Source organism: Collimonas antrihumi (assembly GCF_018304965.1).
GTDB lineage: Bacteria > Pseudomonadota > Gammaproteobacteria > Burkholderiales > Burkholderiaceae_D > Collimonas > Collimonas antrihumi.
The window spans coordinates 1-229,057 of record NZ_JAGQED010000002.1 but is presented as its reverse complement, the minus strand read 5'-3'; the positions used below and the strand labels follow the sequence as shown (position 1 = coordinate 229,057).

Here is a 229,057-nt window from a genome sequence, read left to right as displayed (position 1 = left end):
TGCCGCCTGCTCGATCAGGCGCGACATGTCGGCCAGGTCGCCGTTCGGCGGATTGCGGTAATCGACAGTGACATTGAAATCTTCACCGGCCTGTTTGATGGCATTCTTGATGGTGTTCCACCAGGAATCGGAGTCCGGGGCATGGCTGATCAGAACGAATTTCTCATTTGCTGCATAACTACTGTTCATGGCGCCAAAGCCCATCGCCAGCGCCGTCACCATCAGGACCTTGGCCAGGCCCTTCCATCCGAGTCGTTGCATAGTTATCTCCGTTGTTGTTTTATTCATTACTGTCAGGCTGATCGCCCGGATCCGATAGCGTCATCGGTACTAAACAATAGAACAAGCGGATTCGATATGCAACGTTTTTTTCAATTAAATTTAATTTAGAATTTTATTTCCAACTATTGAATCGAATAGTTGAAATGTCTTTATAATTGCTTCACAACATAAAACATAAATTAGAAAGAACGCCATGGCAGATACACCGGCTGTCGACCAGTTGATGCTGCAAATCGCGGAACAATACGCAACGCTTTCGCGGCAGTTGAAGATCATTGCCACTTACGTAGAGCAGCATCGTAGCAGCCTGATGCTGGAAAGAATCAGCGATATCGCCGAGCACTGTCAGGTGCAGCCGTCCGCCATCGTGCGCTTTGCCAAGCAATTCGGCTTCAGCGGCTTTAGCGAGATGCAGGCGGTTTTCCGCGATGCTTATACGGCGCAGGCGATTCCGTCTCAGAACTATCAGCAACGCATCCGCAAGCTGATCGACGCCAAATCGACCCCGCTTACCAGCGGCTCGATGGCACGCGAATTTATCGCCGCCAGCCGCAGCGGCCTGGATGAATTATTGAGCGGCATGGACGACGTGCAGTTTGACGCAGCGGTAAAGTTGTTGCAGAAGGCTGAGAATATTTATGTAATCGGCGTGCGCCGCTCTTTCCCGATCGCCACCTATATCGTGTATGCATTGCAGCACACCAATAAGCGGGTGCACCTGCTGTCTGGCCTGGGTGGCATGATCCGCGAGCAGATCCGGAGCATAGGCAAGAATGACGTAGTAATCGCCATCAGCTTTACACCCTACGGCAAGGAAACCCAGGCTTGTGTCCGGCTGGCGCATCACCATCAGGCCAAGTCGCTGGTCATCACCGATAGTCAACTGAGTCCGCTGGCCAGGCATGCGTCGGTATTGCTGACCGTGAAAGAAGGCAGCGCCTTCGCCTTCCGCTCACTGACCAATGCGATGTGCCTGTGCCAGGCATTGTTTATCGCCTTGGCGTATAGGTTAGAGCTTAATGTGGAGGAAAGCGGCGCAATTGAGGGTTATGACGAGTAAATAGCAAGACAATTGCAATAGAATTCCCCCATCAAATGCTTTCATGCGCTTGGGACAGACTATGGCAGAACTTAAACAAATGATTGGCAAACGCGCTCAGCCGCGCAATGAAAAAACGAGACTTGCTTCGGGCGGCAGCGGAGGTTATGATGTTGACATGAATACAAGAATCGCCGAGCTTGAAGGATTTGCACTGGATACCCGTGATCGCCTTTCCCGCATAGAGGCAAGGCTGGATACGTGCGCCACAAAATCCGATGTCAAAGACCTTGAATCCACCATGCATAAGGAATTGCATGGTTTGACCTGGAAGCTGATCGGTATTGCAGGAGTGCTGGTTTCCATGGTCTATTTCGTAGCAACTCAAGTAAAAACTTAAGCCCGATCTGCTTATGGCTCACAGGTCAAAGCTCACCGGTCAAAGCTCATAACATCACCGGCTGTTTTGACAGCAGCGATTCGCGCATGGCGATGCCGATGCGGGTTGCCTCGGTAGCATCATCGAGAGTCAACTCCAGCTTGCGCTGCTGACATATCGCATCCACGAAAGTACTGACTTCAGTCAGGAATGCATCCTCGAAACGCTCGAAGAAACTCGGCAGGCATTCGTTGCGGACGCCGTGAGCGTCGGCAATTTCCAGACGATTCTTGCGCGGGTTGCCGCCCACCGTCAAACGTCCCGCCGTGCCGGTGATTTCAGTCATGGTGTCATGCCCGTGCGGCATGGTGCGCGAGGCGTAAAAGGTCGCTATCCGGCCGTTGTCGAATTCACAGATGGCGACGCCATTATCGACGTCCTGAAACTGCTGCAAATCATGATGGATGGCCCGGGTACCGCTGGCGTAGACCTTGACCGGCTGCGGATTGCCGAGCAGCCAGCGCGCCAGATCGATGTCGTGCACACTGCAATCAAGGAATATGCCGCCACTGGTAGCCGCGAATTTAACGAAAAAGCCTTCCGGATCATACTGGTCGCAAGTCTGCGAATACACCATGAACGGCGAGCCGATCGCGCCTTGCCGGATTTTTTCGTAAGCATCCCGATAGCTGGCGTCGAAGCGGCGCACAAAACCAATCATCACCTTCAACTGCGGGTGCCGTGCGGCCTCGGCGCTGACCCGCCGGCAATCCTCCAGATCCAGCGACAAAGGCTTTTCGCAAAACACATGCTTGCCGGCTTGCAAGGCCTGGATGATTTGCTGCGGATGCAGGGATGTCGGCGTCACCAGGAACACCGCGTCCAGCCCGTCATGCGCCAGCATGGCTGCGTAATCGGCATATAGATGATGTACCTGAAGCGTGTCGCGCGCCCATGCGAGTTCTGCCGGCACCGGGCTGCACGCAGCGACCAGTTCGGCGCCGGCAACTCGCGACGCCAGGTTTTCGGCGTGACGCCGCCCTAACCTTCCCAGGCCGACTATGCCTACCTTCAAGATTGGAGCGCGACTCATTTTGCGAGCTCGATGGTGCGATTTTCACGCCACGACAGCGTTGCCGCCTCGGCCAGTTCCAGCGCTTTGACGCCGTCTTCAATCGTGGTGCGCACGGCAACCCGGTTGACTACCGCGTCAAAAAAATGGGCGATCTCGCGGGCATAGGCTGCGCGATAGCGCTCCAGGAAAAAATGTTCCGGCTTGTCCGAACTGACATTATGTGCGGTCGCAGCGGTCACTTCGGTCGGCTTGTGGTTTCCTGCCTGCAGCATGCCTTTGCTGCCTAATACTTCGAAGCGCTGATCGTAGCCATAGGCGGCGCGGCGGCTGGTATTGATCTGACACAGCCGGCCGCGGCGGGTGCGGATGGTGACTGCCGCGCAATCGATATCACCGGCCTCGGCAATCGCCGGATCGCTCAGGCAGCTGCCGGTGGCGGAGATGCTGACGGCCTCGTCTTCCAGTATCCAGCGGAAGATATCGAAATCATGGATCAGCATATCCTTGAAAATGCCGCCCGAACTTTTGATATAGGAAACCGGTGGCGCACCGGGATCGCGGCTAGTGACGATAAGCATTTCGGGATCGCCGATTTCCCCTGCGGCCAGGCGCGCCTTGAGGGCATCGAATGTCGGATCGAAGCGGCGCTGAAAGCCGATCATGCAAGTCACCCCGGCTTTCGCAACGGCGCTTGCGCATGCCTTGGCGCGCTCCAGCGTGAGGTCGACCGGTTTCTCGCAAAAAATCGCCTTGCCGGCTGCCGCTGCCCGCATGATCAGGTCGGCGTGGGTATCGGTGCTAGAGGCAATCAATACTGCACCTATGCCCGGATCGGCCAGAATGCCATCGATACCCGCTACCTGCGCACCGTGTTGCGTTGCCAGCTCTTGCGCGGCTTGCGCATTGATATCGCTGACGTATTTCAGATTGGCGCCAGGCTGCTGCACCAGGTTGCCCGCATGGATCTTGCCGATACGGCCGGCGCCGAATATTGCCACGTCAATCATGTCTGGTCTCCGTTCAGGGATATGGTTTTACTTTCGCTTTCTGCCATTGTAGGCATGAATTTTAAAAATAGAAACAATTTTCCGTTTATTTTTTTAATCGAATATTTTTTGCATGGCAGACAAGCGAACTTGCTTTTCAGCGCTGCGCTTCCGCAAGACGTAAAAAAAGCCTCGTTGTGCAAACAAACGAGGCTTCCAGTGAGGTTTCGTTGCAAAGCGCGCTCGATTATCTCGATACACCCTTCCTGCTCCAGGCTTCCAACTGATGTGGACGCAGACTGTCGTACTCTTCGAAAGGCTGGTGAATCCATGGATTGGTCGGCAGGTAATCGACGTAATAATCCGGCTTGAGCGAAGAACATGCCTTCCACCAGATTACCGCTGACTTCACCTCGGTCACCGGCGCATAGTTTTCTTTCAGGTGATGCAGAACCTTATCCAGCGTAACGCCGGAGTCAACCAGGTCATCGACCACCAGGACCCGGCCGGACAAAGCGCCACGGCTCATGGTGATGTGTTTGCCGATATCGAGTTCGCTGCGAACCGTGCCGGCATCTTCGCGGTAAGAGCTGGTCGACAAGATCGCCAGCGGCACATCGAAAATACGTGAAAACACGTCACCCGGACGCAAACCGCCGCGCGCCAGGCACAACACCTGGTCGAACTGCCATCCGGAGGCGTGGACATTCAATACCAGTTTTTCAATTATGCGGTGATATTCATCCCACGAGACCCATAGGTCTTTATCATCTGATTTGTTCATATTGCTCTTATTTTGCAATTATTTAAATGGGTGGCGCAATACGATCGTTTCTTCTCGGTCAGGACCGGTCGACACCATATCGATAGGCACGCCTACCAATTCTTCGATACGTTTGATGTAGGCACGGGCAGTGGCCGGCAACGCGTCCATCGATTTGGCGCCGACCGTGGACTCGCTCCAGCCTGGCATTTCTTCATAGATCGGCTGACACAATGCAGCTTCTTCAGCGCCTACCGGGAAGATATCGACAGTCTTGCCGTTGAGCGTGTAGCCGGTGCACAATTTCAGTGTTTCCAGGCCATCCAGCACGTCCAGCTTGGTCAGGCACATGCCGGACACGCCGTTGATCTGCACCGAACGCTTGAGCAGCGCGGCGTCGAACCAGCCACAACGACGGGCGCGGCCGGTGACGGTGCCGAATTCATGGCCAACGCTCGCCAGATGCTTGCCAACTCCTTGATCGGTCGCCAGTTCGGACGGGAACGGGCCGGATCCGACGCGGGTGGTGTAAGCCTTGGTGATGCCCAGGATGTAGTGCAACATGTTAGGGCCGACACCGCTACCGGCAGCGGCATTACCTGCTACGCAGTTGCTCGAGGTGACGAACGGATAAGTGCCGTGGTCGACGTCCAGCAAACTGCCCTGCGCGCCTTCGAACAACAGGCTGGCGCCGTCGTTGTAAGCAGCGTACAGGTCGCTCGAGACGTCGGCCACCATCGGCCGCAGGCGCTCAACGGTTGCCAGTGCATCGTCTAGCGTCTTTTGATAATCGACAGCCGGCGCCTTCAGGTAATTGGTCAGGACGAAATTATGATATTCCAGATTGGCCGCCAGCTTTTCAGCGAAGCGCTTCTCGTTGAGCAGGTCGGCAACGCGAATCGCACGGCGTGCAACCTTGTCTTCATATGCCGGGCCGATCCCTTTGCCGGTGGTGCCTATCTTGGCATCGCCGCGGGCTGCTTCACGCGCCGCATCGAGTGCGGTGTGGTAAGGCAGGATGATCGGGCAAGCTTCGGAGATTTTCAGGCGCGATGCGACTTCCACCCCGACTGCCTCTAATTTATCGATCTCGCGCAGCAAATCGGGAACCGACAGCACGACGCCATTGCCGATATAGCAGGCCACGCCTGGCCGCATGATACCGGACGGGATCAGCTGCAACGCCGTCTTGTGACCGCCGATGACCAATGTATGGCCAGCGTTATGGCCACCCTGAAAACGCACAACTGCTTGTGCGTGATCGGTAAGCCAGTCAACGATCTTGCCTTTTCCTTCGTCGCCCCATTGGGTGCCAATCACAACGACGTTTTTTGCGGTGCTTTTCTGTAACATCACTTAGTCCAAATTTTTGATAATCCAGTTTCCATTTTCGAGTACGACCGCGCGGTCGCAATCGAACTCGTCTTGATCGCTTTCGTGGCCGGGCAGACTCTGGATCACAACTTCCCCAGCCTTGCGCAACTCAACGATCTTTTCCTTCAAACCTGCTTCAACTCCCCAAGGCGCATGAATTGCGCGCTTGCGGATTGCTACCGGAATCAGTCTTGCCAGCTCTCGCAAATCCATCGAGAAGCCGGTAGCCGGACGCGAACGGCCAAATGCCGCGCCGACGTCGTAACGGCCGCCGCGCAGTATGGCGTTCGGCAAACCGGGCACATAGGCGGCGAAAATCAAACCACTTTCGTAATGATACCCGCGTAAGTCGGCTAAATCGACGGTAACGCAATCTTTCCCGGCGGCTTCAGCCAGGGTTTCCAGTTCATCCAGCGCCTTGGCGATGGCTGGCAAGGCAGGCAGCACCTGCCGCGCCTGCTGCAATACGCTGGCATCGCCATATAAACCGGGCAGCGCCAGCAAAGCGGCGCGGGTCTGTGGCTTGTAATTGACGCTGATAGTGCGTAAGCCGGGCAAATCCTTGGCTTCCAGCAACGCGACCAGCTCGCTTTCATCCACTTTGGCGGCATCATCGCCGCCGATAATCGTGCGCAAAATGCCAACATGGCACAAATCCAGGCGTACCTGGGTAATCCCGGCCAAGGCCAGGGTCGCCAGCGCCAGCTCCTGGATCTCGGCATCGGCTTCAAGCCCAAGATGACCGTAAATCTCGGCGCCGATCTGCAACGGTTCACGGGTCGCGTGCAAGCCGATCTGACGGGTATGCAAGACGCTGCCGACGTAGCACAGGCGGGTGACCGACTCGCGATTCAGCAAATGGGCATCGATGCGGGCAACTTGGGTGGTCATGTCGGCGCGAATGCCGAGCGTGCGGCCAGACAGCTGGTCGACCAGCTTGAAGGTCCGCAGATCGGTATCCTGGCCGGCGCCGGCCAGCAAGGACTCCAGATACTCCAGCATCGGCGGCATGACCAGTTCGTAGCCGTACAGGCGGAAATTATCCAGTATCAGGCGGCGCAAATCTTCAATCTTGCGCGCTTCCGAAGGCAAGACATCGGCAATATTTTCAGGGAGAAGCCAGTTCGGCATATTAAAAATGAATCTAAGGAAAGTTACTTTTGTGGATCAATTCGGCTAAACGCTGGAATTTGATTATTTATTTAATTAACTTGTTATTTTTAATAAAAAAACAACACAAATATACAGCCGTCGAAAATAAGGAATGGCGCCTCAAGCGAGGGCGCCATTCCCGGACAACTTCATTCTTGCAGAAAAAGACTTATTTTTTGGCAGGTGCCGCAGCTCCACCGCCGGCCGGACTCCGGAAATATTTAAAGAATTCCGAATTCGGATCGACCACCATCAAGTCCTGACGGGTCTTGAAGCTGGCACGATAAGCTTCAAGACTACGATAAAACTTGTAGAACTCTGGATTCTGGCCAAATGCCTGGGCATAAATCTGCGAGGCTTTGGCATCGCCCTCACCGCGCATCTTTTCAGCATCGCGATAGGCTTCCGCCAGAATCACGGTACGTTGCTTATCTGCATCGGCACGAATCTTTTCCGAATCGGCAGAACCGGTCGAACGCAATTCATTGGCAACCCGCAAGCGCTCCGACTTCATGCGATCGTAAACCGAGGCATTGATCTGGTCGACGTAATCCACGCGCTTCAGACGTACATCGATGATATCGACGCCAATCTGCTTGGATTCATCCTGCACCTTTTGACGAATCGAATCCATCACCTTGCCGCGCTGGCCTGAAATCACTTCACGCACGGTGCGTTTGGTAATTTCATCATTCAAAGCGGCTTTGACGATTTGCGACATGCGGTCCTGCGCACGTTTTTCATCGCCGCCAAAACTGACGAAATACAATTTCGGATCGGTAATCCTCCATTTTACGAAGGCATCGATCAGGATGTTCATCTTTTCGGCAGTAATAAAACGGTCTGTATCCGGCGGATCGATAGTCAGGACCCTTTTATCCAGGAACAGCACATTTTGAAACGGCGGCGGCAATTTGAAGTGCAAGCCAGGCTGGTTAATCACCTGCTTCACTTCACCAAAAGCGAACAAGATTGCATATTGGCGCTGGTCAACCACAAAGATGGTGGAAAACACCAGCCACAACGCGACGAAGACGAATATCAGCAACGAGATAAGGCGATTCATTATCTGCCCTCCCGATCACGAGAGTCCCGGCTATCACGCGAACGATCATCCGGCTGCGGCCGCGATTCGATCGTGCTGGCGCCATCCTTCATCACTGACGACGTGGCGCCGCTTGCTGCGCTGCCCGAACCGCCGCCCTGCACGGCGCTGGCTGCCGATTGTGCAATCAGCTTATCCAATGGCAAATACAATAAATTACTCCCGCTTTTAGCATCAACCATTACTTTTGTCGTATTTGCGAAAATCTGTTGCATGGTATCCAGATACATCCGGTCTCGCGTTACCGCAGGCGCTTTCTGGTATTCGGTCAGAACCTGTTTGAAACGCGAGGCATCACCCTCGGCGTTGGCGGTAACACGGGCGCTGTAAGCTTCCGCTTCCTGCAGCAAACGCGACGCCGCGCCACGCGCCTTTGGAATCACGTCATTGGCATAGGCCTGGCCTTCATTCTTTTGGCGCTCGCGATCCTGTCCGGCTTTCACCGCGTCGTCAAACGCAGCTTGCACCTGCTCCGGCGGTTGCACGCCTTGCATCGTGACATTGGTAATTTGCACACCGGCCTGATAACGATCCAGAATCTGCTGCATCAACTGGCTGGTATCCAGAGCCACTTTCTCACGGCCCTCGTACAACACGAAATCCATTTTGTTTTTACCGACGATTTCACGAATCGACGTTTCGGCCACCTGGCGCACGGTTTCTTCCGGATCGCGAATGTTGAAAATCCAGTCGGATGCACTCTTCAATGTGTATTGGACGGCAAACTGGATATCGATGATGTTTTCATCATCGGTCAACATCAGGGCTTCTTTTGGTTGCTTGTTCTTGGCGTTGGCGCGATAGCCGACCTCGACCGTACGCACTTGCGAGACATTGACGATTTCGTGACTCTGAATCGGGTAAGGCCAGCGCCAGTTGAAACCAGGAGTGGTCGAATGGCTGTACTTGCCGAAAGTCATCACTACGCCGGTCTGGCCTTCTTGAACGGTAAAGAAGCCGCTCGCCAGCCACAACAGACCCACGACGGCTGCAATCGCGCCGACACCGACGCCGGCGCCTTTCATGCCCGGATTGAAACCGCCGCCATTCGAATCGCCACCGCCGCCGCTCTTGTTACCCAGCAAGCGTGTCAGGCGCTGATTGAAATCCTGCCAAAGCTTGTCCAGATCCGGAGGGCCGCTGTTTGGCTTTTTGCCATCGTTGTTTTGCTTGTTGTCATTTTGTGAATTTCGACCCCACTGCGGGTCATTCAACGAAAATTTCAAACCAAGTTTTTTGAATAAGGTACCAAGCATTCGATCGTTATCTTTAAGTAAATAAAACAAATAGGTTGGAATGCTCGTTAGAGGCGCTTACTTAATTTACTTCTTACTTATTTAGAACGGTTTTACACCTGCTGTGCATTTTCGATGGCCGGCAGTGAATATGCCGTTGCCACTGGATTACCGGTTACGAATTCGGTGATGGCCTGCCGCAATAAATCCAGGCCGGAGCCCTTTTGCGCGCTAACAAAAACTCGCTGAATTTTATCATACTCATCACGCTCTACCCCCGGCTCCAGTTCTGCAACGTCGATCTTGTTCCACACCAGAATCTGTGGAATATGATCGGCGCCGATTTCTTTCAGCACCAGGTTCACCTGTTCGATTTGCTCCATACGCGCCGGACTTGCCGCATCCACCACGTGCAATAACAAATCGGCATGAATGGTTTCTTCCAGCGTTGCCCTGAATGCAGCAACCAGTTGATGCGGCAATTCACGAATGAATCCGACCGTATCGGAAATCACCACACTACCCGCCTCACCCAGATAGACCCTTCTGGATGTGGTGTCCAGCGTTGCAAACAACTGGTCGGCAGCGTACACGCCGGCTTTCGCCAGCGCGTTAAACAAGGTTGATTTGCCGGCATTGGTGTAGCCCACCAGCGAAATCGAAATAGTTGCACTGCGCCCGCGTGCGCGCCGTTGCGTTGCATGTTGCCGATGCAGCTTGTCCAGCCTGGCGCGCAGGGCTTTGACCCGATCGCCTAGCAATCGACGGTCGGTTTCAAGCTGGGTTTCACCCGGACCACGCAAACCGATACCACCCTTTTGCCGTTCCAGGTGAGTCCAGCCGCGTATCAGCCGCGTCGCCAGATGTTGCAACTGCGCAAGCTCCACCTGCACTTTACCTTCATGGCTTTTGGCTCTTTGGGCAAAGATATCGAGTATGAGACTGGTGCGATCCAGAACCCTTACTTTTAGTACACGTTCAAGATTGCGTTGCTGGGCCGGCGACAAGGCATGATTGAAAATGACGATTTCAAGCTCATCATCAAACACGGCGTCGGCTATTTCCTGTGCTTTGCCGGAGCCGACAAACAAGGCGGCGTCCGGGCTGCTGCGCTTGCCGGTAATGGTGACAAGCGGAACCGCGCCGGCTGACTTGGCCAGCAATGACAGCTCTTCGAGACTTGCGGCAAAGTCACCTTTGCCGAAGTCCACTCCGACTAGCGCTGCGCGCATGGGTACATTCGTGTAGTAGCTGCGGCCCTTGCCGATAGCAAATAGTTATTCTGCTTCAAATAGTTATTCTGCTTCAGATTCAAGATTCAGATTGACAGCGCGTGCAGGAACTACGGTTGAGATGGCGTGTTTGTATACCATTTGGGTAACGGTATTACGCAATAAAACTACGTATTGATCGAAGGATTCGATATGGCCCTGAAGCTTGATGCCGTTGACCAAATAGATGGAAACCGGGACGTGCTCTTTACGCAAGGCGTTCAAAAACGGGTCTTGTAACAATTGCCCTTTATTACTCATGGCTACTCCACTGTGTTGTTGTGATTAGAAGTCAAATGCAAATTAAATATAGAACCAAAATTGATTCTATGCGAATGACTCGGTGGGTGTTTTACGAATGTAAACGATTTTCGGGTTTACTGCTCAGAAAAAAAGTGTTTTTAAAAGATTATTTTTCCTGGCGCGCGTAAGGGTTCCGACTAGATCTGAACTCGATGCGTAATGGAGTCCCAACCAGCGAAAAAGTTTCTCGAAAATGTTTTTCCAGATAACGCTTATAGTTATCTTCGATCGATTCCAAGGCATTGCCATGGATGACCACGATAGGCGGATTCATGCCGCCCTGGTGGGCATAACGCAGCTTCGGACGGATAGAGCCCTTGCGCCGCGGTTGCTGATGCTCTACTGCTTCGATCAAGGCGCGCGTGAGCTTCGGCGTAGTCAGGTTGGACATGGCCGCTGCATAGGCCGAGTCGATCGATTTCATCAAAGGCGTAATGCCGGTCGATTTCAGCGCTGAAATAAAATGGAATTTCGCAAATGAAAGGAAATTCAATTTGCGGTCCATATCCATCTTGATTTCATCGCGGCGATCGCTGGTCAAACCATCCCATTTATTGACGCCGACCACCAATGCGCGCCCGGTCTCCAGCACGAAGCCGGCGATGTGGGCATCCTGTTCGGAAATATCCTGCTGTGCATCGAGCAGCAGCAAGACCACGTTGGCTTCTGAAATGGATTGCAAGGTCTTGACCACGGAAAATTTTTCGATAGCTTCGAAAACTTTGCCGCGGCGACGGATACCAGCGGTATCGATCAAGGTGTATTTCTTGCCGTCGCGCTCGAATGGAATCTCGATCGAGTCGCGGGTGGTGCCCGGCATGTCGAAAGCAATCACCCGCTCTTCACCCAGCAAGGTATTCACCAATGTGGATTTGCCGACGTTCGGACGACCGACGATAGCGATCTTGATGCCACGATCTTCTTTGCCCTCCGGCTCTTCCACTTCCGGCGGCCGCTGTGCGAACGCCAGATCCAGCGATTCTTCCACCAGATCGGTGACACCGTCGCCGTGGGCAGCCGAGATGACATACGGATCACCCATACCGAGCTCATAGAATTCGGCGGTGACCGAGGTGTATTTCATGCCCTCGGATTTGTTCACCACCAGCATCACGGAGCGTCCGGATTTGCGCAAGAAATCGGTAATGGTCTTGTCGTGCGGCGTCAAGCCTTGACGGCCGTCGACGATAAAGATCACCACATCGGCTTCAGCCACCGCCTGCTTGGTCTGCTTCGCCATCTCGTGCATGATGCCGTCTTTGGCAACCGGCTCGAAACCACCAGTATCGATCACCAGGAACGGGCGTTCGCCAACCCGCCCTTCGCCATAGTGGCGATCGCGAGTCAAGCCGGGCAAATCGGCGACCAACGCGTCACGGGAACGCGTCAGGCGATTGAATAACGTCGATTTGCCGACATTGGGACGTCCTACAAGTGCAATTACTGGCTTCATTAAGTTGTTTTCACTGAGTTATTTTCACTAAGCTATTACTCTGCAGTAACAGCAATTAGTGTTCCGGATTTTGTTTGAAAAATCACATTAGAGCCTGCCACCACCGGATTTGGCAGGACCGGGCTGCTATCAGCACGAATGCGTGCTTTCAGTGCGCCGTCGTCACGTGACAAGAAGTGAATATAACCTTCAAAATCACCCACGACCACCGTATTGCCTAATACTACCGGAGTAGTCAGCACACGATTGGCGAGCTGTTTGTTTTGCCATACTACCGCACCACTGTCCAGGGTGAACGCTGATACGGCGCCATGTTCGTCAGCGGCATACACGTTCTTGCCGTCACTGCCGACACCGACACCACTAGAGAACGGCTTGACCCAGTGCGCTGTACCGCTGCCGGCATCAAAGCAGCCAACCCGGCCCTGGTACGCGACAGCGCAGACGTCACGTCCGACAATCACCGGCGTGCCGGAAGCGTCGGCAACCCGCTCCAGCTCTGTGGTGCCGCGTGGATCGCCGATCGCCATTTCCCACCATGGACCGCCGTTGGTCAGGTTCAACGCTGACAGACGGCCGCCCGGCAAGGACATGAAAGTTGCTTGAGGCACAACCAGGATACCAGGCGCCGAGCGCAAAGTCAGCGGCGGCAAGGTACGCAGCACGGCCCAGCGGCGTTCGCCGGTTGCTACATCATAAGCGGCAATCCGGTTATCCTGACTACGCACGATCACCAATCCCTGGCCGACTGCCGGCGCCGACAATATCTCGCTGGAAGCTTGTGCCTGCCACAGTTTTTTGCCCTGGGCGTCAAACGCCAGCACAACACCTTTTTCACCTGCCACTGCAACCGTAGAGCCATCGCTGCCGGCACCGCCAGTCAAATGCATGCCGGCATTGATGCGCCACGCAATCTTGCCATTGGCGGCATCGATGCGGGCAACGGTGCCGTCAGCTGCCGCCGCATACACGCTACCGTCGGCAACAGCCGGCGAGAAAGAGAAGATAGATGCGCTGCCGATCGACTGGGTCCAGGCGGGGTGTACTTTAAGGCTCTGCGTAAACTCGACCAAAGGTGCTGGCGGATTACTCGGTTTCTTACCGCTGAACAAGGAGCAGCCACCCAATACCAACAAAGCGCCAGCATAAACAACCGCAGTAACTGCTCGCATAGTCTTCACACGCATATTCTTCCTTTTTCCGAATTATCAGGCGGCAGCTTTGGCGGGAGCTCCGCCAATCGCATCAAGTTTCAATTGAATCAATTCCTTGCCGGGATTCTTGCTATCCATCTTATCCAAAGCCAATTGGTAAGCGGCGCGTGCTTCGTCCAGCTTGTTCTGCGCGACCAGAATGTCACCCTTGCGGTCAGCTGCAGCGCTGGCGAAAGGAGCCGGCAGATCTGCCGCCAATACTTTCAAGCCATCGTCGTAGGCCTTCTGATCCAGCAGGATGCCAGCCAGACGGATTCGGGCCAACGCCTTGTAGTCATCGCTGCGGCCATGATCGACCACCCATTGCAACTGATCTTTCGCTGCGTTCAAATCGTTGGCATCGAAAGCGACCTTGGCGGCCGACAATGCGGCCATGCTGGCATAGGCGGTGCGGCCGAATTTCTGCTGTATGTCGGCAGCGGCGCGCTGTACCTTGGCATTGTCTTTACTCGTCACGGCTTTTTGCTGCTCGTCGTAAAGCTGCGATGCTTGCAGCGACTGACTACGTTGATAGTAATTCCAGCCGGACCAGCCGGCGTAAGCGCCCAGGGCGATGATCAACACCCAGGTCGTCAGATTGCCGTATTTCTTCCACCAATCCTTAAGCGTTGCCAGTTGTTCCTGTTCGTCGAGATCGAATGCCATATGATTTTAGTTTTTAGTGATGAATTTAGTGGTGACTTAGTATTTAACTTAATAACGACTTAGTGCTAACTTAACGATGAATCTAGTGGTGATAATGAACGTGTTCATGATCACCATGGTCATGATCGTGATCGCCGCCGGCGCCGACGATCTGATCAACCAGATAATCACTTACCGCATCGAAAGGTACGACGCTTTGATTGCCTGCACCAGCTTTTTCGCCATCGCCGCCAACTTCGGCACGCAAGGTCTTGACGGTAGCGGTATGGTTGGCCACTTCGTCTTCGCCGATGATGATGGCGTAAGCGGCGCCACTGGCGTCCGCGCGCTTCATCTGCGACTTGAAGCTGCCAGCGGCATTGGCCGAGGCGCAATGTAGCACAACATCCAGCCCGGCATTGCGTAAACGCTCAGCCAGCACGAACGATTGCAGTTGCGCCGCTTCGCCCTGATGCACCAGATAGACGTCGCATTCGTTGCGCACGGCTTGCTCGCCGTTGGCGCGCATCAATTCCAGCAAGCGCTCGACACCCATCGCAAAACCGCAGGCCGGCGTCGGCTTGCCGCCAAACATTTCCACCAGCGGATCGTAACGACCGCCGCCGCACACCGTACCTTGAGAACCGAGTTGGTCGGTGACCCACTCGAACACGGTGCGGTTGTAGTAATCCATGCCGCGCACCAGACGTGGGTTGATGGTGAAAGGAATGTTGTTGTGATTCAGGATTTTCTGGACGCCGTCGAAATGGGCGCGCGATTCTTCACCCAGATAGTCGAGTAATTGCGGCGCACCGTTGACCATTTCCTGCATGGCCGGATTCTTGGTATCCAGGATACGCAAGGGATTGCTATGCAAACGCCGTTGCGCGTCGGCATCCAGCAAAGCCTGATGCTGTTCAAAGTAAGCGATCAGGTCGGCGCGGTGACGATTACGCTCCGCCGCATCGCCAATCGAATTCAATTGCAGTTTTACATCCTGCAAACCGAGATCGTCCCACAGCCGTTGGCACATCATGATCAGTTCGGCATCGATATCCGGGCCGGTAAAGCCGATGGCTTCGGCGCCTACCTGATGAAACTGCCGGTAACGACCGCGCTGCGGACGCTCATGGCGGAACATCGGCCCGCTGTACCAGAGCCGCTTGGGGCCGTCGTAAGTCAGATTATGTTCAATCGCTGCGCGCACCACGCCGGCCGTGCTTTCAGGGCGCAAGGTCAGGTTGTCGCCGTTCATCGAATCGGTGAACGAGTACATTTCCTTTTCGACGATATCGGTCACCGCGCCAAGGCCGCGCGCAAACAATGCGGTAGATTCGACGATAGGCGTACGGATCTGTTGGAAACCGTAACTCTTCAGCACCGATTCCACCGTATTTTCAAACAACTCCCACAAGGCCGCATCGGCCGGCAGGATATCGTTCATTCCTTTTACGCCGACGATTTTTTCGGCTTTCTTATTTTCTGACATTCTTTTTCAATACACCGGTAGTGATTAGTATTTCGTGATTAACGCGTGATCAATTCGTAATAAACGCGTCATTAATTTTAGTGGGTCAAGCTGCAGGTTGAGCGTAATGGCTTTTCACGTAATCCAGCACCACTGCCTGGAACTCTTCGGCAATCTTGTCGCCGCGCAGGGTCAGCTTTTTCTCGCCATCGATGAACACCGGCGCCGCCGGCGATTCGCCGGTGCCGGGCAAACTGATGCCGATGTTGGCATGCTTCGATTCGCCAGGGCCATTCACGATACAACCCATCACCGCCACATTCATGCCTTCGACGCCGGGATAGGCTTTTTTCCAAACCGGCATCTGATCGCGCAAATAGGTTTGAATCTTGTCCGCCAGATCCTGGAACACCGTCGAAGTGGTGCGGCCGCAACCAGGACAAGCAATCACCATCGGTGCGAATTTGCGCAAGCCCATGGTTTGCAGGATCTCTTGCCCGACAATCACTTCTTTGGTGCGATCGCCACCCGGTTCGGGAGTCAGCGAAATCCGTATGGTGTCGCCAATGCCTTCTTGCAGCAGTACCGACAAGGCTGCCGTCGAAGCGACAATGCCCTTGCTGCCCATGCCGGCTTCAGTCAGACCGAGATGCAACGGATAATCGCAGCGCCGCGCCAGCTCGCGATATACCGAGATCAGATCTTGAACGCCGGATACCTTGCACGACAAGATAATGCGATCGCCCTTCAGGCCCAGCTCTTCCGCTCTTTGCGCGTTCTCTATTGCCGAGGTAACCAAGGCTTCATACATCACCGCCTGCGCCGGCCATGGCTGACTGCGCAAGGCGTTCTCATCCATGATACGCGCCAGCAAAGCCTGGTCCAGGCTGCCCCAGTTGACGCCGATCCGCACCGGCTTGTCGTACTTGCAGGCGGCCTCGATCATTTGTGCAAACTGGGTATCGCGCTTGGCGCCTTTACCGACGTTGCCCGGATTGATCCGATATTTCGACAACGCCTTGGCGCACTCTGGATAATCATTCAACAGAGTGTGACCGTTATAGTGAAAATCCCCGACCAGCGGCACATCTATGCCCATCTTGTCCAGCTGCTCGCGGATCGCCGGCACTGCTGCTGCCGCTTCCGGATTATTTACCGTGATGCGTACCAGCTCGGAACCGGCGCGCGCCAGATCCTTGATCTGGATCGCGGTACCGATGGCGTCGGCGGTATCGGTATTGGTCATGGACTGCACCACTACCGGCGCACCGCCGCCAACCAATATCTTGCGCTCGCCATAACTGATCAGCGCGCTGCGGCTAAGGCGGCGCACGCTTGGACCTGAGCCGATCGGCAGATTTGTATCCGGCATGGGTTTCTCTCGCTTATCTCTTTCCATCGCGTTTATTTCAAGCTCACTCTGGCCACATTCGTTTTGGAACCGGCCTTCAGGTCCAGCGGCGCGCCGCGCAGCGTGGCGTCGACACCGGCAATATTACCGATGATGACGTTGACCGGTTGCGACATGTCGACCGATTCCGTGCTGCCCGCCTTGGCCAGGCGCGAGATCAGCACGGTGTTGTCAGCGCGCTTGATTTCGACCCACGAATCTTGCCGGAAGTTCAAGACCAGCTCGCCGCCGCTGGCGGTAGCCGGATTGACTGCAGCGGTGTTTGTTGCAGCGTTTGTTGCAACGTTTGTTGCGGTGTTTGCCAGCCTGGCATTCACGCCAGCCTCAGGAACCGCCGCACCGGTTGCCGGCGCCGTTGGAGCGGCAGTCAAGGCAGCGTTAGCTACGGCATCGGCAGCTTGTAATTCTGCGGCAGCAGGTGCACTGGCTTTATCGTCGCCACCGGCTGCAGAGGTGGCGTCCGTGGCAGCCGATTTCTCACTCAGCGACTGTATCGCGTTTTGCAGGCCTGGCACCGCATCCATCCGTATCGCCACCGCCAGCAGCAATAGCAATACTGCCAGCACCACCAGCCATTTATAGGCAAATTTACTACGCCCCATCAAATGGAAAGGCGATTCCGAGAAAGGCGTCGACAACTGGCTATGGATCGGGCTGGCCACCGGTTGCGCGGCAACTGCCGGCGAAATGGTTGCCAGCAAGGCCGTCGCGTCCAGACCCAGCAATTTTGCGTAGGACCGGATAAAACCGCGTGTCATCACCATGGTAGGCAACGCAGCATAATTGTCGGCTTCAATGGCGTCGATCTGACGTGGCGCCAGCTTCAGGTGGCTGGCCACATCAGGCACCGACCAGCCCAGCTGCTCGCGCTTGCTGGCCAGTTGCGCGCCGAGCGAGAGCGGACCGGCGTTAGCCGATTCGGCAGCAATATGCGCAATGTCCGCCGGCTCGGCATGTTCGGTTTTCAGCTGTCCAGGCTCACTCATTGAATGCTCCGCGCTGGTACGCTGCGAACTCCGAAGAGCTGCCAAACCGACGGCGTAATTGCGTCACCAAACTTGCTTCTGCAGCTGTGTCACCCAACTTTCGCTCCACTTTGATTGCTGTCCATAATGCTTCCGCATTTTGCACATCGTTTTTCAATACGAGACCAATATAAAACCGAGCCCGCTCATAATCGTTGCGGTCATACGCCAGCTGTGCCAGCTTGGCATTCGTCAGAGGATTGCCGGCGTCAAACTGAAAGGCTTGCGACAGATAGCGTTGCGCCGCCACGGTGTCGTTGAATCTGAGACTGCAAACACCGGCGTTCGTCAGCGCCTTTGCCGGCGACTGGTAGTTACGGCTTTTCAGAGCGGTCTCAAAATGAACAATCGATTCCTTCGGCCGGCCGGTCTGGCACAGGAACCAGCCATAGTTATTGGCATAGTCCGGATTGCTCGGGGTGATGCGCAAGGCACGCTGAAAATTATCATCGGCCAGGCGGTTCTCGCCCATTTCCATATAGATCAGCCCGCGCACGCTATAGGCATCGGCCAGATCAGGATCTGCCGCCACAGCCTGCTTGATCTCGTCCAGCGCGACTTCCAGCTGGTGCTGTTCGTAATAACCGACCGCCAGCTGCAAACGAATGCCTGCCCGGCGTTGCGCTTCGGTCTGATCTGAGCTGGTGGCCAGTTCGCGGCGTGAACCACCCTCGCTGTCACTGCCAAGCGGCAGATTGCTGCAAGCACTCAAGCCAGTCAATAACGACAATGCAGCCGCGGCGAACAGCAGCCGGCCATGCCAGCCCTCCAGCTTGCTACCTACTTGTTTTATCACTGAGACACCTCGATGATGCGACCAAAATTCTTGCCGAATTTTTGCTGATATTCGGTCATTTTCTGCATGCGCTCCTGCACCTTTGTGCGATCCTGCACCTCGCCGGCGAGCTGGCCGCAAGCAGCATCGATATCGTCGCCGCGCGTCTTGCGCACGGTGGTGACGATGCCGGCGTCCATCAGGATCTGGGCGAAGGCTTTGATGCGCGGATTATTCGAGCGCTTCAAACCGGATTCCGGGAACGGATTGAATGGAATCAGATTGAATTTGCAAGGGACCGCTGGCCCGCCTGCGTGGCCCTGCACCAGGGCGATCAACTCGCGTGCATGGGCGTCGGTATCGTTGACGTCATCCAGCATGCAGTATTCGAAGGTAATGAAATCGCGCGGCGCAAACTCCAGATAGCGCTTGCAGGCGGCCATCAGTTCGCGCAGCGGATATTTTTTATTCAGCGGCACCAGGCCGTCGCGCAAGGTGTCGTTGGAAGCATGCAGCGATACCGCCATCGCCACCGCACAATCCTGCGACAGTTTATCGATCATCGGCACCACGCCGCTGGTAGACAGAGTCACCCGGCGACGCGACAAACCGTAGGCGTTATCGTCGAGCATCAGCTTGAGCGCTGTCACTGTCGGCTCGTAATTCAACAAGGGTTCGCCCATGCCCATCATCACCACGTTGGTGATCTGGCGCTCGCCTTTATGGCCCGGCTCGACGCCCTTGGATTTGCGCAGTTCGAATTCAGCCATCCACAACTGGCCGATAATTTCACCGACCGTCAGATTGCGGCTGAAGCCTTGCTTGCCGGTAGAGCAAAAACGGCAATTCACCGCACAGCCGGCCTGCGTCGAAATACACAGGGTGCCGCGGTTTTCTTCAGGGATAAACACCGTCTCCACCGCATTGCCTTGACCAACATCGAGCAGCCACTTGCGGGTGCCGTCGGTCGAGGTGTGATCGCTGATCACGGCGGGAGCGGCGATCATCGCCCGGGTAGCCAGCTTGTCACGCAATGACTTGGCCAAGTCTGTCATCGCATCGAAATCGTGTGCGCCGAATTGATGAATCCAGCGCAGTAGTTGCTTTGCACGAAACGGCTTCTCACCCAACTCGCCGCAATAAGCGGTCAGTTGTGCGGGATCCAGATCCAGCAGGTTGGTGAGAGCAGTCATGGCATTTCCAATTTAAAAATTGTGGGACAGAGTTCAAAAGCCGCCTAAGTGCGGCGAATTACCCTGCCCCCAACTAAGCAAAACATTTAAAGCAATTACATCAGTTTGCACGGCAAGCCACAAACAAGTTTTGACTTATTTTGACTTGCCGGCAGCACTTATTTACTACAATTATTTACGGCACTTACTTACAACAATTCGTACAACAATTCTTACAACAATTACTGACGACAATTACTGACGCCAATTAGGCCGCTGGGAAGAAATAAGCGATTTCAACTTTTGCCGCTTCTACTGCGTCCGAACCGTGTACTGCGTTAGCGTCGATCGAATCAGCGAAATCAGCACGGATGGTGCCCTTTTCTGCCTTCTTAGGATCGGTTGCGCCCATCAGGTCGCGGTGCTTCAATACTGCGTTTTCACCTTCCAGCGCCTGGATCATGACTGGGCCGGAGATCATGAAATCAACCAGATCCTTGAAGAAAGGACGCTCGCGGTGAACCGCGTAGAAGCCTTCTGCTTCAGCGCGCGACAGATGTGTCATGCGGGCAGCAACGATTTTCAGGCCGGCGTTTTCAAAACGGGTGTAAATTTGGCCGATTACGTTCTTTGCGACTGCGTCCGGTTTGATAATCGACAGGGTGCGTTCAATTGCCATCTGAAAAACTCCAATAAAAAGAAAGGGTTAAGGTGCTTATTTAAATGATCGCTTAATGATTCAAATCGAATTCAAAACGAATTCTGACTAATTCAATCAACCTTTGATTTTAACACGAAACACCCGTATAGAATCGTCATAACCGGCCAAAACGCAAGCTGCCGATCATTAAGAAGCGTAGACAGCCCGCGGAGAACCACTTTGCGGCTTTACTGTCTGATGTAAAGATGTGTTGGTAAATGCTATGATCGCAACAGTTTGATACTTTTGCAATTTTCAAAGGAGTTCCTGATGGATCAAAATCTGCAATCTACCTACTCGCCGGGCAGCACCGCGCTGAGCGTGCAGCACCGCGTACTGCGCAATACGTACTGGCTGCTGGCGCTGTCCATGCTGCCGACGATTGCCGGCGCCTGGCTTGGGGTACAGATGGATTTCAGTTTCTTTAGAAACAGTCCGCTGATCGGCTTCATGGCCTTCATGGCCGTAGCGTTTGGTTTCTTTTATGCAATTGAAAAGACCAAAAACAGCGGCTGGGGCGTATTGCTCCTGCTCGGCTTCACCTTCTTCATGGGCCTGATGCTGTCACGCCTGATCGGCCATACACTGGTCGGCTTCTCCAACGGCGCCACACTGATCATGATGGCTTTCGGCGGCACCGCCAGTGTTTTTGTCGTTATGGCAAGTATCGCAACGGTTAGCAAACGCGATTTCTCGATCATGGGGAAATGGCTGTTTGCCGGCGTAGTGGTGCTGTTGCTGGCGTCTCTGGCGAATGTTTTCCTGCAGATCCCTGCGCTCTACCTGGCGGTATCGGTAATTGCCATCGCGATTTTCTCAGCCTACATCTTGTATGACGTACAACGCATCATCAATGGCGGTGAAACCAATTACATCTCCGCAACACTGAGCCTGTACCTGGACGTCTACAACATCTTTGTCAACCTGCTTTCCCTGTTAGGCATTTTCGGCGGTAACCGAAACTGAGCAAAACTGCATGTTCATGGAAAAAACCGGCCTTCTGGCCTAATGCCGTTCAGTTAAGACGCCAAAGATATCTCCCTCATGCGTCGTTCCCGCGAACGCGGGAATCCATTTTCATTGTTTCACTCGGTAATTTGGATCCCCGCGTTCGCGGGGATGACGGAGCCGCCGTGGCGGCTGGCCACGTCATATCACTTAACTGAACGGCATTGGGCCTTTTGGCCGGTTTTTTTATTTGCAGCCTTATCGAAGGCCGCAAGCCCGATCAGGGCAAATCAAACACCGCCATCGATTCCACGTGCGCGGTGTGCGGGAACATGTTCACCACCCCGGCCTGGCTCAAGCGATAGCCGCCCGCCATCAGCAAGCCAGCGTCGCGCGCCAGGGTCGAAGGATTGCAGGAGACGTACACGATCCGTTTCGGCATCATCGATGCCTGGCCGATTGCCGCCAAGCCAACGATCGCCTCGCACACAGCCGCTGCGCCATCGCGCGGCGGGTCGATCAGCATCCGGTCGAACTTGCCCAGCGCGACAAAATCCTCGGCGCTCGCCTCAAACAGATTACGGCAATAAAAGGTAGTCTTGCCACCCAGCTGATTCACTGCGGCATTCTCGCCCGCGCGGTTAATCAGGGCTTGACTGCCTTCGATGCCGACCACTTCTTGCGCCTGGGTAGCCAAGGGCAGAGTGAAATTTCCCAGACCGCAAAACAGATCAGCCACTCGCTCATGCGGCTGCACATCCAGCAATCGCAAGGCACGCGCCACCATTACCCGGTTGATCTGGTGATTCACCTGCGTGAAATCGGTGGGCTTGAAAGGCATGCGCACGCCGAATTCCGGCAAGGTGTAATACAACTCGCTCTGCTCCGGATAAAACGAATAGGCGCTATCCGGGCCAGCGGTTTGCAGCCACCAGTTGACTTGATATTGGTCGGCAAACGCTTTCAGCTTGACTTCGTCGTCTGCCGTCAACGCCGCCATGATGCGCAATACCAATGCCGTAACCTGGCCTTGCGGCCCCTCGCCGATCGCCAGTTCGATCTGTGGAATGTGGTCAATCAGGCTCAGTGAAGCGATCAGGTGGCGCAACGGCACCAGCATCGCCGACACATGCGCCGGCAAGACTTCACAGGCTTTCATGTCCGTGATGAAAGATGATTTTCTTTCATGGAAACCGACCAGCACCCCGCCCTTTTTAGGCACATTGCGCACTGAAATACGGGCTCGGTAACGGTAGCCCCAGGTCGGCCCGTAAATCGGGCGTAACATGGATTCCGCCTTGACCTTGCCGATATGCCACAGATTATCTTCCAGCACCCGCTGCTTGATGGCTACCTGCGCAGTCGGCTCCAGGTGCTGCATGGCACAGCCCCCGCACAGGCCGAATACCGCGCAGCGCGGCTTCACCCGCAATACCGATTCGTTGTGCAAGGCGGTCATGGTGGCCGCTTCCCATTTCGGTTTCTTGCGATACGACACGAAACTGACACGTTCGCCCGGCAAAGCGCCCTCAACGAAAATGACCTTGCCTTGGCTACCGTCTTCATTTTGCAGATGGCCGATCCCGCGCGCATCCATGTCGAGGGATTTGATATCGATAGTATCTTGTTGCATAGAAATTCTAGAATTGCGGGAAAGTGTTCAAGAGCCGCCAAGGTGTGCCTTGTGGCGAATTGCGCTGTCCCTGGCTGATCAGATAAAAGGGTGGATTATAAAGAAAAAAGGCGAGAAAAAAGGCGAGAAGAATAACGGCGCCGCCACGTTTGTCCGAATGGGGGACATTATGGACACCTTATATCCACCCTACAGGAAAGAGTCCTTGCCGACACCCTTGGCGCCCAACAAGCGCTTCAGCTTGATCAATGCCTCTTGCTGAATCTGCCGCACCCGCTCTCGCGTGACGCCTATTTCAGCCGCCAGCTCTTCCAGCGTCGAAGGATCGTCGTTATCCAGACCGAAACGGCGCATGATCACGTTACGTTGCTTGTCCGTCAGCTTTTCCAGCCAGACCCGCACCAGAATCGACATTTCCTGCTGTTCGGCACGCGAATCGGGATTTTCCTCAGTTGCGCTCGGCAACAGATCCATCAGGCTGGCGAGCGGATCCTGGTCCAGCGGCGCATCCAGCGATGCAGCATGCTCCGACAGCGCCAGCACGTCCTGCACATCCTCCACCGGACGGTCCACCAAATGGGCGATATCTTCGGCGCTGGCATCCTTGCCGTCGTGGTGCTGCGCTTCCAGATGGTATTTGGCACGCAGGATCTGGTTCAATTCGCGCACCATATGCACCGGCAGGCGGACGGTGCGTGCCTGGTTCATGATGGCGCGCTCGATACTTTGGCGTATCCACCAGGTGGCGTAAGTAGAAAACCGGAAACCGCGCTCAGGTTCGAATTTGTCGATGGCCCGCATCAGGCCGAGATTGCCTTCCTCGATCAAATCGAGCAAGGCTACGCCACGGTTGATGTAGTGTTTGGCAATCGACACCACCAGGCGCAGGTTGTGCTCGATCATTTTCTGCCGAGCTTCAAAATTGCCTTGTTTCGCCAAAGTCGCGAAATGTACTTCTTCAGCCACCGACAACAGCGGCCGGGTGCCGATCTGATTCAGGTAGTGTTGCGTGGTGTCGGTCGACAGCTCGGCTGCCAATACCTTCTTCAGCTCTTCGACACCATCAACCACAACCACCACGCCATCGACCACGACTTCGTCGTCAGCATCCTGCCCGACGACGACAGCATCGGCATCCTCTTGCTCGTCATCGGCAAGCTGCTCCGATAACGGGTCATGATCGTCATCCTGATGATCTATCGGCCGTTTGCTCATTTATCGACTAGGTAAGAATTTCGATGGATCGACAGGTTTGCCTTGCTGGCGAATTTCGAAATGCAGCTTGACCGCATCGCTGTCCGAATTTCCCATTTCGGCAATCTTCTGGCCCTTGCTCACCGTCTGCCCCTCTTTCACCAAGATAGCCTTATTATGCGCGTAAGCGGACAACAAGTTGCTGGTATGTTTGATGATAACCAAATTACCATAACCGCGAATACCGCTACCTGCATACATCACCTTGCCGCCGGCTGCTGCAACTACGGCCTGCCCGGCTTTGCCGGAAATATCGATTCCCTTCTTGCCTTGATCGAAAGAACCGACCTGCTTGCCTTCTGCCGGCCACATCCAGTCCACGCGATCCTCGTCGCCGGATGACGGTGCCGCTGCCGAAGCTGCAGTACTAGCTGCCACTGTAGCGGCAGGCGCCACCACTGCCGGCGCTGCTTTCGGCGCCTCGCTGGACGACGCTGCATCCGGCTTTTGCAACTCGGCCAGCGCGCTCTCCGAATACGGGCGCTTATCGCCGCGCGGGCCGCTCTTGTTGCCAGCGTTACCGCCATTGCCTGCAGCAGCGGACGGCGGCGCCGACAAGGATCTTACTTCAACTCCCGAACCGGACGCCACATTGCCGATCTGCGCGCCGCCGGCCGATCCCGAACTGCCATCCCCGGGCTGCACCCGCAAAACCTGGCCGACCTTGATGTCATTCGCGTTTTCCAGCTTGTTCCAGGCCACGATATCGCGCGGGCTTTGACCGAAATCAAGTGCAATCCGATACAGGGTATCGCCCGGCTTCACGGTATAAGAACCACGCCCCTCGGCGGCGCGTGAGGTCTCGGGCGCGGCCGAGGCAGTAACGCTGCCGCCTGGACGCCGCTCCACCACCGGAGCAGGGGTACGCGGAGTGGTGCATGCGGCAAGCGTACCTACCATTAATCCCAAAGCTATAAAGCGAGTTTTCTTCATTCTCATTACATTTATTATGTATGTGCGACAAAGTCGCTGATTATTCGTCAATTTATTCGTCAATTTATTCGTCAATTTATTCGTCAACTTACGTGCCAACTATTTGCCAACTTATTTGTCAGTTGCGTCGCCAAACCACACCAGCACCACTCAAACCGTTCCGGCACGCAACGGCACAAAATGACAGTCTTCCAGTGTGGTACTGGTCCAATCAAATTTACTTGTTCTCTGGATGAGCTGCAGTACTTGATGACGGGAGCCGACCGGCGCCACCAAACGGCCGCCGATCGTCAATTGGTCCAGTAAAGCTTGCGGTACTTCAAGGCCGGCTGCAGCCAGTATGATACCGTCGAAAGGGGCAACTTGGGGCAGGCCAAGCATACCATCTCCATAATGCAAGCGGATGTTGGCAATCCGCAGCGGACGCAAGTTGCTTCTTGCCAGTTCGTGCAAGGGCTTGATCCGTTCTATCGAGTACACTTCCTTCGCAACCAGAGACAACACCGCCGCCTGGTAGCCGCAGCCGGTGCCGATTTCCAGCACGCGATTCAACACGCCGCCTTGCTGGTTGTCGCGCATGATCTCGATCATGCGCGCGACGATATACGGTTGCGAAATAGTCTGATGATGGCCGATCGGCAGCGAGGCATCTATGTATGCCTGGCTGGACAAGCCCGGCTCCATGAACATATGGCGCGGCACCGCCTCCATGGCAGCCAGCACCTTGGCGTCGTTCACGCCCTGCCTGGCAACCCGATCCACCATGGCCTTGCGCACGCCATCGGAAACCATCGAGCCGGAGCGATCGACATGGCTTGCGGTTTGCGCCGGGCGCGCCATCGGTTTGCTGGCCGGCGGCGTTGGCGCCGCGCCTGCCGCAGTCCGAGGCGCAGGCCTGGAACTATCCCAGGCGGCATTTTTGGTTGCGGTCTGCGGAGTGGCGATGACACGTTTGCTGTGATCGGCTTTGGATTTCTGGTCGACTACCGACGACAGCGTCAGCGGGAAACGCTTGGCCTTGTCGGTCATGACAAGTCTTTCCTCAGCGCAGCCAATTGTGCCGCATGCGTCAAATCGATCTGCAGCGGTGTGATCGAGACATGGCCGTTGGCTGTCGCATGGAAATCGGTGCCCTCGCCAGCGTCGCGCGCGGCGCCTGCCGGCCCGATCCAGTATATGTCGCGGCCGTGCGGATCCTTGTCCTTGACGACCGCTTCCGATTCATGGCGCTTTCCCAGCCGGGTAGCCACCATGGTTTTCAGTTGATCGTACGGCAGGTTGGGAATATTCACATTCAACAGGTAGGGCAGCGGCAGATTGTCAAAGCGGCGCTCGACGATTTCACGCGCCACCATGGCTGCCGCCTCCAACTCATCCCAGCCTTTGTGCAGTTGCGAAAAAGCGATGGCGGGAATGCCAAACAAAAACCCCTCGGTGGCTGCCGCAACGGTGCCGGAATAGAGCGTGTCATCGCCCATGTTCTGGCCTTGATTGATACCGGAAACAATCAGATCCGGTCGAAAATTCAGCAAGCCGGTCAAGGCAATGTGAACGCAATCAGATGGCGTCCCGTTAACAAAATAAAAACCATTGTCAGCGCGCTGGACGGATAAAGGCCGGTCCAGGGTCAGCGAATTGGAAGATCCGGAACGATTGCTGTCCGGGGCTACCACCACGATTTCGGCAATCGGCGCCAGTACATTCGCCAGTGCGATAATGCCCGGCGCTAAATAACCATCGTCGTTGCTGATCAATATTTTCATATTTGGATTTTAACCGAAGCACTGTTACTGATTTATGAAGATTTTGGAAATTTAAGCAGCTGCATCCCATAGACGCATAAGAAGTCGATTTGGTTGCTCTTTAGGTATGTAAACAGGCATGCAAATCCTCGAATTGTAAAACTATGTTGCAGCGCCGCACAAAATTCACATCCGACGCATAAAACCGAGTATTGTTAGCGCTATCAAGCTTACATTAGTAATGTGCCTCCAACCGGCACACGAGTCAAAGCTGCACGATTTAAAGCTGAACCACTGGCGGCTTGCATCAGACAGGCACAATGTTCTGCGGCAAGATCGCCGGTCAATCAATTCACCTGTTCAGACGATCAAGGAGTCCCCCATGAAATCCTGCAACAATCTCGCCACCGGCCCTACCCCTCTGAATGACTGGACCGACTTGTTGTTCAAAGCCGGCGAAATGATGAGCGCCTCGGCGCAGGTGATCGGCCACCGCACTGCCCAAATGGCGCTGGCCGGACCGGCGCCAAGCCAACTCGACCGCAATGAATTCAATCTGATGAGCCAGGAAAAAATGGAAGCGGCAGCGGAGTCGGTGCACGCCATGGCGATTCGGATAATGAGCTTGCACCAGGAAACTGCCAGCCTGGCGATACAGCACATGCTGGACAGCGCCACCAACCTGATGTCGGTGGCCAGCAGCAGCACGCTGCATCAGTCGGGACACCGGCAGAGCAAGCTGGCGCATGACACCATCCGCAACTCCGCCGAGGCGGTATCGCAGTTCAACACTTCGCTGGCGAATATTGCCCAAACCGGATTGCATCCGATCCATGCGCGGGCGACAGCCAATGCAAAACGCTTGAAGAAACTCTGAGAGAGATATCAGGATTAAGCGGTCGCAGCCGGTGTCAGCAGAAAGCGCCGCAAATACACTGGCTGGAGATTTGAAATTTCAAATTTGAACGCTGCATGACCATGCCAAACCTTGGCATGGTCATGCAGGTTAAGTCAGTTACATCAGTCAGTACCGTACTTCGGCGAATACGGACCATACAGGATGCCGTTCGGCTGGCTAGTCGACAATAATCGCTGGCTGGTCAAGCCGGCAATGGCGAACCCTCTGTCGGTAACATTATTGACGATTTGATTGATGGCCGCAGTAACCAGCGCCCCAATCAGACCGCCGCCGCTATTACTCCCTTCAGCGCTGGAAGCACTGGCCGTACCGGACCACAACAGGGCGCCGCTTTTCAGGTCCATCAGCTTGGCGTTGGCGGTTACCACCACGGCGCTGTTGATCACCGTATAAACCGAACCGTACTTGCTGACAGTGACGTACAGCGCAGCATCGGCGCCGAAGATTTCCTGCAATTTAGCCGGCGCTATGCCGTGGCTGTCTGCCGCGGTAGTCATGCCGTTTTGCTTGAGCGTTTCATCGACCAGCGCCACCGGCAACACATAATAACCAGCCTCAGCCAACGGATAGCTCATTTGCGACAGCATGCTGTAGGTCGCCTTGACATCAGGCGACTCATTCAGCGGCGGCAAAATCAAGATGGTTTTAGGGCGGCTTTGCTTGAACGCCGTATAGTCGAGTTGCTTGACTGGTGCAGCACAACCCGCGGCCAGAATCACCACCGACAAACAAATAACTGATTTCAGAATCTTTTCTAACATGTCCACCCTCTTATTTTTTGAATTTTCTCATTAGGAAATCCATGTAAGTCGACGATTCCGGAAACAGCTCTTTCTCTGTCTGGAACTCTTGCACTACTTGCTCGTCTTTTCCCAGGCTGGCATATAACATCCCCAGTTGAGCGTGATATCCCGGCGGCGGCTTGCTCCCGGTCGCACGGATTTTCTGCAGATCCTGCTCCAGGATTGTCACCTGCTCTACCGAAGCCTGTCCCTTGAAGTATTCATAGACCTGCGGCTGATAACTCTCCCACTGGTAAAGCTGCTTTGGTGGCGTGTTGCAGCCTGCCAGCAAGGCGCAGGCCGCAACGGCAAGTGGCAAGGAAAACGACAAAGGAAACGACAAGGCCCGCCGTTTTGCAAATTTGTTCTTCATGATATTGGGCGTGTTCCGGGTTGTTATTGTTTAGCAGGTTGCCAAGCGCCGGAATCGATAGCGGCGGTCAGGTTATTGATCGCTTCACGCATCGCCAGGTCAAGCACTTTGCCATTCAGCGTGGAGTCGTAGCTGGCGGTACCGCCAAAACCGATGATCTCGCGCGCAGCCAGATTGTATTCACCAGCACCCTGGGTGGAATACACCACTTCGGAAGTCTTGATGTTAACAATGTTCAAGTTGACTTTGGCATATGCAGTCTGTGTCTTGCCGCGGCCGAGGATACCGAATAGCTGCTGATCGCCGACTTCTTTGCGGCCGAACTCCGTGACATCGCCGGTGACGACAAAGTCAGCGCCCTTCAAGGCTTGAGCCTGCTTCTTCAGCGCAGCTTCTTGCTTGATCTCTTCCATGTTGTCCCGATCCAGGACATTGAAGCGATTGGTTTGCTGGAGATGGGTAATCAGAATGGTCTTGGCTTGTCCACCCAGACGATCGACGCCGTCGGAAAAGATGCCGCGCATATAGCTGGAGCGGTTATCGAATTTACCAACCGCGATCAGGGTGCGCGCGCCATTGTATGGCTTGTTGGCAGTCTCGACCTTCTGCACAAGCACTGCGTTGGAGGTCTCGGTGGCGCAACCGCCCAGCGCGGACAGCAGCACGCCGGCCGCCAGGATCGGAATCAATCTAATTTGTTTCAATGGCTCATCTCCACATCTCCCCATGGGGGCAATCGACAATAAGATAATAAATAGCTGAAGAATCAGCTGTGTTTACCGACCATCTCCGAGTTAACATTTCAACTCGGAAAGTTGTCAGGAGGCAAAATTTAACATTCTTACAAAACTTCGTCCATTGGAAAAATGCGCTTTTTGCAATATTTAGCGAAATGTTGTTTTTAGGCGTGATTATTCAGCCCGGTTAAATGCAGCCGATGAGGATGCGACAAGCCAGGAAATCTATCGAGCGAATGCCAGGGGAAATCGGTGGTAGATCAGTGGTGACTTGATTGCTGCAGTGAGTGCTGCGGTAAGTGCTGCGGTAAGTGCTGAGTTATCTCCTGCGACCAAGCCGACGGCGTAGCGCCGCACAGGCAAATTCGCGCTACCGATTGCAAACGATCGCGGCTACATAGCGTCATTGCCAGGCCCTGCTGCGACCATGTGCGGGCATGCCAATCAGATCCGGATCGCAAACGTACCCCCGCGGCTACCTGCTCAGGTGGCGCAGTGCCGCCCTCCTGGGCCGACATCAGCTTGAAGAGCGCCTCTTTACTGCTCCACAAGGCATAGAAGTCCGCCACTTTATCGCCGACAGGACGGCTGGATAACCAGTTGCTTTCGGCTCCGGAAAAAGCAGCACGTCCAATGGCGTCGACGTCGCGCTCGGCATCAAGTATTTCTATATCGAGACCCAGCGCTGTATCGCCGCTGACGGCGCAAGCCACCCAGCCGCGGCTGTGCGACAAACTGAAGTAAGGAGGTGTGGCGCTACCGGTAACCGGCAGTTGCACCAATGGCGCCTGGTTTTTGCGCTCTGTGACGCACACGGCATCAGGTGCGATGCCAGCAAGGCGGGCGACCGCAAACCGCAGCAATATCCGCCCCAGCAAATATTCGCGCTGGCGCAGCGGCCGCAGGAACCGCTGGTAACGCAACAGCTCCTCCGTACTTAAACAGGCAAGGAAACGATCGCTGTCATCGTCCGTCAACTGGTTGGCGTTGTGCAGCAGGATGACCGCGGAAGGCATTGGGAGTGTTAATCCAGGCGCTTGAAAATCAACGATGTGTTGATGCCGCCAAACGCAAAATTATTCGACATGAAATATTCGCATTGCACATTGCGGCCCTCATCGACTATGTAGTCCAGCTCGGCACACTGCGGGTCCACTTGCGTCAGATTGATGGTCGGGGCAAACCAGTCGGAGCGCATCATTTCGATACCGATCCAGGCTTCCAGTGCGCCGCAAGCGCCTAGCGTGTGTCCGGTATAACTCTTGAGCGAGCTGATCGGCGTACGCTGCCCGAATACGGCAGCCGTCGCATGAGATTCCGCAATATCGCCCTGTTCGGTGCCTGTGCCATGGGCATTGATATAACCGATCGCCTCTGCCGGCAATGCGGCATCGGCCAGCGCCAGCGTCATCGCGACCTGCATGGTTTCGGCGTTCGGATGGGTGACGTGACAGCCGTCGCTATTGGTGCCGAAACCGACGATTTCGGCATACATCTTTGCGCCCCTGGCGCGCGCATGCTCGAAATCTTCCAGAATCAGGCTGCCGGCGCCCTCGCCGATCACCAAACCGTCGCGGCCGCTGTCAAATGGACGCGGCGTCATGGTCGGCGTGTCATTGCGCACGCTGGTTGCAAACAGCGTATCGAATACTGCGGCTTCGGTAGCGCATAATTCCTCGGCGCCGCCGGCGATCATGATTTGCTGGCGGCCGCTGCGGATCGTTTCATAGGCATAGCCGATCCCCTGGCTGCCGGAAGTGCAGGCACTGGAAGTGGTGATAACCCGGCCGGTAATGCCAAAAAACACACCGATATTGACCGGCGCCGTATGCGCCATCATTTTGATATAGGTGGTGGCGTTGATACCGCGCGTGCTGCGCTCATCCATCATCCGGCCAAAATCGCCAATCGCCTTTGGGGTTCCGGCAGAAGAACCGTAGGCGATTCCGCAGGCGCCGCTTTTCAGCACCGGATCGTCAAGCAGGCCGGCGTCGATCAAGGCCAGCTCGCTGGCGCGGGTTGCCATTAACGCCACCCGCCCCATGCTGCGCATGCTCTTGCGGTTATAGCGATCGGACAAATGAAATTCCGCGGCGGGTGCGCCCAACTGGGTGTTCAAGCCATCGTAACCGCGCCATTCTTCCATCCGTACGATGGCGTTGCGATAACTGCCGAGATGCGTGCGGATGCTGCTCCAGTCGTTACCGATCGGGCTGATGCCGGCCATGCCGGTCACCACGACCCGGCGTGCTGTCACGGTACTGCTCACGCTATTGCTCATGCCATGCCTCCGTTGACCGAAATCACCTGGCGTGTGATATATGCGGCGTCGGCATGCATCAGGAAAGCTACCGTCGCCGCCACCTCCTCCGGTTTGCCGACCCGGCGCGCAGGAATCAGTTTGAGTGCTTCGTCCAACGGCACCTCATTGATCATGTCGGTTTCTATCAAGCCGGGCGCGACGCAATTGACCGTGATGTTGCGTTTGGCCAGCTCGATCGCCAGCGCTTTGGTGGCGCCGATAATCCCCGCCTTGGCCGCGCTGTAGTTGACTTGTCCGCGATTACCGATCAATCCCGAGACCGAAGCCAACGTCACGATGCGGCCCGGCGCGCGCCGCTGCACCATCGGCATTACCAGGGGATTGAGAACATTGTAGAAACCATCCAGGTTGGTCTTCAGCACCAGATCCCAATCCTCCCCTGGCATGGCAGGAAAAGCGTTGTCACGCGCTACACCGGCATTGCACACCACGCCGTAATAGCAAGCGTGCTGCTCGACGTCTGCCAGCAACGCAGCGGCGCTGGCCTGGCGATCGCCTATGTCGAATTGCAGGACGCGCGCTTGCACGCCCAGCTCGCGCACGCTCTGCGCCACGGCATCTGCGGCCTCACGCTGTTGATGACAATGCAAGACGATATCGTAACCGTCGCGCGCCAGCCGCAATGCAATCGCCTTGCCGATCCCGCGGCTGGAGCCGGTGACCAGCACACACTTGTTCAGGCGGGCAGCCGGGGAATCTGCCCTGTTCAATTCCAACGTCATTCAGTACTTCCCTCAAGAAAAACAGCCGCATCAGCCGGCTGAAATACGGTAATGGTAGCGCTTGCCAGTTGCTCACTGCCGGCACGGATCCGGCATTCGAACGATCCTATCCCATTGTCTGCCTGCAGTATTCTATGTATATGTATTTGCAGCAGGCTGCCGACAGCAAAAACGGGACAACTGGCTTCATAGCGCCGGGTGCCCAGCAAGAAGCCGATTTTCACTGCCTCGCCGCGCAACTGCGCGGTATAACCGGCGTAGGCGGCAATTGCCTGCGCCATATATTCGACGCCGACCCAGCCGGGCACGCCATGTCCGTCGCAGAACATGCTGTCCGGGCGGATGGTCACCTCAGCCCGTAAATCTTCCGGCCCGACTTCCAGCAACCGGTCCAGCAAGACCATGGCGCCAGAGTGCGGCAGGAAGCGTCGGATATCCCGGGTCCCGACCGGACTCGGCTGATCCATGCCGGATTGATTCGTGTTTGATTGACTCATGTTTGATTGATTCATCATTCACGCCCCAGCAGCAAACTTGCATTGGCGCCGCCAAATGCAAAAGAATTACTCAAAGCCAAACGCAATGGCCGCCCGAGCCGAGCGCCCGCGGGCAGCAGATTAAGTGGCGGCAAACCGGGATCGCAGACGCCATCCCACAAATGCGGCGGCAACCGGCCCTGCGGATTACAGTCTTGCATTGCCAGCCAGCACAGGCCAGCCTCGAGCGCACCGGCAGCTCCCAGCGCATGGCCGGTAAAAGGTTTGGTCGAACTGAGCGCTACACGGTCATCGAACATGGCGGCAATCGCCCGTCCTTCCATGGCATCGTTTTGCACGGTGGCAGTGCCATGCAGGTTGATATAGTCTATTTGTTCCGGCGTCACGCCTGCACGCGCCAGAGCTTGTTCCATTGCGCTGCGAGCACCCGCGCCGGAAGGATCAGGTGCTGAAATGTGATAGCCGTCTGAGGATTCGCCCCAGCCGCGCAAACTCACGGTCGCCTCAGCCTTGCTCATCAAGAACAAGGCTGCGCCCTCGCCGATATTGATGCCGTTACGATTGGCGCTGAACGGATTGCAGCGCGCTGCGCTAACCGACTCCAGTGCCGCAAAGCCGGCCACGGTGAAGGCGCACAGGGAATCAACGCCGCCAGTCAGCACTGCATCGCATAGTCCCATGTTAATCAAACGGGCAGCGCTGGCGATCGCCTTGCTGCTCGACGCGCAAGCGCTGGAGTGCACATAGGCGGGCCCTGTCACGCCCAGCACCGATGCCAGCGTCACCGCCGGCGAAGCCATTTCTTGTTGCTCGTAGGCAAAGTCAGCAGGGAACCCGCCATTTGCCAGCCGATAGCGAAACGCCGCTTCACTTTGAGCGATGCCGGAAGTGCTGGTGCCGAGCACGATCGCTACCCGGTTCGCACCATACTGCTGTATGGCGGCGTCCACTTGCGGCCGGATCTGCGCCAGCGCCGCCAATGCCAGCTGGTTATTGCGGCTGCGCTGGCCTAGCGGCAGCGTGCTGATGTCCGGCAGAACAGTCTCCACGCAACCCAGCGCCAGTTCCCGTTCCTGCGATTGCGAATAGCGTGTCGTCATGACGAGGCCGCTCTCGCCGGCGAACAGACGGCGGCTGATCTCTGCGTGGTTTTCACCAAGCGGACAAATCATGCCGAGTTGATTTAGATAAAGCATGATTATGGCGCCGCGGTTGGTACGCCGGGAGCAGCTGGAACCGATGCATCAGCGGCTGTGTCGCTGACCGATTCAATCGTCAGGCGATAGTGATAGCGCAGGTTATTCAGCTCCACCTTGCCGTCCCATGGCGTTGGCGTACTGTAGTTGATCACCATTACCGGCTCTCCTTGCAGCAGCAGCGTGCGCTGCAATCCATGTTGTTCGATTGTCCAGCCTGCGGGCAGCGCCTGGCGGATTGCCGCCAGTGGCCACAATGTCAATTGCGTGTCTTCCAGCACATCTTCAGCGCGTACCTGCGATGGCAGCATAGGATGACGCCAGGACTGCACAGTCTGTCCATCATAATGCAAGCTCAGGACACGCTGGCCAAACGCCAAGCCGACCATATTGAATTGCTGTTGATCAATTTCCACTGCTGCATCGAGCTGGTCGACGCGGCCGTTGCGTTCGACCGTCAAATGCTGTTGCAAACTGATACTGGCGCCCAGGCTCGCCGGCGCCAGCTTCAATCCCAGCCGCGCCGGCGCTTGCGATGCCGGCGTAGTCGCACAAGCGGCCAATGCAAACACTGCCGACAGCGCGCAAAATCGCAAGCCAAGGCTCCGCCAGTTACGGCGACCAGGCAAATTCAACTGCATATCTCCTCCAAAGTGCTCAGGCGACGTTTGCTTTCCGTTACATATGGATTGCTGTCGTCCCAAGCATAGCCGGCCAGGATCGCGGCAATCATGCGACGTATCTCCGGCTGCTGTTGTTCATAAAAAATGACTTTCTGGAATCCGCCCGAGTACCAGGAATCGACAAAGGTACGGAAAGTATCGACGCCTTTTTTGAGCGGAATTGCATATTCTTTTTCCCAGTCGACCGCTACGCCGTCAAACTGACGTTGCAAAGCGGCGGCGGCCAGGCTGGCGGACTTGACTGCGATCGTGACGCCGGAAGAAAACACCGGATCGAGGAATTCTCCGGCATTGCCAAGCAAGGCGTAACCTTCGCCCCAGAGTGATGTGACGTTGGACGAATAGCCAACGATCTGACGGGCCGGCGTATCCCAGTTCGCATTCTTCAGCAAGGCGCGCGACGCCGGATCTTGCATTACCAGCGTCTGCAGGCGTTCGGTCTCGCTACCCTTGAATTGCTCCAGGAAAGCCGTTTCTGCGACCACGCCGATAGAACAGCGGCCGCCGGCAAAAGGAATCAGCCAGTACCAGACATTGCAATGTTCCGGATGGACGGTGATACGGATCTTGTTGCGATCAAAACCGGCGGCATCGATGCCATCCTCGATGTGGGTGAAAATGGCGCCGCGCACCGGAAAATTCGATGGCGTTTCCAAATCCAGCAAACGCGACAATACCCGCCCGAAACCGCTGGCGTCCAGCACAAATCCCGCCTCCACGATGTATTCCGAGCCGTCTGCCGAATCGTCCATATGATGCACGGTAACCCGCGGCTTTCCTGCATTAGCATCAAATGCCGTGACGGTGTGCTGATAGCGCACTTGCGCACCTTGGCGCTCAGCCTCATTGGCCAGCACCTGGTCAAACCGGGCGCGCTGTACCTGGTAGGTGGTGCCCCAGCCGGCAGAATGCTTGTCGCGGAAATCGAAATCCGTATAGCGCTCTCCGCGCACAAAAGCGGCGCCGTTCTTGTATTGGAAGCCGGCTTCCACCACGGCTTGCAGCATACCGGCCTGCTGCAGATACTCCATGCTCTGCGGCAGCAGGCTTTCGCCGATGCTAAACCGCGGAAACCGCTCCCGTTCCAGTACCAGCACTTGCCGCCCTTGCTGCAACAACAACGCCGCCGCCACCGAACCCGCCGGGCCAGCGCCGATTATCAGCACATCACACTGTTCAACTTTTGTTTGCATTTTTTTCTTCTTTTTCCTGGGTTAAATCCCGACCTGGATCTTGGCTAAAACATGGCGCAATCAACCAGACAATTGCAATTCCGATCAACATCGTGAATCCGAATGCATGCAGCGGCGGCGTTCCGGACAACGCCAGCAGACCAAACGACAACAAGGCGCTCGCAGCTGACAAGCCGACCGTGAGCCAGGCGAAGCGATCGCGTTGCATGCTTTGTTCCTGCATGAAAATTCCGTAGTCCACGCCAAGGCCGAGAATCAGCATCAGCGCCAGCACATGGAACAATTGCAAAGGTTGTCCCAACAGGCCAAGCATGGCCAGAGTAGCAATACTGGCGACGGCCGGCGGCGTCAGCACGCGCCACGCCGCACTGCGATAGCGGGTAAATAGCAGCAGGTAGATTGCCGCATAGGCGCCTAACAACACCCACCCCATATATTGCCGGTAATGGCCTAGCACTGAAGATATTTCGCTGACCTTATCGACCCATGACACACCGTCCAGTTGCTCGGCAGCCTGCTTCAGGATGGGCAGGTTGCCATAGTTATCAAGCCCGCGCAGAGCGACGATGCTGGCATAGACACTACCTTGTGCGCCCTCGACCTTCCCCAGCCAGAGATGGCGCGACGGCTCGCTGGCCGCGCTCTTCAAAAATTCGGTCGGAGTAAGATCGTGGCCGCCGTTGGCGTCAGCCGCCGCGCTAAGTGCCCGGCTGCGCATTTGCGCAACCCAGCTGTCATCTTCACCCAGTTGTGCGGCCAGTGCCTTCAACGGACCATCTGCAGCCAGCAACGCCTGCGTGACCAAAGTGCGATTCGCGGCCTGGTCACGCATCGACGGCGTCCAGTTCGACATCGCCTGATAGCCGCTGATGATGTGTTCGGCAATCAACGGCTCGAGCCGCAGCTTGAGCGCTTCCTCGCGCTGCAATACCTGTTCCGCGCTGGCGCCGCGCACCAGGTAAAACTGCACCGGCGTCGGCGCATCCAGCAATTTCCCCAGCTTGATCTGATCTGCCAGCAGTGCTTTCGGCGGTGTCTGCAAGGACCGGATATCGTCGTTCACCGTCAACCGGACTATGCCGGCCACGGCAAAAATGCCGAACAGTAGCGCCGCCAGCGCGGATCCACGGTTCAAGCCCAGCAATGGCCAATGCCTGCGGGTCTGGCCGACCCAAGCGGCAAAAGAAGAGCTTTTCAGGGTGTTCGCACTTAACAGGGCTGGAAACCAGAAAATCACGGTCAACCAGGCAAACACCAAACCCAGCACCGAGAACACGGCCATCTGGCGCAACCCCGGAAACGGTGTCAGCGCCAGGCCGATGTAACCGATCACCGCTGCGGCCAGGGTCAGTGCCAAGCCGGGCAACAGACGCCGCAGCAATTGCCAGGACCCCAGCGACTGATCTACCGAACCCCGGCTGCACAAGAAATATATCCCGTAATCCTGGGCCACGCCGATCAGGCTGGCGCCGAACACCAATGTCAGCAAATGTACTTGCCCGAATATCATCCAGCACAGAGAAAAAGCGGCCATGCAACCGATGCCGATCGACAGCATGATCAACCCGATCGGCCGCAATGAGCGGAAGGTGAGCCACATCAGCAGCACGATGCCCAGCAATGAACCGATGCCGATGGTCGACATCTCCCGGCTGGCCTGCGCGCTGCCGGCTCCGGCATGCAGGACTACCCCGGCGCTGATCAACTCGACTGTCGGTACCGCCTGCCGCGCAGCGTTGCCAGCCTGTTCCAGCAACGGCAACACCGCCCGCTGGGTCGCCATCGAGAATGCCGGCTGTTGCAAATTCATCAGCAGCATGATGTAAGGGCGGCCCTTGTTCTCGACGAACAGATAACCGTCACGCGGGCGCACCGGCGTTTCTTGCGCACGCGCTTGCACCCAGCCGCTGAACAAGCCGAACGGATCGTCTTGCCATGCGCCCAGCTTGGGACCGGAAAACGGGCTATACAAGTGTTGCAGCGCAGTGTCGACCCAATACTTGGGAGCTTGCTCACGCAGCATCGTTTGTTGCGCAGGTGTCAGCAAGCTGAGCCGCATCTGTTGCGACGGCGCCAGCCAGTCCTGCTGGTTTTGCGCCGACAGTTGAACCCCGGTCTGCAGCAGATCCTGATGTTTTGACAGCACCGCGCTGTAGGCATCGGCAGCGGCGCGGGCATGCTCCCAGTCATCGGCGCCGACCAGCACGATCACGCGCTGCTGGGCAGCGTCGACCATATGCGTGAAAGCCTGCTGCAGCACCGGATCGCGCTGCTCGACCGGCAACAGCGCCATGATATCGGTATCCGGCACTACGCCTTTGACCAGCCACAGATAGCCGTTGTGCGCCAGCAGCAAAGCAACCGCCAAGGCCCACATCAGCGCCATGCGCTTCGGCCAACTGGCTTTTAGGCTGGAATTTAAGCCTGCACCTTGGCCGGAATCACTCAAATGCCGCCCCTTCTTCAGCAGTCATCGCACTATTCCCGCTTTGCAGACTGGAAAAACTGATTTCCGTGTGATCGCCGCTCGCTTCGTTAATCGTCACTGTCTTGACGTACGCGCCGCCGGTCAAGGCCAGCGTACCGATTGCCTTGGCCAGCGCCGGTTCGCGTGCTGTCAATGCAACTTTCCAGCTATTACCCTGCACGCTGCCGTCCAGTACAAACAGGGTTTCCAACTGACTCAGATCGCCGGCCAGCAGTGAAAACAGCACGCTGTTAATCATCCTCACTACCGGCTCCTGCTTGGCATCCATGCGCATGGCAACCCGGCCACCCTGCATTTGCACGATCTCGTCGCGCTTCAGGCGCAGCGTATTGGGAAACGGTTGCAAGGTGCGCCACAGGACGCCCTTGCCGTTCACCACGCAAAACCGTCCATTCGACAACAACGGTTTCTTGATGCCGACCAGTTGCTTGGTTTGATCGAAACGACCGCACAAGATCGGTGGCCGCGCCAGCATCGACTGGATTTTTTCCACGGGTGCGGCGGCCAGCGCCGGCATGGCCGCACTGGCTAAAACCGTGACTAAAAGCACGGCTAAAAGGACGGCGGCGAGACTTCGTTTCATACTTGCTCAATTCCTAATTTTTTAAATAACACGGGCGGCGACGCAAAACACATTTCATGCGTCGCCATATCCACCGCGACCTGCGTAGTAGTACCACGGCTAAGACGCCGGCCGCTGGCGCTGTCGGTAATCACGTAGGCGATCTTGAGGCGATTTTCCCACTCGGTCACGCTGGCGCGCACCTTGATGCGCTGTCCGAACGTGGCCGGATGGGCGTAGCGCAGGTGCAAATCGATGATCGGCCAGGAGTAGCCGGAAGCCTGCATTTCCGGATAGTTGTAATTCAAGGTATCCAGCAGCGCGCAGCGCGCCACTTCCAGATACTTGACATAGTTGCCATGCCAGACGATCTGCATAGGATCGAGGTCGAAGAATTGCACTTGCAACTCGACCTCTGCCGACCAACGCTCTCTGGTCGGTAATTTGGTCTGTAGGCTAGTCATGGCCTTACTCGCGGTGTTACTCATACAACTGCCATTGTTTGAGGCGGATGCGCTCCAGCAAGCGACGCAGGTCCGGCTCCAGCATGCGGTCTTCCTGTATCACGGCAATGTCGGCCGCCAGCACTTCCATCATCTGCTGCAGGTTCTGCTGCGTTTGCGGGGCGCCATCCAGCCGTGAGCGCAGCCAGACACCCTGGCGCACGCTGATCAGTAGCGCAGCTACTACCTGTTCAGTCAGTTGCAACACGCGCAGGCAATCACGGGCGGCAATCGTGCCCATGCTGACCTTGTCCTGATTGTGGCATTCGGTAGAACGCGAAAACACCGAGGCCGGCATGGTCTGCTTGAGCGCTTCCGCGGTCCAGGCAGAGGCGCTGATTTGCAGGGCCTTCAAGCCGTGGTTAATGCTGGCGCGCGGCCCTTCGGCGCCGGATAAATTGGCCGGCAAGCCATGGTTGTAACGGCTATCGACCAGCAAAGCCATTTGCCGGTCAAGCAAATCGGCGACGTTGGCGACTGCATTTTTCATGCTGTCCATGGCAAACGCGATATGACCGCCGTAGAAATGGCCGCCATGCAGCACGCGTTCATTTTCAGCGTCGATGATCGGATTGTCATTGGCGCTATTCAATTCGTTTTCAATCGACTCGCGCATCCATGGCAGCGCATCCGCCAATACACCGATCACATGCGGCGCGCAACGGATGGAATAACGATCCTGCAAACGTTGTTGATTGCGTGGTGCGTCATCTACCGGCAAATCCTGGCGCAGCCAGGCGGCCACCTGCTGCTGGCCTGCGTGCGGCTTGACGGAAAACAAAGTGGCGTCGAAATGATGAGCATTGCCATCCAGGGCGAAACTCGCCATGGCGGTAATCCGGGTGGCGATACGCACCAGGTATTGCGCGCGGTCGTAGGCCAGGCAAGCCAGGGCCGTCATTACCGCGGTGCCGTTCATGATCGCCAGACCTTCTTTCGGACGCAGGCGCAGCGGTGTAATGTCAGCTGCCGCCAGAGCCTCGGCGGCGTTGACCTTGACGCCGTCGCGCCAAACTTCCCGCTCGCCGCACAGCACGGCAGCCAGATAAGATAGCGGCGTCAGGTCGCCACTGGCGCCGACCGATCCTTCGGATGGGATCAAGGGCAGCAAATCCTCTTTCAACAAGCGGGCGATCTGTTCCAGCAGGCCGACACTGACGCCGGAATATCCTTTGCTGAGCGATGCCAGCCGCGCCGCCATGATGGCCCGGGTTTGCGCCGGACTAAACAATTCGCCCAAACCGCAGCCATGATAGGTGTACAAGTGATGCGGCAATTCTGCGATCAGTTCGGGCGGGACGGTCACGGTACAGGAGTCGCCATAGCCGGTGGTGACGCCGTAGATAGTGCCGTCTTCACGTAGCAGGCGATCGAGGAAGTCGGCACCGCGGCTAATCGCGGCGCGGAATGCCGGCTCATCGGACAACTCGACCTTTGCCGATCCCGATGCGATGTCGACAATGTCTTCAATCGTCAATCGGCCTTGATCAAAACGGACGGCGCGTTGTGTCGGTGCCGGCTGCCCTGTGGCAGACAAGTCTTTCAGTTCAGCGAGATGCATCTTTGTACCCGGATAAATACCAAAAATCGTAAAAATTGAACCACTGTAGCGGCGCTTTCAAGCAAAAATGCTCCAGCCTTGCCGCATAAGCGGCGGCCAGTTCATCGAGGACTTGATCGCGGCTCTTGCGCGGCAATTGAATCGCGTCTCTGAACAATTCGAAATGACATTCGGAGCGACCGTTTTTTGTCATTGAGAACAGCAGGTAGACGGGACACTGCAACAGGCTGGCCAATACATAAGGGCCGACCGGAAATGGCGCCGCTTCACCAAGGAAAGAGGCACGTGCAACGCGTGGCACTGCCGCCACCGGGATGCGATCGCCGGCAATCGCCACAAACTCGCCACGCCCTACTTTCTCCGCCAGCAGCATGGCGGTAGCAGGCGTCATCTCGGTTACCTGCAGCAGGTTCAACTGGCTGTCCGGATCGAGTTTTGCCAGCAGCCGGTTAAACGCCTGCGCGTGCTTGGTATGCACCAGCACCGTAATTCGTAACGCGTGGCGCTGGCGCGATAGCACACGGCATAATTCAAGATTGCCCAGATGCGCGCAAATCAACAAGCCGCCCCGCTGCGCCTGTATGCTTTCCTGCATCAGCTCGCGGCCGAACGAAACTACGTCTGCAGTCTTGAACAAGCCACCCCACAACAACATCTTGTCGAGGATATTTTCGGCAAAAGCGGCAAAATGCCGGAACACCCCGCGCCAGTCCGGTCGAATCCGGTTGAGCCTGGCCACGGCCGGATTAAAATCGCAAAGCCGTTGCAAATAAAGCATGGAAGCGCTGCGGGCGGCCGGCTTGCTTAGCAAATACCAGGCTAGCACCGGATACAGCGCCAGCCGAAACGGCCAGCGGCCGGCGATCCGGTAGATCCCGAACAACAGCCGCATGCCGCCCACAAAGCTGGCTTCGTTGATCTGTGCCCAATGACGCTGGCTGGCGCTCAAGATCGGCCTCGCGCCAACCGCAGACGACGCCCTAGCAAGCGCGGCGCACGTACCAGCATGCCAAGGAACAAGGTCGCGTGCATACGGGAGATCAGCAAATTGTCGCGGCCAAGGCGAAAATGCGACACGCCGTCCATGGGGTAAGTCACGCGCGTCGGCAGATTGACGACAGGCACGCCATCCCAATGCAAACGCACCAGTACGTCGGTATCGAAATCCATCCGCTCGCCAATTTTTTTACGTCGCGTCAAGTGCATCAAGGACGGCAACGGATAGACCCGGAATCCGCACATCGAATCCTTGATATCCAGCGACAAGGTATTGATCCAGACCCAGACGTGCGTCAGATACCGCCCGTAAAAACGCACCGACGGCACGCTATCGTCATATTGCGGACAACCGGCAATCACGCTTTGCGGCCGGGCAGCGGCCTGCTGCAAAAACCGCGGGATGTCGTCGGTGTTGTGCTGGCCGTCGGCATCGATCTGCAGCACATGGGTGTAACCGGCAGCGGCTGCATGCCGGACACCCGTCAGCACCGCCCCGCCCTTGCCGCGATTGACGGCATGGCGCAACAGGGTGACCTGCTGCGGATGGGCTGCTGACAATTCATCAAGCACCGTTGCACACGCGGCCGAACTGGCATCGTCTACCAGTACGCAAGGCAAGCCGTGCGCAAGTACTGCCGCCAGCACCGTACCGATAGCATGTTCATGGTCGTAGACCGGAATGACCACGCATGGCTTAAATTCAACTTGCGGCATGGCTTGCTCCAAACGTGATGCGGCCGCTGGCATGCGGCCCGGACGTCGAGGCCATGCGAAACGCCAGGCTGCTTTTTTTAGGATCGTGCAGCAACTCCAGTTGTACTACTGCGTCTGGCAAAATCACACGTTGAAATTTCAAGCCGAGCATGCCGAGGAAATGCGGCGCCAGTGCAAAATATTGGCGTCCATAGCTGATCGCCCAATCGAGCTGCACCACGCCAGGCAAAACCGGCGCACCGTCAAAGTGACCGTTGAAATACAGGAGATCGGCCGGCACGGTCAACTCCAGCAATACGCGATGGGTTTCTTGTTCCAGTACACGCACGAGCGGCTTGCGCCGAAGCTCGGCCGGGTCTGCGCTGGCGGTGACGGGCGCTGGCGATTCCAGCAGCGCCAGCAAATCGGCGCGGGTAGTCTTGCCTTGCGCGTTCACCGGCATCGCGTCCAGATAACGCCAGCTGCGCGGCAACGCAACCGCTTCCACCGCATGCGCCATGCCGTTGCGCAGCATGCGATTCAGTGCCAGCTTGCCTTGCGTTGCCAGAATCTGCAGGCCGGCAGCGGACAACACGACGAAGGCGGCAATCCGCTGCCGTTGCTGCGACTTATGTTGTGATTTGTGTTGCGGCTTATGTTGTGGCTTATGTTGCAATTCATGCTGTAACTCTGGCTGTCCGATCAACAAAACGCGCGCATCTGCCACTTGCGCCATTGCTTTCAGTTGCCGCTCCAATGCGTCCAGTGAGATGCGTTTTTCTTCTACCTTGACGATACGATCGACGCGCCCTTTCAAACGGAAACGCTGCGGGTCGATAAGCTGTACCTGATCAGCCAAGGCGTACCAGCCGGAGTCGGCCAAATGTGGCGAGCAGATTTCAAGCACGTCGTCGTTAGCGCCAACGCGCCAGGTAATCGCAGGCATCACTTGCCAGCTATCGTCTGCGCCGGCGACACGTTGACGCCAGGCCACGCCACCGGTTTCAGAACTGCCGTACACCTCAACCGGAATCGATCCCAACAAAGCCCCGGCGGCAAAGGCGACCTCGGCCTCCAACGGACCGCCGGATGAAAATATGGCGCGTATCGAAGCGGCCTGATCCTGCGTAAACGCGACAGGCAAACGCCTCAGGTGGGCGGGACTGGAGATCAGGACGACCGGCTTGCCGCCTGGTTGCAGCTGAAGCTCCTCCAGATAACCGATTTGCTGCGCGTGTATTGTTCTACCGTTAGTTAAGGGCCACAGTATCTTGAACAGTAATCCGTATATATGCTGGTGCGAGACCGTCGCGACGACATCGGCGTTGCCGATCCTGGCGCCAAACAAGCGCTCCAGAGACGCCACTTCGGTGGCCAGCTGAGACAAGAATTTAGGTACCGCTTGCGGTTCGCCGGTACTGCCCGAGGTGTAAATCACCAATCCGGGAAAATCCGGCTGCAACGCTTTGAATTCGGGTTCTGCCTGGTTATGGCTAGCGTTATCGTCGTCGGTATCGAGCGTCAACGGTGCATATTGGTGCGGAAATTCACCCAGGTAGCCGTCTACCAGCGCGTTCAGATTTGCGCAGGTGGCAGGCAGCACATCGCCCGGCAAATAAATTGTCTTGTCGGCTTGCCATGCGCCCAGCAAGATGCAGGCAAAGGTGGCGCTATCGTTTGAATACAAGGCGAAGCGTGATCCGGCCTGGCGCGACAGCAAGCGCCGCCAGGCGGCAACTTGCGCAACCAGCCAGGCATGGCTGAGCGGCTTGCCTTCGCGCCATGCGAATGGGCGATTCTGATCCCGCTCCTGCTTCTGCTTCTGCCCTTGATCATGGCTGGGCAGGGCACTCAATAACGTCAGCAAATCAGGGCGCTCAAACATGTTGCCCATCCGCTTGTGCTTCATGCTGCGCGTCGAGTTGACGATGACGGCGCCGGACAATGATCCTCACTAGATACTCACCGGCAAACAAGCAGCCCATCAGGACATAAGCGAGGACGCCGTTGTAGAACGACCAGGCGGCGGCAGAGGCCCAGATGGCAGTCAGCAGGGCCAGCGTGCCATTGATGACAAAAAAGACGCACCAGACCTGGGTAACCCGGCGTGTATAGGCAATCGCGTAGACCGGCAAAGCCGGATCGCTCAGGCGGGCCATGCGTTCAATCACCGATGGCGGCGCATACAGACTGTAGCCGAACACCGCCAACATGCCGAGATTGACCAGCACCGGATATAGCTTCAAAGGCAGCAAAGCATTGTTCCATATCGCCAGCGCCGCCAGCAGCAAGGCGCCCGCCAGCCACCAGCGGCTGCCGCGATTCAATTTCAGTGTTGGCAGACGGGTGGCTGCCGCCAGCACCAGCAACAGGGCTAGCAGGCGCGGCTCGACCCGCCCGTGCCCCAACCATATCGCCAGCGGATAGAGCAACGTGACCAGCAAGCTCGCTACGGTGGGCAAAAAACGCCTAAACCTGACCAACTTGTTAACGGGTAAATTCTGCATCCTGTGTGAAGTTCCCTGGCAATCTTACTTGCCATCCTCTGCCAGCAAGTCAGCCAGCGCGTCGACCACGTCTTGCACAGTGCGCACGGCCTTGAACACATCGGGCTGCAAGCGCTTGCCGGTGAGTTGCTTGAGCTTGACCACCAGATCTACCGCATCGATGCTATCGATATCCAGATCTGTATACAGATTGGCCTGCGGCGTTACCTGGTCCTTGTCGATTTCGAACATTTCATGCAACACATTCACCAGCCACAGGTAAATTTCTTCCTTGCTCATGGAATTGGTCAATATCATTTCACACCGTCACTTCTTTCTGTTGCTGGCAATCATCGCCGCTAGCGTGCGTACCGATGCAAAATGGTTACGTGTCTCCGCCGAATCTGCCGACAATGAAATGCCGTAGCGCTTTTGGATCGCCACGCCCAGTTCCAGCGCGTCGATCGAATCCAAGCCGAGACCATCGACAAACAACGGCCCATCGGTGACGATATCGGCCGTAGTGATATCTTCCAACTGCAGAACATCGATGATGATCTGCTTCACTTCTTCTTCAAGCTGCTGCATAGCCCTGGCTTTCTTTTCTAAAATAATCTTGCAGATGGGCAGTTAAATGCCTTGCTGCCAATACTTCGCTACCGGCTTTTGCCAGAAATTCGTGTACTTCTATATCCTCTTTTACTTCAATGCTGAAGTGTGCCGCTACCGGCGGCACCTGCCACCACTTGCTGCCCTTGCCTAAAGTCGGCGGCAGGCAACGGATCACTACCGGTGTCACATTTGACAAACTGCGCACGGCGATATTGGCTGCACCGCGTTTCAAGCTGATTTGACCATCACCGGCAGTGCGAGTGCCCTCCGGGAAAACAATCAGGTTGCTGCCGCGCCGCAAGGAACTGATGCAATCATCGATCAGCCCGCTGCCGCGGTCGTTGCTGATGTAGCCGGCGGCACTGAGCGGCCCGCTTGTAAACGGATTATCCCAAAGCCGGCCTTTGACTATGCAATCTGCGCGTTTGACAAACGCCATCAGGAACACGGTGTCAATCAACGTCGGATGGTTTGCCAAAATCAACAAACCTTGCCGCTCCAATCGTTCCAGTCCGCTAATTTCGTAGTCCAGCACACCCAGCCATCGCATGCATCCGACAAAGCCGCGAAGTGCCAGCCGAATCACACGACGCGCTATCTCCATGCGCAGTTGCCGTTCCCAAATCAGCAGATTCATTACCGGGAAAACCGTAACACGCAAGAACAGGCCACCAACTGCAAACAGCACAAAGCTGAAACCGGTTGCCAGCACGCGCCAATAGCGATTTGCACGCTTAAGCAAGACGCCCCCAGCGCCATCGGCGGCCATCGATGGTGCGGATCAGCTCGGGATCTTGACGCAGATAAAAAGCCAACACTTCCAAACCGGCGGGCTGCCGGCCGCTGCCTGGCTCTTGTTTCATCGCATCCATTTCATCTCCAGCCGGCCCGCTCCAGGACAGAGAAATGGTACTACTAGTACCAGGCGATTCCGTACCTGCCGGCTGTGCAGATTGCGCTGATTGCGCTGATTGTATTAGCCACGCCCAGGCAAATGGCTGTTCCCGGCAATCCTGATATTCTTCAAATATCTCAGGCAAAAAACCGTCATAAACCACCAGCAGCACCTCAGCCGCACCATCCGCAAGCAGGCCGCAGGCTTCGATTACTGCATGCTCCACCCCACTGTGCCCCGCCGCCACCGCGGCATGACTGGCCTGATCCTGGCGGGCGATAGAAAACAAGCCGGCAGCAGCATTGTGGACCGACAAACTGAAAGAGGTGGGAGACAGCGGCTGATCCTGAGCCAGATCGGCCAGCAACTCTACCGAGCGCACGCATTCACCGTGGCGAGAACAAAACACGGTTGGCACATCGTTCTTGCCACCAAGACAACTATAAGCCGCTTCCAATGCCATTTTTCCCATGGCACCTGCACGTCGGCGCAACATGGCAGGCATAGCGGAAACAGCAGCTTCGCCACTGCCGGTAATGACGTGCGGATCGTTGGCCCACGTTAGCCATGCTGCAGCCGTATCCAGTCCGGGTGCCCATGCCGCGTCAGATACGATTGAAAATCTGACACCTCCGAGTTTCATTTCACCATTCTCCAACACCCATCAAATCGATTTCATGCTCTGCCAACAATCTTGGGAGTTGAGCCGATGGCAATTCCTGTCGCAATGTCAATCACAACCCTGGCATTTCGCGCGGCATTATAAGCCATATGCCATAGAGAAATATTCTTAACCATGCACTATCGCTATCTTTAACTTTTGCTCACAATCCCTTGTGACAGAGCTTGTTTTTACGCCGAAATATACAGCAAGTTTTAACATAAAGAACGGGTTAAAACTGATCATTTTCATTCAGTTACAGTCATTTCGATGATCGAAAACAACACAATCCCGGGGACACGCGCACAACGTTACAGGAAAGGCAAGACCGATTTTCATCAAATCGATCGGGGAATGGTCCTGCTATCGATCGCCGGCTGCAAATGGTATCGACATGACATGCCGTCGACGGCGCCAATCATGGAAGCCGGAGTTTTGTACGCCAGCAATCTGCTGTCACCCCGTCGCAAGCAGCTTACATCTGCGGCTACCCTTGCCGGCGCGGATAGCCCTCGGCGGTAATCCGTTGCCAGACCTTGGTTTTCTCTTCCTCGGTCATGAAGACCCAATGGGCGACCTCGTTGACGGTACGCCCACAACCACGGCAGACGTCGTCGAAAGTGGTGGAACAAACCGCCACGCATGGGGTATCGGGACGTTGCGGAGGAGACTCTGACATGCTGACCTTTTTATATGTAAAGCGTTGCCTGGATAGACACCAGGCGCTCCATTTTATAACAGCGGCAGGATGGGTGCGATGATAAGGTGTATTCAGAAACAGGGATCGGCGCCTAGTCAAGCAAATGTGACTACTATCATTTCAGCAATGCAAATTACGACGATAGGCACGAAGCAATATACAATCTTCTCTAAACATATTTACCAATTGGTAAAACAGCATTGCGGACTGGATATCAGAAAGAAAATAAGTCATGGAGCAAAAGGCGCCGCGTCGTACCCGCGAAAAAATCATGGATCTGTCGCTGCGACTCTTCAATGAGTTCGGCGAACCCAATATCACCACTACCATCATCGCCGACGAGATGAAGATCTCGCCGGGAAACCTGTACTACCATTTCCGCAATAAAGACGATATCGTCAATTCGATTTTCGTCACGTTCGAGGAAGAAATCAGCCGCATGCTGGCCATGACGCAAGGGCAGCGTCCCACCATGCACGACGTCTGGCATTACCTGCACCACATGTTCCAGCTGATCTGGCGCTATCGCTTCTTCTATCGCGACCTGAACGACCTGCTGTCTCGCAACCGCACCCTGGAGCTTCACTTCAAGGAAATCTTCGGGCACAAGATAGCGGTAGTTAAAGAGTTATGCCACGGTTTGCACGAAGATCAGGCGCTGCATGCCACTCCGGCCGAGATCGACGCCCTGTCGTCCAACATGGTGGTGGTAGCCAGCTACTGGTTGTCATACCAGTACGTCCTGAATCCGCGTCAATATACGGAGCAGGCGGTAGTGGAACATGCGCTGGCGAGCGGCTGCTACCAGGTGCTGGCGCTGATGCAGCCCTATCTGCGCGGCGAAACGCTGGTCCATTTCGAGCAACTGAAAACCAAATATTTGCAAAGCAACGCCTGATGAAATCTCTCTGTATTTATTGCGGCTCTTCGCCCGGCGCTACGCCGGTCTATGCACAAGCGGCGCGCGAGCTCGCGCAAGCCATGGTCGAACAGAATATCGCGCTGGTGTACGGCGGCGGCAATGTCGGTCTGATGGGAATTATTGCCGATGAAGTCATGCGCCTGGGCGGCCAGGCCACCGGCGTTATCCCGGAAGCACTGCTGAAAAAGGAATTGGGTCACAACGGCCTGACGCAGCTGCATATCGTCAAGGACATGCATGAGCGCAAAGCGATGATGGCCGACCTGTCCGACGGCTTTATCGCCATGCCGGGCGGCGTCGGCACGTTGGAAGAATTGTTTGAGGTATTTACCTGGGCCCAATTGGGTTTCCACCAGAAACCGATCGGCTTGCTGAACGTCGACGGTTTTTACGACGGTTTGTTGCAGTTCATCCAGCACATGGTGTCGCAGCGCTTCCTGAAAGGCGAGCAGGCAGAAATCCTGATAGCGGAAGCGCGGCCTGCGGACTTGCTGCAACGGTTCAGGTCGTTTGTGCCGCATCACGTGCCAAAGTGGCTGGACCGCGACACCATCTGAAATGCAAACGGGGTGGACAAAACATGTCCACCCCGCTCTACTTTATTGTCTTGGCAGACTAGGCCTGCAGCGCTTGCCGGAAATCTTCCACCAGGTCTGCTGTATCTTCAATCCCGATCGATACCCGGATCAACGATTCGCTGATGCCCATGGCAGCACGGCGCTCCGCTCCCATCTCATAGAAAATGGTATGGGCAACCGCGATGACCAGGGTGCGATTGTCGCCCAGATGCGTGCCGGAAATCGCCAGCTTCAACCGGTTCAGGTAATCGAAACAATCGATCTCCGGCTTCAATTCAAAACTGAACAGATAACCGGACGCGCGGAACAGATCGGCTGCCAAGGCGTGTTGCGGATGTGATTTCAAGCCCGGATAGTGTACTGCCGCCACCCGCGGATCGGCTTCCAGCATCTGCGCCACAGCCAGTGCACTGGCGCTGCTACGCTCCATCCGCAGCGCCACGGTTTCTGCGCCGACGGCGATATGGTGGGCCGCCTCTGGCCCGAGAGATGCACCGAAATCACGCAAGCCTTTGGCGCGGATCTGCGCCATGGCCCACTGCGGCTGCGGATTGCGCTTATAGGCATCGAGAATATTGGGATAGCAGCTCCAGTCATACAAGCCGGTATCGGTGATCGCGCCGCCCAGCGCATTGCCATGGCCGCCGATCGATTTGGTCAGGGAATTGACCACCAGTCCGGCGCCCACCGATTTCGGCTGGAACAGATAGGGTGAAGTCATGGTGTTATCCACCACGAATAAAATGCCGCGCTCACGGCACAAATCGCCGATGCGCTTGAGGTCGGCAACCTGGGTGCGCGGATTGGCGATGGTTTCAACAAACACCATGCGTGTCGCCGGCGTCAATGCGGCTTCCACCTGCGCCACATCGGTGGCGTCGACCATACTCACCTTGCCGCCCTGGCCGGCATAAGTTTGCCACAGGCTGGCAGTATTCCCGAACAAGAATACCGACGACACCACGTGATCGCCTTCGCGCAGCAAAGCTTGCACCAGCGCGCCGATGGCCGCCATGCCGGAAGCGAAACAGATGGTGGCGAAAGCCCCTTCCATTTTCGTCACTTTGTCTTCCAGCGCTGCGACGGTCGGGTTACCTTGGCGGCCATAGCGGTAGCCGGACTGCTTGCCTTGGAATACTTCGGCCAGTTGGCGCGCATCGCTGTAACCCCAGGTTACCGAGGTGTGGATAGGCTTATGCGGCGCGCCGTGCTCGATGGCTTTTTGCCGGTCGCTGTGCAGGATGGTGGTGGTGAAGCCGTATCTTGAAGTCATATTTGATCAATGCTTGTTTGAGAGCCATGGCCTGCAGCGTGGGCAAAAAAACTTGCCCACCCTACTGCGCTACCGGACAATCAGTCGACTTGCGCCAGGCTCAGATTCAACTGCGAACGTACTGCGTCTTCGCTTTCCGGCTTTGGATTATTGCGTGCGAACTCGATGCGATCGAGGTAGTCGCGCGAAATGTCGCCGGTGATGTAGTTGCCGTCAAAGCAGGATGCTTCGAAATTGCGCAGCAAAGGATTGACGTCGGAAATCGAACGCTTGAGGGCGTCGATATCCTGATACACCAATGCATCGGCGGTAATTTCGCGGCAGACTTCTTCATCGGTACGACCGTAGGCGATCAGCTCGCCGCGGGTCGGCATGTCGATGCCGTAGACGTTCGGGAACTTGACCGGCGGCGCGGCCGAGGCAAAGATCACGCGCTTGGCGCCGGAATCACGCGCCATCTGCACGATTTCACGGCTGGTAGTGCCGCGCACGATCGAATCGTCGACCAGCAACACGGTCTTGCCCTTGAACTCGGAGCCGATTGCATTGAGCTTCTGACGTACCGATTTCTTGCGGATTGCCTGTCCTGGCATCAGGAAGGTGCGGCCGATGTAACGGTTCTTGATGAAACCTTCGCGGTATTCGATATTCAGCTTGAGCGCCAGCTGGATTGCCGCAGGACGGGACGAATCGGGAATCGGCATGACCACATCGATATCGCCGCCTGGAAATTCGCGCTTGATCTTGTCGGCCAGGTACTCGCCCATTTTCAGGCGGGTTGCGTACACCGATGCGCCGTCGATGATCGAATCAGGACGGGCCAGGTACACGAATTCGAAAGCGCAAGGATTCAAGGTCGGATTGTCAGCGCATTGCTGGTTATACATCTGGCCGTCGATGTCGATGAAAATCGCTTCGCCTGGCATCACATCGCGCAGGAAGCGGAAACCCAGGCCTTCCAGTGCGACCGACTCGCTGGCGATGACGTATTCGGTGCCCTTGTCGGTTTCGTTGAGGCCGATGCACAGCGGCCGGATCCCGTACGGATCGCGGAATGCCAGCAAACCATGGCCGGCAATCTGCGCTACCACGGCGTAAGAACCACGCACGCGTTTGTGGACGCTTGCGACAGCCTTGAACAAGACGCCAGGATCAAGCGAGTAGCCGATGGTTGCTTGCTGGATCTCATGCGCCAGCACGTTCAGCAACACTTCAGTATCGGAATCGGTGTTGATATGCCGTCTATCGTTTTTGAACATCTCGATTTTCAGCTGCTCGGCGTTGGTCAGGTTGCCGTTATGGGCCAGGATGATGCCGAATGGCGCATTGACGTAAAACGGTTGCGCCTCTTCCGCGCTGGCTGTGCCTGCGGTCGGGTAACGCACCTGGCCGATGCCGAAATTACCCGGCAGCGAGCGCATGTTGCGGGTACGGAAGACGTCGCGCACCAGGCCGTTGGCCTTGTGCATGAAAAATCCGTTGCCGTGATTGGTAGCGATCCCCGCTGCATCCTGGCCACGATGTTGCAAAAGCAACAAAGCGTCATAAATGAGCTGATTGGCGGGGTTGTGGGAAGCGATGCCGACTATGCCACACATGGTGGACTCCTAAACAATAAACAATCCGGGACTACTCAATGGGACTCACACAAACTTCGACACAAACTTCGTCACAAACCGCGACACAAGTTTCGGTATGCCATGCCGGCGAAATTCTGCGCAAATCCTGTAAAGCAAATTCAAAACTTCAGATGGCTGGCGAACTCACCCGGCAAATAGGGGATGACAGTACGCGCAGCGGTCTCCGCCAACGGGCTCAGCATCGCATCGCGCCATAAAGGCTGTTGCGGAATTGCCGTAGCACCACATACCAAAACCACCGCCAACACAATCACCAGGCCACGCGCCACACCGAACAAGACACCCAGTCCATGATCCACCAGTCCCAAACCGCTGGCTTTGATCACGGCTTCCAGCGCCATGCTCAACAACATCATTAATAACCTTACGCCAATAAACAATGCCAGGAAAGCCACGATTAAGCGGGTTACATTCCCAGGAATCACTTCGGGGAGCAATTTTGCCAGATTTTCACCGTACGCGTTGGCGACCACCAAGGCTACGACCCAACTTGCCAACGACAGGATTTCCTTTACCAGACCGCGCAAAGTGCTGATCACGACCGAACAGATCAGTACGAATAACACCAGATAGTCGAAAATCGTCACGCTGTCCGCATCGTTGTCTGCATTGCTGTCTGCATATCTTTGATCAGTGACCTATATGGCGCCAGATACGGCCGAAATCAAGCCACCCGTCCGCCAGCTCGTCATTAACCAGGAATCAAACTGCCGCTCAAACCCAGCTTGGCCAGCTTGGCGCGGGCTTTTTCAGCCTCTTCCTTGCTACTGAACGGGCCAACGCGGACACGGATGCGATCACCCGCCTGGGTTGGGACTTTTTGTGTATATGAATGAATACCGGCATCTTTCAGCTTGCCTTGCAGCTCATCGACTTTGTCTTGCGTTGCCAGTGCTGCTACCTGCAGCACGAATTTTCCAGGCTTCTTGTCGGCTGCCGGCGCGGCTATAGGCCGCCCTTCCAGAATCGCTTGCGCCCGCGCTGCGTCATCATGCGTATCAGCAATCTGGCTTGGCTCGACTTTAGGTTTTGGTTTGGCTTCCGGCTTCGGCTCTGGCTTTGGTTTAGGCTCCGGCTTAGGTTCGGGCTTAGGCGCGATCTCAGGCGGCACCGCCGCTACCACTTTAGGCGTGGCTGGGGCAGTATTGCCGGCATTGTCGGACACGGCCGGTTTGGCTGCAGTCGCGGCCGGTGGTACTGGGGTTGGCGCAACCGGGGTGCTGCTGGCCGGATCGACTATTTCTTCCTGTTGATCGAGGCCGCTGCTATTGCTGACCGATGCCGCGCTGGCCGAGGCATTTGCGCCCGCGCTTGCATCCACACTTGTACTCGATTTATCGCGCGACGGGATCTGAATTGCAATATCGTTAGGCAGCGACTTCGGCTCGGAATCGAGGATCATCGGCAGCACAATCACTACCGCCAGCACCAGGGCTACAGCGCCGACCAGCCGGCGCCGGGCCCGCTTCTTTTCCGGCAAGACCGGATCTACCGCTTCATTCGGCTGGTTGCCGGCCTTGTTTGCCTTGGCTTTGCGCGCACGCAGAGGCAATTCGCCCTGTTCCGCGCCAGGACCGAAGCCGGTATCCGCCTTTGAACGATAAACGCCCTGGTCAGGGTCTGTTTGCTGCTTGTTTTTGCGAAGAAAAGAGAACAAACCCATGCGATATTTTTTGCTAGCTAGTGAGCCGGTTCACACGCATACCCCGTGCATACCCGCTGATAAATCGTCAGTGAAATCCAGACTTTCGGGCCGCCATTACACCGGCCACAGTCAGGAACGATCCGAAAACCACAATTCTATCATTCTCACCTGCTCTACTTAATGCATTTGCATAGGCTTCTGCAGGAGAATCGAAAGACATGATGCTGGATTGCGCATCCGCCCCGTCTTCCGGATGGACACCGGCCTCCAGCAAACGTTCTTTCAACTGCTCGCCAGTGGCGGCACGCGGCAGCGGCAATGCCGTCAGACACCAATGATCGATGCGCGTCTTCAATTGGGTAACAATGCCCTCGATATCCTTGTCCAGCATGGCGCCGAATACGGCATAGGTATACGGATGAAAGCCCATGTTATCGAGATTCTGGGCCAGGGTCGCCGCCGCATGCGGATTATGCGCGACGTCCAGAATCACCAGCGGCTGTCCCGGCAAGACCTGGAAACGACCCGGCAAATCCATCATGACAAAGCCGCTGCGCACCTCTTGCGCACTCACCGGCAATTGCTGCCGCAATGCCTCCAGCGCCGCCAATGCCGCCGAGGCATTCAACAACTGGTTGGCACCACGCAGGCTGGGGTAGGCCAATGAGTTGCGGCGCTGGCCGCGGCCGCCGTAATTCCATTGCTGCTTGTCGCCGGTATAGTTGAAATCGCGCCCCAGCAGCCAAAGATCGGCGCCGATTGCATTGGCGTGGTCGATCAATGATTGCGGCGGCACCGGATCGCTGCAGATGGCGGCTTTACCGGCGCGGAAAATCCCAGCCTTCTCAAAACCGATTTTCTCGCGCGTATCGCCCAGGTATTCGGTATGGTCGATATCGACGCTGGTGACGATCGACACATCTGCGTCGACAATATTGACTGCATCCAGGCGTCCGCCCAGGCCGACTTCCAGGATCACCACATCGAGCTTGGCCGCTGCCAGCAGATGCATGATGGCCAGCGTGGTGAATTCGAAATAAGTCAGGGAAATGTCGCCGCGTTGCGCCTCTACCGCTTCGAAACTGGCGATCAGGGCGGCATCCGACGCCGATTCGCCGTTGATGCGCGCGCGCTCGTTGAAATCGAGGAAATGCGGTTTGATATACAGGCCGACCTTGTAACCGGCGCGCAGCAGGATCGATTCCAGCATGGCGCAGGTCGAGCCTTTGCCATTGGTGCCGGCGACCATGATGACCGGACAGGTGAATTGCAGCTGAAGTCTTTCCTTCACCTGCACCACGCGGTCCAGGCCCATGTCGATGGTTTTGAAGTGGCGTGACTCAAGCAGAGCAAGCCAGTCGGCCAGCGTCACAGGCTTGGCGGAAATATTTGACATTTTGACATCCAACTAAAAACAAAAGGCCTGAACCGCAACAGTTCAGGCCCCATGGCGAAATTCACATCAAGCGATGGATTCAGCCGGCTGATCTTGCAACAACGCCAACAAGCGCGCAATTTCTTCACGCATCTTGCGACGATCGACAATCATGTCGACCGCACCCTTGGTGACCAGGAATTCAGCGCGCTGGAAGCCTTCTGGCAGCTTCTCACGCACGGTATTCTCAATCACACGCGGTCCGGCAAAGCCGATCAACGCTTTCGGTTCAGCGATCACGACATCGCCCATGAAGGCGAAAGAGGCAGAAACGCCGCCCATGGTCGGATCGGTCAGGACGCTAATGAATGGCAATTTCTTTTCCGACAACTTGGTCAGCATCGAAGTGGTCTTGGCCATTTGCATCAGGGACAACAAACCTTCTTGCATACGCGCGCCGCCGGTAGCGGTGATGCAGATGAACGGCACTTTTTGCTCCAGCGCAACTTGGGCGCCGCGCACAAAGCGCTCACCTACCACCGAACCCATGGAGCCGCCCATGAATTCAAACTCAAACGCCGCAACGACCACTGGCAACGTCATGATGGAACCGCCCAGCACGATCAGCGCATCGGTTTCACCGGTGGCATCCATCGCTGCTTTCAGGCGGTCCGGGTATTTTTTGCTGTCTTTGAATTTGAGGGTATCGATCGGCAGGGTTTCCTGGCCGATTTCATAGCGCCCGCCGGCATCCAGCAAGGCGTCCAGGCGCTCACGTGCACGTATCCTCATGTGGTGATCGCACTTCGGGCAAACATGAATGTTCGACTCCAGGTCGGTGCGATACAAAACCGCTTCGCACGACGGGCATTTAACCCACAATCCCTCAGGGATCGATTTACGGGTTGCCGAGTCGCTGCGCTGAATACGTGGGGGTAGTAATTTTTCTAGCCAACTCATAGAGTGACCTCCTTCAGATTTTTTTCTTGCCGAATTGTACCTTCATCCCCAAATCAGCGAAATAGCTAATCAAATCAGTTGACTTGGGGAATCTTTTCATTCCGACATCTAAATTATTCGTCCAGCGCTTTCCGTATCCCTGACAAGAAGCTCTCTACCGCCACCACAGCCTGCTCACGCGGCGTATTTTCCAATTCCTGGATGATCCGGCTACCGATCACCACTGCATCCGATACTTGCGCCACGGCCTTGGCAGTTATTGCATCACGGATGCCGAAACCGACCCCGATTGGCAATTTGACATGTTTACGGATCGCTGCCACTTTGGCCGCGACTTCCGCGGTATCGATATTAGCGGCGCCGGTGACACCTTTCAATGAAACATAATACGTGAATCCGCTGCCAACCTTGGCTACCTGCGCAATCCGCTCTTCAGTCGAGGTCGGCGCCAGCAGGAAGATCGGATCCATGCCGTTAGCCTGCATTTTCTCCGCAAATTCTTCGCATTCTTCCGGCGGATAATCAACCACGATGCTGCCGTCGACTCCGGCCTCCTTGGCGGCGGCAATGAAGGCATCGACGCCCATCCGCTCCAAAGGATTGGCGTAACCCATCAATACTACCGGTGTGCTGGAATTGGTTTGCCTGAACTCGCGCACATAGGCCAGCACGTCATGCAAGCTGACGCCGAATTTCAACGCCCGTTCGCAAGCACGCTGGATCACCGGACCTTCCGCCATTGGATCGGAAAACGGCACCCCCAGTTCCAGGATATCAGCGCCGCCCCTGACCAGCGCATGCATCAGCGGCACGGTCAATTCCGGCGCCGGATCGCCGGCAGTGATGAAAGGGATCAGCCCTTTTTTATTGTTTGCGGCGAGTGCCGCCAAGGTAGTCTGGATTCGTGACATAGGATCTATCGATATGAATTGCGTTGTGGTTGTTTGCCCATCCGCAGCGGACCTAACTGCTACGGACGGGATCTCGGCTAACCGCGTTAAGCCAGCTTCAACCGTTCGGCAACGGTATGCATGTCTTTGTCGCCGCGGCCCGACAAATTGGCCAGGATGATCTTATCCTTTGGCAAGGTCGCAGCCAACCTGGCCGCATAGGCCAAGGCGTGGCTGGATTCCAGCGCCGGGATGATGCCTTCGATGCGGCAACAGGTGTGGAATGCCGCCAGCGCTTCATCGTCGGTCACGGTTTCATAAGTGGCGCGGCCGGTATCCTTCAGCCATGCGTGTTCCGGCCCGACACCCGGATAATCGAGACCGGCGGAAATCGAATGGGTCTCGATGATCTGGCCATTCGCATCTTGCAGCAGATAAGTACGGTTGCCATGCAGCACGCCCGGTGAGCCCAGCGTCAGCGAGGCCGAGTGCTTGCCGCTGGCAAGTCCCTCGCCGGCAGCTTCCACTCCGACCAGGGCGACGTCGTGATGATCGATGTAGGGATAGAAAATCCCCATCGCATTCGAACCGCCGCCGACACAGGCAATCACATGGTCAGGCTGGCGCCCGGTCATTTCCGGCATTTGCGTCAGGCACTCATTGCCGATCACCGACTGAAAATCGCGCACCATCATCGGATACGGATGCGGGCCGGCGACCGTGCCGATAATGTAGAAAGTATCTTCAACGTTAGTGACCCAGTCGCGCATCGCTTCATTCAATGCATCTTTCAAGGTCTTCGAACCGGACTCGACCGGCACTACCTTGGCCCCCAGCAGGTTCATCCGATATACGTTCTGCATTTGACGCTTGACGTCTTCGCTGCCCATGTAGACCACGCATTCGAGGCCGAAGCGTGCGCAGATGGTGGCGGTTGCCACGCCGTGCTGGCCGGCGCCGGTTTCAGCGATCACGCGCGGCTTGCCCATGCGCTTAGCCAGCAACGCCTGGCCGATCACATTGTTGATCTTGTGGGCGCCGGTATGATTCAAATCCTCGCGCTTGAAATAGATCTGCGCGCCACCCATCTGCTCGGACCAGCGCTTGGCGTGGTATATCGGACTGGGACGGCCGACATAGTGCTTGAGCTCGCTGTGGAATTCAGCCAGGAATTGCGGCTCGTTTTGATATTTGGCGTAAGCCTGCTGCAACTCGCTCAGTGCCAGTGTCAGGGTTTCCGATACGAAGCTGCCGCCGTACATGCCGAAATGGCCTTTGGCGTCAGGCAAGTTGTATTGGGCGCTTTGACGCAAGGACGTACTTGCGAGCGGCTGGCGCTCGGCGTATTGCTCGAGGGGGGTGAATTCTTTCATGGGATATCTCTCTAACCTAACTGATCGTGATCGGCGTCCGCCTGCCGTATCGCCTCAATAAACGCGCGAATCTTGGCGGCGTCCTTGATGCCCTTGTCTTGCTCGACGCCACTGCTGATGTCGACCGCAAAGGGACGTACGCGCTTTACCGCGTCAGTCGCATTGTGCACGCTCAAGCCACCACTTAAAACGACCTGAGGCGCGAGTTCTTTTGGGATGAGAGACCAATCAAATACCTTTCCACTGCCACCATAAGCTTCAACCAGGGTATCCAGCAGCAGCCCGGCAAACAAACGGCTGCCGGAATGATACGCCTGAGCGTATTCTAGCAAATCGGCGGCCACTGTAGCACTGCCAATCCGCATGGCGCGTATAAATGGCCGGTTGACCGATTGCGCCAGCGCGGCACAGTGCTGCACGGTTTCGTCGCCGTGGAACTGCAGCAACGATACCGGCGCCTGCGCCACTATTTCTTGCAACTGCTCCGGCTCGGCGTTGACAAACAGGCCAACCGTGGTGATGAACGGCGGCACCATGGCAATCAGCTCGGCGGCTTGCTGCGGGGTAACGTAACGCGGACTCTTCGAGTAGAACACAAAACCAAGGGCGTCCGCGCCCGCGGCGATGGCGGCTTGCACGTCCTGCTCACGGGTCAAGCCGCAGATTTTGATTCGGGTACGGTGGCTCATGGGGCTTGGTCTAGTCAAAAAAACATCGATATGTGCACTGTATCACCATGAAGATATCACGTTGAAAATATCATTTTGGATAAATGACTATTTAGCAATGTAAACGCGGGACACCCGAGATAGCTATAGCCAGGGCATCAAACCAGCCGGTTGCCGGGGTAACTGCCATTTCGGATCATAGGCCACTTGCGCCAGATACAAGCCGTCCGGCATGAAAGTCGGCGCGGCCAGGGCGCGATTGCGCTGCAACAGCAACTCTGCAATCCATTCCGGCGGTTTGTTTCCGTTGCCGGCATAGATCAGCGAACCGACGATATTGCGCACCATATGATGCAAGAAAGCGTTGGCGCGCAAGCTGAATACGATCAGGTCGCCGCGCCGCTCGATGCGAATTTCTTCCATCGTGCGTACCGGCGATTTGGCCTGGCACTCCACTGCGCGGAACGCGGAAAAATCGTGGGTGCCGACCAAATGCGCCGCGGCCTGACGCATCAGCTCAAGTTCCAACGGCCGGAACACCCAACCTGCCTTGCCTTCCAGTAGCGGCGAGCGGACCGGATTGTTGTACAGCAGGTAGTGGTAAGTTCTTGCCGTGGCGCTAAAGCGCGCGTGGAATTGATCTCTGGCGTCGTAATCCGCCGCTTCTCCATCAACTGGCACAGGCAACTCATGCGCCCAGCGCACGGCGATCGATGACGGCAGGAAGGCATTCAAGCCGCGCACCCAGGAAGAGATTTCACGCGACAGATGCGTATCGAAATGCACCACCTGCTCGAGCGCATGCACACCGGAATCGGTACGGCCGGCACAAATCGTGTCTACCGGTCCTTGCGTGAATTTTTGCAAAGCCGCTTCCAGCCTGTCCTGCACGGTCTTGCCGTTAGGCTGGGTCTGCCATCCTTGCCAAGGTGTGCCGTCGTACTGCACGCCGAGAACGATACGTTTCAATCCAGCTCCATTTACTAAAAAAGAAAACGGGCGCCAGCATAACGCTGCGCCCGTCGAAAGCAAAATGCTACGGTTATTGTACTAGCTTACTTGCGAGTTACAGCTTGGCCAGCAATGTCTCCGCTGCTTCGACCTGCTCCGCGCTACCGCCTTTCAATACTTCTTCCAGCAGTTCGCGCGCGCCTTCCTTGTCGCCGATCTCCTTATACGCAACGGCCAGATCCAGCTTGGTTGCCATTTCGGGATTGGCTGCAGCAGATACAGCAACGTCATTTACTACGGCTGCAGGTGCGGCGCTTGCTGCCGGGGCATGTGCGTGAACCGCACCGTCCAGATCCAGATTCATACCGGCCAGATTAAACTCCAGCGGTGCAACCATAGGTTCGGTATGTGGAGCATACGAAGGTGCGGCCGGTGTGTTGAGTGGCTTGGTTTCGGTTGGAATATCGATATGAGCGTGGGCCGGTTCATAATTCGAAGGCTGGCCGCCGGCAGGGATTTCCAACGCGCCAAACGCCATCGGCGCCGGCACGCTCTTTTCCGCGACTTTCGCCACTGCTGCTGCAGGCTTATGGTCCAGTTCGAAATCGAGTGCGTCGAGCATGGATTTGCCGGTTTCATGGGAAGTTGACAGCAATACGGTGTTTTGATTGGCGGACGCTTCGCTGCCGAGCTCTTCCAGATCGAAATCCATATCGTTTACATGCTTTTCTTCCGATACGGCTGCCAATGTTGCCGGCGCGCTGCCATGCTTGCCCAGCTCCGTCGCTGTCAACGGCGCCAGCAATTCTGCCGGGGCTGCGGTGTGCACCAGTTCAGGAATCGGTGCAGCTTGCGGTTCGCTCGGCTGGGTCGGCGCTGTCAAGGAATTGAAATCGAGACCTTCCATAGGCTGGGTCGGCGCAGTAATCGAATTAGCCTTGGCAATCACCTGATCCTGCAATTTGCCGCCACCGTATAAAGGGTTGGCCGGATCTACATTCAGACCTAGAGCGGCCGCCTGCTGCCAATCTTCGCCTTCACCACCGGTCAGGCTGTACAACTCGCTGGCCAGGATTTCAAACGAGCGAGGATCTTTACGATTCGCATAGATTTCCAGCAGCTTGACGCGGATAGCGTTGCGGCTTGGCTGGTTGCGCAGCGCTTCTTTCAGGATTTCTTCGGCTTGCGCATCGCGTCCATAAGCGATATACACGTCCGCTTCGGCGACCGGATCGACATTGGTGTCCAGGTGGCTGACCGACGGCACGAAATTCGAATTGAAGATACTGTTCTTGGTGTCGACGCTCTGGCCACCTGTCGAGCCGAACAAGGAGTTACCCTTCAAGCCCGAATTGGTCATCGGCGCGCCGCTGCTATCCAGGAAAGCCTGTTCGCGCGCACGGTTGCGACGGTAACGGAACAGGCCGAGACCTGCCAGCAACGCCACCAGGACACCGCCAACCGGCAGCAATAATGGATTTTCGGTAAGGCTTTCAATGAAACCAGGCTCTGGCGGAAGCGGCGCTGCCACCTTCGGCTTAGCCGCTGCCGGAGCTGCAGCAGCCACCGGAGCTGCAGGCGTAGCGCTGGCGTCGATTGCCGAAGCAGCAGCAACTGCCGCCGGGGCCGGAGCTGAGCTTGCCGCAACGGCTTCTGCCGACGCTGCCACAACCGGAGCAGCCGCGGCCGCAGGTACGGCTGGAGCCGCTGCGGCTGGCGGTGGCGTTACCGCTGTAGCTACCGGTGCTGCCGCAACAGGTGCAGGTGCTGGTGCTGGTGCAGGTGCAGGTGCAGGTGCTGGCGCTGGCGTAGCAGGTTTCACATTGGCTGCCTGATTCTGCAGGTCAGCCAGGTTCTTGTTCTTTAATTCGAGTGTTTTCTGCAGGTCGCTGACATTTTTCTCCAGCTCCTTGACACGCGAGGCAGCCTCGGCGGCCGCTTTTTCACGTGCAACCTTCTCTTCCGTAGCCGCGTTAGCCGCAGCCTTGGCGTCGGCAGCACCGCCGGCAGCCGCAGCGCCGCGCGACAATTTCAGCTTGTCCTTGGACTCGCTGGCAGGAGTGGCCTGTTCTTCCACCTTGGCAGTAATTTTGCCGCCGCTGCTTTGCTTCGATTCAGCTGTTGCATTTGGCGCGGCCGATTCCACCAGCCCGGCCAAGGTATTGCGATAGCTCTTGAAATCCTTGGACTGCGCCACTACAACGTTCCTGGCTTCCGATTTGCTGACGCTACCTGCGCTGCCTGCATTAGGAATCGACAGGATCTGGCCCGAGCGCAGGCGATTCATGTTCTTGCCGACAAACGCACCTTCGTTGCTGCGGTACAGCGCGACCAGCATTTGGTCCAGCGAGACGCCAGCCGGCAGGTTTTCGCTGGCAATACGTGCCAGCGTATCGCCCGTCTTGACATGGTAATCACCGCCTGCAGGCGCCGCGGCCGCAGCTTTGGCCGGGCTGCCGCCGCCAGTGGCGGCTACGGTTGCCGGCTTGCCGGCGGTGCCGGTGGCGCCGTTAGCACCGCTGGCGACTGCCCTGGCTGCAGCAGCACGAGTAGCATCGGAAATGGTCGAGCCGGTTGACGACGGCCCCTGGGCAGCCTGCTGGACTGGCGCCGAACGAGGGGCGGCAGTAGCGGTTGTTGCAGCGGCACGCGATGCAGCAGGCGCGGCGGGCGCAGCAATTTGTGCCGGCTGTGCCTGGCGCTGGCCGGCAGGATCAAGCAACAAAGTGTATTCGCGCACCAGGCGTGCTTTGGTGCCGCCGAGTTCCATCAGCATGTCGACAAACGGCTCATTGATAGGCTGGGTCGAGGTTACCCGCACAAAACGACGGCCATTGCGCTGATCGATAGCAAATTGCAAAGACAACAAGGCCGGATTGAAATCGATATTGGCTTGCTGATAAGTTTCCGGACTAGCCAGTTTCGCCACTAGCGAACCCGCTTCGTCCTGGCTTACCGAAGTAAGCTCGATTTCTGCACGTAACGGTTGTCCCAGCGAGGACAGCACGGTTAATTTACCCAGACCGGCAGCCTCTGCACTGGAAATCATCAGCATGGCGGAAACCACGGCTGCAGTGAGGGTCTTTAAACCGGTGGAAATAAATTTATTCGAAGAATTCGGGTGCATGTTGTGTGGCATGAAGGGCTGTCCGTTGACGTATTAGGAAACAAATCTTGCTGAAAGCAAATACTGTACCCAGTTTTTTTAAAAATCAATACCTAGATTGACATTAGTGTGGCACTTCGCAAACGATGACTCCATTTACTTAGCACACCACTAGCTAGCGTAACGGCCAAAAAGCACCGACAGATACGCTAAGCCCGCTAAGACTTTCCTCAAGAAAATATTTAGCGGGCCATATTGCAAGACGGCAACAATATCACAACTACCATGACAAGTCAGGTATCCAGAACAATCCGTAGCATGCGGCGCAACGGTTCTGCCGCGCCCCACAACAATTGGTCACCTACGGTAAATGCTGACAAATAATCGCCACCCATCTGCAATTTGCGCAAACGACCGACAGGAATTGTCAGGCTGCCGGTAACCGCCGCGGGCGTCAGGTCGCGCATCGACGATTCTTTGTCGTTAGGCACCACCTTCACCCATTGGTTATTGCTAGCGATGATGTCATTAATTTCATCCAGCGGCACATCTTTTTTCAATTTGATGGTCAAAGCCTGGGAATGGCAACGCATGGCGCCGATGCGGATGCACAGGCCATCCACCGGGATAACCTTGCCGCCGTTGCTGAAACCCGCACCGCGACCAAGGATCTTGTTGGTTTCCGCGCCGGCTTTCCATTCTTCTTTTGACAAGCCTTCGCCCAGATCCTTATCGATCCAGGGAATCAGGTTGCCACCCAAAGGCACGCCGAATTGCTTGATTTCGTCAGCCGACATGGAATGCTGCTTGCCCAGGACCTTGCGATCGATTTCCAGTATCGCCGATTTCGGGTCGTCCAGCAGCGCCTTGACTTCGGCATTGATGGAGCCGAACTGCGTCAGCAACTCGCGCATGTGCTGCGCGCCGCCGCCCGATGCCGCCTGATAAGTCATGGAGGTCATCCATTCGATCATGTCGTGCTGGAACAAGCCGCCCAGGCCCATCATCATGCACGATACGGTGCAATTGCCGCCGACGTAGTTCTTGACGCCGCGCTTCAAACCGTCCTTGATCACGTCCAGATTGACCGGATCCAGCACGATGATGGCGTCGTCTTTCATGCGCAGCGTCGAAGCGGCGTCAATCCAGTAGCCATTCCAGCCGGCAGCACGCAACTGCGGGAAAATCTCGCTGGTGTAGTCGCCGCCCTGGCACGTAATAATGATGTCGCATTTTTTCAAGGCTTCAATATCGGTGGCGTCTTTTAACGTTGTTTCGTTTTTCGCCAATGCCGGGGCTTTACCGCCAGCATTTGAAGTTGAAAAGAATACCGGCTCGATATGGGCGAAATCGCCCTCTTCTTGCATACGCTGCAACAAGACCGAACCCACCATGCCACGCCAACCGACCAAACCAACCAGTTTCATCATGATTCCCTAACAATAAACGGGAAAAGCCCCGCACTTCACATTACGGCAGACCCATCTGCCCAATTCTACTTATCTCTACCTATCCCGGCGATCTATCCCAGCGCCTTGACCACCGCAGTACCCATTTCACCGGTGCTGACCTTGGTCGTGCCTGCTTCGTAAATATCGGCAGTACGCAAACCTTGCGCCAATACTTTCTTGACCGCATTTTCGATACGATCGGCCTGCTCTGCCTTGTTCAGCGAGTAGCGCAACATCATCGCAGCCGAAAGAATGGTCGCCAGCGGATTGGCAATCCCCTTGCCGGCGATGTCCGGCGCCGAACCATGCGACGGCTCGTACAAGCCCTTGTTGTTGGCGTCCAGCGAGGCCGATGGCAGCATGCCGATCGAACCCGTCAGCATGGAAGCCTGATCCGACAGGATATCGCCAAACATGTTACCGGTCACCACCACGTCGAAATTCTTCGGCGCGCGCACCAGCTGCATCGCGGCATTGTCGACATACATGTGATCCAGCGCGACGTCCGGATATTCCTGATGGACTTCCGTGACAATGTCTCGCCAGAACTGGAAGGTCTCCAGCACGTTGGCCTTGTCGACGCTTGTCAGGCGCTTGCCGCGCTTTTGCGCCGCCTGGAAAGCGACGTGCGCGATGCGGCGGATTTCCGGTTCGGCGTAGCGCATGGTATCGAAACCTTCGCGTTCGCCTTTGAAAGCGCCGTCCGGCGCAGTGCGGACACCACGCGGCTGACCGAAATAAATGTCGCCGGTCAGCTCACGGATGATCAGGATATCCAGTCCGGATACTACTTCCGGCTTCAACGTCGAGGCGCCAGCCAGTTCCGGATACATGATCGCCGGACGCAGGTTGGCGAACAGGCCGAGGTGCTTGCGCAGACCGAGAATCGCCTGTTCCGGGCGCAGTGAACGCTCCAGGGTATCGTATTGCCAGTCGCCTACAGCGCCGAACAAAATGGCATCGGCTTCTTTCGCCAGTTTCAGGGTGCCTTCCGGCAACGGATGACCATGCGCCGCATAGCCGGCGCCACCGACCGGAGCCGATTCCAGTTCAAATTTTTCGCCAAGCACGTTCAACACATTGACCGCTTGCTCAACGATTTCCGGACCGATGCCATCACCTGGCAAAATTGCTATTTTCATTTTTTCCTGGATTGAATAATTCAAAAAATATCAGTATCAGTTACTGTGCATGCCGCTTACTTAAATGGTATTACTCAACCAAGGTTGAGCAGCCAGATGGCGCTCTTCAAAGTCGCGAATCTTGTCGGACTGGCGCAAGGTCAGGCCGATATCGTCGAGACCGTTCAGCAGGCAATACTTGCGGAATTCACCGACTTCGAACGGGAAAGCCAGGCTGCCATTGGCTGTGCAGACCAGCTGCTTCTCCAGATCGATGATCAGGCGGTAGCCCGGGAATGCCTTGACTTCATCGAACAGGCGGTCGATTTGCGCCTCTGGCAGCACCAGCGGCAACAAGCCGTTCTTGAAACAGTTATTGAAGAAGATATCGGCGAAACTTGGCGCGATGACCGCACGAAAACCGTACTGGTCCAGCGCCCACGGCGCGTGTTCGCGCGACGAGCCGCAGCCGAAGTTCTTGCGGGTCAGCAAAATCGAAGCGCCCTGGTAACGTTGTTGATTCAGGACGAAATCCGGATTTAAAGGACGCCGCGAATTATCCATGCCCGGCTCGCCATGATCCAGGTAACGCCATTCGTCAAACAAATTCGGGCCGAAACCGGTCCGCTGGATAGACTTCAGGAACTGCTTCGGGATAATCGCATCGGTATCCACATTAGCGCGATCCAACGGCGCTACCAAGCCATCCAGTACAGTAAATTTATTCATTTCTTGATTCCAATCTGCCCAATCTGCCATCCCGCCTGCGCGAGGTGATCATTTGCCTTGAATTTTCTCGCCGACGTGTTCCACATCTTTACCAAAGCCGTGGAAGGTATTACAAGCGCTCAATGCATAAACGCTGGCCAGCAAAACACACAAGGTGACTATTTTCTTCATCTTTGTCCTTCGGTAAATATTTTCTTGAAAGCGATCGAATTACAGGGAACGGATGTCAACGAAATGACCTGCAATACCCGCCGCCGCCGCCATCGCGGGGCTAACCAGATGGGTACGGCCGCCGGCGCCCTGCCGGCCTTCGAAATTGCGGTTCGAGGTGGAAGCACAGCGTTCACCCGGCTCGAGGCGGTCGGCATTCATTGCCAGGCACATCGAACAACCCGGTTCACGCCATTCGAAACCGGCGTCCTTGAAAATCCGGTCCAGGCCTTCGCGTTCGGCCTGTTCCTTGACCAGACCGGAACCCGGCACCACCATCGCCAGCTTGACGTTGGAAGCACGGAACTTGCCGCGCACTACCGCCGCCGCGGCACGCAAATCTTCAATCCGCGAGTTGGTGCAGGAGCCGATGAATACCTTGTCGATGCGGATGTCTTCAATCGCGGTATTCGGTTTCAACGCCATGTAGGCCAAAGCCTTCTCCATGCCGTCGCGCTTGGTGGCGTCTTTTTCCTTGTCCGGATCAGGCACGCGGCCATCAATCGCTACCACCATTTCAGGCGAGGTACCCCAAGTCACTTGCGGCTTGATCTCGGCAGCGTTGAGGGTCACCACCATGTCGAACTTGGCGCCCGGATCGGAATGCAAGGTGCGCCAGTAAGCCACGGCACGATCCCAATGCGGTCCGACCGGCGAAAACGGCCGGCCTTTGACGTAGTTGATTGTGGTGTCGTCGACCGCGATCATGCCGGCGCGCGCACCGGCTTCAATCGCCATGTTGCATACCGTCATGCGGCCTTCCATCGACAACGCGCGAATCGCCGAACCGGCGAATTCGATTGCATAGCCGGTGCCGCCGGCGGTGCCGATGCGGCCGATCACGGCCAGCACGATATCCTTGGCGGTAACGCCGGCAGGAATCACGCCGTCGACCTGCACCAGCATCGATTTGGATTTTTTGGTCAGCAAGGTTTGGGTCGCCAGCACATGTTCGACTTCGGAAGTGCCGATGCCGTGCGCCAGGCAAGCAAACGCGCCATGGGTCGAAGTGTGGGAGTCGCCGCAGACCACGGTCATGCCAGGCAAAGTGGCGCCCTGCTCCGGCCCGATCACGTGGACGATGCCTTGGCGATGATCGTTCATGCCGAAATAGGTCAAACCGTAGCTCTTGGCATTCGCATCCAGGGTTTCCACCTGCAGGCGCGAGATTGGATCGGTAATGCCGTTAGCGCGGCCGGTAGTAGGTACGTTGTGGTCGGCCACCATCAGATTGGCCGGCAGTCGCCATGGTTTGCGGCCGGCCAGCTTCAGCCCCTCGAAAGCCTGAGGGCTGGTGACCTCATGCAAAAGATGTCGATCAATATACAAAATCGCCGTGCCATCCTGTTCAGTATGGACGACGTGAGATTCCCAGAGTTTATCGTAGAGCGTTTTAAGCATGATCCAGGGCGGCTGCGAGGCGCGCAAAACAGTGAATTTAGCTCTTGATTATGCCATAGAAGCAGGCAATTTACGCTGCTGGAAGCCGCGAAAACGACATACTGGCCATTCGCATGTTGCATATAGCCACTTATAGCGCGGCTCCGGCTGGCACAGAGCCGGCACTTATTCCACTGCTTATTTCACTGTTTATTCACTGTTTATTCACTGTTTATTCACTGTTTATTCACTGTTTATTCACTGTTTATTCGCTGTTTATCCGCTGCTTATCCACCATTTCTGCGCCTATTTACTTCACTGTCTATTTAGCCGCCTTGCCAGCCAGATAGCTGGACAGGCTAAGCTTGCCGGTCGCCAATGCGGTACCCAGCAGCACGATCAGGCAGCCAGCCAGCATCGTCGCGGTAACTTCTTCCTTCAGGAAAATCGCACCCCAGATCACGCCAAAAATAGGAATCAGGAAAGTCACTGAGGCGGCATAGGCCGAGCCCACATGTTCCAGCAAACGATAGAAAATCACGTAGGCGATGCCGGTACAAACCACCCCTAACGCCAGCACCGAATACCAGGCCGTGGCAGAAACCGGCGCCGTCGGCCAATACAGGATCGCCAACGGCAGCAACACCAGCGTCGCCGCCAGCTGGCTACCGCATGCGACAACAAACGGCGGCACGCCTGCCAGCCGTGTCTTCGAATAATTGATGGCAAAACCGTAGGACAGCGTCGCCAACAGTACCGCAGCTATCGCTAGCCACACGCTCGGCATGCCGCTGCCGATCTTGTCCGACACCAAGGTAATCACTCCCGCCATGCCGACCAGCATGCCAATGACCTGCGGCCGGCTCATCGGCGTTTTCAGCCAGACGAACGCAATCAAGCCGGTCCACAGCGGCACGGTGGCGTTCAGGATCGCATCGAAACCGGCGTTGAGATACAAGGTCGAGTAGGCAAACAGGGAAAAAGGCAATGCCGAATTGGTGACGCCGACAACCAGCAGCGGCCATGCCTTGCTGCGCAAATGACCACGGGCAGCGGCCGAACGCAACACCGGCAGCAACACCAGCGCCGCTATCCCCACCCGCAAGGCAATCAGCGGCACCGGGCCGAATTCCGGCGTGCCGACCCGCATGAAAAGAAACGATGCGCCCCAGATGGCCGCGAGAAAAAACAGTTCGACGATATTCATGGCTGGTCTTTTTTAGTTTGGATAAGTATCGAACAGATATTCGTTTGCATGCGGCAATATATCCGATAACCGCGAGAGGCGTAAAAAAGATGGCAACAGTTCCTTCGCAAGCTTCTGCATCTCCACTTTTTACACAGCGCCAGCACGCATCTCGCCAGCAACGATGAAGCAAACTTTGGCTACCGTCCAAAGAAGACACAAGTACTTTTTATCTGCTTGTCAAAAACGGACAACCACTAATACCAATAAGATTTCCGTACGCCATTAATCACAACTCGCTTCAGAGACGCCCTGTGAATGTACTGTCATTTTTGTCATTTTTTGTTAGCGCTCATATTCGGCATTCGGGCAAAAAAATATCCAAATCGGCCATTTCGGCTGTCCGAACCTGACAAGGTTTTGTCATTAACACTCCGTTTTGCAATCCTATTATCAGATCAGCGCAAATGTACTCACTCGATGAATCTAGTGTTGATCGCTTGCTTCGCATCACTATCCGATCACGCTTGGCCTTGTCGAAACAAGACATTTTCGTTTTGGCTTGATGAGGCATCCGCAACGCCTGTTGCCGCAAGGGAAGGCAACTCCGGTCATACGGAACTTGGCGGCTCAGCGCGTAGCTGGCATGCACTTATCAGTGGTAACGCTTGCTTGTGGCTAGGGGCGCACAGGCAAGACACTCTGGTGAATGATGCCCCCACTCCAAGGAGAAACAGAAATGAAAAAGCAAATTATTGCCGCATCCATAGTTTCATTGTTCGCTGTCTCTGCATATGCTCATCATCCACACAACAGCGGAGGCAACACCACAAACACTGCAGTTGCAGTGTCGGTTGCCGGTAACGGCGCCGCAGGCGGAAACGCAACTTCGGGCAATGCAACTGGTGGTTCGGCGAAAGGCGGTACTGCAACTGGTGGCGATGCAAATCAATACATCATGGGCGGCCAAGCCAACTCCGGCAACAACTGGACCGGCGCAGGCGGCGGCACTGCAACTGGCGGTGACACCAAATCTGGCGGCACCACTGGTGGCGGCGCAACCGGCGGCAAGGGCGGACACACTGACGATGGCGGCAGTGCCAACGGCGGCAAAGCCAAGACAGGCGAAACCACTGGCAATACACAAGCCTTTAACGGCAATGCGTTTGCAGGTGGCGGCTCGAGCGAGTCACATACTGGCAGCGCTGACGCATCGATTGGCGCCACCAATACCGGTGGTTCGGCTGGAAACTTTGTGTTCGCTGGTGGCGGTACATCTGGCAATGCTAAAGGTGGTAATGGCGGCGATGGTGGCGATGCAAAATCCAAAGCAAATGCCGGCAACAAATTCTAATAACAGCGGCACGCAACGGCTCGGTTACCGATGAGTTGCGAGAGGGAAAAGAAATTTTTCCCTCTCGTTTGTGAAACCAATCTTTACGATGGAGAAGCCATGAAACGCAAACTTATAGGTATCCTGGTAGCCTCGCTCTTCACATTACCAGCTTTTGCAGGTGAGGAAGGTGGGGGTGGGCATCCCTCAACCTCTTCAACATCAACCGCAACCGCAGTTGGCGGCGCAGGTGGCGTTGGCGGTTCGGCAGCAGGCGGCACCGCTGCGGGCGGTACAGCTTCGAACCAGATTTCAGGCACATATGGCGCGTCGGCCACCAATGGCGGTAGCGCAACCGGCGGCTCGGGGACCGGCGGCAATTCAAATGTGAACGTATCGGTTTCACTGCCGGGCTCAGGGACATCCGGCACATCCGGTACCGGCACAACATCCGGAGCCGGAACCGGCGCCAGCAGCGCCGCGGGCGAACCAGGCAGCAGCGCCAACAATACCAAAGCCACGGTTGATTACGGCGGCACGTATACCGTCAAGACGGTACCGAATATCGTCGCGCCATCGTTGACCACAACTCTGTCCGACACTTGCATGGGTTCCGCATCGTTCGGTTTGTCCTTCACAGGTTTCGGCGCAACCGGCGGCACCACGATGGTCGATCAGGCTTGCGTACGCCGGCTCGATTCGAGAGAGTTCCGCGCAATGGGATTGAACGATGTCGCGCTTGCCTTATTGTGCCAAAGCGAAGCCAATCGGAAAGCCGTTGAATCGACCGGACGTTCTTGCCCTGGCATGGAAAGAGCTGCAGGACCAGCAGCAACACCGGCAGCAACGGCCACTCCTTCGGCGCCTTCAACCGGTGTCGTCGGTCAAAACAATATAAATAACATCGGCGATCAATATAAAGATCCCGTAATACGAGCTCGACTCGGCTTAGATAAATTGCCCGATCTATCGGCACTAAAAGATCGCTAATCACCAGTGTGCGAGGGAATGCCATGAAGCGTCCGCCATTCTCAAGCGACCAAATTGCTGCTGCTCTCAAACAGGAGGAGCTGGGCATGCCGTTGGCCGATGTGATCAGACAAGCCGGAATTACCGAACGCACCTTCCTCAATTGGAAGAAGCAATACGGTGGCCTGCACGGATATCCGCACGATCTGAAGTGTCTGCAAGAGGAGAATGCTAAGCTGAAACAGATAGTGGCTGAACTGACGCTGGAGAATTCCCGCCTGCAAGACGCGCTCGACGACAAAAGGGGAATGCACGAGCACTACAGTCCGTCCAATTGAGCGCAAGGCGCAGGCTTGGAGGTGATGACCCGGTGAGCAATTTTATTTAAGTTCAGATGCGAGAAAACAGTTCGGCACTCGCTTTGAACTCAATTAAATGCCTGATGGAAACTGACATTAATGCGCAAAGGAAATTTAAATATGCGCTTTTAGTTGCCGTAAGAAATTTTGTGTGAATACGCCACAGAACTAACTATATTTAACAATCATTCGCTGGACAAAATCTAATTTTGTAGCAGAATGGAAAATAGTAATTTACCAATAAAAAATTGCGTCCCGGCAATGCAAATAGGTAGATTGCTTGTGGGGGAGAGTCACATGGATATCGAGTGCACAAAGACACTTGAGGTGAGAGGCGACAGCAACTCAGACACCAACTCAACCAGGAATATAGGGATCATTGTATTTGAAGGGGTCGTGCTGGCTGACGTGGTGGGCGCTGCAGATGTTTTCGGCATCGGCGACAAGCTGATTTCGACGGTGTTCCCTGGCACCACGCGTTACGCGGTTTCGGTTCTTTCCATCTCGGGCGGCATGATCATGTCGTCAGCCTCGGTGCAGATCATGACGTCATCGCTGGCATCTTTCGACAAACATAAATTCGATACGCTGCTCATCGCCAGCGGCACCGGAAATTTCGACGCTTACCGCGATCCCGACCTGATTGCATGGTTGCAACAAATGCGCGGCAACGTCCGCCGTATCGCGGCAATCTGCACTGGCGTATTCGTGATCGGCGCTGCCGGCTTCCTGAATAATCGCCGCGCCACCACGCATTGGGCGCTGCTGGATAAACTGGCGCGTGAATTCCCTTTGATAAAGATCGACCGTGAAGCCCAAATCAGCGAAGACGATGGAATTTTCACGTCTTGCGACGTTGGCATGGCGACCGATCTGGCGTTGCGCCTGCTGGAAAACGATCTCGGCCCGACGGTTGCCCGGCGCGTCGCGCAAAGCCTGGTGGTGTGTCAGCGTCGGCGTGATACGCCACCCGCCAATCAGACCTCGCCAGCCAATGCGCCTGTCAAGACCAGCAAGATCCACAAAGCCTCGCTCTGGTTTGTCGAACATCTGGCGGAATCGATCAGCGTGGTCGACGCGGCCAATTATGTTTCCATGAGCGAGCGAAATTTTGTGCGGCAGTTCAAGCGTGAAACAGGACAGACGCCGCATGACTTCCTGCTGAATCTGCGCCTGGAAGCCGTACGTCAGCAACTGACCGAGACCGACCTGCCGGTAGACAAGATAGCACGGCGCTGCGGCCTGTTCAGCGGCGAGCATGTCGCCAAATTGTTCCGCAAGCACATGTGGACTTCTCCGACCGAGTATCGCAAGGGAATACGACCAACCTGAAGCATGGACCAACGCGCTATTGTCAGGAGATTCGATGAGCACTCCCATCGCGATAGCGCATCGGCCGACGCATGTCAGCCTCAAACCGCTACCGATCACCTTTCTTGCAACCATCTTCGTGGTGCTGGTTTGCGCCTCGTTGATGACGGTCGAAGTGTGGCGCAGCTGGAATGCGCACGACATCGCATTGCGGCAAACCGAAATTGCGACTTCCAACCTGGCACGCGCCTTGTCGCAACATGCCGACGACACCATCAAGGAAGCAGACACCGTGCTGGTAGGCCTGATTGAACGTCTGGAAACAGACGGCACCGGTAACGCCTCGCTGGAGCGCCTGCATAAATTACTGATCCAGCATATTGCTGAATTGCCGCAGTTGAATGACCTGTCTATTTACGATGAAAGCGGACTATGGCTAGTCAACGCACGCAGCGGACCGATCCCGCTCGTCAACAACTCTGACCGGCAGTATTTCGGCTATCACCGCACTCACTCCAGCCGCGGACCATACATAGGACCGCCGATACGCAGCCGCTCCACCGGTGCATGGATCGTCACCGTATCCAGACGCTTCAATCATTCCGACGGCAGTTTTGCCGGCCTGGTGTTAGGCACCATCAACATCGACTACTTCAAGACCTATTACGAAAGCTTCGATATCGGCCGCGCCGGTTCGATTTTTCTTAGCCTGAATGACGGCACCATGCTGGTAAGGCGTCCGATGCTGGAAGACGCCATCGGCAAAAACCTGTCTGACTATCCGATCTATCGCGACTACGCTTCCAGGAGCGCTGTCGGCACCGCCGTCATGCGTTCCGGCCAGGATGGCGTGGAGCGGCTGATCGCCTATCGTCATCTGGAGCAATATCCGCTGTTCGTCACCGTTGCCCGCTCAAAGGACGAGGTGCTGACCGGCTGGCGTGCCGACACCTATCTGTATCTGCTCGGCGCCATGCTGCTGACACTGGCCCTGGCCCTGCTGGGCTGGCGGCTGATTCACCAGATCAAGTTGCGCTTGCTGGCAGAGGCCGATCTGCTGCGGGTCCAGGAATCGCTGAAAAGCCTCAATCAACATCTCGAGCGGCTGGCCTTGCAAGACAGCCTGACCGGCCTCGCCAACCGGCGCCAGTTCGACAGCGCGTTACGTGACGAATTCAGTCGTGCCGTGCGTACCGGGAATTCACTCGCGCTGGTGATGATCGATGTCGATTACTTCAAACAATATAATGATATATACGGACATCTGGCCGGCGACGAATGCCTGCGGCAAATCAGCGACGCCGTAAAGGCCTGCAAAAACCGCCCGGGCGACCTGGCTACACGTTACGGCGGTGAAGAGATAGCGGTGTTGCTACCGGATACCAATCTGGCGGGCGCGGTCGCGGTTGCAGAAAAGATCCGGCTTGCCATCTACAACCTGCATATCGAACATCCTGGCGGCCCTGACGGTTTGGTCACTATCAGTGCCGGCGTCGATGCCTTCGTTCCTGTCAGGGATGGGAATATTCCTTTTGAACTGATCCAGGCTGCCGACAGAGCGCTGTATGCAGCAAAATTCGCAGGTCGCAATCGGGTTTGCTCCAGTGCCGACTTGCATTAGCCGCTAGCTGTTTGATTTCCTGATTTCACGTCCTGCCGCGACGTCCGCGTTCATACACCAAAGAACCCACGGCGATCAAACGATATAACTCTTGCTCGGTCAGCTTATACGACAACGCCGCAATCTCCCGCGCCAGCATCCCGATCAACAAATCATTTCCCGGTATCTGCGCTTGTGGGCTGGCGCAAGCGATCAAATCGACTATCTGTTCCGCTCTCATGATCGCACCTCTGAAAGATTAAATACACGACTTCAGCCCTTGTTTTCTTGCTTTTCCATTGCATTTTTTCTCAACCGACTCCATACCGCGCCCTCGCGGTTGCTGGTTAAACTGTGGATAGCTGACGATTCGATTCAATCTGTTGTGCCTGCCCGCATCTCATGATTGCTGCACGTTCAGTATTGAAACAAGGAAGCCTGGCATACGGCCAGTGCTTCCTTGAAGAACACGCAATCATTATTTCTTGACACCACCCAGCAATCCGCCAAGCAAACCTGTGACAGGAGCCAATGGGTCACCGGTGGCGCCTGTAGCACCTTTGCCGCCGGTCAGGCCCGACACCAGATTAGTCACCGGAGCCAGTGGGCTGGCGGCCGATCCTGTTGTGCCACCGACCGCGCCAGTCAAGCCTGCTACCAGGTTGGTGACCGGGGCCAGAGGACTAGCGCCCGCGCCGGCACCCGCAGCACCACCGACCGCACTGGTCAAACCACTCAGCAAGCCGGTTACCGGAGCCAATGGGCCACTACCCGAACCTGCTCCACCGCCGACAGCGCCGGTCAAACCACCCAACAAACCGGTGACTGGGGCCAACGGACCGCCACCGGCAGTTCCGCCGACGCCGCCAAGCACACCCGTGAGAGCACTATTCAAAGGCTGCAATAAACCACCGGTCTTGTTGCCGAGCAGAGGTTGACCGGTACCGACCAGGGCATTCGTGCCCAGGCCTGCCACGGTAATGCCGACGTCGCTAACCACGGGCCCCAGGTTGCTGACCACAGGCACCTTGGCGCCAGTCAGTGCGCCTCCCAAAGTATTGACGCCGCCGCCCAATGTCCCCAGCAAGGTATTCACAGGCTGGTTCAGCCCGGTTGTATTGCCGATTGTTTGCGTCAAGGTAGTCACTGTGCTGGTCAGCGGCACAATTGCCTGGGTTACGGTCTGGGTAATTTGTTGTACCGGACCGCTAGTCAAGGCGCCAGTCAACGGGGCTCCCAATCCGGCGACAGTAGAGCCGACCTTTGCCACCACATCGCCCAGAGGCGTGGTCACGACGGCCAACGGGGCCAATGGCCCGCTGCCCAATCCGGAGACCAGTTGCCCCGCGCTCTTTACAGTATTTCCCACACCAGTGACTACATCACCAGTACTGCCGAGTGTAGTGCCGAGCGCATTCGGATTGGTGCCGAGCTGCCCCAATCCGTTGCTGATACCGGCGCCCAAGCTGGAAACAATGCCTGTGCCGTTATTAACCACTCCGGCCAAGCCGCTTTTTGCCTGCGGAGACAGGATCGGCACGTTATTGATCACGGTGTTGCCTATCCCATTAAGTGCGGCACCTGTACCAGATACTGTGCCACCAACGTGGGAGAGGAAATTGCTTGCAGCACCGGTGCCGCCGCCGTTGCCACCACCACCGTTATCGCCACCACCATTACCGCCGCCGTTACCACCGCCATTACCACCGCCATTACCGCCACCGTTACCGCCGCCGTCGCCGCCGCCCGCACCTCCACCGTCGCCACCACCACCCGCGCCGCCACCTGTACCAGCGCCGCCACCGCCAGCTGTCTGTCCGTTTCCTGCTGCCGAGCCGAGTGATTTGCCCAAGTCGCCGCCACTGGCACAACCGGCCAACAAACTGGTCAACAATAACGATGCGACGATCAGGCTGCCTTTTTGCGATGTATTCATGATGTATTTCCCTTTAGTGAAAGTTCGAACCAACTGTTCCTGCTTGTCTATTCCGCAAAGAACATGCCAGCTGGAAAAACCTCAAACAAAGGGACGGCACAGGCCATCATTTTTCATAAAAGAAATAAATAGTTCCTTATAAATCAATGACTAAGGAAATTTTCAAGCAAATCCAGACGGCATGCCTACCACGTTACCCGTCAGCATTTGATACGTTACATGTAACGTAACGGCAAGCTCTGGACGGGCACAATTAATTGTCTTATAAACACTAAAAAGAAAAGCTGTTACCTTCCAGGACTGGCAGACAATCCAGCTTCTACGGAGCGACATCGACATTTACCTCATCGACAGAATTGAGATATCCTCAAACCTCTAGAAAAAATGGCAACACATGCACTGTCCCGACACAATGAATGCGGGACACGCAACTAGTTAAGCCAAACAAGGTCAGAGGATGCGCACAAGCGCAATGTTGCTGGTCATTATTTAACCAGAGCAAAACAAGACGCAGGTGGACAAGAATTTTTGCTCCCTGCGATGATGTCTATTGATCAGAGGAATGCCATTGTTGGTCCAGAAAACCGTAGCGTCCGGCTCGCAAAAACCAAACAGAATGAGAAAATTCGGCCTTGCATTGATCCTGCTGGCCACCCTCACCGCCTGCAGCACGCCGTCCGGCTCCGAGACCAATGGCGCAGCGCAACCCAGCGGCCCTGGCTACTACACGGTGCAAAAGGGCGATACCCTGTCCAGCATTGCACGCAAGTTCCGGCTCAGCAATAGGGACATCATCAGCTGGAACAAGCTATCGGACCCGAATGACATCAAGGTGGATCAAGTATTGCGGGTCGCGCCCGAAGGCGCTCGCGCCGGCAGCAAGACCACGCCGCCGCGCAGCGTCGGCAATAACGCCGCTACCGCTGCTGCCGGCGCAGCCAGCGACGAAAAAGATTCGGTCGACTGGGCCTGGCCCGCAAGCGGCCAATCCGCCAGCGGCCTCGGCCAGGGGAAAAAGGGGATAGATATTTTCGGCCAGCCGGGACAGCCGGTGCTGGCCGCCGCCGCCGGCAAGGTCATGTACTCCGGCAGCGGCATACGGGGCTACGGCAACCTTGTCATCGTCAAACATAACAGCAATCTGCTATCGATCTACGCCCACAACAAGACCATCGTCGTCAAAGAGGGACAGATGGTTGGCAAGGGGCAGAAAATTGCCGAGATGGGCAAATCCGACAGCAACTCAGTCAAGCTGTATTTCGAGATCCGGCGCCAAGGCAAACCGGTCGACCCATCCCGTTATTTACCAAGTCGCTAAGGAACAGGCCTGCTCGCGGACAGATAAAAAAGGGCGCACCAGGCAAGTAGGTTTGCGCCCTTCCGACAACTCGTCGCAACCGGCCCGGATACGTTCAATAAGCAACGTAAGGCCCCACCGTACCACCCGCCGATACGCCTTCAAGCGCGGTATAGACCGAGCGCCCAAAGTAGAACGGCAGCCCCCAGTCGAAAAACGAGGCAAAAGCCTCGGTACCGGCCAGATTGCTGAATGCCGTGTTATTCCGGTTGGCCTGGAACAGCGAATCCGCATTGGCCACATTGAAGCTGACGCTATTACTGCGGCCGTTCACACCGGTATTCACCGCACTCCGGCTCAACGTCGACGCAGGACAGTAAAAACCTGTACTCAGGGTGCAGTTGGGAATAGCCGAATCGGCAAAGAACAATCCATTCGACCCGCTGTCAAAAAAGGCTGGCGTGGTCTGTCCCTGATACAAGGTGCTCAAGTTGCCGGAACTGTTCAAGGTATAGATGGTGGCGCTGCCCAGTGCATTATTGGCTTGCGTGCCGATGCCGAAAATCAGTGAACCGGTGACGCCGGACGCGCCATTGGCGCCCACTGCCGGCAGCTGTATCAGCGTGCCGTTATTATCCTGAGGGAAAACCGCTACCGGGTTGCCCACTTGCCGGCCCAGCGCCAGCGCAGTGGCGCTGCAATTCGTGCCCGAGCAGGAGTAATACCAGCCTGCCAGCGCCTGACTGGCGCAGGCCGCGCCGCAATCCTGGGTAAAGATACTGATGCCGAGCAGGCCGTTGGCATGAAATGCCGCCACTGTATTTTCCGCCACCAGGCTGCCGGAACAGCCGCCAGGCACGGTTGGAAAAGCGCTGTCGCCTATGATGTGCACGGAGATGCCGCTGGCAACCTCGCCGGCGATACGCAAATCCGCCTGTTTCACCGAGCCCCAGCTATAACCGTCGGCAAACCGTGCGCACTCAGCCACGGGGTTGCCGTTGGCGCTGGTCACCGACGGCAATGCCATATTGCCGGCCAGGACAGAAGACATGATGCGCAAACCGCTCGATCCGGTATCCACCAGAATGTGATCGATGGTCTGGCATTGCGTCGTACTGCCGGGCTGGCAGATGGTCAACGTGACGTAGGGTGAATTGACGGCGCCGACCGACTGGCCGGACGCTGCCAGGGGCCCGCTATCGAGCACCAGCGTCTGGACATTTTGCGTGGCTTGCGGCTGCGGTTGCGGTGCCGGGGCCGGTGTTGAACTGCTGTCAGAACCGCCACCGCCACAGGCAAGCAAGAGAAGACTGCAGAACAGGCAAAGGAGATACGTCAAGAAGCGCATGGTCATCCCCGGTCAGCGAATGTTGTCAGGAGTCACGCCTTGCGGCAGCAAGGCAGGTACATAAGCACTGCCGGCGAAGGAGCGCATATGTCCACCCGAATGCAATACCAGCTGATCCGACTGAATCGCTACCGCGCGTCGCCCCGGATGCGGCGCACTGGCTGCGCTCACATATTGATCGGCATAGCTGCCCAGCAATTGCCGCAGGTTCGGCATGCTAGGGCCCTGCCAGCTGACGGCGAACACAACGTTATCCGCGCCTATATATTCCCGCACCGTAGTACCTGAAGGCTCTACCACTTCACTCACCGAATAACCGTTGTAGCTGGTTACCCGGGCGCTGGCCTTGGCACGCGCGCTGTCTGCCTGGGCCTGGGCTTGATCCACGCCAGCAGCTGTGCCGACGGCCGGGCCGACAGCTGCGCCAAGCGCGGCGCACACCGGCGCGGATTGCGCAAACAGCAATACACAAAGGATAGGAACGGGGAATCTCATGGCTCACCTCTGCTCGAATAACGAATATCCGTCAAATCATAACCGATACCGCAGGGCAATTTACAAAGATGTTTTAGCGCCCGCGCCTGCCATTGCCACTCGTAATGTGCTACATATTTTTGCCGCTTGCAAGGCATTGCTGTAGTTGCACGTCAGTTGCAGCTCAGTTGCAGCTCAGTTGCAGCCCAAGTCCGCTCAAGTACGCTTAGCTACGATTCAGCAGGCGCATGCGCACGAACCCGATGTGTTCGCGCAATACGTAAAATTGATCGGCAAAAGCCAGTGGCATTTTCATCCGGTTCACCGCTTCTTCGATATGATCCAGGCGCTTCAACAGTTCTGCCTGTTGTTCCGGGGTGTCGGTGTCGGTGACAGCTGCACGTTCCAGCGCGATCAAGATGCCGTACCAGCGATAGATGCGCGATTTGATGCGCCAGCCATAGAGCAGCGGTACCAGCTTGAAACCCGGGATCAGCAACAAGATAATCGGCAGCAGCACCACTAAAGTACGATCGACCAGGCTGGCAAGCCAGAACGGCAAGGTACGGTAGAAGAAACTCTTGCCCGACTTATAGTAACGGGCGGCATCATCGCTGATGTGGAATTCATGCGCCAGCGGCGCCGGAAATTCATCGGCATTCTGCAGCACATTGGCGCCACTGTGGACTTCCTTGGCGGCCTCGATCAACAAATCGGAAAGTGCCGGATGCAGATCATCGCGGGCGATCAGTTCGGCGGTCGGGGCAATCAGGCGAATGTCACGGCTGGGAATGTTTTTACCCAGGTCGAACACACCTTTTGGAATCTTCAATTCGGTCAGATAGCTGAAGCGGCGCGCATAGGCACTCGCCTGCGCAAAATCGAGAAGACGGATGCCGGGTGTGCGCAGCAGCTTGCCCATGGTCGGCGGCGAGGCCGAATCGCCCATCAGGAAAGCGGCGTCGATCTTGCCATCGGTCAGCGCCTGCGCAGCTTCGTCGCCGCCGATATCCAGCAACTCGGCCTTGCCGCCGGCTTCAATGCCGTTGGCTTTCAACAAGGTTAATGCCAGCACTCGCGAACCGCTGCCCTGCACGCCGATCGCTACCCGCTTGCCGCTCAGCTCTGACAACCGATCCATTCTTTCCTTGCCACGATAAAATACAGAGACCGGCACATAGGAAACACTCCCTAGCGACACCAGTTTATCGATGGGCAGGTCGCCGGCGACTCCCCCCTGGACAAAAGCGACATCGATACCAGACGTCGGGTCGCTTATTTTCTTCAGATTGTCCAGCGATCCTTCCGAAGTCACGATGTTGAGCTGGATGCCGTTGCGCGCCAAGATCTTCTTGTATTTCTCTGCCGTATTCCAGAAATTGCTGTGCTCGGGACCGGTGGTCATCGTGATGGTCTTTGGCGGCGCCGGATGGATGAACCAGATTGCCAGCCAGATGGCGACAATCGCCAGCAAGACAATCGGGCCGAAGCTGATAGCCAGGTCACGCCACGAAATCGAGACGAACCGCATCGTGATGTTTTTCGCAGATTTTTTCAGGTCGGATGGATGGAATGGAGTAGCCATGAGAATTGCTCTATCGTTGAAAGGCATGATTCTGCTGCATGATACGGGATGTAATACGGGATGTAATACAGGATGCAATACGGGACGTAGAGTATCACTTGCAAAGCAAGTTCAAGAGGAATCAATGCCGACAGGTCAACAACGTGTCGTTTGCATCCGTTTCCATCATGGGCAGCAAGGTCGGTGTCAGCGACTTGAGTAATTGTACCGAGAGCGCGCTTGTGAACTTGTAGCTGGCGGCATAGGGCTCATGGACGTAGGCGGTCATGGTGCCGAAGAAGCGATCGCCGATAAAAAACACGAAAGTGGCGGAGCGGTTCACTGCGCGCGAGGAAATCAGCCTGCCGCCCGCCGCGTAGACCTCGAAACGCTGATCGCCGGTGCCGGTTTTTCCACCGACCCCGATCGGCTTGCCGTTCGCATGGCGTGACGGCAAGCCGCCCTTGAGACGCTTGGCAGTGCCACCCTCGACCACATCAATCAGCGAACGTTGCACCACGTCCGTTATCTCTTGGGGCAAAAGCCGTTCCGCCGCCGGCCCGCTATTCTCAAAGTGCGTTTCATATGGTGTTCCTTGCGCCAGCTCCAAGGTTTGCAATTTCCGGAGCGGCAAGCGCATGCCCTTATTGACGATGATCCCCATCAATTCCGCCAGCGCTGCAGGCCTGTCGCCCGAAGCGCCAACCGCGGTTGCATAGGAGGGAGTAAGGGATTCGAAGGGATACCCGAGCCGCCGCCAGTCGCGGCCGATCTCCAGAAATGCTTCCAGCTCCAGCATTTGCCGGATACGTTTGTCTTGTTTGTTTTTATTGCGGGTTTTGAATAGCCAGGCATAGACATCCTGACGCACATCGCGGCTGGCATCGAGCGTCTCCGTCAATGTTGCGTCGGGGTGCTGATGCATGAATCCGAGCAGCCACAATTCCAGCGGATGAATGCGCGCGATGTAGCCGCGATCGGCCAACGAAAATTTATCCGGCCCGTACTGCGCGTACAACGCTTGCAATTTAGCGTCCGACAAACCGTCTTTGGGGAACTGTTTGCGCATGAAGGCAGAAAAATGTTGCAGATCCGCGTCCGGCTCTATGCTGCGGAACACCGTGGCCATTCGCGCCGGTATCGGATGCATGTTTTCCAACAACAGCTCCTGCGCCTCCTGCGGCGTCTTGCCGTGGTATTTCCGGTAGAAGCGAACCATGAACTGGCGTCCTTCCTTGTCGGCAAAGCGAGATAGTATTTCTTGCCGCTTCGTTGCACTCAGAGCGTCCAGCGAAGTTGTACCGGTACTGGCATCAGCATTGGCGCCAGCCATCTTGAATTTGTAATGCCGCACGATATCGCGCATGAGCCGCACAAAAACCAGGTTCACCGACTGCTGGAAACCTTCGCGTATCGTCATCACCTTATAGTTTTCCTCAGACTCGAAATTCGTGAATGTCTGCACCCCGCCACCGGTCACGAATGCCTCCCCCGGGCTGCCCGAGTAACGGCGTTCCATGGCCGCTTCCAGCATCGCCGGCAAAGCCAGGTCCTTTGCTCGCGCCAGGTAGGTCAGCGCCCACTGGCTCAACACGTCCTCTTTCTCCACCTGTATCCGGGCCCGCTGGTCCGCTGTCATGCCGGCGTACCGCTGATGCAGATCGGCGATTATTTCCAGGTAGGTAATCAACGTGCGCAACTTGGCGGTAGATCCCAGATTGAGCCTGGCGCCCTCGTTGATGTCGAACGGCTGATCGAAATTATCGGTTTGCACGCGTAATAAATTGGCGCCGCCGCGCTGCTCGAATAGCGTAAAACTGAAAATCAGCTTGCCCGGATCATCGCCCGGGCTGAGCATGTTATGTCCGTATAATTCTGCCGCTTTTGCATTGGCGGGCTGTTTGAGCTGGCGCAGCACGGTTGTCACTTCGCGTTGCATTTCACCATTCAAGGTGGTTGCTGCGGTGAGATCGAGACGGTCCAGATCGTAAAGGTGATTGACATGCAACAAACCAGAAAGATTGGCGCGCAATGCAGTCACCGCTTTACGCGTAACAAATGATATCGGCGGCGCGCTGACCGTTTTTTGCTGCAGGTTCAATTTGACCGGCAACGCTGCGTCACGCAGCGCCGCCGGGATAACTCCCGCCACCGCCAGCACTCGCAAATGGCTGTCGGTCAACTGTTCCAGGTCCGCAGCGCCTTCCCGCAGGTAATAGGACGGCCGGCGTTGCGCGATCATTAGTGAAAGCGCTTGCTTGAATGCCTCGGCCTTGCTCCTTAGCAGAGCGGGATCATCTTGCGTCAGATCGGCATTGTTACCCGCTTTGCTTTCCAGAAGCCGGTTCACTTCCGCGAAATCTCGACCGTACCAAGCCCACATGCCGTCGCCCAGGCCATCGATCTCGCCATAGCCCGGCTTGGCTGCAAGCGGCACGGTATTCAGGTAATCCACCATGATTTGCCGGCGTGCAGGAAGCGTGTTCTCACCGCCCAGATAGGCCTTGATCGAAGCCGACGCCATCTGCCGCAGTTTTTCCTGCGGCGATGCGGTGCGGCCCTCAGGCGAATGACGATATTTTTCGATCTGCGTCGCCAGCGTGCTGGCTCCCGGTGTCTGGCGCGACTTATCAAACACATGCAACGCCTGATCGAAGATGGCTCTGCCGAAGCGGTCCCAGTTAACCGCCGGATTATGCTGCGGATAACTGGTAGTGAGCAAGTCACGGTCTTCGATAAAGAGCAATGTATCGGCCAACAGGCGCGGCACCGAATCGAAATCTTTATAACTGCGCTGCGGGAAACGTTCCGAGTACAGAGATTGATCATCGCAATCAAATAAATCGAGACCCGTTTGCGTCTTCTCGCTGTAGGCAAGAGACAGGCCCCTATCCGCGAGTTGCGCAAGCTTTGGCGAGATCCGGGCTTGTTGCGTAATCCGGTAATCGTGCTGGGCCAGATATTGGGTAAAGGCCGGAATCTTGCTATACCCGAGGCGTTCGTCGTAAGGGCCGGTTTTAGGAAAACGGATCGCCGTGCTTGCCCCAGGCTCAAGTTTGAATGTCAGCTCACGGTCAAGTTCGGACAGATGACGCGCTTGCCATTGAGATGAGCGCAATTCACTGTTGACCAGTCGAGCCACGAATGCCAGCAGCCCGAGTAAACTGATCAGCAACAGCAACTTGCCCCATTTACGTAGCGTCACTTTTTTTATGAGTAGGAATGCAACTTGGCGGGAGTGCCTGCATATCAAGATAATCGCCTTTTCAGCCGATGTCTAGCTGCAATTGAGGCGTTTATTTTCAGGCAGGCGCGCAAGCCTGAATATGCCGGAGCTGCATCCGTTCTACTCCACAAACAAGGTGGCCGGCGCTTCAAGATAGGCACGCAGCGACTGCACGAATTCGGCTGCATCCAGGCCGTCGACCACCCGATGATCGAACGAGGACGACAGATTCATCATCTTGCGCGCCACTACGATATTGTCACGAATCACCGGCCGCTCGATAATCCGGTTGACGCCTACAATCGCCACCTCCGGGTGGTTGATCACCGGTGTCGATGCCAGGCCGCCCAAGGCTCCCAGGCTGGTAATGGTGATGGTTGAACCGGAGAGCTCTGCACGTACCGCCCTGCCCGCGCGTGCAGCCTCGGCCAGGCGTGTGATTTCAGCTGCATTCGACCACAGGTCGCGCGCCTCCGCATGATGCACAACCGGCACCATCAACCCGGCTGCGGTTTGGGTGGCTATACCGATATGCACTGCGCCGTAGCGCGTGACCACGCCTGCATCGTCGTCGAAACGGGCGTTGCATTGCGGGTACGCGCGCAACGCCAGCACCATGGCCCGCATCAGCAGCGGCAGCAGGGTCAGACGGCCGCGTTCGCCGCCCCATCTCGCATTCAGATGCGCGCGTAGCGCCTCGATTTCTGTGACATCGCATTCTTCAACGTAGGTGAAGTGCGGGATACGGCGCTTGGATTCCTGCATTTTTTGAGCGATCTTGCGACGCAGGCCGATTACCGGTATCGCTTCTTCACCATGGCGTTCGGCATAGCGCTCCGCATCGCGCCTATCGTCGAGATTCGCCGCCGGCGGGCTGCTGCCGCGGCTGGCATGCGTAACATAGGCGTCGAGATCTTCGTGCGTGATACGGCCATCAACGCCGCTGCCCGGCACATCTTGCAACGCAATCCCAAGCTGGTGGGCGCGCCGGCGCACGGCTGGCGATGCAGTCGGGGCATTGGTAGCTTGCCGCATGACGCGCACGGAACCAGTGTCTTGAACCGTGAGCTGGGCTGCTGGCGCTTCCTTCGACAATACAGCGGCCGGATTTGGCATTGACGTTACCGTCGCCTGTGGCATTGCTGCATCGGCATGCTCCGCTTGCTCAACCTCAAGTCGTATCAGCTCACCTCCTACTGCCACCACCTGGCCAGGCTCGCAGCCCAGCGACTCCACCTTGCCAACCACCGGCGAGGGAATTTCGACGGTAGCCTTGTCAGTCATCACGTCGGCCAGTATCTGGTCCTCGACCACGCGCTCGCCAACCTGCACGCGCCAGGCTACCAATTCAACCTCGGCAATCCCCTCGCCGATATCCGGCATTTTGATTACATGGATACTCATCGTGCCTCCAGCGCGCGTTTGAAGGCCGCCCCGACCCGGTCCGGGCCTGGGAAGTAAGCCCACTCCTGAGCGTGCGGATAAGGCGTATCCCAACCGGTTACGCGTTCGACCGGCGCTTCCAGATGGTAGAAACAATGCTCCTGCACCAATGCCGCCAGTTCCGCGCCGAAGCCACTGGTGCGGGTAGCTTCGTGCACCACGACACAGCGGCCGGTCTTCTTGACCGAGGCGACGATGGCATCGAGGTCGAGCGGCCACAGGCTGCGCAAATCGATAATCTCGGCGTCGATACCGGTCTCGCGCGCCGCAGCTGCCGACACGAATACCATGGTGCCATAGGTCAGCACCGTCAACTCGGCGCCGGGACGGTATATCGCCGCAGATTCGAGCGGCACCGTGTAATAGCCGTCGGGTACCTCCCCCAGCGGATGTTTGGACCACGGCACTATCGGCTGGTCGTGATGGCCGTCGAACGGGCCGTTATACAGGCGTTTCGGTTCCAGGAAAATCACCGGATCGTCGTTCTCGATCGATGCAATCAGCAGGCCCTTGGCGTCGTACGGGTTGGATGGCATTACCGTGCGCAGGCCGCAGACATGGGTGAACAACGCTTCCGGGCTCTGGCTATGGGTCTGGCCGCCATAGATACCGCCGCCGCAGGGCATGCGGATCGTCATCGATGCCGTGAATTCGCCGGCCGAACGGTAGCGCAAACGCGCCGCCTCGGAGACGATCTGGTCCGAGGCTGGATAGAAATAGTCGGCGAACTGGATTTCGACCACCGGCCGCAAACCATAGGCCGCCATGCCGACTGCAGCGCCGACAATGCCGCCTTCAGAGATCGGGGCGTCGAATACACGCGAAGGGCCGTACTTCGCTTGCAAACCTTCCGTACAACGAAACACGCCGCCAAAAAATCCCACGTCCTCGCCGAATATGACCACATTGTTGTCGCGCTCCAGCATGATGTCCATCGCCGAACGCAGCGCCTGGATCATGGTCATGGGTGTTGTCAGAGCGGTTGTCAGAGCGGCTGTCCCCGGCTTCACATCTTTTTGAGCGGCCATTATCACACTCCCAGTTGCCGGCGCTGCTGCCGCAGATGTTCCGGCATGTCTTTGTAGACATCCTCGAACATCGTCGCCGGGCTAGGAATCTGGCCGCTGGCCAGGGTGCCATAGCGCTCCGCCTCTTTCTGCGCCGCGATCACTTGCGCCTCCAGTTCCTTTTCGGTGTCCTGGTGTTCCTGCTCGGACCACGCGCCAATCCGGATCAGGTGTTGCTTGAGACGGGCAATCGGATCCCCCAGCGGAAAGTGCGACCAGTCGTCTGCCGGCCGGTACTTGGACGGATCGTCTGAGGTCGAATGCGGGCCGGCGCGATAGGTGATCCATTCGATCAGGGTTGGCCCAAGATTGCCGCGCGCCCGTTCGGCAGCCCAGCGCGAGGCGGCGTACACGGCCAGGAAATCATTGCCGTCGACCCGTAGCGAGGCGATGCCGCAGCCGATGCCGCGCGCGGCGAACGTGGTGCTCTCGCCGCCGGCGAGTGTCTGAAAGGTGGAGATAGCCCACTGGTTATTGACTACATTGAGAATCACCGGTGCCTGGTAGACATGCGCGAAAGTGAGCGCGGTGTGAAAATCGGATTCGGCAGTGGAGCCATCGCCAATCCAGGCCGAGGCGATTTTGGTGTCGCCCTTGATCGCCGAGGCCATGCCCCAGCCGACCGCCTGAATGAATTGCGTTGCAAGATTACCGGAAATGGAAAAGAAGCCGGCGGCGCGCACCGAGTACAGCACCGGCAACTGCCGCCCTTTCATCGGATCGCGCTGGTTCGACAACAGCTGGCAAATCAAATCCACCAGCGGTACGTCACGCGCCATCAGCAGGCTTTGCTGACGATAGGTGGGGAAGCACATATCGCCCTCCTGCAGCGCCAGCGCATGCGCCGTGCCTATGGCTTCCTCGCCCAGGCTTTGCATATAGAAGGACATTTTTTTCTGGCGCTGCGCGATCACCATGCGGGCATCGAAAATCCGCGTCTTCATCATGGCGCGCATTCCGCGGCGCAGCAATTCGCGATCTATTTCTGCTGCCCAGGGGCCGACGGCATTGCCGTCGTCATCCAGCACACGCACCAGGGCATAGGCGAGATCACTGGTATCGGACGGCAGCACTTCCAGCGGCGGCCGGCGTACTGTGCCGGCCGCCGCCAGATGCAGGTAGGAGAAATCGGTTTCGTGGCCGGGCCGTCCGCTCGGCTCCGGAACATGCAACGTCAGAGGCTTGCACTGGCTCATACCCGCTCCCTTGCGCTTGGTGATGTCCAGTTGAGTTTAGCAAACTTTAGCGTTGGCGGCTTTTTACTTTTACAACCCTTTTCACGACCGATGAATTGCTTACACTACTACGCGAGCGTTCACAGCTTGTAGCCGATTTGCCGCAACAAATCCTTGCGCCATTTGATGTCGTCGTCGCCTTCAACGCCTTTGGTCGGAAGGCCGTCCACCACGCCCAGCACGGCGCGTCCCTGCTCGGTTTCAGCAAGAATCACCTCGCTTGGATTGGCCGTTGCACAAAAAATCCGGCATACCTCGGGCACCATCTTGACTGTGTTCAAGACGTTAAGCGGATAGAAGCCATCGCCCAGGAAAATGATGAAGCAATGGCCGGCAGCAATCGCTTGCGCGTTCTTTTTGGCAAGCTCAAGCATGGCGGGATCGGTGCCAGACCAGCGCACCAGGCATTTACCGGAGGCTTCGCAAAAAGCCAGGCCGAAGCGGATGCCTGGCACGGCAGCCACCAAAGCTTCGTGAAGATCCTCCACGGTTTTGATGAAGTGGGCCTGGCCAAAGATGAAGTTCGTTGTTTCCGGCTTATCGATTGTTACCGTGATCAGTTGCATCTCGCGCCGCTCCTTGCCAGGATTGTGAGCAGCATGCAACATCCGCAGGGGACTCACTGCAGCCCGTTCACTGCAAACCGCTCACTGCAATCAACACCATCAGGCTGACCTCGCAGCACCTTATATCCGGTACGAGAACCTGCCTCTTTCAGCCTGATCCATGAGATCGAGGAATTGTTCCCTGCGCATCTGGATCACGGCTTCGTGATCGCCTGCCTCGAAGTAGATTTCCGGCTGATGCAGCAGGCTCTCATCGAGATAGGTTCGCAGGCCGTAGGCGGTGCATACCGGATGCAGCGCTCCTACATCGCAATCCTTGAACAGCTCCCGCAATTCGGCTTCGTCGGCCAATACCAGGCGGCGCCCGGTCTGGTCCCATAGCTCTGACAATTGCAAGTGATAGGTTGACGGCAGCACCGCCGCCACATAGCCTTGGGCATCTTCCAGGACGATCGTCTTGGCCAGACGATCGCCCGGAATATGCGCTACCTCTGCGGTTTCGCTGCTGGCGTGGCTGTGCGGATGATGCAAGATATTGTAGTGGCTGCCTTTGCTGCGCAGGCAGTCCTCCAGTGTAGTGGAAACTGACATGACAATCCTCCGCCGGAATGAGGTGGATGGAAATTATTGGTTGTTGTTTTCAATATAGTGGCATTCCACCTCTCTGGAAAGGTCAATTCGCCAAGCTTAGCGATGCATCATCCCGCCGCCATGAGACATGCTGCTAGATACGCTGCTTCTGGCAAAGCCTTGATGCTGCATCGAAGCATGGTTAAAGTGATGGTGATGATGGTCGCGGTCCCGGTCGACGAAGACTATCTGCGAACTGAAGCCGAACGGCCCCCAGTACCAGGGATCGTAATAGGCGTATGGGTAGCCGTAGTACTCGCGCTCGGTATTCTGCATCAATTGCCACGTATCGTCGCTTTGCTTGCAGGCAATGCCGGTGACCGGCTGTACCTGTCCGTTAATTTCAGCCTGGGTCGTCACCTTCTGGCAAGCCGGTTTGGCGGCGTAACCCGATGTGCCCTGGCTGCCGGTAGTACAGGCAGAGAGCGCCAGTACCAGTGCTATCAAAGGAATTTCGTTGTACATGATGTCGTCCTCAATGTAAGTCCGACGTAAGGACGCGCGCATATTGGGCGCAAGGCAACATCGGTTGGCCTCACAGGTGGCTGCCGCTGCTGTGCACTATTTGACGGCAGGTTCACTTGTAATAGGTAAACGAATAAGCGGGCGCCACTATTCCAGCACCGTGTTTATTTTCGGTTGGAGGAGAATTTCGCCACGCGAAAGTTTTGGGGCGACAACACGAGAATGGTCAGCGCCATGCCTCCGGATGCCCACCCAACGCGCTGCAGACATCGATCGCCATGGTGCGCAATTGCGCCACCGATGTCTGGCCGGACAGCGCATATCCCATGCCCTGATTTACCCAGTAGAAGGTACTGCGCTTACCGTCGTTGAGTAGCCGGAACGCTGTGGTTTCTTTGGCTGTTGCGGTAACGTACAGGGTCAGCCGTTCGCCCTTGCCGTTCTGATACATGAACTGTGCCGCCGGCCCTGTTTCACCGGGCAACAACCGTCCTCCAACCAGCGTATAACCGTATTCCTGGAGCGATGGCGTTTTCAGCGGACGATCGAGACGTTTCGACAACCAGCTGATCAGGTGTTCTTCTTCGGCCGCGGCAACTTCGACCGGATGGCGTTGCTCCGGCGCATAGACAGCGTAGGCAATGTCCGCACGTTTGGCGAACGCCGGCTGCTCGTTAGAGAAATGCGGTCCCAGCCAGCCGGCCGCCACCCCGCATAGCAAGCCCGCGGCCAGCCAACCGGCGGCCGTTCCGGTACTGCGCCACCACGGCGTCCGCCGCGGCAGGAAAATGCAGCGGACGTTGTCTTGCGGCGTCGCAAACAAGGCTTTTAATGCGGCATTTTGTGCCCGGTAGTCGGCAACCCGCGCGCTATCCTGCGGGTCGCTCGCCAACCGTTCGATGACTGCCGCCTGCTCGGCGGCGGAAAGCTCGTTGTCGACCAACGCCGACAAGGCCTGTAAATGCGCCTGGTCCGGGTCCGGCAACTTCGAGCTGGTATCGTCGTTCATGACCTGTATCTCGTTACCTGAGTCATTACCCATTTATCACTATTGGCTATTACTACCTGCTATTACTACCTGCTATTACTACCTGTTATTACTACCTGTTATTACTACTTGTTTTTCACTACCTTGAGAGGTGGCCGTTTGCTGCCCGGATCTTCCTTCAACAAAGAACGCATCCGCTCCCGGGCGCGCGACAGGCGCGACATCACCGTACCGACCGGGATGTTCAAGATGGACGACACCTGCTGATAGCTAAGCTCCTCCAGGCCCACCAGCAACAGCACCTCGCGCTGATCGACCGGCAGGCAATACAGCGCGCGTTGCACGTCGGCCAGGAACAGGCCGTCGACTTCATCGGCCGGCGCCGCCATCGTGCGCCAAGGCGCGCTTTCGTCATCAACGGCGATTTCGCGGCGCTTGCGCAACTGGTCGATATACAAATGCCTGAGAACGGTCAACAGCCACGCTCGCACATTGCTTTCCGGCTGCAAGGTATGCCATCGATTCAGGGCGCGCTCCGCCGTGTCCTGCACCAGGTCGTCAGCCCACGCGGCATCGCCTGTCAGTGCGCGGGCATAACGCCGCAGCACCGGCAGCCAGACCACCATGTCGGCTTCGAAACTCATAGGGGCGTTCTCTGGCACCCAAGCAAATATTAATAACTACTATTGTTCATCACGCCGCCCTTAGTTTGGCTCGGCATCAAGGTTTCGCCGTATGCCACATGCCACCCTTGCCATCGCCGTTGGTATCACCGGCTTTCTTGTCCATGGCAAAACGGTATAGTGGATGACCCTTGTAGGCCCATTGCCGCTTGCCGTCGGCGCCTGTCACAAAACTCCAGTCGCCGGCAGCCTTGTCATAGGAATCCGCCTGTGCCGCCGGCCAGTTTGCCGCGCAACCGCCTTCGCAAGCGCTCTTGCCGGGAACCGTGTCCTTGTCAAAGGTATACAGCGTCCGGCCAGCTTCATCCACCAGCATTCCATTGGCGGTCTTCGGCGCTTCAGCCAAGGCAGGTAAGGTAGTTAAGGTGAGCGTGGCGCAGCTAAGCAGTAGAAATAGGGGGTTTCGCATGATTTCTCCTCAGGATGATCGATAGAAAAAATTGACGCCGGGAACCAGCGTCGGGAATGTTGGCTGGGATAGCAGTTAAACGTCCGGCACAACAGGTTTATTCCAACTTTCTGCAACCATTTGATACATTATTTTCACTCTGTTGACTATTAAACTGAGGCAACAATCGCTCCAATCACAGCCCCTTCGCGACCGGTTTACCTGGACAATCCTGATCATCCTCCAAAATCCTCTACACTGTTGGCAATTAACCTATTCGAAAAACCAAGCTTGCATGCACGCCAACCTTGAAACCAGTCATGCCGTCGATGCCGCTATCGACAGCGCCGACAACGCTACCCCGGCGCTTGAATGCCGCGGGCTGCGCAAGTCTTACGGTCATGGCCGGGTGGTGCTGGCGCATCTCGACTTCACGCTGGCTGCCGGCGAATATGTCGCCATCATGGGCGATTCCGGCGTCGGCAAATCGACCTTGCTCAACCTGATTGCCGGTCTCGACAGTGCTAACAGCGGCTCGATACTAATCGACGGCGTTAACATGTCCAGCCTCGACGACGATGCCGCCACTCTTCTGCGCCGTCAAAAACTCGGGTTCATTTTCCAGGCTTTCCATGTGCTGCCGCACCTGACCTTGCAACAGAACGTCGCGCTGCCCTTGCTGCTCAACGATGCTTCGCCGGAGCGCGCAGCGGAGTTGCTGGCTGCGGTCGGGCTGGCTGGTCGCGGCAACGACTTTCCGCGCCAGCTGTCGGGAGGCGAGATGCAAAGGGTGGCGATAGCACGCGCCCTGGTGCACCGGCCCAAACTGATCCTTGCCGACGAACCGACCGGTAACCTGGATCCGGACACCGCGCATGAAGTGCTGGCTCTGCTGCGCCAGGAAATCAAGGCCAACGGCGCCTCGGCCATCATGGTCACGCACTCGGCCGCTGCGGCCGCAAGTGCGGATCGGATCCTGATCATGAGCGCCGACGGCTTGCAACCGCTGGCCGAGAAATCCTGACCCCCGATCATGCGATGACATCGACTGGCACCGATACCGATACCGAAATCCGCGCTATCAAAACCGGCAATCCGATCCGGACCCTGGCGCGCTGGCTGCTGCTGGGCGAATGGCGTGCACATCCGGTACGTGCGCTGGTGGCGATTGCCGCCATCGCGCTCGGAGTCGCGCTCGGTTATGCGGTCGATCTCATCAATGGCGCCGCTTTCAATGAATTTTCCGCCGCCACCAGAAGTTTGTCCGGCCAGTCAGATCTGCAGCTGCGCGGCGTGCAGGGGTTGTTCGACGATGCCTTGTATCCGCAACTGGCAAAAAGAGCGGGCGTGGCGGTCGCCAGTCCGGTACTAGAACTCAACGTGACTGTGCCGGGCCAGACCAGCGCGCTGAAAGTACTTGGCATTGATACTTTCCGTGCGGCCCACATCACGCCCGACCTGATTGGCGTAGCCGATCCGGAGCGGCCGTTCGATACCCTGGCCGACGACGCCATCTTCCTGTCGCCGGCAGCCCAGCAATGGCTGCAGGTAAAGCCCGGCCAGACACTGGCCCTGCGCAATGGCACCGCCATCGTCAAGCTGAGAGTCGCCGGCGGCCTGGTGCGGGCACGGGCCGGACAACGGCTTGCCGTCATGGATATCGGCGCAGCGCAATGGCGCTTTGGACGCATCGGCCAGCTATCGCGTATCGATCTCAAGCTGCAGCCTGGCGTCAATCGAGAGCAATTCAGGCGCGCGCTCCAGGCTGAGTGGCCAATGCGCTTGCAAGTGTCGGAAAGCCAGGATCAGGAAAGCCGCAACGACAATATGTCGCGCGCCTATCGCATCAACCTGAATGTACTGGCGCTGGTCGCGCTGTTTACCGGCGCCTTCCTGGTGTTTTCGACCCAGGCGCTGTCAGTAATCAGGCGCCGTTCGCAGTTTGCCCTGCTGCGTGTATTGGGATTGCGGCGCAGCCAGTTGTTACGCCAGGTGTTGCTGGAGGGCGGCCTGCTGGGTTGCGTGGGAGCGTTGCTCGGGTTGGCGTTGGGATATCTGTTCGCTGGCCTGGCCCTGCATTTTCTTGGCGGCGATCTGGGCGGCGGTTATTTCCGCGGCGTGCAGGCAAGCGTGCAATTCGATCTGCCCGCGGCACTGATTTTCTTTGCGCTCGGCAGCGGCATCGCCCTCCTCGGCAGCCTGGCGCCGGCGTTGGAAGCGGCCCGGGCGCAACCGGCGGCGGCGCTCAAATCCGGCAGCGAAGAAACCGCGTTGGCGCGGCTGGCGACACCGTGGCCGGCGTTGGCCTGCCTGCTGCTCGGGGCGCTGCTGACGCAAATGCCGCCGCTGTTCGACTTGCCTGTTTTCGGCTATATGGCAGTCGCACTATTGCTGATCGGCGGCATCACGCTGATGCCACGGGTGGCTTCGCTGGCGTTTTCGGCGCTCCAAAGATTCAGCCTGGGACGCCGCAACGGCGTCATTACAACACTGGTGCTGGCGCGCCTCGCCAACGTTCCGGGGCAAGCCTCGATTGCGCTCGGCGGCGTGTTGTCCAGCTTTAGCCTGATCGTGGCGATGGCGATCATGGTCACCAGTTTCCGTATATCGGTTGACGACTGGATGCAGCAAATATTATCGGCAGATCTGTATGTGCGCTCGGCCAGTAATGGCGAGACCGGCGCCATGCGGCCTGCCGAGCAGCGTTTGCTGACAACAGCGCCAGGTGTGGCGCGCGCCGATTTCCTGCGTACTTCGACACTCACGCTAGACCCGGCGCGGCCGCCTGTGGCATTGATCGCACGCGCTATCGACGTTGCCGATCCGGCGCGCACCTTGCCGATAATCGGTCCGTTGTTGCAGGCCAGTGCGATTACCGCGGATAGCTTGCCGATCTGGGTCTCGGAAGCCATGGTCGACCTGTACGGCTACCATTTCGGGCAACAAGTCACGCTGCCACTGGCCACGCATCCCTATCGCTTCACCGTGGCCGGCATCTGGCGCGATTATGCACGGCAATCGGGAGCGATCCAGTTGCGGCTGGCGGACTATCAGCGTTTGAGCGGCGATACCGAAGTCACCGATGCCGCACTCAGTTTAAAACGCGATGTCGATCCAAGTGTTGTCATTGCGGCGCTGCGCGCACTGCCATTCGGTGCGACGCTGGAATTTTCCCGGCCGGGAGAAATCCGCGCGCTCACCTTGACCATTTTCGACCGAAGTTTCGCCGTCACTTATCTGCTGGAAATCGTCGCCATCGTGATTGGCCTGTTTGGCGTAGCAGCCACCTTCTCGGCCCAGACCCTGGCGCGGGCAAGGGAGTTCGGCATGCTGCGCCATGTCGGCGTAACGCGCCGCCAGATCCTGTCCATGCTGGCGCTGGAAGGCGGTCTGCTGACCGCGCTAGGCATGCTGATTGGCTTTCTGCTAGGTTGGACCATCAGCCTGATCCTGGTATTCATCGTCAATCCGCAATCGTTTCACTGGACCATGGAATTGCACATGCCATGGTTGGGTCTGACGCTGGTGGCGTTGTTGCTGCTGTTCTCAGCCGGCGCGACGGCCTTGCTGGCAGGCTCACGGGCAGTGTCCGTCGATGTGCTGCATTCAGTGCGGGAGGACTGGTAATGTTGTCTGGATTACGCCGCTGGCTGCTGTGCGCCCTGCTGCTTTTATGGGCGCCGTCGCAATTTGCCGCACCGCCCCGCTTTGCACAAGTCACCCCCGGTCATCCGCTCACGCTGCCACAAGACAGCGGCGCCCATCCCGACTTTCGCACTGAATGGTGGTACGTCACCGGCTGGCTCAGCACGCCGGACGGAAAGCCGATCGGTTTTCAGATTACCTTCTTCCGCTCTGCCACCGAACACGATCGCGCCAATCCGAGCGCTTTCGCACCGACGCAATTGATCATCGCCCATGCGGCACTGTCCGACCCTAGCCTGGGCAAGCTCCTGCATGCGCAAAAGAGCGCCCGCGCCGGCTTCGGCCTGGCTTATGCCAAAGAGGGCAATACCGACGTCGCGCTGGATGACTGGCGCCTGCTGCGCGGCGCCGACGGCCGCTATCAGGCCAGCATCGCTACCGGTGAATTTACCTTACAGCTTAGCTTGACGCCTGGCCAGCCACCGTTGCTGCAAGGCGATCAAGGTTATTCGCGCAAGGGGCCGCAAGCGGCGCAAGCCAGTTACTACTATAGCGAACCGCAATTGCAGGTCAGTGGCAGGCTGACCCGCGCCGGCCACGAACAGGAAGTCAGTGGCAGCGCCTGGCTCGATCACGAATGGTCGACCAGCGTGCTGGATGGCGATGCGGTGGGTTGGGATTGGCTGGGCGCCAACCTGGACGACGGTTCAGCCTTGATGGCGTTCCAGATTCGCAATCGTAGCGGCAACAAGATATGGGCCCATGCCGCCTTGCGCGACGCCAGCGGCAAGGTCACCCGGCTCCCTCCCGAACAGGTCAGTTTCCAGCCTGAGCGCAACTGGCGTTCACCGCGTACCGATGCCAGCTATCCGGTGCAGCAATCGTTGCGTATCGATGCAAATTCGGGCGCCGGAACAGACGCCGCCACCTGGTCGCTGATACCCCTGCAAGACGATCAGGAACTCGATTCACGGCAATCGACCGGATCGGTATATTGGGAAGGTGCGGTGACCGTCAATCGCGATGGCCGGCGCGCCGGGCGTGGTTATCTGGAGCTGACGGGTTATCTCAAGGCGTTGAAGTTCTGAACAGCGAGATCGCTAGCTTTCGTTTCGCTTGTTGTTTCTATTTTTGCCAACCCGAGCTAAACTTGAAGCCGGACTAACGCTCTCTAAAAGATGATACATTTGACATATTGACATCACAGTCCAGATTGAGCATTTTTTATTGGGAGACGCATGAAAAGTCCATCGCTACTTCTCGCCACCGCCGCCATCGCAGCCGCAGCCGCTCTCCTCGCCGGCTGCGTTGCACAACCAACTGCGCGCAGCTATATCCCGCCGCCACGCAGCTCAGTACCGGCGCCGCCGCCAGTATCGCTGTCTGAATCATTGAGTCCGTCCGAACAAATTGTCGACATGCCGCAACAGCCTTCCAGCCGGAAGAGCGGAGAATTGTCCGACACCGTGGAACGGATGGCGAGAAGGAACGCTTGCACTCCTGCTGGCAGCGCGACACTGATCGCCAAGACCACCGCCGCCGAAACTTATCAGGTCAGTTGCCAGGACGGCCAGCAACAGCTGTACAAATGCGAGTTGCGGCAATGCCGCCAGATGAATTGAAATTCGAATAAAAACCCCAATCAAAACCCAATCCAAGGGCGGCTTTCATGAAAACAGCACTAGGTATACTTGCCTTGATTTCGTTGCTGAGCGGCTGTGCATATCCGCAATTGAAATGCGACGATCCCGATGTCCGTCCGTCCTGGTGCGATGATACCGGCGCCACTCACGGCAAGAGTGGCGCAACGCGTCCGCAATAAATAATAGAATCGAATAACCGCCGCCAGACTCTGCCTGCGCCTCGGCAGATTCTTATAACGGCGGTGCCGCGATGAACTCGGCCAGCTGTTCAGCCCGTTCGGAGAACGATTGCAGCGTTGGATAATCGGCCGCGAGGACGATTTCCGGCAACATCATCCGCGTGAATTGCCAGGCAACGGCTGTGGTCACACCGGCCTGGTTAATCGTCTTGCTGGTGACTTCCAATGGCTTGTTGCGCAGTTCAAGCTCCAGCGCCTGGTAGGCGGCATGGAGTTGGCCCTGGACGCGCGTGACCCACGGCTCGTGCTGCTTTTCTGCAGGCCGCAAGTTGCGTTCATAGACAATCTGCACAGTTTTTTCGCAAGCCGCCAATGCCAGCCCGGTAACCCGCAATGCATGCTGGCGCTCGCCGATAGCGGCAGGCATCAGGCTTTTGCCTGGCGCCGCCAGTGCTTCCGCATAGTCCAGGATAAGCGTTGAATCCATCAACAGCTCGCCATCATCGCAAACCAGCGACGGCGCCTTGACTACCGGATTGATCGCACGAAATTGCTCGAAGGTGCTGAACACAGAGATGGAGCGGTGTTCGAATGGAATCCCGAGCAATTGCAAGGAAATCGAGACGCGGCGGACATAAGGTGAGTCAAGCATGCCGATGAGCTGCATAGGTTCTCCAGTTGATTGTCCGGCGACGAATTTCAGCGACAATAATCGCAAATATCGCAAATATCGCAAATATCGCAGCATGCGACAAACGCAGCCGGCGCAATGAATTTATCGAACGGAAATCCTAGCATAGAACGATATCGATCCGGTATTGATGCCACCCTTGCTTGCATCAACACCGGTCACAGCGCACCGCAATAGCGAAAGTTCGTCACGTCAGGCTTCTTGAACCTCACGCTTAGCGGGAGTTGAGTAGATATCAATGCATTTGAATGTATCTGCATAGCGCTTCGGATCGCCGCCTGCCTCCAGGCGTTTCTTGAATTCCGCTGCCTCGGCGGTGCTATCGAATTCGTAAGCCAGTCCTTTAAAAATGACGGTAGCCTCATTCAGCCTAACCATTAGTATCTCCTTAGCTTGATGTCGAAAGAAAGAGCCGCCCGACACTGTGACAGTGCCGACATGCCGCTTGTCGCCGCTTGTCGCCGCTTGTCGCCCTCTCTCGCCGTTTCTTTTTCTTACAAGGGAAAACAGCGGCACAGCGATACGTGGGAAAACAAAATCCCCTCGGCTCTGCCGCCAGGGCGGCACGCGCACAGGCGGCCGCCTCTTTTCCTCGATAGTACGCTTTTGGTGATTCTTGTTGAACTGTCAAAAGTGGCAGCTTATTGCCTATTCGTGCATATTCGCGCATATGTCTACGTAAGCGCGGCCAAACCATCTGGACCGGTAAGGTTTCACGAATTACTGCCATTCCGAACCTATTCACTTTCGTCTACTAACAGGCTTCTGTCAAACAAGAAAATGTTATTAGTTTGTTGACGCCCATCAAAAAAATGTAATGCATTTCCCGGATGATGAAAAAAGAACAATATCCCGCAATCAACGCGCGACACGGATTGTGTCGTGCTGCAAATAACAATTGATTCCCACGGAAAATTAAAACGACTCGACCTCAGCTCTTACTGATGTAGCTTATTGACGTACCTTGGAGCGCACCATCCCCGCGAAATTTTCCAGTTCATTCGCGGCCAGATCGGATACCGTCCAGTAAGTCATGCCATCCCAAGTCCAGCGCACCACATGATAACCTTGCTTGTTTTGCAACTGCGGCGCTACGTCCCTGTCGTTGCTCGGCCAGATATATAAATTGATGGGATGCTGGGCGCGCCGGTAAATCAGCGCGGCCACCGGCCGGCCGCCGAGATAATCGAGACGGCCGCCAATCAGCGGAAAACCCTGGGGCGCCAGATCGACCACCGGCGGAGCAAAATTCAGCTTGCCGTTGAACCAGGGTTTTACCGTGTGCTGGTCGGTTGACGCCACATCCGACAGATGATCGACCTGCAGTGAACGAACGTGGCTGGCAACCACTTCGTCAGTCAATTTATCCTGGTCGGACGGCAAGTTGAAATACAAGCCGGCGCTCCAAGCCAGCGCCAATCCGGCCGCCAGTGCGGCGCCGAGATTGCGCCAGTTGATACTCCAGAGCTTGGCGCGTGGCGGGTCTTGCGGCAAGGCGGCGTTGATGCGCTGCGCCAGATGTGCCGGGGCATCGAAATACTCCGCCTCCTTCTTGAAGCGTGCACTGACGATGCGCTGCGCGGCATATTCGTGCTGACAATCGGCACAACTCTCCAGATGACGCTGCACTTCCAGCGCCTCGCTTATGCCGAGCTCCTGATCAGCATAAGCCGGCAACAGCTCCAGTACTTCCTGATGATCCATCATGCCTCCTGCCTGGCTGGCGCAAGGATTGTCGCCAGCATTTTACGGCCGCGCCCGAGGCGCGACATCACCGTGCCGATCGGAATGCCGACGATGGCGGCGATCTGTTTATAGGACAGCTCTTCCAGTTCGCGCATCACCATCACCTCGCGAAACTCCAGCGGCAACGCTTGCAGCGCATGCTGCAGCTGCCGTTCGCTGTCTTTCTGCATCAGCAGCGTCTCGGGATTGTTGTCCGCATGCGCCATGGCGGGCCCATCGCCTGTTTGGAAAATGTGCACATCCTCGTCAAATGCGGTTTGCTGCCGCTGCTTCTGCTGCTCCTGATACCAGGTGTAGAAAGTATTGCGCACGATGGTCAGCAGCCAGGCACGGCTGTCATCGCCATGAAAACCGTCGAAAAATTTAAAGGCACGCAAATAAGCCTCCTGCACCACGTCCTCGGCATCCTGACGGCTGTGCGTGAGCCAGCACGCCAGGTTGAACGCGGAGTTCAAGTGTGGCAGCACGCTGGCTTGGAATCGCTGCTTCTTTGTCGAGTCGATCATCCAGGCATTTCCAAGGTTCATGAAACACAAGACCGCCGGTATGTAAAATTAATTCCCGGGAAAGCCAATTAAGTTGAAATCTTAAGCTGGAATTTCGGCCGGGAACAACTTACAGGGTACACCGGTCTTCCCGCTGCTGACGTTGTTACCTGACATCACGCATAGAGAAAAAACAAATCACGGGTGAAATTTCTCGTGCCGCTCCAGCATGCTGGTGTAATCCTGGATGCGCCGGGCACGAGTCTCGGCTTTTTTGGCAGTTTGAATCCTGAACAAAACAGCGTAGCGATTACTGCTGTCGAGGCTGACAAAGAACTCCCGGGCGCGCGGGCTGGCGTCCAGCGCCGCCTGGAAATCTGCCGGCACGGTCGACTTACTGGCCGAGTCATAGGCAGCGTCCCAACGGCCGTCGGTCCGGGCGCGCTCTACTTCCTTGAGCCCGGATGGCATCATCCGGCCGCTCTCGATCAGCAGCAAGGCCTTGTCGCGATTGATCCTGGACCAGATGCTCTTGGCCGAACGCGGCGTAAATTTCTGCAGCCAGAAATTGTCATCGTCGCTCTTCTTCTGGCCATCTATCCATCCATAGCACAACGCCGACTCTACAGCTTCCGGATACGAAACCGAACCCCGATCGGAGTTCTTCTTTGCCAGCCGCAGCCATATTCCGGGCGATTTGCCATGGTTCTTGTTCAGCCATGCGGCCCAGTCCTTCTGCTGATCGAAAAGCTGTATCGGCAGCTCCGCAACCTTGCTTCGATCTGAATTCATCTGCTTTTTCCCATGCTGACGGAAGTTGCATTTTATAACTATTTTTCGAATATTCCCGGCTGTGCCGCCACAGGAAAATGGCGTAAGTTATTCGAATCCAATCATGCACTAGTGAATTTATATCGTATTGTGATATATTGTTCGGTCTCAAGAATTCCACTTCCCGAAAAAACCGAGCATCAGATGCCCCCCTCGTCCTTGTCCAAGCAAGACTTTGAAGCGCTATCGACATTTCGCTATCAACTCCGAAAATTCCTGCGTTTCAGTGAAGAAGCGGCCCAGAGTGAAGGTGTTACGCCTCAGCAATACCTGCTGTTGCTGCATGTAAAAGGCACCCCCGGCCGCGACTGGGCCAGTGTCGGTGAACTGGCAGAGCGCCTGCAGTCCCAACATCACAGTGTGGTTGCATTGATTTCGCGCTGCGAAAAACTTGAATTGGTCGAACGCCGCAACAGCGCGATCGACCGTCGCCAGGTCAACATCCACCTGTTGCCGGCGGGCGAGCGCTGCCTGGCCAAGCTGGCGGAATTGCACCATGCCGAACTGAATACCCTGACCGATATCTTCCGCGTGCCCAATATCAATACCGTCAATACTTTCAATACCTTCAACATTTGAGAATTCCACCATGTCTTCCAACCATCATTCGCACAAACGCGATTTCGCGGCCGATACGCGCCTGCTCAAGATTTCACTGATCGCGGTGGTCATCGGCGGCTTCGGCACGCTGGCGGCATTTGCGCTGCTGAACCTGATCCGGCTGTTCACCAACCTGTTCTTCTATCAAACGCTGTCTTTCGCTACCCGTTCACCCGCCGGCAATCACCTGGGTGCCTGGGTCATCCTGCTCCCTGTTTTGGGCGGCTTGATTGTCGGCCTGATTGCACGCTTCGGGTCCGAGAAAATCCGCGGCCACGGGATTCCGGAAGCCATCGAAGCGATCCTGTTCGGCAAAAGTAAAATGTCGGCCAAGGTCGCCATACTCAAGCCCCTGTCTTCGGGTATCGTGATCGGCAGCGGCGGCCCGTTTGGCGCAGAAGGCCCGATCATCATGACCGGCGGCGCCATCGGTTCGCTGATAGCCCAGCATTTCCATCTGACCGGAGCCGAACGCAAGACCTTGCTGGTGGCCGGCGCCGCAGCCGGCATGACCGCGGTGTTCGGCACACCGGTGGCGGCAGTGCTGCTGGCGGTGGAACTGCTGCTGTTCGAATTGCGGCCTCGCAGCCTGCTGCCGGTCATTGTCGCCTGTGCCGTCGCCGGATTCACCCGCCCGTTGCTACTGGATACTGGCCCGCTGTTTCCATTGCAGACATCGGAAATCGGCATTAGCGCCCTATTCTCTTGCGTCATCGCAGGCATCCTGGGTGGCGCACTGTCGGCATTGATGTCGACTGCCTTGTACAAGATTGAGGATCTGTTCGGCAAACTGCCGATCCATTGGATGTGGTGGCCGGCATTGGGCGGCATCGCTGTGGGGATAGGCGGTTATTTTGAACCGCGAGCGCTCGGCGTCGGCTACGACGTCATCGGCGATCTGCTCAACGGTAACCTGGCCTTGCAACTGGCGCTGAGCCTGCTGGTGGTCAAAGCCGTGATCTGGGTCATCGCACTCGGTTCCGGCACTTCCGGCGGTGTCCTGGCGCCGCTATTGATTATCGGCGCCGGCCTCGGCACCGTGCTGGCGCCTTGGTTGCCTGGCGGCGATGCGCATTTGTGGCCGCTGGTATGCATGGCGGCTGTGCTGGCCGGCGTATTGGGCGCGCCGCTTACCGCTGCAGTCTTCGCGTTCGGCCTGACCCACGACACCAACGCCTTGCTGCCGCTGCTGCTCACCACTGGCGTCGCTTACGGCTTTACCGTATTGACCATGCGGCGTTCGATCATGACCGAAAAAATCGCTCGCCGCGGTTATCACATCTATCGCGAATATGGCGTCGATCCGCTGGAACGGCAGCATGTCGATGAAGTGATGACGCATGCGGTAGCGGCGATCCCCGCCAACCTCTCGATCGCGGAAACCCTGGAGCGCTATTTCGGCGCGGAGCAAGTACATCGCAGCTACCCGGTGGTCGACATCGAGCAAGGTTTGATAGGCATGGTCGAACGCAGCAGCTTCGGTCCGCAGGCCGATGGCAGCAACACGTTGACGACATTGTTCAATCCTGCCTACATTGAACAATCCGCAGCACTGGTTGCGCTGCCTTCTGAAACCTGCCGTATCGCAGCCGCGCGCATGGCGACCCACCATCTGGAACGGTTGCCGGTGGTAAGCGACTTGCAGAGCCGGCGCCTGATCGGCATCATCAGCCGCAGCGACCTGATCAAGCCATCGCGGCTGTTTTTTGATGAAGAGCAAAAGCGCGAGCGGCTGTTGAGCTGAAAAATGGAAAAGCAGCCGATTACCAAGGCCAGCGGAACCGCGACATTCTCAAGAAGGATTCCTGGCTGTTGAAATCGGCAAGCGGCGTAAAAAAACTACGAGCGGAACGCAAAACAGGATCGATAAAGCACTGCTGACGAGACTCCATTCGGCGCCATAGGCGTAGTCGCTCGGAATCGCATGCAGAGAAACCATGACGCCGCGTATCAGGCTCAGGAAAATGAAATGCACTGGAAAAATCGTCAGGGTGTTTTTCGATATCCAAGCGCTTATTTTCGATACTGGAAATAACGCGGAAATAGCAAATGTAGCGATAATTCCCAGCAACGCGGTCAGCATATACAGCGCCGGCAATCTGCCGAAATGCATGTTGGCGAAATCGACCTTGCCGTTAAATCCCGTCGCATAAACAAGCAGCGCCGCAGCAATAATAAAAACAAGGAACAGGTAGCCGGGTTTTATATTGCTAAAAAAATCCTTCTCGCGAACATACTGTCCAACCGCATAAAACGACAGCGCTACCCACATGCTGTCCAGACTTAAGGGAAGTCTATAGGGCGACTCTTTCCAGAATAATGTAATGACGAAGGCAAGAACCGCAAACAGGCAGGTCGCCATCGTCAAAGTCAGGAACTTGCGAGAAGCGTGATAGGTTATCGCCGTCATGATCAGGCAAGGGAAAAACCAGAGCGGGGGATCAACAAAAAGATCGGATTCCAGCCCCGTAAACAAGCCGACGATGGGTAAATACCATGTCTGGCCGGCAGACAGCAAAGCTTTCGCGCCGATGTTGCGCGTAGCAAGCCAGTACAGGAAAGCGAGCAAGAAAAACAGAAAATAAGGAATGGCCAAGGTCCGCAATACCTTTTTCGCATTGCGGAAAATGGCCACATCCAGTTTTCCTGGCTTGATCAAAAACCCTGAAATGAAAAAAAACAGCGGAACGTGAAAACTGAATATCAGCGTCACAAGATAGTCAGGCAGCCCTCTGCTGTGACCGAGAACAACCAGGACCATGCCGATGGCCTTGGCGTTGTCGATAAAACCGTAGTGATCAAATGGAACCTGATTGCGTGGTGCGGGATAGCTCGACAAAAATGGAACCTTTATTTAATGCAGCCGTTTCTTCTCAAGTATCTGAGACTGAACAATGGGCGGATTCCCTGACAAGATATTGCTCAATGGAGCATGCCACCTTATCCCTGATTTCATTTTTAAAAGCACGCTTTTTTTGCGTCCTTTTACGATGGCGGGTATGGATCAGATCCAGCGAGCTTTCTATGTACGGCAGCTGGATCTTATAAAAGTTCTTTTGCGGGACAAGATCGCCATATTTTCCAAAGAATTCATCGTAAGAAAAATAAAATTTTTCACTCTGTGAAATCTGGCTTTTGGTGGCAATGCCTACTATCGTATTGAAACCGAGAGCCGCCCCTACTCCGCTTATTGCGGCCATCAGCAATTGGGCCGGCTGAATATCATGGCAACTTTTTGTTGCTTGCTGAATTTTCTGAAAGCCGTGTATTCCCTGGACACTGGAGATGCACATCACGTGATCGTCAGGAAGATCGAATGAGCTGCCATCGGCTATTACAAAAATCACGCGATAAATGCTCACCAGATCGCTTTTAAAGATCAGGCACAAATCTCCTTCATGGTCGACCGTGTGCGGAAAATCCATCACTATTTCAAATGAAATTCCGTCGATATATTCTCCCCAAAGCGGAACAGGGGAACTTGAAATATTCTCTAAAAAATCAATTTTGAAATTATTCTGAAGATATGAATAATGCGAAATCAGTATCAGCAAACCGGTTCTTGCAGGGATATTGAAAGAGATGTAATTTCTCAAGTACTTGTAAGTCAACTCCGGTTTACTAACGATCAATTGCTTCGTTTGAGGATGACTTAGGATACGGATGAACTTCAAATGTTGCCGGATATTTAACATGAGCAACAGCCCTCGATGCCATGTCTTCAATTTCAACATCGATCCTCTCATCACAATATTCCGGGTGATTCTTGATGTATTGGCCCAGAAAAATTTGAATGGCATTTTTGAGGTAGCGGTCATGAGGGACTCCGTTTCGAAAATTTTTATTGATTTAAATAAGTATCTGAAAAGGTAGAACCGCTTCCGGCCTGGCGGCCAGAATCACACGTTTGAACTCTCCCTGTATGCGCGCCAAAGCAGCTTCCGATTCAGCCTCGAAGCGCATCACCACAACCGGTGTTGTATTTGACGAGCGCGCCAGTCCGAAACCATCCGCATATTCGACGCGGAGGCCGTCGATCTTGATGATTTCCTTTGCCCCCGGGAATGTTGCCTCTTCCTGCAATTTCTCTATCAATGCGAAATTCTCACCTTCGAGCAGTTGCAGTTGCAGCTCGGGCGTACTGATCGACTGAGGTAATGCGTTCAGCACCGCGGAGGGGTCGCTTTCGCGGCTCAGCAGCTCCAGCAAGCGGACACCTGCATACAAACCATCGTCAAAACCGTACCAGCGATCCTTGAAGAAGACGTGGCCGCTCATCTCGCCGCCGAGCGGCGCTCCCGTCTCACGCATCTTGGCCTTCACCAGCGAATGTCCGGTCTTCCACATCAATGGCTGGCCGCCGTGCCGGGCGATCCACTGCGCCAGATGGCGCGTGCATTTGACGTCGTATAAAATATCCTGGCCAGGATGACGCGTCAGCACGTCTGCGGCGAACAGCATCAACTGGCGATCCGGATAAATGATCTGGCCGTCTTTGGTGACCACGCCGAGACGGTCGCCGTCGCCATCGAAAGCCAGGCCAAGTTCCGCGTCGCCGGTCTGCAGGGCATGAATCACATCCTGCAGATTCTCCGGATGTGCCGGGTCGGGATGATGATTGGGGAAGGTTCCATCCACTTCACAAAACAGCTCTTGCACCTCGCAACCAAGTGCGCGATACAAGTCGCCGGCAAAGGCGCCTGCGACACCATTGCCGCAATCCACCACGATCTTCATGGGGCGCGCCAATTTGACGTCGTTCAGGATGCGTTGGAGATAAGCGTCCCTGATGTCGTGAGTACGGTAGTTGCCAGGTTCCGCCAACGCTTGCCTGGCGCTGTCAGCGGCACTGACGATCTGCTGGTACAACGCCTGTATCGTCTCGCCATGGATCGCCTCGCCAGCCAGCACCATTTTGAAACCGTTGTAGTCAGGCGGGTTATGGCTGCCAGTCACCATCACGCCGGATTGGGTGCCAAGGACATGCGTGGCAAAATAAACCATCGGCGTGACGACCATCCCCAAATCGATCACATCCACGCCGGCTTTTTGTAACCCGGCCGCCAGCGCGGCGCTCAATTCAGGGCCGGACAAACGTCCATCGCGGCCGATGACAACCGTATTTTCACCCTTTGCGCGGGCCGCAATACCGAAAGCCAGACCGATTTTTTTCGCGATGCCGACGTCTAGCGTTTTACCGACAATGCCGCGGATGTCATAAGCTTTGAATATCGAGTTTTGAAGTGGAAGCATAGTTTTCATGTAAGTGAGGAGTAAATTTATCGAGACTATCCAGACGATTCAACTGCGTCTGTATATATCGTCGAAGCGAACGATGTCGTCCTCTCCAAGATAGCCGCCGGATTGCACTTCGATAAGATGCAGTGGCATTTTTCCGGGGTTTTCCAGGCGATGCTTGACACCGATCGGTATGTAGGTGGATTCGTTCTCGGTAAGGAGCTTTTCTTCATCGCCGCGGGTAATCAGCGCCGTTCCGGTGACTACCACCCAATGTTCGGCACGATGATGATGCATCTGAAGGGACAATTTCCCTCCGGGCTTAACGGTGATACGCTTGACCTGGAAACGGTCGCCGGCATCGATACCCTCATAATTGCCCCAGGGCCGGTACACCTGCATATGATTCATGTGCTCGGTACGGCTGTTTTTCTTGAGGTCTTCGACAATTTTCTTGACCCCCTGCACCTGGTCCTTGTGCACCACCAATACCGCATCCTTGGTTTCCACCACCACCAGGTCCTGGACGCCGATCACGGCGACGAAGCGGTTCTCTGCACGAATCATCGAATTCCGGACATTGTCCGTGTACACGTCCCCGCGCAACACATTCCGCTCGGAATCCCCCTCTGCCTCCTGCAGCACCGCCCACAGCGCGGACCAGGAACCGACATCGCTCCAACCTATGTCCGCCGGCACCACCACCGCGTGGCGCGTGTGTTCCATCACGGCGTAGTCGATCGACTCCGGCGGGCAAACGGTAAAGGAAGCTTCGTTCAAGCGGCAAAAATCGAGATCGTGGTAAGCGCCGTCGAACGCTTTTTGACAACTATCTGCAATCGCCGGACGAAACTCTCGCAACTCTTCAAGGTAGCGCTCCGCCCGGAATAAAAACATGCCGCTATTCCAGCTATATGCCTTATCTGCGACAAAAGCCTCGGCCGCGGCGCGGTCGGGTTTTTCGACGAATCGTTCGACGGCATAACAGCCTTCGCCACCTTGCGACGCGGCTTTACCTCGGCGGATATAGCCATAGCCGGTTTCAGGGCCGGACGGCACAATGCCGAATGTCACGAGTGCGCCGTTTTCCGCGGCTTGTCGCGCTTGCAGGACGGCAGCGTGGAAGGCCTCCACATCGCCGATAACATGATCCGCAGGCAGCACCAGCATCACAGCATCTTTATCCTGTTGCAGCAGATAATGCGCCGCTACCGCAACCGTCGGCGCGGTATTTTTGCTTTCCGGCTCCAACAGGATATCGAGCGGGACAACATCGATCGCGCGCAGTTGTTCAGCTACCAGGAAGCGATGTTCGTTACCGCACGTCAGCAGCGGCGGCATCAGTTCCGGCCAATCCTCCAGACGCAACAGCGCTTCTTGCAACATGGATTGATTTGAGCAAAGCGGCAGCAGTTGTTTCGGCAGCGCCTCGCGTGACAGAGGCCATAACCGCGTTCCGGAACCTCCGGCCAGGATGACGGGATATATATTCATAGTTCGCTCAGCGACAAAGATGTTTTATTTTCCGACGGCTTTTGCGGCAGCCGGTCGCGTGCATCACCCCAGTCGTCATTGCCCGCCTCCGGCAGCTTGCGCATGTTTCCGGCGCGGTCGACGCTATACTCCTTGACCACGATGACTTCATCCAGATGCGCGTTATCCAGTATGCGGGTGTATTCAAACAGCACACTGCGCACTACTTCCGCTCCGGAACATATATGGCTGCCATGGCCGATCCAGGTCGGACCGACGATCTTGCAGCCGGCCTCGATCTTGCAGCCGGAACCGATATAGACCGGGCCTTCGATGGTCGTTCCCTCCCAATCTATGCTGGTGTTGAGACCGGCCCACAAGCCGTCGGCGATTTGCGTGCCGGGTACTTCCAGTTGCGCGACTTCGCCCTGCAATACGCTCTGCAGCACACTCCAGAAATCGGTCACGGTACCGATATCGATCCAGTTGAAGAAGCGCTGCTGCGCATAAAACGGCATCCCTTTTTCCGCCATCAGCGGGAACAGTTCGGAACCGATATCGAATACGGTGTTGGCGGGAATCAGGTCGATGACTTCAGGCTCGAATATATAAATGCCGGTGCTAGCGAAATTAGATAAAGCATCGCTCTTGTCCGGTTTTTCCTGGAACGACTGTACGCGGCCCGCCTGATCCGCCACCACTACACCGTAGTTATGCACCTTATCCCATGGCACTTCCTTGGTGATGACGCTGGCTAATGCCCCTTTCTGCTTGTGCTCGAACAGCGCGGAGGTGAGATCGAGATCGATCAAGGCGTCGCCGCATATCACGATGGTGGTTTCGTCGAAGAAGTTGGCAAACTCCTGAATTTTCTTGATGCCGCCGGCTGAGCCCAGGGGTTCCGGTATCACTTCGCCGCTGTCGTCGACATAACCTTCGAAGGAATAGCCGATCTGTACGCCGAACTGGTTTCCATCGCCGAAATACTCTTCTATTTTCTGATGCAAGTAACTGACATTCACCATGATGTCCCGCACGCCGTAACTGGCGAGATATTCGACCAGGTAAGCCATTACCGGTTTGCCCAAAATAGGAATCATCGGCTTGGGAAGATCGTAAGTTAATGGCTGAACACGCGTGCCCTTGCCGGCAGCTAAAATCATTGCTTTCATGTTTCCTACCTCACTAAATTGCGTTAAAAAATAAGATCCGGCGCTTCCGACTGCTATCGAACTGCCAGCAAGCGCCTAATCGCTCACTTCAAGTCTGTCGATTTCCTTCGCGATATTTGCGGCACAAAATCAGGAATTTCATGATGTCGATGGTATAGCGACGCAATAGCCGGCGCGGCTCAAGGCACAGCCGATATAGCCATTCGAGCCGGGTGCGTTGCACCAGCAGCGGCGCGCGTGGCTTGTAGCCCCCCCAAAAATCGAACAGGGCGCCAACGCCGATAACCACATTTGCATGCAGTGCCTGGCGATTGGCGAGAATCCATTCCTCTTGAATCGGGTTGCCAAGCGCCACCAGAACAACTTCTGCTTGCGAGCGATTGATCGATTCAACCAATGTTGCGCGGTCGATTGCCATTCCGTCGTAGCCGTCGCAACTACCCACCACCACCTGGTTTAGTGTCTTGCTGACATGTTCAGCAGATTTTTTTAGTATCTTGGGTTTCCCCCCCAGCATGAACACGCGCATGGGTCTTCTTGCAGCAGAAAATAATTGTGGTACGAAATCGGTGCCGTTCAAATTTTCCTGGAATGCTTCTCTACGAAACAGAAATGCTGCGATATCCATGCCAACGCCGTCATTGACAATCGTCACGGCGCCTCTCTTGATCTTGTCAAGCAAATGGCGGCATTGAACAATGAAATTGGTATTTGCAAAAAAAAGTGTCGCCTTTTTATTCGCCCACACTGTGTGCAACAAATATCTGGCCAACACCGGCGAAGACGTTTTAACAACGGGAAAGCCGGCGATCGGAATGATTTTTTCTGCTTTCATGAACAGCTCCTTCGTAACGGTACTATCTAAAAAAAGATGCGAAAATCTTGTTCGGCACATCTTCGACGTCTAGCCATCGCGTAGCCGATGCAATCACCTACCGCGCGAAAAACCGCCGCAACCGAATCACGGACAGCGACAATTCGTGCCAGGAACCGTTGATTGCCCTGATGTGCCATCCTGTGACAATCACAATCAACGGATACAGCAGACAGGCGACAAGAATTCCCCCTCCGACCACGGTGAGATCGGTGAAATGCTGCGACATCAGCAGTAGATAAGCGCCTAAGCCAAGGAGTAAAATGATGCTTCCCACCAAAGGCGGCGCCAGCGCGTACCAGGTCATGCGCAGACTCAAGCCGAGCTCTCGGCTCAGCAACAATTGCGACACCGGAAACACCAACAGGTAAGCGGCACAGAACGATAAGCTCATGCCGAGCAGGCCGAATCGATAAAAAATCGCAGCCAACCCGGTCGCGAGCGTCAGTTGCGCGATGCCAAGCAACACCGGGACACGATTTTTCCCCAGCGCGAAAAAGAGGTAGTCATTCAGTTGCACAATCGACGAGATCAGGTATAGCAGTGCCAGAGCGCCTATCGTCGGCGCCGCCGGCAGCCATTTTTCGCCGAAAACCGTGACCACCAAAGGCGTCGCCAGCACAGCCTGGAAACACAGCAAAGGAGCAACGCAAAACAACGTGATACCGAGAATTTTCAAATAACCGCGACGCAGCGCCGCCAGATCCATCCCGGCGTCGGAGAATACCGGGAGCGCGACCTTGTGCATCGAACTGGAGATAACCAGATATACGGACGATGTCACCCGTTTTGCGAGGTTGTACAGGCCAGTGGCATACGGCCCCAGGAAAATTCCAACCAGCAGGGAGTCGCCATTGGTGTTGGCAAATCCCAGCACACCGGTCAGTCCCACTTGTCGAATGTCATTCCAGTATTTACGCGTCAACGCCCCATCAAACACGATGCGCGGCAGCCAGCGGCTTTGCATCACGACCAGCACCAGCGCCAGGCCAGACGCTGTCACCTGCTGCACCACCAGGGACATCGCGCCCCAGCCGCTGGCGGCAAGCGCGATACCGACAGCGCCACCGATCGTTACTGAAAAAATCGAGCGGACTGCAAGCTGACGGAACATCATGCTGCGCACAAGCCGCGCCTCATAAGCACGCACCAGGCCGAAGAACAGGATCGATACGCTCATTCCCTGCAGCACTGTCTTCAGCTCCGGTGCTCGAAACAGGGACGACACCAGCCCAGCCGAAAAAAACATCAGCCCGGCCAGCAGCAGGCCGACCGCTGTACAACACGTAAACACCCACGAATAAAGCCTGTCGTTTGGTATGGCGGTGCGCACGATGGGCATGGCAATCGCGTCGAACACCACAAGCCGGGTGAACAAAATAAACAGATGCGCAATAGTCAGCAGGCCAAATGCGTCTGGCGTCAGGAAGCGCGCCAGAACCGCAAAGACGGCGAATGACAGTATTTGCTGCGCGAGGTTATCCACGATCGACCAGATCGATCCCGATGCCAAGCCGCCGCTGCTGCTCTTCTGATTCATCTTGCTCCTAATCTTGTAAAAAATTCATGCACGAATACTCGCTCTGCCTGTCCTAACCGCGCCAACCCTGCATGCGCGCAAGAACGCTGACATATTTGAATCGCGCTTTCGGAAAATCACCTTTGGCCATAGCCAATAAAATACCTACGCAAGTACGCAGGCAAGTGGCCGGGAAGTACCAGAGCGGATAGTCGTTGATCCGCATCACATGGCCGATTCCAGTCTCATATTTCTTCTGGCGGTTGCAAGCGTTGGCATCGAAATCGGTGGTCTTGACCGGATGGTGCAAGGTCAGGTCGGCCAGAAATTTCAACTTGAAACCATGTTGCAGACTGCGCAAAAGATAATCGGTACCCTCCGCAGCACCCCAGGCCGTGCCGGCGCCGACTCCCAGCAATTCGTTAAACTGCCCAACCGAATCGACCACGCGGCGATGCAGAAAAATGCTGAATTCAATCGCTCCGCGCCAAACGTTATAGCGATTCAACAGCGCGCTGCTTTCCAGCCAACGCCCCTCGGTGCGACCGTCTCCGTCGGTGAAACGTCCGGTAATTCCATCCAGCTCCGGATGACTTTCCAATACAGTGACGACCTGTTGCAACAGGCCTGCCGGATACCAGCAATCGTCGTCAGGAAAGGAAATCACATCTCCACCTGCCAATCCAAGGCCGACATTACGGGCACGGGACACGCCATGCGCAGCCGAGCGCACATGCTGAATCGAAAATTTCTCACGATACGACGCCAGGATCGGCAGCAACCTGCCGTCCTGGTTTTGGTCGACCACGATCAATTCGAAATCCCGATAGTCTTGGGCGTCCAGCGATGCCAGGAGCCGGGCGACTTCATCGGAGCGCCCTACCGTAGCTAATATCAGTGAAAATTTCATTCAAATTCCTTTGCTCATCTTGCACTTCGGATGCGTCGACAAAATGTCAACCGGCACTCCGCTGCGCCCTGCGTTGAATCTCATTGCGATCTCATTGCGATCTCATTGCGATCTCATTGCGATCTCATTGCATACTCACTGCATACTCATTGCGTTATGTAATTTTTCAAAATTGCCGTTTGCGGCTTATCGCCGTTGTCACCAGGCTGAATGCTGTACGGATAAGTCCCCAGCCACTTGCCGGCGGACCAGTATGTCCAGCCGCCCCAGGCAGAGCTGCCTTTCATCCCCTCCATGATTGCCGTCAATGCCTTTAAACACGGGTCATTGACGGCCACGCCGAATTCACCGAGAAACAGGCGCTGCCTCGTCGAGTTGGCCCAGACAGTGACGTTTGCCATCACCGCGCTCAGACGGGCAGGGTCGACACAACTGTTGCTGGTTCCGGAGGAATCGGCATCCGCGTACTGATGTACTTCGATCATGTAATTGTTGGCAGGATCGCGAAACGACCGGAATGCATCGGCATTCGACACGCCGTTATCTTTCGCGTCCCAGGAATGCGCGCCGCTCCAGCCACCGCCTGGAACCATGATCAAATGCTTCGAGCCGCGTCTACGCAGGGCACTAACCGTCTCCTGTGCAGTGGAGGCCCAGGCCGCCACCGACATTTTTGCGGGTTCATTCATCAGGTCGAACGCGGTGTTGGCCGGATCCTTGAATACCGTCAGCAAGCGCACCCACAGGTCGATAAAAGCGGCACGCGGCACTTCGGACGAGCCGATCGGGTTGCCGCGATACTGGCCGAAATTGTGAACATCGAGAACAATGCAAACTCCCAACGATTGCGCGGACGCGACGCTATCCTTTAATCGTTGCAACTCTCCGGGATCAAGTGCGCCGAATAATTTCGGTTGTATCCGTTCCCACAAGAACGGCAGGCGAAAGGTATTCATTCCCAGTGATTGAAAATGCTGCATGTCAGCCAGATCGGGATAGACGTAATCTTTAAAGACTGTCCCGGGCAATTTGTCCGCAGCAAACTCGGCGCCGCTCAGGTTGACGCCAGCCATGCGTTTGCCATCCAGGCAGTTGGCAGTTGCCAGATCGCAAAACAACACACATCCGATAGCCACCGCAATGGCCAGCGTCCGGCGCCACATTCCAGGAATCAGGGAAACGCTGCCACGCACCCTGCTGGGAAAAAATTTCATCATCTGGTTTCACTTTCAACGGAGAGGGGTTGTGGGCGGGTCGCTAGTGGAAATGGCGGAATGAACTTTCGTTTGAAACCATTCCCCATGGACCTGATTAGCCGTGCTCCCGGCTTCTCAATCAGTTGATAGTTGAGCCACGAAAGTCCGAGGACAAGAACCACAAAGGGGATGAGTAAAACCATCTGGAACGGAGACGGAAGAAATTTATGGAAAAGATAAATGATCGGCATATGCAGCAAATAAATCGAGAAACTGCATTCCCCGCATAAAACGATTGCCTTGTTTTCGAAGAAGAACTTGCCAAGCGCCGATGGAAACGAAAAGCCGAATACCAGGAAGGAACCGAAGACGGCTGTCAAAATGCTGCTATAGAATTCTTTGTTGCTCGAAAAAGGAATTTCTATCCAGCCGCTTTCCATCAACACCATCGATGCAAGCAACAATGAATGCAGGACGAGGAGCGATTTTCCGCCCTGCTTCGTCGCCCCTATTCTCGAACGAACGATTCCGGCAATCACGCCAAACAGGAAGTAGTGAAGTTTCGCCCCCACAAAAGTGCCCGGGAATACATCCCGGTACGACAAAAGAATCAGGGCGCCGAACGTCAGAAATGCCAGGCCTGCGATGTCGAAGCGTGTCACGTAACGGCTAGCCGCGGCCCAGACCAGGACGAACAGAAAATAGAATTCGACCTCAGGTGTGATACTCCAGAACACCGACACATTGCCTGAGAAAAAAATGTGCCGGAGGATATTCTTACTCGAAACGTCATACACGAAATTCGGGTCGATGGTTGTGTAGATAAGAAACGAAAACAACAAAATGACAAGATAAGCCGGTGCAATTCTCGAAAACCTGGATATCGCATACTCAGTCACGCTCAAGGATGAAAATTGCTTTCCAAGATAAAGATAAGCCATGAGAAAGCCGCTCAACGAAAAGAAAACCGTCACGCCGACTTCACCGGAAAAATTGATTTTCCAGGGGAGCGAGAACCAGCTCACCGCATGGCCGTACACAACCAGCAGCGCCGCCAGCCCACGCAAGCCTGTGATTGCATCGATTCTTGTTTTATCCATGGTCGGCATCAGCAATCTTTAACAGTGGTTTTCAATGTGCGAATCCATTCTTTTCAGTTGGGCCTGGCCCGCACCGCCAGGTCTTTGTAGACGTCGATATATTTGTCAGCAATATGCCGCCAGTTGTAACGATCCGCGAACTGCTGCATCTGCACCCGCCTGAGTACGTAGTCCGCACGCGTCTCTTCATGCAATTTCAACAGGCCAGCTATGTTGTCTCCACCGTTTCCGGCAGAGAGCAGAAGCCCGATCTTTGATTGCTCGATCAAATGGCGAAACGGCGGGATATCGCTTAACACCGGCGTCAAGCCGGCGCTCATCGCTTCAATTGGCGCGATGCCGAAACCTTCATGCCGCGACAGACAAATGAAATAACTGGATTGTCCGATCAGGCTTGCCAATTCCTGATCTGATGGATTCGGCACTATCTGCACCAGGTCCGTCAGTTGCTGTTGATTCACTTCGGCGCGGAGTTCTTCTGCGGTGTGATCGTATTCACGGCCGGCGATGATCAGTTTCCAACCCGGTTCGTGAACGGCCAATTGCTTGAACAAGGCCAGTGTTTCCAGCAAACCTTTATTCACAGACCAACGGCCGAAATAGATCATTGTCTTCGTGGGCGCCGATGCCGCCTGACCGCTGTATTTTTCGACGTTGACACCATTTTCAATAACCGCCAATTTTGGCGGGCTGACGATTTTGGAAAAAATATCGCCATCGTTATCACTGGTGGCGATGATCTTGTCGTAAGCCATCGAAGAAGCGCGGGTTACTGTATTGAAGTAGATTTTTTTGAGTGTCGACGCAAACTTTGTATGGAAAAAGCCGCCGTGAGTCGATGCCACCAGAGGCCGTCGATGCAATGGTTTGGTAACAGCCAGATAATCGAAAAAGAAATCGACGCCATGCACATGAATCACATCGGCGTCCGCCACATGCTGCAGCACCTGGGGACAAAGCGGATATCTGCTGGTGCCGTGGAACGGCAGGCGCACCACGCCAACGCCGTTTATCTGCGCTTCAGGGGCGAGAAATTCAGCGGAATTCCTGAACAGCCGGTTGAGCGTAACGATCCTGGGAATCTGATCGTGATGCTCGCGCTGCTGCCTGGCGATATTCTGAACCACATCCTCCATGCCACCTATGGATGGAGAATATTGACGCACGATGTGCACGACTTTAATAGACATGTTTGATTTCCTTTGATTTCTTTTGATTTCTGCTTAGGCGCCAGACGGTTGCGACGCCCCTGCCGGACGCGCCGGCAATGCATCTTTCGCGCGACCTGCGGCGCAGCCAACCAGGAACCACAGAATGCCGGCGGTTTTCAACGCGAACAGAGAAGTTCCGCTTACACACAAGATCAGAGACATATACAGCGTGATGTAAGCGCGGAATCGATCGCCTCTCTCGTCCTCCATTTTCAGCATCCAGAATGCAACCCATAAAAAGACGCATAACAGCAGTCCCAGTCGCGTAAGCAAGGAGGGATAGCCCATGTCGCCAAAGCTGATATTGAATCCGTCCAGGCCGAATATCATTCCCAGATCCAGATTCGACAATGTCTTTCCGCTTACAAAAAGCCGGCCAAGGACGCTGTCGCTGTAATGACCGCCAAAGACCGTTGCGAGCAGCAGCAGTAGCGTCACGCTAAGCAATGGCATGACGATCAGCCAGCTATTGGTTCTACCCAGCGGCAAGCAGCGCATCACGACCAGCGCGGCGACCGTGATCATGCCGTAGCGCGAGTCGCTCAATGCAATCATTGTGGCTGCGGCCAACAGGAAAAAAATCATCTCTTTGAACTCGTCGCGCCGCTTCGACAATCCCCAGGCCGCGATGATGACCGCAAAATTTCCGAGTGAAACAGGTTCCAGGAAGATCGACGATATCCGGTGGTTGCCAATCAGCGATGGCAAAATCGTGCGGCCGATGCCTTCCGGCCGTATCCCGTTCAGCCCCAGCACGCTATCTTTTGCCCAGTTGGAGCCGGCGGCCAGATTGCCCTGGCTGACGTAATAGGAAAAAATATTGAAGACGCGTGAAAACAGATCAAGGAAAAACAACTCAAAAAATCCGAAAGCCAGCACCAGAATAATCATCAGCTTAAGCACGCGATCGGTATATTTACCATTGCCGATTTCCCGTCCGAGCCCGTAGAACAGGATAGGAATCATCACATCCCTGAACCCTTTCGGGTCCAGTTGATTGCGCAAAATCGCCATCAGGAGCAGGTAAGCTGCCACCAGGGCGGCGACAGCGACAAACTCAAGCCGGATACGCTTGATCAAAACGGTCATGCATGCGATGTAGATGACGGCTTCAGTGACTCCCACCCCGGCAACGGAAATTGCATGAACGTTCGTATGAATCGCACATAAGACCGCCTGATACACCAGCACTGCCATCAGAATCCAAAACACCGTTCTTTCGGCTGGCATTGGAGAACTGGCTGGTCGAGGAAAAATAAAATCCCTGATGTTTGCAAAAAAAGGCATGCGATTAATATTCCATGATGATGCTGCCTGCAGTCAGGTACGGAAAGCCGCCTTCGTGCCTGGCTCTTGCAGTAACGCGCTCGACCCGGCTGCAAGAATTGATTTTCCTGCTCATCAGAAGCTCACCATTACCGAGCCGACGACTTCAGTGCCGCTGCGCCGGAGTTGCTCGCTAAACGCGGCGAGATCGGCGACCCGGGTGTGATCCTTCCGCACCACCAGCAGCACGCCGCCGGCGCGTGCGGCAATGGTCAGCGCGTCTGCCGCGCTTGAGAACGCCGGGGTGTCATACAAAATGATGTCGAAGCGGTCGCACAGCGTTTCATTCATGACCACGAAGCTGGAACGATTGATCAATTCCTGAGGATTAGGTACCAGCGATCCCGCCGGCAATAACGACAGGTCGATGAACGATTCGGCCATCGCCAGCATATCCAGGCCGGCACGCCCGGCCAGCACATCGGCCAGCCCGCGCCCCGCAGCCAGATTGAATATCTTATGCTGGCACGGGTTGCGCAAATTCGCATCGACCAGCAGCGTCTGCTCGCCGAGCTGCGAAAAAACGACGGCCAGATTTGCCGCCAGCAAGCTGGTCCCATCGCCAGGATTGACACTGGCAATCGCCAAGGTCTTGCGCCCCGGACGGAACCAGCGCAGCATCAACTCGCTACGTACCGAGCGCAGCATCTCGACTTCCGCACTGAACGGCTGGTAGGCAGCCATTAGCGTCGCTGGATAATTTCCACCGCCCGCCTGCAGATAAGGGTAGTCAAATTGACGCGCCAGCACTTGCTGGATATCGGCCTCGGTCACCAGGCCCAGGCGTTGCGCGGCTTCGCCGAAGCGGAGCCCTTCTTCCTTTTGCAGACGGCGCACGCTTTCCACTTCCTCCAGCGTCATCTTGCCCTGCTCAACCAGCATACGACCCATGTGGATGTCTTTCCGGGACGCCGCACCGGCACTCACGATAGAACTTACCGGACTGTTCATTTTCTTTACCTTTCCAGCGTGTGCGCGATCATCGCGTTAAAAATAACCTGGAGAATGCAAATCTCCGCGGGGGCTTGCCCCAGGTGATGGTGCCAAGCACTGGCGCCTTTAGTACGTTGATCAGATCGGCGCTAGACCGTACGCGACGATTCGCCAATTCCGCCAATATCGCCAGAGCCAACCCAAGCATGGCGCCGAGCAGTATCGACAACACTACGTTCAACCGTACATTGGGACTGATCGGAAACACCGGCGCCACTGCCGGATTGAGTACCGAGACGTCAGATTGATGCGATTCCCCTTCGAGCTCGGTCTGCGTAAGACGCTGAGCGGCGGCGTCGTATGCATGCTGCGCACTTTCAACATCTTTCATCAGCACCGATAGTCCATCGCGGGCGTGATTGAGCTGGAACACTTTGGCAGTCTGGGCGGCCAACGCGGCGCGCATCTCCGCTTCGCGCTGACGCAAGATGCGGCCGTTATTTGCAGCGGCGTTGTTGGTTGCGCCGATGCTGCTGTTCAGTTCGGCGCGCAACCTGTCGACCTCAGCCTTGGCGGCCTGGTACTGTGGATGATTTACAGCCAGATTCTGGGATAGCTGCGCGAATTTTCCTTCCGCCAGCGCCAATGACGATTTCAGGTTTTGAACCAGCATATTCGATACCACATCCGGCGAATCCCTACCGCCGCTGCCCGTCGCCTGCCGGCCGCGCGACGATGCTTCCGCCGCCTGCCCTTGCGCTTGCACCAGCTGACTGGACAGGTCGTTCAAGCGTGCCGTCTCAACGTCGAGACGGTTGTCGGTACTGACCAATCCGTGTTCTTGCTGGTACGCGGACAGTTTGCCTTGCGCCTCCTCCAGATTGGCCCGCAAAGTCGCGACTTGCCCTGTGAAGTATTTGGCTGCCTGCTGCAACGGCTCGACCTTGATTTGCAAATTGAGCTGCTGGTAAGCGGTGGCAAAACCATTGGCAACCTTTGCAACAAAGGCAGGATCGTTCCCCTTGGCGGAGATTTCGATCATGCTGCTTTCTCGCGACGGTGACACCTCTACCATTTTCAGCAAGGTATCGGCCAGCCATTCCCTGATCGATCCGCTGCCATTCGTGAGTTGTTGGAAACGTTGCTTGAAAACCGGCTGGTCCGCCAGGCCAAGATTGTCGACCGCTTTCAAGGCCACCCGCCGACTGGTGACAATATCGATTTGCGTGGCCATGTAACCGGACGCCAGCTGGGCCGGCAACACACTGCCAGACACCGGATCGGCGCCTTTGTAATTGAGCAGCACCGTGGTCGACGCCTTGTACGTTTTTGGCAATGCAAGACTGACCGCTGCGGTGGCAACAACTATAACAAGCAGCGTCAACACAATGACCTTGTAGCGTGCCCGCAGAATGGTGAGAAGCTGAGAAAAAGTCATGTGAGCTCCTTTCGAACAGCGGAATGAGCGGAATAATCGGAATAAGCGGAATAGTCGGAACAAGCAATCGACAAAACGTCAGCCTGGATGAGACAGATCAAAAGAAGCTCTCTTTCACATACACGACGTCGTCCGCCTGCAGCGTCTCTTCGTGACTGGCATTTATCTCCACCAGATTGCCCTTGGCGTCGCGCCGCTTGATGCGGATGCCGCGCTCGGTGCCGCGTGGAGTGAGGCCGCCGCCGATCGACAATGCCTGGACCACGGTCATGTTGTGCTCCAGCTTGTAGCCGCCGGGATGCTGCACTTCACCGTAGATATAGAACTTGGGAGCGCGATCCACGAAAATCACGTCGCCGTTGAGCAGGTCGACATTCGACTTCATGTCGGCAGACTGGATCATCTCGACCAGATTAACGACTTGTTTGGTGGTTTTCCCATTTCGCGTACGGACGACGGTGGCGGTATCGCCGCCTTCCGGGCCGACACCTCCTGCCAGTGCCAGCATGTCGGTCACGCTGCGTTTACCGGCAACCGGATAGCGGCCGGGATGCAATACCTGGCCGAGCACCGACACCTGCTGGCTCTGCAACTCGGTGACCATGATGTTGACTTCGGCTTTGCGCAGGAACCCGCCCCCTGTCAGCAAGCCGGAAATCTTCTTTTCTGCATCCGCAGTGGACAGACCGCCGATACTGACATCGCCGATCAGCGGGAATGTAATGTTCCCTGCTTCGCTTACCTTGGTTTCCAGGCTCAGGTCGGGATTCCCGAATACGGAAATTTTCAAGGCATCGCCCGCCCCTAAAGGCGTGTCGGCCGCAGTTGCGGAAATGGCGTACATTGCCAGCAGCATCGCCAGCAAGCATACATAGACTCGTTTCATCATTATCGTCACCCTGTTAAATTATTTTCCTCTGCCGCATCTTCATCTTGTTCATTTGACTTCTGCTACTTCGTGCCTGCCCTTCTCGCCCGGCGCGATCGCCACCGGCTTTTCTGGCACGCTAGCGGACGCCGGCGACTCTTCCGTGATCAAACCAGCGCTCTTGTCGACGTATTCGAGCTTCGCCGAGGAACGCAAGCGCGCTATTTCCGCAGCGGCGACTTCTTGCATTTTCTTGTTGAGCAAATAGCGCTCGATCTGTCCGGTGGCGGCATCTCCCGTCACCGGGCTATCTCTTAATTCAGTCAATGCGCAGAGCAGAGTCTGCTTGCCGTCTTGCATGACAAATAAATGATTTCTGCCCAGGTTCTTGATTTTTCCAATGATTTCCGCAGGCAAGTCGGCGCTGGTATAGGTAAGCTGAGTTTTCGCATACGCGATGTTGTGCTGCTTCAGCCAGCCCTCCATGCGATTCAGTGACTGTGTCGTATCCATCTGCAATTTGAGCGCCCCGCTAAAGTCTTTCGCGGCAATAGCCAACTGCTCGATATCAAGAACCTTGCGACGTGCAAATAATTCCGGGTGACTTTGGAAATAAGCATCGATTTCAGCTTTCGAAGGCTTGGCCAGATTCGCCCCTTTGGATTCCAGATAAGCCTGCACAATCGCTTGCGTCTTGAAACGCTCAATAACCTGCCGCAATTTAGGATCGCGATCGAGTTTATTGCGCACCGCCTCCTCCAACAAAATCTCCCGGTCAATCAGCGCCTCCATGGCCTGCTTCCGCATGGATTGTTGTTGCACAACGTTTTCTTCCGCCGTGCCGCTTGCATATTGCAACTCGGCTTCAAGCTGAGTTGCCGTAATTTCGTGGCCATTGACTCTGGTGAGTACCTTGTTGGTCTTTTTTTTCTGATCACCACAGGCAGACAGACTCAGCGCTGCGAGCAACATCAAAATGCCCAACCCCTTTACACGCGACACACCGCCAATGGCAGGCATATAGTCGAACTGCTCAAAGCTACTCAAAATTCGATTCCTATAAATAAAGCAGATTTCATCCATGCACTTTCTATGCAATTTTTCTGCACTTCTTCTTCGGACTGAAGAAAACCGACGCCCTACGAGACATCAAGTGCCCAATTGTCCGATGTGTTTCGACCCGGCAAAGAAGCCAAGCGATGTCCGCATGGGACGACGGCGTACCTGATACAGCACGAAGCAGAGCCCGACCAGGAGCAGCGCCCAGCTTCCGGGTTTTTCCCGTGGTTGCGCCTCGAAATTCTTGAGGAAATAAAACAGCAGATCGTCTGAATTATTCAGGTCGGAAGACACCTTCCCGGGTGCGGCGCCGTCATCGGCATTTCGTGAAAAAGCCACTGGTACCGTATTGGCGGCGCGCCAGACATTGCTCGATTCTCTCGTTTCACTAAAAATAACGGGAACGGCCGGAGCAGCGCGTGCCGGATGAGGCGTCAATGTTGTTGGCATAGCTTTATTCGGATCCGTGCGCTCGACCTTTGATGGATAAGTGTCGATTGCCTGCAAGTGCGATGCGCCCGCCTCTGACGTGTTGAGTTGAAACACCGGCGTTGCCGCTACGGCAGCACTGCAGGAAACCACTAATGCGAGACTCACTAACAACATGGCTCTTTGCATGATCTTCTCTCCTAAACACCGCATCGAATGCAGCATTGACTTGTGTTGCAGGACACTCGGGAAACTGAGCGCTCGTTACTAAAATATTTTCCGCAAGAATTTCCATGTCTTGCGAGACATTGTTTTCAACGCTGGCGGACTCGGACTCAGACTCAAACTAGTACGCGCCGTCCTTTTTCAACACTTCCTTGACGGTGCGGGCGATAATCCACAAATCCAACGCTAACGACCAGTTACGCAAATACTCCAGATCGAATTCAATCCGCGAGCGCATTTTTTCCAAGGTATCGGTCTCCCCGCGGTAACCGTTCACCTGCGCCCATCCGGTAATTCCCGGCTTGACCTTATGCCGCAACATGTATCCCTGGATCAGCTTGCGGTACATCTCGTTGTGAGCGATAGCATGCGGACGCGGGCCGACGATACTCATGCGGCCTTGCAGCACATTGAAAAACTGAGGCAACTCGTCAAGCGACGTCCGACGAAGAAAACTGCCGAACCGTGTCACGCGCGCATCGTTTTTTTTAGCCTGATTGACTACGGCGCCATCCTCGGAGACGGTCATCGAGCGAAATTTATAGACCACGATCTCCTCTCCGTTCAATCCGTATCGACGCTGGGCGAAAATGATACGGCCGGGCGAAGAAAGCTTTACGCCTATCGCAATTACCACCATGATCGGCAGCAGAATGATCTGGATCAACAGCGCCAGGACAATGTCGCTGCCGCGCTTCACCACTCCGCGCAGACCGGTGAACGGCGTTTCGCAGATACCGATTACCGGGATGCCGCCGACATGATCGAGGCGCGCCTGTATGAGTCCGAAGGTGTAGATGTCGGGTACGAAGTAAACCGAAGCGGTCGTATCGCGCAGTTCTTCCATCAAGGCCAGCACTCTCGGCTGCGCCGACATTGGCAAACAAATGAATATCGTCTTGATTTTGTGCTCGCGCACATAAGATCCGACATCTGCGAAGGTGCCGAGATACGGCGTGTGCAGCTCGGCCGGCCGGCTGGCTTGATCGCGATCGTCGAAAAATCCGCGCATGTCGATGCCGGTGTTGCTGCCGGTTGTGAGGCATTTGAGAATATCCACCCCGGGTTCATTGCAGCCGACAATCACTGCCGACCTGACCTCAACCTTTTTCCCGAAATTGAATACCAGCACATGCGCTGTCAAGCGGCTCAGCAGAAGCGCGAAAGGCGCGAGCACAAACCAGGTCCAAATAACGCTATCGGAGAACTCATAGCGCAACCCGGTAACTTGCCCCATCAACACCAGCACGGCAGCAATGATCACCCAGCCAAGGAATATATCGCCGGCATACCCAAGCTGCTTTCCGATGTGCAGGGTACGGTACAGGTCGATCTGTTCATAGATATACGAGGAAATGAAGAACGCGATAATCATCAGCACCAGGTAGTCGCCGGTGAATACCTCCTCCTTTGCCATGATAACCAGATACAAAGAGCCCAGAATAATGGCCGGATCAAGCAGGCGCTTAAAGAAGGAAACCAGCGGGATGTCATTCTCGGTCATTTTTTCTTGCCTCAATACGCGTAGCGTGTGTTCAGCATCACGCCGTTATTCACATACCCGCCTGGCGTACTGGTTAAAGCTCGCGTGCTGCGGATGCCCGACAGTTGGACCTGCCAGCGCTGTGTCGGGTTGTAAACCATTGTCAGCGCAGTGTTGCGCAACACATCGTTTTGATTCGGAGAGCCGGGGGTGCCGGACACTATCGATTGGCTGAAATCACGTTTCTGATATTTGAATTGCGCTATCAGGCGAATTTTTTCCGAGTATTGCCAGGCCGACGCAATGCTGGCGCCGTGATTAACGGAGTAGACAGTCGACAGATCGTCCACGGCGCCGATTTCCCGCCATCCGGCGACGGTAAGATCGATCTTTCCGGTAGGTGACCAGTCTGCCGAGACACGCGAATTTATGCCGCTAAAATTTCTGATGGAAGATGCGTCTTGCGTCCTGCTGACCCAGCCGCCTAAAAAGTGCAACTTCGTCTTTCCGGTCAACTGCCAGTCGACCTTGCCTTTTATTTCATTCTGGTCATAGCCGTTGAATACCTGCAGGCCGGCGTCTTGTTCCGGATTTGGAAAATTGGCGCGCGTATGGCGCAACTGGACGCCGATAGTGCTGCCAGTGGCGGCCAGGTAGTCGAGCCCTACCTCGGTTTGATTCTGAGTGTTATCCGCCGGCTGTTGCGATGCCAGGTCATACGACAATTTGCTGTGCACCAAACCGGCGCGTACGCGCCAGCTCGGATGGAACTGCCAGGAGCCGTCAACGTAGGCGCTCTCTTGCGTACGTATATTTTTTTCCAGCAAATGGAAATCGATGAAAGGAGTCAGTCCTTGCGAATAAGTGACGCCGACATTGCCCTCAACGTGTGGACCTGCATGCCAATTCCAATTGGCAGCCAAATTCTTGTCCATATGATCAAGCTGGCGGAATCTGTCGTATTCGACATTGGCGAGATTCACACTCGCCGTCAGATGCTGTTGGCTGATGGTCTTGTCTGCGATGAGACCTAACTGCAGCCTGCGCGTGTAGTCCGAGAGATTGCTACCGATCCCCATGGCTTGCGCAGCGGCACTATTTTCCAACCCCAGTAAATTATCGTCGTAGCTGATGCCGTAGCCAACATACGGCCTGATGGCATCGGGCGTTGGCGTGATGACATCAGGCGGCGGCATGACGTCCGTCGGCACCAGATCGTTAGCGACGGCCAGGACCGGCACCCAGGAGCACATTGGGATCAGGAAAATGGTTTTCCATGGAAGCCGGAAAAATTCCGTACTACGCTTTTTTTGTTTGTTCATGACATACCTTTTCTAGTGCATGGATTCACGCCAAGCATTTATCGGCTCGACTTCACTGAACATTTGATAAAAATTTTTCCTTGCAAAAAAAACTGCAAAAAAATAAATGGGAAAGTCAGTTCAAACCAGTTCAATCTGATCGGAAGAATGAAAACGGACATAGCATCGAATCTTTCAAAAGATTCAAGCCGACGGTGATCGCAGTACGCAAAGTAAACTAAACAATCGACGTGCTCAGTACGGAAACGTACATAACACCAGCGATCAACACCGTTATTCTTCATGGCTGGCTTGAAGTCACGCAAAAGCCGTACATCGGCATCTACATCAAGCTCCGCCAGAGACACAAAGACAACTACAGAAACGGAAAGAAAAAATGATGAATAGGATGCAAGGTGTGTTTTCGACTTATGCACGACTTATGCAAGAGTCCTTGCGCAATGTTTGTCACACTGCTATCGGCTTCAGCCGAACGCTTGCGCTGACCTTATGGGCAGCCGCCGTGTGCCTTGTCATCTTGAGGGAATTGCAGTTTGAATTTGACGCGCGGCGCATCAAAGAGAGGTCTTTTTTGCATGATCTTTCCTTTAGCAAAACACATATCAAGCCTGGTGCTGGCTGATATCAGGAATCTGAGTAAAGTCGGGGATGATTTCCACGGCCCATGCTTCTTTTAAAACAGGGGGAAGAGAAATTGATTCGACTTTTCGACATGAAAATGAGTTTTGTGCACATGCTGCATCACAGCATAAACACGCCAACTACTGACTTCAATTTATCCTGCGGGTTCATTTCAGAACAAACCTCTTACACTTTGTCACACATCGATTTTCACATTAACAACTAGAGCACCGATCGTCTGAGTGCCTGGCGGCATCAAAATTTCCTGCACAGGAAATATGGGGATTTGACATGGATCCGATCAAAAGAGTTTCATTAAAAATGCTTCCAAACCCTTATAGAACGGGAAACACAGACAAACAACACAAAAAAATAAAAGCAACTTAATGCGAAAGATTATTGGAATGTGTGAGATATTATTTATCCAATATTCATGCATCAGAATTTCACGAATTTGAAATGAAGAATGCGTCATTGAGGCTTGTGGAATATTTTCAAGATCGCCATTAGCTATCAGTATCGTTTAAATATTTAATTGTGCAAGGCACAATTTTGTAAAATATCCGGCGCATTAAAAATGATTATGCAGAGCAATAAAATTGCGGTGGGGAATCACTTTGCAAGTCGTCAGACGAAGGATGAAATCATCATCGATGGCGAAGTTTGCTGACGAAAAAAAACCGAGGAAGACGGCATGCTCTCAAGCATTCGAGCCGGATACTCAAACAATATGATCAAAGGGAGGTAGCATCATGTGGAACAATTATATGAATATTTCCGTGATGGATTGGCTGGCGCAATTCACATCGATGTCAGCGCCGTTCAATCAAATCGTTCACTATATTTCCGGCTCGGATCTGTTCAAAGGCTTGCCCATCATGGCTTTGCTTTGGTATTTCTGGTTTAGAGATACGGATCCAAAATCAAACACCAGGGAGATCATTATCGCGACCTTGATCGGTTGCGTCATTGCCGTCTTCATTGCCAGAGGCGCGAACAACATCGGCCCATATCAGCCGCGCCCGTTTGCAAACGCTGCGCTGATTCATCATACGTACGTCGGACTGGCAGCACCGGAAAGTCAGGCTTTATACATATGGAATTCTTTTCCCAGCGATCACGCCACTTTGTTTTTCAGTCTCGCCACCGGGGTTTTTCTGATTTCAAGAATGGCTGGATCCCTGCTCTATTTCTATGTGCTGATCTTCATTGCCCTGCCACGGATATACCTCGGCTTGCATTACCCAACCGATATTTTGGCGGGTGCATTCTTGGGAATCGCATGCGTCGCGCTTAGCACTCGCGCTGGCGTGATCAAGCTATATGGCCGCCATTGCGACATGCTGTTGAATCGTTATCCCGCAGCCTTTCAGGCAGTGCTGTTCATCATTACCGTTGAAATAGGCACGCTGTTTTATGACGTTCGAATGCTTCTTGAGGGAATCATCAAATACTTTCCCCGATAAGACTAAGGCGCTAGTTATGATCGAGAGACGATCAGCTGCGCCGCCATCCAATCCGCCAACTGATCCAGTCCTTGCACGACATGATCAGGAGACTGCCCAAGCTCGTCAAACGCATTGCCGGCCCGGTTGATCCAACATACCGGATAACCGAAATGCCGCGCGCCGGAAGCGTCCCATGCATTTGACGAGACGAACAACAGCTCAGAACAATCGCAATTCAACTGTTGCTCGGCCAGCTTGTAAACACTGCTGTGCGGCTTGAAAATTTGCGCATCATCGGCACTGATCAGATGCTTGAAACGCAGACCGAGGCCGGATGCCGCTACCACGCTGCGAATCGAATTGACAGAACCGTTGGACAGGATGGCGAGCGGCAGCCCCATCGCCTGCAACCTTGCAAGCGCGTCCGGTACTTCGGGATACGGTTTTATCTTGAGATATTCCTCGCAGAGCGCGGTACGCGCCGCCTCGTCAAGAGGTAGCTGGAGCTGCCTGGAAGTAAACGCCAGGGCATCGCGGGTGGCCTGTTCGAAATCGACGTAATCACCCATCAGGCTGCGCAGCCAGGTGTACTCAAGCTGCTTCTGTCGCCAGACCAGGCTGATTTCGCGTCCCCGGCCTCGATGATAGGTATCGCAGGCCGCTGCGACTGAATGCACATCGAACAGCGTGCCGTAGAGATCAAATACGATACCCCTTATATTCTTCATGATCGCTCCCCTGTAAGCTGTCGGATCAGCAGCGCCAAGGCCGGCACCGCCTTCCCTACGCTGCTCGCTTTTACCGCTGGATGCCACTACAGTGTAAATGAGAATATTGATTGTCACTTTACTGCTAATCGCGCTGCAGGCTACCTACGCGCATGAAGTTGTGAACGTGGGTGACGGCGACAGCTTGACGCTGCAAGTCGGCCCGAAGCGGCTCCAGCTGCGCCTGGCCGGCATCGATGCGCCGGAAATGAAACAAGCGTTCGGCCCTCAGGCCAGGCGATCTCTGCACCAGCTATGCTTTGGCAAGGATGTGCAATACAAGGCAGAAGCCATCGACCGCTTCAACCGCACCGTTGCGACGGTGCGCTGCAACGGCATCGATGCAAGCCGGGCCCAGCTTGAACGCGGCATGGCCTGGGCTTTCCGGCAAAAGGATCGTGATCTGAAGGCGCTTGAGATAACGGCACGTAACAACAGAGTTGGATTATGGTCAGATCCGCATCCTGTCCCGCCCTGGCGTTTCCGGTACGCCGGTTCGCAGGATGCAACTTGCCATGTCGGGCCGCGTGGTGGCCGTTATCGATGGGTGAACGGGCGCAAGATGTACGGCTGTCCATAATTGAAGTTTTAGGCTTCACCAGAACCAACGCGGAACCCGGCTCCGGTACCGCAGCCACTGACTGCCGTGGGTACGCGACAACCAAGGCTCTTCGCCGAGCACGACACGTAGATGAAACGCCACGGCTACGACGAGAGCATAGATGAGCAAACCCCGGGAGCCGAACGCGGCTGCCCAGCCGAGCAATGCCAATGTCACTGCGACGTACATCGGGTTGCGCGAGTAACGGTAGGGCCCCGTTTCAACCAAACGGGCGGGCGGCGCCCAGGGAGCAAGCGTTCCTTTTCCAGAGACGTAGAACTCACGCACGCACCACAGCAAGACCGCAAAGCCGGCTAGCAGGGGCAAGAGACCCAAAGGGTGAACCAGAGTGGTGTGCGAAGTCGAGAAGAGCCAAAACAGCGGAACGAGGATCGCAACCACGCCCGGCAGGGCAACGAAGGCTATGAGCGCACGGAAGAGCATGGTCTTCTAACGATTAAGCTTGTGTACCAGTCACGGAGAACAATATGCTAGATAAGCATTTGTTTTAGAAGGGCTCCCAGGCCAAGCCTGGGAGTCAAGGTATTTTGGAGTGGTGTCATTCATATTATCGCCTGCGGGCCTCGCCAATGCTTAATCTACCGGGTATCGCTAGAGGAGTTACCACGTTCATTACCACGGTTTCCGCTTCGATACTCCCAGAAATCTAATTGAATTTGACATGCATGGAAGAGCCAATCCGGCATCTGTTGCATGTGTTAAACTTTGCTAAATATGCAATGCTGCAATCTTGGAGGCAATGGCCTCATGTAACATTCACCATTTCTGACAGTTACAATACATTTCCAATGACCATTCCCGTAAATTCGCAGGTATCGCATCGCACATTATTTCATGCGCTAAAACGTCACACTGCGCTCTTTCTAGCGTGCGGGCTACTAGGGGCGGTGGTTGCAGTCGGGATTGCATTCATGATTCCCAAGCAGTGGCCAGCGACGTTGTTATTTCAGATTGGCCAAGTTGGCGGAGCAGGTAATTTGCTCGCTGATCCAAATAACGTGATTCAGCGGATTAAATTTCCCGGCTTTGTTTCTCAGGTTTTACAATCGCAAAATTTACCCACTGACGAATCGATCAGCGACCGAAGTGATCTGATAAAAAAATCGCTAAATGCCACTATGGCAAAGGGGGGGGAACCTCGTAGAAATGACGGTGAAAGGCCACTCTCGCGAAGAAGCTAAAGAAAATTTACAGGCTGCATTTCAATTTCTTCAAAATGAACACAATCAACTTCTTACACCGTCGGTTACCAGGTTAAAAAAGAATTTGGATGATGCCACAAGCTCGTATCGGAAAATTGAAGATGAACGCCAAGCTATTCTTGATCCGATCAACCGAGCAAAAACATCCAACAACATCGAGCGTAAGTTCTCTGAAAGTATACTGCTTACCAGCATGTTGAAATCGAACGATTCAGAAACACGAACCTTCCGAGATCAAATTAGCGCTCTCGACGAGCAACTCAGTCCTTATCGTACATTTAATACCAAAGCGGTAACTTCAATCTATGTGCCAAAGAATGCTACGTATCCAAAAAAGAGTATCGCTGCAGTACTTGGGCTTCTTCTGGGTCTAGTAATCGCCGGTACATGGGTACTGATTCGAGACAAAGAGTTGCGTGATGTGATCGGCGGCACTCTTCAAGGTGATGCTTAGCCTAGACCTCTGTGCGCCGATTTGCAGTAGTTGTGATTCATTCCGTCGGAAGGTTATTCTGACCCACGAAAAACCAGAAATTGGTGGGTTTTGATATCGCTGTAATGCCTATATTCACCTGGCCCAGAGTTTTTCCGTTAACAGACACAGTTATCGGTATTGCTGCGCCGAAGTTCTCATTACGATAGATATACAAGGATGGCATTCTTGCATTCAGTAGCAGATAACAGGTTCGTGGTCACCGTGGCAAATTGCTTGCGACAATTTAAGGTCGGATGCAATAGGATGTTACTGTACTTATTTTGCTGTCGGTCCAACCTATGTCCTTGTATTTATTGGTATTTCCGGACTAGATCGGACGACTTAGAATAGTAATTTGGCGGAAGCGGTGAGATTCGAACTCACGAACGGGATAAACCGTCGCTAGTTTTCAAGACTAGTGCCTTCAACCACTCGGCCACACTTCCAGAGAGGCGTAATTATACCCAATTTGTGGAAAATTAACGATCCCGAACCCGCTTTTATTGGAATAAAAGCAGGATTACTCAGGAAACCAGCTCAGTCCAGCAGGAACATCTGCTGTAAATCATTCAGAAACCGTTGCCCCAGTGCAGTAGGCTGGATAATCTTGTGGTCGCGGTACAGCAAGCCCTTGGCTTCAGCCCGATTCAAGGATTTTTCTATCGTATTGATGGCCAGCCCGGTGCGCTCGCTGAACAGATTCACCTCGAAACCTTTGTTCAGACGTAGCGCGTTCAGCATGAATTCGAATCCGAGATCGTCGCGGCCGATTTCGCTTTCCTCCTGGACCACATTGCCAAGGCGGCTATGTTCAAGATAAGCCTTAGGCTGCTTGTAGCGCATCTGCCGGATCACGCGATGCGGAAATGACAGCTTGGAATGGGCGCCGGCGCCGATGCCGAGGTAATCGCCGAATTCCCAGTAATTCAAATTATGCCGCGCCTGGCGGCCGGCCTGGGCATAGGCCGACACCTCGTAATGGCCATAGCCGGCGGCGCTGGTGTGCGCATTGATCATGTCTTGCATTTCGGCGCTGGCGTCGTCGTCCGGCACTACTGGCGGATATTTGGCGAAGTAGGTATTCGGCTCTAGCGTCAGGTGGTAGAGCGACAGGTGCGGCGGCGCAAAGCCGATAGCGGTGGCTACATCCTGTTGCGCTTCTTCCAGCGTTTGCGACGGCAAGGCGTACATCAGGTCGAGATTGAAATTATCGAAAGTCGCGTGGGCGATCTCGACCGCACGGCGCGCTTCGCCGTCGTCATGGATCCGGCCCAGCGCTTGCAAATGGCGGCCGTTGAAACTTTGAATTCCTATCGACAGGCGATTGATGCCGCTGTTGCGGTAGGACTTGAATTTTTCAACCTCGAAGGTGCCGGGATTGGCTTCCATCGTAATTTCGGCAGCACCGTCCAGCGGCAACAATGAACGCACATCCGACATCAGGCGATCCAGTCCGGCCGCCGACATCAGGCTGGGCGTCCCACCGCCGATAAAGATCGTATAAATCTTGCGGCCCCAGATCAGCGGCAACGCGGCTTCCAGATCGGCGCGCAAGGCAGCCAGGTATTCTTCTTCAGGAAAACCGCCCTTGGCTTCATGCGAATTGAAATCGCAGTACGGGCATTTCTTCACGCACCAGGGAAAGTGGATATACAGCGACAGCGGCGGCAACGCGCTCAGGCTGAGCGCGCCCGGCTGCAGATATGCCAGGGCGGCCTGGGCGGCTGCGGATGGCTTGTTGTCGGCGTGGCCGTTGGCGAGGCTTTTTGCCTGGCCTGGCATGCCGATGGGTTTAATCGGGATCATCGTAATTTCTCAACTAAAGCACGCAGCGCCTGGCCACGGTGCGAGAAGGCATTTTTTTCGGCTGCGGTAAATTCAGCAGCCGTCTTGTTCTGCTCCGGCAGCAGGAAATACGGGTCGTAACCGAAGCCGCCGGCGCCGCGCGGCTCATCGATGATGACGCCGTTCCAGCGACCATCGGCAATCACCGGTTGCGGGTCGTCGGCATTGCGCACGAATACCAGCACACAGTAATAATAGGCCGATTTATCGGCATGCGACGCCAGATCGGCGACCAGCTTGCGGTTGTTTTCCGCATCCGATTTCGGTTCGCCGGCATAACGAGCCGACAACACGCCAGGGGCGCCGCCCAGCGCGTTAACGCAGACACCAGAGTCGTCGGCCAGTGCAGGCAGCCCCGTCAGGCGCGAAGCGTGGCGGGCCTTGGTGAGCGCGTTTTCAATAAAGGTCAGGTACGGCTCTTCCGCCTCAGGGACATTGAACTCGCCTTGCGGGCGAACTTCAAAATCGATCTGTGCCAGCAACTGGCTGAATTCTTTTAATTTACCGGCGTTATTGGAGGCCAGGACCAGGGTGCGTGACATGAGCGACTCGAAGCAAAGAAAGCCGGTACTTTAGCACCGGACGGGAGTTGTTGTTGGGCCAGGGCCGGCGAACATTATCAATCAGATAATATCGATCAGCGCAGGCGAGAAATAATGACGAAAAAACAAGAGGAAGGCTGAACGCCTTCCCCGAAATTTATTGCAAGGACCAGCGTCTTATGCGACGCGCTTGCCCAGTATGATCAGATCGCGCTCGATGCCATCCAGAGTGGCGACCCGCGGCAGATTGGCCCAGCGCTCGAAACCAAAGGCATCGAACAACTTCAGGCTGGCCTGGTTATGGCCGAAAATAAAACCGAGCAAGGTATGCACGCCGATGTCTGGCGCATGTTCAATCGCCTGTTCCATCAAATAACGGCCGATACCCTTGCCGCGCGCATCTTCATGGATGTAGATCGACAATTCGGCAGTACCGGCATAGGCCGGACGTCCATAGAAATCGGAATACGATAACCAGCCAAGGATCGAGGCCGTGCCATCAGCGCCCTGCTGCTCCACCACCCACAGCGGGCGCCGATCGGCGTTGTGCTGGTCGAACCAGGCTTGACGCGATGCGACGCTGACCGGTTCGGTATCGGCGGTAACTTCGCGCGAAGCGATGGTGCTGTTGTAGATATCGACAATCGCCGGCAAATCCTGTTGGCCGGCTAATCTAAAGCTGTAATTCATAAGCTGCAATTCATAAGCTGTAGTTCACAAGTTGCAATTCAAAGACGCATTATTGCTGGCATCAGCCAGTATTAATAAGTATGCGTCGGACGCGCGGATCCCAGTGCCGATCCCAGCACTTCTTCAATCCGCTTGCGCAGCCGCTGGCCGCTGTCGTCATCCGGAAAATGCACGCCAACCCCCTGCGCCTTGTTGTTGTTGGCGTTCTTGGGTGTAATCCACGCCACTTTGGCCGCAATCGGATATTTGGTGCCGTCGTCCATCAGGCTCAAAATCAGATAGATTTCATCACCGAGGTGGTAGCTCTTGTTGGTCGGCACGAAGATGCCGCCGTTGGTCAGGAACGGCATGTACGCGGCGTACAAGGCGGATTTCTCCTTGATCACCAGCGACAAAACCGATGGCCGGGATAATTTGACCGGCTCGGCCGGGATTGTAGAGTTTTCTGCCATCGCTATCCTATAAGCAAAATTCAAGCAAACATTGCGGCGTAGTCCAACAGCATCTCTTCAATGAAGAGCCGCGCCGATAAAGGGTGTTCTGCAATTGCACGACGTTCATTGCTGCTTTTCAGCGCCCGCAGCAGAGCGCCGGTTTCAACTTTGGCAGCTAGGCCCGCGAGGGCTTTTTCGTAACGAGGATAATACCGGATTGTGCCGCATAATTTAAAGGAAAACAGGTCATATAGCCAACGCTGCTGCCAGCCGACCAGTTCGGCGACCGGGGTTTTCTGCAAATGCTCGGCACACTTCAGCGCACCGTCTATGCCGGGCTTGGTCAAATGCAGCAAAAACTCGTCGATCAGCTCGCGTCCTTCGCTTTGCGACTGCGCATAAGCAGTCAACGGCGCTCCGCCCTGCTCTGCCAGCCAGACATCGGCATCCTTCACGTCTTGCTGGCGCAGCCACGCCATGGCTTGTTCACGCGACGGCAGCGGCATGGCGAATTTGCGACAGCGCGACAAAATGGTCGGCAGCAAACGATCGAGACTATTTGAACTCAGCAGAAAGACAGTGTTTGGCGGCGGCTCCTCCAATGTCTTCAACAAGGCATTGGAGGCGGCGGTATTCAGCGCTTCGGCCGGATACAGTAAAACCACCCGCTGTCCCTGGCGATGGGTGGAGATATTCATGAAGCCGGACAAGGCGCGGATCTGGTCGATCTTGATTTCCTTGGAAGGCGCCTTGGCTGACTTCGCAGTTTTTTTGCTGTCGCCGGCTTCAACACCTTCAGCGCCGTCGCCATCGCCCGCATCCTCGCCATCCAAAATCTCCGGCCGTACACGCCGGTAATCGGGATGGTTGTACTGCATGAACCAGCCGCAAGAGCCGCATACGCCGCAGGCATGGCCGTCCGCCTGCGGCTGTTCGCACAGCAGCGATTGCGCGAACAGCTCGGCAAAAACGGTTTTGCCGATGCCTTCAGCGCCGTGAAACAGAATCGCGTGCGGCAAGCGTGCGCGCATTTGCTGCAGCTGCTGCCAGACGCCGTCCTGCCACGGGAACAAGGAATTACGCATTGATTTCCGCTTCGTTTATAGAACTGATGAACTTATAGAATTTACAGAGCGTTACCGTCATTGAAATGGCTGTCTATCTGGCGCACAGGTTTGAAATGATTTGCGTCAGCGCTTGCCGGACTTCGGCAATCGTCCGGGTCGCGTCGACGATATGGAAACGCTCAGGGAATTGCGCTGCACGACGCAGGTATTCAGCGCGCGTGGCAGCGAAGAAATCTGCCTTTTCCTGTTCGAATTTATCCAGCGTACGAGTCGCATCCAGGCGTGTCCGCGCCACTTCCAGCGGCACATCGAACAACAAAGTCAGATCCGGCTGCAAGTGCGGATGCACCCACTGCTCCAGCGCTTCCAGTTTAGCCAATGGCAATTGCCGGCCGCCGCCTTGATAGGCGAACGTGGCGTCGGTAAATCGATCTGAAATCACCCAGTCGCCGCGCGCCAGGGCCGGCTCTATCACTTGCGCCAGATGCTCGCGACGCGCGGCAAACATCAGCATCGCTTCTGTTTCCAGGTGCATTTTCTGATGCAGCAACACTTCTCGCAGCGCTTCCCCCAACTCGGTGCCGCCCGGCTCGCGAGTGGTGACGACCTTCAAGTCTTGTTTGCACAACAGATCCGCGACAAAACCGATATGAGTCGATTTGCCGGCGCCGTCTATGCCTTCAAACGTGATGAATTTTCCTGATGCCATTGCCTTGCCTGTTGAGTTGCTTATGCGGTTCTGAAGAAAACCAGCTGATGCCGCAATTATCGCGCATCGCCGGACTCTCTACCGCTGCTACCGTTGATATTGATTGACCGCCTGGTTATGTTCACTCAGATTACTCGAGAAATGGCTGCTGCCGTCGCCCCGTGCCACGAAATACAAGGCGTCGGTCTGCGCCGGATGCATGGCTGCGCTGATCGATTCCGCGCCTGGCAAGGCGATCGGCGTCGGCGGCAGGCCGGCCCGGGTATAGGTGTTGTAAGGGGTATCGGTGGTCAGGTCGCGCTTGCGGATGGTGCCCTGATATTGATCGCCCATGCCGTAAATCACGGTCGGGTCAGTCTGCAGCAGCATGCCGATCTTGAGCCGGTTGATGAACACACCGGCAATTGTGCTGCGATCGGCGCGGCGGCCGGTTTCTTTTTCCACGATCGACGCCATCACCAGGGCCTCATATGGCGTCTTGTAGGGCAGCGATGCATCGCGCCCTTCCCACGCCTGGCTGAGGCGCTTGATCAGTAAACCGTGGGCCTGCTTATAGACCTGCAGGTCGCTCGATCCTTTTGCAAACAAATAGGTATCGGGAAAGAACAAGCCTTCCGGCATGCTGTAGTCGGGCGTGATTTTTGCCAGCAGTTCGGCGTCGGACAGCGCTGCGGTATCGTGCTTCAGCGAGGTTTGCGCCGCCACGGCCTGCCGCATCTGGCGGAAAGTCCAACCTTCGATGACTGTCAGCGACTCTTGTGCAAACTCGCCGCGCACCAGCTGCGTCAGCAAGCGCAGCGGCGTGGTGCCAGGTTTCAGCTCGTAACTGCCGGCCTTCAATTTGCCACCCTTGTCGGTCACCCGTGCCAGCAGCCCCAGCAACTCGGGATTGACGCCGACCCCGGCCTGGTCGATCTGCTGCATCGAACTTGCCAAAGTACTACCTGGTTTGATCGTGAATGGCCGTACCGCGCCGGCATCGAAGATTGCTTGCTGCGCCCAGTAAGCTACGCCGCCAGCGGCCAGGCCGCCCAACAAGATCACGCTCAACAATAGTTTTTTAAACAAGACTGGTACGCTCCGAATGGTTTTCAGGCATCTCGCAAAAACGGCCAACTCCAACGCCTTTTTTGCGACATCACTATAATCAACCCAATATGATAATCGCTGTTTCGAGAATGCCTACAATTTATGAATGAAATAACAAGTACCTGGCTGAATTTTTCTCAGCAACAAGAGTTTGAGACGCTGCCCGCGACGGTCGATGCCGGTGCCTCTTTTTTTGCCCCGTTGACCGACCTCGGCCTGATCGCGCTTACCGGGGACGAAGCTGCCAGCTTCTTGCATACCCAGCTTACCAATGATGTCCAGAATCTTGCCGCCGGACAAGCCCGGCTGGCCGGTTATTGCTCGCCAAAAGGGCGTTTGCTTGCCACTTTCCTGATGTGGAAGAGTAATGACACCATCTTCCTGCAACTGCCGCGCAGCTTGCAGGCAGCAATCCAGAAGCGCCTGCAAATGTTTGTCATGCGCGCCAAAGCCAAGCTGGCGGACGTGTCTGATACACAGATCGCGCTGGGCCTGGCAGGCAATGCAGCCGGCGCGGCGCTGACGCCCTGGTTTCCAACGCTGCCAAATACCCCCTATGCCAAGGTCGACAACGACCACGGCACCCTGATCCGCCTCGCCGACGCCAATGCCACGCCGCGCTATCAATGGATCACCACTCCCGAACACGCAATCGCCGCCTGGCCGCAACTGAGCGAAAGCTTGCCGCCGGTTGCCGCATCGGCCTGGCGCCTGAGTGAAATCCAGGCCGGCATTCCGCAAATCACCCTGCCCACACAAGAACAGTTTGTACCGCAGATGATTAATTTTGAAGTGATTGGCGGCGTAAATTTCAAAAAAGGCTGCTACCCGGGACAGGAAATCGTCGCGCGCAGCCAATACCTTGGCAAACTCAAGCGCCGTGCCGTACTGGCCAGCGTCGCAGCGACCGGCATTGCCGCCGGCACTGAAGTATTTTCCAGCACCGATCCGGACCAGCCATGCGGCATGATCGTCAATGCCGAAGCCGATAGCACCGATAGCAGCAGCTGCCTGCTGGAAATCAAGCTGGCTGCATTGGAAAACAGTACAGTACATTTAGGTTCAGTGAATGGCGCGCAACTGCATTTCCAGGCGTTACCCTATTCAATTGTCGATGTAACAGACGCAGAACTGTCGGCGTGAGCGCAAAATGAGCACCGATCTCTATATCTATTACCGCGTAGCCGCCGCCAACGCCCAGCAATTCGACACTGCGGCGGCGGCAATGCAAGCCGGGCTTTCGTTGCAACATCAGATCGCCACCGCCCTCAAGCGCAGCCCCGAAATTAAAGATGAGCATCACACCTGGATGGAGGTGTATTCTTCGGTGCCGCCGGATTTCATCGAAATTATCGAACAGGCGGTTACCCGGCACGGCCTCACGGCTCTTATCGATGGCCCTCGTCATTCTGAATTTTTTGTGAATATTTCATCATGTGCTTGATTGTTTTTGCGTGGCAAGTGATTCCTGGCTCCCCCTTGATAGCCGCCGCCAACCGCGATGAATTCTATGCGCGACCGACCGCACCTGCCAACTGGTGGGAAGACCGGCCCGACATCTACGCCGGCCGCGACCTGCAAGACGGCGGCACCTGGATCGGCATCACCCGCGGCGGCCGCTTTGCCGCCATCACCAATGTGCGAGCGCCGGCAGAACGGCGTGCCGATGCACCTACCCGCGGCACGCTGGTATCGGATTTCCTGGGCAGTAAAAAAACACCGGCTGAGTACATCGCCGACATTGCCGGCGACGCCGCAAAATACAATGGCTTCAATCTGTTGGTCGGCGACGGCAAGGAATTGATCTGGTATTCCAACAAGAATGAGGAAGACGCCCGCAACGGCCTGCCGCTGCCGCCTGGCATCTATGGATTGTCGAACGCGTCGCTAGACGGTTGCTGGCCGAAGGTAGTGCGCACCAAGGCGCAATTTGCCAGCCTGCTGTGCCAGGGCGCGCCTGACGCCTGCTTCTTTGACATGTTGAGCGACACCACCCGCGCCGGCGACTGCCGGCTGCCATCCACCGGAGTCGGCATCGAACTGGAACGTGTGCTGTCGGCCGTATTTATCGAATCGCCCGATTACGGCACGCGCGCCTCGACATTGGTAAAAATCAGGGCCAACGGCAGCGCCATGCTGCATGAAAGAGTGGCGTCGCCATCCGACTCCCCTTCACGCATACATACCCACGCTAAATCGCCGTCAGAATCCCCCCGCTGTTCGCGCTGACATAGCCGCGCCGCCACACTCAAGGAGCAGATCATGTTGCTGTCATCCGATCCGAATTCGTCGCAAGCGACGCTTGCGCCATCTGATGTTGTACAGCAGCTGTGGCGCACCCTTGGCCAGCCGGACGCCGCTTTGTCGCAGCTATCGCTGAGCGGCAGCGAGCCGATATTGCCGTCATCGTTCGCAGTCGGCACCGCCGCCCAGGCCAGCATTGCCGTGGCGACCTTGTCAGCTGCGCAACTGTGGCAACTGCGCAGCCAGCAACCGCAACAGGTAAGCGTCGACATGCGCCATGCAGCGGCTGAATTCCGCAGTGAACGCCACTTCCGGGTCAATGACGCCCGCAGCGATGAGATCTGGGACAAAATCGCCGGCACCTATTGCTGCGGCGACGGCAAATGGTTGCGTCTGCACACCAATTTTCCACATCATCGAGATGGCGTGCTCCGGTTGTTGCAATGCGAGCATACCGTTGAGAGCGTGCGGCAAGCGCTGCAAAGCTGGACTGCGGAAGGTTTCGAGGACGCTGCGGCCAGCACCGGCCTGGTAGTCACAGCCATGCGCTCGTTCGAAGAATGGGATCGCCACCCGCAAGGACAAGCGGTGCAAACACTGCCGCTCCTGACCATAGAAAAGATCGGCGATGCGCCGCCGCGCGCACTGCGCCCACCGGTAGCGCAACGGCCGCTGGACGGCGTTCGGGTACTCGACCTGACCCGCATCATCGCCGGACCGGTCTGCGGCCGTACGCTGGCAGCGCACGGCGCCGATGTCTTGCTGGTGACCGCACCACAACTGCCGGCGATCGGTCCGCTGGTGATTGACACCGGCCGCGGCAAACGCTCATGCCAGCTCGATTTGCGGCAACCGGACGATCATCGGACGCTGAGCCATTTGCTGCATGACGCCGACATTTTCGTGCAAGGCTACCGCCCGGGCGGACTCGATGCACTAGGCTTCGGCCCCGAGGCAGCGGCAAAAAAACATCCTGGCATCGTTTATGTATCGCTATCGGCGTATGGCCATGTCGGACCGTGGGCCGACCGTCGTGGTTTCGATTCTCTTGTGCAGACCGCCAGCGGCTTCAACCATGCCGAAGCACAGGCGGCGCACAGCGAGCAGCCGAAACCGCTGCCGATGCAGGTGCTGGACCATGCTGCCGGATATTTGATGGCGGCCGGCGCCATGACGGCATTGGCGCGCCGGGTCATTGAAGGCGGCAGCTGGCATGTGCAGGTATCGCTGGCGCAAACCGGTCATTGGCTACGTCAGCTCGGACGGGTCGAGAACGGCCTGGCGACCGCCGATATCAGCTTTGAACAGATTCAGGATCTGCTGGAACATAGTGAATCGGGCTTTGGCCGGTTGACGGCGGTGAGTCATGCCGGAAAATTATCGTTGACCCCGGCACACTGGAACCGCCCATCGGTGCCATTGGGAACCGACGCACCAATCTGGTAGCAAGCATGTAAACCGAGCATTGCAGTAATCAGGCAAACCAGGCAAACACGTGACGCATGCAGATATGCGGAATCCCGGCTTCGTAATATTCCTCGCCATCGCGGCTGAAGCCATGGCGTCCATAAAACGCTTCTGCGTGGGTCTGAGCGTTCAGCACTACCTCTTTGTCGCCGCGTTGCCGCGCCTGTGCCATCAATGCTTCCAGGATGGCGGCGCCTACGCCCTGGCCGCGTCCGGCTGAACGCACCGCCATGCGGCCGATGTGACCGTCCGGCAGCAGGCGGCCGGTGCCGATCGCCTGGCCGGCTTCGTTGTAGGCGACCGCATGTATGCAGTGTTCGTCCATATCGTCCCACTCAAGTTCGACTGGAATCTTCTGTTCGATGACGAATACGTCGAAACGCACTGCGCGGGCATCGGCTTTCTGGGCTGTCCAGTTATCGACTGTCAGATGAAATTTCATGGTTGCCGTTCTATTTGAGTGTTCTAGAGTGTTCTGAGTGTTCTGAGTGTTCTATTAAGCATCAACCCGGCTTGATCTTCAGTGCCGCACGATGATGTTTGAGATATTTGAAGGTTCCCATCGCCTTCGCCACCAGATGCTCGCCGTGCCATAACTCGGCATCGCAAAAACACATGGTGGTGGAACGATGAAAGGCGCGGCCTTTGGCCACGATACGCGCACCGGTTTGTCCGGCGGGTTGCAGAAAACTGGTTTTCATTTCGACCGTCACTGCCGCTTCGGCTTGCGGATAAAGCGAGCGGCCGGCCAAGGCCATGACTACATCCAGCATAGTCATCGAAACCCCGCCGTGGGTGACTTGCCAGCTATTCATATGGTGCGGCTGCAAAGTCAGCGCCAGTTCGGCTGCGCCCTCGCCCATCTCGACGAATTCAACCCCGAGGTAGGTCAGGAATGGATTATCGATTGGAAAAATATGTGAAGGAAACATGATCGCCGATCAGCTCAGGTAATCCATGCATTGGCGCGCTTCCCGTACCGCACCGAAAAACGGCTTGATCGCCACGTGGGTCGGATGGTTCTGGTAAGCATCCAGCGCCGCCTGCGATGTGAACTCGGCATTGAGCACCACGTCATAGGTTGCTTCCAGCCCTGGCTGGGCAATCGCGACTTCGAACTTGAGCATGCCCGGTACGATGCCTGCGCAGCCATCCAGCATGGCTTTCATCTGTACGGCATTGCTGGCCTTGTCGGCGCCTTCGGCATGCTCTTTCAATTTCCAGAATACAAGGTGTTTAAGGGTCGGTTCAAGCGTTGCACTCATAAGATTCTCAGTTCAATATTGGATAGATAGGGCATTCAGCGCCTGCCGCCATTTTACCGTTAAGGTGTATGCTCATGCTGTAAATCCTGACAGAGTTAGTCATCCATCGTGGGGAAAGGCAAAGGAATCATGGCTACGAACACAATTCGACTTCATCGCGTGCTCCGGGCCCCCCCGGAGAGAATCTACCGAGCGTTTCTCGATGCCGACGCGATGACTAAATGGCTTCCGCCAAATGGTTTCACCGGCAAGGTCCACCATATCGATGCCAAAGTTGGTGGCACCTATAAAATGTCATTTACCAACTTCGCCACGAGAAACAGTCACTCCTTTGGCGGTGAGTATCTCGAGTTGATACCCAACGAACGGATTCGACATACGGACAAATTCGACGACCCTGGTTTGCCGGGGGAAATGCAGACGACAATTTCTTTACAGAAGGTTTCTTGCGGCACCGAAGTAAACATTGTGCAAGAAGGCATACCGGAAGCGATTCCCCCTGAGGCTTGCTACCTCGGATGGCAGGAATCGCTCACTCTTCTTGCGCAATTGGTTGAGGCTGAGATTCCCGGGTAATAAATCGGCAGGCCGATGCCTGACCTTTAGCCTGACTTTTTGTAGCCGTGGCGCAAAGGAGAATACCTTGAACAGTCCCGATATCGACAAAGTCTTCACTGGCTCAATCCCCAGGCTCTATGAAGAGTATCTGGTTCCGCTTATCTTTGAACCGTATGCTGCGGACCTGGTGAATCGGGTAGCTTCGCGGCCGCTTGCTCGCGTACTCGAGATTGCCGCCGGCACAGGTGTCGTGACTCGCCAATTGGCGTCCGTGTTGCCGGAAAGCGTCTCCATTGTTGCCACGGACCTTAATCAACCGATGCTGGACCTGGCTTCCGAGGTCGGGACTGCGCGCCCCGTAGAGTGGCGTCAAGCGGATGCTACGCAACTGCCTTTCGAGGACTCAGTGTTTGATGCCGTGGTGTGCCAGTTTGGCGTCATGTTCTTTCCCGATAAGTCGCAAGCGTTTTCGGAGGCACGTCGTGTTCTCGGCTCAGGGGGCATTCTCATTTTTAATGTCTGGGATCGAATCGAGGAGAACGAGTTCGCTCACAGCGTTGCGGCTGCACTCGCATCGCTGTTTCCCACGGATCCTCCGCGCTTCATGGCGCGCACGCCCCACGGCTACCATGACCTCGCAACCATTGCCCGCGACCTGAAAGCTGGCGGCTTCCGCTCGTCACCCCACATTAGTACCGTCGCGGCGCGCAGCCGGGCAACGTCTCCGCGGATCCCTGCGATCGCGTACTGCCAAGGGACGCCGCTACGTAACGAAATCGCGGCACGCGGCAAATCACGGCTCGACGAAGCAACCGACGTCGCTGAGGCAGCCATCGCCAAACAGTTCGGACGTGGCCCTGTGGACGGCAAGATTCAAGCGCACGTTATCACTATCGAATGTTGAATTTGGCCAGTTGAACGCCTGCTTTCCCGAGTTCGCTGCCTGCGCTCACTCGCTAAGCAATTTATAGGCTATTGACCACATCGTGATGCCAACGACAACCTCCAGCACGCGCCACGACATCGGCTTGGCAAAAATCGGCCTAAGCCACGCAGCGCCATAACCCAGCGAAAAGAAGAATACAAACGACGACAGCATCGCGCCGGCGGCGAACAGGCCTCTTTCGCCTGGAAACTGGGTTGAAACGGAACCGATCAGCAGCACGGTATCGAGATAGACGTGCGGATTTAGCCAGGTCAGCGCGGCACAGGTCAGCAGCGTCGGCAGCAAAGCCGCTTTTATGTCCTCGGCCTGCTGCAGTACATCTGACGAGCGCCAGGCGGCGATGAAGCTTTTGACGCCATACAAGACCAGGAAGGCAGCGCCACCGTAACGCATGACAGGCATCAGCCATGGCGCGCGGTCGATGACGATGCCCAAGCCCATGACGCCGAACAATATCAGGATGGCGTCAGAAGCCGCGCAAGTCAGGCAAACCAGGAAAACATGCTCGCGCTTAAGCCCTTGTTTGAGAACAAAGGCATTTTGTGCGCCGATAGCGAGAATCAGTGAAAGACCGAGGGAAAAGCCGGAAATTGCCGCGTTCATAAATACTTTATGAAATTGCAATCATATCGCTTCCGGGTCGCCTAATGCAAACCTGTGGCCGGCAAATCCTCATCGCTTTCGCCCCACGACTGGCCGTCGATGCGCCTGCTGGATACGAACCGGGCCAAGGCTGGATCGGTAATGAAGCTGGCGGCGGAACTGGCGGCCAGTATCGCTTGCGGCGATTGCGGCTTGGCTACCACATAACCTTGCACATAATCGACGCCCAGCTTCGCCAGTGCTTCGATCATCGCGCAATCCTCCACCCATTCGGCGATGCTCTTCATGCCGAGGTTGCGCGCCAGCTCGACGATGGCTTCAACAATCGCCTCATTGGCCGGGTGCGTGTTCATGCTCTGAATGAAGGCGCCGTCAATTTTCAAGGCATCTGCCGACAAGCTCTTGAGGTAGGTGAACGAGGTATAGCCGGCGCCGAAATCATCCAAAGCGATTTTCGCACCCAACGCCTGCAGGCGCTGAATGATGCGACTGGTATGTTCCAGATCGTGCAGAGCGACGCTTTCGGTGATTTCGATGCATAGCATGGGCACCACTTGCGGATGCTTACCCATTATCACAAAGAGATCCTGGATGAATTTCTCATCATTAAGCGAAGCGCCGCTCAAATTCACGCAGACAAACTTTGTCAACGGCAGTTGCGACTGGTGTTGCGCCAGCCATTCCAGCACCGTGTTCATGACCCAGCGGTCAATCACGGCAATATTGCCGTTTTCTTCCGCTGCCGCAACCACCTTGGTTGCCGGCACCACCTTGTTGTCTGCATCGCGCAGCCGCAGCAATACTTCGAAATTGAGCGAAGCCTCAGGTTCGCGCAGCGACATGATCGGCTGCATTTCGACAAACAAACCTGCCGGCAGGAATTCCCCGCCCAGCCGTTCTATCAAACTGAGTTCTTCCAGCCGTTCGCGGAATACCGGCGCATTTTTTTGATACACGACAATATGCTCATCGTGCGCTTTCTTGGCTTCCCGGCACGCGCGATCCGCGGCTGAAATGGCATCCTGAACGCGCATGCCTGCATCCACTTCAATCAGGCCTATCGAACCTTTTACCTGGAATGCGCGGGCGCCAATGTGATACGACTGGTAGCTGATTTTTTGGACAATGGCGCGACAGATGTCAGTCGCCGTACTAATGTCTTTATCCCGGAACAGGATAATGAATTCGTCGCCGCCGATGCGGCCTATGTAACTATCGCCACTCAGCAATTCCTGCACCCGTTGGCATAGCTGCTTCAGCACCTCATCGCCGGATTGATGGCCAAACAGATCATTGATCAACTTGAAGCGATCCAGATCGAGATAGGCTAGTGCCAGCGGCCTGTCGTCGGCTTGGCGTTCAATCGCCTCCTCCAGCATGATTTCAATGCCACGGCGGTTAAGGACACCGGTCAACGGGTCATGCTCGGCAAAGAACCGCAAGCGCTGCACAGTCTGGGACCGATCCGTAATATCCTGCAAGGAACCCTCGATGCGGCCATTGGCGAAGGTGGCTGTGACCAGGTAAAAACTGGCTTCACCGTCAGCATTGGCGATGCCGCGCAGTTCCGCTTCGTTGCTGCCGCCGGCGGAAACGATACGCAGCAATTTATCGCGTGCGCCGGGTTCGAAATAATCGTCCCATTTTTTTTCTAGCTGATCACTGCTATTTCGCCCTAGCATTTTCTCCAGAGCCAAATTGCTGCGCACGAAACTACCGTCGGCGGCTAACGTAAATAAGCCAATTGGCGTGACTTCATACGTGGTGCGCAACTCGGCCTGGACCATGGCCAGTTCCCGCTTGCCTGTGCGCATTTGTTCAGCAAAAGCGAAAGCCGCCATCAGACTCGACAACAGCGCTGCAATCGCGTTGTTCGGTACCTGGTCCAGGGTCCGAATACCAAATGCAGCACCGATCACTTCATCTACTCGCGCAAACAGCACCACCACCATGGAGGCGCAATACCAGAAAGCAGCCCGGGTCCGAGTAACCACCAGAATGCGCACCAACAGGAAAATCAACACCGCTATGCCGACCGCCGCACATGCCCAGAGCACCGGCAAAAAGCGGCTGTAAGGCAACACAACGGCGGCGGCGAACAAGGGAATCCCCAAGTATTGCCCTAACCGCTCCACCCGCGGAAAATTGATTCTCTTCAGTTCCGCTGTAAACAATATATGAAACAAGGTAAAAGTAACGATGTAATAGGTCGCGAATGTCAACTTGCGCACCAGGCCCAGCCATTCGTTAGGAATGGTCAACATCAGCCAGTAAGCATCCCAGCCCATCGAATTGGCGCCGAGGCGAAGATTGCCCAGCAACCAGACCGCAAACAGCACGTACATCCACTCGCGGTTTATCATTGCAGCGACCAGTACGAACATGGTCAGCATCAACAGTCCACCTTCCAATAGCCCGATGCTGCGATAGAACTTGTTCTGTGAGATACCGAAGTCATGTACGGTCCAGCGTTGAGCTGCAATCCGCGCCGGGCCGGAAAAACTACCTTTGCAGAGTATGTTAAGCGGTAGCGCACTGATGTCCAGAGACAAGATGAACCCCGTCTTTTCAGCACGCATCCGGCCTTGCTCCTTGCCGGGCTGCTGATCACGCTTTACGCTGCCTAGCCATCGCTCACCGGCGCCTTCCCAGCAACTGGCATCTTGCGCATGGCGTGACGAGAGTTCGATTTCGCTGCGTCCATCCGCCGCCGAAGCAGGTACCACAAATGAAAACCAGAACGGCGTCTCCTGCAGATGCGTGTCGAAATGCTCCTGCAGCGGCATTCCGGTGAGTTGCTGAAATGCCTGAGCGGGCGCCAACCGCCCCCCGGGATCGCTCAAAATGCGGAGTTGTAGCGGCAACGGACCGTTCTGCAGATACGGATGATCAAGCGTAACGAAGCCGATTGCCGTAAATACGATAATCAGTAACGGCAACAGGCCCACTGAAAAATAAAACACCAAGCGATCCAGAGTGCCTGAAGCTGTTACACGGTCTTTCGCCGCATCCGCATGAAACAACCACATAGGCATCTATCCGTAAATGTAGAAGAAGGGTTTCCATAGTAGCGTACCGTAAAAATACGGCATAACTTTCCTGGCCTCAATGTTACCCTCTTCCACCACATCAGCGGACGATTACCAAGCAGAAGTTGTGCAGGTATTTAAGATCCGTGCCAGCCGCCTCGGATATTTTCGACATGATCGCTGGCATTCGCGAGTTGCCGTTTTTGCGTGGAGAGAACCAGGTCGGGATGATCCAGCTCGAATATCAGCTGAAACAAGGGGTGATTGACAGCCTTCCAGCGCGGCTCTACCGTCTCAACCTCAAATGCCAGAACCCGGTGCGGCAGGTTCCCTACATGGATCATCGGTATGAAGCCCCGTCCCGGAAAGACATCTTGAAACAACATCGCGGTATATTGCCGATCCAGCGGAGAACGTGCGGTGATCACCATCCAGTCGATATCGTTTTCAAAGCAATACTGAAAATATGCCTTGAATAACAAGCTTTTAACCACTTTCCCGATCTGACCGTCGGCCACCCCCAGGCGCGTCGCCTCGGCCAGACGCCGCCCTTGCAGCCAATCTGGCAAAATTACCGATTGCTCGAGCGCCAAAGGCTGAAAACGGTTGGTTTGAATCCGTATCGTCCCAAGGCATGTGCCATCGAGCTTGGATTCCGCCAGCAAGACGACTGCACCTTGCGCAATGTCGGCCGGCTCAACCCTATCCATTTTCTTTGCCAGTTCGGGCAGGTGGCGTCCATAGGCGGCACGCCGTATATCAACTGCCTTGCGCAACGCCGGCTCATCGTCCGCGATCCTGACAGTGAATGGCAAACGCTCCTCGGGCCGTGCCTGAGAGGAACCTCTGCGTCGCGACGACAGCGTATCCGTCATGCTGAACAAGTTTTGATTTGGTCTGATTATTTGCTGTTCTTGTAACATTTGAAGCTCCCGAAGTTAAGAAAGGTCTACCGATTTATGCATGCTGCATTACGGCACTGCCAGATTCTCACGTTCGGAAGCAATCCTGTAGACCGGATCAAACCCGGTCGCAGCGGCCATGGTCGCTATTCCCTCGCGACGGGCTTCTTTTGTTGACTTGATATTAAGTTTTATGGATTACAAAAAGTAATGATGTTGTGTATTTATTTGATTTTCAATCTGAAGGGATATCTCATAGTATGAGTTAAACGTAAGCCGGATGTTGCTGGACATATTTGGCTGAAGCATCTTGATAGCCGATTAAAATGACGAACTGCGCATTGGTGAATGAGAAAAACTCATTGATGACAAAGTCGCTAAGGAGATAATCGTCACAATTTCAATCGCATTTCCCGATTGGATTCAAGCAATTTTGACTGCACCTGAATCCAACAAAACCCGCTTCCCTAGTGCCCCACCCTCTCACCATCGACTGCGCCAGACAGCGATTTCCCGTCTGCACACTCTCTTGATGGCGCGATACCGGGCCGCCATCAAGCTCCAAGGCCAAACTGAGATTGCCTGAGAGTTATTACCGTGATTTTTGAATTTTCTTCAGATTCGGGCCGAGCCGCCAATATTTGTCGGCCATCAGGTAATGTGCCTGAAATCTGTTTGATGTAAAGAATGTCCGCACCGCGGCATATTGGTTGTTCATAAATCAGGAGAAGACGGCATGACAAAAGAAATTCGGGGCACTCTATACGGTCTTACGATGGCGGTCGTTATAGCCTGTTGTTCAGCAAGCGCCCAGGCAGGCGACACGCTGAATCGCGTGATGAAAAGCGGCAAGATGGTGGTCGCCACCAGCGGCAAATGGCCACCGCAAGCGTTTCTGAACGATAAGAACGAATTCGACGGTTTCGATATCGACGTCGCCAAGGAATTAGGACGCCGCATCGGAGTGGGCGTAACGTTCGACACGCCCGATTTCAGCTTGATGACTGGCGGACACTGGCGCGGCCGCTGGGATGTTTCTGTGCTGTCGGTAACCCCAACCAAGGCGCGCGCCAAGCTCCTGGATTTTCCGGCTCTTTATTATTACAGCCCTTACGTTTTTGCCGTGCATAAGAACTCAAAAGCAAAAACACGGAACGACCTGAATGGAAAAACAATTGGGGCCGAAGGCGGCACCACATCGGAAGACTACATTCTCAATCGCCTCGAAATCGATGCCCCGGGCGTGCCGGAATTTAAATACATGACGCAGAAGCCGAAAGAGATGAAAACCTATGTCGATTCCATGCTTCCTTTCGACGATTTGCGTCTTGGAGACGGTACCCGCCTGGATGCTGTCATCACGCCAGAGCAGACGGCGCTTAGCGCGATCAAGAATGGTTATCCGGTGAAAATCATTCCGAACGACTATGCCTTCCAGGAACCACTGGCTATCGTGACCGACAAGGGCGACGCCGAATGGAACAAGAAGATCGGCGAGACGATCAAGGCAATGAAACAGGATGGCACTCTGACCAAGATCAGCATGAAATGGTTTGGTCGCGACTACACGAAATGACGCGCTATGGCGGCTTCCATAGCCGCCATATTTTCCGCAGCCAAACCATGAATTGCGTATGCCATCTTATATAGACAGTTATTACACGCGAACGCTACAGGCCGAGCAGGCACGCCCCAGCCTGAGCGGCACGTTGGAAGCGGATGTATGCATCATTGGCGGCGGCCTCGCGGGCATCACCGCCGCCTTGGAATTGTTGCGCCTTGGCCGCTCAGTCATTCTGCTTGAAGCAAAGCGCGTGGCGTGGGGCGCCTCGGGGCGCAACGGCGGTGTCGTCAGTCCTGGCTATTCAAACAGCTTTCAAGAGATCGCGCGTGTGGCCGGGCTAGACAACGCGACATCGCTTTACCGGATGTCGATCGAAGGTGTGCAGATCGTCGCCGACAACATTCAGCACCTCGCAATGCAACAGGCACACGCCACCCATGGCACTTTACGCGTCTGCCGCTACGAAAACGCTGACCAGATGCAGGCGCAACGAGAATGGCTGGCGCGCGAGTTCCAGTATCAAGTCGAGTTCAAATCGCGCGAGGCATTGCGGGATATGCTGGCAACGGACACATATCGTCAGGCGCTTTACGATCCGCATGCATTTCATTTCCACCCGTTGAATTACGCGCAAGCATTGGTGGCTGAGATCGAACGCCTGGGCGGCCAGGTATTTGAAGGCTCTGAGGTATTGTCCGCCGCTTGCGATCTTCCTGTAAAACTGCTGAAAACAGCGCAAGGCAGTGTCAAGACCGGAGCGGTAGTGTTTACCTGCGGTGGTCACACCGGCAACCTGATTCCGAAACTCGCTAGCAGCTACTTGCCGATTGCAACCTACATGCTGTTGACCGAAGCCGCAAAAACACAGATTGCCTCAGCCATCCGCACCAGTTCGGCCATTGGCGACAGTCGGCGCGCCAGCGACTATTACCGTCTGGTTGATGGTGGCGAACGCATTCTGTGGGGCGGCATGATTACCACCCGCACCTCGGAACCGCGGCGCCTGGCTGAAGTGTTACGCAAGCGGATGGTAGACACCTACCCGCAACTGGAAGGCATCAAGGTCGATGTCGCCTGGTCGGGCCTGATGTCTTACGCCCGGCATTTGATGCCTTTGATCGGTCAGTTAAAGCCCGGCGTATGGTATTGCATGGGTTTCGGCGGCCACGGCATGAATACGACTGCCATCGGCGGCAAGGTGGTGGCGCAGGGGATTGCCGGTGAAACCGACCGTTATCGGCAATTCGCGCCCTTCGGCCTGGTATGGAATGGCGGCATGGCTGGAACAGCGGCGGTTCAGATGACTTACTGGTATTACCAGTTAATGGATTTCATCCAGGAACAAAAAAGTAACCGGCAATCGTAGCAGATAAGCGTAGCAAATAAGCGTGGTAAGCAATGCATCCGGCACCACTGAGAGACATAGATGGGAGACACACGTGTTAGTCGAAAACATTGAGAAAAATCAGGCACGGAATATTTCGATTTTATTATTGCTTGGCTTGATGCTGGCAGGCGCCTACTACGCATTGCAAATTAATCCAGGCTGGATCCAGCATCTGGTATCTTTTGCGCCGGGCAATGCTGACACGGCCGGCTGGCTTGGCAAGACAATCACCGGAACAGTCATCCTGGGCGCGCTCGCTCTCAATTATTATTTACTCACCCGCTTTTCGGTGCGCTGGCAAATAATCATTGTATGGGTCGAGTTAGCGCTGCTGGTGGTGTTGTTCTTCTCCACGTTCAATCTCAGCTTCGAATTTATCCAGCGCAAGATATGGTATCTGATCAGTCAGGGCGCGGTCACGACGCTCTATATTTCCGCAATCTCAATCATGATCGCGTTCGTGCTTGCCCTGATCGGCGCCATCGCGAAACTTTCTTCGAGCGGCATCGCCATCGGTATCGCTACCTTTTATACATCCTTGTTCCGCGGCCTGCCACTGCTGATGCAGATATTCATCCTCTACATTGGATTGCCGCAGCTGGGTTATATCGTTGATCCTATTCCGGCCGGGATAGCCGCTTTATCGCTGTGCTACGGTGCATACATGACGGAAATATTCCGCGCCGGGATTCAAAGCATTCCGAAGGGGCAATGGGAAGCTGCGCTGGCGTTAGGTTTGGACAGAGGTAAAACCATGCGTATGATCATTCTGCCGCAAGCCATGCGCATCATTATTCCGCCCACCGGCAACCAGTTCATCGCCATGCTCAAGGATAGCTCGCTGGTCTCTGTCGTAGGTGTATGGGAATTGACTTACGTTGCGCGCACCGCAGGCCAGCGGGAGTTCCGCCACATAGAAATGCTGATTACTGCGGCGTTGATCTACTGGCTCATGTCGATGGTGCTGGAAATAATTCAAGCCCGGATCGAGCGTAAATACAAAACCGCGCATCGTTGACTGAGCGGCATGCCGCGAGTATCCCGGCATGCCGCAACTTGCGTATCTTGTTTACATACTGCTTCGGCCGGCATCTGCGCTCAATGCTGCCCGCCACCCAGATAAGCAGCTTTGACTGCAGGATCGTTCTTCAATTTTTCTGCCGGGCCATGCACCGATATCCGGCCATTCTCCAGCACATAACCATAATCCGCGACATTCAACGCCGCTGCTGCAAATTGCTCAACCAGCAGCATGGTCACGCCCTCCTCCTTGAGCCGGGAGATGATGCGGAACACTTCTTCCACCAGGATCGGTGCCAGCCCCATCGACGGCTCGTCCAGCAAGATCACTTCCGGATTGAGCATGACCGCGCGTGCCATCGCCAGCATCTGCTGTTCGCCGCCCGACAAGGTGCCGGCCAGTTGGCTTTGACGCTCTTTCAGGCGCGGAAACAATTCCAGCGCCCGCTCCAGATCGAGCTTGATGTCGCCGCGCGGACGCATCCGGGTAAACCGCGGAAAGGCGCCGAGCAGCAGGTTATCGACCACAGTCATGGTGGCAAACACACGCCGCCCCTCAGGCGAATGCGCCAGTCCGGCACGGGCGATTTTATGTGAAGCCAATCCGGTAACGTCGATGCCGGCCAAAGTTACGCTGCCGGACTTGGCCTTGATCATGCCTGAGATTGCACGCATGGTGGTGGTCTTGCCGGCGCCATTGGAGCCGATCAACGTCACCACTTTGCCCTTTGGCACCTCCAGCGAAATGCCATGCAATACTTCAACCTTGCCATACGCGGCATGCAAATTCGAAATCGAGAGCATCTTATGACCCCGCTGCATTGGATGTGGATGGCACGCCATTGGCGATATTGCCTGCGTCTGCATCTGTAGTTTCGCCGACAGTACCGCCGAGATAGGCTTCAATCACCTTGGAGTCGCTTTGCACCGCGGCCGGTTTGCCTTCAGCGATTTTCTGGCCGAAATCGAGCACCGTCACCGTATCGGAAATCGACATGACTACATCCATATGATGTTCAATCAGAATGATCGTAATGTCGTGCTGCCGGATCTTCTGGATGATCGCGATCAGTTCCTTGATGTCTGGCGCAGTCAAGCCTGCCGCAGGTTCGTCCAGCAGCAGCAACTCCGGATTCAAACCAAGTGCCCGGCCGATTTCCAGCAAGCGTTGCTTGCCATAGGGCAGATTGCGCGCCTCTTCAGCTGCCAGCTCGCTCAGTCCGACGAATTGCAAGATGCTGGCAGCGCGCACTCGCGCTGCTTGCTCTTCGCGCCGATAACGCGGCGTATGGAAAATCACATCCAGTATATTGCTGCGGAAAGTGTGATGCAGGCCGACCAGCACGTTTTCAGTGGCAGTCATTTCACCGAACAATTGCACATTCTGGAAAGTGCGGGCAACGCCGCCCAGCGCAATTGCCGACGGTGTCGAACCGGAAATCGTCTTGCCATTGAACACAACCTTGCCGGCGGTCGGTTTGTAGATGCCGGTTAGTACATTCATCATGGTGCTCTTGCCCGAGCCGTTCGGTCCGATCAAGCCATGCACGCTGCCTTTGATGATATCCAGGTTGACCTCGTTAAGCGCCTTCAGGCCGCCGAACTGCATCAGTATTTTCTGGCCGCTCAACAAGGTAGTGCCAACTGCGACACTGCCGCTGGCCGGAGCCCATGCTTGTCCTGGACTCGCCGCCACGCTGGCCTGCTTGCCGCTTGCGGTTGCCCTCATGCCTAACAAATTGCGCGCGAAGCCGACAATCCCATCCTGCAGGTAATACACCACGAATAGCGTCATCAATCCAAATACCGTCAGGCGCCAATCGGTAATGTTTTCCAGCCGATACGAAAAAATCGCCATGCCGACAGTCGCCGCCAGCGGCACCGCCACCTCGCGCAAGGTCTTACGCTTCTTCCATAACAGGAAGGCGCTTGCCAGCACGCCGATTACTGCGGCGACGGTAGCGATCTGACGGAATAATTCGATGTCTGCCAGCAAGCTCGGCAACATGACTACGATCAAGGCGCCGATCAGCGATCCGGTGCGGCTCTTGCGGCCGCCCATGATGACCGCCAGCAGGAACAGGATCGTCAATTCGAAGTTATAGGTATTCGGTGAAATATAAGCCTCCGAATAGGCATACAGGCTACCCGCCAACCCGGCCAGCGCAGCGCTGATCACAAACGCAATCACTTTGTAGCGATACACCGAGACCCCCATGCAGTCGGAGGCGATCGGGCTATCGCGCAGCGCCTGGAAGGCACGTCCCAGATGCGACTTGACGATCCGGTGCACCACAATCAGCGACAACACCATCAACGCGGCAACCAGGTAGAAATACTCCACTTCATCGAGCCGATGGCCGAAGAAGTCCGGCTTGTTCAGCTTGATCCCCATCGGCCCTTCCGTCAGGAAGCTCATTTCATTGATCAGGATCTGGATGATGGTGCCGAACGCCAGCGTTACCATGGCCAGATACGGGCCGGTCACCCGCAATGCAGGCAAGGCCAGGATGGCGCCGAATATGGCAGTAACCGCCAGGCTGGCGGGCGCGGCAATCAGGAATGGCCAGCCGAGCTTGAACACCAGCACGCCGGTGGTGTAAGAACCGATGCCGAACAAACCGGCGTGCCCCAGCGAGACCTGGCCGGTATAGCCGACCACGATATCCAGCCCGAACAGCAGAATGGCGTAAATCAGGATGGTTTCGGCCAGGTGGATGTAATACGGATTCGGAATAACTTGCGGAAAAGCCAGCAGCAACAAGATGCCGGCTACCGCCAGTGCAAACAGCTTTTTATTCATATTTACACCTTCTTGATTGCTGTTTTACCAAACAAGCCTGCTGGCTTGATGGCCAGCACCAGCAGCAACAGCACCAAGCCTGGCACCTCTTTGTATCCGGTGGAGATATAAAACCCGGTCAGTGTCTCTGCGATGCCCAGTATCAGGCCGCCGACGATCGCTCCCATGCCCGAAGTCAGGCCACCGATAATCGCTACCGCAAAGGCTTTCAGGCCCAGTGCAGTGCCCATGGTGGCGCCGGTCAGGGTCAGCGGCGCTACCAGCACGCCGGCAAAGGCGGCGGTCGCCGATGACAAAGCGTAGGAAAAAGTAATCACCATGCTGGTGTTGATACCCATCAGGCCGGCGGCGTCGCGATCGTTAGAAGTCGCTACCACGGCTTTGCCGTAAATCGACTTGCGGTTGAACAGTTCGACCGCCAGCATCATCGCCAGCGCGCCTAGCACCACCACCACCTGCATCGGCTGGACATTGGCGCCGAATACCTGGAACGGCGTAGACGGTAAAGGCGAAGGGAATGTCAGGTCATCCTTGCCCCAAATGTTTTCAGCGACATTCTTGAAGATGATCGCCAGCGCAATCGTCGACATGATCCAGCCGAATTCCGATTTGATCTTGAGCGCCGGGCGCACCCCGATCCATTCGACTACAACGCCTTGCAGCGCGCCGAATACAATCACCACCGGAATCATCAGCCAATAATTCAGATAAGGGCCGCCATGGATATTACCGACCAGGCTGAGCCCGACCAGGGCGCCCAGCATCAGCGCCTCGCCCTGGCCGAAATTGAGGGTGCCGGAAGTGGCGAACGTGAGTTGATAACCGAAAGCGATCACCGCGTAGATCATGCCTAGCGCGATGCCGCTGAAGACGAGTTGCAGCAGAATTTCCATGATATTGATCCAAGAGACAGCGATAGCCGGGGCGCGGCAAAACAATACTACCGTTTGACGAAATAAATCCAGCCCGCATACTGCGCAGGCTGGAATCCTTATCGTTCAAACAGATGTCTGGCCGGAACGCAAGCTACGGCGTTCCGGCGTCCTGTCACTTGGAAAATACCACGTGACCATTCTTGACTTCACCGATCACCACCATGCTCGGCTTGATCGCTTCGTGATCATCATGGCTGTAAGGCTTGGTGTAATTGGTCACCACGCCTTCCACGGTGCCATTCAGGTTTTCCAGTGCTTCGCGCACTTTGACGCCATCGGTGCTGCCGGCTTGCTTGATTGCTGCCGCCAGCAGATAGATCGAGTCATAGCCTTGAGCCGCGGAGACGGCGGAAGGCATGCGGTCGATCTTGTAGGCTTTTTGGTAGGCGTCGATGAAGGCCTTGCGCTTGGCTGTGTTGCCATCCTGGATAAAGGTTTGCGGCATGCGCGCGCCATCGCCGTTCTTGCCGGCGTTGTCGATGAAGTTACCCATCGACAGGGTCCAGCTGCCGATGATTGGCACTTTCCAGTTGAGCTTTTCCATGCCGTTGGCAATCTGCGCCAGTTCCGGGCCGATACCGTAAGTCAGCACCACCTGGGCACCGCCCTGCTTGGCCTTCAACAGCTGGGCAGTCATGTCGACATCTTTCAGGTTGTATTTTTCAACTGCAACCGGTTTGATGCCCTTGGCAGCCAAGGCCTTCTCCAGATCTTCGCGACCGAGCTGACCATAATTGGTCGAGTCGGCCAGGATGGCGACCTTGGTGTGTTTTTGACGGACCACCGCTTCGTCGACGATCATCGCCGACTGGATCGTATCGTTGGCAGAAGTGCGGAATACGTAATTATCTTTTTGATCCGGCGCCACGAACTGCCTGGTGATAATGCTGCCGGTGGCGACATTATTCATGACCGGGATCTTGGCGTCCTGGTAGAAGCGCTGCGAGGCCAGGGCGACGCCGGTGTTGATGAAACCGACCGTGCCAACCACTTTTTCCTTGTTGATCAGTTCTTGCGCAACCTGGACGCCGCGTTCATTCTTGGCTTCGTCATCGCGCTCGACCAATTGTATCTGGCGCCCAAGCACGCCACCCTTGGCGTTGATATCCGCAACCGCCAGCTTGACGCCGTCGCGCATCGATACGCCCATGGGCGCCGAACCGCCGGTAAATGGCCCTGTGACGCCAATTTTAATCGGCTCTGCAGCACCTGCGGCCAGCGACCAGCTTATCAGTGCCGCTGCCACACATGCTTTGCTTATGTTGTTCATGACGTCTCCTCCATGTTTTTATATTGGTGAGCGCCGGCATTCACAGAAACCGGGCAGCCCTCTTAGGTAAAACGTGATCTGGCAACTGCGATATATGTTATCTGTTTTGCAGACGCCTCAGCATTTCAGGCCACCCTTACAGCTTCCTGACAACGGCTGCCTTTCCGGTCTTATAGTCGTTATACATTCAGTAGAGACATGGTCCTTACATTTGATGCAGACGAGAAGTACAGACGAAAAAAATCCCCGGCAAGCCAGGGATTTTTACGATGCTCAGTTTATTTCAACTGAGTGAGCTATGAATTAGATAGCTTGGATGTTCGAAGCTTGCTTACCCTTTGGGCCAGCAGTAACTTCGAAAGAAACACGTTGGTTCTCTTGCAGCGACTTGAAGCCGGAAGAATTGATTGCGGAGAAGTGCGCGAACAGATCTTCACCACCTTCGTCAGGAGTAATAAAACCAAAACCCTTCGAATCATTGAACCACTTTACGATACCAGTTGCCATTACATTTCCTATTTCAGTTAAGTTGGGCTGTCGCCCGTTAGATCGTTTGAAGCAAGAAAGAAATGACAGACTAATACTGCACTACTAGCTCGAATCTTAAACGATGTCGCATTATAACCGATAAATTTATTTAAAACACTGGGTACGCAAATAAAAGTTGCGCGGGGAGAAAGAGTTGCATTTTTGACTGCGCAATCTCGCTACTCCACCCAGTATTTTCGATCTGCGATCTTACTCTATATTCATGCCTTACCCATACAAAGAAAACACATAACAAAAAGCAATTATTGTGTTTTGATAATTAGTTAAGCGCCCATAGAATTGGCCGCGCTTCTGGACTGGGGTACGCTGGCCGGTGATTTCGGTTTGCGCACCCTGCTCGGCACCACCAATCCCGACACCGGCTGGGGCTCATGGAACTGGGGCAAATACACCAATCCGAAACTGGACCAGCTGGTGCAGTCTTCATTGGCCTCGGTGGATCAGAAACAACGCGAGGATTTTGCCCGCCAAGGCGCCGTAGTCGCACTCAACGATTACGCATTGATCCCGCCGTATCATCAGTATGCAACCTGGGCGCTACGCAAAGGACTGAAGTACAAGCCACGTACCGATGAGTTTACTTTTGCGCATCAATTTCATCCGGAATAAATACATTGCGAAAAAACCTGTCGTAGGGTGGGCACAAAGGCGTCCCACACCCTACGATAGCTGCGTTTTTTGCTGGAAAGGAATACTCTATGGCCTTGCGCTAATGCCGTTAAGTTAAGTTTACCGGTTATGGCGCTTGGCACGTCATTCCCGCGAACGAAGGAATCCATTTTAACCACCATACTCTGCAACATGGATCCCCGCGTTCGCGGGGATGACGGAGTGACCGCATTGGTCCATCTAAAGAATACCGTTCGTGGCTTAACTTAACGGCATTATGGCCTTGCGCCAATTCCAGTTCCCACATGACAGCCCCCGTTTCCAGCAGTTCTGAATCAGAATCCATCCTGAGCCACCGTTCGTTTACCCTGTTCCGAGGTGCGCGAGTTGCCTCCACCATCGCCAATCAAATGCAGATAGTTGCGGTCGGCTGGCAAGTCTATCAACTCACGCATAGCGCTTTCGACCTCGGCACGGTCGCTGTGGTGCTGCTGTGGATACGTTGGTTCCCGGCTTTATTTGGCTTGGATAAGCTGGTCAATCCGGCAGCACCCGCCAATCTGCCGAGCCATCCGACGCCACCTGCTACGTCGACAGCCACCTAGGGCCAACGCCTGCAGCAATGCGGCGTTCCAGCTATACTCTTAGTCCTCTGCAGTAAAGGAAGCAACAATGCAATATCGTGAACTCGGACAAAGCAATCTGAAGGTCAGCCTGATTACCCTCGGCACCATGACCTGGGGCGAACAAAATACCGAAGCAGAAGCGCATGCGCAAATCGACCTAGCGCTGGCGCATGGCGTCAACCTGATCGACACCGCAGAAATGTACCCGGTGCCGCCGCGCGCCGAGACTCAAGGTTCAACCGAACGCTATGTCGGCAGCTGGCTGAAAAAATCCGGCAAGCGCAGCGAAGTAATGATCGCCACCAAGGCTACCGGACCGGCGCGCAAGCCGCACAACCCGCGCCACGTGCGCGGCGGCATCAATAATTTTGATCGCAAAGGCCTGACAGAGGCTCTGCACGGCAGCCTGGAACGGTTGCAGACGGATTACGTCGATCTCTACCAGTTGCATTGGCCGGACCGCAGCGTGAATAGCTTCGGCACCCAGAATTACAGTCATATTGCAGACGAAGATACGGTGCCGATTGAAGAAACGCTGACCATCCTGGCGGACTTCATCAAGGCCGGCAAGGTGCGCAACATAGGCATTTCGAACGAAACGCCGTGGGGTATTGCGCAGTTCCTCCGGGCTTCGGAAAAATTTGATTTGCCGCGCGTGGTCAGCATCCAGAATCCGTACAGCCTGCTCAACCGCACTTTTGAAATCGGCCACTCGGAATTTGCTTTCCGTGAGCAGGTCGGGTTGCTGGCTTATTCGCCGCTGGCGTTCGGCGTACTTTCGGGGAAATACCTGAATGGGGCGCGACCGGCTGACGGCCGCCTGACCTTGTTCGAACGTTTCAGCCGCTATACCAATCCGCAAGTCGACCGGGTCATCGGCGACTATGTAGCGCTGGCGCAAAAACACGGACTGGATCCGGCGCAGATGGCGCTGGCTTTCGTCAACAGCCGCGGTTTCGTCACCAGCACTATCATTGGCGCCACTACGCTAAAGCAATTGCAAAGCAATCTCAACAGTATCAACCTGACGCTGAGTGACGATATCTTGCACGAGATTGATCTGATCCACTCGCGCCAGCCTAACCCGGCTCCTTAATCTTCCGGACTCACATCGGACCAGACCGGCGGCGGGCCGCCGGCGGCTATCTCGACCGGACGGGCGGCATAGCGTTTAGCCAGCACGGCGCAGACCATCAATTGAATCTGGTGGAACAGCATCAGGGGTAAAACGATCATGCCAACGGTATGCCCGGCAAACAACACCTTCGCCATCGGCACACCGCTCGCCAGGCTTTTCTTGGAGCCGCAAAACACGATCGTGATTTCGTCTTCCTTGTTGAAGCCCATCCGGCGGCTGGCGAAGGTAGCGATACCCAGCATGGCAAACAGCAACGACGTCACTACTACCATCAAACCGAGCAAGGACAGCGGCGGCAGTTGCTGCCACAAGCCTTGCACCACGGCCTCGCTGAATGCGGTGTAGACCACTAGCAGGATCGAGCCCTGGTCTACCATCTTCAAGATGATCTTGTGCTTGTCGAGCCACTTGCTGATCCAGCGGCGCGCGATCTGGCCGGCGACAAAAGGCAGCAGCAACTGCATCACGATATTCATGATGGACTCGAAGGAACCCTTGCTTTGGCCATGCGCCACAACCACCAGCCCGACCAGCACCGGTGTCAGGAATATGCCGAGCAGATTGGATGCGGATGCACTGCACACCGCGGCAGGCACATTGCCGCGGGCAACCGAAGTAAAGGCAATCGACGATTGCACGGTAGATGGCAAAGTACACAGGAACAAGATGCCGAGATAAAGATCGGGCGTCACCAGCGGCAGCAATGCCGGTTTGAACAGCAGCCCGAGCAATGGGAACAATACGAAGGTGGCAAGCAGCACCGTCAAATGCAAGCGCCAGTGCAGCGCCCCCTGCACCACCGCCTCACGCGAAAGCTTGGCGCCATGCAGGAAAAACAGCAGGCCGATAGCCAGCGTGGTAATCAGATTGAAGGAAACCGCAACCTGGCCCCTGGCGGGCAGCAGGCTGGCGACAAGAACCGTGGTAACCAATAACAACGTGAAGTTGTCAGGTAAAAAACGTGGGCGAACCATGATAGAGGAAACGTGCGCTAAAGTTGAGAAGGGTTGCCCCGCCGCCAGCCGTCTCAGCGATCAGGAAAGCGCCGGGACTGGCCAAATATGGACGGGATAGATAGACGGGATAACAACCTTCATTTTACGCATTAAAACCCAAGCATCGAAGAATTGTTGGGTTATGTCTCGAAAACGATGGATTTTCACCACAACCAGAACATCAACAGCCAGGCGAAATTGACCAGGGCCAAACCGGCAATCACCGGCGCCATGCTCACCAAACGGCGTGCAGGCGATGCTGTATAGCGGCCGGTCACGCGCCAGGCCAGCCAGACGCTCCATAAACTGGTGCCGATCAGCAGGATGGCGCGCAAGTCGTTAGCCCAGAATATCGGCAAATGCTCGCCGCGCAACAAACTGACGGTGGTAGCCGACAAACCGACGAACACACCGCATCCGGCCAGGGGAATCGTGGCTTGCACCAGATGATTGAAGCGCTTGCGATCCCAGTTGCCGAGCGCACGGCTGCCAAGCGCGAACAACAGCGTCAGCGCCGTACCCAGCACCAGGCCGGTGGTGAGAATATAGGCGATCACCAAACCGCCGTCGAGCCAGCTGAATACATCGTTCTGCGCCGGATAATTGGTAAACACCCACCACGGTGCATGCGTATCGAAGGGCCACATGATGTCGCGCTCGATCAGCCAGGTGGCGATCGCTTGCTTGACCTGCACAAACCAGGGACTGGCCGACCAGTGGAAAGCGCCAATCGCGATCCCCATCAGGCCATACAGCGCCAAGGCGCTTTCCCACAGATTGTTGTGCTGCTCGCCGTGCTCGACGATTTCCTCGGTCGGCGCACGCCAGGTCAATTCAATCGCATCGCGATGACCGCTGCAGCGGCCGCACATATGGCAATCGGCAGCGCCTTTCATGGCCCGCAACGGCACCAGCGGCGCGCAATTGACAGGAATCACCGTGCGGCCTTGCGTATGGCTATGCGTACCGTACGAAGCGCGCCAGGCGGTTTCGTTGACTTTGTAATGGAACGGCGCCAGTTTCGCCAGCAAACCGAACACGCCATTCACCGGGCACAGGTATTTGCACCAGACGCGCTTGTCGCGCCCATACAGATAACCGACGATGATGGCGCCGACGGTAGATCCGCCCAGCACCAGCAGTACAGCTTTAGGATATTGATAGACGCTCACCATCTGGCCGTAGACTGTTGTCAATGCAAATGCCACGAACGGCCAGCCGCCCCAGCGCATCCAGTGCGGAATAGCTTTTCCGCGGCCATGGCGGCTGGCGAACTCGGTCAGCGCGCCTTCAGGACACAGCACGCCGCACCAGACGCGGCCCATCAACACCATGCTGATCAGCACGAACGGCCACCAGATGCCCCAGAATGCAAACTGGGCGATCAATGTCAGGTTCGACCAGATATGCGCAGTCTCATCCGGCAGCGGCAAAAAGATCGGCACCAGGATCAGCAAGCCGTACACCAGCACAATCCCCCACTGCACCCAGCGAATCAGTTTCGCATGGTCCCGCATCCAGTCAGCCACGCGGGAAAGTCTTGTTTGAGGAATTGCACAAGTATTCATTAGATTATTTAGCTGGGGTTACCTGCGGCCTGGCTCGCTTGAGAAATAACAAAACGCACACCCAATATGCCACATACACCAGCAAGCTCATCAGTGCGGGTTGCGCACGATAGCCGGTCAATGTGGAAACCAGGTTGCCAAAGGAAGTCGTGTCGTCGAGCAAGCGTGTACTATCCCATATCGGATCGATCAGCGTCGGAATAATATCGAGCGACATCAATCGTTCGATACCGGTCAGCAGCAAGCCCGCGGCGAGGAACAGCAAGATAATTTCAGTGACCTGGAAAAAACGGCGCCAGGAAAAAATTTTACCACCGAGCTGCAACAGATAGAAAGTCAGGAACGCCAGCGCAAAACCAAGCACCGCGGCCAGCACCATCGCTCCCGTGCTGTCGCCGTGTTGCGCCAGGCCCAGGCCGTAAAGAAATATCACGGTTTCACTGCCCTCACGCGCAATCGCCAATGCCGCCAGCGCAAATACGCCCCACCAGTTGGCGTTTTGCAGATTGGCGCTGAGCGAGGTTTCCATTTCGCGCTTGAGTGTGCGGCCATGCTTGCGCATCCAGAACACCATTTGCACAATCAGTATGGCGGCCAATATCACCATGACGATCTGAAAGTAATCCTGGGCATCGCCGGAAAGCAGCTCGCTGAAACCCAGCAATGCTCCACCCAGGCCAATCGCTCCCAAAATGCCGACGCCGACGCCACTCCACAGATAAGGCAGGCCGTGGCGAGCAGCTTCGCCGCCATTTTTCAGCCACGCATGCAAAATACCGACTACCAGCAACGCCTCGACGCTTTCGCGCCAGACGATGAACAAGATCTGACCCATCACTTATCTCCAGTCAATTGCGGGCAGTGCAATGCGCCATGCCATGGCGACTCTTCGCTCCTGCCCCGCAAAAAAAACGACTATCTCTAAAATACTGCACGTCTCTATATATAGAGAGACATTTACTTGGCAACAATCACACCCTGCGCCTGCGTATGAAAATCATCGAAAAACTTATATTCGCCCGGCTGCAGCGGTGCAATCACCACGAAAGATTGCGCGCCTGGCGCCAACACCTTTTCCTTACGCAGCTGGACGCTTTCAAATTCGGCCGCAGACTGGCCGAGATTGTGAATTTCGATTTTTATTTTCTGGCCGGCAGGAACCGCTATCCGCGCCGGATTCAACACGCCATCCTTCATTTCCAGCTTGAAGGTCGGCAAATCAGCGGCCGCTGAAATCGCAGCTACCGCCAACAGGCTGATACCGAATAAGCCACGCACCTTGCCTGACACCATATCCATGTTCTCCGATAAGAATTTCATGGCAGATTAATATCCGCCCTTTTTGCCGACGCCAGCGAACGTGAATTCGTTGACCACCGTGAACGGCTTGAACCATGCGCCGACACCGGTTTCCTTATCTACATGGCGGCCGAAATGCGCATTGGCATTGGCCGACGGCGGGGAAATAATCATCTTCAATGTATATTTGCCCGGCCCCGCCAGTTTGACGTTATCGCCATAATGCGGACCGTCGCTCGCCACCATCGGCATCATGTCGCCTTTGATTACCTGGGTTGAACCAGCTTTGGTGAATTCGTAAGAGATGACCAGGTTCGGCATCCAGTCGCCTTCGGCAAAGCCGTTCGGATTGTTTTTCACTGCACGAATGTCAGCCTCGACATGGATGTCCGACAGCTCCGCCTTGCGCATCATGCCTTCCGGCTCCATTTTGATCGGCTGCAGGTAAACAGCTGCAATCTCCAGACCGTTCATGATTTGCTGCTTGCCGATCGGATATTCCGCCGCTGAAGCAACACCCGCAAAACCAAACGAAACAAGCACAGCCGCCGCAAGCAATTTCACATTCATGTCATCAACCTTTCTCAATCTACGAATTCTATCAATTACAAATGATAATGATTATTGTTTAATTATATCATCCGATGAAATCTGCGGCGACCCGGCGTGAGAAGTAAGAAAGATTAAAATATCGGGCGAAAAAATAAAATGAAATTAGAAATAAAGCTTCCCAATGTGCAATGTCTGTGGCATAGTAGCGGACTTGGTTGAGAGCAAGCAGAAAAAGTGTTTTACCTCTGTAAGCGAGAAGAAATATTAAGTTTTTTAGATATTTCCCTCTTCCAAAATTAACAAAGCTAATATATAATTTTGTTTTTCGCGGCTGTAGCTCAGCTGGATAGAGTACTTGGCTACGAACCAAGGGGTCGTGGGTTCGATTCCTGCCAGCCGCACCAGTATTACGAGGGGTTGCAAGAGAAATCTTGCAACCCCTTTCTGGTTTACTTCTCTCGTTTTTCATCTGCCCGCCAAAGCCGGATTCACCGGCAACATCCCCCGTTTCATTTTCCCAAAATGCAGCGCCCAACAAAAAACCGGTGATTTTCATCACCGGTTCGGTTTGCCATGCCATGCAAGCTGGCGTGTCTGATTTATTCTGGCTTTTCCTGCTTTTCAATCTCAACGACGCTGCGGATAAATATCGCGGCCAGCCCTGTCGATTTGCTGGCGCAAGGCGCGCCGGTCATCCGGCGACATCCTGCCACGCCCGCCATCATTGGGCTCATACTCACGCCCACGATTTTGCCATTGCTGATCAGGCGCCTGGCCGCGCTGCGGCTCATACTGCGATGGCGGCGGCGCGCGGCGCTCTCCGCGCTCATCCGGCGCTCGGTCGGAACGTGCAGAGGCGCCCATCATTGCCGATAGCAACAACAAACAAACACTGATTTTCCGAAACGTCTTCATCATATGGACTTCTTCTGTGAATTCTGGATAACGGTTAAGATTTAATCGCCACAAATTGAGTGTAAGCTCCTCTATTAATTGGCATAAGACGTTTTTAGTAAAGTGTGTAACACTTTGTAATCCGTAGGCATTTACTGTACTTTTGATGCGCACTCTGACGTTACCATATGACCATGAATACGATCAACACCCAAAACCAAACGAGCACAACCCACCAACATAAAATCCTGGTGGTCGACGACGATATTCGATTGCGCGATCTGCTGCGACGCTACCTGACGGAGCAAGGCTTCCAGGTGGTCACGGCGGAGAACGCCCAGGCGATGAACAAGCTGTGGATACGCGAACGCTATGACCTGCTGGTGCTTGACCTGATGCTGCCGGGCGAAGACGGCCTGGCGATCTGCCGCCGTTTGCGCGGCGCCGGCGACCAGACGCCGATCATCATGCTGACCGCAAAAGGCGAGGATGTAGATCGCATCGTCGGATTGGAAATGGGCGCCGACGATTACCTGCCGAAACCATTCAACCCGCGTGAACTGGTAGCACGCATCGGCGCAGTGCTGCGACGCAAAGGTCCGGATGAATTGCCGGGCGCACCGTCGGAGACTCCGCAAACTTTCGAGTTCGGCGAATTCATACTGGATCTCGGCACGCGCACGTTGAAAAAAAATGGCGAGTCGATCCCGCTCACCACCGGCGAATTCTCGGTGCTCAAGGTATTTGCGCGGCACGCACGACAACCGCTGTCCCGTGAAAAATTGATGGAACTGGCGCGCGGCCGCGAGTATGAAGTATTCGACCGCAGCCTGGACGTTCAGATTTCACGCCTGCGCAAGCTGATCGAGCCCGATCCGGCCAGCCCGCTCTACATACAGACAGTATGGGGACTCGGCTACGTATTCATTCCTGAAGGCCAGCCGCGTTGATGTCGGTTTGCGCAAAATTGCCACCAAGAAATACTCGCATCAAGCGGCCGCATGGTAACGACTAACCGGCTAGCCTGGCTGAAAAGCGGTCTGCTCTGGCGGACCTTTTTCATGCTCGCCTTTCTGATCACGGTCAGCATGGTGACGTGGGTCGCCAGCTTCAGGATTGTCGAACGGGGTCCGCGCGCGCAACAAATCGCAGCGCAAATCATCTCCATCGTCACCATTACCCGGGCCGCCCTCACCCATTCCGCGCCGGATTTGCGCAGCGAGTTATTGTTCGACCTGGCCAGCAATGAAGGCATTCGGATCTACCCGCTGGAAGACAGCGACAAGATCGATCCGCCACCCGATAACGCGTTGATGCCAGACCTCGAAAGAGAAGTCCGGGCTCGCCTCGGCAACCAAACCCGGTTTTCATCCAAGGTCAACGATATCGATGGCTTCTGGATCAGCTTCAAGATCGATAGCGACGAATACTGGCTGATGCTCGACAGCGAGCGGCTTGACCGCACTTCCGGTATTCAATGGCTGCAATGGGCCAGCGTGGCACTGGTGTTGTCGCTGCTGGGCGCGATGTTTATTTCGACCCTGATCAACCAGCCGCTATCGCGTCTCACCGCAGCCACGCGCGCGGTGGCCAAAGGCATACGGCCCGACCCGCTGCCGGAAACCGGGCCGACCGAAATTGAAGAAGCCAATCGCAGCTTTAACCAGATGGTCAACGATTTGCAGCGCATCGAATCGGATCGCGCGATCATCCTGGCCGGCATTTCGCACGATTTGCGCACACCGCTGGCGCGTATGCTGCTGGAAGTGGAAATGGCAAATCTGTCCGATGACGCGCGCACCGGCATGCAGTCCGACCTGGCGCAGATGGACGGCATCATCGGCCAGTTCCTGAACTATGCAAAGCCGACTGACACCAGCAGCTTCGAGAAAATCAATCTCAGCGAGCTGATCGACAATGTGGTGCAAACCGCCACGCGCCAATCCGATGTCAAGATTCAAACCAGCATCACACGCAATGTCTATGTGTCCGGCAACGAAACTGAAATCAGGCGCGTGTTGGATAACCTGCTGGAGAATTCTCGCCGTTACGGAAAAAAGGACGGCGACGACTGCGTCGAGATCGACGTCAGCTGCCATATCCGCCAGGACAAAGTCATCGTGAACATTGCCGATCATGGCGATGGCGTGCCGGAAGACGAGATAGACCGCCTGCTGCGGCCGTTCACCCGGCTCGATGTCGCACGCGGACAAGCTAACGGTTCAGGCCTGGGCCTGGCGATCGTCAGCCGGATTATCAAGCAACACGGCGGTAAGTTGCGCGTCAGCAACCGCGAAGGCGGTGGCCTGGCGACCCAGATCGAACTGCAGTTAAAAGCCTGACACGGGTTTCGTAGGGTGGGCATGTATGCCCACGCGGACTGCGATAACCGGAGTACATACCCTCGTGGCACGGAAACAGGCATGTGCGTGGGGTGAGTTCAGCGTGGGCATACATGCCCACCCTACAAAGGAAACAGCAAAGCTACAGCCTCCGCTGCGATCCCTTCTTCCCGCCCCAGATAACCAAGTCTCTCATTGGTTTTTGCCTTCACATTAACCTGATTCACGGCAATCCCGCAATCGGCGGCAATCTGCGCCACCATCAATGGAATATGCGGCGCCATTTTCGGCGCTTGCGCAATGATGGTGGAATCGATATTGCCGACAGCGTAACCGGCGGCGCCGATCAGCCTGACCGCTTCGCGCAGCAATTTCCGTGAATCGGCGCCGGCAAATTGCGCATCGGTATCGGAGAAATGGCGGCCGATATCACCCAAGGCTGCCGCGCCAAACAAGGCGTCGATAATCGCATGCAGCAGTACATCGGCGTCGGAATGTCCCAGCAAGCCGGTTTTATGCGGAATCGTCACGCCGCCGATAATCAATGGCCGGCCGGCCTGCAAGGCGTGGCAATCGTAGCCCTGGCCGATGCGAAACCCGGGGTGGCTCATACGTACTCCTTTGAATGCAGTGCAATTGAATTCACGATTCTTCCTTTAAAAACATCTCTGCCAATGCCACATCGTGTGGCAGTGTCACTTTGAAATTCCGCGGGCTGCCTTCAACCAGGCGCGGCTGCAGACCCAGCAATTCAACCGCACCGGCTTCATCGGTGACGGCTTCGGCCAACGCCAATGCCCGCATTAATGCACGCAAAAGCAAGCTGTAGCGAAACATTTGCGGAGTCTGGGCCGCCCACAATGCAGTGCGCTCCACAGTTTGCTGCACGCGCGCTTGCTGATCGCTACGCTTCAGGGTATCGACCACCGGCAGCGCCAGCAAACCGCCCACCGGATCATCTTGCAGCGTCTCAATCAAATGTTCTATCAAGCCGCCGGTCAGGCCAGGCCGGGCAGCGTCATGCACCAGGATCCAGTCGTCATCGCCAACCAGCGGCCGGATCGCCTGCAAACCGTTCAATACCGATTCCCGACGGCTGGGACCACCATTAAACAGCACGCTAACCCGCCCCTGCAAATGCGGTGCGGCAGCCATCAATTCGTCGATATAGCCGTCATCGCCGCTAACCACCACAAAAACATGGCTGATCACGCTGGCTGCTGCAAAGGTCGTCAAGACATGCGCCAACATCGGCCGGCCAGCCAGGGGCATATACTGTTTGGGAATATCCGCGCCAAGACGGGCGCCGATGCCGGCAGCGGGAATCAGGGCAAAATAGCGTGAGGAACTCATGCGCAATGGACTCGCTGAAGATTCTGAGGAAATGTCATGGATGCATAGCAAAAATGATGGTGAAAAAATGGCTGCATGCTTCAGACAATATTAGCTAAACCATGTCCTGAGCTGTAGGAATCGGCAAAAATCGGCATTTGTGCCCGTGGTTTATAATGCGGCTCTGAATTTTAACTGTCAAATCAGGCGTATTGCGGCTTTTTTTGACCATATCCGTGCTTGCACTATCGTTTGTGCCGCTGTATGTCACGCTGTATGTCACGCCGTATGCCAAGATTTATGTCACATTTTCACAGGCCCTAATGTCCTTTGATCTGGAAAAATTGCTGCCCAAGCCGGCTGCCCGTTTTGTGCTGCCGGCTTTGCACGGCTCGGCCGATGCCTATGCATTGGCGCAGGCTGCGCTGGCGCTCAAGTCGCAACAACGGATGCTGGTGGTCGTGGTGGCCGACGCCACCGATGGACAGCGGCTGCGCACGGAAATCCCCTGGTTCCAAACCACCGGCGATGAGCCCAATGGCCTGCGCTGCCATTTGCTGCCGGACTGGGAAACCCTGCCCTACGATGCCTTCTCGCCGCACCAGGACCTGGTGTCCGAGCGGCTGGCGACCTTGTATGAGGTCCAGAGCGGTCAATGCGACGTGTTGCTGGCGCCTGCCACCACGGCCTTGGTCAGAATGGCGCCACCATCCTTCCTGGCGGGTTACACCTTCTTCTTCAAGCAGGGCGAGACGCTGGATGAAGCGCGCCTGAAATCGCAGCTGACGCTGGCGGGTTACAGCCACGTCAACCAGGTCATGTCGCCCGGCGAGTATTCGGTGCGCGGCGGCTTGATCGATATTTTCCCGATGGGCTCGGTGCTGCCGTATCGGCTGGATTTGTTCGGCGATGCTATCGAAACCATACGCACCTTCGACGCCGATACCCAGCGCTCACTGTATCCGGTCAAGGAAGTACGCTTGTTGCCGGGCCGCGAATTTCCGATGGACGAGGCGGCGCGCTCGGCTTTCCGTAGCCGCTGGCGTGAAGTATTCGAAGGCGACCCGTCGCGCTCGGCGATATACAAGGACATCGGCAACGGCATCGCCTCGGCCGGCATCGAATATTATCTGCCGCTGTTTTTTGAAGACACGGCGACCTTGTTCGATTATCTGCCGGCCACTGCGACGTTTGCCCTGGTCGGCGATATCGACGGCGCCATCCAACGCTTCTGGAACGATACCCAGTCGCGCTACAAATTCCTGAAATCGGATCGCGAGCGCCCTTTGCTGGCGCCGGAAGCCTTGTTCCTGACCGGCGAGAATTTCTTCAGCCTGGCCAAACCGTACGGCCGCTGGGTGATTCAGCATAGCGACGCCGCCTCAGACTTGTCGGCGCCGATTCCCAACATCGCGGTCAATCGCCGCATCGACGACCCGTTGACCAATCTGCGCGCCTATCTGCTGCAAAGCGACCGGCGGGTGATGATCTGCGCCGAATCGAATGGCCGCCGCGAAACCTTGCAGCAGTATTTCAACGAATACGATTTACCGTTGGCGCTGTGCGACGACTATGCCGATTTCGCCACCTCAACCCAGAAACTGATGTTGGGCGTGGCGCCCTTGCACGCCGGCTTTGAGCTACCGCAGTTCATCTTCGTCACGGAAACCGAACTGTACGCCGGCTCCGGCCGCCGCATCGGCAAGAAGAAACAAGAAGGCGCGACCCAGGTCGAATCGATGGTGCGCGACCTGTCCGAGCTCAAGATCGGCGATCCGGTGGTGCATATCAACCACGGTATCGGCCGTTACATGGGTTTGCTCAGCATGGATCTGGGCGAAGGCGAGACTGAATTCCTGCACCTGGAATACGCCAAGGACACCAAGTTATACGTGCCGGTATCGCAATTGCACGTAATTTCGCGCTACTCCGGTGCCTCGCCCGAAGATGCGCCGCTGCACGCGCTCGGTTCCGGACAATGGGAAAAAGCCAAGCGCAAGGCTGCGCAACAGGTACGCGACACGGCTGCAGAGTTATTGAATTTGTATGCGCGGCGCGCCTTGCGTCAGGGCCATGCATTCGAATACTCTGCCCACGATTACGAGGCTTTCTCTGAAAGTTTCGGCTTTGAAGAAACGGTCGATCAGGCCGCGGCGATCAACGCGGTGATCCAGGATATGACTAGCGGCAAGCCGATGGACCGGCTGATTTGCGGCGATGTCGGCTTCGGCAAGACCGAGGTCGCATTGCGCGCGGCGTTTGTCGCCGTGCTCGGCGGCAAACAGGTCGCGATCCTGGCGCCGACTACCTTGCTGGCAGAACAGCACGCACAAACCTTCGCCGACCGCTTTGCCGACTGGCCGGTAAAAATCGCCGAACTGTCACGCTTCCGCTCCGGCAAGGAAGTCACACAAGCGATCAAAGGCATGGCCGACGGCACGTTGGATATCGTGATCGGCACCCACAAATTATTATCCGACGACATCAAGTTTTCGCGCCTCGGACTGGTGATCATCGATGAAGAACACCGGTTTGGCGTGCGCCAGAAAGAAGCGCTCAAGGCGTTGCGGGCCGAAGTCGACGTCTTGACGCTGACCGCCACACCGATCCCGCGCACGCTGGGGATGGCGCTGGAAGGCTTGCGTGAGTTCTCCATCATTGCCACCGCGCCGCAAAAGCGCCTTGCCATCAAGACTTTCGTGCGCAGTGAAGGCGAATCGACCATCCGTGAAGCCTGTTTGCGTGAATTGAAGCGTGGCGGCCAGGTCTACTTCCTGCATAACGAAGTCGATACCATCCAAAACCGCAAGGCGATGCTGGAAGCGCTGTTGCCGGAAGCGCGGATTGCCATCGCCCACGGCCAGATGCACGAACGCGACCTGGAAAAGGTGATGCGCGACTTCGTTGCCCAGCGCTTCAACATCCTGCTGTGCACCACCATTATCGAAACCGGTATCGACGTCCCGACCGCCAACACCATCATCATGCACCGTGCCGACAAGTTCGGCCTGGCGCAGCTGCATCAGTTGCGCGGCCGGGTGGGCCGTTCGCATCACCAGGCTTACGCCTACCTGCTGGTGCATGACGTCCAGGGTTTGACCAAACTGGCGCAGCGCCGGCTGGACGCGATCCAGCAAATGGAAGAGCTGGGCAGCGGCTTCTACCTGGCCATGCATGACCTGGAAATCCGCGGCGCCGGCGAGGTGCTGGGCGAAAACCAATCCGGAGAAATGCAAGAGATCGGCTTCCAGCTGTATTCCGACATGCTCAACGAAGCGGTGCGCTCATTGAAGAATGGCAAGGAGCCGGATCTTGCCGCTCCGCTATCGAGTACCACCGAAATCAATCTGCATGTGCCGGCCTTGCTGCCTAGCGATTATTGCGGCGACGTGCATGAAAGACTGTCGATCTACAAGCGGCTGGCCAATTGCAACGCGCAAGACAAGATCGACGACCTGCAGGAGGAATTGATCGATCGCTTCGGTAAACTGCCGGATCCCGGCAAAGCCTTGATCGAAACCCATCGCCTGCGGATTGCCGCCAAATCGATTGGCATCATCAAGATCGACGCCCATACCGATTCCGCCCTGCTGCAATTCGTGCCGAATCCGCCGATCGATGCAATGCGCATCATCGAACTGATTCAAAAAAACCGTCATATCAAACTCAATGGCCAGGACAAATTGCGGATTACCGTCAACATGCCCGACCTGGCGGCGCGTCTGACGCAGGTCAAGGCCACCATCAAGGCTCTGGCGGGATGAATGTGAATATGATCGAATCCGGCGGCATTGCTATCCAATTGCTTCAATTATTTAAATTTTCGTAAAGCTATACAGACACATGAATCTCATCTTGCAAAGCCTGAGCGCAGAACGCAACGCCATTGACCGTATCGCCAACCTGGCTGGCGTTGCCGCTGTAGATATAAGCAGCGGCGGCCGCCACGCATGGCGCTGCGACGACGTCGCGTATTCCGAAAGCCTGAAAACGCTGATCGACGCTGCCTGCTACGGCGCCGGGATCGACTGCGCGTGGCTGCCCTCCGTGCCAAAACTGGGCAACTTCAAGTTGCTGGCCATGGACATGGACTCGACCTTGATCACCATCGAATGCATCGATGAAATCGCCGACATGCAAGGCTTGAAGCCGCAAGTCTCGGCGATTACCGAAGCGGCGATGCGTGGCGAAATCGAGTTCAACGAAAGCCTGACCCGGCGCGTGGCCTTGCTCAATGGCCTGGATGCTTCGGCATTGCAACGGGTGTTTGACGAACGGCTGCAATTATCGCCGGGAGCGGAAAACATGCTGGCAGCAGTCAAGGCCGCCGGCATCAAGACCTTGCTGGTATCTGGCGGCTTCACCTTCTTTACCGATCGCATGAAAGCCGCCCTGGGACTCGATTACGCCCACTCCAACGTACTTGAAATCGTCGGCGGCAAACTGACGGGCAAAGTGGTCGGCGGCATCGTCAACGCCGAGGAAAAGAAACTGACTGTAGAGGGCGTCTGCACCGAGTTGAATATCGCCCCAAGCCAGGCAATCGTCATGGGCGACGGCGCCAACGACTTGAACATGATGAAAATTGCCGGCCTGTCGGTAGCCTTCCGCGCCAAGCCCGTAGTGCGGGCGCAAGCCAGCGTGGCCTTGAATTTTGTCGGTTTGGATGGCATCTTGTCCATATTGGCGTGATTTCCGTTGAAATAAGCGCCTCACCCTTAACAAAATGCAAAGGATAGTCATGGCTCAAGAATTGGTTTTCGATAGCAAATTGCACTCCGAGAAGAATCTTGCCTGGTGGCTTTACCTGTTTCATGCAGCCAGCCTGGTGTTTTCCCTGGGCGCGTTTTCCTGGATCCCCCTGATCATCAACTATGTCAAACGCTCGGATGCTGCGGACAGTTTCGTGTATAGCCATCACAATTGGCAAATTCGTTCATTCTGGTGGTATCTGTTGTGGATGTTCATCGGCGGCGCCCTGTTCCTGACGGTGATTGGCATGCCGCTGGCTTTTGCCGTGTGGGGCATTGCCTGGCTATGGAAGGCCTATCGCCTGATCAAGGGCCTGGTTGATTTGAACGACAACAAGGCAATGCCGGCTTGACTTCAGCTATCGCGAAATTGACAGCATTGCCCGCGTCAGCTGATGCAGGCAGTGCTGTCAGAATCATGTCTGACAATGACATTCCCGCCGTCATGCGTATCCAGGCACAATGTTATCCATCGCTTATGCAAGAGTCGGAAGCCGTATTCCGCGCCCGCCTCGCCCTGACACCAGCCACTTGCTGGATATGGTCGCCATCGGGACAAGATCCGGCAGCGTATTTGTTCAGTTATCCCACTAACAAAGATGTCATCACGGCGCTGGACCACCCCTTCAAGATTGCAGCAACGCCGGATTGCCTGTACTTGCATGACCTGGCTGTAGCGCCGAACGCACGGGGCCGGCAAGCGGGTAATGTTTTGGTGGCGGCTGCGTTGGGACACGCGCGCTTGAATGGTTGGCGTTGGAGTGCGCTGGTATCGGTGCAGCAGTCGCAAAAATTTTGGAGTGCGCTGGGCTATACAGCCACAGAAGTAGCGCACTCACCAGCCAAGGAAAATCTCGCCAGTTATCAAGTGTCGGTTAGCCAGGCGGCTGCAGTTTATATGCTTCAGCAATTATATTAAACGACGGACTCGTAGGGTGGGCATATATGCCCACCCTACAACAGCAGCCCATCTACATGGCAGCAAAAGCTTGCTCGATATCGGCGATCAAATCCTGCGGATCTTCCAGGCCGATATTGAAGCGGACCAATACGCCTTGATCCTGCCAGTTTTTCCGCATGCTCTGAATCCGGTAAGGAACACAGAGACTGTTTGCGCCACCCCAGCTATAGCCGATCTTGAATAATTTCAAGCTATCGACGAAGCGGTCGGTCTGCTCTTCGCTATAGCGCGCGTCGAACAGCACCGAGAACAAACCGCCTGCTCCGGTAAAGTCGCGCTTCCAGGTTTCGTGCCCAGGGCAATCCGCGAAAGCCGGATGCAATACCTTGTTGATCTGTGGTTGCTGTTGCAACCAGGCGGCGACTTTACGTGCCGCGGCGTCATGCGCTTCAAAGCGCAACTTCATGGTTGGCAGGCTGCGCAACACAAGATAGGCATCGTCCATGCCGACCCCGAAACCGAGCCGCATGTGCGCGGTCTGCAAGCGTTGATTCAAGGCGGCGTCTCTGGTGATCACGGCGCCCATCAGCACATCCGATCCGCCCGACTGGTACTTGGTCAGCGCTTGCATCACGATATCGATGCCAAGGTCGAACGCGCGCAAAGCCAGGCCGGCAGACCAGGTGTTGTCGATTGCCACCAGTGCGCCCTTGGCATGTGCTGCGGCACAAATAGCAGGAAGATCCGGCACTTCCATCGATACCGAACCCGGTGCTTCGGTCCAGATCAGGCGTGTATTCGGCTGGATCAGATCTGCAATGCCGGCGCCGACCAAGGGATCGTAATAGCGAGCTGTAATGCCGAAATCCTTGGCCAGCCAGTTGTTCAGATCACGATTCGGGTTATACACATTGTCTGGCAGCAGTACATCGTCACCGCTCTTCAACAGGGCCAGATCAATCATGGTGATCGCCGCCAGGCCACTCGGCGCGAGCAGGCAGTGCTGGCCGCCTTCGATTTCAGCCAGGCGCGCTTCCAATGTGAACGAGGTTGGCGTGCCGTGCAAGCCGTAGGTATAACTGCTCTTTTCCTGCCAGTCACGGGCGCGCATCGCTGCGACATTCTTGAACAGTACCGTGGAAGCATGATGAATCGCCACCGGGAAAGCGTCAAAACCTGCCGGAGCGCTATATTCGCTATGCATCAATGCGGTTTGGGGGTTCTTTTTTGCCATGTTCAATAGTAAGCAGGATCAATAAACAGGATTTATTTAACGGGTTTGGCGCTCAAGACAGTCAGCACGAAGGGTTTGGTCACCGCATCGTCCATGGTGGACCAGGTACCACTGAAGGTATTGCCGACCAGCTGTCCAGCCCACTCGCCGGAGACATCCTTGCCGTTGATGGACTCTTCCATGATGACATCGGTGTTTTCCGATTCGCCGGCCAGCAGGATTTTAGTGGATTGGCCGGCAATCGTATAAGTACCTTGAATGCCCTCAGTCGGATCCGGCTTCAATTGCAAATGCATTTCGATCTGCGCATCGCCCAACGTGCCGCGCAGAGTCAACGGCCTGGCGAATAAATTCTGCCCGGCGGTCGCCGTTACCGGGGCGGCGGCAGCCTCAGTGAAAACCTTGTCATTACCCGCAAATACCGAAGCGGAAGCAAAACCAAGCACTAACACCAGTGCAGCAGCAAACTTCCCGGCCTCCCGTGACATCATGCAGCAGCCCACAAATCATGTGCATCGGAGGCAGTGATGGTGACATCGACAAACTCGCCAACCACCAGCTTCTTGTGCGGCTCATACGGCGGCTTGACATAGACCACGCCGTCGATTTCCGGTGCATCGGCGCTGGAACGGCCGACACCGCCATTGCGATCGACTTCATCGATCAGCACGCGCATGGTCTTGCCGACTTTGGCTTGCAGGCGCTTCTTGGAAATTTCTTCCTGCAGCTGCATCACACGACCGCGACGCTCTTCACGCAGTTCTTCCGGCACCGGATTGTCCAGCGCATTGGCGGTCGCGCCTTCTACCGGCGAATAGGCGAAACAGCCGAGGCGGTCGATTTCCGCTTCTTTAAGGAAGTCCAGCAGGTATTCAAACTCGGCATCGGTTTCGCCCGGGAAGCCGGCGATAAAGGTTGAGCGGATCGTCAGGTCCGGGCACATTGCGCGCCATGCCTGTATCCGTTCAATATTTTTTTCGCCGCTGGCCGGACGCTTCATGCGCTTCAGCACATCGGGATGGGCATGTTGCAGCGGCACGTCCAGATATGGCAGCACCTTGCCTTCCGCCATCAGCGGAATGATCTGGTCGACGTGCGGGTAAGGATACACATAGTGCAGACGCACCCAGGCGCCGTATTGCGCTGCCAGTTCGCCCAGCGCGGTGACCAGTTGCGTCATGTGCGTCTTGACCGGCTTGCCGTTCCAGAAACCCATGCGGAACTTGACGTCGACGCCGTAGGCGCTAGTGTCTTGCGAAATCACCAGCAACTCTTTGACGCCGGCCTTGAACAGGTTTTCGGCTTCCAGCATGACATCGGCAATCGGCCTCGATACCAGGTCGCCACGCATTGATGGAATGATGCAAAAACTGCAACGATGGTTACAGCCTTCCGAAATTTTCAGATAGGCGAAATGCTTAGGCGTCAACTTGATGCCTTGTGGCGGCAGCAGATCGAGGAACGGCGCATGTGGCTTAGGCAGATGCTTATGCACCGCAAACATGACTTCGCCGACCGCGTGCGGACCGGTGACTTCCAATACTTTTGGATGGATCTTCTGGATGATGTCGTCGCCATCAGCATCCTTTTTGGCGCCCAGACAGCCGGTCACGATGACTTTGCCGTTTTCGCTCAGGGCTTCGCCAATGGCGTCCAGCGACTCTTGCACCGCAGCGTCGATAAAGCCGCAAGTGTTGACGATCACCAGATCGGCGCCCTCATACGATTTGGCAGTTTCATAACCTTCTGCACGCAACTGGGTCAGGATTTGTTCGGAGTCTACTAGTGCCTTAGGGCAACCAAGCGAGACGAAACCTACTTTGGGGGCGGCGGCCAGTGCGGCTAGTGCGGTGGCTGGTGCAGCAGGCGCTGCGGGAATAACATTGGACATGACGGGAGGTGGGGTCAAAGCAAAGTCGCTATTGTACCCCTTCCACTGCCATGGTTACCTGTGCCGGTCTTAAAACCTGCTACAGGTGTAGTCAGAATGATTATTTTTTTGTCTTGTCCGGCGGTGGCGGCGCAAACGGGAAGGTGCCGAACATGTTCTTGGTCTGGTTTTGCATCTGTTCCTGCATCTGGACGAACAAGCCTTTGCTCTGTTCGATGTAATTGCTCATCATGCCCTGCATCATCGGCCCCTGGACATTCATGAACTGCGCCCACATCTCCGGGCTGAAAGGTTTGCCTTCGTAAAGCCCTTTGGAATTTTCAGTCAGTTTGTTCTGGATATCGATGAAAGCCTGGATGTTTTTTTCCAGGTAGGAGCCCATCATTCCCTGCATGGCGTGGCCGTAGTAGCGAATGATTTGCGACAGCGCTGCGCTGGAAAACATAGGAGTGCCGTTCGACTCTTCTTCCAGAATAATCTGCAACAGGATGCTGCGCGTCAGGTCGTCGTCGGTCTTGGCGTCCAGCACAACGAATTCCTCGTTGTCCAGCACCAGTTGCTTGACGTCTGCCAAGGTAATGTATGAACTGGTTTGCGTATCGTACAGGCGACGATTCGGATACTTCTTGATCAAACGTTCAGACATTTTTTTTGTAGTAGTCATTTCAGTCCCAGGTTGCTACGCCCATAAGGCATTTTATATTTGCTACTTGCGTGCCACTTACTTGCCAAGCACTTGCCAACCACTTGCCACTTTTGCAATCAATTTTACACTATAACTTCCCCATTATATGCACGTGCAGCATCCACTGCAGGGAGATTTATTGCGTTGCAATAGAAACAAGCATTCCGATAAGCCGCGTGGATCGTAAACCCGCAAAACCGGCCTGCGGCGCGATCCACGCGGAAACCGGCATTAGCCCATGTGCAGGCCGCCGTTCAAGGAGAAGTCGGAACCTGTCGCATAACCGCCCTCGTCCGACACGATCCAGGAGATGATGGAAGCGATTTCCTCCGGCTCACCCAGACGTTTTACCGGAATCCCGGCAACGATCTTTTCCAGCACGTCCGGCCTGATCGAACGCACCATATCGGTACCGACATAGCCGGGAGATACCGTATTGACGGTAACGCCCTTGGTCGCCACTTCCTGCGCCAGTGCCATGGTAAAGCCATGAATCCCGGCTTTGGCAGTCGAATAGTTGGTCTGGCCGAACTGTCCCTTTTGACCGTTCACCGACGAAATATTGACAATCCGTCCCCAGCCGCGATCCGCCATGCCGTCGATGACTTGCTTGGTGACGTTGAACAGTGAATTCAGATTGGTATCGATGACTGCATCCCAATCGGTTTTGGACATCTTGCGGAACTGGCCGTCGCGTGTAATGCCGGCGTTGTTGATGAGGATATCGACTTCGCCGATTTCGGCCTTGACCTTTTCGAATGCCGCCTTGGTCGATTCCCAGTCGGAGACATTGCCTTCCGACGCGTGAATATCGAAGCCCTTGGCCCGCATATCGGCCAGCCATTTATCCTTGCGCGTAGAATTCGGTCCGCAGCCGGCGACCACGGTAAAACCATCTGTGCAAAGACGAGTACAAATTGGGGTACCGATGCCGCCCATTCCCCCGGTTACATAAACGATTCGCTTTGCCATCTTTGTCTCCTTCAAAAAAACAATTCAGAAAATCCATCTTGGTCTTACCTGCCTATCCCCACAGTCTTACGCTGCGTTTTGCTTTATTCCACTGCTTATTTCCGATACTTTATTCTGCCCTCACTTTGACATATCGCCCAGGCGCCGGTTCGATGACGGCATACTCGGCATTTCCTAATTTACGCGGTGCGGCCACTTGCTTTCCCGCATGCTCCGACAAAAATTCCGTCCATTCGGTCCACCAGCTGCCCGGATGTTCAACCGCCGCCGCCAGCCAGGTTTCAGCATCGACGGCAACTTTCTTGCCGGTTCCGTTGTTGGCCCCGTTGTTTACCCAATAGCTACGTTTCTTTTTTGCCGGGGGATTGATCACACCGGCGATATGGCCCGAAGCGCCGAGCACGAAGCGATTCTGCTTCGGATTTTTGGGATTCAGCAGGGAAACCGAGGCATAGGCCGATGTCCATGGCACGATATGATCTTCGCGCGACGCATAGATAAAGGCTGGCGCATCGATCTTGCCAAGGTCGATTTTTTGCCCGTCCACCGTCAGCTTGCCGGCATCTTTCAAGGAATTGTCCAGATACATATGGCGCAGGTAGTAGCAAAACATCGGGCCTGGCAAATTGGTGCTGTCGGCGTTCCAGTACAGCAAATCGAAGGGCGTCGGTTGTTCACCCTTGAGATAATTCGATTCGACATAATTCCATAGCAAATCATTGGGACGCAAGCTGGAAAAGGCCGAGCCGAACTCGCGCCCGGGCATCAAACCGCCGTGGCCGATGGCTTGTTCGCGCATGCGTATTTGCATGTCGTCGATATACACGTCCAGAATCCCGGTATCGCTAAAATCCAGGAATGCGGTCAGCAAGGTCAGGCTGGCGATCGGATTGACTTTCTCCGCCGCCAGTTTCGCCAGGGCGGTCGACAGGATCGTGCCGCCGACACAAAAACCGAGCGTATTGATCTTGTCCTGGCCGGATATATCCTGCACCACCCGGATCGCCCGAATTGCGCCATCGGCAATGTATTGGTCCCAGGTCGTATGCGCCATCGACTCATCGGCGTTGCGCCAGGAAACCAGGAACACGCTATGTCCTTGTTCGACCGCGTAGCGCACCAGCGAGTTCTGCGGCTGCAAATCCAGAATGTAGAATTTGTTGATGCATGGCGGTACGATCAGCAGCGGCCGCTGATACACCTTGGCGGTGAGCGGCTGGTATTGAATCAGTTGAAACAGCTCGTTCTCAAATACCACCGCACCTTCAGTGGTTGCCACATCTTTGCCGACCTCGAACGCGGACTCATCAGTCTGCGACACCCGGCCCTTATGCATGTCCGCCAGCATCTGGGCGATGCCTTTGGTCAGGCTCTCGCCATTGGTCTCGACAATTTTCTGCTGGGCCACCGGATTCGTCGCCAGGAAATTCGAAGGGGCCATGGCGTCGATCATCTGCTGCACCGTAAATCCGATTTTCCGTTTGATTTTCGGCGGCGCGTCGAGAGCATCGACCATCGCGTTCAGGAAACGGGCATTCAGCAAGTACGCCGCCGCATTGAATGCATACACCGGATTGCCATGCCAGGCCGCGGCACTGAAACGGCGGTCGGCGATGGCCGGGATGCGCGCCGCCAGCATGTCCTGCCATAAGGCCGACATCTGCTGCGTGTATTCGGCCTGCAGCTTTTCCAGCACTGCCGGATCCAGCGAAATACCCAGATCGCCCAGGCCTGCAGCGCCGCCATTACCTGGCGCAGACGGATTGAGGCCCAGGAACATGTTGGGATCGGCTATATGACTAAGTTGCTGCAGGAATTGGGGATTGAAGGCTTGACTGAATTGTTGCGAGAGTTGCGACAATGCGGCAGGATCGAAGACTGAAAAATTAGGCGTATTCATGCGGTGACCGTTGTTTTGGCTTATTTTCGTGTATCTTTTATCGGATTGACTCTAAAGCAGGTACCCAAATGCATATCGTCGCCATCGCATGGATCTACGTCGTCTTCATGATGGCAATAACAGAAGCAAACGCAGTCGCGGGAGTGATGACATTCTTACTCTACGGTGTGCTCCCTTTGACAATTGTTTTATACCTGATGGGTACGCCGCAGCGCAAGAGAAATCGACAGCGCGCTGAAAATTCCGCCCGGCTCGCAGCACAACAAAAAGCCGCCGCAACGGCTGTCACAGGCGCTCAAGCGCCTGTCTCTCCGGAAAAAACGAATGAATGAGTTGTGCCCGTCATTTCTGACAATTCATTTTAGCCATCTGATTTCAGCTATCTCATTTCAGCCAAATCAACGAGGCCATGCGACCAGTCAGATGATCCCTACGATAGGAATAGAAATTTCTGTCGCTGACCGTGCATAAACCGCCGCCATGGATGTGGCGCACATCTGCTTGGCGTAGCGCGATCCGCGCCAGTTGATAGATATCCGCCAGATACTTGCCTGGCCGATCGGCGACGGGCGCAAAGCAAGCCTGGACTTGCGCCCGCGCCTGGCCGGGTTCTGCAGCCTCGGCAAACGCAGCAAGAACATCGGCGCCGACCTCGAATCGTTCCGGGCCGATAGCAGCCCCGAGCCAGGCGGAAATCGGCCCGGCGCCGGCTGCTCTCATGCGCGCCACCGTGTTTTGCAACACCCCGCCCACCAGGCCGCGCCAGCCGGCATGTGCTGCGCCGACTGCCCCGCCATTCGAATCGGCGAACAATACCGGGAGACAATCGGCTGTTTGTATCGCACACACCACGCCTGCCCGTGTGGCAATTGCAGCATCCGCTTCGACCCCAACTACAGCGCCGCCGCCAAAGCTGTCGGCATTGATCACATGATGGCCATGCACCTGCGACAGCCAGACCGGCGACGCCGGCAGCAACATGTCCAGGCGCGCTCGGTTGCGTTCTACGTCTTGCAGCCGATCGCCGACGTGGGTACCGAGATTCAGGCCGCCACCACCGTTGCCATCATCATAAGGAGCATGGCTGAAACCACCGCTACGCAAGGTGGCGAAAGCACCAACGCTGGACGGCAGTCCAGGCCAGTCCGGAATAATTAATTGCATGTGCCGGATATCCCCATTATTCCATTCCAACAGATCAGCAAAGCCAAGACCAGTTGCGCCTATTCAGGCGCGCTCATGCCGGCGCGCGTCAGCAGTGCGGCAAAATCGTCCGGCAGCGGCACATACCATTCGCAAGCTTTGCCTGTGACGGGATGAATCAACCCCAAACGGGACGCATGCAACGCCTGGCGCGGGAAAGCCGGCATCAGATGTTGCTTGCCATACAAGGCATCGCCCACCAGTGAAAAACCGAGAGACTGCATATGGACGCGAATCTGGTGCGTGCGCCCAGTTTCCAGGCGACAACCCATCAAACTGACCGGGCGGCGCTCCAGCAAGCCGGTCGCCAGCCGCTGATAGTGCGTAATGGCCGGTTTGGCAATCAAACTTTCCGATACCGCCATCTTGATGCGGTCGCGCGGATGGCGCGCCATGGCGGCATCCACGGTGCCGTTCAGTTGCGGCGACCCCCACACCAGCGCCAGGTATTGGCGCTTGACGGTACGCGCCTGCAGCTGGCGCACCAGATCGGTCTGCGCTTCCAGCGTTTTGGCAACCACCATCAGGCCGCTGGTATCTTTATCCAGGCGATGCACAATCCCGGCGCGCGGCACCCCGACCAGCGACGGCCAGCGAAACAGCAAGCCATTCAGCAAAGTGCCAGACCAGTTGCCTGCGGCAGGATGCACCACCAGCCCGGCCGGCTTGTTGATGACAAGGATGGCAGCATCTTCATAAACCACATCCAGCGACATGTCTTCTGCCTTGAATGCCTGTTCATCGGGCGCCGGCTGCGGCAGCACAATCACGGTTTCATCGCCGTAGGTGGTCATTTTCGTGGTGCCAGGCTTACCGTCCACGGTGACGTGGCCGGCTTCTATCCACTGCTGGATCCGGCTACGCGAATATTGCGGCACCAGACTTGAAACTACTTTATCCAGACGCGTACCGCACACATCCGGCGTCAATTGCAGTACTATCGGCGCGCTGGCAGTAGCCGCATCGCCGTCATCGACGCCGTGATCGGCGCCGTCATCAATATCGTCGATATTGGCCTCTAAATCAGCGTCAGGCAGACTTTCAGCCAAATTTGGCTTGGTAAATGACATCACTTGAAGTCCCATCAGCTATAATCAATCGTTGTTAATACACGCAAACTACACGCAAACACGCGCAATCTTGCAAACCACTATGCAAAAAAGACTCTTAAAACTAGCTGCTGTCGCATTCGCTCTATCCTTATCTGCGTGTGGCTTATTGCCAGACAAAGTCGATGAAACCGCAAACTGGTCCGCCCCCCGATTATACTCGGAGGCCAAGGATGAAATGAACAGCGGCGGCTACGATAAGGCAATTAAGTACTTTGAAAAGCTGGAATCGCGTTATCCGTTCGGCACTTACGCACAGCAGGCGCAGATGGATATCGCCTATGCGCATTACCGCCAAGGCGAGCAGCCAGAGGCGCTGGCGGCGATTGACCGCTTCATCAAGCTGCATCCGAATCACCCTAACGTAGACTATATGTACTACCTGCGGGGCCTGGTAAATTTCAATGACAAGGTCAGTATTTTCGACTTCTTGTCTAGCGAAGACGCCACGGAGCGCGATCCAAAAGCTGCGCGCGATGCATTCGATGCATTCAAGCAAGTGGTGGTCCGCTTCCCGGACAGCACTTACGCACCGGATTCACTGGCGCGCATGAAATACCTGGTGAATGCGCTGGCGCAATATGACGTCCACGTCGCCGGCTATTACTATCGACGCGGTGCGTATGTGGCTGCCGCCAATCGCGCACAAAGCGCCATCCAGGAATATCGCGATGCGCCGGCGGTTGAGGAAGCATTGCATATCATGGTGCAATCTTACGATGCACTGGGCCTCAAGCAGTTGCGCGACGATTCCGAGCGCGTGCTGAAGAAAACCTACCCGAACAGCAAGTATGTCGGCGGTACCGGCACCGATCGCACCAAGGTAGCGAAGGCGCCGTGGTGGAAGTTTTGGTAACAAGTAATCCGCACGAATAAAAAAAACCTCACACTGCGAGGTTTTTTTATGGCTGCTAGCCGGAGCAGCTAGTTGGTGCGCCAAGGCGGAGCGCCAAGGCGGTGCTACAAACCCGATAGCGGCCGCGATCTTCTTGCCAGCAGATTCGCAGGGCGGGTTTTCACGCCGTGAATCTGAAACAGGTGCTGCTGGAACTGCTGGGTTGCAATTTCCCAGGAATATTCCAGCGCATGTTTGCGCACCTCGTGCCTATCCAGAACCAAAGCGCGCAAGCAAGCCGAGGTCAGGTCCACGTCCAATATCCCGGAGCGGCCATGCGCCACGACATCTAGCGGGCCTGCCACCGGATAAGCCGCAACCGGAACGCCGCACGCCATAGCCTCCACCATGACCAGGCCGAAGGTATCGGTATGACTGGGAAATACCATGACATCGGCGCAGTTGTAGTACGAAGTGAGTTCATGGTGCAGCTTTGCCCCCAGAAACTGCACCTCCGGATAGCGCTGCTGCAATTCCTCGCGCAACGGCCCGTCGCCGATCACCCATTTACTGCCCGGCAGACCGACTTGCAAGAAAGATTCGATATTCTTTTCCACCGCGACCCGGCCAACATACAAATACAGAGGGCGTGCGATACAGGCATGATCCTCATCCATCGGCTTGAAGCGCTCGGTATCGACGCCCCGCCCCCACAGCACCAGATGGCGGAAGCCGCGCTGCTCCAACTCCCCGAGCACATGCGGAGTAGGCACCATCACGGCTTTCGAAGGGCCGTGGAACCAGCGTAGCCAGCGATAAGTCAGTGCTTTCGGCAAGATCGCACGTGCGCTCAGGTACTCGGGAAAACGGGTATGGTAGGCGGTCGTAAAACCGATTCCCTGACGCAGGCAAAAACGCCTGGCGGCCAGACCCATTGGTCCTTCCGTCGAGATATGGATGCAGTCCGGCGCAAACGCTTTCAGGCTGGCCGCGATCCTGGCGTAAGGTTTGTAGGCTAGGCGAATTTCCGGATAAGTAGGACAGGCAAAGGTTGGAAAATCGTCGGGACTGAGCAGCAATACATCGTGACCGTTCTGGCGCAAACAGGCGCTGGTGGCACGTAAAGTATTGACTACCCCATTTATTTGCGATTGCCCTACGTCAGTTACGATGGCAATTCGCATAACTCACGAGCCCGGTTGCTGGACACTGTATTCTTTTGTTGCATGATCTCCTGCCAGGTAACCAGGCGCAGCTCGCCGCTGGCTTCTTCCACCAGCGCCGACAAGCTTTCCACCCAGTCGCCGTCGTTACAATATTTAATGCCGTCGATGTCGCGGATTTCCGGCTTATGGATATGGCCGCAAATGACGCCGTCCAACCCCTTCTTTTTTGCTTCCGCCGCCAATGCATCTTCAAACGAAGAAATATAATTCACTGCGTTCTTTACCTTGAGTTTCAGGTATTGCGATAGCGACCAGTAGGGCAAACCGGCACGCGCGCGCCAGCCGTTGAACCATTGGTTGAATTTCAGGATGACGGTATACAAGCCATCGCCCACATACGCCAGCCATTTGGCGCAGGCAATCACACCATCGAAACGATCGCCGTGCAACACCAGCATGCGTTTGCCTTGCGCGGTGGTATGCACCAATTCATCGCGAATCCGGATACCGCCAAAGTCCAGATCGATGAATTGGCGCACAGCCTCATCGTGATTACCGGGTACGAAAATCACCTCAGTCCCCTTGCGCGCCTTTTTCAACACCGTTTGCACCACGTTGTTGTGCACCTGGTCCCAATACCAGCGACGCTTCAATTGCCAGCCATCGATGATATCGCCGACCAGGTATAAGGTATCGGATTCGGTCGCACGCAAAAACTCCAGCAGGCGAGCAGCCTGGCAGCCTGTGGTTCCCAGGTGAACATCGGAAATCCAGATGGTGCGAAAGCGGATCGGATCGCGCTTCGAACCGGATCCGTTGCCGGGAGCGGCATCATCCAGCGAACGGAACAGCGCCGCATCCAGGAACTGCTCGCCCGGCTTCATGCCGCCCTCGTTTCTTTAAGATAGTGACGCGCGTAGCGCTGGTCCAGCTTGGATAAAGGCAGCAGCAGGAAGAAATCGGCAGAGTGGAAATCCGGATCCCAGGCCGGGTCGCCGCAGACCCAGGCGCCGCTGCGCAAATATCCCTTTAACAGCGGCGGCATCTGCGCCACGTGGCCGGCTTCGCGCTCATATACCGGAAACGGCACATGCGGCGTGACACGGTACTCGGCCGGAGAAAAATTGTCTTGATCAAGTGCATGATACAAAGCCGCGGCGTTATGGCCACCGTCGGCCAGGCTGACGCTGGCGCATCCCATCAGGTAGTCGCATCGTTCGCGCCGCATGAACGCCGCCAGGCCTGCCCACAACAGCATGATGACGCTGCCGCTGCGGTAAGCGGGATCGATGCAGGCGCGTCCGGCTTCGGCGATCCGGTCGCGCAGATTGTCGAGCCGGCCGAGATCGAATTCCTGCTCTGAATAATAACGCCCCATGCGCCGTGCAGCATGCGGGCTCATCACACGATAAGTGCCAACCACGCACAATGTATTGGTATCGCGGACGATCAGATGGTCGCAATAAGAATCGAATTCATCGCTATCCAGACCATCTGCATTGGCTAGCGTAGACAAGCCCATCGCCTCGATAAAAACCTTGTAACGCAGGCGTTGCACTTCGCGCACTTCTTCCGGCGTACTGGCAAGACTAACCGTCAACTTGGAAACACTAGGACTTGCTTCGCCTGGATTCGTTAGTAGTTGCATTCATCGTCCTTTCTGATTGTGACGATGACAAGCCTAACCACCGATTACTTCAAGAAAATGACAGGTTTATTTCGGCTCCATGACATAGCAACAGTGTTAAAAATTGATTTTCACCCCTTCAACCCCGCTGTTTTTCGATATAACAGCAGCAAAAAAATTGGGGTCCGTATGAATACGAACCCCAATTTACGTACTGCAGACTGCCGAATGCGGCAAATCTGTCTTATTTCTCTTTCTTCGGACGCCCTGCCTTCACCGGCGGCAAGCTGGCCACGGCCAGTTTCAGGCTTGCCAGATCCAGCGCGCGGATCAATGCAACGCCAACGCGCAACAATTCACTCTTCTTCACTTCCAGGCCAGCCTTCAAGAAAGTCTTTTTGACTTCGCCCAGGACTTGATACTCATCGGCAGGCATGGTGAAGCTGTCGCGTACCAGCTTGGCCTTTTTTACTTTGGCCTTGACGTCCGGCAAAGACTTGATGACAGGCAGCGCCGGTTTAGCTACCAGCGGCTTGGTGACGAGCAAAGGTTTCGACTGTGCTTTCGATGCCGGCTTCACAGCTGGTTTCACAGCTGGTTTCACAGCTGGTTTCACTGCAGGTTTCGCTACTGGCTTGGCGGCAGGCTTGATGGCAGAACGCGCTGCCGGTTTGGCCTTGCCAACGGTCTTGATCGCTGCAGCCGGCTTCTTGACGGCGCGCTTCACAACTGGCTTCACACCTGACGCCACACCTGCTTTTACATTTTTACTGGTAACCATTCAACTCTCCATAATTAAATCGTATAAATAATATATACAATTATTTAAGCATCGGCAAGAACGGCTTCAAAAACGGAACAAATTTAGCAAAAAATTCATCAAGCCGTCACAATTTACAACCAGAATCGCGACTTCTCCATCGCCATATTTCGACTTCCCAATGAACTTAAACTTGAAACGCTTTTTGTGCAAGTCTCTGGCCGCCTTCGCGCTGTGCCAGCCGTTCCTGGCAAATGCGGCCACCGACGCCATCGTGATCGGGCAGGCCATCGACTTGTCCGGACCGAATGCGGATCTGGGGCGCGATTATGTCGCCGGCATCAAGACTTATTTTGACGTTCTCAATGCAAAAGGCGGGATCAACGGCCGCCACATCCAATATCTGGTGCGCGACGATCGTGGCCAGGTCGACCTGGCCGTGAAGGCGGTGAACGAACTGATCACCCAGGCTCATGTGGCTTATTTGTTTGGCGGTGTCGGCGACGATGTGACCCGGGCGGTGCTGGATTCGGCAGAATTCAAGCGCAGCGGCTTGACGTTATATGCCCCATTGGCTGGCGCCGATTATCAGAAAGATGCCAAAATCTTGTTTTGGCGCCCTAGCTACCAGCAGGAAATCCGTTATATATTTTCCCATTTCGGCAAACTGGGCGTCAAAAATGTGGGCATCGTATATCAAGAATCAGCCGCCACGACAGACGCCTATCGACGCCTCACCGATCAGATGCAGGAAAGCGGCATCAAGCTTAGCGGCACCGTCCACCTGAGTAATGATTTGGCAAAAATGCGCAGTGAGACGGCACAGTTGGCCAGTGCCAAGCCGGGTTTCGTGATCATGATCGCGGACACGGTGAGCTCGGGCGTATTCTTGAAGGAATTTCGCAAACTTGCGCCGCAAACCTTTGTCGCCGGCTCATCCCTCACCAACCTGACCACGCTGCGCCAGCTGGCGGGCGGTAAAGCCGTGGAATGGACGGTATTTTCGCAAGTTGTCCCCAACCCTAACATCGGCAGTTCTTCGATACAGCTCGAACATTTGAACATGATGCGGAAGTACCGCGATGAGCCGGTATCGGCATTGACGCTGGAAGGTTTCACCGCAGCCAAATCATGGACACGGCTGCTGCCAGCCGGCAAAAGAGTCGCCGGCCAGGCGGAATACGCGATCCCCGGCGGCGGTTTTGATATCGGCGGCTATACCGTGGGCGAAGTCGCCAACAGCAATCATCTCTCCAACTACGTCGATATGGCGCTCTTCAATAAGGCCAGCGGGCTGACTTACTGAGAGTGTTTGCCGTAGGGTGGGCACGTATGCCCACCCTACGATGTACAGCGGTAGCTGTCAGGTCCGGCGAATGGCAAAATCGACGCCAATCTCGCGCCACCAGTCTTGCTCCTTGGTCATCCAGTAAGTCGCGGTTGGATGGTCTTCGATCCAGTCGCGCTTGATATCGAGCTCGATCTTGCTCTTCATTTTCAAACGCAATTCATCCAGATCGACCTCTATCCGCGAATGCAGGAACATCACAGCCAGCCGCAGAGCCAGCACCGCCTTGGAAAAATCAGGATCCAGCAGCGCATCGCTGATCTTCCGCAGATTTCCCTTCTGGCCGAGAATCAACATGCTCATCGCACGCTGTTCACGGGTGGTAAAGCCGGACAGATCGGCATTTTCGATCAGGTAGGCGGCATGCTTGTGATAGCCGCTTTGCGAGACCACCAGCCCGACTTCATGCAACAAGGCGCTCCAGTGCAAATACTGGCTGAGGCCATCGTTGGCAGGTTTGAGCATTTCAAACAGGGAGGTCGCCGTTTCGGCAACCCGGCTTGCGCGTAATTGATCTACGTGAAAACGCTGTGAAAAATCGTGCACCGACTGATCGCGCCGGTCCAGGCGCGTGCCACGCAGCTGCAAATCCCACATCACCCCCATGCGCAGGCCGGCTTCGATCGGCTGGATCACTTCTATACCCAATTCCTGCATCAGACCGATCAATACCGCCAGACCGCCGACCATGACCGCAGCACGCTCCGGTTTCATGCCCAGCAAATCGATACGGCTGACATGGCCGAATTCGACAAAACGTGCCCGCAAGGCTTCCAGGCTGGTGTACGACAGGCGGTGATCGCCCAGGCCGTTCTTTTCGATGGTCTCGGAAATCGCCCGGATGGTACCGGAAGAACCGTAAGCATGGCTCCAGTTTTGCGGACGGTACGGCGGCGCGGCGTCTTCGAAATGGCTGCGCGCAGAAAGTACCGCGGCATCGTAGGCTGCTGCAGTGATCTGGCCGTCAGAGAAAAAAGCCAGGCTTTGATTGACCGTGCCGATGCCGAACGACTCAACCCGCTCGATCTGTTGACCGCGCCCCAGGATCAATTCGGTGGAACCGCCGCCGATGTCCAGCACCAGCCGTTTTTCATTCGGCAGGCGCAGCATGCTGGAGACGCCCATATAGATCAGGCGGCCCTCTTCTTCGCCCGAAATGATTTCGATCGGGTAGCCGATGACCTGTTCGGCGATCGGCAGGAATTCGGCCGCATTCTTGGCGACGCGCAGCGTATTGGTGGCCACCACCCGCACCGCTTCCAATTGATAATCCGCCAGGATATTGCGGAAGCGCGACAGGGAGTCCAGCGCCACCTGCATCGCCTGTTCGGTCAGGTAGCCTTTGCTGTCCAGGCCGGCAGCCAGTCGAATCGGGTCGCGCGCACTCTTGATGACGCGAATCGCATCACCATTGTATTTGCCTATATGCAAACGGAAACTGTTGGACCCCAAATCCACTGCTGCAAACATTGCTTACCTTTATTATCCAAACGAACGTTCGACAAAAACCGGCGCCAGTCACCTGAAAACGCAAGCTGCGACAATAGACGCAGAGTATTACAAGTTGATGACAACTAAAGAAGGGTGGTCCGAGGCAGCTTAGCCGATCGCCACTGATCGCACCAGCATCAATGTACCGCACCGCCCTGCCCGGTACAAGAGTGATAGCGCTATCTCACTCATGTTCAATCGTGTTCAACCACGATCAATCCGGATCAATCGCATCGCCACGCCAGAATGCCTTTACCGCATCCAGCTCGCGGGTCCGCTTGAACGGCGGCAAACTCTGCCAGATGCGGCGGCCGTAGCCTTTGGAAATCAGGCGTGGATCGCAAATCATCAAGACGCCGCGATCGGTTTCATCGCGGATCAGACGGCCGGCACCCTGCTTCAGGTTGATGATAGCCGCGGGCAGCTGGTGATGCATGAAACCGTTCATGCCCTTGGATTCCAGCGCATCTATACGCGCCGCCAGGACCGGATCGTCCGGCGGTGAAAATGGCAGCTTATCGATAATCACCAGGGACAATGCTTCGCCGCGCACATCGACGCCTTCCCAGAAACTCTGGCTGCCGATCAGCACGGCGTTGCCGGCAGCACGGAAACGGTCCAGCAGCTCGGTGCGCCCTGCCTCGCCTTGCACCATCAGAGGGAAATCCAGATGGCGGGCTTCAAATTCGGCACGTAGCCGTTCGGCGGCGCGATTCACCGCGCGGATCGAGGTGCACAACAGGAAAGCACGGCCACCCGAGGCTTCGATCACCGGCAGCGCGGCGTCGATGACGGCATCGGTATAGTCAGGTGAGTTCGGCTGCGGCAGGTTCTGCGGCACGTATAGCAGACCTTGCTCGCCGTAGTCGAAGGGACTCGGCCAGGATTGGGCCGGCTCGTCCCACAGGCCCATTTGCGAGGCGTAGTGCTGGAAATCGTTCTTCACCGCCAACGTGGCGGAGGTGAAAATCCAGGAGCGGGCGACACCTTCACGCTGTTTATTAAAAATCGGCGCGATCGACAGCGGAGTCTGGTGCAATTGCAACGACGACGAAAAAGCTTCTACCCACAGCACGCTGCCCTCTTCGCCTTCCGCCCCGGCCGCCTTGGCCTTCTTTGTGCTCTTGCCGCTGCTGCCACTGCCGACACTTGGCGCGCTGTTCCAGCCGTCCAGCTGGTAGCCCAACTCCACCGCGCGGGTGCGGCACTGCTCGATTGTTTCCGCCCGCTCCGCCTGCTTTTCGAGGATCGCAATCATGCCGTGCAATTGCGCGCGCAAGGTTTCCAGCGCCGGGAAGAATGCGCTCGACGGTGCAATCTGGTTCACCGCCAGCCGCACCCCATCCTGCGGAAAGGCCAGCCGCAAATCGCGCGCGGCTTTTTCTACCGGCACCACCACTTGCCCCCAGTCGGCGCCATCGCGGGCATGCGACAAGCCTTCTGCCAGCACGTCACGGCACAGCTCCAGAATCTGCGAGGTAGAGATGGTGTTGCCAAAAAATAAAGTAGCAACTTCAGGCAATTGATGCGCTTCGTCGAAGATGATGGTGTTGGCCGACGGCAGCAATTCCGCGACGCCAGTATCCTTCAAAGCCACATCGGCAAAGAACAGGTGGTGATTGACCACCACCACGTCAGCCTGCTGCGCTTCCTTGCGCGCCTTCATCACGAAACAGTCCTGGTAATACTGGCATTCGGCGCCCATGCAGGTATCGCGGGTCGAGGTCACCAGATTCCAGATCAACGCGGTTTCCGGCACCTTGGATAACTCAGCCTTGTCACCGGATGAGGTGGTTTTCATGAAACGGGAAATTTCACGCAGGTAGCCGACATCCTCACGCGAGGTCATGCGGCCATTCTGCAGGGTCCGCTCCAAATGGAAATGGCAGACGTAATTGGCGCGCCCTTTCAACAGCGCGACTGAAACCGGTGCGCTGAGCGCCTTGCGCACGGTAGGAATGTCGCGCAAGTACAACTGGTCTTGCAAATTCTTGGTGCCGGTCGAGACGATCACCTTGCCGCCCCACAGCAGGGCCGGCACCAGGTAAGCGAAAGTCTTGCCGGTGCCGGTGCCGGCTTCGGCAATCAGCGTTCTTTGCTGGGCGATGGCGTCGGCGATGGCTTTCGCCATTTCGGTTTGCGCCTGGCGCGGCCGAAAGCCGCCGACCGCCTGTCCAAGCGGACCGGTACTGGCGAACAGGCGATCGATGTCGGCATCGTGGGTGCCGGGAGCCACAACGGCAAAAGCGCCTTCAGCAACAAGGGGGGATGTATCTTCGGTCAAGGTAACTTACTTCAAGCAGAGGCTGGAGGTCTATCCTACCAGCCTTGGGGTGAGCTATCAGGCAGGGATGTCGGGAATTAATTGCATTCTTAACAGCGTGATCTGGTCTTTGAGCTGCAATTTCCGCTTTTTCAAGCGGCGTAACTGCAACTCTTCATGCAAGACCTGATTCGTCATGGTATGTATGGCCGCATCCAGATCGCGATGTTCGACTTCGAGTTCTATAATGCGGCGCAGGATTTCTTCTCGATCAATCATGGTCATATCAATCACAGTCATGTTCTAGACTACGCTAGCGTTGGAAAATGTTAACATCTGGAAACACTTTAAAAATTATTCCTGCGTATAATATTTCCCATCGACTTCTTACTGTACTACTGTATGCGAATGGCGGTGAGTTGCTGTAAGTTGCGATGAATGCCGACCTCACGACCGATCAAGGCCCGGCAAGCCCGGAATTATCCAGAACAGGATGCAGTTTAATCTACCCAGACGAATGAGCCAATACAAGATCGAAGCCGGTACCGGCCAACACATCGGCGACCGCCAGGAACAACAGGACCGCGCCGCATTATTTACCGCCCCAAAAGCACCGGGCTACATGATGGCAGTACTCGCCGACGGCATGGGTGGCCGCAGCGGCGGCGCATTGGCGGCCGAGCAGGTGATTTGCACCGCCAAGCAGATCTTCGAAGGATTCTCGCCGCTGATCGACAATGTCGAGGCCATGGTGCGCAACATTGCACTGGAAACCCACACCGTCATCAAGCTGAGCGGCTTTTCCAACGACAAGGATCCGCATACCACCATGGTGATCCTGGTGCTGTCGCCGGACGGCACTGCCACCTGGGGTCACGTCGGCGATTCGCGCCTGTACCGTTTCGACGGCCCCAATTTTGCCGAGCACACCATCGACCATTCATATGTCGAGAAACTGGTGGCCGAAGGCAAGCTGTCGCGCAGCGAGGCGAAATCGCACAACCTGTCGAACATCCTGCTGAACGCGCTCGGCTCCAGCACCGAGACGCCCGAGGTCACCATCAGCCGTTATACCGGCTTGAAGGCTGGCGACGCCTTCCTGCTATGTTCGGACGGGTTGTGGCACTACTTTACGGAAGATGAACTGGGTGCGGCCATCGCCATGAACAAACCGCGCGATGCCGCTGAAATGCTGATTACCAAGACCCGCAAGCGGGCCGAAGGCCACTCTGCGGACAACTGCACCTTTGCGATCGTCAAGCTGGTGGCGCTGCCTAAGGAAGCGCAGAACTACACCGTCAAGAAAATGCGCCGCGCGGTGTAATTCTTGCCTGCCTTACGGTGCTGACGCCGGTGCGGCGCCGGCCGGCGGCGGCGATTTCACCGCAGGCGCTACAGGCGCCACCGGCACACCCGTTTCAGCCGCCTTCTTGTTTGCCAGATCCTTGGCTTTGGCGGCCTTGTTTGCGGCTACCTCACGCTGACGCGCTGCCGAGTCCTGCGCCTTTTTCTCAAAAGCGGCTACATTGGCGGCACGTTGCGAGGCTTTGGCTGCCTCATCCTGCTGCGCCTTTTTTACCTTGGCGTTATGATCCGCCACGCGCTTGTCTGCCTCACCCAGATGTTTGCGGGTATGTGAGGCCACTTCTTTTTCCTTGGCCGCGCCCTGCCTGACCTTGTCGGCGTTGCTCAGCTCTTTTTCTTTTTGATCCTGCGCTTTTTGCGCTGCTTCGGCCGGCTGCCCGGCATTGTGCACTTCCAGCGCCTTGTCGCGCTCGTCGGCACGGTCCTTACGCAAGAAGGCGTTGGCTGTGATGTCTATCGGACGGATGGCCTTCATCGCCAGGCGGCGCTGCTCCTTGGCGGTATCCAGGCAATTATTGACGAAGAACTTTGCATAGCAGGCGCGCCGCTGTTCCAGATCGCGCGCTTCGACTTCGGCCTTGGCATTGGCGACATCGGTCAAAGCACGATTCGCCGTCTCCACCGAATTGAGCGTTTCCAGCGGGTAGCGCGCGTTTAGCTCGGCGGCAGGCTCGGCGACCGGCTTCAATTCGGCATCTGCGGCTTGCACACCGGCTGACAACGCCAGCAACATCGCAGCAACGCCCAGCAAGACCGGTCGCTGAAGACGCGCACGCGCCGGCGATGAAAATGACCGCAATGACCGGATTGACCTGAATACCCGGGGAGCCAGACTCAAGGAAACAAATTCCACGTAAACCCATCCATTTCTATACGTTATTTTTCAAACACCGCTACCTGCAGCTTGACCTTGGCTCACACAATCGAGTCGGCTTCGGAACGTCGTTCGCTATCCATGTACTCGCGCGACTGCATTTCCATGATACGCGATACGGTACGGTGAAACTCGTTGGCCAGCATGCCTTGCGTGTACAGATCTTCGGGCGCCACCGCAGCCGACATGATCAACTTGATCTTGTGATCATAGAACACATCGATCAGCCAGGTGAAGCGGCGCGCCTCTGACGACATCGCTGCCGACATTTGCGGAATACCGGACAATATCACCGTATGGAAGCGGCTGGCAATTTCCAGGTAATCGTTTTGCGAGCGCGGACCGCCGCACAGGGTATTGAAATCGAACCAGATCACGCCGCCAGCCCGGCGCAAGGCCTTGATTTTACGTGCTTCGATATCGACGATAGGATCTTCGTCGGCCGTCTCGGCAACCCCGGCAAAGGCATGCCGCAAGGCGCGATCGGTATCGGCGTTGAGCGGCGCATGGTAACTATCCACCTGCTCCAGGGCGCGCTTGCGGTAATCGATGCCGGCATCGATATTCATCACATCCAGGTTATCTTGCAATAATTTGATGGTCGGCAGCATGCGGTCGCGATGCAAACCGTCCGGATAAAGCGTGCCCGGCTCGTAATTCGAGGTCATGACAAATGACACGCCGTTATCGAACAAGGCTTTCAGCAGGTTATAGAGAATCATGGCGTCGGCGATATCGGACACATGAAACTCGTCAAAACAGATCAGCCGATATTTCCTGGCGACCCGCTTCGCTACTTCATCGAGCGGATCGGCAACACCTTTGAGTTCATCCAGTTGCCGGTGCACGGCGCGCATGAATTCATGGAAATGCAGGCGGGTTTTACGCACCACCGGCACCACCGAATAAAAACTGTCCATCAAAAACGATTTCCCGCGTCCGACCCCGCCCCACATATACACGCCACGCGGCACGTCAGGCCGGTTGATCAGGCGTTTGAAGGAGTTGGAACGCTGCGCCTTGTACTCGACCCATTCATCATAAGACCGCTGCAGGCGATCGACTGCGCGCCGTTGCGCGTCATCGGCCTGGAAACCCCTCTGTGTCAGTGCCTGTTCGTAAAACTCTAAGACGTTCATTGTGTTTTCAATTCTTGATGAAAAGCCAAAACCCGCTTGCCAATCTTATGGATTGACAAAAAATTAATCATGCTCACTAATAAAGCTTTGAAATAAAGCTTCGACATAAGCAAGTTGCGAAATAAACAAGCCGCTAGAAATAAAAATGGGCGAGCTTCCGCTCACCCACTTCAATCCAGGCAACCGCCCTGACAACACCGTGACAGCGACCCAAGCAACTATGACCGCCCCATCTCTACCAGCACGCGGCTAGGATAAGCCTTCTCCTTGCCGCCGAAAGTAAGTGGCAGGTTGGCTCCCAAACCGAGGCCGACCGCACCGATGCCGCCGCTGCCGCCGGTAGCACCAATGCCGACACTAGGGGAATTCAACCCTGGCGGCGCCCGATACACCACTTCCGAGGTGCGATAGCCTGGCTTGTCGCAAACCACGTGCAAGTCGCCGTCGGCTTCGACAATCAAGACATCGCCGGGCGTAACCACATTCCAGCGGCTGCTATCGGTTTTCACCACGCAGCGCGCACCTTCCAGCTGCTGGCTGTCGGAGATGGCCTCGATCACCACACGACCGTTATCCGACGCCGTAGTCGCGCAACCGGACAGCGCAACGCCTAACAATACGATCAGATAACGCATGTGCTTCTCCCTTAGAAATTCAGGGACCGTTTGTCGACTGCCAGCGCCGCTTCCTTGGTCGCTTCCGACAAGGACGGGTGCGCGTGGCAGATGCGGGCGATGTCTTCCGCTGATGCACGGAATTCCATCGCCACCACGGCTTCTGAAATCAATTCTGATGCCATTGGCCCAACAATGTGAACGCCCAGGATTTCGTCAGTCTTGGCATCCGCCAGGAATTTGACCATACCCGAGGTATCCCCCAAAGCGCGTGCCCGGCCATTGGCCAGGAACGGGAATGTACCAGCCTTATATGCTACTCCATCTGCCTTCAGTTGTTGTTCTGTCTTGCCAACCCAGGCGATTTCCGGCGATGTATAGATCACCCATGGAATCGTATTGAAGTTAACGTGACCATGCTGCCCGGCAATACGCTCGGCAACCGCCACGCCTTCTTCCTCAGCCTTGTGCGCCAGCATCGGGCCGCGCACCACGTCGCCTACCGCCCAGACGTTCGGCAAGTTAGTCTTGCAATCGCCATCGACAGCGATAAAACCGCGCTCGTCCAGCTGCAAGCCGACGCCTTCGGCGTTCAGGCCGATGGTGTTCGGCGTCCGGCCGATGGATACGATCAGTTTGTCGTACACCGCTTTTTGTGCTGCGCCGGTGGCATCGACATATTCCACTGTGACATCATTCTTGCCGGCCGTAATGGCGCCGATCGTGACACCCAGGCTGACCTTCAAACCCTGCTTGGTGAAAAGCTTGGCGGCTTCTTTGGCGATCTGCTCGTCCACTGCGCCGAGGAAAGTCGGCAACGCTTCCAATACGCTGACATCTGAACCCAGACGACGCCAGACACTGCCCATTTCGAGGCCGATTACACCAGCACCGATAACCCCCAGTTTAGCCGGAACTGCTTCAATTGCCAGTGCCCCGGCGTTCGACAGAATCAGTTTTTCATCAAACGGCGTACCTGGCAATGCACGGGCATTGGAGCCGGTAGCCACGATAATGTGCTTGGCTGTGATGGTTTCTTCGGTAGCGCCGGCAACTTTGATTTCGTAAGCGTTGGCGTCGCCTTTGACGAACGAACCGCGGCCGTGGAAAAAGGTAACCTTGTTCTTCTTGAACAGGTACAAGATACCTTCGTTGTTTTGCTTGACGACACTATCCTTGCGCGCCAGCATCTGTCCCAGGTTCAGCCCCAGGCCCTTGACTTCGATACCGTGGTCGGCGAATGCATGACCGGCATGCTCGTAATGCTCAGACGATTGCAACAATGCTTTGGATGGAATGCAGCCGACGTTGGTGCAAGTGCCGCCCGGCGCAGGGCCGTTCTTGGCATTTTTCCATTCATCAATACATGCAGTATTGAAACCCAGTTGTGCGGCGCGAATTGCTGCAATATAACCGCCAGGACCGCCACCGATCACGACGACATCAAATTGTTTGCTCATTTCCATCCTTCGAGTTATTGCCTTGCCGGTCGATTGTCAACTTGAGCCGCCTGCTCCGTAACGCAAAGCAAGCAATTCCGGCAAGTGACAACAAACGACAACAACAAGGCTCTCATCATTTACCTAGCCACCTAAACGATACGCCCTGCTCCATTTTTCTTAGGCGAAAAACAGGAGTCAGGGCGCCCTCGCCTAGCGAGATTTAAAGCTTACAGATCCAGCAACAGACGGGCCGGATCTTCCAGCGCTTCCTTCATTGCTACCAGTGCCAGCACTGCTTCACGACCGTCGATGATACGGTGATCGTAAGACATGGCCAGATAGTTCATCGGGCGGATCACGATTTGGCCGTTTTCGACAACTGCACGGTCCTTGGTCGCATGCACGCCCAGGATTGCCGATTGTGGCGGGTTGATGATCGGTGTCGACAGCATCGAACCGAAAGTGCCACCGTTGGAGATCGAGAAGGTACCGCCGGTCAGGTCGTCCAGCGTCAGCTTGCCGTCCTTGGCCTTGGCGCCGAATTCGCCGATTTTCTTTTCGATGTCAGCGATCGACATTTGATCCGCATCGCGCAATACGGGCACTACCAGGCCGCGTGGCGAACCAACCGCGATACCGATATCGAAATAACCGTGGTACACGATGTCGTTGCCATCAACCGAAGCGTTGACGATCGGGTATTTTTTCAGCGCGGCAACCGCAGCCTTGACGAAGAACGACATGAAGCCGAGCTTGACGCCATGCTCTTTTTCAAACTTGTCTTTGTACTTGGTGCGCAGGTCCATGACTGGCTGCATGTTGACTTCATTGAATGTCGTCAAGATGGCGTTGGTCGATTGCGATTGCACCAGGCGCTCGGCGATACGGGCGCGCAAACGGCTCATAGGCACGCGCTCTTCCGGACGGTCGTCCAGCTGGGCCTTGGTTGGCGCGGCAACTTGCTGCAGTACTGGCTTGGCTGGCGCTGCTGCCAGAGGCGCTGGTACAGGTGCGGCGGGCTTGTTAGCCAGTGCACCCAGAACGTCGCCCTTGGTGACGCGGCCATCTTTACCGCTGCCGTCGATCTGCGACGCCGACAAATTGTTTTCCGCCAACAGTTTAGCTGCGGCAGGCATCGCGATGCCCGCTGCCGATTGCGATGCTGCCGGTGCAGCCGCTGCTACCGGAGCTGCAGCTGCAACTGCGGGTGCCGCCGCCGGAGCGGCAACCGCGCCAGCTGTTGCTTCTGTGTCGATCACAGCGATGATTTCATCGGCAACCACGGTGCTGCCGTCGCCTTTGATCAGCTGGACGATCACGCCGTCGGCCGGGGCCGGCAGTTCAAGCACCACTTTATCTGTCTCGATATCAATCAGGTTTTCGTCGCGCTTGACAGCGTCGCCGACTTTTTTATGCCATGTCAACAAAGTCGCTTCAGCGACCGATTCCGACAATTGCGGAACTTTTACTTCTAGAAGTGCCATTTAATTCTCCATATTCATTATTGCGGGAAAGAGTTTAAGAGCCGCCGCAGCGCGGCGAATTACTCTGTCCCCAACTAATTAGGTTAGACGTCAATTATTTCGTCAAAACAAAGCCTTTGAGCTTGGAAAATGCTGTGTCCAGCAATGCTTTTTGCTGCGCATAGTGCTTGTCGTAGTAACCGACCGCCGGCGATGCGCTGGCTGGACGGCCTGCGTAGGCAAGCTTCTGGCCATCTTCCAGGTTCTCAAAAATGTTGTGCTGAATCTGCAGCCATGCGCCTTGATTCTGCGGCTCGTCCTGGGTCCATACCAGTTCGTTGAAGTTAGGGAACTGCTTCAACTCGGCAGCAAATGCCTTGTGCGGGAATGGATACAGTTGTTCCAGACGGATAATTGCCACGTCAGTCTGACCGCGCTCTTTACGTGCGTTAACCAGATCATAGTAAACCTTGCCCGAGCAAGCGATAACGCGCTTGACCTTCTTAGGATCGATCTTGTCATCGACTTCGCCGATCACGGTCTGGAAGCTGCCCTTGCTGAATTCGGACAACGGCGAACCGGCATCCTTGTTACGCAGCAGCGACTTCGGCGTCATGATCACCAGCGGCTTGCGGAACAAGCGGATCATCTGGCGGCGCAGCAGATGGAAAATCTGCGCTGCGGTAGTCGGTTGCACCACTTGCATGTTGTTGTCTGCGCACAGTTGCAGATAACGTTCGAGGCGTGCCGACGAGTGTTCCGGGCCTTGGCCTTCGTAACCGTGCGGCAGCATCATGACCAGGCCGGAAGCGCGGCCCCACTTCACTTCGCCGGAGCTGATGAACTGGTCGATCACGACTTGCGCGCCGTTGGCGAAATCGCCGAACTGGGCTTCCCAGATGGTCAGCGTGTTCGGTTCTGCGGTGGAGTAACCGTATTCGAAACCGAGTACCGCTTCTTCCGACAGAACCGAGTCGATAACCTTGAACGGCGCTTGCTGGTCGGAGATGTTTTGCAGCGGAATATAGCTGCCGGCATCCCAACGCTCGCGGTTTTGATCATGCAATACAGCGTGGCGATGGACGAATGTGCCGCGGCCTGCATCCTGCCCGGTCAGGCGAATTGCATAGCCCGACGATACCAGCGATGCGTAGGCCAGATGCTCACCCATGCCCCAGTCGAGGTTGAGTTCGCCACGGCCCATGGCAGCGCGGTCGTTCAATACTTTTTCGACCAGTGCGTGGACCTTGAAGTTTTCCGGCACAGTGGTGATGCGCGTTGCCAGGCGTTTCAGTTCGGTGACAGGCACTGCAGTGTCTGCGGCGTCGGTCCACTTGCGGTTCAGGAACGGCAGCCAGTCGACCGCGTATTTGCTCTTGAAGTTGGTGATGACCGGATCGACAGTGTGTTTGCCGGCGTCCATCGCATCGCGGAACGCCTTGACCATGGCGTCGCCAGTGTCGGCATCGATCGTACCTTGCGCAACCAGTTTGTCGGCGTACAGCTTGCGGGTGCCCGGATGCTGGCCGATTTTCTTGTACATCAGCGGCTGTGTCAGTGCTGGCGTATCTTGCTCGTTGTGGCCCAGTTTGCGGAAGCAGATGATATCGACCACGATATCTTTCTTGAACTCGATACGGTAATCGAGCGCGATTTGGGTAGCGAACACGACCGCTTCAGGATCGTCGCCGTTGACGTGCAGAACCGGCGCTTCGATCATCTTGACGACGTCCGAGCAATACAGGGTGGAGCGGGAATCGCGCGGATCGGAAGTGGTGAAACCGATCTGGTTGTTGATCACGATATGCACGGTGCCGCCAGTGCCGTAACCACGCGTTTGCGCCAGGTTCAGGGTTTCCATCACGACGCCCTGGCCGGCAAATGCAGCGTCGCCGTGGACCAGGATCGGCAGCACTTGCGAGCCGTCGATGTCGCCGCGGCGTTCCATACGCGCCTTGACCGAACCTTCAACCACAGGGTTGACGATTTCCAGATGCGATGGATTGAATGCCAGCGACAGATGCACCGGGCCGCCCGGGCTGGTGATGTCGGATGAGAAGCCTTGGTGATATTTGACGTCGCCTGCCGGCAGGTCGTCGGCATGCTTGCCTTCGAATTCGGCAAACAGTTCTTGCGGCATCTTGCCCAAGGTATTGACCAGCACGTTCAGACGGCCGCGGTGGGCCATGCCGATAACGATTTCCTGGACACCCTTGGCTCCGGCGCGCTGAATCGTTTCGTCCAGTGACACGATGAAGCTTTCGCCGCCTTCCAGCGAGAAACGCTTTTGACCGACATAACGGGTATGCAGGTAGCGTTCCAGGCCTTCAGCCGCGGTCAGGCGGTCGAGGATGTGCTTTTTCTTTTCTGCGGAGAACACCGGTGCCGAACGCGTCGACTCCAGGCGTTCCTGCATCCAGCGTTTTTCAGTCGGATCGCTGATGTACATGTACTCGGTACCGATCGAACGGCAATACGTATCGCGCAGCGAATTCAGCAGGTCGCGCAGCGTAGCAGTTTCAGTACCGAAGTAGGTGTTGCTGATGTTGAACACGATGTCCATGTCGGCATCGGTGAAACCGTAGAAGCTTGGTTCCAGTTCAGGCAATACGGAACGTTCCTGGCGTTGCAGCGGGTCCAGGTTGGCCCAGCGTGAACCGAGGTAGCGGTAAGCGGCGATAAGTTGCGTTGCGGCAACACGCTTGCGTCCCATTTCAGCATCGGCTGAAGCGGAGATAGTGCGGATCGGACCGTGTTTGGCGCGCTCGGCGAACGAGGCGATGACAGAGGCGTGGCCTACGTCAGGCTTGTCGGTGCCATCGACGGCAGGTACATGCTGCATAGCGTCAAAATATGCACGCCAGTTATCGGCAACTGAACCGGGATTGTCGAGGTAAGACTCGTACAGCTCTTCAATGTACGGTGCATTACCTCCGAAGAGATAAGAATTAGAGCGGTATTGTTGCATCATCTTGCTCACCTTTCTTCGCGTTTCGCGAGATTAGCGGGTTAACATAACCTTCCGCGACACGGCCTGACCGGTTAGCGGATTGCACATCAAGTTGTGGGGAAGGGCTCTATTACTGTGTTCTTTTACTGCAATTTCAATTCGGGTACTGCAATTTGGGGGCTACGGTACTTCTTTACGCCTGCCCTTCAAAATATGCTCATCGCATACTTTTACTACGCTGTGACCGTATAAATCGGCACAGATCGAGAGCATAGCATAACCTGCAGAAATGCAAACAGCGAATCCGCGGATTCGCTGTTTTTGTGTTGCTATTGCCTGCGCACGCTGTTTTTAGCCGCGCTTGTCGATTGTTGGCACGTCACGGGTCGGCGAACCGACGAACAATTGACGTGGGCGGCCGATCTTTTGCTCTGGATCGGAAATCATTTCGTTCCATTGTGCGATCCAGCCGACGGTACGCGCCATGGCGAAGATACCGGTGAACAGCGACGTCGGGATGCCCAGTGCCGACTGCACGATGCCGGAGTAGAAGTCCACGTTCGGATACAGTTTGCGGGAAACGAAGTATTCGTCTTCCAGCGCCACTTTTTCCAGCGCCATCGCCAGCTTGAACAACGGATCGTCATGCAGGCCGAGTTCGTTCAGCACTTCGTAGCAGGTTTCACGCATCAGCTTGGCGCGCGGATCGAAATTCTTGTAGACGCGATGACCGAAGCCCATCAGCTTGACGCCGGAGTTCTTGTCTTTCACTTTGGCGATAAACTCTGGAATCTTGTCGACAGTACCGATTTCCTTGAGCATGTTCAGTGCCGCTTCGTTGGCGCCGCCGTGTGCAGGGCCCCACAGGCAAGCGATACCGGCAGCGATACAGGCAAACGGATTGGCGCCGCTGGAACCCGCCAGGCGCACGGTTGAAGTCGATGCATTTTGCTCGTGATCGGCATGCAAGGTCAGGATACGGTCCAGCGCACGCACCAGCACGTCGTTGACCTTGTACTCTTCGCACGGCGTGGAGAACATCATGTGCATGAAGTTGGCGCTGTACGACAGTTCGTTGCGCGGGTAGACGAAAGGCTGGCCGACGTTGTACTTGTACGCCATTGCGACCAGTGTCGGCAGCTTGGCGATCAGGCGGATCGCCGATACTTCGCGATGGTGCGGATCGGTGATGTCCAGCGAGTCATGGTAGAACGACGACAAGGCGCCGACGGTACCGACCAGGACGGCCATCGGATGCGCGTCGCGACGGAAGCCGCGGAAGAAGAATTGCATCTGCTCGTGCACCATGGTGTGCTGGGTCACGGTAGCGTCGAATTTTTCCTTTTCCTTTGCAGTCGGCAGTTCGCCGTTCAGCAACAGGTAGCAGGTTTCCAGGAAGTCGCAATTGACCGCCAACTGCTCGATCGGATAGCCGCGATACAGCAATTCGCCTTTGTCGCCATCGATGTAGGTGATCGACGAATTACAGGCCGCCGTCGACATGAAACCCGGGTCGTATGTGAATTTTCCGGTAGCGCCGTACAGCTTGCGGATATCGATAACTTCGGGGCCGACGGTGCCCTTGTAAATAGGAAATTCTACGGATGGACTGCCATCGGAAAACGATAGCGTGGCTTTTGTATCAGCGGTGGTCATGGCTCTTCCCTCAATCAAAAGGTGACTCTAAATCAAAAAAAACAAAAGACGTTGCTGCAAGTTGATCGACATCTTCAGCGGCCGTCGCCGCCAGCGTAGATACAGGCTTAAGCAGTGCGTATTCTGGCTAACAGTGCATGCACTTGCGGCAAATCCAGCAAGCCGTCCGGTTCTTTACGGACCAGCAGCAAATCCATTAGTTCATTGTCGGACAGCTCCATCAGGCGCGAAAAAGCGTCGACGTCGTCGTCCGTCATGCTGGCTTCGTTTGCATCCAGGAAACGAGTCAGTATCAGATCGTTCTCAAGCAGGCCGCGTCGCGCACGCCAGCGCAGGCGGGCTCGGTTAGCTGGATCGGCTTGATGGATGATAGGCATGGAAACCACTTATTCTATTTGAAATCACTGTTCACCGCTTTCGACGAACAGTTCTAAAACACGCCACTCTCCCACCTCGTCATCCTCGCGAACGCGGGGATCTCATTTACTCTCTAAAGTGGATCCCCGCGTGCGCGAGGATGACGAAATGTTTTGAGGGCTATTTATACTTTCACTGCAACCTATACCGCGCGACGAACCATCAACTCTTTGATCTTGCCGATTGCCGCGTTAGGGTTCAAGCCCTTCGGACAGACATCGACGCAGTTCATGATCGAACGGCAACGGAACAGGCGATACGGGTCTTCCAGGTTATCCAGACGGGCGCCGGTGGCTTCATCGCGGCTGTCGGCGATGAAACGGTAGGCTTGCAGCAAGCCGGCCGGACCGACGAACTTGTCCGGATTCCACCAGAACGACGGGCAGGAGGTCGAGCAGCATGCGCACAGGATGCACTCGTACAGGCCATCCAGCTCTTCACGCTGTTCTGGTGACTGCAGACGCTCTTTTTCCGGCGGAATGCTGTCGTTGATCAGGAACGGCTTGATCGACTCGTATTGCTTGAAGAACTGCGTCATGTCGACGATCAGGTCGCGGATCACCGGCAAGCCTGGCAATGGCCTCAGTATGATCGGCTCGCTCAGCTCGTTCAGGTTGGTAGTGCAAGCCAGACCGTTCTTGCCGTTGATGTTCATGGCGTCGGAACCGCACACGCCTTCGCGGCAGGAGCGGCGCAGCGCCAGCGAATCGTCAACGTCGGCCTTGATGCGTTGCAGGGCGTCCAGCAGCATCTTGTCGGTTGGCAGCAGTTCTACCGTCAGGTCCTGCATGTAAGGCTTGGCATCCTTATCGGGATCGTAACGGTAGATTTTAAATTTCAAAGTACGTGATGACATGGCTATACCTTTTTATTAATTGTGCGGCAGAGTTGCGGGCCACCGCCAGGTGGCGCACCGCCCTGCCGCGACAAATCAGAATGTGCGTGGCTTTGGCTTGAACGTATCAACTGTCAGCGGCTTGGTAACGACAGGCTTGTAGTCGAGACGATTACCTTCGGAATACCACAAGGAGTGCTTCATCCAGTTTTCGTCATCACGTTTTTCATAATCGCGATGCGCGTGGGCGCCGCGCGATTCTTTGCGAGCTGCCGCCGAGGTAATGGTGGCCTTGGCGGTTTCGATCAGGTTGTCCAGTTCTAATGCTTCTACTCTTGCTGTGTTGAATACCTTGGATTTGTCCTTGAACGAAACATGCTTGCGGCGCTCGTCCAGCACCATGATTTCCTTGTAGCCTTGCTGCAGCAGCTCGTCGGTACGGAACACGCCGCAATAATGCTGCATGGTCTTGCGGATATCGCCGGCCACGTCTTGCACCCGCTCGGAACCGGTGCTGGTTTCCAGCTTGGCCAGACGCGCCAGGGCGACGTCGGCTGCATCTGCCGGCAACGGCTTGTTGCTGCGCTCTTTGAGCTTGCTGTCGACAATATGATTGCCGGCGGCACGGCCGAACACCACCAGATCCAGCAGCGAATTGGTACCCAGGCGATTGGCGCCGTGCACCGATACGCAAGCGCATTCGCCGATGGCGTACAAGCCATTGACTACTGCGTTCGGGATACCGTTCTTCGGCACTACAACCTGGCCGTAAACGTTGGTCGGGATACCGCCCATTTGATAATGGATGGTCGGCACGACTGGAATCGGCTCTTTCAGAGCGTCGACGTTAGCGAACTTGTGGCCGATTTCCAAAATCGAAGGCAGACGCTTCATGATGGTTTCGGCGCCGATGTGGCGCAGATCCAGCATCACGTGATCCTTGTGCGGACCGCAGCCACGGCCTTCCTTGATTTCCTGGTCCATCGAACGCGATACGAAATCGCGCGGCGCCAGATCTTTCAAGGTTGGCGCATAGCGCTCCATGAAACGTTCGCCGTTGGCGTTGATCAGAATCCCGCCCTCACCACGTACGCCTTCGGTAATCAGCACGCCCGCGCCGGCTACGCCAGTCGGGTGGAACTGCCAGAACTCCATGTCTTCCAGCGGCAAGCCGGCACGCGCCGCCATACCCATACCGTCGCCGGTATTGATAAAGGCATTGGTCGAAGCCGCCCAGATACGCCCTGCACCGCCGGTAGCCATCACCGTGGTCTTGGCTTCCAGGATCATGACATCGCCGGTTTCCATTTCCAGCGCCACTACGCCGATGACATCGCCTTCGGCATCGCGCACCAGATCGATCGCCATCCATTCGACGAAGAAGTGCGTCTTGGCACGGACGTTACGCTGATACAGTGTGTGCAACAGCGCATGGCCGGTACGGTCGGCAGCGGCGCAAGCGCGCGCTACCGGCTTTTCGCCGAAATTAGCCGAGTGGCCGCCGAACGGGCGCTGATAAATCGTACCGTCAGCATTACGGTCGAACGGCATGCCGAAGTGCTCCAGCTCATACACAGCCTTTGGCGCTTCGCGGCACATGAACTCGATCGCATCCTGGTCGCCCAGGTAATCCGAGCCCTTGACGGTATCGAACATGTGCCAGTACCAGCTGTCCTCGGACATGTTACCGAGCGAGGCGCCAATGCCGCCCTGCGCCGCAACCGTGTGCGAACGGGTCGGAAACACTTTCGACAAGACGGCGACATTCAAACCAGCTTCCGCCAACTGCAGCGAAGCACGCATACCGGAACCACCGGCCCCAACGATTACCGCATCAAAGCGGCGTGTAGGAATTGTGGATTTAATAGATGCCACGATTACACTCTCCACAAAATCTGCGCCGCCCATCCGGCACAACCGACCAACCACAGGATTGTGGCTACTTGCAAGACCAGGCGCAGAGCGACCGGCTTGATATAATCCATCCAGAAATCACGCACACCGATCCATGCATGAAAAAACAGTGCCATCAGCGCTACGAACGTAGCCATCTTGAACCACTGATGCGAAAACAGTCCTGCCCAGCCTTCATAAGTGAAGTTGCTGGCGGTCAGGAAAGTGACCAGCAGGATAACCGTGTAGATTGCCATGACGATGGCGGTGACGCGTTGCGCCAGCCAGTCTCGCAAGCCGTAATGGGCCCCTACTACCAGGCGATTGGCGCCAATATTGTTTTTGTTAGCCATTTTTAGAATGCTCCGAACAGTTTCAATGCAACGATCAACGCCAGCGGCACACTGATAATCAGGACTCCGGCAGCCGATTTGCGCGCGCTATCCTTGTCCAGACCGATGTGGTTATCCATGATGAGGTGGCGGATGCCGGCGCAGAAGTGGTGCAGATATGCCCAGGACAGGGCCAGGATGACAAGCTTTACGAACCAGCCCGAGGTGAAACCTTTGAAGTATTCGAAGGAAATTTCAGATGCCAGACTCTTGTCCAGCATGTACAAGATGAAAGGCAAGAGCAAAAACATCAACACGCCACTAATACGATGCAAAATCGAAACGAGGGCTGCCAACGGAAAGCGGTAGCCGACAATTTGGGTAATGCTTATATTACGGAACTGTGGCCGATTGGGCTTCGCGGCTTCAGACATAACAGGGTTCTCCTCAGTTTAAAATTTTAGAGCAAGCGCAATCCCGCAATTTTCGCCGATTTTTGTGCAGCACACCAATAGTTATTATTCAATATTGCAAATAATGACTAGCGGCGATTATTCCTACGCTTGCTTACACTTGATTGCACTTGTCCAGCTTGCTCATATTGCCACCAGTCGTCGCTATCGCCAGCCGACGGCTTTTTCCAACCCATCAACTCAATTCGTTCTGATAGTGATGGCGATTGGTCACGTACAAACCGCGCCGTACTTCCACCGGCTTGTCGCCATAAGTAAAAGAAACGCGCTCCACACACAATAAAGGCGATAATTTTTCCACCCCCAGCAACTCGGCCGCATCGGCATCGGCGCTGGCGGCACGAATCTGCTCGGTGGCACGGATCATGCGCGTGCCGAATTCGGTTTCAAACAGGCCGTACATCGGCCCCTTGTACTCCACCAGCCGCTCCAGCGTCAACGCCTTGAACAGCGCCCCCGGCAACCACAATTCTTCAAGTATCGTCGGTACGCCGTCAAATGCCATGACACGTTTGACATAGACCACCGAGTCGCCCGATTTCATGCCTAGCAGGCGAGCGATTTCCGCCGGCGCACGCAAGCGCTTCAGCTCGATCACTCTTTTATCGGTAACTTGCGGCTGATCGCTGTCCGGCATCAGGCGCAGGAAGCGGAATTGCGAACGCGCTTCGTGATGGGTGGCGACAAACGTGCCCTTGCCCTGACGCCGCACCAGCAGATTTTCCGCCGCCAGCTCGTCAATCGCTTTGCGCACCGTACCCTGGCTTACCTTGAAGCGGTTGCCAAGCTCGACTTCACTAGGGATCAGCTCGCCCGGCTTCCATTCACCGGATTGCAGGCGTTGCATGATCAGCGCCTTGATTTGCTGATAGAGGGGGCTAAAGGTCGGAGACGATACTGAGGGAGACGCAGGGACCGCAGCGCTCTGGCCGACAGGGTCACTACTCACATTGGACGGGATGGAACTCATAAGCTTAGATTTCACCATAAAACACCCTTTGCCGTCCAGTAAAAAATACGCAATGATATGTCTTATATAAGACATAAGATATTGATTGACATACCATGTTGCCAAGCCTAAACTCGCGGGCATAAGCAGTATTTGATGGGCGTTCGATGGTCGTTAAGCCGTGTATGTTTCGCGCAAATGGATTTTCATGGCAGAGATGCAAGCCGTAAATTTTGGCGCTCGGATCAACGCAAAACAAACTGACGCACGCGGTTTTCGCCGGTATGATTAGAGGTTGCGTAATTAAGTCGCCGCTTTTTGTATCTTGGTATGTATTGGGCTGCATGGCTGCATATGGGGCCGCATACCTGGCTGGGATTTTTTGTAATTTGACCGTCGTTCTTATTTGAATTGAACGGTTAAGGGCAGAGTGATTCGCCACAGGGTTTAACCGGGCGGCGCTTGAAATTTGCCCCGCACACATTTTTATCACTTCTCTGGAGATTCAACATGGCTAAGTCCCCTCTGCGTGTTGCCGTTACCGGCGCCGCTGGTCAAATCGGCTATTCCCTTCTGTTCCGCATCGCCAACGGCGACCTGCTCGGCAAAGATCAACCGGTCATTTTGCAACTGCTTGAAATCCCTGACGAAAAAGCACAAAAAGCGTTGAAGGGCGTGATCATGGAAGTTGACGATTGCGCATTCCCGCTGCTGGCCGGCATCACCGCGCACAGCGATCCGATGACAGCATTCAAGGATGCTGACGTTGCCCTGCTGGTTGGCGCCCGCCCACGCGGCCCGGGCATGGAGCGTAAAGACCTGCTGGAAGCCAATGCACAGATTTTCACCGTGCAAGGCAAGGCGCTGGACGCCGTCGCTTCGCGCAATGTCAAGGTACTGGTAGTTGGCAATCCAGCTAACACCAACGCTTACATCGCCATGAAATCGGCGCCTAACCTGCCAGCCAAGAACTTCACCGCAATGCTGCGCCTGGACCACAACCGCGCCCTGTCGCAAGTCGCGGCCAAGATCGGCAAGCCAGTTGCAGCCATCGAAAAGCTGTTCGTCTGGGGCAATCACTCGCCAACCATGTACGCTGACTATCGCTACGCGACAGCTGACGGGGCATCGGTCAAAGACCTGATCAACGATCAAGTCTGGAACAAAGATGTGTTCCTGCCAACCGTCGGCAAGCGCGGCGCGGCTATCATCGAAGCGCGCGGCCTGTCGTCGGCTGCTTCGGCCGCCAACGCAGCCATCGATCACGTGCGTGACTGGGTACTCGGCACCAACGGCAAGTGGACCACCATGGGTGTGCCATCGGACGGTTCCTACGGCATCCCTGAAGGCACCATGTTCGGCTTCCCGGTAACTACCGAAAACGGCGAATACAAAATCGTCCAAGGCCTGGAAATCGACGCTTTCTCGCAAGAGCGCATCAACATTACGCTGGCAGAACTGCAAGAAGAGCGTGATGGCGTGAAACACCTGGTCGGCTAAGCAACTGCTTCAATGTAGGGTGGACGCCTCAAGCTCACTGGTGTCTGCCCTACCCCGCAATTATTATTAAGAACTTCGCAATGCATCCTACCCAGGTCTTATTCCTAGGCAAGCAACAACCGGTCTCGCTACCGGTCTGCGATCATTACGCCGGCGCTGAAAAGCTCATGCGTAAATCGGTCGCCTTGCAGCAGGAACTGGGTCCGGTATTCGACATCACGCTTGACTGCGAAGACGGCGCCAGCGCCGGTAACGAAACCGCACACGCACAACTGGTCGCCAGCATCATCGCCGGCGCCGACAATCGCTTTGAGCGCATAGGCGCTCGCGTACACGACATCGGCAGCACTTTTTTCCAACAAGACGTAGAGATCATCTGCCAAGGCGCAGCGCGCCGGCTGGCTTACCTGATGCTGCCCAAGGCCGAGAGCCTGGCCGACGTCAACGCCGCCATCGCCTTGATAGAGCACCACAGCAGCCAGGCTGGACGGCAGGCGCTGCCGGTCCATGTATTGATAGAAACCCATGGCGCACTGGCGGATGTGTTCGCCATCGCCGCACTGCCGCAAGTACAGTCGCTATCGTTTGGCATCATGGATTTTGTTTCAGCGCATTACGGCGCCATTCCCAGCGCGGCGATGCGTTCGCCGGCGCAGTTCAGCCATCCGCTGGTCACGCGCGCAAAACTGGAAATTGCCGCGGCTTGCCATGCGCACGGCAAGGTGCCGTCGCATAACGTCACCACCGACATCAAGGACAGCACCACCGTCGCCGCCGACGCCGGTCGCGCCATGGCTGAATTCGGCTATACCCGGATGTGGAGCATCCATCCGCAACAGATCAAACCGATATTGAACGCATTTACCCCGCCGCCGTCAGAGATAGCCACCGCGGCACAAATCCTGCTAGCGGCCAGACAAGCAGCTTGGGGACCAATACAACACGAGGGCACGCTACATGACCGCGCCAGTTATCGTTATTACTGGAGTGTTCTGCAGCGCGCAAAAAATAACGGCGTCGCACTACCTGAAGATGCAATAACTTTGTTATAACCGCACCCCGCCTTTTTCGAGATAACGGGATGCACCACGGAGCAATGAAAATGAAAAAGAGTTTGTCGACGAGTTTGTCAATGCTGGTTTTGCTGTGCGCCAGCCTGGCAGTTGTAGCGCCGCAAGTCCAGGCCCAGACCACCACCAAGAAAACAACCAAGAAAGCCGCTAAGAAGCCAGCTGCAAAAGCAGCGCCGGCAGAAGTCGACGATGGCGAAGACGAAGGCACACCGGATGTCAAGACTTCCGTTTCCATCGATTACAAATGCGAGCTCGGCAACAGCCTGACAATCTACACCAACGCTGAAGACGACAAGCACATCGCACTGCGTTGGGGCAAAGCCCTGCACCGCCTGTCGCGCGTGCCGACCACCACCGGCGCTAACCGCTTTGAAAACCGCAAATACGGCCTGCTCTGGATTGGCATCCCGTCCAAGGGCATTTTGCTTGATTCAAAAACAGGGCATCAACTGGCGAACGAATGTAAATCCGCAGCGCAAGAAGCCATGCCGGCCCCTGCACCTGTCGACCCGGCACACAGCTTGTAATTAAACTGAAAACTCAGGAGAAATCATGTCCCGCAACACGCTGAATACACTCAAGGAATTCAAGATTTCCGACTCCAAGAAAGGCAAGTTCTACTCCTTGCCAGCCCTGGAGAAAAAACTCGGCATCAACATCTCGCGCCTGCCGGTGTCGATCCGTATCGTGCTGGAATCCGTACTGCGTAATTGCGACGGCAAGAAGGTCACTGAAGAGCACGTCAAGCAACTGGCTGCCTGGGGCGCCAACGCAGCCCGCACAGACGAAATCCCGTTCGTCGTGGCGCGCGTCGTGCTGCAAGACTTTACCGGTGTGCCGCTGCTGGCCGACCTCGCCGCCATGCGCAACGTCGCTGCCTCGCTAGGCAAGAACGCCAAGAACATCGAGCCGCTGGTGCCAGTCGACCTGGTAGTCGACCACTCGGTGCAGATCGACCATTTCCGTGAAAAGAAAGCACTCGACCTCAACATGAAACTGGAATTCCAGCGCAACAACGAGCGCTACCAGTTCATGAAATGGGGCATGCAGGCATTCGACACTTTCGGCGTCGTGCCTCCTGGCTTCGGCATCGTCCACCAGGTCAACCTGGAATACCTGGCCCGCGGCGTCCACAAGAAGGATTCGGTTTACTATCCGGACACCTTGGTCGGTACTGATTCCCACACCACCATGATCAACGGCATCGGCGTAGTCGGCTGGGGCGTTGGCGGCATTGAAGCGGAAGCCGGCATGCTGGGCCAACCGGTCTACTTCCTGACACCAGACGTAGTCGGCGTCAACCTGACCGGCCAATTGCGTGAAGGCGTTACCGCAACCGATCTGGTGCTGACCATTACCGAACTGCTGCGTAAAGCCAAAGTGGTCGGCAAGTTTGTCGAATTCTTCGGCGAAGGCACTGCCTCGCTGAGCCTGACCGACCGCGCTACCATCGCCAACATGGCACCAGAATACGGCGCCACCATGGGCTTCTTCCCGGTTGACGATGCGACTATCGAATACTTCGAAGGCACTGGCCGCAGCAAAGCGGAAATCGACGCATTCGCCGGCTACTTCAAGGCGCAAAACCTGTACGGCACTCCAAAGGCTGGCGACATCGACTACACCACTGTCGTCGAACTCGACCTGGCTACAGTTGCACCATCGCTGGCGGGCCCGAAGCGTCCGCAAGACCGTATCGAAATCGGCAACGTCAAAGCCAACTTCGCAGAATTGTTCAGCAAGCCAATCGCAGAAAACGGCTTCAACAAGAAAGTGGAAGACCTGGATGCGACTTACACCAACGCTGACGGCGTCAAGCTGCAAAACGGCGACGTGCTGATTGCCGCTATCACTTCTTGCACCAACACTTCCAACCCGAGCGTCATGCTGGCGGCTGGTTTGCTGGCCAAGAAAGCGGTCGAAGCCGGCCTCAAGGTACCTGCGCACATCAAGACTTCGCTGGCCCCTGGCTCGCGCGTCGTCACCGAATACCTGGAAGCGGCCGGCCTGCTGCCGTACCTGGAAAAGCTCGGCTTCGGCGTCACTGCCTACGGTTGCACCACCTGTATCGGTAACGCCGGCGACCTGACACCAGCCATGAACGAAGCCATCGTCAAGAACGACGTGGTGGCATCGGCTGTATTGTCCGGCAACCGTAACTTCGAAGCACGGATCCATCCGAACATTCGCTCCAACTTCCTGGCTTCGCCACCGTTGGTAGTCGCTTACGCGATCGCCGGCAACATGACGCGCGACCTGATGACCGAGCCTGTCGGCAAGGGCAAGGGCAAAGATGGGAAAATTCGGGACATCTATCTCGGCGACATCTGGCCAACTTCGCAAGAAGTCGCCAAGCTGATGAAGTTTGCGATGAATGCCAAGACTTTCAAAGCCAACTACGCTGACGTCAAGGGCGCACCAGGCAAGCTGTGGGAAGCCATCAAGGGCGTCGCCGGCGGCGAAGTCTACAACTGGCCTAAGTCGACTTACATCGCTGAACCACCGTTCTTCCAAGACTTCACCATGGTGCCGAAGGCAGCTGCGACCGGTATCACCGGCGCGCGTGCACTGGGCGTGTTCGGCGATTCGATCACTACCGACCACATCTCGCCAGCCGGCTCCATCAAGGAATCCAGCCCGGCCGGTAAGTGGCTGATCGCCAACGGCGTGTTGAAGGCTGACTTCAACTCCTACGGCTCGCGCCGTGGCAATCACGAAATCATGATGCGCGGTACATTCGCTAACGTCCGTATCAAGAACCTGATGATTCCTGCGACACCGGACGGTTCGCGGGTTGAAGGCGGCATCACCTTGTTCCAGCCAACCGGCGAAGAAACATCGATCTATGACGCAGCAATGCAGTACGTCAAAGACGGCGTGCCAACGATGGTGTTTGCAGGCGAAGAATACGGTACTGGTTCGTCGCGTGACTGGGCCGCCAAGGGTACTCAGCTGCTGGGCGTGAAGGCTGTGTTTGCGCGTTCGTTCGAGCGTATCCACCGGTCCAACCTGGTCGGCATGGGCGTTCTGCCTTTGCAATTCATCGGTAACGACAGCGTGCAAACCCTGGGCATCACCGGCCACGAGACTTTCGACCTGAAAGGTATCGAGGACGAGATCAAGCCACAGCAAGACGCCACCCTGGTGATCCATCGTGCCAACGGCGAAACCAAGGAAGTCAAGGTTCTGCTGCGCATCGATACGCCAATCGAAGTCGACTACTACAAACACGGCGGTATCCTGCCGTTCGTGCTGCGCCAGTTGCTGGCAGCATAACAACACACCAGCCTGCGGCCCGTTCTGCACGGGCGTCAGGCTGGCAGTTGAATGGTTCAATAAAGCTATCAAAAAAACGCCGGCCATGCCGGCGTTTCTCATTTTCAGCGTCGATCACGATATCGTTGCCATCCATCTACGGTAGTTATTCAACATACCGTTAAATCCACTACAATAGGATCTTGCAGTCTTCCTGCCTCAGAGTCCTTGAAAACTCTCAGCAAGCGGTCGTAGGCCAGAAGGCAGCGCAGAAAAGCGGAGCATATTCAACAATGTTATCAATGAATATGTGAGCGTCTCAGTTGCCGGGCATCGGATGCATGCATCCGCTACGGTCGCGCAGTAAGATTTTGACTATGTTGTCATCAGCCCTTACTCTATTCACTATGCGCCGCCCGTCAAAAAAACCTTCCCGTAAATTTTCCGCCGACAGCCATCGCCTGGCCGAGCTGGCGCAAGCATTGATTCAAGCCTCCAGCCGCCTTGAGGAGCGCGCATGGGAACGCGAGATTGAAGTCTTGCTCGGCAAGCATTTCAAAGCCCATCACCAGGAGCCGATCGACGGCGCGCTGGAACAGCTGTTTCCGACCCAGCCCGATGCCTACGATGCCTTGATGGACGTGGTCGAAGCCTGCAGCGAATCCAGCACCATCGAATACCAGGGCAAGCAGTACGACTGCCTGCTGGTTGGCATTCCATTGCTGGCGTGGACGCGTTTCTCGATCGGATCAGGGCCGATTCCGGCCGACGTCGTGATGACGCTGAGCGCCCATCTGCACGCCCACATCCTGGCGCCGGAAGTACAAACCGCCATCGTGCCGACCTTGTACGCCATCGATCAGCTGCCGCGCACGCATTGCGAAACCTTTACCTTGCTGCAGCAACTGTCACATGCCGCACTGAGCGACGCACCGGTGCGCAGCCCCGCCAATCCGCCGGAGACTGCGCCGTTCCTGGCCGATACCCGCTACTTGCTGGCGGCCCTGGTAGTCCCAACCGGCATGCCGCTGTTCCACTGGCAACTGGCGCGTGGACAAGCGGGGCATATCGCTGCCGATAAAGAACGGGCGCTGGAGCAATGGCGCATGCAAGTCACCCCCAACCTGACGCGTTTGCTGCCGGGTTGCGGCGTCCAGGTGCTGCTACCCGAGGCCTACTTTGCCGCCTGCCGCGAGGCCGACCTGCAAATCCGCCCTGCTTCCCTGCGCGCCGCCAGCTACTACCTGTCGCACACGCTGGACATCGCTTCGAAAGACCTGCACGCCACCATCGGCCGTTTTAGCGAACAGCCGGAAAGCGGCCGGGTAGACGAATACCGGATCGGCTTCTCGCTGGGCCAAACCAATGAGGTGATCTATGGCGTGGTGTGGCCGCTGTACGGGCAGGAAGAAGCGACCGAAGAAATCATTACGCGCGCCAGCGACAGCGACGAAGCGACGGCCGAACCGGAAACCCCGCTGGAGCAAATCCTGAGCCTGCTGCGCGAATGCGGCATCGACGACATTCAACGGCATTCTGAAATGTTTGCAATGGAATTTTGCGACGATTGCGGGACGCCGCTCTATCCGGATCGCGAAGGCGATCTGGTGCATCCGGAAATGCCCGACGATGCGCCAAGCGGCTCGGCCCATTTTCACTGAGCCGGCACGCCTTCCTCAATCGTTTTAATCTTCTTCCAGAGCCTGAAAGCGCGCTACCAGATAATCAATCAGGGTACGCACCAAAGGCAGCAAGCCGCGCCGCGACGGGAATACCACATGGATAATTTCATGTCGCGGCCGCCAGTCATTCAATACGTGCACCAGCGTGCCTTGCGCCACCTGTTCGCGGATCATCATGGTCGGCAATTGCACAATGCCGACACCAGCCACTGCCGCCCGCAGCAACGCCACCATGTCGCCAGTGACAAAACGCGGCGTGTGATGAAGCGCCGCCTTGGCGCCATCCGGGCCGAACAATGTCCAGATATGGTTTTGCTGCCCCGTCCCCAGTCCCAGGCTCGGCCAATCGTTTAAATCGGCAGGCGATGCCGGTAGCGACCTCCCCTTAAGCAGAAGCGGACTGGCGACCAGGCATTGACTGCGCTCAGCCAGTACCCGCAGCACCAGATCGCTATCCGGAATCGGCGGCGGCCGTACCCGGATTGCAATATCAACCGCCTCAGCCACCACATCAACCCGGCGATTGGTCGCCTCCAGCAACACCGTCACACGCGGGTTGGCTGCCATGAAATCTGCCAGCATCACGTCCACATTGATATGCAGCAAAGCCACCGGGCAAGTCAGGCGCACAATGCCGCGCGGTTCGCCCCGCGTCAGCTCAACGGCGTCTTGCGCAGCCTCTGCCTCCACCAGCATCGCCTTGCAGTGCTCGTAATACGACTGCCCTACTTCAGTCACGGAAAATTGCCGGGTAGTACGCTGGATCAGCCTTACGCCCAAGCGTTCCTCCAGTAACGCCAGGCGCCGGCTCAGCTTGGACTTCGGCATGCCCAAGGCCCGCCCCGCCGGTGCGAAGCCGCCATGGTCGACCACCTGGACGTAGTAGTAGAGATCGTTCAAATCCTGCATGACAACTCCTACATCGTTCATAAAATAGGACGCTGATGGCAAATTCTACAGACTACCGCACTCATTGTCCCTGGTTTAATCTTCTATCAGCAACAACTATGCAACCACTACAAGGAATTGATCATGAAAAAAGTCCTCGGCATCTACAGCGCACCTCGCCAACATTGGGTCGGCGACGGTTTTCCTGCTCGTTCGATGTTTTCTTACACCAGCCACGGCAAGCAACTGAGCCCGTTCCTGCTGCTCGATTACGCCGGTCCGGCCGAGTTCAGCCCTACTACCCGCCCACGTGGCGTCGGCTCGCATCCGCATCGCGGCTTCGAAACCGTCACCATCGTCTACAAGGGCGAAGTGGCGCACCGCGACTCGACCGGCAATGGCGGCACAATCGGCCCCGGCGACGTGCAATGGATGACAGCAGGCAGCGGCATCCTGCATGAAGAGTTCCACTCCGAAGCGTTCACGCGCTCCGGCGGGACGCTCGAAATGGTGCAGCTGTGGGTGAACCTGCCGGCGAAGGACAAGATGACCACACCTGGGTATCAAGCCATCGTCGATAACGACATTCCGGCTGTAGCCCTGCCTGACGGCGCCGGCACAGTAAGGGTGATTGCCGGTGAATACGACGGCCACGCCGGTCCGGCACGTACTTTCACACCTATGAATGTGTGGGATATGCGCTTGAACCAAGGCAGCAGCACCAAGCTGTCCTTGCCTGCAGGCTGGCATTCGGCGCTGGTGGTATTGCACGGAACCGTGCTCATCAACGGCGAGACCGTGGCACGCGAAGCGCAAATGGCGTTGCTCGACAACGACGGCAACAGCGTCGATATCGAAGCCAATAACGACGCTGTGGTGCTGGTGCTTAGCGGCGAGCCGATCGATGAAGCGATCGTCGGCCATGGCCCGTTCGTCATGAACAGCCAGGAAGAAATCGCCCAGGCGATTGTCGACTTCAACAGCGGGCGCTTTGCGCAGATAGCTGAGAAGGCTTAGTAGTTCTGGCCATGCCGGTCATCCCGACCGGCATGGTTTTTTTCAAGCAACCAGCGCACATCAGCGCGCGTTTCACCTACCTCCAGGAAACACACCATGAGCACACCAGCCAATTTCAACGGCAAGACCCCGATGATCGATCCCGATGACACCGTGTTGTTGCTGATCGACCATCAAAGCGGCCTGTTTCAACTGGTCAAAGACATCGAACTACCCACCCTGCGCTCGCACGTCACCGCGCTGGCAAAAGTGGCGCATCTGGCCAAGATCCCGACCTTCACCACCGCCTCGGTGCCCGACGGCCCCAACGGCCCGCTCATCCCGGAAATCCATCGCCACAATCCGGATGCCGTCTACATCCCGCGCACCGGTCAAATCAACGCCTGGGACAACCCGGCATGGGTCGCGGCCATCGAAAAAACCAAGCGCAAGACATTACTGATTGCCGGCACCCTGACCAGCGTCTGCATGGCGTTTCCGACCCTGAGCGCACTCGCCGCCGGCTACAAGGTGTTTACCATTATCGACGCTTCCGGAAACTGGTCCAAGATGGCCACTGACCTGACCCTGGCGCGCGTAGTCCAGGCCGGCGCCGTGCCAATCGATACCTATGCCACCCTGGCCGAAATCATGAGTACCTGGAATCGGCCCGATGCCATGGAATTCGCCGCGATCATGACCGACCACATCGTGCCGGCTTATCAGGCGCTGATGGAAAGCTATGCAAAAGCACAAAGCGTGCAACAGAACGGCCGCGAAACCAAGCTGGAACTGCTGGAAGCTGCGACAGCAAAAGGCTGATCCCGGGCCTGCCCATAGAGGCGCGGCCACCGTGACATAAAAAAGCCGGGCATGTCAGACATGTCCGGCTTTTCACAACAAGAATTTCAATTACAAACAGTTTACAAGCGGTAGAAATTACGCAAACGCCCGCAATATCGGTTGCAACACCACCGCTCCCAAACGCGCGCTGCGAGCACCATCCCAGCCGACCTGTGCATCCGGCAAGTTGACGTTATCCTTGAACGGTAACTCCAGGGTCAGCGATATGCACTTGAATGTATGGCCGACATATTTCGACGCCAGAGTCAGCACGTCGCTACTGTACTTGCTCGCCGCATAGCCGACTTCAGTCTGGAAATCCGGGCTGGCGCGCAAGAAATCGTCGATGAATTTTTGCTGCTCCACGCCCTGCTGCGGACTAAAGTCTTCCAGCATTTCCGAGCCCGCCACAAACACGTACGGCAAAGCCTCATCGCCATGCACGTCCAGGAACAGATCGCAGCCGGTTTCGTGAATCTTGTTCTTCACCACAAATACTTCCGGGCTGCGCTCCAGTGATGGCGCCATCCACTCGCGATTCAAGTTGGCGCCGGCAGCGTTGGTACGCAGGTTGCCACGCACCGAGCCATCCGGATTCATGTTCGGGACGATGTAGAACACCGCGTGCTGCAACACCTTGTTCGCCAGCGGATTGGCGCGATCCAGCAATGCATCGACCATGCCCTCGACAAACCACTCCGCCATGGTTTCGCCCGGATGCTGGCGTGCGATCACCCAAACCTTCTTGGCCGCGGCCGGATTACCGATCACCAGCAGATTCATATCGCGGCCGTCAACGGTGCTGCCCAGATCCTCCACCCGTGCCAACGGCGATTTCTCTGCACGCCCCAGCAACGCCAGATGACGCTCCCAGGAATACGGTTCGAAATAAGCGTAATAAACGCTGTCGCGCTCAGGCGTATGGGCGATGGTCATCACCTCGCCGTCAAAGCTGGTCGGCACCCGGAACCAGGTCTCGCGATCGTAACTGGCCACCGCCTGATAGTTTTCCCAACCCTTGGGATAGGTAGTGGCGCCGGCATTCGTGAAACGGATGCGGCAAGCCTCGCCACGCGCACCCTGCAAGCGGAAATAGAACCATTGCGTAAAATCTGCGTGGGAGTCGCTACGGATGTTCAATTCAATCTGCTGAGGACTATCGGCGCGCAACACTTCGATTGCGGCGGCGTCAAACTGCTGGCTAATTTTTATTGGCATAGGATTATTTAATGAGGATTGTTGGCTGGGCGATCTGGCTTGCATTGCAAGGTGCAATGAGGCGTTATTGTCGAGCGAACAAACAGTTAAAATTTTATGCATTGCCTTGGAAACAAAGCAATTTTGCTCTGATATAATAGCAGGCTTGTCGGGGCGTAGCGCAGCCTGGTAGCGTACTTGCATGGGGTGCAAGGGGTCGAGTGTTCGAATCACTCCGTCCCGACCAAAAAATTCAAATCAGATCAAAGGGTTGCGTTATCGCAGCCCTTTTTCTTTGGGCGATTGGTGAGCAATTCCGGAATTTAGTCACCAGTTTAGTTACCATTTCGCGGCTGCTGGCGAGATACCTAACCCCGCATTTGTGGATGCCAGAAACTCCAAAGACGGCTACGATACTATTTCGAATTTATAGCCCCGCGCAAGATCCAAAGCCATACTGGGAACGCTTCAAGTCGGAGTGCCATAAGTTTTTATGTGACGAATCCGCTTATGCTGATGAAAAAAAGGAGATTCTTGCCCAATCTCCGATCTCAAAACCCCTTCTGATTAGCACGATGTCAGGCGTGATCGGTGCGACGCTAGGAACCCCGGGAACTTTAATTGCACCGGCAGTTACATTGATGCTATTCACAATTGGCAGACTTAGTGTCAATGCGTACTGTGCCAAGTAGTCGACAATTCAGCCAGGCTGATAGTCCCGCTGAATCTCGAAGCCGCTATAGGTGGGCAAAAACACTTTAAAAGCGTATGTGTCGCCCTCAACAATGGATACCTCAACCTCCCTGAGAGGACCGGCCGGAGCATTACTGTCATACACTTTGACGCCAATCTGGTGTCGCCCAAACGGGAGATGGATCGACATTCTTTGGCCGTTATCCATTTCGGCAGCGTACTTGCCATCGACATAGATATAGGCGGTCCACGGCCATCCGAGGTGAGCTGCGGGACGCTGAATGAGAACAGGGACAGTACCTGGCGCGGGCGTGATGAGCTTTGACGCGTAAATCTTGTCCTGCTTCACCAAGGCATCTTCAGGCTTCAGTGGCGAGTTGTGACAGCCGACGAGGGTGATAACGGCAGCCAGGGAAATCAGTGTTTTTTTCATGTCGTTGATCTTCAATGTATAAGACTTCGTCATTTGCGGGCCAAAGTTGAACGCTACATCCCCTTCCATGGTTGTCATTTTTTCTAGGACTTCGTCTTTTCGCGCCCCGTCGCTGGTGTCGTCGCCGAGTAAGTCACCGGTGACTTATCTTGCAAGGCGACCAACAAAAAGAAACCTCTTTGTTGGTCGTCCTGGTTATTGAATGATGAAGCCGCCGCCCTCACCGCGACAGGTTGAGATTGCGATTGTGGGCTGTCCTGCAATGTCGCCAAAGTGGACAAGTGCAAACCCATGATCGATGGTTTGTTTAACTGTCATTGCTTCGACACGATCACAGAAATCTTCTAGTGTTGTTAGTTGTTGCAATTGCGCTTCCTTTTGGTTGATGTGTCGGCTCTTTGAATACCGGAGCCGATGACGGATTTGTTAAACATTTACCCCCTGAATTGTTACGCAACTGATACGCAACGATTGTCAGAGTTGGTTGCATCAATAGCAATATTCAATAACGTTGATACTTGACAACTATTATTAATTGACAACTATTTTGCCGCGTCCGATGTCAGTTAGTCAAGGTGTTTCGAGGGCGACAAAAACGCCTGTTGAGGGGTGACACGAATGTAGGTTTGAGGGGCGACATGGTTTCTCGAAAAATCAGCCTGTTTTCATCTCGATTTGTCGCCCCTTAAAATGTCGTTTCCTCGGGGCGTAGTGCTTCACTTGAGGGGCGACAAAGTCAATCGAGAACTACGTTCTCGAAAATGGGATACGTCATACAATTGTTACTCGCTTTCCGTGTCTCGTTGTAACTCGATTCGCGGTCAGAATTTCGCGCACCTTTTCAAGCTGTTTTGCTGCGGTCTGGCGTGTGATGGAATCGCCGGTCATTTGGCGGTAACGAAGCGCTGTCTTAGTCGGACTGTCGCCGGTCATCTGAGCGCAAACCCACAACGCGTGACGACGTTGTAGCGTCGCATCCGCATCGCTGTCACCGAAGGCTTTTGTTCGCCTGACGGTCGTCAGGTCAGCCCGTAGAGCCGTCAGCACCTGACCGCTCAGTGCCAACATGGCCGCGTGACGTTTGCCGATTGGCGCACTACGTAGCCAGGCGCAATCCCACTGCTGCGGCTCACTCAAACTAAGCGACCCGACAATCTTCCAATACGGACGCCTGCCTTGATGGAACGCATATTCGGCGGCACGATGAAACTTCGTCTCGCTGAACGTGAACAGTTCTTTGTATCGCATATAACGAACCTGCTTGACGTGGTCGGCGTGCCAGTGCCGGAGCCATCGAAGATCGAACAAGAACAGGTCGAGCTTCTGATTGACGCCGTAATCCGATGTCGGTAAATCGGCGTGCCAGAAACAAGGCGGAATTCCCCGCCTGGTCAACTCGTCGGCCAGGATAAACGCCACCACTCGCTTGCCATTGTCGAACGCGTCGCGGAACTTGTTAATCAACACGGCGCGGTCGAGTGTAGCCACTCCCGCCTGTGCTTTTGCCAGCTTTTCGGGCGACTGCGCCTGCAAGATTTGCGACAATGGCACAAACCCCGCAACGGCTGCGGCCTGGGCTGGAGCATCCGACCGCATTACAAGCCCGTGGCGGCGTTATCTGACAGCGCCAGCAACTCATCAAGTTCCGCGTCACAACGCTGCCCCATCGTATGATATGAAGGCGCTGCATGATGAATGCAATCGAGGATGCTCTCGGTTGCGGCGCTTCCTGGTCGAAGCCGCTTTACAAGTTGGGCGCGCTCCGGCGTCCCTGGTGAGAAGTGATCAAAGAAAAACCTCAGCTCCCATAGCTCGCCAATATGTGACGCTGCGGCGAGAATGCGCGGTGTCAGTGTTTCGGCTTCGTCGGCAAGTTCGTAAACAAGCCGCTTGTGGGTGGAATCGAGTTCGTTAAATTTAAGCTTTTGCATGACGTGGTTCCTTCAATTAGATGGTTATGCGCTCTAGTGCAGGATGTCGAACGGCGACTTCGGCGTATTCGTGACGGTCGGGCTGACGAGGATCTGATCGACGGACAATCCGGCCGAGATCACCTGGGAGCCAACGATCAGTCGCCCGTACAAGATCGGCACAGGGTTGCCCTGCGCGACCGTATTGACGGGGCCGTTGAACGCGTAAGACGGCTGGTTGTTCACGGCGTTTTGCGACATCGCTTGAGGTGACGAAGTGAGCATTTGGGTCACGCCGCCGATGATCAGACTTGCACCAAAGCTCAACGTCATGCCGCCAACAGTAGATGCCGTCAGCGTTCCACCGGCCAGTGTCGCGCCATTCGTATAGAACGCCGCGGCAATCAGGAGTGCACCAATGATAATTTGGCCGATACCGCCCTTGCCCGAGCCTCTTACCACCGGCACGAACTTGATGGTGGAATCAGCACTGAGAGAAGGCAGCTCTTCTTCCCCAACGTTGTATCTGCCCACATACACGCGAAAGCCTGGCTGGCTGTGGGCGTACATATAGGCTTCGAAGTCGGGGAAGTTGGCGCACAATGCTCTGATCGCTTCGGCGGGTGAGCTAACGTCCAGCTCGAAGACGCGCCCGAACTTCTTGCCGAGGTGTCCGCACAATTGAACCTTGCGCATAGACCTAACTCCTTCCATTTTCTGCGATCAAGGCGAAGTGCAAGCCGCCCTCATCGTCGCTTTTGATGACGCAAAAGTCCTGCCCGTGTCGGTCGAATCCGAAAAGAACCGTAAAGCCGTTGAAGTAATCTGCGGAACCTTGAATGCGTGCGCCGTCGAGCCATGCTGCAAGTGTGGCATCGTCAAGCGTCGAGGCGTTACGCATGAGGCCGTGCCTGCTCATGACGGCAAGATCGTTGGCGCGTTGCTGCATAAATTCGGGCGTCATGAAGTCGTCGCCGCCTGGTGACGTTGGAGTGTGGCCGCTCATGCTGCCACCTCTTGACGTGTGGCCTTGCGCCCTGCGATCCAGGCTTCAATTTCAGCGAGGTCAAATCCGACAGCCTGGTTCGACAGGCGGAAGGCGGCGGGGAACTCCCCTGCACGGATCAACCGGAAAATGGTCGATTTTGACAGGCCGACGATTTCCGGCAAGTTATTGTGACGGACTACCCGTCGCTGTGGTGCGGACGGGGTATTGATTACGAGTTTGGGTTGCATCGCATGGCTCCAAGTGAAAGCGGTTGAGAGGAGTCGCTATTTTCACTTGAAGCCTCAAATTTTGGCAGGGCGGGAGAAGTAGGCGGGGGTTATTAACCGGTCTTCAGTATCCCAATTTCGCCAGCGATTTGCTGAGCGTTCGCCGACGACTACGAATTGACTCAGCATCGACACCGTCGGCACGATGTTCTTGCAACGTCTTATTCCATCTGAGCGCGTACGCAATATCCACGGCCTCCTCCCTCACAGTGTCAGGCTTCACGCCAGCGCCAGCATCTCGGGCGGCGTTTGCAGCGTGAATGTGCTCCAGTGCCGCCATGATGGCAGGGTCTGCATATGGGTCTTTTCTCGGTCTGTTCGGTGGATTTTCTAGCCGGAAAGCGTGGTCGAGGCTGTGCTCGCTTTTGTTCAGCGTGCGCGAGATTGAGGCTGCAACCCACGTCAGGAATTCCTCAGATGGACGGCCTTCCGCAATGTGCCTTGCGCCCATTTCCAGAACCCGCTTTGCCTTCGATGGCAGGTTGCCGTCGCCACCTTTGACCTCGCGGCGGATAAGCTCGCTGATTTCTGACCGCAGCCAGATGCACTCTAACTGATAGGCGTGGTCAAGCGTTTCAGCTTCCGCGTCGAGTCTCTCCAGACTGTCGATTAGTTCGCGCTGCCGGTTGGTCATGCTGCACGCCCCTTCAAAAAGACCACGTTGCCGTTCTCGTCGTTACTCATCAGTTGTTCGATACGGTCTCCCCAGAGCGCAAGTGCTTCCTTGCGCTCTGCAAAGTAGTCGGCGCGATTGTAGACGCCCATTACGCCGGTCATGACGTGACTCTGAATCTTCTCAAGGACATGTGGCGCGACGCTCATATCTGCCATGCGTGACGTTGCAGTTCGGCGCAAGTCATGCGGTGTGAATGGCTCCATGTCGCGGAGGTCACTGCCTGCGATACGCTTTCTGACCGCCTGGCTAAGGCTGCGCGTTTCGATGTGGCGCTTATCGTCCTTCTCGCTTGTGAAAACGTAGCGATTGTCACCGGTGAGCGGCTGAATCTCTTTCAGGATGGCGACAGTTTGCGCCGACAGGTGGACGATGTGCGCACGTTCCGACTTGGTGATTTCTTTCGGCAGGGTCCAGATTCCGGCATCCAGGTTGACGTGCTTCCACTGCATGGCGCATACCTCGCCTGGGCGCTGTACCGTCAGAAGTAGCAGCTTAATAATGTTCCGCACCTGCCATGAGGTTTTGGACTCGGTCGTCTCAAACTCTTTCAGCACGGCCCTGATCTCGCCCAGACTCAGATTCCGGTCACGCGACTCCTCTTTGCCACCTGCCCCGTTGATGGTCATCGTGACCGGATTGATGGCGATGTGACTCTGCTCCACAGCATAGGCAAACAGCTTTTTCAGCGTACGCAGCACGCGATTTGCCTGTACCGGCGATCCGCGATCAACGACCTTATTGACGACGAGCGCCGCCTCGCGGCTGGTGATGTCCTTTGCAAGGAATTTGCCGATGCGCGGGTAAATGTCCACAGCCAGCATCCGGCGCACCTCCTCCGGCTTCTTGAACTGCTTGTCAATAACGCGGGTCAGCCACTCGTCGCCTAATTGCTCGACGGTCAGGGCGGCCTTAAGCGCCTGCTTGGCTGCCTGGTTGACTTGTAGCGGGTCTACGCCGCTCTCAAGCGTCCTGCGCGCCTCTAGGTGCTTCTGGCGGGCTTCGGCTAGTTCAAGCTCAGGATAAGTGCCCAGAGTCATCAAGCGGCGGCGCGAGCCGTATGTATATCGGAATACAAATGACTTGGTCGCAGCTTCGCGGTCGCCGGTGTCGCCCGAGGTGGCGGCCTTGGCTTTAGCAGCGGCAATCTTCAAGAACAGGCCGCCGCCGTCCGCCATGAACTTGTCTTTGCCGATAGTAGACTTGGCTGCTTTTATTTGTGTGACTGTGAGCGCTGGCATGAATTAGTGGGAATTAGTTGAACTGGTGACTATGATAATTAGTTACCAGTTTAGTTACCACTTATTTTGCGCTTTGTTGAATTTCGATGACACCAATTGCTACAGATACCACCCGAACACCGTTGATTTTATTGGCCTGGCGGTGAGCACTTGAATTACGAAGAATCGCGTTGAAAACGGATATTACCCGCATGGGGTGCAAGGGGTCGGAAGTTCGAATCTTCTCGCCCCGACCAATTGAATCAATGACTTAGGCCAATCTTCGGATTGGCCTTTTTCATTTCGGCGCAGCTCATGCCTTAAATACGTCTTATCCAATTCGATAGGCATCATGTTGCCCATAGGGTAATATCTTCCTTACCATAGATGGGCAGTGACCCCGGCTTTTCCATTCTTATTCAGTAAGTACCACAGCAAAGCCATCACTGCCCTGCTTCATCGACCTTATTTGCCTCAAACAAGATTAATCCATGACTCAAACATCCAACCCCCCCGTGCCAGAATAGATGTCGCCTCGATAGGAAATTAATCAACGGGGGCGCAAAGGAAATGAAGTGGCAAGATACAGTGAAGCATTTAAGAACAGAGCAGTAGCCAGATTGTTACCACCTGAGG

At 55.9% G+C, this 229,057-nt stretch carries 223 protein-coding genes and 3 tRNA genes (1 of these 226 cut by a window edge); 55 read left to right on the top strand and 171 right to left on the bottom strand.

What is annotated here, in order from left to right:
• Window positions 1–261: the start of a sugar ABC transporter substrate-binding protein gene (locus tag KHU29_RS03730; RefSeq protein ID WP_211451338.1), read on the bottom strand. 783 nt of this gene lie to the left of the window's left edge; 261 of the gene's 1,044 nt are visible here — the first part of the coding sequence; it begins with the start codon at window positions 259–261; its stop codon lies off the left edge, out of view.
• A gap of 214 nt (window positions 262–475) precedes the next feature.
• Between KHU29_RS03730 and KHU29_RS03725 the strand changes: the two genes are divergently transcribed.
• Both KHU29_RS03725 and KHU29_RS03720 read left to right on the top strand, forming a co-directional pair.
• Window positions 476–1,342, top strand: a complete 867-nt coding sequence (locus KHU29_RS03725) for a MurR/RpiR family transcriptional regulator (protein WP_211451337.1) — start codon at window positions 476–478, stop codon at window positions 1,340–1,342.
• A gap of 61 nt (window positions 1,343–1,403) precedes the next feature.
• On the top strand, window positions 1,404–1,721 hold the full coding sequence (locus tag KHU29_RS03720) for a hypothetical protein (RefSeq protein WP_211451336.1): 318 nt from the start codon (window positions 1,404–1,406) through the stop codon (window positions 1,719–1,721).
• A 46-nt stretch (window positions 1,722–1,767) separates the two neighbouring features.
• Here KHU29_RS03720 and KHU29_RS03715 read toward each other — a convergent pair whose 3' ends face one another.
• From KHU29_RS03715 to ndk, 18 genes are all read right to left on the bottom strand, one after another.
• Window positions 1,768–2,793, bottom strand: a complete 1,026-nt coding sequence (locus KHU29_RS03715; RefSeq protein ID WP_211451335.1) for a Gfo/Idh/MocA family oxidoreductase — start codon at window positions 2,791–2,793, stop codon at window positions 1,768–1,770.
• Entirely contained in the window at window positions 2,790–3,782 is a 993-nt protein-coding gene (gene iolG / locus KHU29_RS03710) for an inositol 2-dehydrogenase (RefSeq protein WP_211451334.1), read from the bottom strand. Before iolG ends, KHU29_RS03715 begins: the two co-directional genes overlap by 4 nt.
• A 226-nt stretch (window positions 3,783–4,008) precedes the next feature.
• Window positions 4,009–4,545 carry a phosphoribosyltransferase gene (locus KHU29_RS03705; RefSeq protein ID WP_092358093.1) on the bottom strand — a complete coding sequence of 179 codons (537 nt, stop codon included), beginning with the start codon at window positions 4,543–4,545 and terminating at the stop codon, window positions 4,009–4,011.
• Window positions 4,546–4,563: 18 nt separating this feature from the next.
• Complete coding sequence (locus KHU29_RS03700; RefSeq protein WP_211451333.1) at window positions 4,564–5,877, bottom strand: adenylosuccinate synthase; 1,314 nt, start codon at window positions 5,875–5,877, stop codon at window positions 4,564–4,566.
• 3 nt (window positions 5,878–5,880) lie between these two features.
• Complete coding sequence (locus tag KHU29_RS03695) at window positions 5,881–7,029, bottom strand: ATP phosphoribosyltransferase regulatory subunit (RefSeq protein WP_211451332.1); 1,149 nt, start codon at window positions 7,027–7,029, stop codon at window positions 5,881–5,883.
• 190 nt (window positions 7,030–7,219) lie between these two features.
• Window positions 7,220–8,116, bottom strand: a complete 897-nt coding sequence (hflC, locus tag KHU29_RS03690) for a protease modulator HflC (protein ID WP_211451331.1) — start codon at window positions 8,114–8,116, stop codon at window positions 7,220–7,222.
• A complete protein-coding gene (hflK, locus tag KHU29_RS03685) occupies window positions 8,116–9,411 on the bottom strand; it encodes an FtsH protease activity modulator HflK (protein ID WP_211451330.1) in 1,296 nt (431 codons plus the stop codon). The genes hflC and hflK overlap by 1 nt, the downstream gene beginning before the upstream one ends.
• 92 nt (window positions 9,412–9,503) lie before the next feature.
• Window positions 9,504–10,622 carry a GTPase HflX gene (gene hflX, locus KHU29_RS03680; RefSeq protein WP_211451329.1) on the bottom strand — a complete coding sequence of 373 codons (1,119 nt, stop codon included), beginning with the start codon at window positions 10,620–10,622 and terminating at the stop codon, window positions 9,504–9,506.
• Window positions 10,623–10,685: 63 nt separating this feature from the next.
• Window positions 10,686–10,922 carry an RNA chaperone Hfq gene (hfq, locus tag KHU29_RS03675; RefSeq protein WP_019141241.1) on the bottom strand — a complete coding sequence of 79 codons (237 nt, stop codon included), beginning with the start codon at window positions 10,920–10,922 and terminating at the stop codon, window positions 10,686–10,688.
• Window positions 10,923–11,070: 148 nt separating this feature from the next.
• Entirely contained in the window at window positions 11,071–12,417 is a 1,347-nt protein-coding gene (gene der, locus KHU29_RS03670) for a ribosome biogenesis GTPase Der (RefSeq protein ID WP_092431833.1), read from the bottom strand.
• 35 nt (window positions 12,418–12,452) lie between these two features.
• Entirely contained in the window at window positions 12,453–13,604 is a 1,152-nt protein-coding gene (bamB, locus tag KHU29_RS03665; RefSeq protein ID WP_211451328.1) for an outer membrane protein assembly factor BamB, read from the bottom strand.
• Between the two features lie 21 nt (window positions 13,605–13,625).
• On the bottom strand, window positions 13,626–14,276 hold the full coding sequence (locus KHU29_RS03660; RefSeq protein WP_211451327.1) for a tetratricopeptide repeat protein: 651 nt from the start codon (window positions 14,274–14,276) through the stop codon (window positions 13,626–13,628).
• Between the two features lie 82 nt (window positions 14,277–14,358).
• Window positions 14,359–15,744, bottom strand: a complete 1,386-nt coding sequence (gene hisS, locus KHU29_RS03655; RefSeq protein ID WP_211451326.1) for a histidine--tRNA ligase — start codon at window positions 15,742–15,744, stop codon at window positions 14,359–14,361.
• Window positions 15,745–15,829: 85 nt separating this feature from the next.
• Window positions 15,830–17,095 carry a flavodoxin-dependent (E)-4-hydroxy-3-methylbut-2-enyl-diphosphate synthase gene (gene ispG / locus KHU29_RS03650; protein ID WP_211451325.1) on the bottom strand — a complete coding sequence of 422 codons (1,266 nt, stop codon included), beginning with the start codon at window positions 17,093–17,095 and terminating at the stop codon, window positions 15,830–15,832.
• Window positions 17,096–17,127: 32 nt separating this feature from the next.
• A complete protein-coding gene (locus KHU29_RS03645; RefSeq protein WP_211451324.1) occupies window positions 17,128–18,120 on the bottom strand; it encodes a RodZ domain-containing protein in 993 nt (330 codons plus the stop codon).
• Window positions 18,113–18,955: a type IV pilus biogenesis/stability protein PilW gene (pilW, locus tag KHU29_RS03640; protein WP_211451323.1), complete on the bottom strand. Its 843-nt coding sequence runs from the start codon at window positions 18,953–18,955 to the stop codon at window positions 18,113–18,115. Before pilW ends, KHU29_RS03645 begins: the two co-directional genes overlap by 8 nt.
• Window positions 18,952–20,127, bottom strand: coding sequence for a dual-specificity RNA methyltransferase RlmN (gene rlmN / locus KHU29_RS03635; protein ID WP_092415566.1), 1,176 nt, complete (start codon window positions 20,125–20,127; stop codon window positions 18,952–18,954). The genes pilW and rlmN overlap by 4 nt, the downstream gene beginning before the upstream one ends.
• Before the next feature lie 247 nt (window positions 20,128–20,374).
• Entirely contained in the window at window positions 20,375–20,785 is a 411-nt protein-coding gene (gene ndk / locus KHU29_RS03630; protein ID WP_092358121.1) for a nucleoside-diphosphate kinase, read from the bottom strand.
• A gap of 291 nt (window positions 20,786–21,076) precedes the next feature.
• On the opposite strand from ndk, the gene KHU29_RS03625 reads away from it, so the two are divergent.
• Window positions 21,077–21,772 carry a Bax inhibitor-1/YccA family protein gene (locus KHU29_RS03625; RefSeq protein WP_211451322.1) on the top strand — a complete coding sequence of 232 codons (696 nt, stop codon included), beginning with the start codon at window positions 21,077–21,079 and terminating at the stop codon, window positions 21,770–21,772.
• Window positions 21,773–22,034: 262 nt separating this feature from the next.
• Here the strand turns inward: KHU29_RS03625 and rlmD are convergent, their stop codons facing one another.
• The 5 genes from rlmD to surE form a co-directional block, all read right to left on the bottom strand.
• Window positions 22,035–23,387 carry a 23S rRNA (uracil(1939)-C(5))-methyltransferase RlmD gene (gene rlmD, locus KHU29_RS03620; RefSeq protein WP_211451321.1) on the bottom strand — a complete coding sequence of 451 codons (1,353 nt, stop codon included), beginning with the start codon at window positions 23,385–23,387 and terminating at the stop codon, window positions 22,035–22,037.
• A gap of 189 nt (window positions 23,388–23,576) precedes the next feature.
• The gene (rpoS, locus tag KHU29_RS03615) at window positions 23,577–24,602 is read right to left on the bottom strand and encodes an RNA polymerase sigma factor RpoS (RefSeq protein ID WP_211451320.1); all 1,026 of its coding nucleotides are present in this window, start codon (window positions 24,600–24,602) and stop codon (window positions 23,577–23,579) included.
• On the bottom strand, window positions 24,603–25,574 hold the full coding sequence (locus tag KHU29_RS03610) for a peptidoglycan DD-metalloendopeptidase family protein (protein ID WP_211451319.1): 972 nt from the start codon (window positions 25,572–25,574) through the stop codon (window positions 24,603–24,605).
• Between the two features lie 150 nt (window positions 25,575–25,724).
• Window positions 25,725–26,603: a protein-L-isoaspartate(D-aspartate) O-methyltransferase gene (locus KHU29_RS03605; protein WP_211451318.1), complete on the bottom strand. Its 879-nt coding sequence runs from the start codon at window positions 26,601–26,603 to the stop codon at window positions 25,725–25,727.
• On the bottom strand, window positions 26,600–27,337 hold the full coding sequence (surE, locus tag KHU29_RS03600) for a 5'/3'-nucleotidase SurE (RefSeq protein WP_211451317.1): 738 nt from the start codon (window positions 27,335–27,337) through the stop codon (window positions 26,600–26,602). The genes KHU29_RS03605 and surE overlap by 4 nt, the downstream gene beginning before the upstream one ends.
• Before the next feature lie 361 nt (window positions 27,338–27,698).
• Here surE and KHU29_RS03595 point away from each other — a divergent pair, with 361 nt between their 5' ends.
• Window positions 27,699–28,193, top strand: coding sequence for a polyhydroxyalkanoate granule-associated phasin (locus KHU29_RS03595; protein WP_211451316.1), 495 nt, complete (start codon window positions 27,699–27,701; stop codon window positions 28,191–28,193).
• 143 nt (window positions 28,194–28,336) lie between these two features.
• On the opposite strand, the gene KHU29_RS03590 is transcribed toward KHU29_RS03595, so the two are convergent.
• From KHU29_RS03590 to KHU29_RS03480, 23 genes are all read right to left on the bottom strand, one after another.
• Window positions 28,337–28,996, bottom strand: a complete 660-nt coding sequence (locus tag KHU29_RS03590) for a DUF799 domain-containing protein (RefSeq protein ID WP_211451315.1) — start codon at window positions 28,994–28,996, stop codon at window positions 28,337–28,339.
• 10 nt (window positions 28,997–29,006) lie between these two features.
• Complete coding sequence (locus KHU29_RS03585; protein WP_211451314.1) at window positions 29,007–29,390, bottom strand: DUF4810 domain-containing protein; 384 nt, start codon at window positions 29,388–29,390, stop codon at window positions 29,007–29,009.
• Window positions 29,391–29,413: 23 nt separating this feature from the next.
• Window positions 29,414–30,094 (bottom strand): CsgG/HfaB family protein, encoded by a 681-nt coding sequence (locus tag KHU29_RS03580; protein WP_246541450.1) that lies wholly within the window; start codon window positions 30,092–30,094, stop codon window positions 29,414–29,416.
• Window positions 30,095–30,387: 293 nt separating this feature from the next.
• Window positions 30,388–31,143, bottom strand: a complete 756-nt coding sequence (locus tag KHU29_RS03575; protein ID WP_211451312.1) for a 4'-phosphopantetheinyl transferase family protein — start codon at window positions 31,141–31,143, stop codon at window positions 30,388–30,390.
• 8 nt (window positions 31,144–31,151) lie between these two features.
• A complete protein-coding gene (locus KHU29_RS03570) occupies window positions 31,152–32,408 on the bottom strand; it encodes a beta-ketoacyl-ACP synthase (protein WP_211451311.1) in 1,257 nt (418 codons plus the stop codon).
• A complete protein-coding gene (gene fabG / locus KHU29_RS03565; RefSeq protein ID WP_211451310.1) occupies window positions 32,405–33,172 on the bottom strand; it encodes a 3-oxoacyl-ACP reductase FabG in 768 nt (255 codons plus the stop codon). Before fabG ends, KHU29_RS03570 begins: the two co-directional genes overlap by 4 nt.
• Entirely contained in the window at window positions 33,169–33,669 is a 501-nt protein-coding gene (locus KHU29_RS03560; RefSeq protein ID WP_246541448.1) for a hotdog family protein, read from the bottom strand. Before KHU29_RS03560 ends, fabG begins: the two co-directional genes overlap by 4 nt.
• A 14-nt stretch (window positions 33,670–33,683) precedes the next feature.
• A complete protein-coding gene (locus KHU29_RS03555) occupies window positions 33,684–34,865 on the bottom strand; it encodes a beta-ketoacyl-ACP synthase (RefSeq protein ID WP_211451309.1) in 1,182 nt (393 codons plus the stop codon).
• Window positions 34,866–34,867: 2 nt separating this feature from the next.
• Window positions 34,868–35,506, bottom strand: a complete 639-nt coding sequence (locus tag KHU29_RS03550; protein WP_211451308.1) for a DUF3261 domain-containing protein — start codon at window positions 35,504–35,506, stop codon at window positions 34,868–34,870.
• Window positions 35,497–36,741, bottom strand: coding sequence for an NAD(P)/FAD-dependent oxidoreductase (locus tag KHU29_RS03545; RefSeq protein ID WP_211451307.1), 1,245 nt, complete (start codon window positions 36,739–36,741; stop codon window positions 35,497–35,499). Before KHU29_RS03545 ends, KHU29_RS03550 begins: the two co-directional genes overlap by 10 nt.
• The gene (locus KHU29_RS03540) at window positions 36,725–39,127 is read right to left on the bottom strand and encodes an MMPL family transporter (protein WP_211451306.1); all 2,403 of its coding nucleotides are present in this window, start codon (window positions 39,125–39,127) and stop codon (window positions 36,725–36,727) included. Before KHU29_RS03540 ends, KHU29_RS03545 begins: the two co-directional genes overlap by 17 nt.
• A gap of 55 nt (window positions 39,128–39,182) precedes the next feature.
• The gene (locus KHU29_RS03535; protein WP_211451305.1) at window positions 39,183–39,812 is read right to left on the bottom strand and encodes an outer membrane lipoprotein carrier protein LolA; all 630 of its coding nucleotides are present in this window, start codon (window positions 39,810–39,812) and stop codon (window positions 39,183–39,185) included.
• The gene (locus KHU29_RS03530; protein ID WP_211451304.1) at window positions 39,809–40,255 is read right to left on the bottom strand and encodes an acyl-CoA thioesterase; all 447 of its coding nucleotides are present in this window, start codon (window positions 40,253–40,255) and stop codon (window positions 39,809–39,811) included. The genes KHU29_RS03535 and KHU29_RS03530 overlap by 4 nt, the downstream gene beginning before the upstream one ends.
• Window positions 40,256–40,271: 16 nt before the next feature.
• Window positions 40,272–41,855, bottom strand: coding sequence for an HAL/PAL/TAL family ammonia-lyase (locus KHU29_RS03525; RefSeq protein WP_211451303.1), 1,584 nt, complete (start codon window positions 41,853–41,855; stop codon window positions 40,272–40,274).
• Window positions 41,842–42,804: a lysophospholipid acyltransferase family protein gene (locus tag KHU29_RS03520; protein WP_211451302.1), complete on the bottom strand. Its 963-nt coding sequence runs from the start codon at window positions 42,802–42,804 to the stop codon at window positions 41,842–41,844. Before KHU29_RS03520 ends, KHU29_RS03525 begins: the two co-directional genes overlap by 14 nt.
• Complete coding sequence (locus KHU29_RS03515) at window positions 42,801–43,568, bottom strand: glycosyltransferase family 2 protein (protein ID WP_211451301.1); 768 nt, start codon at window positions 43,566–43,568, stop codon at window positions 42,801–42,803. Before KHU29_RS03515 ends, KHU29_RS03520 begins: the two co-directional genes overlap by 4 nt.
• Complete coding sequence (locus KHU29_RS03510; protein WP_246541446.1) at window positions 43,555–45,432, bottom strand: ApeI family dehydratase; 1,878 nt, start codon at window positions 45,430–45,432, stop codon at window positions 43,555–43,557. The genes KHU29_RS03515 and KHU29_RS03510 overlap by 14 nt, the downstream gene beginning before the upstream one ends.
• Entirely contained in the window at window positions 45,425–46,054 is a 630-nt protein-coding gene (locus tag KHU29_RS03505; RefSeq protein WP_211451299.1) for a COG4648 family protein, read from the bottom strand. The genes KHU29_RS03510 and KHU29_RS03505 overlap by 8 nt, the downstream gene beginning before the upstream one ends.
• 24 nt (window positions 46,055–46,078) lie before the next feature.
• A complete protein-coding gene (locus KHU29_RS03500; protein WP_211451298.1) occupies window positions 46,079–46,333 on the bottom strand; it encodes an acyl carrier protein in 255 nt (84 codons plus the stop codon).
• A 27-nt stretch (window positions 46,334–46,360) separates the two neighbouring features.
• Window positions 46,361–46,621 (bottom strand): phosphopantetheine-binding protein, encoded by a 261-nt coding sequence (locus tag KHU29_RS03495; RefSeq protein WP_211451297.1) that lies wholly within the window; start codon window positions 46,619–46,621, stop codon window positions 46,361–46,363.
• Window positions 46,608–47,414, bottom strand: a complete 807-nt coding sequence (locus KHU29_RS03490) for a lysophospholipid acyltransferase family protein (protein ID WP_211451296.1) — start codon at window positions 47,412–47,414, stop codon at window positions 46,608–46,610. Before KHU29_RS03490 ends, KHU29_RS03495 begins: the two co-directional genes overlap by 14 nt.
• Complete coding sequence (locus KHU29_RS03485) at window positions 47,380–48,183, bottom strand: beta-ketoacyl synthase chain length factor (protein WP_211451295.1); 804 nt, start codon at window positions 48,181–48,183, stop codon at window positions 47,380–47,382. The genes KHU29_RS03490 and KHU29_RS03485 overlap by 35 nt, the downstream gene beginning before the upstream one ends.
• 505 nt (window positions 48,184–48,688) lie before the next feature.
• Window positions 48,689–48,880: a DUF1289 domain-containing protein gene (locus KHU29_RS03480; protein WP_092358171.1), complete on the bottom strand. Its 192-nt coding sequence runs from the start codon at window positions 48,878–48,880 to the stop codon at window positions 48,689–48,691.
• A gap of 253 nt (window positions 48,881–49,133) precedes the next feature.
• Between KHU29_RS03480 and KHU29_RS03475 the strand changes: the two genes are divergently transcribed.
• A complete protein-coding gene (locus KHU29_RS03475; protein WP_211451294.1) occupies window positions 49,134–49,799 on the top strand; it encodes a TetR/AcrR family transcriptional regulator in 666 nt (221 codons plus the stop codon).
• Window positions 49,799–50,380 carry an LOG family protein gene (locus KHU29_RS03470; RefSeq protein WP_211451293.1) on the top strand — a complete coding sequence of 194 codons (582 nt, stop codon included), beginning with the start codon at window positions 49,799–49,801 and terminating at the stop codon, window positions 50,378–50,380. The genes KHU29_RS03475 and KHU29_RS03470 overlap by 1 nt, the downstream gene beginning before the upstream one ends.
• A gap of 58 nt (window positions 50,381–50,438) precedes the next feature.
• Here KHU29_RS03470 and KHU29_RS03465 read toward each other — a convergent pair whose 3' ends face one another.
• From KHU29_RS03465 to KHU29_RS03385, 17 genes are all read right to left on the bottom strand, one after another.
• Window positions 50,439–51,674: a cystathionine gamma-synthase family protein gene (locus tag KHU29_RS03465; RefSeq protein WP_211451292.1), complete on the bottom strand. Its 1,236-nt coding sequence runs from the start codon at window positions 51,672–51,674 to the stop codon at window positions 50,439–50,441.
• Between the two features lie 80 nt (window positions 51,675–51,754).
• Complete coding sequence (purF, locus tag KHU29_RS03460) at window positions 51,755–53,272, bottom strand: amidophosphoribosyltransferase (protein ID WP_211451291.1); 1,518 nt, start codon at window positions 53,270–53,272, stop codon at window positions 51,755–51,757.
• Between the two features lie 140 nt (window positions 53,273–53,412).
• Window positions 53,413–53,901: a CvpA family protein gene (locus tag KHU29_RS03455; RefSeq protein WP_211451290.1), complete on the bottom strand. Its 489-nt coding sequence runs from the start codon at window positions 53,899–53,901 to the stop codon at window positions 53,413–53,415.
• A gap of 104 nt (window positions 53,902–54,005) precedes the next feature.
• The gene (locus KHU29_RS03450; RefSeq protein ID WP_211451289.1) at window positions 54,006–54,977 is read right to left on the bottom strand and encodes an SPOR domain-containing protein; all 972 of its coding nucleotides are present in this window, start codon (window positions 54,975–54,977) and stop codon (window positions 54,006–54,008) included.
• 67 nt (window positions 54,978–55,044) lie between these two features.
• Window positions 55,045–56,355 (bottom strand): bifunctional tetrahydrofolate synthase/dihydrofolate synthase, encoded by a 1,311-nt coding sequence (folC, locus tag KHU29_RS03445; protein WP_211451288.1) that lies wholly within the window; start codon window positions 56,353–56,355, stop codon window positions 55,045–55,047.
• A 66-nt stretch (window positions 56,356–56,421) separates the two neighbouring features.
• Window positions 56,422–57,294, bottom strand: a complete 873-nt coding sequence (gene accD / locus KHU29_RS03440; RefSeq protein WP_092415597.1) for an acetyl-CoA carboxylase, carboxyltransferase subunit beta — start codon at window positions 57,292–57,294, stop codon at window positions 56,422–56,424.
• 113 nt (window positions 57,295–57,407) lie between these two features.
• Window positions 57,408–58,205: a tryptophan synthase subunit alpha gene (gene trpA / locus KHU29_RS03435; protein WP_211451287.1), complete on the bottom strand. Its 798-nt coding sequence runs from the start codon at window positions 58,203–58,205 to the stop codon at window positions 57,408–57,410.
• 86 nt (window positions 58,206–58,291) lie between these two features.
• Window positions 58,292–59,557, bottom strand: coding sequence for a tryptophan synthase subunit beta (trpB, locus tag KHU29_RS03430; RefSeq protein WP_211451286.1), 1,266 nt, complete (start codon window positions 59,555–59,557; stop codon window positions 58,292–58,294).
• Between the two features lie 11 nt (window positions 59,558–59,568).
• A complete protein-coding gene (locus KHU29_RS03425; protein WP_211451285.1) occupies window positions 59,569–60,246 on the bottom strand; it encodes a phosphoribosylanthranilate isomerase in 678 nt (225 codons plus the stop codon).
• A gap of 123 nt (window positions 60,247–60,369) precedes the next feature.
• Window positions 60,370–61,194: a tRNA pseudouridine(38-40) synthase TruA gene (truA, locus tag KHU29_RS03420; RefSeq protein ID WP_211451284.1), complete on the bottom strand. Its 825-nt coding sequence runs from the start codon at window positions 61,192–61,194 to the stop codon at window positions 60,370–60,372.
• A 97-nt stretch (window positions 61,195–61,291) separates the two neighbouring features.
• Entirely contained in the window at window positions 61,292–64,315 is a 3,024-nt protein-coding gene (locus tag KHU29_RS03415) for a motility hub landmark protein FimV (RefSeq protein ID WP_211451283.1), read from the bottom strand.
• A 260-nt stretch (window positions 64,316–64,575) separates the two neighbouring features.
• Window positions 64,576–65,709, bottom strand: coding sequence for an aspartate-semialdehyde dehydrogenase (asd, locus tag KHU29_RS03410; RefSeq protein WP_211451393.1), 1,134 nt, complete (start codon window positions 65,707–65,709; stop codon window positions 64,576–64,578).
• 95 nt (window positions 65,710–65,804) lie between these two features.
• Window positions 65,805–66,875, bottom strand: a complete 1,071-nt coding sequence (gene leuB, locus KHU29_RS03405) for a 3-isopropylmalate dehydrogenase (RefSeq protein WP_211451282.1) — start codon at window positions 66,873–66,875, stop codon at window positions 65,805–65,807.
• Between the two features lie 60 nt (window positions 66,876–66,935).
• Window positions 66,936–67,583 carry a 3-isopropylmalate dehydratase small subunit gene (gene leuD / locus KHU29_RS03400; protein ID WP_092358197.1) on the bottom strand — a complete coding sequence of 216 codons (648 nt, stop codon included), beginning with the start codon at window positions 67,581–67,583 and terminating at the stop codon, window positions 66,936–66,938.
• A gap of 48 nt (window positions 67,584–67,631) precedes the next feature.
• On the bottom strand, window positions 67,632–67,754 hold the full coding sequence (locus KHU29_RS03395; protein WP_092431761.1) for an entericidin A/B family lipoprotein: 123 nt from the start codon (window positions 67,752–67,754) through the stop codon (window positions 67,632–67,634).
• Between the two features lie 39 nt (window positions 67,755–67,793).
• Window positions 67,794–69,194 (bottom strand): 3-isopropylmalate dehydratase large subunit, encoded by a 1,401-nt coding sequence (gene leuC / locus KHU29_RS03390; protein ID WP_211451281.1) that lies wholly within the window; start codon window positions 69,192–69,194, stop codon window positions 67,794–67,796.
• 301 nt (window positions 69,195–69,495) lie between these two features.
• Window positions 69,496–70,380, bottom strand: a complete 885-nt coding sequence (locus tag KHU29_RS03385) for a DMT family transporter (protein ID WP_211451280.1) — start codon at window positions 70,378–70,380, stop codon at window positions 69,496–69,498.
• A 718-nt stretch (window positions 70,381–71,098) separates the two neighbouring features.
• Between KHU29_RS03385 and KHU29_RS03380 the strand changes: the two genes are divergently transcribed.
• The 5 genes from KHU29_RS03380 to KHU29_RS03360 all read left to right on the top strand — a co-directional run bounded on the left by KHU29_RS03380 (window position 71,099) and on the right by KHU29_RS03360 (window position 75,952).
• Window positions 71,099–71,713: a hypothetical protein gene (locus KHU29_RS03380; RefSeq protein ID WP_211451279.1), complete on the top strand. Its 615-nt coding sequence runs from the start codon at window positions 71,099–71,101 to the stop codon at window positions 71,711–71,713.
• Between the two features lie 99 nt (window positions 71,714–71,812).
• Window positions 71,813–72,682 carry a hypothetical protein gene (locus KHU29_RS03375; protein WP_211451278.1) on the top strand — a complete coding sequence of 290 codons (870 nt, stop codon included), beginning with the start codon at window positions 71,813–71,815 and terminating at the stop codon, window positions 72,680–72,682.
• Between the two features lie 23 nt (window positions 72,683–72,705).
• Window positions 72,706–72,999: a transposase gene (locus KHU29_RS03370; RefSeq protein WP_211451277.1), complete on the top strand. Its 294-nt coding sequence runs from the start codon at window positions 72,706–72,708 to the stop codon at window positions 72,997–72,999.
• A gap of 318 nt (window positions 73,000–73,317) precedes the next feature.
• Window positions 73,318–74,352, top strand: coding sequence for a GlxA family transcriptional regulator (locus tag KHU29_RS03365; RefSeq protein ID WP_211451276.1), 1,035 nt, complete (start codon window positions 73,318–73,320; stop codon window positions 74,350–74,352).
• Between the two features lie 34 nt (window positions 74,353–74,386).
• Window positions 74,387–75,952 carry a sensor domain-containing diguanylate cyclase gene (locus KHU29_RS03360; protein ID WP_211451275.1) on the top strand — a complete coding sequence of 522 codons (1,566 nt, stop codon included), beginning with the start codon at window positions 74,387–74,389 and terminating at the stop codon, window positions 75,950–75,952.
• Window positions 75,953–75,977: 25 nt separating this feature from the next.
• Here KHU29_RS03360 and KHU29_RS03355 read toward each other — a convergent pair whose 3' ends face one another.
• On the bottom strand, window positions 75,978–76,172 hold the full coding sequence (locus tag KHU29_RS03355) for a hypothetical protein (protein ID WP_092415612.1): 195 nt from the start codon (window positions 76,170–76,172) through the stop codon (window positions 75,978–75,980).
• A gap of 237 nt (window positions 76,173–76,409) precedes the next feature.
• Entirely contained in the window at window positions 76,410–77,867 is a 1,458-nt protein-coding gene (locus tag KHU29_RS03350; RefSeq protein WP_211451274.1) for a collagen-like triple helix repeat-containing protein, read from the bottom strand.
• A gap of 616 nt (window positions 77,868–78,483) precedes the next feature.
• Here KHU29_RS03350 and KHU29_RS03345 point away from each other — a divergent pair.
• Window positions 78,484–79,185: a peptidoglycan DD-metalloendopeptidase family protein gene (locus tag KHU29_RS03345; protein ID WP_211451273.1), complete on the top strand. Its 702-nt coding sequence runs from the start codon at window positions 78,484–78,486 to the stop codon at window positions 79,183–79,185.
• A gap of 94 nt (window positions 79,186–79,279) precedes the next feature.
• On the opposite strand, the gene KHU29_RS03340 is transcribed toward KHU29_RS03345, so the two are convergent.
• The 13 genes from KHU29_RS03340 to KHU29_RS03280 all read right to left on the bottom strand — a co-directional run bounded on the left by KHU29_RS03340 (window position 79,280) and on the right by KHU29_RS03280 (window position 93,262).
• Window positions 79,280–80,467: a DUF3443 domain-containing protein gene (locus tag KHU29_RS03340; RefSeq protein ID WP_211451272.1), complete on the bottom strand. Its 1,188-nt coding sequence runs from the start codon at window positions 80,465–80,467 to the stop codon at window positions 79,280–79,282.
• A gap of 57 nt (window positions 80,468–80,524) precedes the next feature.
• A complete protein-coding gene (locus tag KHU29_RS03335; RefSeq protein ID WP_211451271.1) occupies window positions 80,525–81,007 on the bottom strand; it encodes a DUF2844 domain-containing protein in 483 nt (160 codons plus the stop codon).
• A 205-nt stretch (window positions 81,008–81,212) separates the two neighbouring features.
• Window positions 81,213–82,571, bottom strand: coding sequence for a TAXI family TRAP transporter solute-binding subunit (locus KHU29_RS03330; RefSeq protein WP_211451270.1), 1,359 nt, complete (start codon window positions 82,569–82,571; stop codon window positions 81,213–81,215).
• 121 nt (window positions 82,572–82,692) lie between these two features.
• Entirely contained in the window at window positions 82,693–85,755 is a 3,063-nt protein-coding gene (locus KHU29_RS03325; protein WP_343216021.1) for a transglycosylase domain-containing protein, read from the bottom strand.
• 141 nt (window positions 85,756–85,896) lie between these two features.
• Entirely contained in the window at window positions 85,897–87,180 is a 1,284-nt protein-coding gene (locus tag KHU29_RS03320; RefSeq protein ID WP_211451269.1) for a dihydrolipoamide acetyltransferase family protein, read from the bottom strand.
• Window positions 87,177–88,184 (bottom strand): alpha-ketoacid dehydrogenase subunit beta, encoded by a 1,008-nt coding sequence (locus tag KHU29_RS03315; protein ID WP_211451391.1) that lies wholly within the window; start codon window positions 88,182–88,184, stop codon window positions 87,177–87,179. The genes KHU29_RS03320 and KHU29_RS03315 overlap by 4 nt, the downstream gene beginning before the upstream one ends.
• A gap of 65 nt (window positions 88,185–88,249) precedes the next feature.
• A complete protein-coding gene (locus KHU29_RS03310; protein ID WP_211451268.1) occupies window positions 88,250–89,482 on the bottom strand; it encodes a 3-methyl-2-oxobutanoate dehydrogenase (2-methylpropanoyl-transferring) subunit alpha in 1,233 nt (410 codons plus the stop codon).
• A 119-nt stretch (window positions 89,483–89,601) separates the two neighbouring features.
• The gene (locus KHU29_RS03305; protein WP_211451267.1) at window positions 89,602–90,087 is read right to left on the bottom strand and encodes an adenosine-specific kinase; all 486 of its coding nucleotides are present in this window, start codon (window positions 90,085–90,087) and stop codon (window positions 89,602–89,604) included.
• Window positions 90,088–90,207: 120 nt separating this feature from the next.
• On the bottom strand, window positions 90,208–90,678 hold the full coding sequence (locus tag KHU29_RS03300; RefSeq protein ID WP_211451266.1) for an aminoacyl-tRNA deacylase: 471 nt from the start codon (window positions 90,676–90,678) through the stop codon (window positions 90,208–90,210).
• Window positions 90,679–90,774: 96 nt separating this feature from the next.
• A complete protein-coding gene (locus KHU29_RS03295; protein WP_211451265.1) occupies window positions 90,775–91,182 on the bottom strand; it encodes a hypothetical protein in 408 nt (135 codons plus the stop codon).
• Between the two features lie 226 nt (window positions 91,183–91,408).
• Complete coding sequence (locus tag KHU29_RS03290; RefSeq protein ID WP_211451264.1) at window positions 91,409–92,191, bottom strand: anti-sigma factor family protein; 783 nt, start codon at window positions 92,189–92,191, stop codon at window positions 91,409–91,411.
• A 104-nt stretch (window positions 92,192–92,295) separates the two neighbouring features.
• On the bottom strand, window positions 92,296–92,814 hold the full coding sequence (locus tag KHU29_RS03285; protein ID WP_211451263.1) for a sigma-70 family RNA polymerase sigma factor: 519 nt from the start codon (window positions 92,812–92,814) through the stop codon (window positions 92,296–92,298).
• 76 nt (window positions 92,815–92,890) lie between these two features.
• Window positions 92,891–93,262 (bottom strand): COG4315 family predicted lipoprotein, encoded by a 372-nt coding sequence (locus tag KHU29_RS03280; protein WP_211451262.1) that lies wholly within the window; start codon window positions 93,260–93,262, stop codon window positions 92,891–92,893.
• A gap of 274 nt (window positions 93,263–93,536) precedes the next feature.
• Between KHU29_RS03280 and KHU29_RS03275 the strand changes: the two genes are divergently transcribed.
• From KHU29_RS03275 to KHU29_RS03255, 5 genes are all read left to right on the top strand, one after another.
• Window positions 93,537–94,265 (top strand): ABC transporter ATP-binding protein, encoded by a 729-nt coding sequence (locus tag KHU29_RS03275; protein WP_246541443.1) that lies wholly within the window; start codon window positions 93,537–93,539, stop codon window positions 94,263–94,265.
• 14 nt (window positions 94,266–94,279) lie between these two features.
• A complete protein-coding gene (locus KHU29_RS03270) occupies window positions 94,280–96,868 on the top strand; it encodes an FtsX-like permease family protein (protein WP_211451261.1) in 2,589 nt (862 codons plus the stop codon).
• Window positions 96,868–97,974, top strand: coding sequence for a lipocalin-like domain-containing protein (locus KHU29_RS03265; protein WP_211451260.1), 1,107 nt, complete (start codon window positions 96,868–96,870; stop codon window positions 97,972–97,974). The genes KHU29_RS03270 and KHU29_RS03265 overlap by 1 nt, the downstream gene beginning before the upstream one ends.
• 150 nt (window positions 97,975–98,124) lie before the next feature.
• The gene (locus KHU29_RS03260) at window positions 98,125–98,508 is read left to right on the top strand and encodes a hypothetical protein (protein WP_211451259.1); all 384 of its coding nucleotides are present in this window, start codon (window positions 98,125–98,127) and stop codon (window positions 98,506–98,508) included.
• Window positions 98,509–98,555: 47 nt separating this feature from the next.
• Window positions 98,556–98,708 (top strand): hypothetical protein, encoded by a 153-nt coding sequence (locus tag KHU29_RS03255; protein WP_211451258.1) that lies wholly within the window; start codon window positions 98,556–98,558, stop codon window positions 98,706–98,708.
• A gap of 52 nt (window positions 98,709–98,760) precedes the next feature.
• Here the strand turns inward: KHU29_RS03255 and KHU29_RS03250 are convergent, their stop codons facing one another.
• The 5 genes from KHU29_RS03250 to KHU29_RS03230 all read right to left on the bottom strand — a co-directional run bounded on the left by KHU29_RS03250 (window position 98,761) and on the right by KHU29_RS03230 (window position 102,422).
• A complete protein-coding gene (locus tag KHU29_RS03250; RefSeq protein WP_211451257.1) occupies window positions 98,761–99,375 on the bottom strand; it encodes a glutathione S-transferase in 615 nt (204 codons plus the stop codon).
• A 216-nt stretch (window positions 99,376–99,591) separates the two neighbouring features.
• On the bottom strand, window positions 99,592–99,777 hold the full coding sequence (locus KHU29_RS03245) for a hypothetical protein (protein ID WP_211451256.1): 186 nt from the start codon (window positions 99,775–99,777) through the stop codon (window positions 99,592–99,594).
• A 573-nt stretch (window positions 99,778–100,350) separates the two neighbouring features.
• A complete protein-coding gene (locus tag KHU29_RS03240) occupies window positions 100,351–101,106 on the bottom strand; it encodes an anti-sigma factor family protein (protein WP_211451255.1) in 756 nt (251 codons plus the stop codon).
• Window positions 101,103–101,651, bottom strand: coding sequence for a sigma-70 family RNA polymerase sigma factor (locus KHU29_RS03235; RefSeq protein WP_211451254.1), 549 nt, complete (start codon window positions 101,649–101,651; stop codon window positions 101,103–101,105). The genes KHU29_RS03240 and KHU29_RS03235 overlap by 4 nt, the downstream gene beginning before the upstream one ends.
• Window positions 101,652–101,828: 177 nt before the next feature.
• Window positions 101,829–102,422, bottom strand: a complete 594-nt coding sequence (locus tag KHU29_RS03230; RefSeq protein WP_211451253.1) for a YdeI/OmpD-associated family protein — start codon at window positions 102,420–102,422, stop codon at window positions 101,829–101,831.
• Window positions 102,423–102,605: 183 nt separating this feature from the next.
• Between KHU29_RS03230 and KHU29_RS03225 the strand changes: the two genes are divergently transcribed.
• Together KHU29_RS03225 and KHU29_RS03220 are read left to right on the top strand one after the other, a co-directional pair.
• Window positions 102,606–103,040, top strand: a complete 435-nt coding sequence (locus KHU29_RS03225) for a MarR family winged helix-turn-helix transcriptional regulator (protein WP_211451252.1) — start codon at window positions 102,606–102,608, stop codon at window positions 103,038–103,040.
• A 10-nt stretch (window positions 103,041–103,050) separates the two neighbouring features.
• Complete coding sequence (locus KHU29_RS03220; protein WP_211451251.1) at window positions 103,051–104,805, top strand: chloride channel protein; 1,755 nt, start codon at window positions 103,051–103,053, stop codon at window positions 104,803–104,805.
• Window positions 104,806–104,853: 48 nt separating this feature from the next.
• On the opposite strand, the gene KHU29_RS03215 is transcribed toward KHU29_RS03220, so the two are convergent.
• The 19 genes from KHU29_RS03215 to epsL form a co-directional block, all read right to left on the bottom strand.
• On the bottom strand, window positions 104,854–105,900 hold the full coding sequence (locus KHU29_RS03215) for an acyltransferase family protein (RefSeq protein ID WP_211451250.1): 1,047 nt from the start codon (window positions 105,898–105,900) through the stop codon (window positions 104,854–104,856).
• A gap of 34 nt (window positions 105,901–105,934) precedes the next feature.
• Entirely contained in the window at window positions 105,935–106,879 is a 945-nt protein-coding gene (locus tag KHU29_RS03210; RefSeq protein ID WP_211451249.1) for a DUF535 family protein, read from the bottom strand.
• A gap of 31 nt (window positions 106,880–106,910) precedes the next feature.
• On the bottom strand, window positions 106,911–108,314 hold the full coding sequence (locus KHU29_RS03205; protein ID WP_211451248.1) for a phosphomannomutase/phosphoglucomutase: 1,404 nt from the start codon (window positions 108,312–108,314) through the stop codon (window positions 106,911–106,913).
• Window positions 108,315–108,362: 48 nt separating this feature from the next.
• Entirely contained in the window at window positions 108,363–109,793 is a 1,431-nt protein-coding gene (locus tag KHU29_RS03200; RefSeq protein WP_211451247.1) for a mannose-1-phosphate guanylyltransferase/mannose-6-phosphate isomerase, read from the bottom strand.
• Window positions 109,790–110,944, bottom strand: a complete 1,155-nt coding sequence (locus tag KHU29_RS03195; protein ID WP_211451246.1) for a nucleotidyltransferase family protein — start codon at window positions 110,942–110,944, stop codon at window positions 109,790–109,792. The genes KHU29_RS03200 and KHU29_RS03195 overlap by 4 nt, the downstream gene beginning before the upstream one ends.
• A gap of 88 nt (window positions 110,945–111,032) precedes the next feature.
• The gene (locus KHU29_RS03190) at window positions 111,033–111,779 is read right to left on the bottom strand and encodes a WecB/TagA/CpsF family glycosyltransferase (protein WP_211451245.1); all 747 of its coding nucleotides are present in this window, start codon (window positions 111,777–111,779) and stop codon (window positions 111,033–111,035) included.
• A gap of 97 nt (window positions 111,780–111,876) precedes the next feature.
• A complete protein-coding gene (locus KHU29_RS03185; RefSeq protein ID WP_211451244.1) occupies window positions 111,877–113,358 on the bottom strand; it encodes a lipopolysaccharide biosynthesis protein in 1,482 nt (493 codons plus the stop codon).
• A 52-nt stretch (window positions 113,359–113,410) separates the two neighbouring features.
• Window positions 113,411–114,247, bottom strand: a complete 837-nt coding sequence (locus KHU29_RS03180) for a glycosyltransferase family 2 protein (protein ID WP_246541442.1) — start codon at window positions 114,245–114,247, stop codon at window positions 113,411–113,413.
• A gap of 146 nt (window positions 114,248–114,393) precedes the next feature.
• The gene (locus tag KHU29_RS03175; protein WP_246541441.1) at window positions 114,394–115,464 is read right to left on the bottom strand and encodes a glycoside hydrolase family 5 protein; all 1,071 of its coding nucleotides are present in this window, start codon (window positions 115,462–115,464) and stop codon (window positions 114,394–114,396) included.
• Complete coding sequence (locus tag KHU29_RS03170) at window positions 115,461–116,552, bottom strand: acyltransferase family protein (protein ID WP_246541440.1); 1,092 nt, start codon at window positions 116,550–116,552, stop codon at window positions 115,461–115,463. Before KHU29_RS03170 ends, KHU29_RS03175 begins: the two co-directional genes overlap by 4 nt.
• Before the next feature lie 44 nt (window positions 116,553–116,596).
• Window positions 116,597–117,733, bottom strand: a complete 1,137-nt coding sequence (locus tag KHU29_RS03165) for a glycosyltransferase family 4 protein (RefSeq protein ID WP_246541439.1) — start codon at window positions 117,731–117,733, stop codon at window positions 116,597–116,599.
• Between the two features lie 33 nt (window positions 117,734–117,766).
• The gene (locus KHU29_RS03160; protein WP_246541438.1) at window positions 117,767–118,984 is read right to left on the bottom strand and encodes a polysaccharide polymerase; all 1,218 of its coding nucleotides are present in this window, start codon (window positions 118,982–118,984) and stop codon (window positions 117,767–117,769) included.
• Window positions 118,985–119,155: 171 nt separating this feature from the next.
• Entirely contained in the window at window positions 119,156–120,031 is an 876-nt protein-coding gene (epsG, locus tag KHU29_RS03155; protein ID WP_211451242.1) for a chain length determinant protein tyrosine kinase EpsG, read from the bottom strand.
• Between the two features lie 28 nt (window positions 120,032–120,059).
• Window positions 120,060–121,451 carry a chain length determinant protein EpsF gene (gene epsF / locus KHU29_RS03150; protein ID WP_211451241.1) on the bottom strand — a complete coding sequence of 464 codons (1,392 nt, stop codon included), beginning with the start codon at window positions 121,449–121,451 and terminating at the stop codon, window positions 120,060–120,062.
• 97 nt (window positions 121,452–121,548) lie between these two features.
• Window positions 121,549–122,337: a polysaccharide export protein EpsE gene (epsE, locus tag KHU29_RS03145; RefSeq protein WP_211451386.1), complete on the bottom strand. Its 789-nt coding sequence runs from the start codon at window positions 122,335–122,337 to the stop codon at window positions 121,549–121,551.
• 51 nt (window positions 122,338–122,388) lie between these two features.
• The gene (locus KHU29_RS03140) at window positions 122,389–123,402 is read right to left on the bottom strand and encodes an EpsD family peptidyl-prolyl cis-trans isomerase (protein WP_246541436.1); all 1,014 of its coding nucleotides are present in this window, start codon (window positions 123,400–123,402) and stop codon (window positions 122,389–122,391) included.
• A 66-nt stretch (window positions 123,403–123,468) separates the two neighbouring features.
• Window positions 123,469–123,996 (bottom strand): hypothetical protein, encoded by a 528-nt coding sequence (locus KHU29_RS03135; RefSeq protein WP_211451240.1) that lies wholly within the window; start codon window positions 123,994–123,996, stop codon window positions 123,469–123,471.
• A 157-nt stretch (window positions 123,997–124,153) separates the two neighbouring features.
• Window positions 124,154–125,536: an undecaprenyl-phosphate glucose phosphotransferase gene (locus KHU29_RS03130; protein WP_211451239.1), complete on the bottom strand. Its 1,383-nt coding sequence runs from the start codon at window positions 125,534–125,536 to the stop codon at window positions 124,154–124,156.
• A gap of 11 nt (window positions 125,537–125,547) precedes the next feature.
• Window positions 125,548–126,837, bottom strand: coding sequence for an XrtB/PEP-CTERM-associated polysaccharide biosynthesis outer membrane protein EpsL (gene epsL, locus KHU29_RS03125; RefSeq protein ID WP_246541434.1), 1,290 nt, complete (start codon window positions 126,835–126,837; stop codon window positions 125,548–125,550).
• 376 nt (window positions 126,838–127,213) lie between these two features.
• On the opposite strand from epsL, the gene KHU29_RS03120 reads away from it, so the two are divergent.
• Window positions 127,214–127,459, top strand: coding sequence for a hypothetical protein (locus KHU29_RS03120; RefSeq protein ID WP_211451238.1), 246 nt, complete (start codon window positions 127,214–127,216; stop codon window positions 127,457–127,459).
• Window positions 127,460–128,225: 766 nt separating this feature from the next.
• Window positions 128,226–128,924 carry a phosphatase PAP2 family protein gene (locus KHU29_RS03115; protein WP_211451237.1) on the top strand — a complete coding sequence of 233 codons (699 nt, stop codon included), beginning with the start codon at window positions 128,226–128,228 and terminating at the stop codon, window positions 128,922–128,924.
• 14 nt (window positions 128,925–128,938) lie between these two features.
• Here the strand turns inward: KHU29_RS03115 and KHU29_RS03110 are convergent, their stop codons facing one another.
• Window positions 128,939–129,634, bottom strand: coding sequence for a haloacid dehalogenase type II (locus KHU29_RS03110; protein WP_211451236.1), 696 nt, complete (start codon window positions 129,632–129,634; stop codon window positions 128,939–128,941).
• Between the two features lie 97 nt (window positions 129,635–129,731).
• Between KHU29_RS03110 and KHU29_RS03105 the strand changes: the two genes are divergently transcribed.
• Entirely contained in the window at window positions 129,732–130,253 is a 522-nt protein-coding gene (locus tag KHU29_RS03105) for a thermonuclease family protein (RefSeq protein ID WP_211451235.1), read from the top strand.
• 15 nt (window positions 130,254–130,268) lie between these two features.
• Here the strand turns inward: KHU29_RS03105 and KHU29_RS03100 are convergent, their stop codons facing one another.
• On the bottom strand, window positions 130,269–130,718 hold the full coding sequence (locus KHU29_RS03100; protein ID WP_211451234.1) for a methyltransferase family protein: 450 nt from the start codon (window positions 130,716–130,718) through the stop codon (window positions 130,269–130,271).
• Window positions 130,719–130,960: 242 nt separating this feature from the next.
• On the opposite strand from KHU29_RS03100, the gene KHU29_RS22495 reads away from it, so the two are divergent.
• Both KHU29_RS22495 and KHU29_RS03090 read left to right on the top strand, forming a co-directional pair.
• On the top strand, window positions 130,961–131,476 hold the full coding sequence (locus KHU29_RS22495) for a Wzz/FepE/Etk N-terminal domain-containing protein (RefSeq protein WP_211451233.1): 516 nt from the start codon (window positions 130,961–130,963) through the stop codon (window positions 131,474–131,476).
• Complete coding sequence (locus KHU29_RS03090; RefSeq protein WP_211451232.1) at window positions 131,442–131,951, top strand: hypothetical protein; 510 nt, start codon at window positions 131,442–131,444, stop codon at window positions 131,949–131,951. The genes KHU29_RS22495 and KHU29_RS03090 overlap by 35 nt, the downstream gene beginning before the upstream one ends.
• Before the next feature lie 377 nt (window positions 131,952–132,328).
• On the opposite strand, the gene KHU29_RS03085 is transcribed toward KHU29_RS03090, so the two are convergent.
• The 8 genes from KHU29_RS03085 to mltG all read right to left on the bottom strand — a co-directional run bounded on the left by KHU29_RS03085 (window position 132,329) and on the right by mltG (window position 138,327).
• Window positions 132,329–132,418 (bottom strand) — tRNA-Ser (locus tag KHU29_RS03085).
• Between the two features lie 91 nt (window positions 132,419–132,509).
• Window positions 132,510–133,778, bottom strand: coding sequence for a radical SAM family heme chaperone HemW (gene hemW / locus KHU29_RS03080; RefSeq protein ID WP_425514443.1), 1,269 nt, complete (start codon window positions 133,776–133,778; stop codon window positions 132,510–132,512).
• On the bottom strand, window positions 133,775–134,359 hold the full coding sequence (gene rdgB, locus KHU29_RS03075) for an RdgB/HAM1 family non-canonical purine NTP pyrophosphatase (protein WP_211451231.1): 585 nt from the start codon (window positions 134,357–134,359) through the stop codon (window positions 133,775–133,777). The genes hemW and rdgB overlap by 4 nt, the downstream gene beginning before the upstream one ends.
• 177 nt (window positions 134,360–134,536) lie before the next feature.
• Window positions 134,537–135,049: a GNAT family N-acetyltransferase gene (locus KHU29_RS03070; RefSeq protein ID WP_211451230.1), complete on the bottom strand. Its 513-nt coding sequence runs from the start codon at window positions 135,047–135,049 to the stop codon at window positions 134,537–134,539.
• Between the two features lie 71 nt (window positions 135,050–135,120).
• A complete protein-coding gene (locus KHU29_RS03065) occupies window positions 135,121–135,501 on the bottom strand; it encodes a PilZ domain-containing protein (protein WP_211451229.1) in 381 nt (126 codons plus the stop codon).
• Between the two features lie 20 nt (window positions 135,502–135,521).
• Window positions 135,522–136,568 (bottom strand): DNA polymerase III subunit delta', encoded by a 1,047-nt coding sequence (locus KHU29_RS03060; RefSeq protein WP_211451228.1) that lies wholly within the window; start codon window positions 136,566–136,568, stop codon window positions 135,522–135,524.
• 73 nt (window positions 136,569–136,641) lie between these two features.
• Window positions 136,642–137,259, bottom strand: a complete 618-nt coding sequence (gene tmk, locus KHU29_RS03055) for a dTMP kinase (protein WP_211451227.1) — start codon at window positions 137,257–137,259, stop codon at window positions 136,642–136,644.
• Between the two features lie 87 nt (window positions 137,260–137,346).
• Complete coding sequence (gene mltG / locus KHU29_RS03050) at window positions 137,347–138,327, bottom strand: endolytic transglycosylase MltG (protein ID WP_211451226.1); 981 nt, start codon at window positions 138,325–138,327, stop codon at window positions 137,347–137,349.
• Window positions 138,328–138,450: 123 nt separating this feature from the next.
• Between mltG and ygfZ the strand changes: the two genes are divergently transcribed.
• The 4 genes from ygfZ to KHU29_RS03030 are packed head-to-tail and all read left to right on the top strand — an operon-like array spanning window position 138,451 to window position 142,038.
• Window positions 138,451–139,491, top strand: coding sequence for a CAF17-like 4Fe-4S cluster assembly/insertion protein YgfZ (ygfZ, locus tag KHU29_RS03045; protein ID WP_211451225.1), 1,041 nt, complete (start codon window positions 138,451–138,453; stop codon window positions 139,489–139,491).
• Window positions 139,492–139,498: 7 nt separating this feature from the next.
• Window positions 139,499–139,792: a DUF4936 family protein gene (locus tag KHU29_RS03040; RefSeq protein WP_211451224.1), complete on the top strand. Its 294-nt coding sequence runs from the start codon at window positions 139,499–139,501 to the stop codon at window positions 139,790–139,792.
• Window positions 139,783–140,577, top strand: a complete 795-nt coding sequence (locus KHU29_RS03035) for an NRDE family protein (protein WP_211451223.1) — start codon at window positions 139,783–139,785, stop codon at window positions 140,575–140,577. Before KHU29_RS03040 ends, KHU29_RS03035 begins: the two co-directional genes overlap by 10 nt.
• Before the next feature lie 33 nt (window positions 140,578–140,610).
• Window positions 140,611–142,038, top strand: coding sequence for a CoA transferase (locus tag KHU29_RS03030; protein ID WP_211451222.1), 1,428 nt, complete (start codon window positions 140,611–140,613; stop codon window positions 142,036–142,038).
• A gap of 28 nt (window positions 142,039–142,066) precedes the next feature.
• Here KHU29_RS03030 and KHU29_RS03025 read toward each other — a convergent pair whose 3' ends face one another.
• The 3 genes from KHU29_RS03025 to KHU29_RS03015 all read right to left on the bottom strand — a co-directional run bounded on the left by KHU29_RS03025 (window position 142,067) and on the right by KHU29_RS03015 (window position 143,324).
• Window positions 142,067–142,501 (bottom strand): GNAT family N-acetyltransferase, encoded by a 435-nt coding sequence (locus tag KHU29_RS03025; protein WP_211451221.1) that lies wholly within the window; start codon window positions 142,499–142,501, stop codon window positions 142,067–142,069.
• Window positions 142,502–142,562: 61 nt separating this feature from the next.
• On the bottom strand, window positions 142,563–142,991 hold the full coding sequence (locus tag KHU29_RS03020) for a PaaI family thioesterase (protein ID WP_211451220.1): 429 nt from the start codon (window positions 142,989–142,991) through the stop codon (window positions 142,563–142,565).
• 9 nt (window positions 142,992–143,000) lie between these two features.
• Complete coding sequence (locus tag KHU29_RS03015; RefSeq protein ID WP_211451219.1) at window positions 143,001–143,324, bottom strand: Dabb family protein; 324 nt, start codon at window positions 143,322–143,324, stop codon at window positions 143,001–143,003.
• 129 nt (window positions 143,325–143,453) lie between these two features.
• Between KHU29_RS03015 and KHU29_RS03010 the strand changes: the two genes are divergently transcribed.
• Window positions 143,454–143,900, top strand: a complete 447-nt coding sequence (locus tag KHU29_RS03010) for an SRPBCC family protein (RefSeq protein WP_211451218.1) — start codon at window positions 143,454–143,456, stop codon at window positions 143,898–143,900.
• A gap of 67 nt (window positions 143,901–143,967) precedes the next feature.
• Window positions 143,968–144,786 (top strand): class I SAM-dependent methyltransferase, encoded by an 819-nt coding sequence (locus KHU29_RS03005; protein ID WP_211451217.1) that lies wholly within the window; start codon window positions 143,968–143,970, stop codon window positions 144,784–144,786.
• A gap of 45 nt (window positions 144,787–144,831) precedes the next feature.
• Here KHU29_RS03005 and KHU29_RS03000 read toward each other — a convergent pair whose 3' ends face one another.
• The 3 genes from KHU29_RS03000 to KHU29_RS02990 all read right to left on the bottom strand — a co-directional run bounded on the left by KHU29_RS03000 (window position 144,832) and on the right by KHU29_RS02990 (window position 149,335).
• Entirely contained in the window at window positions 144,832–145,431 is a 600-nt protein-coding gene (locus KHU29_RS03000) for a LysE/ArgO family amino acid transporter (protein ID WP_211451216.1), read from the bottom strand.
• 41 nt (window positions 145,432–145,472) lie between these two features.
• Complete coding sequence (locus KHU29_RS02995; protein WP_246541426.1) at window positions 145,473–148,460, bottom strand: putative bifunctional diguanylate cyclase/phosphodiesterase; 2,988 nt, start codon at window positions 148,458–148,460, stop codon at window positions 145,473–145,475.
• A 137-nt stretch (window positions 148,461–148,597) separates the two neighbouring features.
• Window positions 148,598–149,335, bottom strand: a complete 738-nt coding sequence (locus KHU29_RS02990) for an N-acyl amino acid synthase FeeM domain-containing protein (RefSeq protein WP_211451214.1) — start codon at window positions 149,333–149,335, stop codon at window positions 148,598–148,600.
• Window positions 149,336–150,068: 733 nt separating this feature from the next.
• Between KHU29_RS02990 and KHU29_RS02985 the strand changes: the two genes are divergently transcribed.
• From KHU29_RS02985 to KHU29_RS22315, 3 genes are read left to right on the top strand one after another with little or no spacing between them, the layout of a single operon-like run.
• A complete protein-coding gene (locus tag KHU29_RS02985) occupies window positions 150,069–150,938 on the top strand; it encodes a transporter substrate-binding domain-containing protein (protein WP_211451213.1) in 870 nt (289 codons plus the stop codon).
• A 58-nt stretch (window positions 150,939–150,996) separates the two neighbouring features.
• Entirely contained in the window at window positions 150,997–152,292 is a 1,296-nt protein-coding gene (locus tag KHU29_RS02980; RefSeq protein WP_211451212.1) for an NAD(P)/FAD-dependent oxidoreductase, read from the top strand.
• Between the two features lie 22 nt (window positions 152,293–152,314).
• Complete coding sequence (locus KHU29_RS22315) at window positions 152,315–153,331, top strand: amino acid ABC transporter permease (RefSeq protein ID WP_211451211.1); 1,017 nt, start codon at window positions 152,315–152,317, stop codon at window positions 153,329–153,331.
• 80 nt (window positions 153,332–153,411) lie between these two features.
• Here KHU29_RS22315 and KHU29_RS02970 read toward each other — a convergent pair whose 3' ends face one another.
• From KHU29_RS02970 to KHU29_RS02950, 5 genes are all read right to left on the bottom strand, one after another.
• On the bottom strand, window positions 153,412–154,137 hold the full coding sequence (locus KHU29_RS02970) for an ABC transporter ATP-binding protein (protein ID WP_211451210.1): 726 nt from the start codon (window positions 154,135–154,137) through the stop codon (window positions 153,412–153,414).
• A gap of 1 nt (window position 154,138) precedes the next feature.
• A complete protein-coding gene (locus KHU29_RS02965) occupies window positions 154,139–156,136 on the bottom strand; it encodes a branched-chain amino acid ABC transporter ATP-binding protein/permease (RefSeq protein ID WP_211451209.1) in 1,998 nt (665 codons plus the stop codon).
• Window positions 156,137–156,138: 2 nt separating this feature from the next.
• A complete protein-coding gene (locus KHU29_RS02960) occupies window positions 156,139–157,029 on the bottom strand; it encodes a branched-chain amino acid ABC transporter permease (protein ID WP_211451208.1) in 891 nt (296 codons plus the stop codon).
• 154 nt (window positions 157,030–157,183) lie between these two features.
• A complete protein-coding gene (locus tag KHU29_RS02955) occupies window positions 157,184–158,341 on the bottom strand; it encodes an ABC transporter substrate-binding protein (RefSeq protein WP_211451207.1) in 1,158 nt (385 codons plus the stop codon).
• A 303-nt stretch (window positions 158,342–158,644) separates the two neighbouring features.
• Entirely contained in the window at window positions 158,645–158,848 is a 204-nt protein-coding gene (locus tag KHU29_RS02950) for a cold-shock protein (RefSeq protein ID WP_014005790.1), read from the bottom strand.
• A 321-nt stretch (window positions 158,849–159,169) separates the two neighbouring features.
• Between KHU29_RS02950 and KHU29_RS02945 the strand changes: the two genes are divergently transcribed.
• The 3 genes from KHU29_RS02945 (at window position 159,170) to KHU29_RS02935 (ending at window position 161,221) form a co-directional block, all read left to right on the top strand.
• Complete coding sequence (locus KHU29_RS02945) at window positions 159,170–159,499, top strand: hypothetical protein (protein WP_246541425.1); 330 nt, start codon at window positions 159,170–159,172, stop codon at window positions 159,497–159,499.
• A gap of 305 nt (window positions 159,500–159,804) precedes the next feature.
• Window positions 159,805–160,104, top strand: coding sequence for a hypothetical protein (locus KHU29_RS02940; RefSeq protein ID WP_425514442.1), 300 nt, complete (start codon window positions 159,805–159,807; stop codon window positions 160,102–160,104).
• A gap of 67 nt (window positions 160,105–160,171) precedes the next feature.
• Window positions 160,172–161,221, top strand: coding sequence for an NADP(H)-dependent aldo-keto reductase (locus KHU29_RS02935; protein WP_211451206.1), 1,050 nt, complete (start codon window positions 160,172–160,174; stop codon window positions 161,219–161,221).
• Here KHU29_RS02935 and KHU29_RS02930 read toward each other — a convergent pair.
• The 5 genes from KHU29_RS02930 to KHU29_RS02910 form a co-directional block, all read right to left on the bottom strand.
• The gene (locus KHU29_RS02930) at window positions 161,218–162,237 is read right to left on the bottom strand and encodes a bile acid:sodium symporter family protein (protein WP_211451205.1); all 1,020 of its coding nucleotides are present in this window, start codon (window positions 162,235–162,237) and stop codon (window positions 161,218–161,220) included. The genes KHU29_RS02935 and KHU29_RS02930 overlap by 4 nt on opposite strands.
• A gap of 185 nt (window positions 162,238–162,422) precedes the next feature.
• Window positions 162,423–163,826, bottom strand: coding sequence for a 4Fe-4S binding protein (locus tag KHU29_RS02925; protein ID WP_211451204.1), 1,404 nt, complete (start codon window positions 163,824–163,826; stop codon window positions 162,423–162,425).
• Window positions 163,827–163,830: 4 nt separating this feature from the next.
• Window positions 163,831–164,661, bottom strand: a complete 831-nt coding sequence (locus tag KHU29_RS02920) for an FTR1 family iron permease (protein ID WP_211451203.1) — start codon at window positions 164,659–164,661, stop codon at window positions 163,831–163,833.
• A 122-nt stretch (window positions 164,662–164,783) separates the two neighbouring features.
• Window positions 164,784–165,119, bottom strand: coding sequence for a cupredoxin domain-containing protein (locus KHU29_RS02915; protein WP_211451382.1), 336 nt, complete (start codon window positions 165,117–165,119; stop codon window positions 164,784–164,786).
• Window positions 165,120–165,152: 33 nt separating this feature from the next.
• Entirely contained in the window at window positions 165,153–165,695 is a 543-nt protein-coding gene (locus tag KHU29_RS02910; protein ID WP_211451202.1) for an iron transporter, read from the bottom strand.
• 309 nt (window positions 165,696–166,004) lie between these two features.
• Between KHU29_RS02910 and KHU29_RS02905 the strand changes: the two genes are divergently transcribed.
• Window positions 166,005–166,081, top strand: a tRNA-Arg gene (locus tag KHU29_RS02905).
• A 223-nt stretch (window positions 166,082–166,304) separates the two neighbouring features.
• Here the strand turns inward: KHU29_RS02905 and KHU29_RS02900 are convergent.
• Window positions 166,305–166,595 carry a hypothetical protein gene (locus KHU29_RS02900; RefSeq protein WP_211451397.1) on the bottom strand — a complete coding sequence of 97 codons (291 nt, stop codon included), beginning with the start codon at window positions 166,593–166,595 and terminating at the stop codon, window positions 166,305–166,307.
• A 170-nt stretch (window positions 166,596–166,765) separates the two neighbouring features.
• Between KHU29_RS02900 and ompR the strand changes: the two genes are divergently transcribed.
• Window positions 166,766–167,521 (top strand): osmolarity response regulator transcription factor OmpR, encoded by a 756-nt coding sequence (ompR, locus tag KHU29_RS02895; RefSeq protein ID WP_211451201.1) that lies wholly within the window; start codon window positions 166,766–166,768, stop codon window positions 167,519–167,521.
• Between the two features lie 111 nt (window positions 167,522–167,632).
• Window positions 167,633–168,913: a sensor histidine kinase gene (locus tag KHU29_RS02890; RefSeq protein WP_343216019.1), complete on the top strand. Its 1,281-nt coding sequence runs from the start codon at window positions 167,633–167,635 to the stop codon at window positions 168,911–168,913.
• A 122-nt stretch (window positions 168,914–169,035) separates the two neighbouring features.
• Here the strand turns inward: KHU29_RS02890 and ispF are convergent, their stop codons facing one another.
• Entirely contained in the window at window positions 169,036–169,524 is a 489-nt protein-coding gene (gene ispF, locus KHU29_RS02885) for a 2-C-methyl-D-erythritol 2,4-cyclodiphosphate synthase (protein WP_211451199.1), read from the bottom strand.
• A 31-nt stretch (window positions 169,525–169,555) separates the two neighbouring features.
• Window positions 169,556–170,266 carry a 2-C-methyl-D-erythritol 4-phosphate cytidylyltransferase gene (gene ispD, locus KHU29_RS02880; protein ID WP_211451198.1) on the bottom strand — a complete coding sequence of 237 codons (711 nt, stop codon included), beginning with the start codon at window positions 170,264–170,266 and terminating at the stop codon, window positions 169,556–169,558.
• A 302-nt stretch (window positions 170,267–170,568) separates the two neighbouring features.
• On the opposite strand from ispD, the gene mfd reads away from it, so the two are divergent.
• The 4 genes from mfd to KHU29_RS02860 all read left to right on the top strand — a co-directional run bounded on the left by mfd (window position 170,569) and on the right by KHU29_RS02860 (window position 175,915).
• The gene (gene mfd, locus KHU29_RS02875; RefSeq protein WP_211451381.1) at window positions 170,569–174,009 is read left to right on the top strand and encodes a transcription-repair coupling factor; all 3,441 of its coding nucleotides are present in this window, start codon (window positions 170,569–170,571) and stop codon (window positions 174,007–174,009) included.
• 79 nt (window positions 174,010–174,088) lie between these two features.
• A complete protein-coding gene (gene serB, locus KHU29_RS02870; protein ID WP_211451197.1) occupies window positions 174,089–174,937 on the top strand; it encodes a phosphoserine phosphatase SerB in 849 nt (282 codons plus the stop codon).
• A 49-nt stretch (window positions 174,938–174,986) separates the two neighbouring features.
• The gene (locus KHU29_RS02865) at window positions 174,987–175,349 is read left to right on the top strand and encodes a DUF4870 family protein (RefSeq protein WP_211451196.1); all 363 of its coding nucleotides are present in this window, start codon (window positions 174,987–174,989) and stop codon (window positions 175,347–175,349) included.
• Window positions 175,350–175,414: 65 nt separating this feature from the next.
• Window positions 175,415–175,915 (top strand): GNAT family N-acetyltransferase, encoded by a 501-nt coding sequence (locus tag KHU29_RS02860; RefSeq protein WP_211451195.1) that lies wholly within the window; start codon window positions 175,415–175,417, stop codon window positions 175,913–175,915.
• A gap of 52 nt (window positions 175,916–175,967) precedes the next feature.
• Here KHU29_RS02860 and KHU29_RS02855 read toward each other — a convergent pair whose 3' ends face one another.
• The 6 genes from KHU29_RS02855 to phaC form a co-directional block, all read right to left on the bottom strand.
• On the bottom strand, window positions 175,968–177,131 hold the full coding sequence (locus KHU29_RS02855) for a cystathionine beta-lyase (protein WP_211451194.1): 1,164 nt from the start codon (window positions 177,129–177,131) through the stop codon (window positions 175,968–175,970).
• A 32-nt stretch (window positions 177,132–177,163) separates the two neighbouring features.
• On the bottom strand, window positions 177,164–177,622 hold the full coding sequence (locus KHU29_RS02850) for a hypothetical protein (protein WP_211451193.1): 459 nt from the start codon (window positions 177,620–177,622) through the stop codon (window positions 177,164–177,166).
• Window positions 177,619–179,022, bottom strand: coding sequence for a 30S ribosomal protein S12 methylthiotransferase RimO (gene rimO / locus KHU29_RS02845; protein ID WP_211451192.1), 1,404 nt, complete (start codon window positions 179,020–179,022; stop codon window positions 177,619–177,621). Before rimO ends, KHU29_RS02850 begins: the two co-directional genes overlap by 4 nt.
• A 100-nt stretch (window positions 179,023–179,122) precedes the next feature.
• The gene (gene phaR, locus KHU29_RS02840) at window positions 179,123–179,686 is read right to left on the bottom strand and encodes a polyhydroxyalkanoate synthesis repressor PhaR (protein WP_092416180.1); all 564 of its coding nucleotides are present in this window, start codon (window positions 179,684–179,686) and stop codon (window positions 179,123–179,125) included.
• A 252-nt stretch (window positions 179,687–179,938) separates the two neighbouring features.
• Window positions 179,939–180,679: a 3-ketoacyl-ACP reductase gene (locus tag KHU29_RS02835; RefSeq protein ID WP_211451191.1), complete on the bottom strand. Its 741-nt coding sequence runs from the start codon at window positions 180,677–180,679 to the stop codon at window positions 179,939–179,941.
• Window positions 180,680–180,788: 109 nt separating this feature from the next.
• On the bottom strand, window positions 180,789–182,579 hold the full coding sequence (gene phaC, locus KHU29_RS02830; RefSeq protein WP_211451190.1) for a class I poly(R)-hydroxyalkanoic acid synthase: 1,791 nt from the start codon (window positions 182,577–182,579) through the stop codon (window positions 180,789–180,791).
• A 68-nt stretch (window positions 182,580–182,647) separates the two neighbouring features.
• Here phaC and KHU29_RS02825 point away from each other — a divergent pair, with 68 nt between their 5' ends.
• Window positions 182,648–182,911, top strand: a complete 264-nt coding sequence (locus KHU29_RS02825; RefSeq protein WP_211451189.1) for a hypothetical protein — start codon at window positions 182,648–182,650, stop codon at window positions 182,909–182,911.
• Between the two features lie 52 nt (window positions 182,912–182,963).
• On the opposite strand, the gene pgeF is transcribed toward KHU29_RS02825, so the two are convergent.
• Both pgeF and KHU29_RS02815 read right to left on the bottom strand, forming a co-directional pair.
• Complete coding sequence (gene pgeF, locus KHU29_RS02820) at window positions 182,964–183,743, bottom strand: peptidoglycan editing factor PgeF (protein ID WP_211451188.1); 780 nt, start codon at window positions 183,741–183,743, stop codon at window positions 182,964–182,966.
• Between the two features lie 59 nt (window positions 183,744–183,802).
• On the bottom strand, window positions 183,803–184,867 hold the full coding sequence (locus KHU29_RS02815; protein ID WP_211451187.1) for an RluA family pseudouridine synthase: 1,065 nt from the start codon (window positions 184,865–184,867) through the stop codon (window positions 183,803–183,805).
• Between the two features lie 67 nt (window positions 184,868–184,934).
• Between KHU29_RS02815 and KHU29_RS02810 the strand changes: the two genes are divergently transcribed.
• Window positions 184,935–185,747, top strand: a complete 813-nt coding sequence (locus KHU29_RS02810) for an outer membrane protein assembly factor BamD (RefSeq protein WP_211451186.1) — start codon at window positions 184,935–184,937, stop codon at window positions 185,745–185,747.
• A gap of 104 nt (window positions 185,748–185,851) precedes the next feature.
• Here KHU29_RS02810 and KHU29_RS02805 read toward each other — a convergent pair whose 3' ends face one another.
• The 4 genes from KHU29_RS02805 to KHU29_RS02790 form a co-directional block, all read right to left on the bottom strand.
• On the bottom strand, window positions 185,852–186,910 hold the full coding sequence (locus KHU29_RS02805; protein WP_211451185.1) for a glycosyltransferase family 4 protein: 1,059 nt from the start codon (window positions 186,908–186,910) through the stop codon (window positions 185,852–185,854).
• On the bottom strand, window positions 186,892–187,776 hold the full coding sequence (locus KHU29_RS02800; RefSeq protein ID WP_211451184.1) for a UDP-2,3-diacylglucosamine diphosphatase: 885 nt from the start codon (window positions 187,774–187,776) through the stop codon (window positions 186,892–186,894). The genes KHU29_RS02805 and KHU29_RS02800 overlap by 19 nt, the downstream gene beginning before the upstream one ends.
• A complete protein-coding gene (locus KHU29_RS02795; RefSeq protein WP_211451183.1) occupies window positions 187,773–188,540 on the bottom strand; it encodes a GNAT family N-acetyltransferase in 768 nt (255 codons plus the stop codon). The genes KHU29_RS02800 and KHU29_RS02795 overlap by 4 nt, the downstream gene beginning before the upstream one ends.
• Before the next feature lie 223 nt (window positions 188,541–188,763).
• Window positions 188,764–189,300 carry a hypothetical protein gene (locus KHU29_RS02790; RefSeq protein ID WP_246541424.1) on the bottom strand — a complete coding sequence of 179 codons (537 nt, stop codon included), beginning with the start codon at window positions 189,298–189,300 and terminating at the stop codon, window positions 188,764–188,766.
• A gap of 172 nt (window positions 189,301–189,472) precedes the next feature.
• Between KHU29_RS02790 and KHU29_RS02785 the strand changes: the two genes are divergently transcribed.
• The gene (locus KHU29_RS02785; protein ID WP_246541423.1) at window positions 189,473–190,585 is read left to right on the top strand and encodes an ABC transporter substrate-binding protein; all 1,113 of its coding nucleotides are present in this window, start codon (window positions 189,473–189,475) and stop codon (window positions 190,583–190,585) included.
• 57 nt (window positions 190,586–190,642) lie between these two features.
• On the opposite strand, the gene KHU29_RS02780 is transcribed toward KHU29_RS02785, so the two are convergent.
• The 3 genes from KHU29_RS02780 to KHU29_RS02770 all read right to left on the bottom strand — a co-directional run bounded on the left by KHU29_RS02780 (window position 190,643) and on the right by KHU29_RS02770 (window position 194,666).
• Window positions 190,643–192,097, bottom strand: a complete 1,455-nt coding sequence (locus KHU29_RS02780; RefSeq protein ID WP_211451181.1) for a Ppx/GppA phosphatase family protein — start codon at window positions 192,095–192,097, stop codon at window positions 190,643–190,645.
• A gap of 235 nt (window positions 192,098–192,332) precedes the next feature.
• Window positions 192,333–194,402, bottom strand: coding sequence for a DNA repair helicase YoaA (gene yoaA / locus KHU29_RS02775; RefSeq protein WP_211451180.1), 2,070 nt, complete (start codon window positions 194,400–194,402; stop codon window positions 192,333–192,335).
• 57 nt (window positions 194,403–194,459) lie between these two features.
• Window positions 194,460–194,666 (bottom strand): YdcH family protein, encoded by a 207-nt coding sequence (locus tag KHU29_RS02770; protein ID WP_170850937.1) that lies wholly within the window; start codon window positions 194,664–194,666, stop codon window positions 194,460–194,462.
• Window positions 194,667–194,898: 232 nt separating this feature from the next.
• Here KHU29_RS02770 and KHU29_RS02765 point away from each other — a divergent pair, with 232 nt between their 5' ends.
• Window positions 194,899–195,705 (top strand): PP2C family protein-serine/threonine phosphatase, encoded by an 807-nt coding sequence (locus KHU29_RS02765; protein WP_211451179.1) that lies wholly within the window; start codon window positions 194,899–194,901, stop codon window positions 195,703–195,705.
• Between the two features lie 12 nt (window positions 195,706–195,717).
• Here the strand turns inward: KHU29_RS02765 and KHU29_RS02760 are convergent, their stop codons facing one another.
• The 13 genes from KHU29_RS02760 to KHU29_RS02700 all read right to left on the bottom strand — a co-directional run bounded on the left by KHU29_RS02760 (window position 195,718) and on the right by KHU29_RS02700 (window position 210,804).
• On the bottom strand, window positions 195,718–196,497 hold the full coding sequence (locus KHU29_RS02760) for a hypothetical protein (protein WP_211451178.1): 780 nt from the start codon (window positions 196,495–196,497) through the stop codon (window positions 195,718–195,720).
• A gap of 164 nt (window positions 196,498–196,661) precedes the next feature.
• Complete coding sequence (gene zapE, locus KHU29_RS02755; RefSeq protein ID WP_211451177.1) at window positions 196,662–197,759, bottom strand: cell division protein ZapE; 1,098 nt, start codon at window positions 197,757–197,759, stop codon at window positions 196,662–196,664.
• Window positions 197,760–197,977: 218 nt separating this feature from the next.
• Window positions 197,978–198,394: a hypothetical protein gene (locus KHU29_RS02750; RefSeq protein WP_211451176.1), complete on the bottom strand. Its 417-nt coding sequence runs from the start codon at window positions 198,392–198,394 to the stop codon at window positions 197,978–197,980.
• 11 nt (window positions 198,395–198,405) lie between these two features.
• Window positions 198,406–199,833 carry a dihydrolipoyl dehydrogenase gene (gene lpdA, locus KHU29_RS02745; RefSeq protein WP_211451175.1) on the bottom strand — a complete coding sequence of 476 codons (1,428 nt, stop codon included), beginning with the start codon at window positions 199,831–199,833 and terminating at the stop codon, window positions 198,406–198,408.
• A gap of 209 nt (window positions 199,834–200,042) precedes the next feature.
• Window positions 200,043–201,299, bottom strand: a complete 1,257-nt coding sequence (gene odhB, locus KHU29_RS02740) for a 2-oxoglutarate dehydrogenase complex dihydrolipoyllysine-residue succinyltransferase (RefSeq protein ID WP_211451174.1) — start codon at window positions 201,297–201,299, stop codon at window positions 200,043–200,045.
• A 94-nt stretch (window positions 201,300–201,393) separates the two neighbouring features.
• Window positions 201,394–204,249, bottom strand: a complete 2,856-nt coding sequence (locus KHU29_RS02735) for a 2-oxoglutarate dehydrogenase E1 component (RefSeq protein WP_211451173.1) — start codon at window positions 204,247–204,249, stop codon at window positions 201,394–201,396.
• A gap of 330 nt (window positions 204,250–204,579) precedes the next feature.
• Window positions 204,580–205,884 (bottom strand): citrate synthase, encoded by a 1,305-nt coding sequence (gene gltA / locus KHU29_RS02730; RefSeq protein ID WP_211451172.1) that lies wholly within the window; start codon window positions 205,882–205,884, stop codon window positions 204,580–204,582.
• 107 nt (window positions 205,885–205,991) lie between these two features.
• Window positions 205,992–206,261: an FAD assembly factor SdhE gene (locus KHU29_RS02725; RefSeq protein WP_211451171.1), complete on the bottom strand. Its 270-nt coding sequence runs from the start codon at window positions 206,259–206,261 to the stop codon at window positions 205,992–205,994.
• Window positions 206,262–206,443: 182 nt separating this feature from the next.
• Window positions 206,444–207,157 (bottom strand): succinate dehydrogenase iron-sulfur subunit, encoded by a 714-nt coding sequence (locus KHU29_RS02720; RefSeq protein WP_092416203.1) that lies wholly within the window; start codon window positions 207,155–207,157, stop codon window positions 206,444–206,446.
• 75 nt (window positions 207,158–207,232) lie between these two features.
• Window positions 207,233–209,011, bottom strand: coding sequence for a succinate dehydrogenase flavoprotein subunit (gene sdhA / locus KHU29_RS02715; RefSeq protein ID WP_211451170.1), 1,779 nt, complete (start codon window positions 209,009–209,011; stop codon window positions 207,233–207,235).
• A 2-nt stretch (window positions 209,012–209,013) separates the two neighbouring features.
• Window positions 209,014–209,382 (bottom strand): succinate dehydrogenase, hydrophobic membrane anchor protein, encoded by a 369-nt coding sequence (gene sdhD, locus KHU29_RS02710; RefSeq protein WP_211451169.1) that lies wholly within the window; start codon window positions 209,380–209,382, stop codon window positions 209,014–209,016.
• Window positions 209,383–209,384: 2 nt separating this feature from the next.
• Window positions 209,385–209,795, bottom strand: coding sequence for a succinate dehydrogenase, cytochrome b556 subunit (gene sdhC / locus KHU29_RS02705; protein ID WP_211451168.1), 411 nt, complete (start codon window positions 209,793–209,795; stop codon window positions 209,385–209,387).
• Between the two features lie 214 nt (window positions 209,796–210,009).
• Complete coding sequence (locus tag KHU29_RS02700; RefSeq protein ID WP_092416207.1) at window positions 210,010–210,804, bottom strand: GntR family transcriptional regulator; 795 nt, start codon at window positions 210,802–210,804, stop codon at window positions 210,010–210,012.
• A gap of 489 nt (window positions 210,805–211,293) precedes the next feature.
• Between KHU29_RS02700 and KHU29_RS02695 the strand changes: the two genes are divergently transcribed.
• From KHU29_RS02695 to KHU29_RS02675, 5 genes are all read left to right on the top strand, one after another.
• Window positions 211,294–212,283 carry a malate dehydrogenase gene (locus tag KHU29_RS02695; protein ID WP_211451167.1) on the top strand — a complete coding sequence of 330 codons (990 nt, stop codon included), beginning with the start codon at window positions 211,294–211,296 and terminating at the stop codon, window positions 212,281–212,283.
• Window positions 212,284–212,363: 80 nt separating this feature from the next.
• A complete protein-coding gene (locus tag KHU29_RS02690) occupies window positions 212,364–213,335 on the top strand; it encodes an HpcH/HpaI aldolase/citrate lyase family protein (protein WP_211451166.1) in 972 nt (323 codons plus the stop codon).
• Window positions 213,336–213,385: 50 nt separating this feature from the next.
• A complete protein-coding gene (locus tag KHU29_RS02685; RefSeq protein ID WP_246541421.1) occupies window positions 213,386–213,883 on the top strand; it encodes an MliC family protein in 498 nt (165 codons plus the stop codon).
• Window positions 213,884–213,908: 25 nt separating this feature from the next.
• On the top strand, window positions 213,909–216,632 hold the full coding sequence (acnA, locus tag KHU29_RS02680) for an aconitate hydratase AcnA (protein ID WP_211451165.1): 2,724 nt from the start codon (window positions 213,909–213,911) through the stop codon (window positions 216,630–216,632).
• Between the two features lie 386 nt (window positions 216,633–217,018).
• Window positions 217,019–218,272, top strand: a complete 1,254-nt coding sequence (locus KHU29_RS02675) for a DUF2863 family protein (protein WP_211451378.1) — start codon at window positions 217,019–217,021, stop codon at window positions 218,270–218,272.
• A gap of 24 nt (window positions 218,273–218,296) precedes the next feature.
• Here KHU29_RS02675 and KHU29_RS02670 read toward each other — a convergent pair whose 3' ends face one another.
• Window positions 218,297–219,202, bottom strand: a complete 906-nt coding sequence (locus KHU29_RS02670; RefSeq protein ID WP_211451164.1) for a LysR family transcriptional regulator — start codon at window positions 219,200–219,202, stop codon at window positions 218,297–218,299.
• A gap of 123 nt (window positions 219,203–219,325) precedes the next feature.
• Here KHU29_RS02670 and KHU29_RS02665 point away from each other — a divergent pair, with 123 nt between their 5' ends.
• A complete protein-coding gene (locus tag KHU29_RS02665; RefSeq protein WP_211451163.1) occupies window positions 219,326–220,198 on the top strand; it encodes a pirin family protein in 873 nt (290 codons plus the stop codon).
• A gap of 96 nt (window positions 220,199–220,294) precedes the next feature.
• Window positions 220,295–220,999 (top strand): isochorismatase family protein, encoded by a 705-nt coding sequence (locus tag KHU29_RS02660; protein WP_211451162.1) that lies wholly within the window; start codon window positions 220,295–220,297, stop codon window positions 220,997–220,999.
• A gap of 117 nt (window positions 221,000–221,116) precedes the next feature.
• Here the strand turns inward: KHU29_RS02660 and KHU29_RS02655 are convergent, their stop codons facing one another.
• The gene (locus KHU29_RS02655; RefSeq protein ID WP_211451161.1) at window positions 221,117–222,238 is read right to left on the bottom strand and encodes a M14 family metallopeptidase; all 1,122 of its coding nucleotides are present in this window, start codon (window positions 222,236–222,238) and stop codon (window positions 221,117–221,119) included.
• A gap of 149 nt (window positions 222,239–222,387) precedes the next feature.
• Between KHU29_RS02655 and KHU29_RS02650 the strand changes: the two genes are divergently transcribed.
• Window positions 222,388–222,464, top strand: a tRNA-Pro gene (locus tag KHU29_RS02650).
• 453 nt (window positions 222,465–222,917) lie between these two features.
• Here KHU29_RS02650 and KHU29_RS02645 read toward each other — a convergent pair.
• The 9 genes from KHU29_RS02645 to KHU29_RS02605 all read right to left on the bottom strand — a co-directional run bounded on the left by KHU29_RS02645 (window position 222,918) and on the right by KHU29_RS02605 (window position 228,442).
• Window positions 222,918–223,421, bottom strand: a complete 504-nt coding sequence (locus tag KHU29_RS02645; RefSeq protein WP_211451160.1) for a putative periplasmic lipoprotein — start codon at window positions 223,419–223,421, stop codon at window positions 222,918–222,920.
• Between the two features lie 117 nt (window positions 223,422–223,538).
• Complete coding sequence (locus KHU29_RS02640) at window positions 223,539–223,709, bottom strand: hypothetical protein (protein ID WP_211451159.1); 171 nt, start codon at window positions 223,707–223,709, stop codon at window positions 223,539–223,541.
• 405 nt (window positions 223,710–224,114) lie between these two features.
• Window positions 224,115–224,888, bottom strand: a complete 774-nt coding sequence (locus KHU29_RS02635) for a hypothetical protein (protein ID WP_211451158.1) — start codon at window positions 224,886–224,888, stop codon at window positions 224,115–224,117.
• Window positions 224,889–224,938: 50 nt separating this feature from the next.
• Window positions 224,939–225,274, bottom strand: coding sequence for a hypothetical protein (locus tag KHU29_RS02630; RefSeq protein WP_211451157.1), 336 nt, complete (start codon window positions 225,272–225,274; stop codon window positions 224,939–224,941).
• A 33-nt stretch (window positions 225,275–225,307) separates the two neighbouring features.
• Complete coding sequence (locus KHU29_RS02625; protein ID WP_211451156.1) at window positions 225,308–225,949, bottom strand: tail assembly protein; 642 nt, start codon at window positions 225,947–225,949, stop codon at window positions 225,308–225,310.
• Window positions 225,950–225,953: 4 nt separating this feature from the next.
• The gene (locus tag KHU29_RS02620; protein WP_211451155.1) at window positions 225,954–226,259 is read right to left on the bottom strand and encodes a hypothetical protein; all 306 of its coding nucleotides are present in this window, start codon (window positions 226,257–226,259) and stop codon (window positions 225,954–225,956) included.
• The gene (locus KHU29_RS02615) at window positions 226,256–226,489 is read right to left on the bottom strand and encodes a helix-turn-helix transcriptional regulator (protein ID WP_211451154.1); all 234 of its coding nucleotides are present in this window, start codon (window positions 226,487–226,489) and stop codon (window positions 226,256–226,258) included. The genes KHU29_RS02620 and KHU29_RS02615 overlap by 4 nt, the downstream gene beginning before the upstream one ends.
• A gap of 103 nt (window positions 226,490–226,592) precedes the next feature.
• Entirely contained in the window at window positions 226,593–227,162 is a 570-nt protein-coding gene (locus KHU29_RS02610) for a hypothetical protein (protein WP_211451153.1), read from the bottom strand.
• Entirely contained in the window at window positions 227,159–228,442 is a 1,284-nt protein-coding gene (locus KHU29_RS02605) for a tyrosine-type recombinase/integrase (protein ID WP_211451152.1), read from the bottom strand. The genes KHU29_RS02610 and KHU29_RS02605 overlap by 4 nt, the downstream gene beginning before the upstream one ends.
• Between the last annotated feature and the right edge of the window lie 615 nt (window positions 228,443–229,057).

Excerpts from the sequence above, each read along its gene's own strand:
- KHU29_RS03725 (WP_211451337.1), top strand. The coding sequence starts at position 476 with ATGGCAGATACACCGGCTGTCGACCAGTTGATGCTGCAAATCGCGGAA.
- KHU29_RS03720 (WP_211451336.1), top strand. The coding sequence starts at position 1,404 with ATGGCAGAACTTAAACAAATGATTGGCAAACGCGCTCAGCCGCGCAAT.
- KHU29_RS03715 (WP_211451335.1), bottom strand. The coding sequence starts at position 2,793 with ATGAGTCGCGCTCCAATCTTGAAGGTAGGCATAGTCGGCCTGGGAAGG.
- iolG (WP_211451334.1), bottom strand. The coding sequence starts at position 3,782 with ATGATTGACGTGGCAATATTCGGCGCCGGCCGTATCGGCAAGATCCAT.
- KHU29_RS03705 (WP_092358093.1), bottom strand. The coding sequence starts at position 4,545 with ATGAACAAATCAGATGATAAAGACCTATGGGTCTCGTGGGATGAATAT.
- KHU29_RS03700 (WP_211451333.1), bottom strand. The coding sequence starts at position 5,877 with ATGTTACAGAAAAGCACCGCAAAAAACGTCGTTGTGATTGGCACCCAA.
- KHU29_RS03695 (WP_211451332.1), bottom strand. The coding sequence starts at position 7,029 with ATGCCGAACTGGCTTCTCCCTGAAAATATTGCCGATGTCTTGCCTTCG.
- hflC (WP_211451331.1), bottom strand. The coding sequence starts at position 8,116 with ATGAATCGCCTTATCTCGTTGCTGATATTCGTCTTCGTCGCGTTGTGG.
- hflK (WP_211451330.1), bottom strand. The coding sequence starts at position 9,411 with ATGCTTGGTACCTTATTCAAAAAACTTGGTTTGAAATTTTCGTTGAAT.
- hflX (WP_211451329.1), bottom strand. The coding sequence starts at position 10,622 with ATGCGCGCAGCGCTAGTCGGAGTGGACTTCGGCAAAGGTGACTTTGCC.
- hfq (WP_019141241.1), bottom strand. The coding sequence starts at position 10,922 with ATGAGTAATAAAGGGCAATTGTTACAAGACCCGTTTTTGAACGCCTTG.
- der (WP_092431833.1), bottom strand. The coding sequence starts at position 12,417 with ATGAAGCCAGTAATTGCACTTGTAGGACGTCCCAATGTCGGCAAATCG.
- bamB (WP_211451328.1), bottom strand. The coding sequence starts at position 13,604 with ATGCGTGTGAAGACTATGCGAGCAGTTACTGCGGTTGTTTATGCTGGC.
- KHU29_RS03660 (WP_211451327.1), bottom strand. The coding sequence starts at position 14,276 with ATGGCATTCGATCTCGACGAACAGGAACAACTGGCAACGCTTAAGGAT.
- hisS (WP_211451326.1), bottom strand. The coding sequence starts at position 15,744 with ATGTCAGAAAATAAGAAAGCCGAAAAAATCGTCGGCGTAAAAGGAATG.
- ispG (WP_211451325.1), bottom strand. The coding sequence starts at position 17,095 with ATGCCGGATACAAATCTGCCGATCGGCTCAGGTCCAAGCGTGCGCCGC.
- KHU29_RS03645 (WP_211451324.1), bottom strand. The coding sequence starts at position 18,120 with ATGAGTGAGCCTGGACAGCTGAAAACCGAACATGCCGAGCCGGCGGAC.
- rlmN (WP_092415566.1), bottom strand. The coding sequence starts at position 20,127 with ATGACTGCTCTCACCAACCTGCTGGATCTGGATCCCGCACAACTGACC.
- ndk (WP_092358121.1), bottom strand. The coding sequence starts at position 20,785 with ATGGCAATTGAACGCACCCTGTCGATTATCAAACCGGACGCAGTCGCA.
- KHU29_RS03625 (WP_211451322.1), top strand. The coding sequence starts at position 21,077 with ATGGATCAAAATCTGCAATCTACCTACTCGCCGGGCAGCACCGCGCTG.
- rlmD (WP_211451321.1), bottom strand. The coding sequence starts at position 23,387 with ATGCAACAAGATACTATCGATATCAAATCCCTCGACATGGATGCGCGC.
- rpoS (WP_211451320.1), bottom strand. The coding sequence starts at position 24,602 with ATGAGCAAACGGCCGATAGATCATCAGGATGACGATCATGACCCGTTA.
- KHU29_RS03610 (WP_211451319.1), bottom strand. The coding sequence starts at position 25,574 with ATGAAGAAAACTCGCTTTATAGCTTTGGGATTAATGGTAGGTACGCTT.
- KHU29_RS03605 (WP_211451318.1), bottom strand. The coding sequence starts at position 26,603 with ATGACCGACAAGGCCAAGCGTTTCCCGCTGACGCTGTCGTCGGTAGTC.
- surE (WP_211451317.1), bottom strand. The coding sequence starts at position 27,337 with ATGAAAATATTGATCAGCAACGACGATGGTTATTTAGCGCCGGGCATT.
- KHU29_RS03595 (WP_211451316.1), top strand. The coding sequence starts at position 27,699 with ATGAAATCCTGCAACAATCTCGCCACCGGCCCTACCCCTCTGAATGAC.
- KHU29_RS03590 (WP_211451315.1), bottom strand. The coding sequence starts at position 28,996 with ATGTTAGAAAAGATTCTGAAATCAGTTATTTGTTTGTCGGTGGTGATT.
- KHU29_RS03585 (WP_211451314.1), bottom strand. The coding sequence starts at position 29,390 with ATGAAGAACAAATTTGCAAAACGGCGGGCCTTGTCGTTTCCTTTGTCG.
- KHU29_RS03575 (WP_211451312.1), bottom strand. The coding sequence starts at position 31,143 with ATGCCTTCCGCGGTCATCCTGCTGCACAACGCCAACCAGTTGACGGAC.
- KHU29_RS03570 (WP_211451311.1), bottom strand. The coding sequence starts at position 32,408 with ATGAGCAATAGCGTGAGCAGTACCGTGACAGCACGCCGGGTCGTGGTG.
- fabG (WP_211451310.1), bottom strand. The coding sequence starts at position 33,172 with ATGACGTTGGAATTGAACAGGGCAGATTCCCCGGCTGCCCGCCTGAAC.
- KHU29_RS03560 (WP_246541448.1), bottom strand. The coding sequence starts at position 33,669 with ATGAGTCAATCAAACACGAATCAATCCGGCATGGATCAGCCGAGTCCG.
- KHU29_RS03555 (WP_211451309.1), bottom strand. The coding sequence starts at position 34,865 with ATGCTTTATCTAAATCAACTCGGCATGATTTGTCCGCTTGGTGAAAAC.
- KHU29_RS03550 (WP_211451308.1), bottom strand. The coding sequence starts at position 35,506 with ATGCAGTTGAATTTGCCTGGTCGCCGTAACTGGCGGAGCCTTGGCTTG.
- KHU29_RS03545 (WP_211451307.1), bottom strand. The coding sequence starts at position 36,741 with ATGCAAACAAAAGTTGAACAGTGTGATGTGCTGATAATCGGCGCTGGC.
- KHU29_RS03540 (WP_211451306.1), bottom strand. The coding sequence starts at position 39,127 with ATGGCGCTGATGTGGGCCTTGGCGGTTGCTTTGCTGCTGGCGCACAAC.
- KHU29_RS03535 (WP_211451305.1), bottom strand. The coding sequence starts at position 39,812 with ATGAAACGAAGTCTCGCCGCCGTCCTTTTAGCCGTGCTTTTAGTCACG.
- KHU29_RS03530 (WP_211451304.1), bottom strand. The coding sequence starts at position 40,255 with ATGACTAGCCTACAGACCAAATTACCGACCAGAGAGCGTTGGTCGGCA.
- KHU29_RS03525 (WP_211451303.1), bottom strand. The coding sequence starts at position 41,855 with ATGCATCTCGCTGAACTGAAAGACTTGTCTGCCACAGGGCAGCCGGCA.
- KHU29_RS03515 (WP_211451301.1), bottom strand. The coding sequence starts at position 43,568 with ATGCCGCAAGTTGAATTTAAGCCATGCGTGGTCATTCCGGTCTACGAC.
- KHU29_RS03510 (WP_246541446.1), bottom strand. The coding sequence starts at position 45,432 with ATGTTTGAGCGCCCTGATTTGCTGACGTTATTGAGTGCCCTGCCCAGC.
- KHU29_RS03505 (WP_211451299.1), bottom strand. The coding sequence starts at position 46,054 with ATGCAGAATTTACCCGTTAACAAGTTGGTCAGGTTTAGGCGTTTTTTG.
- KHU29_RS03500 (WP_211451298.1), bottom strand. The coding sequence starts at position 46,333 with ATGAGCAAGGAAGAAATTTACCTGTGGCTGGTGAATGTGTTGCATGAA.
- KHU29_RS03495 (WP_211451297.1), bottom strand. The coding sequence starts at position 46,621 with ATGCAGCAGCTTGAAGAAGAAGTGAAGCAGATCATCATCGATGTTCTG.
- KHU29_RS03490 (WP_211451296.1), bottom strand. The coding sequence starts at position 47,414 with ATGGCCGCCGATGGCGCTGGGGGCGTCTTGCTTAAGCGTGCAAATCGC.
- KHU29_RS03485 (WP_211451295.1), bottom strand. The coding sequence starts at position 48,183 with ATGAAACTCGGAGGTGTCAGATTTTCAATCGTATCTGACGCGGCATGG.
- KHU29_RS03480 (WP_092358171.1), bottom strand. The coding sequence starts at position 48,880 with ATGTCAGAGTCTCCTCCGCAACGTCCCGATACCCCATGCGTGGCGGTT.
- KHU29_RS03475 (WP_211451294.1), top strand. The coding sequence starts at position 49,134 with ATGGAGCAAAAGGCGCCGCGTCGTACCCGCGAAAAAATCATGGATCTG.
- KHU29_RS03470 (WP_211451293.1), top strand. The coding sequence starts at position 49,799 with ATGAAATCTCTCTGTATTTATTGCGGCTCTTCGCCCGGCGCTACGCCG.
- KHU29_RS03465 (WP_211451292.1), bottom strand. The coding sequence starts at position 51,674 with ATGACTTCAAGATACGGCTTCACCACCACCATCCTGCACAGCGACCGG.
- purF (WP_211451291.1), bottom strand. The coding sequence starts at position 53,272 with ATGTGTGGCATAGTCGGCATCGCTTCCCACAACCCCGCCAATCAGCTC.
- KHU29_RS03450 (WP_211451289.1), bottom strand. The coding sequence starts at position 54,977 with ATGGGTTTGTTCTCTTTTCTTCGCAAAAACAAGCAGCAAACAGACCCT.
- folC (WP_211451288.1), bottom strand. The coding sequence starts at position 56,355 with ATGTCAAATATTTCCGCCAAGCCTGTGACGCTGGCCGACTGGCTTGCT.
- accD (WP_092415597.1), bottom strand. The coding sequence starts at position 57,294 with ATGAGTTGGCTAGAAAAATTACTACCCCCACGTATTCAGCGCAGCGAC.
- trpA (WP_211451287.1), bottom strand. The coding sequence starts at position 58,205 with ATGTCACGAATCCAGACTACCTTGGCGGCACTCGCCGCAAACAATAAA.
- trpB (WP_211451286.1), bottom strand. The coding sequence starts at position 59,557 with ATGAAAGAATTCACCCCCCTCGAGCAATACGCCGAGCGCCAGCCGCTC.
- KHU29_RS03425 (WP_211451285.1), bottom strand. The coding sequence starts at position 60,246 with ATGAGCCACCGTACCCGAATCAAAATCTGCGGCTTGACCCGTGAGCAG.
- KHU29_RS03415 (WP_211451283.1), bottom strand. The coding sequence starts at position 64,315 with ATGCCACACAACATGCACCCGAATTCTTCGAATAAATTTATTTCCACC.
- asd (WP_211451393.1), bottom strand. The coding sequence starts at position 65,709 with ATGAAACTGGTTGGTTTGGTCGGTTGGCGTGGCATGGTGGGTTCGGTC.
- leuB (WP_211451282.1), bottom strand. The coding sequence starts at position 66,875 with ATGAAAATAGCAATTTTGCCAGGTGATGGCATCGGTCCGGAAATCGTT.
- leuD (WP_092358197.1), bottom strand. The coding sequence starts at position 67,583 with ATGAATAAATTTACTGTACTGGATGGCTTGGTAGCGCCGTTGGATCGC.
- KHU29_RS03395 (WP_092431761.1), bottom strand. The coding sequence starts at position 67,754 with ATGAAGAAAATAGTCACCTTGTGTGTTTTGCTGGCCAGCGTTTATGCA.
- leuC (WP_211451281.1), bottom strand. The coding sequence starts at position 69,194 with ATGCTTAAAACGCTCTACGATAAACTCTGGGAATCTCACGTCGTCCAT.
- KHU29_RS03385 (WP_211451280.1), bottom strand. The coding sequence starts at position 70,380 with ATGAATATCGTCGAACTGTTTTTTCTCGCGGCCATCTGGGGCGCATCG.
- KHU29_RS03380 (WP_211451279.1), top strand. The coding sequence starts at position 71,099 with ATGAAAAAGCAAATTATTGCCGCATCCATAGTTTCATTGTTCGCTGTC.
- KHU29_RS03375 (WP_211451278.1), top strand. The coding sequence starts at position 71,813 with ATGAAACGCAAACTTATAGGTATCCTGGTAGCCTCGCTCTTCACATTA.
- KHU29_RS03370 (WP_211451277.1), top strand. The coding sequence starts at position 72,706 with ATGAAGCGTCCGCCATTCTCAAGCGACCAAATTGCTGCTGCTCTCAAA.
- KHU29_RS03365 (WP_211451276.1), top strand. The coding sequence starts at position 73,318 with ATGGATATCGAGTGCACAAAGACACTTGAGGTGAGAGGCGACAGCAAC.
- KHU29_RS03360 (WP_211451275.1), top strand. The coding sequence starts at position 74,387 with ATGAGCACTCCCATCGCGATAGCGCATCGGCCGACGCATGTCAGCCTC.
- KHU29_RS03355 (WP_092415612.1), bottom strand. The coding sequence starts at position 76,172 with ATGAGAGCGGAACAGATAGTCGATTTGATCGCTTGCGCCAGCCCACAA.
- KHU29_RS03350 (WP_211451274.1), bottom strand. The coding sequence starts at position 77,867 with ATGAATACATCGCAAAAAGGCAGCCTGATCGTCGCATCGTTATTGTTG.
- KHU29_RS03345 (WP_211451273.1), top strand. The coding sequence starts at position 78,484 with ATGAGAAAATTCGGCCTTGCATTGATCCTGCTGGCCACCCTCACCGCC.
- KHU29_RS03335 (WP_211451271.1), bottom strand. The coding sequence starts at position 81,007 with ATGAGATTCCCCGTTCCTATCCTTTGTGTATTGCTGTTTGCGCAATCC.
- KHU29_RS03330 (WP_211451270.1), bottom strand. The coding sequence starts at position 82,571 with ATGGCTACTCCATTCCATCCATCCGACCTGAAAAAATCTGCGAAAAAC.
- KHU29_RS03320 (WP_211451269.1), bottom strand. The coding sequence starts at position 87,180 with ATGAGTATCCATGTAATCAAAATGCCGGATATCGGCGAGGGGATTGCC.
- KHU29_RS03315 (WP_211451391.1), bottom strand. The coding sequence starts at position 88,184 with ATGACCATGATCCAGGCGCTGCGTTCGGCGATGGACATCATGCTGGAG.
- KHU29_RS03310 (WP_211451268.1), bottom strand. The coding sequence starts at position 89,482 with ATGAGCCAGTGCAAGCCTCTGACGTTGCATGTTCCGGAGCCGAGCGGA.
- KHU29_RS03305 (WP_211451267.1), bottom strand. The coding sequence starts at position 90,087 with ATGCAACTGATCACGGTAACAATCGATAAGCCGGAAACAACGAACTTC.
- KHU29_RS03300 (WP_211451266.1), bottom strand. The coding sequence starts at position 90,678 with ATGTCAGTTTCCACTACACTGGAGGACTGCCTGCGCAGCAAAGGCAGC.
- KHU29_RS03295 (WP_211451265.1), bottom strand. The coding sequence starts at position 91,182 with ATGTACAACGAAATTCCTTTGATAGCACTGGTACTGGCGCTCTCTGCC.
- KHU29_RS03290 (WP_211451264.1), bottom strand. The coding sequence starts at position 92,191 with ATGAACGACGATACCAGCTCGAAGTTGCCGGACCCGGACCAGGCGCAT.
- KHU29_RS03285 (WP_211451263.1), bottom strand. The coding sequence starts at position 92,814 with ATGAGTTTCGAAGCCGACATGGTGGTCTGGCTGCCGGTGCTGCGGCGT.
- KHU29_RS03280 (WP_211451262.1), bottom strand. The coding sequence starts at position 93,262 with ATGCGAAACCCCCTATTTCTACTGCTTAGCTGCGCCACGCTCACCTTA.
- KHU29_RS03275 (WP_246541443.1), top strand. The coding sequence starts at position 93,537 with ATGCACGCCAACCTTGAAACCAGTCATGCCGTCGATGCCGCTATCGAC.
- KHU29_RS03270 (WP_211451261.1), top strand. The coding sequence starts at position 94,280 with ATGACATCGACTGGCACCGATACCGATACCGAAATCCGCGCTATCAAA.
- KHU29_RS03265 (WP_211451260.1), top strand. The coding sequence starts at position 96,868 with ATGTTGTCTGGATTACGCCGCTGGCTGCTGTGCGCCCTGCTGCTTTTA.
- KHU29_RS03260 (WP_211451259.1), top strand. The coding sequence starts at position 98,125 with ATGAAAAGTCCATCGCTACTTCTCGCCACCGCCGCCATCGCAGCCGCA.
- KHU29_RS03255 (WP_211451258.1), top strand. The coding sequence starts at position 98,556 with ATGAAAACAGCACTAGGTATACTTGCCTTGATTTCGTTGCTGAGCGGC.
- KHU29_RS03250 (WP_211451257.1), bottom strand. The coding sequence starts at position 99,375 with ATGCAGCTCATCGGCATGCTTGACTCACCTTATGTCCGCCGCGTCTCG.
- KHU29_RS03245 (WP_211451256.1), bottom strand. The coding sequence starts at position 99,777 with ATGGTTAGGCTGAATGAGGCTACCGTCATTTTTAAAGGACTGGCTTAC.
- KHU29_RS03240 (WP_211451255.1), bottom strand. The coding sequence starts at position 101,106 with ATGATGGATCATCAGGAAGTACTGGAGCTGTTGCCGGCTTATGCTGAT.
- KHU29_RS03235 (WP_211451254.1), bottom strand. The coding sequence starts at position 101,651 with ATGATCGACTCGACAAAGAAGCAGCGATTCCAAGCCAGCGTGCTGCCA.
- KHU29_RS03230 (WP_211451253.1), bottom strand. The coding sequence starts at position 102,422 with ATGAATTCAGATCGAAGCAAGGTTGCGGAGCTGCCGATACAGCTTTTC.
- KHU29_RS03225 (WP_211451252.1), top strand. The coding sequence starts at position 102,606 with ATGCCCCCCTCGTCCTTGTCCAAGCAAGACTTTGAAGCGCTATCGACA.
- KHU29_RS03220 (WP_211451251.1), top strand. The coding sequence starts at position 103,051 with ATGTCTTCCAACCATCATTCGCACAAACGCGATTTCGCGGCCGATACG.
- KHU29_RS03210 (WP_211451249.1), bottom strand. The coding sequence starts at position 106,879 with ATGACCGCTACCTCAAAAATGCCATTCAAATTTTTCTGGGCCAATACA.
- KHU29_RS03205 (WP_211451248.1), bottom strand. The coding sequence starts at position 108,314 with ATGCTTCCACTTCAAAACTCGATATTCAAAGCTTATGACATCCGCGGC.
- KHU29_RS03200 (WP_211451247.1), bottom strand. The coding sequence starts at position 109,793 with ATGAATATATATCCCGTCATCCTGGCCGGAGGTTCCGGAACGCGGTTA.
- KHU29_RS03195 (WP_211451246.1), bottom strand. The coding sequence starts at position 110,944 with ATGAAAGCAATGATTTTAGCTGCCGGCAAGGGCACGCGTGTTCAGCCA.
- KHU29_RS03190 (WP_211451245.1), bottom strand. The coding sequence starts at position 111,779 with ATGAAAGCAGAAAAAATCATTCCGATCGCCGGCTTTCCCGTTGTTAAA.
- KHU29_RS03185 (WP_211451244.1), bottom strand. The coding sequence starts at position 113,358 with ATGAATCAGAAGAGCAGCAGCGGCGGCTTGGCATCGGGATCGATCTGG.
- KHU29_RS03180 (WP_246541442.1), bottom strand. The coding sequence starts at position 114,247 with ATGAAATTTTCACTGATATTAGCTACGGTAGGGCGCTCCGATGAAGTC.
- KHU29_RS03175 (WP_246541441.1), bottom strand. The coding sequence starts at position 115,464 with ATGATGAAATTTTTTCCCAGCAGGGTGCGTGGCAGCGTTTCCCTGATT.
- KHU29_RS03170 (WP_246541440.1), bottom strand. The coding sequence starts at position 116,552 with ATGCCGACCATGGATAAAACAAGAATCGATGCAATCACAGGCTTGCGT.
- KHU29_RS03165 (WP_246541439.1), bottom strand. The coding sequence starts at position 117,733 with ATGTCTATTAAAGTCGTGCACATCGTGCGTCAATATTCTCCATCCATA.
- KHU29_RS03160 (WP_246541438.1), bottom strand. The coding sequence starts at position 118,984 with ATGCCAGCCGAAAGAACGGTGTTTTGGATTCTGATGGCAGTGCTGGTG.
- epsG (WP_211451242.1), bottom strand. The coding sequence starts at position 120,031 with ATGAACAGTCCGGTAAGTTCTATCGTGAGTGCCGGTGCGGCGTCCCGG.
- epsF (WP_211451241.1), bottom strand. The coding sequence starts at position 121,451 with ATGACTTTTTCTCAGCTTCTCACCATTCTGCGGGCACGCTACAAGGTC.
- epsE (WP_211451386.1), bottom strand. The coding sequence starts at position 122,337 with ATGAAACGAGTCTATGTATGCTTGCTGGCGATGCTGCTGGCAATGTAC.
- KHU29_RS03140 (WP_246541436.1), bottom strand. The coding sequence starts at position 123,402 with ATGGATGAAATCTGCTTTATTTATAGGAATCGAATTTTGAGTAGCTTT.
- KHU29_RS03135 (WP_211451240.1), bottom strand. The coding sequence starts at position 123,996 with ATGCAAAGAGCCATGTTGTTAGTGAGTCTCGCATTAGTGGTTTCCTGC.
- KHU29_RS03130 (WP_211451239.1), bottom strand. The coding sequence starts at position 125,536 with ATGACCGAGAATGACATCCCGCTGGTTTCCTTCTTTAAGCGCCTGCTT.
- epsL (WP_246541434.1), bottom strand. The coding sequence starts at position 126,837 with ATGAACAAACAAAAAAAGCGTAGTACGGAATTTTTCCGGCTTCCATGG.
- KHU29_RS03120 (WP_211451238.1), top strand. The coding sequence starts at position 127,214 with ATGATGAATAGGATGCAAGGTGTGTTTTCGACTTATGCACGACTTATG.
- KHU29_RS03115 (WP_211451237.1), top strand. The coding sequence starts at position 128,226 with ATGAATATTTCCGTGATGGATTGGCTGGCGCAATTCACATCGATGTCA.
- KHU29_RS03110 (WP_211451236.1), bottom strand. The coding sequence starts at position 129,634 with ATGAAGAATATAAGGGGTATCGTATTTGATCTCTACGGCACGCTGTTC.
- KHU29_RS03105 (WP_211451235.1), top strand. The coding sequence starts at position 129,732 with ATGAGAATATTGATTGTCACTTTACTGCTAATCGCGCTGCAGGCTACC.
- KHU29_RS03100 (WP_211451234.1), bottom strand. The coding sequence starts at position 130,718 with ATGCTCTTCCGTGCGCTCATAGCCTTCGTTGCCCTGCCGGGCGTGGTT.
- KHU29_RS22495 (WP_211451233.1), top strand. The coding sequence starts at position 130,961 with ATGGAAGAGCCAATCCGGCATCTGTTGCATGTGTTAAACTTTGCTAAA.
- KHU29_RS03090 (WP_211451232.1), top strand. The coding sequence starts at position 131,442 with ATGACGGTGAAAGGCCACTCTCGCGAAGAAGCTAAAGAAAATTTACAG.
- hemW (WP_425514443.1), bottom strand. The coding sequence starts at position 133,778 with ATGATCCCGATTAAACCCATCGGCATGCCAGGCCAGGCAAAAAGCCTC.
- rdgB (WP_211451231.1), bottom strand. The coding sequence starts at position 134,359 with ATGTCACGCACCCTGGTCCTGGCCTCCAATAACGCCGGTAAATTAAAA.
- KHU29_RS03070 (WP_211451230.1), bottom strand. The coding sequence starts at position 135,049 with ATGAATTACAGCTTTAGATTAGCCGGCCAACAGGATTTGCCGGCGATT.
- KHU29_RS03065 (WP_211451229.1), bottom strand. The coding sequence starts at position 135,501 with ATGGCAGAAAACTCTACAATCCCGGCCGAGCCGGTCAAATTATCCCGG.
- KHU29_RS03060 (WP_211451228.1), bottom strand. The coding sequence starts at position 136,568 with ATGCGTAATTCCTTGTTCCCGTGGCAGGACGGCGTCTGGCAGCAGCTG.
- tmk (WP_211451227.1), bottom strand. The coding sequence starts at position 137,259 with ATGGCATCAGGAAAATTCATCACGTTTGAAGGCATAGACGGCGCCGGC.
- ygfZ (WP_211451225.1), top strand. The coding sequence starts at position 138,451 with ATGAATGAAATAACAAGTACCTGGCTGAATTTTTCTCAGCAACAAGAG.
- KHU29_RS03040 (WP_211451224.1), top strand. The coding sequence starts at position 139,499 with ATGAGCACCGATCTCTATATCTATTACCGCGTAGCCGCCGCCAACGCC.
- KHU29_RS03035 (WP_211451223.1), top strand. The coding sequence starts at position 139,783 with ATGTGCTTGATTGTTTTTGCGTGGCAAGTGATTCCTGGCTCCCCCTTG.
- KHU29_RS03030 (WP_211451222.1), top strand. The coding sequence starts at position 140,611 with ATGTTGCTGTCATCCGATCCGAATTCGTCGCAAGCGACGCTTGCGCCA.
- KHU29_RS03025 (WP_211451221.1), bottom strand. The coding sequence starts at position 142,501 with ATGAAATTTCATCTGACAGTCGATAACTGGACAGCCCAGAAAGCCGAT.
- KHU29_RS03020 (WP_211451220.1), bottom strand. The coding sequence starts at position 142,991 with ATGTTTCCTTCACATATTTTTCCAATCGATAATCCATTCCTGACCTAC.
- KHU29_RS03015 (WP_211451219.1), bottom strand. The coding sequence starts at position 143,324 with ATGAGTGCAACGCTTGAACCGACCCTTAAACACCTTGTATTCTGGAAA.
- KHU29_RS03010 (WP_211451218.1), top strand. The coding sequence starts at position 143,454 with ATGGCTACGAACACAATTCGACTTCATCGCGTGCTCCGGGCCCCCCCG.
- KHU29_RS03000 (WP_211451216.1), bottom strand. The coding sequence starts at position 145,431 with ATGAACGCGGCAATTTCCGGCTTTTCCCTCGGTCTTTCACTGATTCTC.
- KHU29_RS02995 (WP_246541426.1), bottom strand. The coding sequence starts at position 148,460 with ATGTGGTTGTTTCATGCGGATGCGGCGAAAGACCGTGTAACAGCTTCA.
- KHU29_RS02990 (WP_211451214.1), bottom strand. The coding sequence starts at position 149,335 with ATGACGGATACGCTGTCGTCGCGACGCAGAGGTTCCTCTCAGGCACGG.
- KHU29_RS02980 (WP_211451212.1), top strand. The coding sequence starts at position 150,997 with ATGCCATCTTATATAGACAGTTATTACACGCGAACGCTACAGGCCGAG.
- KHU29_RS02970 (WP_211451210.1), bottom strand. The coding sequence starts at position 154,137 with ATGCTCTCGATTTCGAATTTGCATGCCGCGTATGGCAAGGTTGAAGTA.
- KHU29_RS02965 (WP_211451209.1), bottom strand. The coding sequence starts at position 156,136 with ATGAATAAAAAGCTGTTTGCACTGGCGGTAGCCGGCATCTTGTTGCTG.
- KHU29_RS02960 (WP_211451208.1), bottom strand. The coding sequence starts at position 157,029 with ATGGAAATTCTGCTGCAACTCGTCTTCAGCGGCATCGCGCTAGGCATG.
- KHU29_RS02955 (WP_211451207.1), bottom strand. The coding sequence starts at position 158,341 with ATGAACAACATAAGCAAAGCATGTGTGGCAGCGGCACTGATAAGCTGG.
- KHU29_RS02950 (WP_014005790.1), bottom strand. The coding sequence starts at position 158,848 with ATGGCAACTGGTATCGTAAAGTGGTTCAATGATTCGAAGGGTTTTGGT.
- KHU29_RS02940 (WP_425514442.1), top strand. The coding sequence starts at position 159,805 with ATGACAGCCCCCGTTTCCAGCAGTTCTGAATCAGAATCCATCCTGAGC.
- KHU29_RS02935 (WP_211451206.1), top strand. The coding sequence starts at position 160,172 with ATGCAATATCGTGAACTCGGACAAAGCAATCTGAAGGTCAGCCTGATT.
- KHU29_RS02930 (WP_211451205.1), bottom strand. The coding sequence starts at position 162,237 with ATGGTTCGCCCACGTTTTTTACCTGACAACTTCACGTTGTTATTGGTT.
- KHU29_RS02925 (WP_211451204.1), bottom strand. The coding sequence starts at position 163,826 with ATGAATACTTGTGCAATTCCTCAAACAAGACTTTCCCGCGTGGCTGAC.
- KHU29_RS02920 (WP_211451203.1), bottom strand. The coding sequence starts at position 164,661 with ATGGGTCAGATCTTGTTCATCGTCTGGCGCGAAAGCGTCGAGGCGTTG.
- KHU29_RS02915 (WP_211451382.1), bottom strand. The coding sequence starts at position 165,119 with ATGGTGTCAGGCAAGGTGCGTGGCTTATTCGGTATCAGCCTGTTGGCG.
- KHU29_RS02910 (WP_211451202.1), bottom strand. The coding sequence starts at position 165,695 with ATGAATGTGAAATTGCTTGCGGCGGCTGTGCTTGTTTCGTTTGGTTTT.
- KHU29_RS02900 (WP_211451397.1), bottom strand. The coding sequence starts at position 166,595 with ATGATGAAGACGTTTCGGAAAATCAGTGTTTGTTTGTTGTTGCTATCG.
- ompR (WP_211451201.1), top strand. The coding sequence starts at position 166,766 with ATGAATACGATCAACACCCAAAACCAAACGAGCACAACCCACCAACAT.
- KHU29_RS02890 (WP_343216019.1), top strand. The coding sequence starts at position 167,633 with ATGCTCGCCTTTCTGATCACGGTCAGCATGGTGACGTGGGTCGCCAGC.
- ispF (WP_211451199.1), bottom strand. The coding sequence starts at position 169,524 with ATGAGCCACCCCGGGTTTCGCATCGGCCAGGGCTACGATTGCCACGCC.
- ispD (WP_211451198.1), bottom strand. The coding sequence starts at position 170,266 with ATGAGTTCCTCACGCTATTTTGCCCTGATTCCCGCTGCCGGCATCGGC.
- mfd (WP_211451381.1), top strand. The coding sequence starts at position 170,569 with ATGTCCTTTGATCTGGAAAAATTGCTGCCCAAGCCGGCTGCCCGTTTT.
- serB (WP_211451197.1), top strand. The coding sequence starts at position 174,089 with ATGAATCTCATCTTGCAAAGCCTGAGCGCAGAACGCAACGCCATTGAC.
- KHU29_RS02865 (WP_211451196.1), top strand. The coding sequence starts at position 174,987 with ATGGCTCAAGAATTGGTTTTCGATAGCAAATTGCACTCCGAGAAGAAT.
- KHU29_RS02860 (WP_211451195.1), top strand. The coding sequence starts at position 175,415 with ATGTCTGACAATGACATTCCCGCCGTCATGCGTATCCAGGCACAATGT.
- KHU29_RS02855 (WP_211451194.1), bottom strand. The coding sequence starts at position 177,131 with ATGGCAAAAAAGAACCCCCAAACCGCATTGATGCATAGCGAATATAGC.
- KHU29_RS02850 (WP_211451193.1), bottom strand. The coding sequence starts at position 177,622 with ATGATGTCACGGGAGGCCGGGAAGTTTGCTGCTGCACTGGTGTTAGTG.
- rimO (WP_211451192.1), bottom strand. The coding sequence starts at position 179,022 with ATGTCCAATGTTATTCCCGCAGCGCCTGCTGCACCAGCCACCGCACTA.
- phaR (WP_092416180.1), bottom strand. The coding sequence starts at position 179,686 with ATGACTACTACAAAAAAAATGTCTGAACGTTTGATCAAGAAGTATCCG.
- KHU29_RS02835 (WP_211451191.1), bottom strand. The coding sequence starts at position 180,679 with ATGGCAAAGCGAATCGTTTATGTAACCGGGGGAATGGGCGGCATCGGT.
- phaC (WP_211451190.1), bottom strand. The coding sequence starts at position 182,579 with ATGAATACGCCTAATTTTTCAGTCTTCGATCCTGCCGCATTGTCGCAA.
- KHU29_RS02825 (WP_211451189.1), top strand. The coding sequence starts at position 182,648 with ATGCATATCGTCGCCATCGCATGGATCTACGTCGTCTTCATGATGGCA.
- pgeF (WP_211451188.1), bottom strand. The coding sequence starts at position 183,743 with ATGCAATTAATTATTCCGGACTGGCCTGGACTGCCGTCCAGCGTTGGT.
- KHU29_RS02815 (WP_211451187.1), bottom strand. The coding sequence starts at position 184,867 with ATGGGACTTCAAGTGATGTCATTTACCAAGCCAAATTTGGCTGAAAGT.
- KHU29_RS02810 (WP_211451186.1), top strand. The coding sequence starts at position 184,935 with ATGCAAAAAAGACTCTTAAAACTAGCTGCTGTCGCATTCGCTCTATCC.
- KHU29_RS02805 (WP_211451185.1), bottom strand. The coding sequence starts at position 186,910 with ATGCGAATTGCCATCGTAACTGACGTAGGGCAATCGCAAATAAATGGG.
- KHU29_RS02800 (WP_211451184.1), bottom strand. The coding sequence starts at position 187,776 with ATGAAGCCGGGCGAGCAGTTCCTGGATGCGGCGCTGTTCCGTTCGCTG.
- KHU29_RS02795 (WP_211451183.1), bottom strand. The coding sequence starts at position 188,540 with ATGCAACTACTAACGAATCCAGGCGAAGCAAGTCCTAGTGTTTCCAAG.
- KHU29_RS02790 (WP_246541424.1), bottom strand. The coding sequence starts at position 189,300 with ATGGTTACCAGTAAAAATGTAAAAGCAGGTGTGGCGTCAGGTGTGAAG.
- KHU29_RS02780 (WP_211451181.1), bottom strand. The coding sequence starts at position 192,097 with ATGTTTGCAGCAGTGGATTTGGGGTCCAACAGTTTCCGTTTGCATATA.
- KHU29_RS02770 (WP_170850937.1), bottom strand. The coding sequence starts at position 194,666 with ATGACCATGATTGATCGAGAAGAAATCCTGCGCCGCATTATAGAACTC.
- KHU29_RS02765 (WP_211451179.1), top strand. The coding sequence starts at position 194,899 with ATGAGCCAATACAAGATCGAAGCCGGTACCGGCCAACACATCGGCGAC.
- zapE (WP_211451177.1), bottom strand. The coding sequence starts at position 197,759 with ATGAACGTCTTAGAGTTTTACGAACAGGCACTGACACAGAGGGGTTTC.
- KHU29_RS02750 (WP_211451176.1), bottom strand. The coding sequence starts at position 198,394 with ATGCGTTATCTGATCGTATTGTTAGGCGTTGCGCTGTCCGGTTGCGCG.
- lpdA (WP_211451175.1), bottom strand. The coding sequence starts at position 199,833 with ATGAGCAAACAATTTGATGTCGTCGTGATCGGTGGCGGTCCTGGCGGT.
- odhB (WP_211451174.1), bottom strand. The coding sequence starts at position 201,299 with ATGGCACTTCTAGAAGTAAAAGTTCCGCAATTGTCGGAATCGGTCGCT.
- KHU29_RS02735 (WP_211451173.1), bottom strand. The coding sequence starts at position 204,249 with ATGATGCAACAATACCGCTCTAATTCTTATCTCTTCGGAGGTAATGCA.
- gltA (WP_211451172.1), bottom strand. The coding sequence starts at position 205,884 with ATGACCACCGCTGATACAAAAGCCACGCTATCGTTTTCCGATGGCAGT.
- KHU29_RS02725 (WP_211451171.1), bottom strand. The coding sequence starts at position 206,261 with ATGCCTATCATCCATCAAGCCGATCCAGCTAACCGAGCCCGCCTGCGC.
- KHU29_RS02720 (WP_092416203.1), bottom strand. The coding sequence starts at position 207,157 with ATGTCATCACGTACTTTGAAATTTAAAATCTACCGTTACGATCCCGAT.
- sdhD (WP_211451169.1), bottom strand. The coding sequence starts at position 209,382 with ATGGCTAACAAAAACAATATTGGCGCCAATCGCCTGGTAGTAGGGGCC.
- sdhC (WP_211451168.1), bottom strand. The coding sequence starts at position 209,795 with ATGTCTGAAGCCGCGAAGCCCAATCGGCCACAGTTCCGTAATATAAGC.
- KHU29_RS02700 (WP_092416207.1), bottom strand. The coding sequence starts at position 210,804 with ATGAGTTCCATCCCGTCCAATGTGAGTAGTGACCCTGTCGGCCAGAGC.
- KHU29_RS02695 (WP_211451167.1), top strand. The coding sequence starts at position 211,294 with ATGGCTAAGTCCCCTCTGCGTGTTGCCGTTACCGGCGCCGCTGGTCAA.
- KHU29_RS02690 (WP_211451166.1), top strand. The coding sequence starts at position 212,364 with ATGCATCCTACCCAGGTCTTATTCCTAGGCAAGCAACAACCGGTCTCG.
- KHU29_RS02685 (WP_246541421.1), top strand. The coding sequence starts at position 213,386 with ATGAAAAAGAGTTTGTCGACGAGTTTGTCAATGCTGGTTTTGCTGTGC.
- acnA (WP_211451165.1), top strand. The coding sequence starts at position 213,909 with ATGTCCCGCAACACGCTGAATACACTCAAGGAATTCAAGATTTCCGAC.
- KHU29_RS02675 (WP_211451378.1), top strand. The coding sequence starts at position 217,019 with ATGCGCCGCCCGTCAAAAAAACCTTCCCGTAAATTTTCCGCCGACAGC.
- KHU29_RS02670 (WP_211451164.1), bottom strand. The coding sequence starts at position 219,202 with ATGCAGGATTTGAACGATCTCTACTACTACGTCCAGGTGGTCGACCAT.
- KHU29_RS02665 (WP_211451163.1), top strand. The coding sequence starts at position 219,326 with ATGAAAAAAGTCCTCGGCATCTACAGCGCACCTCGCCAACATTGGGTC.
- KHU29_RS02660 (WP_211451162.1), top strand. The coding sequence starts at position 220,295 with ATGAGCACACCAGCCAATTTCAACGGCAAGACCCCGATGATCGATCCC.
- KHU29_RS02655 (WP_211451161.1), bottom strand. The coding sequence starts at position 222,238 with ATGCCAATAAAAATTAGCCAGCAGTTTGACGCCGCCGCAATCGAAGTG.
- KHU29_RS02645 (WP_211451160.1), bottom strand. The coding sequence starts at position 223,421 with ATGACAACCATGGAAGGGGATGTAGCGTTCAACTTTGGCCCGCAAATG.
- KHU29_RS02630 (WP_211451157.1), bottom strand. The coding sequence starts at position 225,274 with ATGCAAAAGCTTAAATTTAACGAACTCGATTCCACCCACAAGCGGCTT.
- KHU29_RS02625 (WP_211451156.1), bottom strand. The coding sequence starts at position 225,949 with ATGCGCAAGGTTCAATTGTGCGGACACCTCGGCAAGAAGTTCGGGCGC.
- KHU29_RS02620 (WP_211451155.1), bottom strand. The coding sequence starts at position 226,259 with ATGAGCGGCCACACTCCAACGTCACCAGGCGGCGACGACTTCATGACG.
- KHU29_RS02615 (WP_211451154.1), bottom strand. The coding sequence starts at position 226,489 with ATGCAACCCAAACTCGTAATCAATACCCCGTCCGCACCACAGCGACGG.
- KHU29_RS02610 (WP_211451153.1), bottom strand. The coding sequence starts at position 227,162 with ATGACCAACCGGCAGCGCGAACTAATCGACAGTCTGGAGAGACTCGAC.
- KHU29_RS02605 (WP_211451152.1), bottom strand. The coding sequence starts at position 228,442 with ATGCCAGCGCTCACAGTCACACAAATAAAAGCAGCCAAGTCTACTATC.